Here is a 229587-nt window from a genome sequence, read left to right as displayed (position 1 = left end):
CGCTTAAGATATTCGTTTGTTGAATCCACTTCCTCGAGAAAAATTAATTTCATAAACCGCCCCGAGAAGACAAAGTAATTAAGTAACGAGTAACAGGTAACGACTGGCAAAGAAAAATAAAACAAATTTATGACAGAATATCAATAATAAAAATCCCCCCCTGCCTCCAGAAAGGAGGAAAGTTTTACAGGGGGGATTCAGGATGATCAGATTAGAAGAAGTAGAGAATGCTTCCCTGGTAACGGTTGACTGTGCCGTCGGTAGTTGAATAGTCTGTTTTTACTCTTAAATACTCTCCCATCAAACCAATGGAAGGAGTTAGCTTATAAAAAGCATTTGTATAGTACATGGTATTCTTTAAACGAGCACCTTCTACATACTGACCGTTATACTTGAGGTCATCATTATCAGGGTCATCAATACCCGCTCCAATTCTCCAGATAAGTTTAGGAGAAATTCTTGTAGTTAATTCTATCCAACCACCCTGAGCATCTATTTCTTTAGCATTTGCAACTTTAATTTTGCTTCCATTATTAGGATCTACTGTTACGTATTTAGTATCAAAGTATCCATCATCATAAACGTAAAGAACTCCCTGAGCTACGCCTCCTGTATACCAGCCATCAAGATTCCTTCCTTTCCAGATTTTTCCTGAAAGTTCAAATCGTCCGTATCCCAGTTTATATTCAAATCCATAGGAATAAGTATCTAAATTCTTATCTCCTCCATCTGCAAGATCAATCTGCTCTTTTCCTACGTGCCCTATCAGCCCAAAATGAATCTTAGCGTCATTTACGCTTGTATCATACACAACCCTTCCCTGGAAATCTGGCAAGCCAGAATCTGATCCTGTATCGTACCAAGGAGTAGTTGTCTGTCCAAATTCCCTATCAATAGCTGCTTGCAGCGTAATTTTTCCTGATTCTGTTTCGATCCACTTAGTTAATCTGATCTGCGGAATTCTATATCCTATATTTCCCATAAAGGCTCCAGACGGGAAGTTTGAAAGATGGGGATAAAGTTGAGTGAGAAGCATCCATTCAAGACCGGCTAAAACAGACCAGGAATCTTTCTTTAATTCAACAAATGCTCTTCTAACTCTAACAACCTGTTTGTTCGGGTCTGTATTTTCTATATCATTGGTTTCTGTTCTGTAAAAATCAAGCTCAATTTTTCCAAGAATATCGTAATCACTTTCCTTGGTTTTAATATCAAAACCAAATCTACTGTGTTTGAAGGTCAGGTTAAAATCATCGTCGTTTGAATTTGTTGTTTCTGGTAAAGCCCACAGTATAAAGTCTTTACCCACAGCCTTTGAATCTGAGTAAGCTGCGTCAATCTTGAAGTAACCGTAGAAATCTACACTCTTTCCAGACTTACTTTTAAAAGATGGAGCTCCGGCAGTTTTAAAAGAAGTTGCTCTACCTTTGATGGATCGGATTTCCTCTCTTAGTTTCCTGTTCTCTTCCTTGACTTGCTGGAGCTCACTCCTCATCTGTTCAATCATTTCCCTTAACTGCTGAACTTCATAGTCGCTTGCAGCTAAGGAAGGTAGACTTGATGAAAGAACAAAGACAGTTCCAAGCAGTAGTGCTCTTCTCATAGCCCTCCTCCTAAGTGAACTTCTTAACTCTTACAGCTTTTCCTTCGCTTCTGGGTATCTCTCCTCTCCTTTTAAGAGTTACTTCAATATGAAGTCCTAAAAGACTGTAAATCTCCTCTTCTATTCTCTCTTTTAGATACTGATCCTGTCTGTCTGCTTCAATAACAACTTCAACCACATCTTTCCCTTCAACTTTACCAATTATTATTTGATAGTTGGGTAGAACTTCCGGATACTTCATTATCACCTCTTCTATCTGCCTCGGGTAGAAACAGACACCTTTGACTTTCAGCATATCATCAGTTCTTCCTTTTATTCTTGCGAGTCTCAAATGGGTTCTTCCGCAATCGCATCTTTCTCTTGAAATAACCTTTGTTATATCCCTCGTCCTATACCTAATGAGTGGCAATCCTTCACGGGTTAGAGTCGTAACAACCAGCTCTCCCTCTTCACCATCTGGCAGAACTTCTCCTGTTTCAGGATCAACTATCTCAACAATGTAGTGGTCTTCCCAAACGTGAATACCGTTATGGGCTTTACAGTCTATTCCGAGTCCAACTCCCCCAGTCTCTGTCATCCCTATAATGTCAAAGCTCTCAATTCCCATCTCCCTTTCAATGTATCGGCGTATCTCCTCGCTCCAGACCTCTGCACCGAAAATACCAATTCTCAAATTGGTCTCTTTAAAATCAAAACCTTCTTCCTTTGCAACTTCAATAAGCCTTAGAGGATAGGAGGCTATTCCAACAATAGCAGTGGTTTTAAAATCTTTCAGGAATTTCAACTGAAGAAGTGTTCTTCCGGGGCCTATTGGAACAACAAAACAGCCGATCTTCTCTGCTCCATAGTGAAAACCGAATCCGCCATTAAAAAGTCCAAAAGATGGAGTAATCTGAAGAACATCTTTATAGGTAAGACCAGCAGCAGAGAGACACCTTGCCATTATTTCTCCCCACTGCTCAACATCGGCAGGGGTGTATGGGTTAACTACGGGGGTTCCTGTAGTTCCAGAGGACATGTGAAACCTTATAAACTCACACTGGTCTCCACAGGCAAGGCCAAAAGGATAGTTCTGTCTTAAATCTTCCTTCGTCAGAAAAGGGAGTTTCTTGAGGTCTTCGAGGCTTTTTATATCTTCGGGCTCAGGGCTCCCTATCTTTTTCCAGTACTTTTTGTTTTTCTCTTTTATCCTTCTTAAAGTTTTTTTAAGCCTGTCAAGCTGGATCTTTTCAATTAACTCCCTGTCCAGCGTTTCAAGTCTTCTCTGAAACATATCTCCCCTCACAACTCCTTCAATAAATGTTAAATTATTGTATAAAATATTTCTACTTCTTTAAAAATTTAGGAGGTAGGGAATGACCCTAAAAAAGAAGGATTACATCCCCAAAGAGGAACTCCAAGCACTTCAGCTAAAAAGACTTAAAGAAACTGTAGAAAGGGTTTATCATTTGGTTCCTTTCTACAGAAAGAAATTTGAAGAGGCCGGTGTAAGACCCTCTGACATTAAGAGTCTTGATGATCTGAAACGGCTACCCTTTACAACAAAACAAGATTTAAGGGAGCACTACCCATTTGGTCTTTTCGCAGTTCCTCTTGAACAGGTTGTCAGAATCCACTCCTCATCCGGAACAACAGGAAAACCAACTGTTGTTGGTTATACAGAGCACGATTTGAAGATATGGACAGAAGTAATGGTCAGAACATTCCTTATGGCAGATGTAAACGAAAAAGATGTCGTTCACAACGCTTATGGTTATGGGCTTTTTACAGGAGGACTTGGATTCCACTACGGCGCAGAGGCTTTGGGAGCTTCAGTTGTTCCTGCAAGTGGAGGATTTACAAAGAGACAGTTGATGCTAATGAAAGATTTTGGAGCAACAATCCTCTGCTGTACACCGTCATTTGCACTTCATCTTTCAGAAGTAGCTAAGGAAGAAGGATATGACATTCAGAAAGACTTTAAGCTTAGGGCAGGATTTTTCGGTGCAGAACCTGCATCTCCAGGACTAAAAAAGGCAGTAGCAGAAAGCTGGGGCATTCAATACGTTGAAGCTTATGGACTTTCAGAGATAATCGGTCCCGGAGTTGCTGCAACGTGCGAACATGGTTCTCTTCATGTGTTCGAGGATCACTTCATTCCGGAAGTCATAGACCCGGAAACTGGAAAGGTTCTCCCTGAGGGAGAGGAAGGAGAACTCGTAATTACAACACTTACCAAACAGGCCCTTCCAATGATTCGCTACAGAACAAAGGACATTACAGTTATCCATAGAGAACCCTGTAAGTGTGGAAGAACCTTAGTCTGGATAGAGGGCATAAAGGGAAGGGCAGACGATATGCTAATTGTTAACGGTGTAAACGTCTTCCCATCTCAGGTTGAGCATGTGATAACAAAAGTTGAAGGTGTGACACCAAACTACGTAATTGTTGTTGATAAAAAGGGAGTCCTGGACAAACTCGAAGTTTGGGTTGAGGTTGATGAAAGGATGCTAACAGATGGAGTTGGAACTCTTGAAAACCTTAAGAAGAAGTTAGAGGTGGAACTCCTCAACAACCTATTCATAAATGCAAAAGTAAAGCTTGTTGAGCCGAAGACCCTTGAAAGAAGCATGGGCAAAGCAAAGAGAATAATTGACAGAAGAGAACTAAACCTGTAGGGGGATAAAATGAGAACAAAGTATGCTGTTAAGCAGATCTCGGTTTTCCTTGAAAACCGGCGGGGGAGGCTTGTTGACGTTACAAAAGCATTTCTTGATGCTGACATAAACATAAGAGCTCTTTTTCTTGCAGACTCTTCAGAATTTGGAATCTTGAGACTTGTAGTTGACAACCCTGAAAAAGCAAAAGCCATACTTGTTTCAAAAGGATTTGCCGCAAACGAGACAGAGGTTTTTGCTGTCGAGGTTGAGGATAGACCTGGAGGATTCTACAGGGTTGTTAAGGTACTTGCAGACAACGAGATAGACGTTGAATACACTTATGCCTATGCAGGAACTTCAAATAAGGCAATTCTCTTTTTCAAGGTGAAAAACGAAGAATTTGACAGAGCAATAGAAGTACTGATGGAAAACGGTCAAAACCTTGTAGAGGCTGTGAAATTCTACGAATAGGGAGGATGGGATGGATTTCCTGATGGCAATCATTCCAATTCTGATCGTTCTTGCGGGTATGCTCTTCTTCTCCCGTTCGGGTGTCTTTATGTCCGTTGTCGGTTGGATAACAGCAGCTTTAGTCGCCTTTCTTTACTTCAAAACACCAATGGTCGTTGTCATTGGTGCAAGCATTTACGGAATAGTTAAGGCTTTTGCAATTACATTTGCCGTTGCATTTACGATGCTCATGATATTCATAATGAAAGAGGCAGGAGCTCTCGATGAAATAGTAAAAACAATTCTATCCATAACAAAGGATAAGATTCAGCAAACTCTGTTTATTGGAATGGGATTCGGTTCTCTTGCAACCTCCTTAGGGGTTGTAACTCCAGCACTCTTTCCTCCTGTCTTTGTTGCTCTTGGGTTTACACCTCTTGCAGCTGTTGCAATTTCAATTCTTTGTTACGACCCTCTGACCTCTTTTGCGCTTCTCTCTATTCCAATCACACTTCCCGCCCACGTTGCATGGGGACCTTTTGGGATCAGACCGCCAGGAATTGAAAACGTTGAACACTTCATCTGGTCATTTACTCGACACATTACACTCTTCCTGCCAGTTGTTTCCGTTGGATTTGCATTCATGATGCTTTACTTTGTTGGAAAGTGGGAAGCATTAAAGAAACACTGGGCTGGAGCTACAGTTGCAGGACTTGTTCTATCATTGACCGCACTCTTCTTGGCCTTTATCGGAATTCTTCCTGTTGAGGTTATAGGAATTATTTCTGGTTTCTTCACAATGTTGGTTTCATATTTCCTTTACAGGAAGAACGGCGAAGGAAAGCTAAAAATTGACGCTGCATTCATAAAAGCCATCTCTCCATGGCTTCTTCTCTTTATTTTTTCCCTTGTAACAAACTACCCGCCTGTGAAAAAGTTCTTAGCCAATCTCCTTGGCTCTGCTGAGGTTATTCACATTGTTGGTGGCAAGAAGATAGACCTGAACATTCTTTCACACGTCTATTTCTGGATTTTAGTTGCTGTTATTATTTCTCTGCCAATCCTAAAACCTTCTGGCGAACAACTCTCAAGAGCTTTTAATGTATGGATAAAGAGGGTTTGGGGACCGTTTATCGCGTACTCTCTCTTCTTTGCAGTTGCCTTCATAATGGCATGGTCTGGAATGGAGATTGTCAACGGCAAACTCATGCCAGGTGCAAACTTTAAGGCTATGAACATGGATTTAATCATTGGCAGGACAATTGCTGATCTCTTTGGAAGTTTCTACCCAATAGTTGCTCCATTCTTAGGACTTTTAGGAGCTTTTGTCGGTGGAAGTGAAACAGCATCAAACGTTCTATTTGCAAAGATCCAGTATGGCGCAGTTGTGTCAACGATTGGAGCTCATGCATTTATGGCTGTCTATGGAGCTCACGCAGTAGCTGGAGGAATAGCAAGTGCAATCACTCCTTCAAAGATCACAAATGCAGCAGCTCTTGTTGGACTTAAAGGAAAAGACGAGAGTCAGCTTCTGAAAACCCTCATCTGGCCAGTTTTTGCACTTACGCTGTTTGTAGGAATTATGCTACAGATAATCGTCGCAATGTCTTTGAAGTGAATAGTAACGGTTAACAAGTGATGAAAAACACAGGGTGGGCTCTAAGCCCACCTTTTTTTATCTTCTAACCTGTCTTCTGATTGCAACGATCATCTGGTAGGTAAGGAAGGCAATTGCTATGGAGTAGAGGGTATGTAGAAACTTTATATTTATCACCTGATTGTTTCTGAAAAGGCTGAAAATGTTTAAAGTTTCGGCAAAATTTTCTAAGAGTATTTTAAGGGTAAGTTGCCAGTTGTCCGGTGGAGAGGAAATGCAGGGTAAAGCTTCATTGAAAGCAATAAAACCAGATAAAGCAAAAATTACACTTATTCCCCATAGCAAAAGATTTTCCCGTTTTTTGAATATCAGCAATAGAAGTGATAAAGATGGAACAATAAGAGGATATGGAATCAAAAAGTAGAAACACTTATCAACGAAGGACTTAAAGTCGAGTTGAGCTCCCATTTCTCCAATTGTTAGTAGAATTAACAAAATCAGTGGTCTTAACCAGCTCTGTCCAAAGTTAGAAGCAAACTTATGAATTGAAAAAACAAGCTTTTTCTGAAAATGTGTTCTCCAGGGTTTTTCCTGTAAGACTCTTTCATAAGCCTTCATTTCAAGAGAATAAAATTCATTGGCATTTATATGGTCTTTTTGATTATCCAAAGCCAACTTCAACTGCCTATAAACGTCTCTTGCCTTCTCCACTTCTTCAGGTGAACCCTCAAACAGTTTCGGACATATCCTTTTTTCTGAAATTCCCCCCCAATCAACATTTATAAATTCCGTTTCTGTTAAGGAGCTGTTCTCTATCTTTATCTGCTCTGCCTCCGAGAAATCACAGTTTATAAACTTCATATTGTTAAGTATGGAACTCTTTATCTCTATGTTCGGTAGATAGTTCTCTCTCCTTAAATTTCTTCTTCGGTTTTCCTCTAAGTCCTTAAATTTTTCGATTTTCATATCAAAAAATAGAAAATTATCAGTTGTATTATTAACGTTATTCAATGCAAGTTTAAGAGTTCTGAGATTTCTTACTTCTATGTAACTACTCTTGGAGAGCTTAATACCAGAAAGATTAAAAACAAAAGGCAAACTTTCATTAGTGACTTTAAAATAAACCCTATTTTTAAAATCTGCTTTTCTAAAAACGGCTTCTTCTTTAAAGGTTATCTCAGCAAAATCAATCTCATCCTTGAAAGTTACTGACTCAAAACTTACCCCTTTGTGAAAACGAGCTTTCCAGAAAGTAGCTTCATTTTTGAAAACTGCTTCCTCAAAAACAGCATGGTTTTCAAAAACTGTTTCCCTGAAATCAGCCACATCACAGAATTCTACACCATTAAAAAGGACTCCCTTATGAAATACAACGTTTCCAAAAAAGGAATAACCTTTAAAAACTGCCCCTTCAAAAACAGGTATATACCGAAAGGAAAGTCGCTCTCCCCTATACCAGAAGTCAAATGTTTCTGAAACTAAGTATATTCTTTTACTCTCCTTTGTTAGCTCATCAATAGAAATAAAATCATATTTTGGATATTTTGGAACACACGATTCAGGAAAAATGAATTTCTCTAAACTATATTCTTCAAAATTGTAGAAAATAGAAAACGTAGAATCAAGTTTCTCTCGAGAGTGTTTGAAAAATCATCCAGACAAAGAACAAAACTCCCATGTTAAAGAGGATAAACTTAGCTAAAACAAACAGTTGAGCTATATGAAAGCTCTTTGTTCTCTCGTAACTTCCAACATCCTGCTTAACTTCTCCAAAAATACTCTCTATCAGTCCTCTAAACCTGTAAATTTCATCAGATTCTAAAAGCTCTTTGCATTTAAGCCTAATCTCAGATTTAATTCCCTTCCTTAATGTTTCTCTCACCTTTATGTAAGGCTTTAAGCCTGCTAACAGAACAAGCTCAATAAACTTAATGCTGTCATAAGCTTTGTCTCCTAAAAATGGCTTTCCTTTCAAAGCTCTCCATATAAATCTCCTTTCGTTTAACCACCTAACTATTTTCTCTCCAAGTTTCACTTCCGAAGCGTAACTCTCTCCAGGTAATGCAGTAAGAATGAACCTTTTTCCATCTTTTAGATGAACGCTTAATACAACAACTTTAACGTGGCTTTTTACCTCCTTTATCTCTTTGCCTCTTAGAATTTTCAATGGATAAATCTCATTGTATTTGAAGCCAGTTCCATCTATTATCAGAAATCTTAGTTCTTTATGATACTTCCCTAAGAGTCTTCGAGAGACAAAGTTCAGAAAATCTACAAGGAGAATGGAAGGTAGTTGCTTGAGTCGGTAATAATAGGTTGAAAAATCAGGAATATTCTCTCTTCCAAATATCTGAACTGCCAAATATTCAAGGTCTCTGAATGATAGGTTCCAGGCTACTTGGAGGAAAAGAAGGGTAAGAATTATCTCGTCAGGGTATTTCTTGGGTCTTCCTCTTTTGGTTTTAAAAGGATATAAATATACCAGTACAGCCTGTCCTCTCCGGTTCATGTATGTTTTTGATAGGTTGAGTACTTTGTGGAAATTTAGTCTTTTCGCTTTCATACCGGAGAGGATAGGCTTTTTTCTTAATTTTGGCAATTTTCAAACACCCTCTTAATGAACTTGTGGAATGTTTACAAATTTTTTACAATTAGACCAAAGTTTATGAAAGTTTGGAGGAATTTAAATGTTCAAAGGTGGAATGGGTAATTTGGGTAACTTAATGAAAATGGCAAAGCAACTTCAAACTCAGGCTAAGAAGATAAAGGAAGAGATTGAAGAAAGAGAATTTGTTGGGACTGCTGGAGGTGGTGCAGTTAAAGTCATTGCAAAAGGTTCTGGAGATATAGTTTCTATTGAGATAGCACCTCACGTTTTTGAATCCGGTGATAAAGAAATGATTCAGGATTTAATTGTTGTTGCTGCTAATCAAGCCTTGAGAGAAGGTCGCGAAACTCTTGCAAAAGAGATGGAAAAGCTTACAGGCGGGCTAGGAATCGATATTGGAGGACTCTTTTGATATATCCAGATAACCTTGAGCTCCTTATAAGATTTCTTTCGGAAACTCCTGGAATTAGCGAAAGAGCTGCAGAAAGGGCTGTATTGTCTCTTTCACGGCTTGATGAAGACGAAAAACGAATGATAACTAATGCTTTAAGGGAGCTTGAAAGGATAAAGCCGTGTGTTGAGTGCGGTTTACCTACAGAAGAAGATCTCTGTGTAGTATGTAGAGATCCAGAAAGAGAACAGACAGTTATCTGTGTTGTTGAGCAACCTAGAGATGCAATTTCGATAGAAAAGCTTGGTGAGTATAAAGGTCTTTACCATGTTTTAGGTGGTGTTATATCTCCTTTGGAAGATATTTCGCCGGAAGATTTAAGGATAGAAAGTCTCTTTAAAAGAATTAAAGAAAAGAATATAAAAACTGTCATTATAGCTCTTAATCCTACAGTCGAAGGCGAAGCAACTTCAAAGTTTTTAATAGATAGACTTGAGAAGATGAATGTAGAGATTTACAGAATAAGCTACGGTATTCCTTACGGTGGAACGATAGATATGGCAGACGAGTTAACTTTAAAAAAAGCTTTTGAGGACAAGAAACTCATAGCTGGAGGAAAGTAATGATAGAGATAAGATGGCATGCCCGTGGTGGCCAAGGAGCAGTAACTGCTTCAAAAATTTTAGCAAGTGCGGTTATAGAGGAAGGAAAATACGCTCAAAGTAACCCAGATTACGGAGCAGAAAGATCGGGAGCTCCTCTTAGAGCTTATAACAGGGTTTCAGAAAAACCGATTACTTTACACTGTATGGTTTTAAATCCTGATATTGTAGTTATTGTTGATCCAACGCTTCTTAAAGCAGTTCCATTCTTAGAAGGAACAGATGAAAATGCAATTCTCGTAATCAATACTGATAAAACTCCTAATGAAATTAGAGAAAAGTACAAAATTGAAGGAAGGAAGATTTACACAGTTGACGCAACAAAAATCGCAATGGAAGAACTAAAAAGGTCTCTTATGAATATCCCGATGCTTGGAGCTCTCATTAAAGTTTTAAACGGTCTTGTGGATATTAAGACTGTAGAAGAAGATATCAAGAAGACATTTGGCAAGAAAGTTTCTGAAAACGTTCTTTCTGCAAATATAAGGGCACTTTACAGAGCTTATGAGGAGGTAAAGGGAGAATGATTAAGGGTTGGAAAGAATTACCTATAGGTGGTGTAATAATTGAACCTGGTTCAAGTGAAAAGTATGATACAGGTGAGTGGAGAGCTTGGAGACCAGTATTTGATAGTAGTAAATGTGTTCATTGTATGATGTGTTGGATATTCTGTCCGGATTCCAGTATTTTAGTGAAAGAAGAAAAGATGGTTGGTATTGACTACGATCACTGTAAAGGTTGCGGTATTTGTGCTCATGAATGTCCAACAAATGCTCTTGAAATGAAACCTGAATACTTGTTCCGTGAGGAGGACTAACTATGAGACCTGAGCTTATAAAGGAAGTAACTTACGTTCCGTACTCCGGAAACATGGCAGCAGCTGAAGCTATGAGACAAATTAATCCTGACGTTGTTGCTGCTTATCCAATTACTCCACAAACTGAACTAATGCAATGTTTTGCAGATTTTGTGGCTAATGGCCTTGTTGACAGTGAGTACATTCCTGTAGAAAGTGAACACTCTGCAATGTCTGCTTGTGTTGGGGCTGCAGCTGCCGGAAGTAGAGCAATGACTGCGACAGCTGGTCCTGGTCTTGCTTATATGTGGGAAGTTCTTGGTATCGCTTCTGGAATGAGACTTCCAATAGTTATGACAGTTGTAAATAGAGCTCTCTCTGCTCCTATTAACATTCACGGTGATCAGTCAGATATGATGGGAGCAAGAGATCAAGGCTGGATTATGCTCTTTTCCGAAAATGCTGAAGAGCAGTATGACAACTTAATTCAGGTCATAAGGATAGCTGAAGACGAAAGAACAAGGCTTCCCGTGATGATTGGAATGGACGGATTTGTAATCTCCCATGCTATTGAAAGAGTAAGGCTTCTTCCTGATAAGGCAGTAGAAGAGTTTGTGGGTGAACTAAAACCTATGTATTCGCTTCTTGATGTTGACAACCCTGTAGCTCACGGTGCTGTTGCTATGACGGATTCTTACATGGAGTTCAAAAGGCAGCAGAGAGAAGCTATGATGAATGCCTATAAAGTAATAAGAGAAGTTGGAAAAGCTTTTGAAGAGGCTTTTGGAAAGAAATATGAGCACATTGAAGCTTACAAAACAGAAGATGCAGATTACATCCTTGTTGTAACCGGTTCTGCAGCTGGAACAGCTAAATATGTTGTTGATAAGTTAAGAGAAGAAAAGGGTATAAAGGTCGGTATAATCAAAATAAGAACATTTAGACCTTTCCCTTACTACGATGTAATGGATGCAATAGAAGCTTCAAACTGTAAAGCAATAGGAATACTTGATAGAGCTGAAACTTTTGGAGGTGCTTCAGGACCATTATTTGAAGAAGTAGCAACGGCACAGCACTTAAGACGTAAGTACTATCCAATGACAGGTTTCATTTATGGTCTTGGTGGAAGGGATACAAATGTTCACCATATTGAAGAGGCTATTGATAAAGTAATGAAGCTTGCTGCAGGAGAGGAAGTACCTCTAGTTAATTACCTTAACCTAAAAGAGTAATGGAGGAAACAATGGCTCAAATTAAAACTGCTGAAATTAAAGTTCCGCCTTTGAAGAAACTAACAAACTATCCTGAAAAGCTTGTTCCTGGCCATAGACTTTGTGCTGGATGTGGAGCCTCAATTATCATAAGACAGATGTACATGGTAGCAAGTGCTCTTGGATATGAATTAATCATAGCTAATGCAACTGGTTGCGTGGAAGTTTGTACTACTATTTATCCATACAATGCATGGAAGTCTCCTTGGATTCATAACGCCTTTGAGAACGCTGCTGCTACAATCTCTGGGGCTGAAGCGGCTTATAAAGCTCTTAAAAGAAAGGGAAAACTACCTACAGATAAGAAGGTAAAGTTTGTTGCTCTTGGTGGAGATGGTGGAACTTACGATATTGGATTCCAGTCTCTTTCTGGAGCTCTTGAAAGGGGACATGATTTTATTTACGTATGTTATGATAACGAAGCTTACATGAACACAGGTATTCAACGTTCCAGTGCTACTCCAAAATATGCAAATACAACTACACAACCAGTAGGTAGCGAAAGTTTTGGAAAACCTCAGACTAAGAAATGGATGCCTGAAGTTGTAGCAGCTCACGGTATACCATACGTTGCGCAAGTTGCTCCTTCTCATTGGAAAGATTTCATGGAGAAATTTAAAAAAGCTCTCTTAACAGAAGGTCCTTCTTTTATAAATGCGTTTTCTGTTTGCCCAAGAGGTTGGCGTTCAAAGGAAGAAGAAGGTATACTTGTAACTAAGCTTGCAGTAGAAACAAACTACTGGCCGCTGTTTGAAGTTGAAAATGGTAAGTGGAGAATTACATACAGACCAAAGAATCCTAAGCCACTAGAAGAATTTTTAAAGCTTCAAGGAAGATTTAAGCATTTATTCAAACCTGAGAACAAGCATCTCATAGATGAACTCCAAGCAGAAGTTGACAGAAGATGGGAGAGACTTAACCGTATGGAAAATCTTACTAGGGAAGAGTAATGCTTAACATAAAGCCTGAAGAGGATAAAGAGTTAAAGAAGTTATTGACAGAACTTGGAAGAGAAAGTAAATCAAAGATTGTTTTTCTAATTGATAAATCAGGACAGCTTATAAGCCGGAGTGATTCTCCGGCTTTTTCCTCAGATGACATTACGTTTGCATCACTAACAGCAGGAAATGTTGCTGCTTCGGAAGCTCTATCAAAGCTTTTAGGTGATAAAAATCTTAATCACATGTTCACAGAAACTCAGGATGAAGGAATCTATATGGCACTTCTTGAAGGGAAGTATATTCTTGTATCAATATTTGATAAAGGCATTTCGAACCTTGGAATAGTCAGAGTAAAAATGAAGAAGTTTCATCCTAAGTTATCAGCTGTCGTGAAGAAAATAGAAGAAAGGGAAAAACGGGAATCGAAGGTTTCAACTGATATTAATTTAGAAGAGATTGACTTAGATTCACTTTTTAACTAGGAGAGTTTATGCCATTCATCAACTTTGCTACTAAAGAAATTAACTGTAAGATAGTTTATTATGGACCTGGATTAAGTGGTAAAACTACAAATATTAAGTGGATTTATGAACACGTAAAACCAGAAAATCGTGGAGAGTTGGTTACTCTTGCTACAGAAACAGAAAGGACTCTTTTCTTTGATTTCGTGCCTATAGAGATATCAGATGTAAAAGGATTTAAAGTCAGATTCCATCTATATACTACACCTGGGCAAATTATCTATCAAGCAAGTAGAAAACTTATACTTAAAGGTGTGGACGGTATTGTTTTCGTGGCAGACTCACAAGAAGAAAGACATGATGCAAATCTTGATACATTAGACGATATGATAGAAAACTTAGAAGACTATGGAATAGATATTAAAGAGATTCCACTCGTTTTTCAATATAATAAACGAGATCTTCCAAACGTTTTGCCAATAGAGATTCTTAAAAAAGATCTTAACAGATGGAAGTGTCCAGATTTTGAAGCCATAGCTATTAAAGGAATAGGAGTACTTGAAACCTTCAAAGAGATAACAAAACAAGTTCTGAGAAAGCTCAAAAAGTGAGAAAAGTGAAAGAAGTGATAAAGAAAATTTTTAACTGTTCTGTTGAAGAATTTTATTCCCTTCTTAACATTTCTCTTCAGAAAAAGTTTAAGTATTTTGGAAAACAGATAGAAACTTGTGCTATTTTAAATGCAAAAAGTGGAAGATGTTCTTCTGATTGTAAATTCTGCGCTCAATCTGCTAAGTTTGGATTAAGAATAAAAACTTATCCTCTTCTTGAAGAAAAAAAACTTTTAGGTGCTGCATTTAGTGCTTTTGAAAAAGGAATAGACAGGTTTAGTTTTGTAACAAGTGGTATTTCACTTAGTAATGAAGAGTTAAAGATAATTGGTAAAGTAGTTGAAAAAATAAAATCCTTAAACTCAAAAGCAAAGCTATGTGCATCTCTTGGACAGCTTAAAAAAGAGCAACTTTGCTTTTTAAAAGAATGTGGTCTTGACAGATATCACCACAACCTTGAAACATCAAGAGAATTTTATCCTAAGATAACAACAAAGCAAAAGTGGAATGATAGAGTTAAGACTGTTAAATTAGCAAAAGAGGTCGGTTTTTCTGTTTGTTGTGGAGGAATATTTGGACTTGGTGAAAGTGAAGAAGATGTAATTTCAATAATTGAAACTTGGAAAGAGCTCCAAGTAGACTCTATTCCCGTTAATTTCCTTCATCCTATAAAGGGAACTTCTTTTGAAAACGCTAATTTTCTAACTCCTTTAAAGTGTTTAAGAATTCTTACAGCTATTAGAATTGCAATACCTGAAGCAGAAATAAGAATTTGTGGAGGAAGGGAATATAATCTAAAAGAGCTCCAGCCTCTTGGGTTATTTCCTGCAAATGCCTTAATGGTAGGAAACTATTTGACAACAAAAGGTAGAAGTTTAAAAGATGATGCTGAAATGATAAAAGACCTTGGTTTTGAATCAAATCTGAGGATTTAATGTTTATTCTTTCAAAGCTTTTTACTTTTTTATTTCTTCCACCTGGAGTTTTTGTTGTTTTCATACTAATAGGTATAGTTTTTCTTTTAATCAACAAGAGAAAAATAGGAATAGCTATTCTCTCACTAACAGCTGTTCTTATTTATTTACTCTCAATAGAACCTGTTAAAAACAGGATACTTCTTCCATTAGAAAATGCATTTCCTTATCCAAGTGAAGCTGAACTTGATTGTAAGGCGATAGTTGTTCTTGGAGGTGGAGAAATTTTTCACTCTCCAGCAGAAGGAATGAAAGCAGCAGTAAAACCACAAGTAGCCAAAAGACTTTATACTGCATTTAAGATATGGAAGAAAGTAAAGAAACCAATTGTTGTTTCTGGAGGAAAAGTATTTAACGAAAATGTAGAAGCAGAATCTTCTGCCATGAAAAGGTTTTTAATTAGCCTTGGTATTCCCAATAAAGAGATAATAGAAGAAAGTAAAAGCAAAAATACCTTTCAAAATGGTATTTTTACTTACAAGATACTTAACAAAAAAGGAATTAAAAAGATTTGCCTTGTCACTTCGGCTTATCATATGCCAAGAAGTTATAGGATTTTTAAGTCTATAGGTTTTTCAGTTATTCCAGTTCCTGCTGATTATAGGGTTAATAGAGGTTCTTACAGCTGGTCAAGTTACTTTCCAAGAATGGAAGATCTGTACGACAGCTTTTTAGGAATTCATGAATATGTAGGAATAGCTTACTTTGAACTGATTCAGAAGAGGAATCTTTTGAAGTGGCGGGCCCGGGAGGATTCGAACCTCCGACCTACGGATTAGAAGTCCGTTGCTCTATCCAGCTGAGCTACGGGCCCAGATGAATATTAAATGGTCGGGGCAGCCCGATTTGAACGGGCGACCTCGTGCTCCCAAGGCACGCGCTCTAACCAAGCTGAGCTATGCCCCGTAACTTGACGATGGATAATTTAGGACTTCTGTTAAAATTTGACAAGTCCTTTTGAGAAAAATTTGGGGGTGAATTGATGATAAAGTTTGGAACAGATGGCTGGAGAGGTGTAATTTCAAAAGATTTTACATTTGAAAATTTAAAAAAAGTCACACTTGCTCATGGAAAAGTGTTAAAAGAAAACGGTGCTAAGAGGGTTGCTGTAGGTTATGATTTAAGATTTTTATCTGAAGATTGTGGAAGATTTGTTGCTGGTATTTTAGCAGGAATGGGATTTGAGGTAGTTCTTTCAAAAGGTTTTGCTCCAACTCCAGCAGTTTCCTTTATGACACGTTACGGGAAATTTGACAATGGAATAGTAATAACTGCCTCTCATAATCATGGAAAGTATAACGGTTACAAAGTAAAAGAGACTTTTGGTGGTGCAGCAAGAACGGTATTTACAAAGAAAATAGAAGAAAAACTTTTAGAAGTGGAAGATTTAGAAGTTCAAGAGGGAGGATATAAAGAAGAAGATTTTACAGTTCCTTACGTTGAAGGAGTTAGAGATCAACTAGAACTTTCACTTTTTAAAGAAAGGGAAATAAACGTAGTTCATGATCCTATGTATGGAGCTCAGCAAGGACTTTTATTTAAGGCAGTTGAAGGAACTAAGGTTAACGTTACAGAAATTCACGCTTATAGAGATCCCCTTTTTGGTGGAAAGCATCCTGAACCTATTGTTGAAAAGAACATAACAGGACTTATGGAAAAGGTAAGAGCGGTTAAGGCAGATATTGGTATAGCTCATGATGGCGATGGAGACAGAGTAGGAATAGTTGACGAAAATGGAAACTTTGTAAATTCTCAAATAGTCTATGCTCTTTTACTTCTTCACATAGTTAGAAATAGAGGTAAAAAAGATGGAGTTGTAGTAAAAACAGTTTCTACAGGTTATCTTGTGGATAAGATATGTAGAAAAGAGGGGTTAGAATTAATAGAGACTCCAGTAGGGTTTAAAAATATTTCTGAAATTGCAATGGAAAGAAAAGTCCTGTTTGGTGGTGAGGAAAGTGGAGGATATGCTTTAATGGATTACCTTCCTGAAAGAGACGGACTTTTAATGGGACTTTTAATTGTAGAAAAGATGTTAGCCGAAGGGAAAACAGTTTCTGAACTTGTTAAAGATCTTTTTGATGAATTTGGAACAGCCTACTATAAGAGAATGGATTTACCAGTTACAGATAGGGAAAGAAAAGCTTTAGAAAAACTCAAAGAGAATCCTCCTGAAAAATGGGAAAACTTAAAAATTCAAAGAGTTTTAACTATAGATGGTCTTAAGATAATTTTCGAAGATGATTCCTGGCTTTTATTTAGACCTTCAGGAACAGAACCTGTTTTTAGAGTTTATGCAGAAACTCCAGATGAAAAGAGAACAGAGGAGCTCTTAAGCTGGGGAGCTTCTTTATTGAGAACTTAAAACCGATTGTAGGGGAGAGAGATGGGAGATTATCAATTCCAAGATAGACAACCTCAAGTAATGAAGGATAACGTTTATCTTCTTGGTGAAGCTATAGAAAGAGCTCCTGAACTTAAAGGTGTTCCAACGGGAGTAAAGGGATTTGATGAACTTTTTTTTAAAGTTGAATGGGAAGAAGGGAAACCTGTAAAGAAACCTCTTGGTGGTATTCCAGAGTATGCAGTTGTAAACCTTACTGGAATGCCAGATACAGGTAAAAGCTTAATGGCTGAACAGTTTACAGTAAAGCAAGCTTCTCTTGGACAAAAGGTTTGCTTTGTAACTGTCGAAAGTCCTGCTGCTTTTGTTGCAGCAGGTTTAAAGCAAAGAGCTACTGCAATGGGAATAGATTTTGAAGAGATAGAAAACAACATTATTCTCATAGATGCTGCCAGCAACTCAAAATTAAGAGATGATATTCCAACAATGCTTGATACTCTTGCTTATGTGTATAGAACCTATCATTGCCGAAAAACAGTGATAGATTCTATCACTGGACTTTTTGAAGCAAAGGAGATGCTTGCACGTTCTATTGTAAGGGCTTTCTTTAACTTCATGAAAAAGTGGTATCAAACTGCAATTTTTGTCTCTCAAAAAAGAAGTGGCCATGATGAACTCTCAGCAGAAGCTGCTGGTGGATATGCAGTAGGTCATATCGTAGACTGCACAGTAGTTCTATCAAAAGAAATTTTACTTTCTCCAAATAGGGCAAAGGCTTTTAAAAAGGAACTTGGCGATATATTGAGAATCCTTAGGATTGATGGTTGCAGACTCTGTGGACATGATACAAGACTTCACCTTATGGAAATTACAGAGCTTGGTCTTGTGGAAGTAAAAGAACCTCTCGTTGAATACTTAAAAGGAGCAAAATAAGTGATAAGAAGTATTTCACTTATTGGAGATGGATGTGTTCAAGAAGGTTCTGAACTTTATAAAGTAGCTGAAGAAATTGGTTATTTAGTAGCTAAAAGGGGCTATGTCCTTATCTGTGGTGGTCTTTTTGGAGTTATGGAAGCTGGAGCGAAAGGAGCTAAGAAGGCTGGAGGATTAACAATAGGTATTCTTCCAGAATATAACCACTAAATTTTAGCTACACTTGACAATATATATCGGAAATACTTCATTTCATGGTATGAAAGCAAGAGAAGTAATGGAAATATTGCGAATTTCAAGGTCAACTCTCAGGAAGTTAAGAAAAGAAGGTGTCCTTAAGGCTGAAAGACTCCCCAACGGACACTATGATTTTGACCCTGAAAGTGTTTACAAATATCTTCTTGAAAAGAGCGGTAAACCAGCAGAAAGAAAAACTGTCATTTACGCAAGAGTGTCAACTCTTAAACAGAAGCAAGATTTAATCAATCAAATAGAGGTAGCGAAGAACTTCTGCATAGCAAGAGGATGGAAGATAGACGGAATCTACAAAGACATTGCAAGTGCTTTAAACTTTGATAAGAGAAAAGATTTTCAGCTTCTGCTTAACGAGATTCTCTCCTACCGCATAGCTAAGGTAGTGGTAACGTTTAGAGATAGACTTACAAGAACTGGATTTAACTTTTTTGAGAATCTGTTCAAGCGTTATGGGACAGAGATTGTTGTAATCAACGACTACACGAACGAAAAGAGTGATACAGAAGAGATAATTGAAGAAATAATTACACTTTTACACTCGTTTTCAATGAAACTTTACAGCAACCGCAGGAAGATAAGGAAGATATTAGAAGATGCTCATCAATAGAGTTTTAACCATCAGAATATCGGGAAAGGAGAGGAAAGAAAAAGTTAAAAATCTCCTTTTAGACCTTGCTCACTTTAAAAACCTCTTGATACTCCTTCTCAGGAGATACAAAGAGCTTTACGGATATTACCCAACTGACCAGTCAATCCTCTATGGACTCATAAAAGAAGGAGAATACTCTTCAAAGAAAGAAGAAAAGCTCAAAAGCTTTAGAGAAGTTAAAGAAAACATCTTAAAAGACGAAGAACTTAAAAGATTCTTGAATGCTCTAAAAGAGCAGAAAAAGAAGACTGACAACAACTACATTCTTCAGCAGGTTATAAGAGATGTAGTAAAAAGTTTTAAAAGCTACAGGAAAGCATATAAAGAGTATCTAAAAAATCCAAAAAAATTCAAAGGGACTCCCAGACCTCCAAAACCAAAGAAGCTAAAGTATTTGATGAACTTCTCGGTAGAACTCAACGTAAACACGTTCGAGCGTTTAGAGGACAGTATTCTGATAAAACTTAGAATCAACAACAAAGAATTTCTGAAAGTAAAACTACCCAAAGAGTTCACCTTTGAAGTCAAGAGTTTAAGACTGAAACTTTTTGGGACAGACGTTTATGCAGACGTTGTTTATAAAGTAGAACTTCCAGAAGTAGAAAAGACAGGAAAGCACGTAGCAGGTATAGACTTAGGACTTAACAACCTCATAACACTCCTTTCAACAAATAAAGACCTTAAAAGCCTCATAGTTTCAGGAAAAGAGATAAAAGCATTCAACCAGTGGTTCAACAAAGAAAAGAGCAAACTCCAATCAGAAATAGACACCCTCACCAATAAACTCTCCCAGACAGAAGACAGAGAAAAAGCAGAAAACATAAAGAAAACTCTAGCAGAAAAACTCATAAAACTCAAAGAACTCTCATCATACAGAAAGAGGAAGATAGACAACGACTTTCACAAGATAAGCAGGAAGGTAGTTGACGTTCTAAAAGCTACTGACCACAAAAAGCTCTACATAGGGAAAGGAGCGACAGAGAGTAAAGACGGAGTGAATCTTGGAAAGAAAAACAACCAGCATTTTGTATCAATTCCGTTCAGGAGACTGATAGAGCTTATCAAATACAAAGCGGAAGAATTAGGGATAAAGGTTTTTGAAATAGAGGAACCATTTACCTCAAAGACCTCACCCTTTGCAGACATATTTGAAGTCAGAGAAGCAGGGAAAGAATACCTAAAAGCGAAGGAAAAAGGAAACAGAGAGCTACTTAAAGAACTCCTTGTCAAGCTCAAAGGACTTACCCAAGCTGTTAGGAGGTGCAGAGGAGTTCTAAAAGACAAAGTTTTAGACAAAATTTTCAATGCTGACTGTGTAGGAGCATACAACATAGTAAGGGTAGGAGAGAGCTCCTTAAGACTCATAGAAGACTTAAAACTTCTGTTTGTTAAACTCTGTAATCCGATTAAATTTAAGCTAACAGACTTTCTCTACAAAGTATCCTGCGAGTCCCTCTGCGGAGGGATAGCGGGTAGTAGTTCGCTTTTAGGCAGGGTTGAGTCCTTTGACTACCAGTTATGTGGTAATTTAACCACATCTTGATACATCTGGTAGTCAAAAGGAATACCTTGTTGTTGCTGTTGGTGGAAGTTACGGAACTTTAAGTGAAATAGGACACGCTCTTAAACTTGATAAGAAAGTGATTGGTTATAGAACTTGGGAGATAGAAGGAATTAAAAACTTTGTAGAAGCTGAGGATTTTCTCAACTACTTTTCAAACTTTTTAAATAAGACTTAAGAAAAGAGGGATAACTTGAAAGACAAGATAGTTCTTGTTGGTTTTATGGGAAGCGGGAAGACAACAGTAGGGAAACTTTTATCTAAGGTTTTAAAAATACCGTTTGTAGACCTTGACGAAGAAATTGTGAAAAGAACAAATATGTCTATTCCTTGTATTTTTGAAAAGTTTGGAGAGGAAAGATTTAGAGAAATAGAAAGAAAAACTCTTGTTGAATTTCTCTTAAAGCCTAAAAATCTTGTAATATCAACTGGAGGTGGAGCTCCTACTTACAAAAATAACATGGAGCTAATAAATAAAAATAGCGTTTCTGTTTACTTGAAAACAGATTTTGAAAAATTATGGGAAAGAATCTCTAAGGATAGTAATAGACCTCTTGTAAGGCTTGGAAAGGAGAAAGTAAGAGACCTCTTGAAAAGAAGGCTTTCACACTATGAAAAAGCAAAAATAATAATAAGAACAGACGAACTTACTCCCGAAGAAGTAGTTAAAAAGATTCTTCCTGAAGTAAGCTAATTGTTTTTTCTTATCTTTTTTTTCTCCACAGCTCCCATATTTTTTGAAAAATCGCTACAAACGTCCATACAATTGTAACGACGAAGAAAAACCAAAAAAGAAAAGTTCCAATTTCAGATTTCGTGATCAAATTTTTTACTCCTTTTAGGTTTTAAGTTCCCGCCAGAAGGCGGGAATAAGGTTTTATTCTCTAATTTGTCCATCACCAAAGATGATGTACTTAGGAATCGTTAAATCTTCAAGTCCCATTGGACCTCTAACATGTATTTTATCTGTTGAGATTCCCATTTCTGCACCAAGACCGAAAACGTTACCGTCTGTGAACCTTGTTGAAGCATTTATATAAACTGCTGCTGAATCAACTCTATTTAAAAACTTCATTCCGTTCGTGTAGTTTTCTGTAACTATAGCATCACTATGGTGAGAGCCGTAAGTGTTGATGTGATCAATTGCTTCATCAAGAGAATCAACTATTTTCACTGCAAGGATAAGATCAAGGTATTCTGCGTACCAATCGTCTTCTGTTGCTGGTTTAATGTATTTTGGATCATACTGGAGCGCTCTTTCACAGCCTCTTAGTTCTACTTTGGCTTTTTTAAACATTTCAATCATTGTTGGCATAAATGCGTCAGAAATGTTTGAGTGAACAAGCATTGTCTCCATTGCGTTACAGACACCAGGCCTTTGAACTTTGGCGTTAAAGCAGATATTCCAAGCTTTTTCAAGGTCTGCAAATTCATCTACAAAAACATGGCAAACACCTTTGTAGTGCTTGATTACAGGCATTCTTGCATTTTCTGCAACAAACCTAATAAGTCCTTCTCCTCCTCTTGGAATAATTACATCTATATACTCATCAAGCTGAAGCATTTCTTTGACTGCCAAGCGTTCTGTTGTGTCAATAAATTGAATTGCTTCTTCTGGAAAACCTTCTGAAGTTGCAGCTTCTTTAAGGATGTTTACTAATATTCTGTTTGAGTTTATTGCTTCAGAACCACCTTTTAAGATAACAGCATTGGAACTCTTTATACAAAGAGAAGCTGCTTCAACTGTTACGTTTGGTCTTGATTCGTAGATAATTCCAACAACCCCAAGAGGTACTCTCATTTTTCCAATTTTAATACCGTTTGGTCTTTTCCACATTTTTATTATTTCACCAACGGGATCATTTAAAGAAGCAACGTCATTAAGGACTTGTATCATTCCGTTTATTCTCTTTTCATTCAGAAGAAGCCTATCAAGCATTGCTTTTGATAGTCCTTTTTCTTCTCCGGCAATTAGATCCTTTTGGTTTTCCTTTTCAATTAGCTCTTTCCTTTCTCTAAGGAGCTCTGCAGCCTTTTTTAGAGTTCTATTTTTTATCTCTGTTGAAATATCTGTTAGTTTGTAACTAACCTCTTTTGCTCTCTTTGCCATCTCTTTAACGTTCATTGATATCCTCCACTTAAAGGTTTAAATTCAAAGGGAAACAACTTTTAAGGAGATAAGTGATGAAGAGAATTTTAGCATTATTTACGGTATCAACTCTCTTTTTAGGAGGTTGTGCTACTACACAAACTCAACAAGGACAAGTTACTACTAATAAAACCAATAAGACAGCTGCAGGTGCTGCTATTGGTGCTGTTGTTGGAGGTACCTTAGGAGCGGTAACAGGTCCTAGAGATGCCAATAAGGGAAAGAGAGTTCTGATTGGAGCAATAGCAGGTGCTTTGATAGGTGGAACCATTGGTTATATTCTTGATCAGCAGGCTAATCAAATAAGTAAAGATCTTGGGGTTAAACCTATTGACAATACAAACCCTGAAGCTCCGCAGGTAACAGGAGCTCCTATTACTGAAAATAAGCCCGTTGCTGTTGTAAAAGAACCAAATAGAGTAAGAGTTGTCCTTAAAGATTCTGTTCTTTTTGGTTTTAACAGCTATCAACTAAAGCCTGAAGCAAAAGAAACATTAAGAAGGCTTGCAAGAACACTTTCTCAAAATCCAGATACTGTTATAGTTATTTCAGGATTTACAGATAGTACTGGTTCTTTTGATTACAATGTAAGACTTTCAGAAAAAAGAGCCGAAAGCGTTAAAAACGAGTTAGTGCTGAATGGAGTTGACCCTACAAGGATTTTAGTTTTTGGTTGTGGACCTAAAAAGCCGATAGCTCCTAACAATACTCCTGAAGGAAGGGCTCTTAATAGAAGAGTTGAGATTTTGGTCTATCCAAAAAGTGTAACAATTCCACACCCTTGTGAATAAACTTTATTAAAGGAGTCGCATGAAGAAGTTTTACATAAAGACTTTTGGCTGTCAGATGAATGTTAATGATTCTGAGAAGATGGCTGGAATTTTAAGAAGTCTTGGATATGAAAAGACAGATTTGCCTGAAGAAGCTGACTTGATTATTGTTAATACCTGTTCTGTTAGAGCAAAACCTGATAATAAGGCTTATAGTTTTATTGGAAATCTCAAAAAAATTAAGAAAGAAAAACCTGAAACAATAATTGCTGTTGGTGGATGCGTTCCTCAAAAGGAAAAAGAATCGATACTTAGGTTTAAACATGTAGATCTTGTATTTGGAACCTTTAACTTTATGAAAATTGGTGAGTTAATTAAAAGAGCAAAGAAAGAAAGAGTTGTAGAAATTTTGAACTCTAAGATTCCAGAAGAAGATAAAGTTCCTTTAATAGATAGCTATCTTGAAAACCCCTACGTTGCTTATGTTACAGTTCAAAGAGGCTGTAATAGGTTTTGTTCTTACTGTATTGTTCCATTTACGAGAGGAAGAGAAAGAAGTGTAAAACCCGAGCTTGTTCTCAAAGAAGTAAAAAGACTTGCAGAAAGAGGAGTAAAAGAGGTTCATCTCCTTGGTCAAAATGTTGATTTCTACAACTATGAAGGAATAGACCTTGCAGATCTTCTTTATATGGTCTCAGAAGTTGAAGGAATAGAAAGAATTAGGTTTACTACCTCTCATCCTTGTGGTTTTAACAGAAAAATTGTTGAAGCTATGAAAAATATAGAAAAAGTTTGTCCTTACGTTCATCTTCCACCACAAAGTGGTTCAACTAAAATTTTAGAAAGGATGAATAGAGGATATACAAGAGAAGAGTATACTGAAAAAGTAATGATGTTGAAAGAGGAAATTCCCAAGGTTGCTCTTTCAGGAGATTTTATAGTTGGATTTCCGGGAGAAACTACAAAAGATTTTGAAGAAACACTTTCACTTGTTGAAACTTGTGTTTTCGATCAGGGATTTGTTTTTGAGTATTCACCAAGACCTTTTACTAAAGCATCTAATTTTAAAGACGATGTTCCAAAGGAAGAAAAGAATAGGAGACTTCAGGAGCTCCAAAATCTTCTTAGAGTTCAAGCTGAAGAGAAAAACAAAAAAAGACTTGGTTGTATAGAAGAAGTACTTGTGGAGGGAAAAAGCCCTAAAGGAAAAGAACTTTCTGGAAGAACAAAGGATAATAAACTGGTTGTTTTTGATGGAAGTGAAGAATTAGTTGGAAAGTTTGTGGAAATTGAAATAACAGAAACTTCTCCTTTCTTTTTGAAAGGAAAGCTTTTGCAAAAAGTAAAAGTTTAAGGAGTGAAGCCATGGTAGAGGTATCTGTAATAGGTATTACTCAGGATAAGTTCAGTGGAATGCCCATAATAATTCTTGGAAATGACGAAGAGCGGTTTGCCGTTCCAATCTGGGTAGGAAGCTGGGAAGCAGAGCTCCTTGAAACAGAGCTCCTTGGAGCAGTTCCGCCAAGGCCCTTTCCATACGACCTACTAAGAGAGGTTATTTCTGCTTTTGGTGGAAATGTAGAAAAAATTGTTATCAATGACTTTGATAAAGGTATCTATTTTGCTGTAATTGAAGTTAAAAGGCACGATGGAGAAATTTTAAGAATTGATGCAAGACCTAGTGATGCTATAAATCTTGCAGTAAGAGTAGGAGCTCCAATATACGTTGAAAGAGAAGTTATAGAAAAGGCTTCTATAATACCACTTGATAATTGTAAGGGAGAAGAATGTAAAAAGGAGTGGGAAAGGTTAATTAGAGAGCTCTTTGAAGAAGAGTAAGACTGCTATCTTTAAGTTCGTAGGTTTTCCATTTAAGTTTTTCTAAGAGCTCTTTATCGTGGGTAACCACTATAACAGCTTTTGATGTGTTTTTTAAAAAATTAACAACATATGCTAACTTTTTTTCGTCAAGTCCTGTTGACGGTTCATCCATAATTAAACATTTAGGTTCCATGGTAAGAACAGAAGCTATTGAGATAATTCTTTTTTCTCCTCCTGATAGTTGGTGAGTATATCTTTTTCTAAGATGTTCAATTTTTAAGTTTTTTAAAACAGTTTCTATTCTTTTTTCAATCTCTTTTCTATTAAGTCCAAGATTTAAAGGACCAAAAGCCAATTCCTCTTCAACAGTAGGAGAAAATAGCTGGTCATCAGGATTTTGAAAAATGTAGCCAATTGTTGTTCTTAACTTGTAAAAATCATTTTCTGTATGAATTTTTTTCCTAAATAGATAAATACTTCCCGATTCTGGTTTTATAAATCCCATTATAGTTTCAATAAGTGTAGTTTTTCCTGTTCCGTTTGGCCCTACAATAAAGATTTTTTCGCCTTCTGATAGAGAAAGATTAACGTTTTTAAAGATATATCTATCTTCAATCTTAACGCTTAAGTTTTCAACTTTCAAAATTTCCACAGCTCAACCACCAGAAAAAACATCGTACTTAGAAGGGCAAATATTATATCCTTAGTTGAAAAAGAAAAGTGACTATAAACTGGAAATGCTCCTTTAAAACCTCTGCAAAGCATTGCTTTATAGATTTTATCTGCCTTTCTGTAACTTCTTACTAAAAGATTTCCCAATATGTAGGCAAAAGTTTTATAGGTAAAAATAGATGTTTTTGGTTTAAAACCTCTACATTTAGCTGCTTTCATCATTATGTTGTACTCATCCTTTATAGTGTAAATGTATCTATAGGTAAAAAATAACAACTGAGTAAGTTGCTCTGGAAGTTTTAGATGGTGAAGAGCATGGAAAATGGAAAAAACAGATGACGTAGAGAGGAGCAAAAGCATTAAGATTAATATTTCGTTTGACTTTAAAAATAGGAAAAGACCATACTTTAAACCGTCTATGGATAGAGATAGGAAACCAAAGTGAAGCATGTTAGGACTTTCGTAAGTAAAAATCATGCTCAAGACAATAAAAATCAGAAAGGTATTTGCAAAAAGTAAGGGTTTAAGTGCTTTAAGGGCGTCTTTTCCTGTTACTATCAGCAGAATGCCTACAAATGGTATAAAAAGGAGAGCTTCTTTGAAATCAGGCGTGAGGGCAATTCCCCACGCAAAGAGAAGGAAAACAATAATTTTTACTCTTGGATCTATCTCATGAAGAAGTGTTTGTCTCTGTGAAAGTTTATTTTCCATTTTGTTTCCTTGAGTAAACTAAGGCTGCAGCACCAAAAATACCAAGAATCCAACCAATACCTGCAAAAATGTCTTTGAAGGAAACTTTTGAAAGCTCCATATCAATATCTAAAAGTTTTTGGTGGATAGGTTTAAGCTGATTATTCAGTTCCTCTCTAATAATTTTTCTCAATTCTTCTGTATTAATGGTTGGATTTTCTATCTTTTGTGAAATTTCTTGGGAAGTTTCTTTTTTTTCTATGTTTTCGTTTCCATTATTTTCTGCAACTTCAGAATTTCCGCCAAACTCTGACGACTTTATTTCAGCAGTAGTTCTATGACCAAGCTCTGCAACCACAACTACTTTATAGTCTGAAGGTTTTTTTACGGTAAAAGAAAATTCTCCTTCGCTGTTAGTTTTACCAGTTAAAATAAGTTTGTTTGTTTTCTCATCATAAACTTCTACCTTACCATTTTTTACAGGTGTTCCATCGTTAAAGTAGGACATAACCGAAACTTTGTTTCCTTCGACATCCACAAATGCCGATATTTTATGAGCAAATGCTGGTAAGGAAAATAACATAACTGCAATAATTAAAGCAATCTTCTTCATTTGATTCCCTCCAAGATTTCAGAAGCCGACTTTTGAAGAAAGAAAAGAATAAAGATGTTTATTATTGATTCTATAATTGCCACGGGAAGATGAGCCAACATTACAAACTCCGCTGTCTTTTTAAAGGCTTCTCCTACGAAAAGGAGCTCTACTGCAACTAAAATACCAGCTCCCATAATTGCTACAAAAGCTGAAAGTACTCCTGCTATAACTAAATTTTTGGCGTCTTTCTTTTTTACTAATCCCTTACACAAGTAGTAAGCAATTAGTGCAGGAAATGCCATATTAAATGTATTTACTCCTAAAACAGTAATACCGCCAAACTGAAATAAAATTGCCTGAAGAAACAGTCCAACTAATATTACAGGGAACACAGTCCAACCAAGAAGTATTCCTGCAAGTCCGTTAAGAACTAAGTGAACGCTTGTTGGTCCTAGAGGTACGTGAATTAAAGATGCAATAAAAAAAGTAGCGGCAAGAAGAGCCGCTAAAGGAATTTCTCTATTTTCAAGTTTTCTCAATCCTAAGTATGTTCCAACAGCTGTTAATCCCCAGCCGCTCACAAGTAGCCACCCTGGTAAGATACCTTCAGATATGTGCATTTTACTTTACCTCTTGAGGTTTAGGATATGCTTTTACCCAAATAACAGCATCAAGCTCTATTGGATACTTTTTTCCATCTTTATACTTTTTCATACCTCCTTCGCCAATTGCCGAAAATCCCCACCAGCCTGCCCAAGGAATCGTATACTCAAAGTAACCATTTTCGTCTGTCTTTATAACCTGTGTAACGAACGGATCTGCTGGAACTTTTACTCCTTTAGTGTTTAAGTATTCAACCTCAACGTCAATGTTTGCTGCAGGTTTACCGTTTATAAAGACTCTACCTCTAAAAGTGTTACCTTCCCAGATTCCAAAAGGTCTTGTGAGAGGAATAATTTCTGCCTTTAAACCTATTGGTTTATCCCATCCATCTTCAAGTCCAAAAGTCTCAACATAAACTTTTGTTATCTGTTTTATAAACTTTCCTTCTGCAGGCTCAAAGTATGGTGCTGGATCAACAAAAAACTGGTAAACGCCTGGTCTTTTGATTTTAAAAGTTGCTGTATACATGGGGACTTTTTTCGTGCTTCCCTCCATAGCAGGAATGAGGTGTTCTTTCCAGTTAATTTTATATTTTTTACCGTTTAGATAAGCTCCACTATTAATAATTCTGTATTCCATATTAGGACCACCTTCCATTGGATGAGTGAATCTTGTTTCAAGTTTTATTATTCTTTTGTTTCCCTCTACAATGTCTGAACTTGGTTTTAAGACTACAAAATGAGCTTCTGCAGCAGTAGTCATTGCTGTTAATAGTGCAAGTGTTGATAGTACTTTTTTCATATGGCACCTCCATTTTAGTTTTAAAAATTTTTACTTTAATTTTATTGAATAGTCAAGTTTTTTTTGATAGTATTACCAAGTAAAACAAGATAGTTGCTTGAATATCAATTACTAATAAATAAAATAGAGTGGATAAAAAGGCAAAAGGAGGTAATGGATGAAAGGAATGCTTAGGGTAGTAACCGTACTACTTCTTTTTTCTTCCCTTTCGGCAAAAGCAGACGAGGAAATCTTAAGACAAGAACAGAAAATAGAAGATTTTGAAAGTCAGTTAAAAGAAGGACAATGTGTGCTAACAGACAGTAAAAACACCCAAATAGCCATATCAGGTGGAATAAGCGCAGGATATTTTTACACGAACAATCCTGGAAAAGAAGCAACAAAGAACAGAAAAAGCAAGTTTGTCTTAACAAATGCTCTTATCAACCTTTCTATATCTCCGAAAGACTATCCTTTCTCTGTAAATCTTGGACTTGGAGGGACAGCAACACCATCTCTTGTTGACAATCCAGTTGATTCAGGTCCTCAGTTTGATATTGAATATGCTGATTTATCACTTACTCCAATTCAAAATTTAACGCTAGAAATTGGTCTGCTTCAGCCAAACGCAGGATACGAAGATACTTATACATTTAACAACAAAAACATTACAGTTGGTGTAGTTGCTTCACAGCAGCCATATAATGCTTATGGGGCAAGAGTAACTTATTCTTTAAACAATTTTGATGTCTATGGTGGTTATTATAGAGATAGGCTAGATAACACTGAGTATGCTATTGAAGGTTACAGTGATGTTGACCATAGTTATGAATTTGGTATAGGAGGAAACATATTTGGTTTTGATTCTACATTGTATTACTATAACATAAATGGAATAAGATCTTTAGTGGGTATTACTTTAGAAAAAGAATTTGAAAACATTTATTTAGCGATTGATGCAGACTACTGGAAATGGGATGACAATGCAAAGAAGTTTCAAAATATAAAAGATAATTCAGCGTATGGTATTTCCCTTTATGTTTCACCAAAAATAAATGTAAATGAAAAGGTAGAGATGCCTGTTAGGTTGGAATACGTTAATCAAGGAAAGAGTAAGATATATGTAGATAGTGAAGATGCTGATAACATATATACAATTACAGTAACTCCTACGTATCACTTAACAGATGATATTTACATTAGAGCTGAAGGTGGTTATGTTTATGCTCAAAATGGATTTGAGGATAACCATGGTCAAAGAAAAGACAGTAAGTATTATGTAAGTTTTGAAGTCGGTTATGCATTTTAAAGTCTTTTAAAAAGGCTCCCCTAACGGGGAGCTTTAATTATACTGTTGAATATCCTTGAAGCATATCAGACTTTTGAAAATGTTCTTTCCTGTAAATCTCTAGGAAGTTTGATGCTTTCAGAAAAGCCTTAGTTACTAATTTTTCTTTTACTATCAGAGAAGTTAACGCAGAAGAAAATGCACATCCTGTTCCTCTTATTATTAGTTTGTCTTTTTTATGTTTTACCTTTTTTACTATTTCATTATCCTTAATAAGTCTATCTTCAACGTAGTTTTTTATTTCAATACCTTTTAAAGCTATGTATCCTTTAAAATTTTTTAATAGGGGTTTAAGAAGTTCGTATTCTCTTTTATTTGGAGTTATTACGGAGGAAACAGATATTAAAGGCTCAATTACTTTTAAATCTTTAAGAAAATCCTTTCCAAATGTTGGAGATATGACAGGGTCAAAAACGACTGGAACTTTTAGAGAGGATATAGTCTCAGCTATTTTTTTATTCAGGTTCCTGTTTATATGAGGAATACCTATTTTTATTCCTTTTATCTGTATTTCTTCAAGAATAAGGTCTAGTTGTTTTAATACAAGCTCTTCATTTTCAAATTGAAAAAGCTTTACTCCTTTAGTGTTTTGTGCAGTATTCACAGTTATTACTGCTGTACCGAAAAATCCAAAGTGATTAAATACTCTAATATCTCTAAGAATTCCTGCTCCACCGGTTGGATCAAAACCCGCAATGGTTAAAAGAAAATCAACCATACAACTTCTCCCATAACTTTAGTATCATTATCCAGTTAATTTTTATCAAATTTGGAGGAATACTAATGAAGTACAACTTTAAAGATATAGAAAAGAAATGGCAAAGAGTTTGGGAAGAAAGAGGTGTTTTTAAATCTAAACCTACAGGAAAGGAAAAGTACTACGTCCTTGAAATGTTCCCTTACCCATCAGGTCGTATCCACATGGGACATGTAAGAAATTACTCTATAGGAGATGTAATTGCTCGTTTCAAAAAGATGTTTGGTTATAACGTAATTCATCCAATGGGTTGGGATTCTTTTGGACTTCCTGCTGAGAATGCAGCAATAAAAAGCGGAGTTCATCCAAGAGAGTGGACTCTTAGTAATATCGAGTATATGAAAAATGAACTTAAAAAACTTGGTTTTTCTTATGATTGGGAGAGAGAAGTTACTACTTGTATGCCCGATTATTACAAGTGGAATCAGTGGATATTCTTAAAAATGTTGGAAAAAGGCATTGCTTATAGGGCAAAAGCTTCTGTTAACTGGTGCCCTTCCTGTCAAACAGTTTTAGCAAATGAACAAGTTGATGAAGAAGGAAGGTGTTGGAGATGTGGTAGCTTAGTAGAACAAAAAGAGATAGATAGCTGGTTTTTAAAAATTACAGACTATGCCGAAGAGCTCCTCCAAGATCTTGAACTTCTAAAAGGCCATTGGCCTGATCCAGTTATTACAATGCAAAAGAACTGGATAGGAAAAAGTATAGGTGCAAAAGTTAAATTTGAAACCGAAAAAGGAGAAACTATAGAGGTCTTTACAACAAGACCTGATACACTCTTTGGTGTTACTTACGTTGTTCTTGCTCCAGAACATCCACTTACTTTGAAACTTTCAAAAGGTACGGGACAAGAGGAAGTAGTTAAAGCATTTGTTGAAAAAATGAAAAGAACAGAAAAGAGAAAAAGAACTACGGGCGATCTTGAAAAGGAAGGTGTTTTCTTAGGAGTTTATGCAATTCATCCATTAACAAAAGAAAAAGTTCCTGTTTACACAGCAAACTTTGTTCTCATGGACTACGGAACAGGTGCTGTTATGTCTGTTCCAGCCCACGATCAAAGAGATTTTGAATTTGCTAAAAAATATGGTCTTCCAATAAAAGTAGTTATTACTCCTGAAGACAAAGAATTAAAGGCTGAGGAGCTTGAGGAAGCATACACTGAAGCAGGTATTTTAGTTAATTCTGGAAAATTTAGTGGTATGAAAAGTAAGGAAGCAAAAAGAGCAATAACTGAAGAGCTTGAAAAAGTTGGAAAAGGAGAAAAAGCCATTCAGTATAGACTTAGAGATTGGAATATATCAAGACAAAGATACTGGGGAACTCCTATTCCTGTCATTCACTGTCCAAAGTGCGGTATTGTTCCGGTACCAGAAGAAGAACTTCCTGTAAAACTTCCCGAAAATGCTCCTCTTGTTGGGGAAGGAAGATCTCCTCTTGAAAGAGTCCCTGAGTTTATCAACGTTAAGTGTCCAAAGTGTGGGAAAGATGCAAAAAGAGATCCAGATACTATGGACACGTTTGTTGACTCTTCATGGTACTTCCTTCGTTACTGTTCTCCTAAAGAAGAAAGTCTTCCATTTAAACCAGAAGATGCTTCATACTGGATGGTTGTTGATCAGTATATAGGTGGAATTGAACATGCCGTTCTTCATCTTCTCTATTCAAGGTTTTTTACAAAAGTTTTAAGGGATTTAGGACTATTTAAAGCAGATGAAAACCATAAACAGTATGAATTTTTCAAGAAAGGAGAACCGTTTTTAAACCTTCTTACTCAGGGAATGGTTTGCAAGAGGTGGATTAGTGTTAAAAATCTTTTAAAAGCCCTTAACCTTGATGAAACAAGTTCTGTAGGAGCTCTTATAAAAGCTCTTACAGGAAAAGAAGTGAAAAACGATGAAACTATTAGTTCTCTTATGAAAAAACATCACATAACAATTGGGGACAATGCAATTCTTTTACTTCAAGTAGAAGAAATAAGAAAGTTTGTTGAAGACCATAATAAACTTCTTCTAGACTTAGAAAAGAAGTATGGTGAAGTTTCAAAGATGAGTAAATCTAAGCTTAATGTTGTTGATCCTGACGAAATGATAGAAAAGTATGGAGCTGATGCTACAAGACTTTACGTACTCTTTGCTGCTCCACCAGAGTCAGAATTTGAATGGAAAACAGAAGGCATTGAAGGAGCATACAGGTTCTTAAGAAGGGTATTTCAATTTGTTGTTGAAAACAAAGACTTCTTCAATCAAGGATTAAAAGGAGAAGTATCAAAAGCAGGAAAAGAACTTCGCAGGAAAGTTCATCAAACCCTCCAAAAAGTTACAGAGGAACTCCAGGAAAGGTTTAAGTTTAATACTGCAATAGCTTCTATTATGGAGCTCTTTAACGAGATAACAAGATTTAAGGTAAAATCGGATGGAGATAAAGAAGTTCTTAAAGAAGCTATAGAGAAACTCATAATTATGCTCTCTCCATTTACTCCTCACATTTCAGAGGAAATGTGGGAAATCACAGGACACAAAACACTTCTTATCGAGGAAAGCTGGCCTGAGGTTGATGAATCAGCTTTAAAAGTTGAAGAAGTAGAAATACCTGTTCAAGTAAATGGGAAGGTAAGAGGAAAAGTTACTATTCCTATAGATGCTACTGAAGAAAGAGTAAAAGAAATAGCTCTTTCTAATGAAAAAGTTCAAAAGTACACGGAAGGAAAAAATATTGTTAAATTTATCTATGTAAAAGGAAGGCTTGTTAACATTGTTGTAAAGTGAGGACATTATGAGGATTTTCTTTTTCCTGCTTTTGCTCTTTTTCTTTTCTTTTTCGTGTGCAACAACTAATGTTTCTCAAAAGCCTCAAAAAGTAGAACATGTGTATCTTGAGCCAGTTACCAACAAAACTCCTGAAGAGGGAGCAGATGTAATATTTACAAAAGTTGCAAATGATGTTTTCTACTCAGACTCAAGATTTAAAGTAGAAAGAACTCCCAAACCTGGAGTCACAGTTTTAGTGAAGCCCTCTGTTGATTCTATATCTATTTATGCTGTAGGTTTTGATAAATATGATAGAGTTACTGAATATAAAATGACAATTTCAACAACGATAAAACTCATAAGATACGGTTTTAAGAATCCTTTGTATACTTTTTCTATATCTCGTTATGACTTTTATGATGCTACCGGAGCTCCACAAGAAGTAGAAAGAAAAAGGAAGGAATGTATAGAACGAATAGCCTATCAAATTTTTCGTGAATTAGGCGAGAAAATTGCCATAAGTGGAGAGAAAATTGAGAATCAAAAATAGGTTTGAAGATGAACGGTATATTCTCGTTTGTGCTGATTGGGAGGGAAACGAATTTATATATTTCAAGGACAAGCTTCAAAGTACGGAAACTCTTGCTATTCCTTCCAAACCTTTAGACCTCAAGATTTTTTGGAAAAAATATAAAGAAGATGAAGGTTATTGCCTTCCTTGCGAACTCTTTCTTCACTGTGACAGTAAAGTTATGACTGCAGATAATATCGTAGTAGAGTGGGGACTAACTCTTGAAAGACTTAACAAGTTTAAAACACTTATAGAAAAAATTGATTAGAGAAAAAAATGATATAGATATTTCTTTCTTGAAACAAAAAAAGATAAAAATGTATAAATAGTTAGAGGATTTCCCCTTTGAGGAGGAAAAATGTCTACAATTATCGACTGTAAAGGATTGGCCTGTCCTATTCCTGTTATGAAAACGAAAGAAGCTTTAGAGTCCATTGAAAATGGAACAGTAACTGTAATTGTTGATAATAAAGCTTCAAGAGAAAATGTTAAGAGATTTGCAGAAAAATTAGGTTGCAAAGTAAAAGTGGAAGAAAAAAAAGGACTTTACTATCTTACAATAACAAAAGGGAAAATTTCCCAAATGGCCTCCGAAGAGACAACAAAAGGAGAAAAGAGTAGAAACTATGCAGTTCTTATTGCCTCGAGTTATGTTGGAGAAGACCCTGAACTTGGGAAAATCCTGATAAAAGGTTTCATAAGAACGTTCGTAAACGCAGATCCATTACCTAAAAGGATAATTCTCATTAATACAGCTGTAAAGCTTGCCTGCAAAGGCGCAGATTCTGAAATTCTTGAAGCTCTTAAGACACTGAAAGAGAAAGGTGTAGAAATTATCTGCTGTGGAACTTGCCTAGATTATTTTAGTTTACTTGATAACCTTGAAGTCGGAATTGCCTCAAATGCTTATGATGTAGTTCAAGCGTTGGCAAATGCCGATTCTGTTATCCGTCTTTAATCTGGTGCTGGCGGGGGGACTTGAACCCCCGACCTGGTGATTACGAGTCACCCGCTCTGCCAACTGAGCCACGCCAGCAGATTATATTACTTTTCTTCTTTACAGTACTTTTCCAAAAGCGACGGAATACCAAGTTTATGCAGCAAGATAGATGAAGGACAGAGCCCAGTAATAGCAAAAAACATAAGCATGAAACCTACAAATGCCGTAAAGTAAAAGAATCCTTTATTTTCCGTATAAAGGCCTAAAACAACGCTGAAAAATACAAAAAAACCTGCAAGAAAAGATGTAATTCTTTCTACATACCAGCTACTGGTTTTTGCTCTGTATATTGCCATCTTCTTCTCCCCCTTTTTTGTATATTAGCTGACATTTACCCGGAATTTCAGAGTAAAGAGTATTAGAATCTATGAATTTCCCACCAAAACAAACTCCTGCAAACTCTCCTCCAGGATTGAAGACAAAACCGTTGTCTGTGCAGTTTCCTTCAAAGTTTGCAAACTGTAAAGTTCCTTTTTCTTCAGGAATTACCAATAATCCAATTAAATCAACGTTTCCGTGGGGAATTTCTGGAGGCCAGATGCCTTTAACTTCATAATTTATATCAACTATTCCATCATTACAAAAGAATACTTTATTAGGTTCTGAAAGTACTCTTCCATCAAATAAGAAAGTTTTTATAAACTGCCATTCCATAGAAGAAAAAGTTAAAATATGAATACTTGTTCCGTTTTGCGTACCATAAACTTTTAGAAGAAGTCCAGGATGGTAAACAATACCTTCTTTTATTTTTATGAAGAAATTAGGAATAACTTCTTTTAAGTGAGATAACCTCTTTTCCAATTCCTGATCTAAACTTTTGTTATTAGAAGTTGTATTTTCTGACTCGTTTGTTTCTTTTTTCGTTCTATTTTCTAATGCTACTTCTTGTTGCGGTAATTGTTTTATTTCTTTATCAATTATATGTTTTGTAACAACTGATGGTTTATAAAAGATAAAGAGGAATGCTAAAGATACTACTATAATAATTCCGAAAAAGGCTGTTAATGCTATCCAGAGTTTACTCATCTAGCTCCTCTAATTTGATTTTTGCTTTTATTCCTATATCAGAATCTGGGTTTAACTTAATACATTTTTTTAAAAGTGCTTTCGCGTGCTGTATTTTTTTCTTCTTTAAGTAAATCAAAGCCAATCTATAATAAGGATACTGTACTTTTGGATAAAGACTTACTAACCGCAAATATATTTCCTGAGCTTCTTCAATTTTTCCTTCATTTTCCAAGATTTTTGCTAACTCTATGTATGCAGGAATATAGTCTAGATTATTCTTAAGAGCTCTAACAAGGTATTCCTTAGCTTTTTCTACTTGATTTTCTCTTAAAGACAGCATAGCTAACCTAAGGTAGGCTACTTCTGGTGTAAGATAGAGTGGATTGGATAGAGCTTTTTCGTAATACTTTCTTGCTCTTTTTAGTTCTCCTCTTTTTTCATAAACAATTCCAAGGTTTAAATATCCTTCCGAAAAGTTAGGCTTCATCTTAATAGCTTTGCGTAAATACTTTTCTGCCCTGTCAAGCTCTCCTCTTTGAATGAAAGCTACACCTATTGCATTATAAATCTTAGGATCATTAGGTTTAAGTTCCTTTGCTTTAAACAGATAGTTAAGAGCAAGCGGTATTTCACCAATATTTAGATATGAAAGACCTATTTGATAGTAACCTTCTGCTCTTTCTTTTGAGGAAGGTTTATACTCAGGAGGCGGAGGAGGTGGAGGTACTACTTTGCTGGAACTTTTAGAACTACCAAAGATAGAACCACAAGAAGACATTAGCATAAGAGAGAAACTTAAAACTAACAGTCGTTTCATTTACCTCCCCTTTATAAGAAAAAGAGCCTCCATTCTTGTGGGTTCTTTTCTCATTGCTCCCTTGACAGCACTTGTTACCGTATAAGAGCCAGGTTTCTTAACTCCTCTCATTATCATACAAAGATGCTGTGCTTCAACAACAACCATTACACCTTTTGCACCTAATTTCTCCATTATTGCATCTGCTATTTGCTCGGTCATTCTTTCTTGAAGTTGAAGCCTTTTAGCATAAACATCAACAATTCTAGCTAACTTGGAAAGTCCTGTAACCTTATCCTCTCCTGGAATGTAAGCTACATGTGCTTTTCCAAAAAATGGAAGCATATGATGCTCACACAAAGAATAGATAGGAATGTCTCTAACAATTATCATCTCATCATATTTTTCGGTGAAAAGAACTAAGTGATTTTCTGCAGAGTCGTTATAACCAGCAAGAATTTCTTCATACATCTTTGCTACTCTTTTTGGAGTATCCTTTAGTCCTTCTCTATCTGGATCTTCTCCTATAGCAATAAGAATTTCTCTAACGGCTTTTTCTATTCTTTCTCTATCAAAAGCCAATCTTTATGCCTCCAATTGTGGATTTAAAGATGGTGGTATTTCCTCTTTCCTTTCTTTCTTTGAACCTGCAGGAGGATTAGTAGAATCCATATCATTAGACTTTAATTCACCTTTCATTGCCATGTCAATTTCTTCTCCTGTGAGAGTTTCTCTCTCAAGAAGAGCTTTGGCAAGATTTTCTAATTTGTCCATATTTTGAGAAATGAGTTCTTTTGTTCTTTCGTAAGTCTCCTGAATAATTTTCCTTACCTCTTTATCTATGAGTTTTTTCATTTCCTCACTGATTAGTTCTGCAGGTTCACCAAACTGCTCTCTAATTTTAACAGCAATAGGGCCAATTGTATCGCTCATTCCCCATTCTGCCACCATTTTCTTAGCAATTTCTGTTGCTCTTTCTATATCGTTTCCAGCTCCTGTAGAAATCGTTCCAAGTGCTAATTCTTCTGCGACTCTTCCACCAAATAAAACACATAGTCTATCAAGAAGATAATCTTTTGTATATGTATATCTATCTTCTTCAGGAAGTTGTTGAGTAATACCTAAAGCTTTCCCTCGTGGTATGATAGTAACTTTGTGAACTTTATCTGCATTTGGTAAAAGCTTTGCAATAAGTGTGTGTCCAGCTTCATGATAAGCAGTTGTAACTTTTTCCTCTTCTGATAACACCATACTTTTTCTTTCTATTCCCATAGTTACCTTATCCTTTGCTTCTTCAAAGTCTTCCATAGTAATTTTTCCGTGATTCTTTCTTGCAGCGATAAGGGCTGCTTCATTTACTATGTTTGCAAGGTCAGCTCCTGAAAAACCTGGAGTTGAACGGGCAATGACCTCAAGGTCAACGTCTTCTGCAAGAGGTTTATCTTTTGTATGGATCTTGAGAATTTCTAGTCTTCCTCTTACATCAGGAAGTGGAACATGTATCTGTCTATCAAATCTTCCTGGTCTTAATAGTGCTGGATCTAATATGTCAGGTCTATTAGTTGCGGCAATAACTATTATCCCTTCTGAACTTTCAAAACCGTCCATTTCTACTAAAAGCTGATTTAAGGTCTGTTCCCTTTCGTCATGTCCTCCTGTAAATCCAGCACCTCTTTTCCTTCCAACTGCGTCAATTTCGTCTATAAAAACAATACAAGGAGCATGTCTTTTTGCCTGTTCAAAAAGATCTCTAACCCTTGAAGCACCTACTCCTACAAACATTTCAACAAATTCTGAACCGCTTACAGAGAGAAACGGAACGTTTGCTTCTCCTGCAATTGCCTTAGCAAGAAGAGTTTTTCCTGTCCCTGGAGCTCCAGCAAGTAAAACTCCTTTGGGAATTCTTCCTCCAAGCTGTTGAAACTTCTTTGGGTTTTTAAGAAAGTCAACGATTTCAGAAACTTCTTCCTTTACCTCATCAATTCCTGCTACATCTTTAAAGGTTACTTTTGGTTTGTTATCGATAAATACTTTTGCTCTACTCTTTGCAAAAGAAAGGGCTTTGTTACTTCCCATGCTCATCTGTCTCATCATGCTTATCCAAAGAAGAATCAAGAAAATCATTGGAAGCCAAGAAACAAGAACGGTTATGTACCACGGACTGCCTTCTTCTGGCTTTACTTGAATTTCAACATTCTTTTCTGCTAGCTTATCTATGACGCTAGTATAACCAGGTGGTAGGTAAGTTTCAAAGGGTTTGTTATCTTTTGTAACACCTGTTACTTTTTGGCCTTGAATTACAACCTTTTTAACTTCTCCTTTTTCTACCTGCTGAAGGAATGTTGAAAACGGTTCAGTATGTTTTTTTAACTGTTCTGAATTGAAAAAGTTAAATGCCAAAATAATCAAAAGAGCAATTGTCAGCCACAGCGCAAGGCTTTTACCAATTTCCTTTAATTTATCCATCCTTACTCTCCTTCTTTAAAGTATCCTATATAAGGTAAACCTCTGTACATTTCATTAAGATCAAGACCGTAACCTACAATAAAATAGTCTGGAATTTCAAAACCTACAAAGTCTGGTCTAAAATTTACTCTCTTTTTAACTTTTTTATCAAGAAGAACACAACTTTTTATAGTTTTTGGAGAATGTTTCATCACTTCATCGTAAACACGTTTAAGACTTTCGCCTGTATCAAAGATGTCATCTACTATGAGCACTTGCTTTCCTTTCAGATTTAGCTCAGGAAGTAACGTTATCTTTAATTCACCTTTTTCTTTTCCTCTGTAGCTTTTAATTCTAATAAAATCCAATTCAATTCTGTTTTTGATGTATCTTATTAAATCCGCCGTGAAAACTGTAGCTCCTTTAAGGACTGAAACTACTGTTATTGAGCTATTTCCAAATTGTTTAGAGATTTCCTCAGCAAGTTCTCTAACTCTCTTTCTGAGTAAATTTTCTGGTATTAGAACCTCTATCTCCACTCTTTAGCCTCACAACAATCTGCTTTTCATTTGGAATAAAGTTAATATATGCCTTGTAAACTCCAGGAATCCATACAATTTTATCTCCAACCTGAACAATAGGTAGGATGTTTCTTTTTTTAACAGGAATTTTCTTTTCTATAAAAACTTTCTTGAGGGGTTTTGAAAAGTTTTTAAAACTTAATCTATCCCCTGGTCTTCTATTTCTAACAACTATTCCTTTACTTATAGCTTCTTTATAAGGAATGAGAAATCCTTCTTCCTTTCCATCCCACAAATCGAACTCAACTATTCCCATGGGAGTTTCTACCTTAGAAGGAATTTCCTTTATTTCTATAAAGTATTCTTTCTCTTTGCCATTTTCCTTTTCGATGCAGAAATTTTCTTGATCTTTAAATATTACATATCCCCTAGTAAGTTTCAGCTCTTTGTATTCTTTCTTTTTTATTACATTTTCTATAAATTCAAGCTTTTTATAAGATAAGGTTCTACCGGTTATTGTTTTAAAAACTTTTATTAGAAGTTCTTTTCTGAGTACAGGTTCTAGTTTTTTCAATTTTTCCAGTGGTATGCAAAATTGGTTCTTAGATAGATACTTTCTCAATAAGTTTTCAACTTCTTTATTTATATAGTCTTCTATTTCTCTTAAAATGGAAGTATTCCTAAGTACAGCTTCTTCTAACTTAGGATTAATCTTTTTGAGAACAGGAATTACCTCTATTCGTATTAGGTTTCTTTCAAATTCTGTTTTAAGGTTTGAACTATCCACAACGAAAGGAATATTATTTTCCTTAATGTAATTTTCTATTTCTTCCCTTGTTACTTCAAATAGCGGACGGATAATTTTTTCCCTCTTAGGAAAAAAACCTCTAAAACCTTTTATTCCAGTTCCCTTTGTTAAGTTTAGGATAACTGTTTCAACAAGGTCTGAAGCTGTATGACCTGTTGCAATGTAGTCTCCATTTATCTTCTTTAGAGTTTCTTCAAGGAATCGATATCTAACTTCTCTTGCAACCGCCTCAATATTTTTTCCTTTGGAAATTTCTTTTATATTCTCTCTTTTAGTGAAAAGAGGAATCCCCCAATCGCTACAGAGTTTTTTTACAAAGTTTTCGTCTCGTTCTGATTCTTCTCCTCTTAACATGTGGTTAAGATGAGCAGCAGCAATGTCAATTTTTAGCTTTTCCTTAAGCTGTAAAAGAATGTGAAGGAGAGTTACTGAATCAGGACCTCCAGATAGAGCAACAAGGACTTTTGAATTCTCAGAAATCAAAGAAAAATTTTTGATAGTATTTTCAACTTTATCTTTTAACATAAGCAGGAACTATATGGAATTTGGTGGCGACGGGTGGAGTCGAACCACCGACCTGGCGGGTATGAGCCGCCCGCTCTAACCACCTGAGCCACGTCGCCACTTGCGAATAGAAATATATCCATTATACTTCTCAATGTCAACAAATTTTTCGTAAAATTCCTCAATCCAAAAGCGAGAAATGGAGGAGAACGTGGGAAAAAGAGTTGTTCTTGCTTATTCAGGCGGTCTTGATACCTCTGTTATTGTTAGATGGTTAGCTGATAGAGGTTTTGAGGTTATTACCTATACTGCAGATGTGGGTCAAGGTGAAGAGTTAGGAGAGATAGAGGAAAAGGCTAAAAAGGCAGGAGCTGTAGAGGCTATTATAGACGACATAAAAGAAGAATTTGCAAGAGAATACTGTCTTCCTTTAATGAGAGCGGGAGCTCTTTACGAAGGTAAGTATCCTCTTCTTTCTGCTCTTTCAAGACCTCTAATTGCCAAGAAACTTGTAGAAGTAGCTCATCAAAAAGGAGCTGACTACGTAGCTCACGGTTCAACTGGAAAGGGTAACGACCAAGTAAGATTTGAAGCTTCTGTATGGGCTCTTGACCCTGACATTGAAGTTCTTGCTCCTGTGAGGGAATGGGAATTTAAATCAAGAGATGAAGAAATTGAATATGCAAAAAAACATGGCATTCCTGTAATTGCAACAAAGGAAAAACCTTACTCGTATGATCGAAATCTTTGGGGAGTGGCAATAGAAGCTGGACCTCTTGAAGACCCTTATACTGAGCCCCCAGAAGATGCTTTTGTGATAACAAGAAGTCCTCTTGAAGCTCCTGACGAACCCGAATATGTTGAAATAGAGTTTGAAGAAGGAACTCCTGTTGCAATTAATGGAAAAAGATACAATGAACTCTGGAAGCTCATATGGGATCTCAACGAAATAGCTGGAAAACATGGCTACGGTAGAGTTGATATGGTTGAAAATAGACTTGTTGGAATTAAATCAAGAGAAGTTTATGAGTCTCCCGCTGGACTTCTTCTAATAAGAGCATACGATGAATTGGAAAGCTTAGTACTTGATAGGTTTACTTACCACTATAAACAATCCCACATCAAACATCCATACGCTGAGGTGGTTTACGAAGCACTTTGGTTTACTCCTTTAAGGGAAGCTCTTGATGCCTTCAATAACTCAATTGCTCCCCTTGTTACTGGAAAGGTTAAATTCAAGTTATTTAAGGGTAGCGCAAATATAGTAGGAAGAATTTCTCCAAACTCTCTTTATATAGAGGATCTTGCTACTTACAGTCCAAAGGACTCTTTTGATCACAAAGCAGGAGCTGCGTTTACAAAGGTGTGGAGTTTACCACTAAAAGTTATGGGAAGAGTAAGAAAGGAAAGGAGGAAATAGATGGCGTACGAAGTAGAAAAGAGAAATGAAGTTCTTTATGCAGTGAAAATTTCTGCAGAGCCAACAGAGCTAGAAAAAGAAGTTAACGAGATCTGTAAAGAGATCAAGAAAACAGCTAAGATACCAGGTTTTAGACCAGGAAAAGCTCCAATCAACATAATCAAGAAGTATTATGAAGAAACTATAAGAGATGCATTGCTTAGAAACTTTGTTCCAGAAAAACTTTCAGAGGCTATAAAAGAAAATAACCTTCAAGTCATATCTGAGCTTGTGGTTGAGGCACTCGATTTTTCACTTAAAGAAAATAAGTTTTCAACGACTGTTCTTTTTGAGGTTAAACCTGCTATTGAGCTAAAACCTGAAGATTATAAAGGAATAAAAGCTACAAAAACTATTAGAGAAATAACCGATGAAGATGTTGAGAAAGTAATCGAAGGTCTAAGAAACCAACAGGCTCAATTTAACGAAGTAGACAGGGAAGCAAGAGAAGGGGATCTTGTTGATATTGAATATGAAACAATAGTTAAAGGAGATGAAAAGGAAGAACCTCAAAAAGGTTCTGTTTCTGTAATTTTAGGTCAAAATCAGTTATGGCCTGAAATAGAGAAAGAAGTTCTTGGTAAGAAGGCAGGTGAAGAAGGAGAGGTAAGCTTTACTGCTCCAGAGGATGAAAAAATTTACGGAGAAGCTGCTGGAAAGGAAATTACCGTAAAGTTCAAGATAAGTGCTGTTAAGGAGAAAATACTTCCAGAGCTCAACGATGAATTTGCCAAGAAGTTTGGCTTTGAAAACCTTGAGGATATGAAGAAAAAAATTAGAGAAAACCTTGAAAAATCAGAAAAGGAAAGAGAACAGGAGGAAGTAGAAGATCAAATAGTTGATGAGCTTCTAAAGAAAGTGAACATACCTGTTCCTCAATCAATGCTTGACCTTGAAATAAGAGCTCAAGCTGAAAATCAACTGGCAAAACTTGCTCAGTTTGGTGTGGATGTAAGACAGATGAATCCACAAACTCTTGTGGAAATGGTTAGACCTACTGCTGAAAAGACTGTAAAGGTTAAGTTACTTTTAGAAAAAGTTGCTGAGCTTGAAGGATTAGAAGTAACTGATGAAGATCTTGACGCTGAAATTCAAAAACTTGCTGAAGCTGCTTTTAATGGTGATTATGTCCAAGCAAGGCAGTCTCTTGAAGAAAGAGGCCTTCTTGGAATGATTAAACAGGATGTTTTAAGACAAAAGGCCCTTGATAGACTTATTGAACTTGCAGAGGTAGAAGAAGTACCTGCAGAAAAAACTAATAAGCCTGAAGAGTAAAATTTGCCCCTTCGGGGGTGTTTAATTAAAAAAGGCCAGCAAAAGCTGGCCTTTACCTTCATATCACAATCTCAAACTAACTTAATAATTTTCTTTCAAGGGAATTTTCGTAAATTTCCTTACATTCTTTAACACTTAAATTTACAACTTCCTTTCCTTTATGTCTAATTATTCCTCTACCAGAGCTTGTTACTATTCCTATTTTCTTTGCTGGAACTACTTTCTTCTCAAAGAAGGGAAGGAGTTCTTTTAATTTATCTTCAGAAGTTGTTACAACTATCCTGCTTTGATCTTCTCCAAAAAGAAGAAAATCTGTTCTTAAGTCGTCCTCAAGTTCGACTTCAAATCCTAATTCTTTTTCAAATGCTGATTCAAATAAGTTTATAGCTATTCCACCTTCAGAAACATCATGAGCACTTTTTATAAGTCCTTTCTCTATAGCTTCAATAACTGCTTTTTGGAGAGCCTTTTCAAATGCAAGATCTATTGTCTGTCCCTGACCTTTAAACTCTCCCTCTATAAGCTTTTGATATTCCGAACCTGAGACATTTCCAATATTTTCTCCAAGCAACACTATTACATCTCCCTCATCTTTAAAGAAAGAGGTCATTCTCTTCTCAACATCTTCTAATACTCCTACACACACAACCGTTGGAGTTGGAAAGACAGCTCTTTTGCCGTTTTCTGTAGTAGTTTCGTTATAAAAACTTACGTTTCCACTAACCACTGGAGTTTCAAGAACTTTACAGGCATCTGCCATTCCGTCTGTTGCCTTTACGAACTGCCACATGATTTCAGGATCCTCAGGACTTCCAAAATTGAGACAATCTGTTATTGCTCTTGGAATAGCACCGGAACAAGCTACATTTCTTGCTGCTTCTGCAACAGCTATCTTCCCACCTTCGTAAGGATTGAGATAACAGTAGCGAGAATTGCAGTCAGAACTGATGGCAATACCTTTTTTACTTTCCTTAACTCTTAAAACAGCTGCATCGGAACCTGGATAAACCACTGTGTTTACTTGGACCATATGATCGTACTGTCTATATATCCATCTTTTACTGGCAATTGTTGGAGAGTTAAGAAGTTCTTTAACAATCTGGTTGTAATCCTTAGGCTCTGGGATCTTGTTTTGGTCATAAGAACGGTTTTCTTTTATGTATTTAGGTACTTTGAAAGGTCTATAATAAACAGGTGCTTCATCTGTTAAAGCTTTTATTGGTAATTCTGCTACTTTTTCTCCATGCCAAAAGAGCCTAATAACAGGTTCTTCTATAACCTCTCCAATTATACAGGCATCAAGATTCCACTTTCTGAATACTTCCATTATTTCTTCTTCTTTTCCTTTTTCACATACTACTAACATTCTTTCTTGTGACTCTGAAAGCATGATTTCATAAGGAGTCATTCCTTCTTCTCTTGTAGGTACTTTATCAAGTTCTAATCTAACCCCTACTCCTCCACGAGCTGCCATTTCAACAGAAGAAGATGTAAGTCCTGCAGCTCCCATGTCTTGAATAGCTACTATTCCCTCTTTCTTCATTGCTTCAAGACATGCTTCAATAAGAAGTTTTTCCATAAATGGATCACCTACTTGAACATTTACTTTCTTTTCAACTTCTTCCTCAGAGGAAAACTCTTCAGAAGCCATAGTTGCTCCATGAATTCCATCTCTTCCTGTTTTTGAACCTACATAAATCACAGGATTTCCAACACCAGCAGCTCTTGCATAGAAAATTTTGTCTTTCTTAACTATTCCAAGAGCAAAGGCATTAACTAAAGGATTGGTTTGATAACAGGAATCAAAGTAAACTTCCCCTCCAACTGTTGGTACGCCGACACAGTTTCCGTAGTGGCTAATACCAGATACAACTCCTTTTGTAACATACTTCATTTTTGGGTCATTCAGCTCACCAAATCTTAATGAATCCATACAAGCTATAGGTCTTGCTCCCATTGTAAAAACGTCTCTTAAAATTCCTCCAACACCAGTAGCTGCTCCGTGAAACGGTTCTATGAATGAAGGATGGTTGTGAGATTCAACCTTAAAAGCTGCACATATTTCTTTTTCTTCATCTACCATTATTATTCCAGCATTTTCACCTGGTCCTTGAACAACCCAAGGAGCTTTTGTTGGAAACTTTTTAAGATGCGGTCTTGAAGATTTGTAGGAGCAGTGTTCTGACCACATTGCAGAAAAGATACCGAGTTCTACAAGGTTAGGTTCTCGACCAAGAATTTTTAAAATTTTCTGATATTCTTCCCAAGTTACATGTTGCTCAATAATTTCTCTGTCCATTTCCTTCCCCTAAATCCTTAGTAGTAAGATGGCTAACTAATTATACCTTTATCAAAGAAGTTGTTTAAGATGTTAAAATTTTGTTAAAAGTTGCTCTTAAAGAGAGGTCCTATTTTGAAGAAACTAACATTGCAAATGACTCTTAGAGAATGTCTTGAAATCTTTCCGCAGCTTGAAAAAGAGCTTTATTCTTTAATTGAAGAATGTATTTACTGTGAAGGTTTTAAAGAAGAACCGTTAGAAAAAGTTTTCAAAGCTCATAGACTTAATCCTGAAAAATCCTTAAAAAAACTCCTAAAAGCATTGGAGAGGAAAGATGTTTGAGTACATAAGCGCAGTAAAAACAGTAGCAGAGCTCATGTGTTGTAGTGCTATAACTGCACCAAAAGGGAAAGGGGTTAATCTTATCTATACTAAAATTTTCGAAAAGGAAGAAAAAGATAAAGTTGCTGATTTAATGGAAAAGATAGGAAAAGAAAAGAATATCCCTTTCTTTATTAGAGATGCGAAAAACGTTAGAGATTCTCTTTTTGTTGTTTTTATTGGTACAGAAGTTAAACCAAGAAAAGTACCTTTTTGTGGTTTTTGTGGTTTTGAAAACTGTGAAAAATCAGCTAAAGCAGGTGCTTATTGTGCTTATGCAGTTGGAGATCTTGGAATAGCCATAGGATCAGCAGTTAAAGTAGCTTCTATGCATAACATAGATAATAGAGTTTTGTTTTCATTTGGAAAGACTGCTATTATCGGAGGGTTTATTCCTTCAATAGTAAAGCTTGGTTATGGAATTCCTCTTAATGTATCTGGTAAAAACATTTATTTTGACAGGAAAATGTAATGGAGAACCTTATTTGGATAGTTTCTCCTGAAGGAGATTCTATAACTACTTGGAAGACAGATATTCGATCTGTTTTAGAGAATGAAGAGCTCTTAAAAAAAAGTCCTAAATGGATTCATTTAAGAGGTATAGACGAACAAGTTGAGAATTTTCTCTTAAAGAACTTTAAGATAAATGAACTTTCGCTAGAAGACTGTCGTTCTGAAGGTAGATCAAAGGTCGAAGTATTTGAAGATTATGTATTTGTTTTGATGATCTACTTTGATGGGGGTATAAGCCGTCAAAAGAAACTTTGTATTTTCTGGGGAAAAGATTTCATAATAACTATTGGCAGTAGAAGACTGTTTGAAGAAACAAGAAAGAACCTTTCTTTAGAAGAAAGACCTTTTGAACAAGGTGTAGAAAGAATTTTCTGGCTTATTTCAAGTATTGTAGCAGACAAGTTTAAGGGAGTAACTGATATTTTAGAAGAACAAGCTGATGAAATAGAAGCACGCGTTTTCAAGGAACAAAACCCTGAACTTCTTGAAGATATTTCTGATCTTTCTTTTGAAATTCTTACTTTAAGAAGAACACTCAAACAACTTAGAGATACTTATAAATCCTTAATCTCCTCTGTTTCTCGTTTTATAAATCCTGAAAATATTCACTATTTTAGAGATCTTCTTGATGAAATCAGTATTCTCTATGATAGAGCAGAAACGCTTCACGAATTTACTCAAAACGTTCTAAGTGTTTTTTCTTCGCTTGTTTCATTTAAGTTGAACGACATAATGAAGACACTAACTATACTTATAACCATACTCGAACCACTAATGCTCATAAGTAGTTTCTATGGAATGAACATAGAAGAACTTCCTTTTGCTCATTCTCCCTATGGTATTTTCGTCATATCATTTTTAATGATTGGAATTTCATTCTTTCTTCTTTACTACTTTAGAAGAAAAGGTTGGATCTAAGTTATTTGTAATACTTAAGTAATGATAGGTCTTTTGTTTGCTGAATTGTTGCAAGGAGCGCTTCATACGCTGTTTTTGCTTTTTCATATTCAGCTATTGCAGCAGTATAATCAGCATCCTCTATCTTTGAAACTAAATTAGAGTAGTGAAGTCTCATATTTTCATTTTGTACTTTAAGATTTTCTGCAGTTCCAATTTTTGTTCCAATTATAGAGCGGTATTCCATTATTTTGGATAAACCTTTATCAAAAGCATCAAGAAGTTTTATGGAAGTTGGATTGTTAGTACTATCGTTAGTTAAATCTACATCTATGGTTATACTGTTAAGTTGCTGAAGATTACCACTATCAATTAAACTTATTATTTTATCTATTACTTCAACAATAAGTATCTTGTTGCTACTATAGTTTACTCCCAAATATTCTTTTCCATTAAAAGTAGTGTTAGTTTCTACTCCGTTTGCGATAGCAATTGTTGTTTCTTGAGTTTCACCTTGATATGTTCCATCATCATTAAAAGGTTTTGTCTGAGTTTTAACTCCTCCAAAGATGTAATGATCTGCTACTTTTGTGTTTGATTGTCCAATTATGTAACTTTTTAAATTTTCGAAATAGTCTTTTAATGTTTTTGCCTCATCTTCGTTTATAACACCTGTGTTCATAATTTGAACGATTTTGGCTCTTGCTTCTTGTGAAACATTAATAATCGTGTCAAGAGCAGATTCGGCTGTTTCTAGTTGAGTTTTTGCTAAGTCAATATTTCTGTTATATTGATTAAGTGTAGAAATTAGTTTTTTGAACCTGAGAGCTCTTGCGGCATCAACTGGATTGTCAGAAGGATAAAGAAGTTTTTTTCCAGATGAAAGTTCTTCAGTTTTCCTTGTTAAATCGACACTTCTTTTCCTATCATATTTAAGAAGTATATCAAGATACTTTATGTCTGGAACTCTCATTTACTACCTCACCATTCCAAGTATGGTTTGAAGTAATTCATCTGTTACATTAACCACTTTAGCAGCTGCTTCATAAGCTCTTTGATAACGGGTAAGATTTAGAAGTTCTTCATCCATATTAACAGAAGATAGTTCTTTCATTTTATCGCTAATTGCTTGAAGAACAAAGTCACTATTAGTAAGCAGGTCTTTTGTTGATTCAAGTTCAGCTCCTATTGCTACAATAATATCTGTGTTGTAATACTCAGAAAAACTTTTATCTCCAAGATTTGTCCAAACGTTATCTTTAAGTGCTATAAGTTTCTTTATGTTTCCGTTATCTGCATTCAAATAATCTTTACTTTCAGCAGCTGCTATTTTTTTAGGGTCTTCGAAATTCAACGTAATGTTAGAAGCATCTATTGTTGGAGCTCCATTCTCTGCCTTAAAGAAATCTATGCCGGTTTCTCCATAGAGATCAAAACCTGCTTTGTGCTGTGCATTAATCTCATCTGCAAAGTTTGTTGTAAAAGTATTAAGGTTACCCAAAACTTTGTTAAGATAGGAAATTCCTTTTAAATATCCTCCAATTGTTCCATTTTTTAATTCGGAAGTAATATCAACTCCAGAAGATTTTAAGATAGGGTCTCCGTTACCGTCTGTTTCAAAACTTATCTTCTTTGCTTCATTTCCCAATACTAACGCAAAACCTTTAGCTGTATAAAGATCTACTGTGCCGTCCTCTTTTATAACAGCTTTTGTATCAATAAGATTACTAATTTCAGTTAGTGTTTTATCCCTTTCATCCAGGTACTGATTTACTCTTTCAGGATCAGAAGCATAAATTTTTAAATCTTTATTAATTCCAGCAAGTTTTTCTAGTAAATTATTAAGTTGAGTAACTTCATCTTTGATTTTTGCTACTGTGGTGTTTTTTATTTCTGAAAGTGTAGAATAACTGTCTCTTATTCTCCCAACAAGAGCTTGCGCTTTGGCAAGTAATTCACTACGAGCAGCAATATCGTCAGGTTTTACAGCAACATCATTCATAGCATTAAAAAAATCTGTTAATTCTTGTGAAAAACCTGAACCCTGCAAATCATTAAAAACACTCTCTATTTGTTCAAGGATATCTTTATAACTTGAAAGTCCTTTGTTATTTTGGTTTTCCGAAATATAACGAGTAAAATAAGCTTTATTAAAAATTCTTCTTACCGTTTCAACTGTAACCCCAGTTCCTGGAATATCAGCAAAGACGGGTGTTTCTCGTGAATAACCGTCGGTGTAAACATTAGAAATATTTCTGTTCGTGACGTTTATAGCTGCTTTATTTGAAAGTAAAGCTTGACTTGCTATTGACAAAGACTCAAAGAGGGACATTACAATCCTCCCTATGCTCTTACATCAATTATGTTTCCTCTATTAAGAGTACTTATTTGAGTTTCTTTATTGTCTAATGAATCATTTATAAATTGGCTCATAAGTTCCTTCTGAAACTCAAAAAGCTCTTTCAAGAGAGCCACATTAACTTGAGTAGAAACGTTTACTCCATCTATCATATTATCTCCCAAATAGAATTAATCCTTATTCCATTATCGTTTCTTTTTAAAAGTTTTTTAATTCTTAAATTTTTCTGTTAAAAATAGATACCTCTCCTAAATTCTTACCATCACTTCCATAAACAGTTTCTCTTTCTGGAAAAATCTCCTTTAGAATGGATTCTATAAAGTGGAGATTGTTTAAGATTAAACTTTCTATTTCTTTATTGAGTTGCTCAATTTCTCTAAGTAAACTACTATATTGTTTTAAAGCCTTTACATCTAGCTGTGATAGTTCTGACAAAATATCTAATTTTTTCTTTTCCAGTTGCGAAAGCTCATTTGTGGTTTCTTCGTCTATAACTCCCTTTATTAAGAGACTTTTTTCTTTTATAAGTAAACTTTTAAAGTTTTCTAAAACTTTGATAACATCCATTTCAAGCTCCTAACTAATCTGCTAATAAACGTATTTTATTCATTATTTCTCTTTGTCTGTCCATAACATAACGATTAAGAACATTACGAACTCTATTAGGAGGATTTAGAAATTTAATACCTACTTTGTCTACTTTTCCTAAATCTTTTACATTTACTACTTCACCCTCTAAATTGATTTCTTTTTTATTAGGAAAAATAAGCTTTAAGGTTAACTTGTTTCCTACTTTAAATAATCCTTTATTGACAAGAGCTCCTATTCCTCCTTCACAAATATCTAGTACCTTAAAACTTAAGTATTCCTTATTTTCCTTTTCTTCCTTAGCTTCGGCTATGACTGGAAGTTTTTCAGAGGTAGTAACTCTTAGATATTCTCTATTAAGTTTTGGTTCGATAACAAACTTGGGAAAAGTTGTTTCTATAAAATTTTCACTAAAGTAGAGAACATCTAAACCGACAATTCTGTTTTCTTTATAGTTCTTATCAAAAAAACGAGAGAAAAATCTTTTTGATTCACCTATTGCAAGATTAAGTCTTGGATTTGTATCCCACTCAATAACGCCTCTTTTTTTATCTAAATCAAGAACTTTTATTCTTGTTCTTATTGGAAGTTCATTATAAAAACTAACTACTTCTATAGCTTTTCCTTCTTCCTTTAGGTCTTGCAACCAACTTAGAAACTTTTCAATAAACTCCGGTGTGGACAATTTTTACCCCCAATCTATAATAGTGCTTTACAGAAAAACTTTGCGAGAAAGCCCTGCTTTTTAAAGCAGGGATAAATCGCACGGCGTAAGCCGTTGAAATCCAAATCTCCTACAATTAATTATAAACTATGAAAACAGCAAAAGCAGAGAAAATAAAAAAGACTCTTAAGGAAACAAGAGAAAGAAGAGAAAATCAGGTATGCAGAGTCTATCAGCTAAAACTTCAGAACCTATCAAAAAAGGGCATTGAAAAGCTTGATAGACTCTTTTTGGAAGCTAAATGGTTGCGTAACTTTATAGTAGCAGACATTGAAAATAGAACAAAGGACTACAAATATAAAGAAGTAGAAATCAAAATTCCTGATGGTTTTGAAAAAAGAGAAATTAAAACCCTCTCTTCTCAAATGAAACAGGAAATAATAGACCAAATAAAAGATGACCTAAGGAGTTTAAAAAAGTCCAAAGAGAATGGAAACAAAGTAGGTAAACTCAAATTTAAATCAGAAGTTAGAACAATCCCCCTCAAACAGTATGGAGTAACCTACAAGATTTCGGGAGACAGAAACAGAGTAAAGATACAGGGAATAAAGAAGAAATTCAGAGTCTTAGGACTTCATCAGATACCTGAAAATGCGGAGATAACAAAAGGGTATCTTATCAAGAGACCATCGGGGTTCTATCTGCATGTGGTCTGTTATCTACCTAAAGAAGAAGTATTGAAGGAAATTGAAGAAAAGAGGATACCTCAACCTGTGGGAATAGACTTAGGAGTAAAACATCAACTAACGCTATCAAATGGAGAAAAATTCAACTGGTATATACCTGAAACTAAAAGACTAAAAAGACTACAAAAGACACTTTCTAAAAAAGAGAAAGGAAGTAAGAATTATCAAAAGATAAACCATCTCATAAAAAGGGAATGGGAATATATCAGCAACAAGAGGAAAGACATACATAATAAAGTCATCAGTTATCTCAAAAGGTTTTCTTTGATAGCGATACAAGATGATTCAATAAAAAGCTGGAAGGATGGGTTATTTGGAAAGCAGATACAGAACACAGGGATAGGAGGAATAACTGCAAGGTTAAGAAATCTTGCGACTCTTATTCCTGTGTTATTTGTAGATAGATATGAAGCTACCACTCAAACCTGTTCATTCTGTGGACACAGACAGGAGATTTTGCTGTCAGAGAGAACGTTTAAATGTGAAAGTTGCGGTAGAGAGATAGACAGGGATGTTAATTCAGCAAGGAACATTTTGAAGACAGCGATTGAGCAACTGTTATGGATGGTGAAAGTAGTTGAAAGAATAGGAGAAGGAAAACTCCTAAAAACCCTACCCGTGGACAGCGGGGAAGTTAAGCCTGTGGAGTGGGGAACTGTCCCACGATGAAGCAGGAAGCCCACCACTTTAGTGGTGGGAGGATGTCACTCTAATCATCAAATAGAAATTAAATTATAACTAAACAAAATCAATAATTAAGGTATTCTAAAAGCTTTCCATTATAATTGGGCATGACACTTTTCTTTGCGGAGGAAGAAGATGGTAACTTTCCTTTTCTTATTGTCTATAAGCATATTTATTATTGCTTATTTTACATATGGAAAGTTTTTAAGTAAAAAAGTTTTTAAACTCGATGATAAGAATAAAACTCCTGCTCACACTATGAAAGATGGTGTTGATTACGTTCCTGCTCCAGCTCCTGTTCTATTAGGACATCACTTTTCCTCAATTGCTGGTGCTGGACCTATTGTTGGTCCTATAACTGCTGCATCGTCGTGGGGTTGGCTTCCAGCTTTCTTATGGGTTCTTATAGGAAATGTCTTTATAGGTGGTGTTCATGATATGAGCTCTCTTGTGGCCTCTATCAGAAATAAAGCAAAGTCAATAGCAGAAATTGGTGGAATGTATCTTACTAAGAGAGCAGGAATAATATTTAAGCTTTTTATTTGGCTTGCTCTTCTTTATGTTGTTGCAGTTTTTATAAATGTTGCTCAGATTACTTTTAACTCCAAGATTCCTATCATCGAAGGTGGAAAAGTTGTTGAAATGATGCCTATTGGCGGGGGAGTAGCAACGTCTGCAATTATTTATATTTTCTTAGCTGTTATATTTGGATTTATCGTGTACCATAAGAAAAAAAGTCTTGGAATAACAACTGCTATTTTTGTTGTTCTTGTGTATCTTGCAGTTTATATAGGTCAACTTTTTCCTATTAACCTATCACCTGAGGCTTGGAATATTATCATGATTCTATATGTAGCTATCGCTTCCATTACTCCAGTCTGGATTCTTCTTCAACCAAGAGATTACTTGTCAAGTTTTTTACTTTATGGTGCAGTTTTAGGCGCAGGATTAGGAATAATTCTCTCTTTCGGAAAAGTAGATGTAAACATTCCGGCATACATGGGATTTAACTCTGACATTGGACCACTTGTTCCGCTTCTTTTTGTTGTTATCGCCTGTGGCTCAATTTCTGGTTTTCATTCTCTTGTTGGTTCAGGAACTACTTCCAAGCAGCTTGACAAAGAAACAGATGCCGTAAAAGTTGGCTACGGAGCAATGCTACTTGAAGGTATTGTTGCTGTAATGTCCATTATTTTTGTCATAGTTCTCTCGAGCTCCGAATTTGAAATACTTAAAAAGAACGTTGCTGCAATTTACGGTGAAGGAATAGGTAAATTTCTTAACGTTTTTGGTATTCCAGAATCTATAGGAATGGCATTTGGAATGTTAGCACTTTCTTCTTTTGTTTTAACAAGTACAGATACAGGTACAAGACTTGCAAGATATGTCTTTACAGAGCTCACAGGAATAAGAAATAGATACATTGCAACGCTTGTTTCTCTTATAATTCCTGCAATTTTAGTTTTTACAAAGTATGAAGATCCTATAACTCACAAGGTACTTCCTGTTTGGAAAGCCCTTTGGCCTGTTTTTGGAGCTACAAATCAACTAATTGCAGCATTAGCACTTTTTGTAGTTATGATATGGCTTATAAAAACAGGAAGAAAAAAATACTGGTTTGTTCCAGGAATTCCAGCAATATTTATGACAACTATTACAATTTGGTCTTTAACTATGCTCTTTATAAAGTGGAAGTTTACAGTTATAGGAGTTGCAGCTCTTATTCAAATTGTCCTTGCCCTTTGGATTTTCTACGAAGGTGGAATGTCTTTAAGAAAATTGAGGAGAGAAAACGGTGTTTAAAAATTTATTAGATAAATTCAAACTTTTTTTTAAAGGAGCTTTTGTAGATTCGTCTACAGATAAGCTTGAAGTAAAAGCAAGAAATATTAATGATAACTTACTTACAGTAGTTTTAAGCGAAAGACTTGGAATACCAAATCCAATGTATTACTACACAATAGAAATACTTCCTTACATTGCAAAAGATTTGAAAGGCTGGAATAGAAGGATGGCCGAAAAAAAGAGTATTATAAGTAGCGCTATTGGAGAAATAGGAGAACCTTAAGTGTTAAGTAAAAAGTTTTTCTTCTTTTCAGGAAAAGGTGGAGTAGGAAAAACAACAATTTCTTCTTCTGTTGCTTTATCTTTTTCTGAAAAGGGATTTAAAACTCTTCTTGTTTCTCTTGATCCTGCTCATTCTCTTTCTTTTGTTCTTGAAAAAGATGTAGGAGGGAAAATTAACCAAGTTTCTTCAAATTTATTTGCAGTTGAAATTGATGTAGAGAAAGAAATGAAAGATTATCTTAAAAGAGTAAAAAAAGAGGCTGAGAAAATCGTTAGTCCTGTAATCTTAGAGGAAGTAAAAGCTCAAATAGATTTAGCATTTTATTCTCCTGGAGCCTTTGAATTAGCAATATTAGATGTTATCTACAAAATAATTTCTGAAAATGAAATGTCTTACGACAAAATAGTCTTTGATACAGCTCCATCTGGATATACCTTAAGACTTCTTTCTTTGCCCCTACTCTTAGACAAATGGTTAGATCAGATAATAAAACTTAGACAGGAAGCTCTTAAGTATGAGCTATATTCAGATTTAAAAGATAAAAGAAAATTGACAGATGTTTACTCTGAAGATCCTGTTTTGTCTATCTTAAAAAGAAGAAAAACTCAGTTTGAAACTTTAAGAAAAAAGCTTTTTAATCTTAAGGAAACGCTCTTTGGAATTGTTACTAATCCCGCAGTCCTTCCCATCAAGATAGCAGAAAGAACAGTTAAAGAATTAGAAGCTTCAGGAATAGAAGTAAAATTAATTGTTTTTAATAGATTTCGTGGTAAGAGCTTAGATGAAGTAGAAAAAGCCTTTCCTAAAAAAAAGGTAATTATAATTTCTGAAAGGGAAAAAGAACCTGTAGGAATTAAAGAACTAAGAAAAATAGGTAAAGAGCTCCTTTTTCAATTTATGTAGATTAAATTAAATGATACTCTATTTAAGAATCTTTTTTAAAAAAGGAAGGTCTATGAAAAGAGTAGCCTTTTACACTCTTGGATGTAAAATGAACTTTCACGAAACTGCTTATATGGAAGAGCAGTTTAAAAAACGTGGATATAAGATTGTTGATTTTTCCGAAGAAGCAGACATATATATTGTTAATACTTGTACAGTTACATCTGTTGCAGATTCAAAGAGTAGAAAGGCACTAAGAAAAGCTAAAAGTAGAAATCCTAAAGCTCTAGTCGTTGCTACTGGTTGTTACTCAGAAGTTTATCCTGAAAAAGTAGAAAAATTAGAGGAAGTAGATTTTATTACTGGAAATGTTGAAAAATTTCAAATCGTTGATATAGTTGAAAAAAGGATTGAAGGGAAACTTCCAAGACTATATCTAAGGGGTATTTGGAAAGAAAATCAGTTTTATCCTCTGACAATTAGACACTACGAGGGAAAGACAAGAGCTTTCTTAAAAATCCAGCAAGGATGCGAACTTTTTTGTTCCTACTGTATTATTCCAAAAGCAAGAGGAAAAATGCTCAGTGAAAAACCTGAAAAAGTTTTAGAGCAGGTAAAGGAGCTTATTAATTCAGGTTACAAGGAAATAGTATTGACTGGAACTCACTTAGGAGGTTATGGTTTAGACCTTGAAGAAAGCTTAAGTCTTGCTAAGCTAATAGAAAAAATAGTTAAAATTCCTGGACTTTACAGGCTAAGGATCAGTTCCGTAGAACCTATTGAGTTTTCTGATGAGCTTATAGAAGTTGTTACGTCTTCTCCTAAGATTGCTCCTCATCTTCATATACCACTTCAAAGTGGAAGCGATAGGATTTTGAACCTAATGAAAAGAAGATATACTAAAAGAGATTATAAAACTATCGTTGAAAGAATACTTTCCAAAAATCCTGATATTTGCATAGGAACAGATGTTATGGTGGGTTTTCCAGGTGAAACAGAAGAAGATTTTGAAGAAACTAAAAAGTTTATAAAAGAGTTCCCATTTGGATATATTCATGTATTTCCTTACTCTCCAAGAAAAGGAACTGTAGCGTACAAGATGAAAGATTCTGTTTCATCCCTTGAGAAAAAAGAAAGAGCTGCAATATTAAGAGAAATAGGAAAAGAAAAGAGCTTAAACTATAGAAAGAAATTTTTAGATAAAGAACTTGAATCCCTTGTTCTTTCTAATCTTGAAGATGGAGATTCGGTTGTACTGAGTGGAAACTACATACGAATGATAGTTAAAGATAAATTAAAACCTGGAGAAATTGTAAAGGTAAGGCTAAAAGAAGTGGGAGAGAAAAGAGAGGAAAACTTTGGAATATTTGTAAACAAAAGCTTTTAATGGAGATGATATAAAAGATGTCACCCCCTGAAATTCGGGACTATAGTAAAGAGGCAACCTTTAAAGGCAGGAGGCTGGATTTTTCCCTGGGGAATAAGCCCCGTGCGTGGAGATTAGCCGATGCCTCCTGCCGGCTAATTATAGTGGCGGGAAGCGCCGTATTGGAGTATGGGAATAGTTCCGAAGCAGAGGTTGCAAAACACAAAACATATCAGGGGGTAGAGATGAAGGAGAAGGTAGAGAAAACACTGTATGTCGGAGTGGACTACCACAAAAACAGCTTTACAGCAGCTTATTTAGATTGTCTGACAGGGATACTTAATACCAAGAAGTACGAAGCAGAAGAGTTAGAGAAATTTAAAAATCACCTAACAACTTTTAGGAAAAAAGGATATTCAGTAAAAGTTGCGGTAGAAACCTTAACAGGAGTAACATTTTTTACGGAGGAGATAAGGAACTGCGTTGATGAAATAACTTACGTTAACACTAACAAATTTAAGAACATTCTAAAAGGTGTTAACAGTGCTAAAAACGACAGGATAGATGCAGAAACGATAGCCATTTACTATGAAATGGGCTTACTTCCGACAGTTTACGTCCCGACGAGAAAAGAAAAAGAGCTAAGGATAAAGATGAAAGAGAGAGATAGCTTTGTAGATATGAGAAAAGGGGTAATTAACAGACTTCATAGCCTATTGCTTGAATATGGGATAAAGACAAACAAGAGAGAACTCACCACGAAGAAAGGGATGGAAAGGATAAAGGAAGAAACGAAGAAGAAAGTGCCTCCGTCATTACGAGAAACGATATGGAGGCAAATAGAAACAATAGAATACTTAACAGATAAGATAAGAGAGACAGAAGAAGATATCAAGAGTTTTATAGGAGAAGATGAGGAGCTTAAGGGAAAGTAGAACTTCTAAAAGCATACCTGGAGTAGGAGATATAGTAGCTATAGCCTTTATATCTGCCGTATGTAACGAAGAGAGGTTTGAAAACGGAGACAAGGTAGCGGCTTATTTTGGACTTGTTCCTCGTGTTAATAGCAGTGGAGACGAAGTTAGAAATGGAAGGATAACAAAGAAAGGGGACAGCAGAACGAGGAACAAGATTATCCAGGCTACGAGAGCGTTATTGAACAGCAAGTTAGACAATTCAGTTAAAAGATTTTACGAAGGGTTAGTTAAGAAAGGTTTAGAGAAGAAGAAAGCGCTGATAGCTGCGGCGAGGAAATTGGTTAAAGTAATGTTCGCAGTTTTGAGAGAGAGAAGGCAATTTATGGATTTTGTTGAAAATAAATGCAACCTCTGTGTTGGGGGTTGACATCTTTCATAGGAGGAAAAAATGAAGGAGAAAAAAAGAATTTTGGAATTCCGGATAGAGAAAGATTAGTCAACTACTCCTCCCTGACGGAAGGAGCTTGTAGCTGATGCTAACAGGTAGCACCGCTACATTGGGACGGTTGACAGCGCCCCACTGGGAGGGATATACCACTCCCAGTCCCGACTTCTCCTCTTTGGAGAGAAGCCAGATAGTTTTTAACTATGTTCCTGCTGGCGTTAAGGTCAGCGTTAAGGGAGTAACTACAATGTTTGCAGACAAAGTGAGACTGGTCAATTCGGTTAGAACGAGAAATGTGTCCGCATCTGCTACACTTTTGAGAGGTGTAGCGTGCATCTACATAGACCACTCTTATTCCCTTAGCTTGAGCTTTATACTCTATAAACTGCTGGAGCTGTGCAAAGTTCCAGCTGTGTATCCAGCGTCTATTTTGCTTGTTAACCTTAATCCTTTTCCTGATTCCTTTGAGCTTCTCAAGGACAATTACTCCACCAGCAGGAACAAGGCTAACTATCTCCTTTGCTATCCTATGGTTAATAGCAGTCCGAAACCGTTTCTCCTTCTGGGAAAGTGTCTTGAGGTGCCTCTTTGCAGAAGGAGTGCCTTTGGACTGCAATCTCTTGCGAAGTGCAAAATATCTTTCGGAAACTGCCCTTATGTGTCCCCCATCAAAGAACTTGTTAATTTTTCCGTCAGGAGTAGAAACTACCGCAAGGTTACGGAGACCAAGGTCAACTCCGACGAAGTAGTTAACAGGTTCTACATCGGGGAATTCCTTTTCACAGGTAATGTTGAGAAAGAACTTTTTAAGTCTCTTGTCATACTTGAGATTCGCAGAAGTAACTCTCCAGTCAAGGTATTGCTTGAAGTAATCAGGAACTTTTACCTTAAACTTCTGTCTTCCTTTAACGGTAGCGAGGGAGGCTTCTTCTCTTTCCAGCCAAACAGTATAGGAACGCCTATCATAACGGATAGCAGGATTGTTGCTCTGAGGACATTTGCTTTTGAGTCCTTTCTTCTTTCTCTTGATTGCAGATTTGAGGCTTTCAGTAGCTACAACCCTTGCAGAAATAACGAGTTGAGAAGGGAGAGAGGTTTTTTCTCTTACCGTGTAATAGGTAAGTTTGTGGAGCTCAATCCCGTTCCAAGTTTTTGTACTCCAACCAACTTTACAAGTATAGTTGTAGGCAAACTTATACTGCTCAATGGTTTCAAGGAGCGTTTGTTTCTGTTCTTCAGTAGGTTTAAGAACAAGTTTAAGAGTGCGTTGCAGTTTCATATTCATATATTACTTCAATACCTGTTCATATATTACTTCAATACCTGCAAACTTTCAAGTGCGGTCTCTTCCTCTCCCTGACGGAAGGGGTCTCCAACCGCAAGGAGGAAAAAAGATGAAAGAGATTAACTCTCAGGTAAAAGATGATCTCAAGAATTATTTCCAGGATAGAGACTACGGAGTAGTAGCAGTTCCAAAAGAAGATGCTATTAGAGCTCTTGTTGTAAAGACAACAAACTTATGTGAGATTGCAAGACTTAGACACAAAACATCTCCTATTGCTACCGCCGTCTTAGGAAGAGCTCTAACAGGAGCTATTTTATTAACATCTCTACTAAAACACGGAACAGAACAAAGAATTCTTTTGAAGATTGAAGGAGATGGACCTATAGGTCTTGTTGTTGCCGAAGCAAATGCAAAAGGAGAGGTAAGAGGATTTGTTCAAAATCCTAATGTTCCAACCTTTACAAAGAAAGTAAACGGAACTAAGAAGTTTGATATAGCAAAAGCAGTTGGAAAAGGAACGTTAACTGTTGTGAAAGACTTTGGTTTTGGAACGCCCTATGAAAGTACAGTTCCCTTAGTTTCTGGAGAAATTGCTGAAGATATTGCTTATTATTTATTGAAATCTGAACAAATTCCTTCTGCTGTTTCTTTGGGTGTTCTAGTTGGAGAAACAGGTAAAGTCGAAGCTGCCGGAGGTTTCCTTGCGCAACCTTTACCTGGTGTAACAGAAGAAGCAATTTCAAGACTTGAGGAAAATGTAAAGAAGATGCCACCTATAAGCACTTTAGTAAAGAATGGCAAAAGACCCGAAGATATTGTAGAAATGTTATTTGAAGGATTTACTCCAAACTTACTTGCTCTAAAAGAGCTCTCTTTTAAGTGTAAGTGTTCAAAAGAAGTGGCAGAAGGAGGTATATTAGTGTTTCCTGAGGACGAAATAGAAGCACTCATTAAAGAGGGAGGAGTTAGTATAAAATGCAACTTTTGTAATGAGGAATACTTCTTCAATAAGGAAGAATTAGAAAAGATACTTGAAGAAAGAAAAAAGAATACAAATTAAATTGCATTAAAGTATAGAGTTTGCCCCCTTAGGGGGCAAAAAGACTTAAAGATGTTTTTGAATGTAATCGATAGCATCACCTACTGTTTGGATCTTTTCGGCATCTTCATCAGGAATTTCAATACCGAATTCCTCTTCAAGAGCCATAACTAACTCTACAGTATCAAGAGAATCTGCTCCCAAGTCCTCAATGAATGAAGCCTCTGGAGTTACTTCGTCTGGATCAACTCCAAGTCTATCTGCTACGATTTCCTTAACTTTTTGTTCGATGTTTTCCATCTTCAAAACCTCCTTTTTCTTTATTTAGCTAAGTGTGGAATTATAGTCAAACCTTTAGAAAAGTCCACCGTTAACATGAATAACTGTTCCGGTAATATAAGAAGCCATATCTGACGCAAGGAAAAGACAGACATCTGCAATTTCTCGTGGATTTCCTTCTCTTTTAAGAGGAATTGACTTTATAAGTTCTTGCTTAATCTTCTCTGGAATTTTTTCTGTCATATCTGTGGTTATATATCCAGGAGCTATACAGTTCACTCTTATTCCTCTACTTCCTAACTCTTTTGCAAGAGATTTTGTAAATCCAACAAGAGCAGATTTTGTGGCAGAGTAGTTAACCTGTCCTATGTTTCCTGTAAAGCCTACAACTGAAGAAATGTTAATTATGTTGCCAGCTTTCTTCTTTATCATTGCTGGAACAACAGCTCTTGTAACGTTATAAACTCCGTTGAGATTTGTATCAATAACGCTATCCCAATCTTCATCTTTCATTCTTAAGAAAAGAGTATCTTTAGTTATTCCTGCATTATTAATAAGAACATCTAGCTGCCCTTCTTTTTCAAGGATTTCAGCAACTACTTTTTTAACTTCTTCTCTGTCAGTAACGTTCATCTTAACACCGTTAACACCGATTTCTTCTGCAACGTTTTTTGTCCTTTCTTCATTAGTTCCTGTAATATAGACAGTTGCTCCAACTTCTTTAAATCTTTCAGCTATTGCTCTTCCTATTCCGCGAGTACCTCCTGTTACAAGAACAACTTTACCTTTCAACTCTTCCATCTTTCCTCCTTCTTCTTAAACTATTTTGCTGCATCAAGTCCAATACTACCTATAACCGAAAAAAGTGTAACAAGAATCACAGTTTTTATAAACCAGTCAGTGTTATCAATGATACCTGGATAAATTCCTAAAACTAAAAGCGAGATAGCAGAAACAGTTAAAGAAATAAAAAAACTTGTAACTAATCTTAAAGGAAGAAATCCTGCAAGATTTTGAACTTTCCAGTTTCCAAGATTTGAATAGTTAATAAAAATGAAAAGCCCAAAGATTATTAAAATCAAAAGAATAAAAGCATGAAGCTTTGACATGGCTTTTGAAATTTCCCATATGTCAGCATTTGCAGCAAACGGAAAAGCTAAGATAATTGCACCTGCTATTTCTTGAATGAAATCATTAAAATTGAAACGTTTCTTTTTGTTTTCGATATTTTCTGCTACTTTAGAAATCTTTTTATCTAAGGATATGAGCTCTTTTTCTATCTTTTCTATGTCTCTCTTTTCCAACATCTTTCCATTATAAATTCAAAATAGTTTTTGGATTGTAGAAACCAAAAAGTGAAAATTTATTCTTCTTTTCTAAAATTTCAGCTACTGCCCCTTTTTTAAAAGCTATTCTATTAGGACTTATACAGGTTAGTTCATTAAGAAAAAGACTTAAATCTGGTTCATGTCCAACAAGAATGAGATTTCCTTTGTGTTTTCTTATTACTTTCATGTAACTTTGAGGTTCAGCATCGGGCAAGAGTTTATTTTCAATAATGACTTCTTTTCCTAAAGTTCTTGCTAAAATCTTTGCAGTTTCTAAAGCTCTATCACATGGACTTGAAATGATAGTTACTTTCTGTGGGAGGATATCTAAAAGCCATTTTGAAAAAGCTTTAAATTCCTTTATTCCTTTTTCGGTAAGAGGTCTTTTACAATCGTCTCCTTCCCAATTTTCTCTTTTTTCGGCTTTTCCATGTCTAACAAGAAAAATTTTCCTTACTTTATCTGTCTTACCCATTTTTCAAAGTACTCCTGTGAATTAAAGTTTCTTTCCTTTGGTCTGATATAGCTACCATCTGGCATTAAAATTCTTGCTTTTGCAGTATCTCTTAACTGGATTTCAAGAATATCTCTTAATTTCCTCTTTAGTTGGAAATTTTCTATAGGTACAAGCGTTTCTATTCTTCTATGAAAGTTTCTTGGCATCCAGTCAGCACTGCTTATAAAGATTTTTTCTTCACCATCAGCTTTAAAGTAGAAGATTCTTGCATGTTCTAAATACTTACCAACTATGCTGATTACTCTTATGTTTTCACTTACTCCTTTAATTCCAGGCCTCAGGCAACAAATACCTCTAACTATTAGATCTATTTTCACTCCTTCTTGAGAAGCTTTGTAGAGAGCTCTTATCACATCTGGATCAACAAGGGAATTCATCTTTGCAATTATTCTTCCTTCTTTGCCTAGAGTTGCTTCTTCTTCTATCATTTCTAAAATCTTTGACTTTAAGTTTACTGGAGAGATAAAGAGTTTACTAAGATTGGGAGGATGAAAGTAACCTGTAAGAACATTAAAAATCTTTGAAACATCTTCTCCGATTCCCGGTAAAGAAGTCAAGTAACTTATATCTGAGTAAATTTTTGCTGTTTCAACGTTATAGTTTCCGGTACCTAAGTGGACGTATCTTTTTATTCCGTTTTCTTCTCTTCTTACAATCATTAAAAGTTTGGCATGTGTTTTAAGACCTGGAATTCCGTAGATTACGTGTACTCCTTCTTCTTCAAGTCTCTTTGCCCAAACTATATTACTTTCTTCGTCAAAACGTGCTTTTATTTCAACAACAGCTGTTACTTCCTTTCCTTTTTGAGCAGCTTTACTTAAAGCTTCAACTATAGGAGAATTCCTTCCTACTCTATAAAGAGTTTGTTTTATCGCAAGAACGTTAGGATCCTCTGCAGCTTCCTCAATTAGCTCAACAATAGGATCAAAGGATTCATAAGGAGGGAAAAGAATAAATTCGTGACTTTTTAATGCATTAAAGATGTCAATGTTAAATTGAGGTGGATAATAAGGAACATAGGGAGGAAACTTTAAATCAGGTCTATCTATCTCTTTGTAAAGACTCCATAAATCAGAAAGATTAAGAGGCACTTCTAATTTATAAATGTCGTAGTCTTTTATTTCTAGTTCATCTTTTAAGAAATTGAAAATAAATTCTGATCCTCCATTTATTTCCAATCTAACCGGCTTTCCAAATCTCCTTTTTCTAAGCCCTTTTTCTATTTCTTCAAGGAGATCATCAGCTTCATCTTCTTGGATGATGATATCGGCATCTCTGGTTACTCTAAAAGTTGCAATGCTCCTAATCTCTTGGTTAGGAAATAGTTTTCTAATGTGGTGAATTATTAAGTCTTCAAGATAAAGATAATGTTCTTCTTTTTCCTTCTCTTTCAGTCTTATAAATCTTGGAAGGACTTTAGGAATAGGAATTACGCCAAACTTTAAATCCTCAGATATCATTTCAACAATTATGTTGAAGCTAAGAGAAGGAAGGTGGGGAAAGGGATGAGTAAGGTCAACTGCAAGAGGGGTTAAAACAGGGTAAACAAATTCTTCAAAGTACTTATCAGCCTTTTTTTTCAAATTTTTAGGTAGTTCAGAATATTTATGGATGTAGATACTTTCTTTTTTTAGTTCGGAAGTAAGTTTTTTATACTGAAGTTCTGTTTCCTTTAGGAGTTGTTTGGTCTTTTGAGTTATCCTTTTGAGCTGTTCTTTGGGAGTTAAACCATCAAAAGAAGGTTTGTTAATATTGGCAGAAACCATCTGTTTAAGACCAGCAACTCTTATCATGAAAAATTCGTCAAGATTGGTAAAGAAAATAGCAATAAACTTTAACCTTTCTAAAAGAGGATTATTTAAGTCTTCAGCTTCTTCTAAAACTCTTCTATTAAACTCAAGCCAACTGAGCTCCCTGTTTATGTAGAGTTTTGGATTGTTAAGATTTATTCCTTTTTCTTTCTCTTTAACAGATTCCATCTTCAACTACCCTTTTATAAACTATTCCCTCTCTTATTCCAAACTTGGAAATAACGAGCTCTTTCACTTTAAATATATCCATAAGCTCCAGTACAACTACTGAAGCAACTGCGACTGTTTTAGCTCTTTCTATAGAAATTCCAAAGCTCTCCATAATTTCGATAGGTTTCATCCTCTTGATTTTTTCTACTACTTCTTTTAGCTGCTTTCTCTTAAAGCGTCTTCTTCCTAATATTTTCCTTAAAGGTCTTATACTTCCTCCAACTCCTATGAGAATTTCACTTTCAAAGTTTTCAAAATCGTAGGGATTTACATAGTCTCGAACCATTCTTCTTATACCTATTTCATCTTTTATTAATCCGTTTTTAACAAAGTCTTTAAAAGATAGTGTTCCAAGTGGATAACTCCTACATGAGTTTGGTTTTGATTCAACAATATCACATATTTCTAAACTTCCACCTCCAATATCAAAAAAAAGACCCTTTTTCACTTTTACATCTAAAAGAGCTCCCAGGGAAGAATAGTAAGCCTCTTCCTCCCCCGAGAGCACTTCGATATCAAAGTATTTTCTTAGTCTATCTATAACCTCTTTACTGTTTTGAGCAATTCGCAAAACATAGGTTGCAAAAGCTATGGTGCAGTCAGGCTGGAGCTCTTCAACTTTTTCCCTAAAGTCTTTAAGAATCAGCTCAAGCTTTAAAACTCCTTCTTCTGAAAGTTCTTTATCTTTTAGGTAGTTTAAAAGCCTTGCGTAGAGAGAATCAGAAAAAATTTTTTCTAACTTTTTTCCTTTTACTTTATAAACAACAAGCTTAATGGTATTTGAACCTATATCAATAACAGCTATCTTTTTCACGACTATTCCTCTTTCATGAATTCAAGACACTTTTCAACTTCCCACTTACTGCCAATTATGACAGGTACTCTCTGATGAAGGCTTTGTGGAACGATGTCAAGTATTCTTTCTTTTCCAGTAGTACCGATACCCCCTGCCTGCTCTATGAGAAAAGACATAGGACTTGCTTCATATAGGAGTCTTAGTTTTCCGTTTGTATTCTTCTTATCTGCTGGATAGATAAATATTCCTCCCTTAAAAAGAGTTCTATGAACATCTGCGACCATTGAACCGACATATCTAAGAGTGTATTTCTCTTCTTTTAGATATTCTGTAAATTTCTTAAGTCCTTTACTTGTCCACTTATTTTTGTTAGCTTCATTGATTGAGTAAATTTTTCCTTTTTCTGGTAGTTTGATTTCGGGATGAGAAAGAAGGAAATTTCCAGATTCTATATCAAGTGTAAATCCAACTACTCCTTTCCCAAGAGACATTACAAGCATTGTGCTAGGGCCATAAATAACATATCCTGCTGCAAGTTGTTCTTTTCCTGGCTTTTTAACAGAGTCTTTATGAATAGAAAAAATTGTTCCTATACTAACGTTAACATCAATGTTTGAAGACCCATCAAGCGGATCAAATGCAACTGCATAACCTGAATTAGAAAAAACTATACATTCTTCTAATTCTTCTGATGCAACCTGAGAAGCCTTGCCACAGTTTTTTAAACTTTCAAGAAGTATTTCATTAGCAAGTTCATCAAGCTTTTGAACTTCTTCTCCTTGAATGTTTGTCTTACCAGCACTTCCAAGAATATTCAAAAGGCCTGCCTTTCTAACTTTTCCAGAAATTTCTTTAGTTGCAGAAGCAATTTCGTTTAAAAGAAGGATTAGATCATCATCAAGATGTGGAATTTCCTTTTTTACAGAAAAAAGATATGTGGTGAACGGAACTGCCATTGTACCCTCCTAAGAAAAAGTTTTTCCTAAATTTTATCACTATCTTTCTATTGTTAAAGTTTTTATTCTCTAATTCTATTAGAAAATTTCTATAAAAAGACAATTTGAAGTTTAGAAAAACATGTAGCTTATCAAAAAAACATTTGATAGAATTAGTAAAAATTCTATAAGTAAAGGAGAGTGCGATGAAGAAAGGATTAACTTTATTAACTCTTCTCCTTTCAGCAACTGTAGCTTTTTCAAGTTGCGGAAAGAAAGAGGAAGAACAAAGCAAAGTTGAAAACAAAGCTCCTAAACCACTTACTGAACTTGCTCAAGAAAATAAAGGACCACACGGCCAAATGCCTCCAGGACACCCTCCTATGGAAGGCTTACCTGAAGGACATCCTCCTATAAATAACATGCCTCCAGGTCATCCTGGCCATTCGTCTAATAACTTAGAAAAAGAACTTGCAGCAATGCACCCAGGAAAAAATATGACGAAGATCGACAAACCAATTAAAATACCTGAAGAAGTTATAAAAACTTGGAAGTATGCAACTATTGAAGTAGTTGATAAAACCACAGGAAAAGTCGTAAAGAAAGAAAAAGTTACAAAAGATTCAGATGTTAAGTTTCAAGATCTTGAAATAAAGGTTCTTTACATTGTTCCTCATCTTGTTTACGATCAGCAGTATACTTCTGGTTCAAATGAACCTAACAATCCTGCTGTTATTGTTGAAGTTAAGTCTAATGGAAAAGTAATCTATGCAGGTCCTATCTATCAAAAGTTTCCTACAATGTACAACATAAAACATCCTAAGTATGAATTAAAGCTTGTTGCTATATCAAAAAGTTAAAAAATTTTTTTATCTTTCTTCCTAAATCCCCCAATGGGGGATTTCATTTTTTCTTTTTATCTCGTTTTTCCTTTTCCCCTTCCTATGTAAGAAGAAAGTTCTTAATTTAAGAATTAGAACATTAAAAGGGAGGGAGTCATGCCCGTTAAAGATCTTATTCAGCGAAAAGTTGTTACTATCGAACCTGAAGACAGTGTAATGCTTGCTGCTCAAAGAATGAAAGATAAAATGGTCGGAAGTCTTGTCATTTTAGATGGTGATAAACCAGCTGGAATCATTACAGACAGAGACATAGCAATAAGAGTTGTTGGAACGGGAAAGACCCCTAAAACTCTTGTAAAAGAGGTAATGACAAAAGATCCTATAACTATAAGAGAAGATGCATCATTTTTTGAGCTTACGAAAGCTTTTAGAGATGCTGCAGTCAGAAGATTAATTGTTGTTGATAAAAATGGTAAACTAATAGGACTTATTTCTATCGATGATGTTTTAGAGCTCCTGACAACCGAATTTGCAAATCTTATAGCTGCCATAAGAGGGTAGAGCCATAGATGAACTTAAGAGTAGAAACTCCAGTATTTGAAGGGCCTCTGGATCTTTTAATTTATTTGATAAGGAAAAGGGAAGTTAGCATTTACGACATTCCGATTGCAGAAATTACAGAAGAGTTCCTTAACTACATCCACAGTATGCAGGAACTGAATATTCCTCTTGCTTCTGAATTCTTATTAATGGCTGCTACCTTAGCAAAAATAAAGTCAGAAGTACTTATACCTCGGGAAGAAGAGGAAGATCCTCGTAAAACGATTGTTCAGATAATAGAAGAGTACTTGAAGTCAAAAAAAGCTGCAAAGGAATTAGAAAAACTTGAAGAAAAAGCTTCAAGATACTTTACAAATGATCCGTCCGATTTGGTTTTCCAATTCCAAGAAAAGATAAAAATTGCTAACACAGTAGAGGATCTAAAGAAAGCATTTGAAAATCTTTTAACGAAAGATTTTCAACCAAAGATTAAAGTAGGAATAAACCTATCTAGCGAAGCGTTTAAGGTTTCATTAAAAATAGAAGAAATTAAAGCTTTAATGAAAGAAAAGTATTTGATTCCTTTTTCTAAATTTGTAAAAAAGAGCTCTTCTAAACTTGAGTTAATAACCTACTTTCTTGCTGTATTAGAACTTTCTAAGTTAGGAGAAATTTCCACCTTTACAGATGGAGAAGAGATATTTATTTCAAGGCTTTTTAAGATTAACTTCGGTAACATTCATCTTATGGAAGTTTTTGAGTGACTTTTCTTTTTGAAAAAGACTCCACCTTCCATCGTTATAGAGATAGTTATAGAAGAAATAATTAGTTAATACCTTTTTTACATAACCTCTTGTTTCTGCAAAAGGAATATAAAAATCTACAAAAATTACTAAGTCGTAAGGAGTTTTTATAGTTCCAAATCTTTTTAAGGCTTTCTTTATTCGTGTTGGACCTGCATTATAAGAAGCAGCTGCAAGAGGGAAAAGCTTAAACTGCTTTATAAGTTCACTAATGTAAAAAGAACCAAATTCGTAATTTACTTTCGGTTTAAAAAGATCGGTAACTTTAAAGTCCTTTACTTTAAGTTTTTGGGCTATGTACTTTCCAGTAAACGGCATTATCTGCATTAAACCTATGGCACCTGATCTTGAAAGAGCAAACTGATCAAATAAACTTTCTTGCCTTGCAAGGGAAAGGGATATTAAGTCATTTTCAAAAATGGGATGCTTAGGATAAAGTATGTGGAGAAGATAAGGATACTTTTCTAACTTTTTTCGATAGAAAGTAGCTTCTTTAATTGCTTTTTTATAATCACCACAAAGATGGTGAGCAAGAGCAACAGAAGGCGATTTTTTATTAATGAAACTGATTACATCACATCTTCCTCTTTTATAAAGATACTTAATTCCTTCCTCATCTATAAATTCTACTCTTGGTAGTGATTTGGCTGAAAGCTTTATGCTATTTGAATTAAGAAGTAGAGAATAAAAATTAGGAACATTGTTATTAAAACTTTCTTTTTTTCCGTAAAACTTCCTCAAGAGAGCAACTTTCCAAGCCTTATATTTTTTACCTTGAAGATTAGATAGTTTCAAGAGAGCTCTCTTTATTTTTCCGTTTAAAACGAGATATTTAACTTGATATTCATTAAAAAGTTCCTTATCAAAATCTTTCACGATTTTTAAAGTTTTTCTGAAAAAACTTTTGTCACTATATAGAAATCTATCAAGAAGATAGATAGATAGATTCTTTTTTAAGTATGCTGGAATGTTAGAATCCATTGCTTTTTTAAAGTAGAAAAACTTTTCAGCAGAGGAATCTGAAAGGTGAGTTAAATAGAAGAACTTTTTAGGCTGAGAGGAAAGAATAAATTCCTTTTTTGCTAATTCTTTTTTTCTTTGCTTCATGTAAAGGATTCCCTTTAAGAGATGATAAAACTCCTTTCCTTTTAAGTAGTCAAGGTAAATTTCTGCAATTTCAAAATTTCTTTTCCCAAGAGCAATTTCTATTTTTTTCTTCAAAACTTTAGGAGCAAAGAGATATTCTGTATTTCCACTATTTAGCGTAAGTATCCACTCGTCAAGGTCGTTAGTTTTAGAAAAAACTAATTTGAAAATCTTTCTTGCAATTTTTTCGTCTCCTACCTTTTTATAAGCAATAGCTTTTTCTACTGCAGCATAAGGATTTTTAGGAATTTCTTTTATTTTAGTTAGCTCTTTAAACTGCTTTTTTTCAAAACAAGAGTTAGTAAAAAGCAAAAGTGCAAGTTCTTTGAGTTCTGTACTTTTAAATTCTCTATAAAACTGAAGAGAGCAAAGCTCTTTGGAAGAGCTAAGGGCTTTTAGAAAAGCTTTAGCTTGCTCCTTAGAAAGAGCAAACGAGTTTGATATAGATGCAAAGAAAAGTAAAAGTATAATTACCACAACATTTTTCATATCGTTAAAATTATAACCTTTTTGGAGAAGATATGGAGTTTAAAGTTTTAGCTACAGATGGCAAAGCAAGATATGGAAAGCTCAAGGGAACACATGGAGAAACAGAAACTCCTTGTTTTATGCCTGTAGGTACCTTAGGAGCTGTTAAAGGGGTTACTTGGAATGAAATCTCTGAAATGGGTTACTCTCTTGTTCTATCTAATGTTTATCACCTTTACTTAAGACCTGGAATAGAAGTTATTGAAAAAGCAGGAGGTCTTCACAGGTTTGTTAACTGGAATGGTTTAATACTAACAGATAGTGGTGGTTTTCAAGTATTTAGTCTTGGCAAGCTCATGAAGATTTCTGAAGAAGGCATTTACTTTAAGTCTCATATAGACGGTTCTGAACATTTCTTTTCTCCTGAGTTGGTTGTTGAATTAGAGGAAAAAATGGGAGTTGACATTGGTATGGTTCTTGATGAGTGTACTCCTTATCCTGCAACTTATGAGTATGCAAAACATTCTATGGAGAGAACTGTAAGGTGGGCATTAAGAAGTATTAAAGCAAGAACGACAGATAAAACTGCAATTTTTGGAATTGTTCAAGGTGGAACTTATGATGACTTAAGACTAAAGTGTGTAGAACTCTTAAAAGGACTACCATTTGAAGGATTTGCTATAGGAGGACTAAGCGTAGGCGAACCCAAAGAGGAAATGTACAGAATTACAAAGCTCGTAGCCCCTACTCTTCCAGAGGAAAAACCTCGATATTTAATGGGAGTTGGAAAGCCTGAAGATATCATAGAAGCGGTTGAGGCTGGAGTTGACATGTTTGACTGCGTAATTCCAACAAGAAATGCAAGAAATGGAACTTTATTTACATCAAGAGGAAAAGTAAACATAAAGAGTGCTAAATACAAAAATGACTTTTCACCATTAGATCCAGAATGTGATTGCTATACATGTAGAAACTTTACAAAAGCTTATCTAAGACATCTTTACGTTTCAAAAGAAATAAACTCTGCCATACTCAATACCATTCATAATCTCTACTTTTATAACAGACTTATGAAAAAGATGAGAGAAGCAATAAAGAATGGAGAGTTTCAAGAGTTTAAAAAGGAATTTTTTTCAAAGTACTTAACTTTTTAAGAAATCAAGAACTTTTTTCATATTTTCGGGAAGATCTATTTCAAATTCTATCCATTTTTCAGTTCTTGGATGTTTAAATCCAAGATAGTAAGCGCAAAGAGCATGCATCCTCATTTCGTCAATTAGTCTTCTTAAAGTCTCATCTTTTATACGAGAAGGCTTATAACCATAAGTTTTGTCTCCAAGTAAAGGATGACCTATGTGGGACATGTGAACTCTAATCTGATGGGTTCTACCTGTTTCAAGCTTACATTTGATATCTGAAACGTTATGAGTTGGAAAACTTTCCAAAACCCAATAGTTTGTTATTGCTTCCTTTGGAGATGTAGTGTTTGGAGAAAACTTTTTCCTATCAAACTTGTCTCTTCCTATTGGGACAACTATTCGATCGTGCTGTTTTTCGAAAATACCAAGAACAAGAGCTCTATAAAACCTTCCAACCGTCCTTCTTTTAAACTGTTCTATAAGTGACTGTTGAGCTAAGTCATTCTTAGCTACAACTAAAAGTCCTGCCGTGTCTTTATCTAGTCTATGAACGATTCCTGGCCTCAAAGTTCCATTGATTCCTTGAAAGTCTTTGCAGTAATAAAGAAGTGCGTTTACAAGAGTACCTGAGTAATGTCCCGGAGCTGGATGAACCACAAGTCCTGCAGGTTTATTAATTACTATTACATCTTTATCCTCGTAAACTATGTCAAGAGGAATATTTTCAGGTTGCAAGTCCAAAGGAATTGGTTCAGGAATTTCAAAAGATACTGTCTCTCCTTCTTTAACCTTATAGGAAGGTTTTTTAACAATCCTTCCATTAATACTTACTTCACCATCTTCTATGAGATTTTTGGCCTGAGAACGTGAGATATCGGCAATAGAAGCTATAAACTGATCAAGTCTTTTTCCTTTCTTTTCACTATCAACTACAATTTCAGGCATTGCTTCTCCTTGCCAAGTTTTAAATCTTTAATTTAAGCTTTTGAAAGCTATATTTAATCCAAATCAACCTTAAAGGAGATATCTTTGAAGCAGATAAAATGTCCAAATTGTGGAAAAGAAACTACGTGGAAAGATAATCCTTATAGACCTTTTTGCAGTGAAAAGTGTAAGTTAGCAGACTTATCAAAATGGCTTAATGAAGAGTATACTCTTTTTTCGGAGGAGCCTGTAGTTGAAGAAGAAGCTGACTCCCGCTCTTAAGCAGTATTTAGAGTTAAAGGAAAAGTATAAGGATTCTATTTTAATGTTCCGAATGGGTGACTTTTATGAAATGTTTTTTGAAGATGCAGAAATTGCCGCAAAAGAGCTAGAAATTGCCTTAACTTCAAGGGCATTTGGAAAATCTTCAGAAAAAGCTCCAATGTGTGGAGTTCCCCATCACGCAGTTGAAAGCTACATAGGAAAACTTGTTAGGAAAGGTTACAAGGTCGCAATTTGCGAACAGTTGGAAGAACCTAAACCAGGAAAGAAGGTTGTTGATAGAGGTGTTGTAAGAGTCATTACTCCAGGAACTTACTTTGAAGATGAAAATGAAGATAGATTTTTACTTTCTATCTATCCAAATAAGAATAACTTTAGCATTGCTTGGACAGAACTCTCAACGGGTGACCTTTACTTTGCAACAGTCAATAGAGAGGACTTAAAATCAATTCTTTCAAAGTTTAAGCCAAAAGAAATTATCGTCCCTGAAGGTTTTTCAGGGTATAAAGTTATAAAAGAAGTACTTCCCGAAACTCTTATACAGGAAAAAGAAAAAGGATACTTTGAAGTAAAAGAAACGAACTCTCCTGAAGTAGAAAGTAAAAGTGAAAAGAGAGCTCTTTCAGGACTTTTAGAGTTCATTGAAGAGACACAACTAGATTTTACTCCCAAAATAAAACCACCTAAAAGATACACCGGTGAAAAATACATCTATCTTGATCCGCAAACTCAAAAAAATCTTGAACTAATTGAACCAATAGCTGGAAAACTTGAAAGTGCTTCTCTTTTTGGTGTCTTGAACAAAACAAAGACGGGAATGGGAAGAAGACTTTTAAAGTTTTGGATTTTGCATCCATTAAAAGATAAAAAAGAAATTGAGGAAAGACTAGATGCTGTAGAAGAGTTAAAAGATAGCTTCTTTGTGGCAGACGAAATTTTAGAACTCCTTTCAAAAGTCTACGATATAGAAAGGCTTCTTTCAAAAATAACTTCTGGAATAGCTTCTCCCAGGGACTTAGCTTCTTTTAGAAATTCCTTAGGAGTACTACCGGATCTAAAAAAACTTTTAGCAGACTTCAAATCCTCTTTACTTTCTCAAATTTACAAAAATTTTGATGATCTATACGATATTTACTGTGAACTTGAAAGGGTTCTTGTTGAAAATCCACCCTTTACTTCAAGAGAAGGAGGATTAATCAAAGAGGGAGTAAATCCGGAACTTGACGAGTTAAGAAGAATAAAAAATGAAGGAGAAAAGATTCTTAAGGAAATAGAGGAAAGAGAAAGAAAAAGAACAGGTATTTCGAGTCTGAAAATAGGTTTTAACAACGTTTTTGGTTATTACATAGAAGTATCAAAGGCAAATCTTCATCTTGTTCCTGAAAATTACATTAGAAGGCAGACTCTTGTAAATGCAGAAAGATTTATCACACCAGAACTTAAAGAGTTTGAGGAAAAAATTCTTTCAGCTCAAGAAAGGATAGAAAAAATAGAGTATCAGCTTTTTGTTGAGCTTAGAAAGTTTGTTTCAAAAAATGCAGATAGAATTTCAAAAACTGCAGAAAAAATTGCTACGATTGATGTTCTTCTTTCTTTTTCAAAAATAGCAAACGAAAGAGGGTATACAAAACCGAGAGTAACAGAAGGTTATTCTATAAAAATAAAGAATGGAAAACATCCAGTTTTAGAAAAATTCTTGGAAGAAGATTTTATTCCCAATGATACAGAATTAACGGAAAAAGAGTTTATTTTAATAGTTACCGGTCCCAACATGGGAGGAAAATCTGTCTTTTTACGCCAGACCGCTCTTATAACTATCATGGCACAGATTGGTTCCTTTGTCCCTGCAGAAGAAGCAGAAATCGGAATAGTTGATAGAATCTTTTCAAGAGTAGGTGCTGCTGATAATTTAAGCAAAGGACTATCTACTTTTATGATGGAAATGGTTGAAACTGCAAATATACTTCAAAATGCAGGAAAAAGAAGTCTTATAATACTTGATGAAATAGGAAGAGGAACAAGTACCTATGACGGAATGAGCATAGCTAAAGCTGTTGTGGAATACATTTCTGGAAAAGTTGGAGCTAAAACACTTTTTGCAACCCACTATCATGAACTTACAGAACTAGAAGGAAAAGTTAAAGGAGTAAAAAACTTTCATGTTACGGTTGAAGAAATAGATGAAAAAATAGTTTTTACTCACAAAGTTCTTCCAGGAGCTTCTGAAAAATCTTATGGAATTCATGTTGCAGAGCTTGCAGGTCTTCCGAAAGAAGTCATAGACAGAGCAAAAGAGATTCTCTATCAGCTTGAAAGAGGAGGCAAAGAGCTCCCACTCCTAAGACTTGCAGAAGAGAAAGAAACTTCTTGGAGTATAGGACTTGAAGAAAAGTTAATAAAAGAACTAGAAGCAATAGAAATTTCAACAACTACCCCTTTAGAAGCTCTCATGATACTTTCAAGGCTAAAGGAAATTGTAAAAACAATAAAGAAAAAGTAATATTAATTTTTTTGGCTTCTAATTTTTTAAAATTTCTCTAAACCCCTGAGAGTGTTTGAAAAATCATCCAGACAAAGAACAAAACTCCCATGTTAAAGAGGATAAACTTAGCTAAAACAAACAGTTGAGCTATATGAAAGCTCTTTGTTTTCTCGTAACTTCCAACATCCTGCTTAACTTCTCCAAAAATACTCTCTATCAGTCCTCTAAACCTGTAAATTTCATCAGATTCTAAAAGCTCTTTGCATTTAAGCCTAATCTCAGATTTAATTCCCTTCCTTAATGTTTCTCTCACCTTTATGTAAGGCTTTAAGCCTGCTAACAGAACAAGCTCAATAAACTTAATGCTGTCATAAGCTTTGTCTCCTAAAAATGGCTTTCCTTTCAAAGCTCTCCATATAAATCCCCTTTCGTTTAACCACCTAACTATTTTCTCTCCAAGTTTCACTTCCGAAGCGTAACTCTCTCCAGGTAATGCAGTAAGAATGAACCTTTTTCCATCTTTTAGATGAACGCTTAATACAACAACTTTAACGTGGCTTTTTACCTCCTTTATCTCTTTGCCTCTTAGAATTTTCAATGGATAAATCTCATTGTATTTGAAGCCAGTTCCATCTATTATCAGAAATCTTAGTTCTTTATGATACTTCCCTAAGAGTCTTCGAGAGACAAAGTTCAGAAAATCTACAAGGAGAATGGAAGGTAGTTGCTTGAGTCGGTAATAATAGGTTGAAAAATCAGGAATATTCTCTCTTCCAAATATCTGAACTGCCAAATATTCAAGGTCTCTGAATGATAGGTTCCAGGCTACTTGGAGGAAAAGAAGGGTAAGAATTATCTCGTCAGGGTATTTCTTGGGTCTTCCTCTTTTGGTTTTAAAAGGATATAAATATACCAGTACAGCCTGTCCTCTCCGGTTCATGTATGTTTTTGATAGGTTGAGTACTTTGTGGAAATTTAGTCTTTTCGCTTTCATACCGGAGAGGATAGGCTTTTTTCTTAATTTTGGCAATTTTCAAACACCCTCCCTAAACCCCTTGACAAATTCTCATTCTGAATGTAAATATTGCCTGCTTTCCCGCAAAACTAAAATAGGAGGTAAGTATGAAAACAGTAAGCTTGAAAGCTACCCGAAGAGAAAAGACAGGAAAAGGGGTAGCAAGAAAACTGCGCAGGGAAGGCCTTCTACCAGCCGTTATTTACGGTGGTGGAAGACCAGAGGCAACACACATAGCCATTCCTGCCAGTGAAGTAAGAAAGATTAAGCACCATCACGGTCTTGTTAAGTTAGACCTTGATGGTGAAGAGAGAATTTGTATTCTCAAGGACATCCAGTACAACTGGCTGGGTGATGTACCTATCCACGTTGACTTCCAAGAAGTCAAGTTCGGAGAAACTATTACAACAGTTGTTGAACTTGAGTTTGTTGGAACACCAATAGGTGTATCTGAAGAAGGTGGTGTTCTTGAAATCATGAAAAGAGAAATTGAAATTGAAACTCTTCCAAGAGCTATTCCTGAAAAAATTGTAGTTGATATTTCCAACCTTCATGCAGGAGATGCTCTTCACGTAGGAGAGATTTCTGTTCCTGAAGGAATTAAAATTGTAGATAACCCTGAAGAAACTGTAGTTGTAGTTGCTGAACCTGAAGAAACTACAACAGAAGAATCTGAAGAGACTGGAGAAGAATGATAAGATTGATTGTAGGGCTTGGTAATCCTGGAAAGAAATACGAGAAAACCAGGCACAATGTAGGCTGGATGGTTTTAGACCGTTTAGCTGAAGTGCTTGGTACAGATTTTTCAAAGGAGAAGTTTAAAGGAAAGATTGCTGAGCTAAGGAATGATGATGGTAAGAAAATTTTTCTCCTAAAGCCAATTACGTATATGAACCTTAGTGGGGAAAGTGTTGGAGAACTTGCAAAGTTTTACAAGATAAAACCAGAGGAAACCTTAGTAATTTACGATGATCTTGACCTTCCCTTAGGAAAGCTTCGTCTGAGATTAAAAGGAAGCAGTGGTGGCCATAAAGGAGTGGCTTCTATAGAGCAGTGCTTTGGAAGTCAAAACTTTTCGAGACTACGAATAGGAATAGGAAGACCTCAAACAAAAGAGGAAGTTGTTAATTATGTGCTATCTCCCTTTAGAGAAGATGAATTAGAAGCTTTGGGTAAAGCAATAGATAAAGCAGTTAGTTGTTTGAAAGAGGTTATCAAAAAGGGAGATATCGACAACAAAATCATGAGTAAATGTAATTAATGGAGGTTGAAATGAGAGAATACTACTATGAGATGGTTTATATACTTAGACCAACCATGTCTGATGAAGAAATTGAGAAAGGAATAGAAAAAGTTAACTCATACGTTGAAAGATACAATGGAGAAGTTCTTCACATTGATAAATGGGGAAGAAGAGAGTTAGCTTATCCAATTAATGACTACGATAGAGGATACTACGTTTTAGAGTACATTAAAACAAACGATAGGGATTTTGTTAAAAATATGGAGAACTTCTTTAGAATTAATGAAGATGTAATTAGATTTTTAACTTTTAGATTAAAGCCATCTGAGGTCAAGGAACTTAAAGAAAAACTTGGAGCAAAAGCTGAAACCGCTCCAGCTGCTGCCGAAGAGTCTAAGGGAGAAGAGTAATGGCTAACCTCAATAAAGTATTTCTTATTGGAAGATTAGTTGCTGATCCTCAACTATCTCATACTAATACTGGAACGCCTTTTACAAGGTTTAGAATAGCAGTTAATAATCCCTATAGAGACAGAAGTGGTAATTGGCAGGAAGATACGCTATTTATTGACATTGTTTTGTGGGGAGATGCAGCTGACAGAGCTGTAAGTAGATTCAGTAAGGGATCTAGAGTCCTTGTAGAAGGAAGATTAAGACAATCTAACTGGGAAACAGAAGAAGGTGAAAAACGTTCAAGAATTGAAGTAAGAGCAGATAGAGTAGTTGGACTTGATCCCAGAAGAGAACAAAACGAAACCTTAGATGAAATCGACGATATTGAATTTTAAGGAGGTAAATAATGAGTAATGGACTTCCACAGAGAAGATTTGTAAGAAGAAGGAAATATTGTAAGTTTTGCGCTGAAAAAATAGAGAAGATTGACTATAAGAACGTTGAACTTCTTAAACCTTTTATTTCTGAAAGAGGAAGGATTATTCCAAGAAGAATTTCTGGTGTATGCTCAAAACATCAAAGACAGCTTGCAAGAGCAGTTAAAAGAGCAAGACATCTTGCATTACTCCCATTTGTGAAGATAGACTAATGAAAAGCTTTAAGTTACCAGCTTTTTATGTTTTGTTAATGATTATAGCGGGATTATTAATGGGCGTAGAGGCTCTTATGCCTCTTGCCCTTGGTTTTTCTTTATTCATTCCTGCTTTTTCCTATCTTGCTACGAAAGAAATAGGATTAGTAAGAACTCTTTTATTATCTGTTATATCAGTTGGTAGCATTGTTTTCTTCGGAAACTGGAAAGCAATTTTTGATATTTCTGCGTTTTCTTTAATAGGAATATTAGCTAAGCTACTAAAAGGAAAGTTTAAGTTAGAAAATCTTATTATTATCTTGTCTCTGATTTCTTTTGGGGTAACCGTTTTAGAGGATATTCTTATAGGACTTCCTGAAGAAGTTAAACAAATTCCCTGGTTTTCTCAAGTTAGATGGGGAATTTACTTTCTTTCGTCAATTGTTATATCTACAATTAGCGTAGGAATAATAAGCTTGATAGCAAAAGAAGACTTTGGTTTTAAAAAGCTTCAATTTGGATTTTGGGTTATACTGCTCTTTTTATTATCTGGTTTTTTAACAATTTTAAAGTGGTTTCCTGAGTTCCGTCCTATTGGAATAAACATATTTCTTGGAGTTTTAGGCTTTTTTGTTGTTCAAGGATTTGCCATCTTTTCTTATTATGTAGAAAGGTTTTCTTTCTGGATTAAATTTATCACTTTCTTTGTAATTGTATTTTTCCCAGCAATAGCTTTGATAGCTTCAATTGTTGCAGGAATTTTTGATTATTGGTTTGATTTCAGAAAACTAAAGGGAGGTGAAGAAAATGGAAGTAATTCTACTTAGAGATATGGAAAATCTTGGAAAGGTTGGAGATGTTGTAAGAGTAAAGGATGGTTATGCAAGAAACTATCTCATTCCTGAAGGAATTGCTCTTCCTGCGTCAAAGTCTAATATTGCAAAAGTGAGAAATGAGCTTAAAGCTCTCCAAAGAAAAGCTCAAAGACAGCTTGAAAGATATAAGGAATTAGCTGAACAATTATCTTCTACAAGAGTTGTTATAGAGCATGAAGCTGGAGAGGAAGGAAAACTTTTTGGTTCTGTAACAACTTCCCAAATAGAAAAAGCTCTTCATAAAGCTGGTTTTGAAGATGTTGAAAAAAGACAAATTATTCTTGAAAAACCGATTAGAGAAACAGGTTCTTACGAAGTAAAGATTCATCTATTTAAGGACATTGAAGCTACTATAACTGTTGATGTAGTTCCTCTCAATAAGTAACCTTTGCCCCGTTTGGGGCAAACCTTATTTAGGAGGTTTGCCATGGAGTTTGTAGGAAGACATATAATGATGGATGCTACTGTAAGGGATATAAGGAAAATAAATGCTATTCAACCTATTTATGATTATATGGAAGAAATGGCAAGACAACTTGATATGACCTTAGTTTATCCTCCAATTGTTGCTAGATTTCCATTTGCACAATCTGAGCTTGAACAGTTTGTTAAAAAACTCTCTGAAGAAAATGTAAAAAGTAGAACTTTAGAGTTCATGGAAGAAACTTTAAAAAGAAGAGCAACTGAAGATAGCGGAGTTTCTGGAGTTTCAATTTGGCTTGAAAGCCACTGTACAATTCATACTTGGCCTGAAGAAAAATTTTTCAGCCTTGATGCTTACAGCTGTAAAGACTTTGATCCAATGGTTGCTTTTGAACTTACAATTAAGTGGTTTGACGTTGAATATGCATCTTTTGTTGATGTTGAAAGATACATTGGAGGACCTTGCGTAATAAAAGCTTACGAGTATAAAAATGGAAAACTAAAACCTTGTGAACCTTCAATCCCTACTAAATAACTCAAGAGCTCTTTTATAGACTTCATTCTTAGGGAGACCTGTCCTTTGACAGGCCTCCTTAACGGTAGTCTTAAGAGAATTTCCTTCTTCTTTTAACTGAAGTAAGATTTCATCTAAGCTTTTTTCATTTTCATTTTCTTTCTCTTCTTTTGAAGGATAGAATAGAAGAACGAATTCTCCTTTTAATTTATCTTCTAAAGTAAGTTCGTTAAGTAGTTTTCCTGGATTTCCTTCCAAAAATTCTTCATTTAGTTTAGTAATTTCTCTATAGATACCAATCTTTTTCTCTGGAATCATTTCTTTTAAAATTTTAAGAGTTTTTTCAAGACGATGAGGAGACTCGTAAGCTACAACGGTATAAGGTAGCTTTGAAATTTCTTTTATCGTTTTCTTAAGCTGTAATTCTTTTTTAGGCAAAAATCCAACAAAAAGAAACCTATCTGTTGGAAAGCCTGAAGCAGAAAGAGCTGCAATTACGGCAGATGCTCCAGGTATTGGAATAACATCGATTTTCTTTTCTCTTGCAAGACTCACAATTCTATAACCTGGATCGCTAATACAGGGAGTACCAGCATCAGAAACAAGTGCAATGTCTTTTCCTGATAAGAGTTCTTTAATCAACTTCTTTGAAACTTTTCTTTCGTTGTGTTCATGGTACGGAACAAGTTTCTTTACAGGAATTTTGTAATAGTTAAGAAGTTTAATAGTTCTCCTTGTATCTTCACAGGCAATCAAATCAACTTCTTTTAAAACTTTCAGAGCTCTAAAAGTTATATCTTCAAGATTTCCAATAGGAGTTGCAACGATGTATAGTTTTCCTATCCTCTCTGAGCTATGCATTCGATCTCTACCTCTGCACCTAAAGGTAAGTTAGAAACTTCTACTACTGATCTTGCAGGTTTAACGGGACAGTCTTTTAAGAACTCTTTATAAATTTTATTAAACTCTTTAAATTTAGTTATATCCTTTAAAAAAACCGTAACTTTTAAAATGCTGCACTTACTTGCTCCTACTCTATTTAAAATAGCTTCAAGATTTTTTAATGCTTGTAAGACTTGTTTTTCAAAAGTTTCTTCAAGTTTTCCCGTTTTTGGATTTATTCCTATCTGCCCAGCTGTGAAAATTAAATTTCCTGATAAAATTCCCTGAGAGTAAGGTCCTACAGGTTTTGGCGCTCCGCTTGTATTTATTATTTTCATAGTTATATAACCTCCTAATGTATTAAATACTTTTAAAACAAATTTAACAAAAAGAGTTGAAAATCTTAATTTGTAATCGTATATTATACGTTAACTAAAGTAAAATCATAATTCTGATAGTCTAATATGGTAATCATTCAGAAGTTTGATTTCTGAATAGAAATCATTTATAATTAATAAAATCACTAATTGGATGTAGGAGGAATTATGGCAAAAGAAGAATTAATGCTTAGTGATGAAAGAATAGAAGAAGGTGCAGAATGTTTAAAAGCTCTTGCATCACCGGTAAGATTAAAGATTCTCTTTACACTAAAAGAAAAACCTATGTGTGTAACAGACTTAGAACAAGAGTTAGGAATTTCTCAGTCTTCATTATCTCAGCATTTAAGGACTCTTAGGTATAAAAGAATAGTTGCAAAAATGAGAAAAGGAAACAAGGTATATTATACTATATCCTCTGAAGCCTTTAGGGAACTTCTTAACATACTGCCTCAAATAGCTTGTTTTAGAGGTCAGTAAATGTTTAAAAATTTCTTCAGAAAGAAATTGATTAAGGAGCAAAAAACACAGTCTCCTGTTCCAACAGGTCTTTGGATTAAGTGTGATAGCTGTAAATCTCTTCTTTTTAAAGGAGAACTCGAAAGTAATCTTATGGTATGTCCTAAGTGTGGTTATCACTTTCCTGTTCCTGCAAAGGATAGACTTTATATGTTGTTTGATAAAAGTACTTACGAAGAATTGGATACTGACCTTGAGCCCAAAGATATTTTAGAGTTTGTAGATAGGAAATCCTATAGTCAAAGATTAAAAGAAGCTCAGGAAAAAACTGGATTAAAAGATGCTGTGATAAATGCTAAAGGAAAGTTAGATGGTAAAGATGTTTTGATAAGTTGTTTTGATTTTCGTTTTATGGGTGGTAGTATGGGCTCGGTGGTCGGCGAGAAGATAACGAGAAATATAGAAAGGGCTGCAGAAGAAAAGGTTCCCTTTATCTGCATTTCGGCTTCTGGTGGTGCTAGAATGCAGGAAGGAATTGTATCTTTGATGCAAATGGCAAAAACATCTGCGGCCCTTACGCGCCTTGAGGAAAGGGGGGTTCCTTATATCTCCGTCCTTACTCATCCAACAATGGGCGGAGTATCAGCGAGCTTTGCTTTCCTTGGGGACGTGATTATTGCTGAGCCTAAGGCTCTTATTGGTTTCGCCGGTCCCCGAGTCATAGAACAAACTATTAGACAAAAGCTTCCTAAGGGTTTTCAGCGTTCAGAGTTTCTTTTAGAGCACGGGCTTATTGATATGGTTGTTGAAAGAAAAGAGCTTAGGAATACTCTTTCAAAGCTAGTGGATCTATTGGGATGATGAAGGAAGGAGGATTTAAATGGTAGACAATACAGATAAAGCCCAAAGACTTGCAAGAACAATAGTTGCAGATTTTTTTCTCTATAATCAAGATAAAATAGATTCTGGCCTTAAAAAGGATAATTTATTTGAAATATTAAAGGGAGAAATTGAAGATTCTGTAAATTTCTTTAAGGAAAGTGTAAAGGGTAGGAACTTAACAGTTTTCTGGGACGTACTTTTTAACAGATTAATGCAAAGAGAAGCAAAGCTGTTAGAAGGATAATGATAAAAAGAAGTTTAAAGCTACTTAAAGGTAAGGTAAAAAATAAAGAGTTAGTTAAATGCTATGGTCTTCCTGGAGGATCAAAGGGTTTTATCTTAAAGGAAATCAAAGAGTTAATATCTTCCTTTCTATTTTTAGTTCCTTCGGAAGTAGTAGCAGAGTCAATAATCGAGGACTTAAAAAGATTTGGCCTTCGAGTTATTTATCTTCCAGCTTGGGATGTACCACCTCTTGATATTTCATCTCCTTTATCTCTTTATCAATACCGTAGACTAAAGTCTCTTTACCAACTTCTTTCAGAGCCCTTTAACGTGCTTCTTTTAACCCCTCACTCTCTATTTCAAAAAGTGATTTTACCTGAAAACTTAATCGAATATGTTATTGAGATAGAAAAAGGGAAGGAAATAGATTATTCGTTAATTCCTAAAAAGCTTACAACTTTGGGTTATAAAAGAGTAGATAGTGAACCTGAGGAAGGAGAATTTTCGATAAAGGGAGATACTCTTGAGTTAGTTAGTCCTGAGGGTGAAAGATTAGTTGCTGAGTTTTTTGGAGATACTGTTGAAGAGCTCTATTTAAACAAAGAAATAATAGAAAAGTTCGTAATCATTCCAACTTTAGAGCTTTTGCAGGATAGAGAAAAACTAAAAAAGTTAGAAGAAATATATCCAGGAGTTGTTGAGCGTCATTTCCTTTTAGGAGAAATCAGCGGTGCGGAAAAACTATTACCCGATGTTTTTGAACTTGTTCCAGTAACAGAATATATAGGAGGAACTCTTCCTGCTATCGTTTTTGAACCAGATCAAGTAAGGACAACAGGAGAGACATTTATAAAGACTGTTGAAGAAAATTTTGAGCTTTTAAAAAAGGAGGGTATTCCTTCCTCAAAACCGGAAAAGTTTGTTTGGAAAATAGATATAAAACCTATAGTGTCTATATATGATAAACCTGTTAAAGATGGAATAGACTTTGGGATTAAACCTCTTCCTTCTGTAAACGACGAAAACATTAAAGAACTTTTTAAATCCTTAGAAGGTTTTAAAGTTAAGCTTTTTTATACTTCAGAAACTTTAAAAATAGAAGCAGAAAAGCTTTCTAAAAAATTTGGACTAGACATTCAAATTGAAAAGGGAGTTTCATCTGGAAGTTTCAAAATAGACGAGAGAAAAGAAGCTTGGTTAACTGAATCTGAAGTAGTTTTTGAAACGGCTAAGAAAGAAGATATAACAACCTTAGAACCAGGAACTTTAGTGGTTCATAGAGATTATGGAATTGGAATATTTCAAGGGATAATCAGCAGAGTAATAGGAAATAAGACTTTTGATTTTATAGAGATTGAATATGCAGGTGGAGAAAGACTCTATGCTCCTTTTACCCAGATAGATAGGATTTATAAGTATTCAGGATACAAAGGTAAATCTCCAAAACTTGATAAGCTTGGGGGAACTTCCTGGAAAAATCTTGAAAGAAAGATAAAAGCATCTCTTATAAACTTTGCTAAAGAACTAGCAGAACTTTACAAAGAAAGAAAGAGCGCAAAAGGAGAAAAGATTTTAGGAGATGAGAATCTTCTAAGAGAATTTGAAAGGCGTTTTCCATACAAACCTACTCCTGACCAGTTAAAAGCAATCAGAGAAGTTTATAAAGATATGGAATCAGAAAAACCTATGGATAGACTTATTTGTGGAGATGTTGGTTTTGGAAAAACAGAAGTAGCAATGAGAGCTGCTATGAAAGCAGTAACAGATGGTAGACAGGTTGCAGTCATAGTACCAACTACTATACTTGCAGATCAGCACTACAGGACATTTAAGAAAAGATTTAAAGGTTTTCCTGTGAAAATAGAAGCAATTTCCCGATTTAAAACAAAAAAAGAGCAAAAGGAGATACTTGAAAAACTAAAAAATGGAGAAATTGACATAATTATTGGAACTCATAGACTTACTCAGGATGATGTGGAATTTAAAAATCTTGGTCTTTTAATAATAGATGAAGAACACAGGTTTGGTGTAAAAACAAAAGAAAAGCTTACAAAGATAAAGAAAAACCTCGATGTTCTTTATCTTTCTGCTACTCCAATTCCAAGAACTCTTTATTCTGCTTTATCAGGTTTTAGGGATATCTCCGTGATAGAAACTCCTCCTGTAGGAAGAAGAGGAACAAAAGTTGTTGTTTCGAAATACTCAGACAGAATTCTCAAGACTGCAGTAGAAAGAGAGCTAAAAAGAAACGGTCAGGTATTTATAGTTCAAAACGATATAGACGAACTAGAACCTTTAAAAATAAAAGTAGAAGAAATGTTTCCAAATATTCCTGTTGATATTGTTCATGGACAGATGAAAACTGAAAAAATAGAAAAAGTAATGCACAAATTTTTTGAAGGAGATATAAAAATTCTAATTGCTACCTCTATTATTGAATCTGGTCTTGATATTCCTTCAGCTAACACTCTTATTGTAATTGGTGCTGAAAGATTTGGACTTTCCCAACTTTACCAGCTAAGAGGAAGGGTAGGAAGAGGTATTGAAAAGGGTTACTGCTATCTTCTTACATCTTCAAAAGGAAAACTTACACCAGAAGCAGTTAAAAGACTTGAAGCAATGAAGAAAGTTTCACCTGTAGGTGGTGGATTTCAACTTGCTATGAAAGATTTAGAAATTAGAGGTGCAGGAACTTTACTTGGTCCTAAGCAAAGTGGATTTGTTAACACGATAGGTTTAGACTTATACTTGAAACTATTTGAAGAAGTAACAACTGAAAAAGAAGAAGAAGACGTTAAGATAACTGTTCCATTTGAAGCATTTATTCCTGAAGACTATATAGAGGATACGAAGGAAAGATTAAGAATTTATGGAGAGCTCTCTAAAAGCGAAAACCCTGAAGAAATCCTAAGTGAAATAGAAAAAGTTCATGGAGCCATTCCCGATCCTCTCGTAAATATATTCAAAATTATGAAGATAAAAAAATTAGCAAAAGAGATAGGCATAAAGGAAATTACAATGACTCCTTCTGGAAGGCTAGTTATAGTTTTTGGTGAATCCCCTAATATTCTTCCTGAAAAACTTGTAGAATTTGTAAAATCTAAAGATGCAACTTTCACTCCAGATAAAAAACTTTACATGGAAGCTGAAAATTTAGACAAGATAATAGAAATTCTTGAAGAGATGATGAAAGGATGAAAAGATTATTTATAGCTATTTCTGCTTTAGTAGTATTATTAACTTCGTTCTCAACAACTACTTTTGGTGAAACAAAAACTCAAATTTCTCAAATAGACAAAAGAACAAAAAGGAATTTCTTTAGAGCTGCAAAAGAGGGAGACGTAGAAAAAGTGAAAAAACTTCTCAAAAAAGGAGTTCCCATTAACATTACAGATAAGTTTAAGTGGACTCCTCTATTTTATGCTATTGATTTTAACAATATAAAATTGGTAAAGCTTTTCATTGAAAAAGGTGCAAATATAAACGCAAAAGATTACTTTGGAGTTACTCCTTTACACTTAGCTACAATGAGAAATAACTTTAAAATTGCAAAACTTCTCATCAATCACGGTGCAAATATAAATGCCAAGGATAACTATGGCTATACTCCACTTCACTTTGCTGCCATCTATAATAGTTATTCTGTGGCAAAGCTTCTTATAAAAGAGGGAGCAAACGTTAACGAAAGAGATTTTTATGGAAATACGCCCCTTCACTACTGTGCAAGAACAAGGAAGGCAAGTTTAGTTGCAAAACTTCTTCTTAAAAGTGGTGCAGATGTGAAGATAAAAAACGACAAAGGTAAAACACCACTTGATGTTGCTAAGGAAATGAGGAACTATAAATTTTCAAAGCTCATTGCTAAATACGCTAAGAAAAGAAAAACTAAACAGAAAAGTTGATATCTAAAGCTGTAATCTTTAAAAATCCTAATTCTATACAAGGCTTATTATCTCCGTGAAAGTCCGAACCTCCGGTAAAATAAAGATCTAAGTCTTTACACATTTTCTTCAAAGTAACAACATCTGCAGGAATGTGTTTGTAGTGAAACACTTCTAGACCCGATATCTTTTCCTTCTTGGCATTTTTAAGAAAAGAATAAATTTCCTGATAAGAAATTTTCAAGGTAACAGGATGAGCAATGATAGCTATACCACCAGCTTCATCTATTAGTCGTGTAATTTCTCTGTAATCAAGTTTTTCCCTTTTAACTCTTAGAGAAGATAGAAAATCAATTGCTTCATCTCTTTCTTTGAAATAACCTCTATCTATCAAAACCTTGACTATATTTGGTTTTCCAAAATTTAGTCCATAAAGAGAAACCATTTCTTCATAACTTATGTTGTATCCTCTATCTTCAAGCTTTGATAAAAGTTCTTCATTTCTTTTTATTCTTGAGCTCTGAAAGAATTCAGTTAATTCTTTTATTGCCTTAGATTCAACATCAACATAATAACCAAGAATATGAAACTCTCTTTTACCTTTACCAAGGAATGTTGTATCTGCTGTAACTTCAATACCAGGAATTACCTTTATTCCTAACTTTTTTCCCTCTTCCACAGCTTCGCTTACACCAGAAACTGTATCGTGATCTGTAACAGAAAGTATGGAAATTCCTATATTTTTCGCTTTTTCCACTAATTTCTTAGGACTTAAAGATCCGTCAGAAGCAGTAGAATGACAGTGAAGGTCTATTTTCTGCATAAGAAAGCTACCCATTCTCCTTCTCCTGACTCTTCTAAGATTTTAAGTCCGCTTCTTTTTTTAAGAACTTCTTTAAAACTATCTCTCTGTTTTTTCAAAACTCCGGATAAAACGACAGCTTTTTTGGCTCTTTTCGCAATCTCTGGAATTAGAGGTTCTAAAAGGTGCTTTTCTATATTTGATACAACGATATCAAACTCATCTTTAACATCGCCAATACTTCCATGTATTACTTCTATGCCGAATACCTCATTTAAATTGCTATTAAGCTTTACTTCCTCAACTACTTCTCTTTGAATATCACAACCAACAACTTTTTTGGCTCCAAGTTTTTTAGCTAAGATGGAGAGAATACCACTTCCACATCCAACGTCTAAAAAAGAATCATTTGGCTTTAAGATTTTTTCTATGAATCTCATTGTAAGCTTTGTCGTTTCATGAGTTCCTGTTCCAAAGGTCTGCCCTGGATAAATGTAAATTGGAATTGCTCCTTTAGGAACTTTAAAATCGTTTTTCATCCACGAGGGAATTACCCAAATTTTTTCTGAGACCATTACAGGTTTAAAGTACTTTTTCCACTCTTCATTCCAGTTTTTCTCTTTTAATAAGCTTTCTGAAACTAAATACTTGGAGAGCTCTTTGGCCAACTTTATATCGCCGTTAAAATAAGCTCTAAATCTAACTCTTTCTTCTTCTGAAACAACTTCTATTCCAAGAGTTCCAAGAGAAAATAGTTTTTCCTCTAAAATTTCAAAATCTTCTTTAGATATCTCAAACTCGTAAACTTTATACTCCTTCATGATAAATCCTCTTTACTCGTGGACTGATATCACACATAATCTCATAGGGAATCGTTCCAGCTTTTTCTGCAATCTCCTCAAAAGTTAATTTTTCTCCACTTATTATGGCCGTATCTCCTTTTCTAACTTTTAAACCCTCAATAGAAACAATAGTCATATCCATGCAAATTCTTCCTCTTATAGGGCATCTTCTGCCATTTATAAGAACTTCTCCTTTATTAGAAAGGCTTCTTAGCAAACCATCAGCATATCCAAAACTTATTACAGCAACTTTTTCTTGCTTAGAAGTCTTATAAGTTTTAGAGTAAGAAATGGGAAATTCAGAAGGAAGCTCCTTAATGCTTATAACCTTTGCCTTAACTTCCATAACCTGTTTAAGATTGAGGGGGTAATCTGGATAAGGTTTAGAACCGTAAAGAGCAATACCAACACGGCAGTGAGTCAAAATTGAATCAAATTTTATAGGAATTGCAGCACTGTTATCGATATGGATTTTTATTTCAGGTTTTAATTGCTTAAGCTCAGAAGCAAAAGAGTAAAATTTTTTAAATTGTTCTTTTGTAAAGTCCAAGTCTTCATCTGCAGAAGAAAAATGGCTCATAATACCTTCTACTTTAGAGTATTTAAGTTCTGAAAGAAGTTCATTCCATTCATTTTCTAAAAAACCAAGTCTTCCCATTCCCGTATCTATTTTTACGTGAAAGGGAATATCGAGTTCTTTAACAAGTTTTAGACCTTCAAAATCAAAAATAACCGGAGTAAGTCTATAATCAACAGCTTCTTTATACCCTTCTTCAAGGTGAGAAGCCATAACAAGGATTTCTCTTCTTATTCTTGCTTCTCTTAATTCTTTTCCTTCTTCAAAAGTTGCAACTGCAAAGCCAGAAACATCTGTTTTATCCTCTAAAAACTTTGAAATTCTGACGCTTCCATGTCCATAAGCATTTGCCTTTACCACTGCAAAGATTTTCTTTCTTCCGGAAATCTTTTTAATTTCTCTGTAGTTATGGAAAAGCCTATTAAGATGAATTTCAGCCCACCTAAGCATTTCCTTCCTTCACTGTGCTGCGTGAGAAATTTCGCTTATTCTACCACCCTCTGCTATCATTTACCAGCAAACTGTGAACGAAGGAGGATACCGTGAGACCTGTAAGAGCCATTGTTTCAGTTTCTGATAAGACAGGAGTTGTGGAATTTGCGAAAGAACTTTCAAACCTTGGTGTTGAAATTATCTCAACCGGTGGAACTGCAAGACTTTTAAAAGAAGCTGGAATACCTGTAAAGGAAATTTCAGACTTAACAGGTTTTCCAGAAATAATGGAAGGAAGAGTTAAAACACTTCATCCAAAAGTCCACGGTGGAATCTTAGCAAAAAGAGACAGTAAAGAGCACTTAAAAGCTATGAAAGAGTTAGGGATTGAAAGAATTGATATGGTGGTAGTAAACTTGTATCCATTCAAGGAAACAGTCGCAAAAGGCGCGAGATTAGAGAAAATAATTGAAAACATAGATATTGGCGGTCCAACAATGGTTAGGGCTGCTGCTAAAAACTATAAATACGTTGCAATCGTTACAGACCCAAAAGACTATCCAGAGATAATAAAGGAGCTCAAAGAGACTGGAGAGATTTCTCTCAAAACCCGTTTCAACCTCGCAAGGAAGGCTTTTAACCTGACTGCTCACTACGATGCACTGATTTCGGATTTTCTCTACTCAATTGATGAAAACGGAGATGAGATCCAGTGCAGAGAGTTGAGAAATCCTCTAACAATTACCTTTGAAAAGGTTCAGGATCTGAGATACGGTGAAAATCCACACCAGAGAGGAGCTTTTTACAGAGAGGTTTTTGTTAAAGAACCTTGTGTAACAAGAGCTGAGAAGCTCCATGGAGAGAAGGAGCTTTCCTTTAACAACATTTACGACCTTGACGGTGCTTTGAACCTTGTCCTTGAGTTTGATCCGCAAGCAGATGGTATAGCCTGTGCAATTATTAAACACGCTAATCCATGCGGAATGGCACTTGGAAAAAGCGTAGAGGAAGCTTATGAAAAAGCTTTAAAGGTTGATCCTGTTTCTGCTTTCGGTGGAATTATTGCCTTTAACGCAAAAGTTACTTCAGAGGTTGCAAAACTTATAACAGAGAGATTTTACGAGTGCGTAATAGCTCCTGATTACGACGAAGGAGCTCTTGAAATTCTAAAAACAAAGAAAAACTTAAGAGTTCTTACTACTAAAGGACTTGAAGGCTTAGAAAGAAAAGGAATTGATTCTCCATTTGAATATAGAAGAGTGGTTGGAGGTCTTTTAGTACAAGATAGAAACTTAATAACAGTTGATCCCGAGAAGATAAAAGTTGTTACAGATAGAGAACCAACAGAGAAGGAGTGGAAAGATTTACTCTTTGCTTTCAAAGTTGTAAAGTGGGTTAAGTCAAACTCTGTAGTTTACGCAAAAGATGGTGTTGCAGTAGGAATCGGCGTTGGTCAAACTTCAAGAGTAGATTCAGCTCGCTGTGCAGCTGAAAAAGCAAAACTTATGGGATTAGATTTATCCGGTTCTGTTTTAGCCTCAGAAGCTTTCTTCCCATTTAGAGATAGTGTTGATGAAGCTGCAAAGGTTGGAGTAACTGCAGTAATCCAACCAGGTGGCTCAATAAGAGATAAAGAAGTAATAGAAGCTGCTAACGAACACGGAATGGCAATGGTATTCACGGGAATAAGACATTTTAGACATTAAAATTAAGGGGGCAAAAGCCCCTTCTTTCTATTTAACTATTCAACCATTTAGTATTTTTCTATTCAACTACTTTAAGACAACTTCTTTCCAGTAATTTCTAATTTCTGTTTTTACGTTTTCTGGAAGTGGAACGTATCCAAGCTTAATAGCTGTGTTATCTCCATTTGTAAATGTCCAATCAAAGAAATCAATTACAAGTTTGTTTTTTTCTTTCTTCTCTTTTGGAAGGAGAATTACACTTGCAGCCGTAAGTGGCCAGCTGTCTTTTCCAGGTTGAAGTAAGAGATTACCTTCGAGATAAAAGTGGCTTTTCATATTCCAGTTGGCATGTGAAGCAGCAGCTTTGAATGCTTCTTCTGTTGGCTTAACAAAGTTTCCTTCTTTTGTCTGGAGCTGAGCGGCAGATAGTTTGTTCTGAAGCTTGTAGGCATACTCAACGTAACCAATAGCACCCGGGGTTTGTTTAACGTAGTTTGTCACACCAGCGTTACCTTTAGCCCCAATTCCTGTAGGCCAGTTTACGACCTTTCCATACCCAACCTTATCCTTCCACTCTGGACAGATGTTGCTTAGCCAGTAGGAAAAGTTCCAAGTTGTTCCTGAACCTTCAGATCTGTGAACCACAGTAACTCTTTGGTGAGGCAGTTTGACGTTCGGGTTGTCCTTCTTAATCTCTTCATTGTCCCAGTACTTGATTTTACCCATGAAGAGATCACAAACTGCTCTGTTTGAGAGTTTGAGTTCTGTATCTCCAACACCAGGTAGGTTATATACAACTACGATAGAACCGATAATTGCTGGAAACTGGTAGAGTTTTCTTTTGTCAAGCTCCTGGGGTGAAAGCATCTTGTCTGAACCGCCAAAATCAACAGTTCTTTCTGTTACCTGTTTGATACCACCACCAGAACCAATTCCTTGATAATTTACTTTCACTCCTGTAGCTTTTTCGTAGTCCTTTGCCCAGTTTACGTAAACAGGATAAGGGAATGTTGCTCCAGCTCCGTTAATAACTGCTTTTGATTGTTCTCTACTCTCAACAGTAGTTTCTTTAGTATTAGAGTCACTTTTTTCTTTACTTCCACCAAAGCAACCAGCAAAAAGAACAGTCAGTGGTAGAGTAAGAGCCACTATAGCCTTCCTTTTCACCATTAAATTTCCCTCCTTTGGAATTTGAATAATTTTAATAAAAAAATCCCCCACGAGGGGGACAGTTCTGGAGATGTATTGATTCAAACCATGCAATTCAGAAATTTACTCTTCAAAAACAACTTCTTTCCAGTATTTCCTGATTTCTTTCTTAACACTTTCTGGAAGTGGAACATAACCAAGTTCCGAAGCGATTCTATCTCCGTTCTCAAAAGCCCAGTTGAAAAAGTCCACCACTCTCTTATTGTTTTCCATCTTCTCTTTTGGAAGAAGAATCATAGTAGCAACTGTTAAAGGCCAACTATTTTCGCCAGCAGCAAGAAGTATGTTTCCCCTGTTGTAAAAATGGGATTCCCAATACATACTTGCATGGGAGGCAGCAGCCTTAAAGGTTTTTTCTGTAGGTTTTATAAAGTTCCCAGCAGTGGTTTGAAGCTGAGCTGCTTTAAGATGGTTTTGAAGCTTGTAGGCGTACTCTACATAACCGATAGCTCCTGGAATTCTGCGAACGTAAGCAGACACTCCTGCATTTCCCTTTGCTCCCATTCCTGTAGGCCAGTTAACAACCTTCCCATATCCAATTTTTTCTTTCCAATCTGAACAAATGTGGCTCAACCAATAGGTAAAGTTCCAAGTTGTCCCTGAACCTTCAGACCTATGAACTACTGTAATTCTCATATGAGGAAGCTTAATAGTTGGATTGTCTTTTCTTATCAAGGGATTATCCCAATATTTAATTTTGCCCATAAAAATCTCGCTAACTGCCTTATTTGAAAGCTTCAATTCACCATCACCTACTCCAGGGAGGTTGTAAACCACAACGATAGAACCTATCACTGCAGGAAACTGGTAAAGTTTTCTTTTTTCAAGTTCTACGGGGGAAAGCATCTTGTCTGAACCGCCAAAATCTACTACTCTTGCAGTTATCTGTCTGATTCCTCCTCCAGAACCAATTCCTTGATAGTTAACCCTGATTCCTGTTGCTTTTTTATACTCTTTTGCCCACTTCACGTAAACAGGATAAGGAAATGTGGCTCCAGCTCCGTTAATCGTATTAGAACCAGCATTTACCTGCTGTGATCCTATAAGCACACTGGAAACCAATCCCGCTGCGATAAACATTAGTTTTCTTCTGGTTGTCTTAAACATTTTGAACCTCCTTCTCATTTTGTTTAAGCTTTAATTTGAATGGATTTCCTGGTGAAAATCTTATTGAAGCCACTCTGCATATGACTAATAAAAGAGTTGCTATAGAAAACGAGATAAGATTTTTAACTTCGTGCTGATAAAGACTTATTGTCAGCTCTCTAAGAATAAAAATAATGGTAAAATCAATAACTGTTGTTATTCTTATTCTTCTAATATTAATAAAATCTGTAATTCCTTTAACGAGCTCCACAAGAATGAAGATTGAAAAAACTCCTCCTATAACATTTTCAAAGATTTCGTCTATATGGGGATAACTACGATACGTTTTTATAAAAAGGTCTATAATTGAAAGGATTAATGCTGTAGCAAGGAAAAACTTTAAAGCTGTTAAGGTGATTCTAACAGCAATACCAAGAAAATCAATCTGAGCAATGTTGCCTATTCTACTTACCATCTATCAATCCTCAACTTTTTTAAAAAAGGAGGGGCTGGGGAGACCCCAACGAGCTATGAGAAAAGCACTTTTTACCACTTAACTTGAGCAACTGCCATAAGAGTATTTGAGTCACTTCCAGCATTGTCTTCAGCTAAGACTCTATCATGAGCTAAAGTAAGTTTGACATGTTTGTTAAGCTTATAAAATGCACCATAAACAAAATGTTTTCTAACAGAATTGTCAGCATCTGTATTAGTATCCCAATGGTCATACCTTGCAAAGATGCCAAGTGGGTATCCTGTAAATGGCTTAAGTTTAAGGTCTCCGTTTACTGAATATCCCTTTTGGGTTACATCATTACTATTGTAGTAATCATCCTTATCCCAAATATACTGAGCGGCAACTAAGAAATATGGGTTGTTGTAAACGGCATGAATCTGGTAGATGTGCCTATCCATATCTTTATCTTTATGATCAAAGGAGTGAACCGTATGTCCTGAAAGTGTAAACCCTTCAAAGAGATTTAAAGAAAGTCTTCCTTCTAAGGATTTTCCAAAGTGGTCGCTGTCTTCAGCTCCGTGGTAACCTTCACCGTTAAAGATACCGAATTCCCAGGAAGCTATACCGTATTTACCTTTAAAGTTTGCTCCAAGATCTGCAGAGTTTATAAGTCCTGCGCCGCTGTGGTTTTCTATGAGAGTTTCCTCCACATCCCTGTGGAGCCAGCCGTGGTGCTCTTCCCAGTCAATCCAAGGTCTGTGAGCTAAGCCAAGTTCAACACCTGTGTATGGGAGAACGTCTGCAAAGTAAACGTAAGCATATTTGAGTCTTGCTACATAGGAACCGTCCATATTACCACCAGAGTCTTTTTCTTGCTTAACATCTAAGGTTGTTCTAAAGTAATCCTTGTCGTTGAAGTATCCGCGAACTTCAAAGTAATTTCTTGTGATCTTGAAAGCGTTATTGTGGTTTCCGTTTTTAAGATCAACATCGTAATGGATGTAAGCTTTTCCTTCAATCTTGATTTTCTTGTCTTTTGAAACGAGAGGAGTTCCTTTTGCTGCTGGAACTTCGATTTTTACGGGCTTTCTACCTTCTCCTGGAGTAAGGTAGAGTCTTCCTTCCTCATCTACATAAAGTTGCTTTACTGGTACCCCCCCGATTAAAACAGTAGCATCTTTTGCCATGGATGAAGTTCCCATTCCCATCATTAAAAGAGCAGAAGCCAAAGCCAACGTTTTCTTCATCTTTTCCTCCCTTTTAAAGTTGAATAACTGGTCTAAGTGAAGTTTAAATCGGGAATTGTTAAGAAAGTGTTAAGAGAGAGGAATTTTTATGGAAAATGTTGTTCCTTTTTCTTCTTCAGATTGGAAGTCTATCTTCCAGTTGTGGTAATTGATGATTTCTTTTACGATGGAAAGGCCAATACCTTGTCCGTTACTTTCAGGAGACTTTACATATTTTTCGAAAATATGTTTTTTCAATTCTTCTTTTATTCCTTTACCTGTATCTTTTATCAAGATAACTACTTCTTTGTTGTTTCTTTTTAAGGTTATTTCTATTTTCCCCTTCTTAGTAAACTTTATTGCATTGTCTACTAAGTTTCTAATCATTTGTTCTACCAGTATCTTTTCACAGGGAACAACTATATCTTGAAGATCTATCTCAACTTTTAATCCCTTTTTTTCTGCTTTTTCTACTAAATCTTTTAAGGAATTTATTATCAAATCCTTTAAGTTGTACTCTCTAAAACTCTTTTCTATAGCTATAAGCTTATTTAATCCTGTTAAAATTTCTAACATCTGGGAAGCTTTTTTTAAAATTTCTTCAATAATTTCTTTTTCTGAATTGTCTGAATAATAAAGTAGATATTCTGCATTTCCCTTTATTACAGTTATCGGAGTACGAAGCTCATGTGAAAGCGTGGAAACTATATCCTTTTTTATTTTCTCTAACTTTTTCTCGCAGCTTATATCTTTTACTTGTACAAGAAAGATGTTTTCTTCAAGTTTTAATATTTTTACTCTGTAAAATCTTTCTTTTTCTTCTATTTCAAAATGTGATTTACCTAATTTAAGAGCTTCATTAAAGGCACTAATTGTTTCAGCAAATGGATATAAATCCCAAAGTTTTTTATAAGTTCCGAGTAAAAATCCTTTATTGTCTATAAAGAATATTCCATCTGCCGTCGATTGAAGTTTTAAAAGAAGTTCTTTACTCAAACTTATACCCAACACCCCAAACAGTCTTAATTCTATTTCCAAACTTTCCTAACTTATCTCTTAAGTGTTTTATATGAACGTCAATTGTTCTTTTGGAAACGTCTCTACTTTCCCAAACTTTGAGAAGCAGTGTCTCTTTCGAAACGGGAGTACCTTTATTTTCAAAGAGAATTTTAAGGACCTCTATTTCTTTCTTTGTTAGTTCTATTTTCTTGCCTTCTATTTCCACAAAATTACCATTAAAGACTATTTCCTTACTTTGAGTTCCTGATATAGTTTCTTTTCTTCTTAATAAAGCTCGAATTCTTGCAAGGAGCTCCTTTACTCCAAAGGGTTTAGTAACGTAATCATCAGCTCCACTATCAAGGCCTATAACTTTATCGTCTTCTTCAGAAAGAGCTGTAAGCATCAAGATAGGTACCTTAACCTTTCTTTCTCTTAAGAATCTACAAGTTTCAACTCCATTCATTCCAGGAAGCATTACATCAAGGATGATTAAGTCGTATTCTTTTCCATACTCGAATAATTCGTTAATAAGAGCTTCTCCTGTAGAGTAAACTTTTACGTAAAATCCTTCTTTTGAAAGAATTCTTTTTAGTAAGTTTCCTATTGAGATATCATCCTCAACAACTGCTATTCTAAACATGTTAAACAAATCCCTCTATACTACCTCTTCAACTATTAACTTACAGCTTTCATCTTCCTTAATAGCCCAAACGGCATAGCTTCCCTTAGGTAAATATTCCATAAATTTTTCATCTGTTATTCCATTCGCTTTTCCTCCTAAAGCCTTTATAACACCAGCAACGACTCCAACAAATACTGCTAGTTTGATACCATCTGCATCGTGGGGACACTTTTTAGCAACCATCTCGAGTCTTTTCTCAGAAACCCTATTTGGTACGAAAAGACCAATGGTTTCATCTCTAGTTATTTCTCTGGCAGCACTATGAACTATATAGTGAAGTTCAAGAACTTTTAAAAGATCTCCATCAGGAATTTCTGCAATGCCTTCTACAGCCTCTAGAAGACCAGGAACTGCAGCAGCTGTAGCATCTGCTAATGCATCGGATACAATTCTAAATCCAGCACTTCCAAAGTATTCTTCTGCTAACGTAGGAAGTCTTTCAAAGGCAAGTTTTCTAAAGTAAACTTGGTATGCGCGCAAGATTGCTTTAACTCTTTTATTAGCTTGAAGTTCCTCCATAGCCAAATATCCTCAGTTTAGTTTTTTATGAAATACTATCAAATCTTTTGCAATTTGATATTACTTTAAAATTGTTAAGAATTTGTTAAAAATTCTTAAAGCAATTTCAAAAGCTGATATAAAATACATTTGTATTCTTACTTTAAGGAGAAAGTAGTGTTATCTGAAGAATTCATAGCTGCTGTTGAAAAAGCCTTTACTATGAAAGGTTTCGATCTTACAGTGGAATTTACAGATATTGAAATGTGGGATGAAGCAATTTTTCATATTCAAAGTTTGTTATCTGTTAAGTCTATTTCTTATGTTTCTTTCCATCATACGTTTAAAATTGAATATTTACTGGAAAATGGTAACCTAATATCTATATCTTACAAACCAAGCTCTGGAGATTTCTATGAGTAAAGTTCTTGAAACAGCTTTGGAAGCTTCTAAAAAGGCAGCAGACATTTTAATGCAGTACTTTACAAAACTTAAAGACTCTCAAATAGAACTAAAGTCTAAAAACGATTATGTTACAGAAGCTGATAAAAAATCAGAGATGATAATTATTGAAACCATAAAGAAATCGTTTCCTCAACATTCTATAGTGGCAGAAGAAAGTGGTCTTTACTCAGGTGATGACTGGAAGTGGTACATTGATCCTCTTGATGGAACAAAAAACTTTATACACGGTCTTCCTGTTTTTTGTATTTCCATTGGAGTTGAGTATAAAGGAGAACTTGTAGCAGCTGTTATAAATGCACCCGCTCTTGGAGAAATATTTACGGCTGAAAAAGGAAGCGGTGCTTATTGTAATGGCAAGAAGTTACAAGTTAGTAAAAGGAATTTTGAAGAAGCTTTAATTGCTACAGGTTTTCCCTTTAGGGGAAAAGATTTTCTTGATAGATATCTTCTTTGCTTTAAAGAGGTTTTTTGGAAAGTTTCAGGTATTAGAAGATGTGGTTCTGCAGCAATTGATTTAGCTTATACTGCTAAAGGAGTATTTGATGGTTTTTGGGAAATGTCTCTTCATCTGTGGGATATAGCGGCTGGTGTTCTTCTTATTGAGGAAGCTGGAGGGAAGGTAAGTGACTTTAACGGCAATAAAGAATATATTAAAAGTGGAAACATTATAGGAGCGTCCCAAAATACTTACAGTAAACTTTTTGAGATAGTTAATAGACATTTGGGAGATGGTTGAAAGGAGGTTAAAAATGGCAATTGATGAGAAAAAATGCGAAGGTTGTGCTCATAAAAGCACATGTCAAACAGCTCAAGACCCAATGGATGTTAAATTAACGTGTAATCTTTCAAAAATAAAACGCAAAATTGGAGTTTTGAGTGGTAAAGGTGGTGTTGGAAAAACAACAGTTGCAACAAATCTTGCTGCAGAACTAGCAAAAAGAGGATTTAAAGTAGGGCTTTTGGATGCTGATCTTCATGGTCCAAATGTTGCAAAAATGCTTGGAGCTGAAGGACAAAGGCTTTTTGCTGATTCAGAGAGTAAAACAATTAAGCCGTTTATTTTTCCTTCCTTACCAAATCTTAAAGTCGTTTCAATGGCTTTTCTTCTTGAAAATCCTGATCAACCCGTTATTTGGAGAGGACCTTTAAAACATCAAGCAATAAAGCAATTTCTTGCAGAAATTGACTGGGGAGAACTAGATTTTCTCATAGTTGATTTACCTCCAGGAACGGGAGATGAAGCTTTAAGTGTTGCTCAGCTTGTAAAACCAATGGATGGATTTGTAATTGTTACGACTCCACAGGAAGTTTCACTTCTTGATACAAGAAAATCAATAAGTTTTGCAAAAATGATGAATGTTCCTGTTATTGGAATTGTGGAAAATATGAGCGGGCTTATTTGTCCTCACTGCGGTAAAGAGATAGAGATATTCAAAAAAGGTGGTGGTGAAAATGCTGCAAAAGAGCTTGGTGTTCCATTTTTAGGTAGAATACCAATAGAACCTGCAGTTGTGGAAGCTGGAGATAAGGGAACTCCTATTGTGATATCTCATCCCGAAAGTAAATCTACTCAAAGTTTTAAAAAGATTACAGACGAAATTTTAGAAAAGCTTGGAAAATAATGATGAGTAGGAAATTACTGGCAGGAGCTCTTTTGCTCCTGTCTTTATTCTTCATAACAATTGGTATTTTAAGTGGCGAATATAGAATTATCTGGAATAATGGCAAAATTCTCTGTCTTAGTTGTATAGGAATCAAGTAATGCTGAAAGTTTCTCTTTTCAAGAATAGGAGAATTTATCAGTTTCTTACTGGAATTTTGGTAAATTTTCAGCTGTTAAATTTTTTTACAGGTCGTCTTTATACTGGGAAGTTAAAGTCAATTCCATTTCCTGTTTTAAATTGTTATGCCTGTCCGGCTTCTGTTTATTCTTGTCCAATAGGAACACTTGCTCACTTTATGATAATAACAAAGATTCCTTTGATTACCATTGGAATAATAACCGCAGTTTCAACTACGTTTGGTAGATGGATATGTGGGTGGATTTGTCCATTTGGTTTAGTTCAAGATTTGCTCTATAAAATACCCTCTATGAAGTTTAATCTTCCTAAGCATTTTGTTTATTTAAAGTATTTAATGCTTGTTTTAGGAGTAATACTGTTACCACTTATTTGGAAGGAACCTTATTTTTGTATGATTTGTCCAACTGGAACCTTAGAAGCTGGAATCTATTGGATAGCTGTCAGTTCTATGATACTCAATATGGCAGGTTCTTTCTTTCTTTTTAAACTTGCTCTTGGTTCAATGTTTCTTTATGGTTCGATCTTCATAAAAAGACCTTTTTGCAGATATATTTGTCCACTTGGAGCTCTATTTTCTATTTTCAACAAATTTAGTATAGTTGACTTCAAGGTAGACAAAGAAAAATGTATAGAGTGTAACTTGTGCAGAAAATCTTGTCCTGTTGATTATCCTATCTATAAAGATCCAAATTCTCCAACATGTCTAAGATGTCTTAACTGTGTAAAAGTTTGCAAAATTATAGATCTAAATTATCCTTCTTTTCTTTTTAAAGGTAAAGAAAGTATTTGTCTTAAAAAATAATTTTTTCTTCCTTTGAAATGAAGGAGGTTACAGTGAAAGATTATCCAATTTGGCATCCATGTACACAAATGAAAGATCATGAAAAATATCCTCTTATAAAGATTGTTAGAGGCAAAGGGATATACCTTTATGATGATAAAGGAAGAAAATATATTGATGCTATTTCTTCTTGGTGGGTAAATCTATTTGGTCATTCTAATGAAAGATTAAATAATGCTTTAAAAAGACAGGTTGAAAAGCTTGAACATGTCATATTTGCAAACTTTGTTCATGAACCTGCCTTGGAGCTCACAGAGAAACTACTAAAAGTTGTTCCAAAACCTCTTTCAAAGGTTTTCTTTGCTGATAATGGTTCAAGCGCTATAGAAGTAGCAATGAAAATGAGTTTTGGTTATTTCAAAAATAAAGGAGAGATAAGAAACAAATTTGTTTATTTAGATAGTGGATATCATGGAGAAACACTTGGAGCTCTATCAGTATGTGGAGAAAAATTATACAGTGAAATGTACAAAGAAATAATGATTAACAACATCAGAGTAAAGGGTCCTGATTGTTTTAGATGTCCTTATGGAAAAAATAGAAATACCTGTGATGCACAGTGTTTTGATTTTATGGAAGAAGCTTTACTAAAACATAAAAATGAAGTCTGTGCCGTTTTAATTGAACCAATTGTGCAGTGCGCAGGAGGTTTTAAGATATACTCACCAAAATATTTACAGAAATTAAGAAAACTAACAAAAGAACTTGGAATCCATCTCATTGCTGATGAAATTGCCGTTGGTTTTGGAAGAACGGGCAAGATGTTTGCCTGTGAACATGCAGGTATTACTCCCGACTTTATGACTTTGTCAAAAGGACTTACAGGTGGTTATTTACCGTTGTCAGTAGTTTTAACAACTGATGAAATATACGATGCTTTTTATGATGATTATACATCTCTTAAAGCTTTCTTGCATTCACATAGTTATACAGGAAACCCTCTTGCTTGTGCTGTAGCAGTAGAGGTTCTTAATATTTTCGAAGAAGAAAATATTTTGGAAAAGAATAAGGAAAAATATGAGTACCTGCAGAAAAGAGTCAAGGAAAGATTCTTGAATTATAAGTTCTGTGGAGAAGTAAGGTATAAGGGATTTATCGTAGCAGTGGAACTTGTGAAAAATAGGGAAAATAAAGAACCCTTTGATTGGAAAAAGCGGATAGGATTTCAAATTTACAGAAAGGCTCTTGAAAAGGGAGCTCTCCTTAGAAATTTAGGCGATATTATTTACTTTATGCCTCCATACGTTATTGAATTCGATGAGATTGATAAACTTGTAGACATTGCATACAGTGCTACAAGAGAAATACTTGATAAATAATTAATTTCTATTAAGTATTCCCCTTAAAACTACTTCAAGAACGAGGTTTTTAACCTCGTTTGGTTCCATATCTATAAAGCCTTTTAAGCGAAAATAATCAATGTTTGCAAGGGCACCTGAAATAAGAAGAAATACTCCTTCAGGATTTAAGTTTGATTTAAAAATTTCTTTTTCTATTCCTTTTTCAATGATTTTTGAAAGTTTTTTAACATAATTCCTATACCACTCAGATAAGTTGAATCTTTCTGCATCTATGACAAATGAACTTCCGAGCTCCATCATAAATATCTCAAAGAAATCCTGTTCTTTAGAAAAGAAGTTAACAACGGTATTAACATATGCTTTTATAGCTTCTAGCGGTTCTTTTCCTTCAATGGCTCTTTCTACTTCTTTTTCCATTTCTAAAAGTTTTTTCTTTATAACTTCTCCGTAGAGCTCTTCTTTACTCTTATAAAATCTATATATAGTTCCTACAGAAACGTCAGCCAATTCAGCAATTTTTGAGATTTTTGCCTCATAAAAACCTTTCTCAGAAAATACCTTTTCAGCAGCTTCAAGAATTTTCTCTTTCAACTATTTCCTCCTTTAATTGTATTGATTATTATAAGCTTTTAAACCATGATAGAATTGATTAAGAGCTAAAATTTTAGTTTGATGGGAGGCTAAATGACAGTAAGTGAAATTTCCCTCGTAGTCATTGCCATTTGTATGGTTTTCATATCGTTATCAGTAGTGGGGATTGCAATGGCAATGTATAGGCTGCTTAAAAAGTTTGAAGAAAGTGTCGACACTGTAAATAATCAGTTAAGACCTGCAGTGATAGAACTAAAAAAGACAGTTTTAAATCTTACTCAAGCTTTCCAAATGGTAAACGATACAGTTTCTTTTATAAGAAAGTTTAGAAAAAAAGAGAAAAAATGACCTATATTAAAAGTAAAGCCAATTGTGGAGGAGTTATGAAGAGAAGTTCAGTAATATTTTTATTAGGAAGTGTTCTTGGAGCAGGAATAACCTATCTTGCAACAACGAAAAAAGAAGAAATTCTTGACAAGATAGAAGAACTTCAGAAACAAATAAAAGAAAGCGATTTACCAGAAAGAACTAGAAATTTAGTAAAAGAAATTTCCGAATTAGTAAATCATCTTCTTAAATCAGGAAAGGAACACTTAAGTGAACAAGAAAAAAGAAACATTTTGGAAGAAGTTGAAGCCAAGATAAAGAAACTTGAGGAGACAATCCATAAGAAAAGTGAAGCTTAAGAAACTTTTAAATCATATTGGAATTTCTTATGAAGGAATCGATTTAGAGATATTGAGCATTACAGATGATTCCCGGGAAGTTATTCCGGGTTCCCTTTTCTTTGCTATTACCGGATTTTCTACTGATGGTAATAAGTTTATTCCTGAGGCTATAAAAAAAGGAGCTGTCGCTGTTATTTCAGATAATGCCGAAGTAGTAAAACTTTACTCTAAAAAGTACAAAGTACCTTTTATTTATGTTAAGGATATTAGAGAAAAGGAAGCTCTTATTGTTTCAAAATTCTTTGGTGAACCTTCAAAAAAATTAAAGGTAATTGGAGTAACTGGTACAAATGGAAAAACAACTACTTCTTACATTATATATAACGTTTTGAACAAATTAGGGCATAAGACAGCAATAATAGGAACTGTAGAATACGGTACTCCCTATAAAAGAAAGGCTGCAAGTAGAACGACACCTTCTTCTTTAGAATATAATAAACTCTTAAGAGAATTTTTAGACCAAAAAATAGAGTTTGTAGTATCCGAAGTTTCTTCTCACGGTCTTGAACTTCATAGAGTTACAGGAATTAAATTTGAAGGAGCAATTTTTACAAATCTTACTCAGGATCACTTAGACTTTCACAAAGACATCTACGGTTACTTTCTCTCTAAGGAAAAACTTTTTTTCCTTACAAAAAGTATCTCAGTTATAAACATAGATGACCCATTTGGGAAAGTTTTGTCTGGATTGAGAGCTATTTTTCCGTGTGAACTTATAACATATGGAAAAAATGGAAAAGTAAAGATAGAGAATGTAGAAAATAAAAAGTTTGGAAGTGAAATTACCTTAAGGTTAGAAAATAAAAGATACGTAATTAAAACTAACTTAAAAGGAGAATACAACGCTTACAACGTTGCGGCTGCTTTTTCTCTTCTTGTTTCTCTTGGTTTTAAAGCAGAGGAAATAAAAGATTTATTCGAGAGTATTAAAGTTCCTGGAAGACTTGAAGAAGTTGTAGAAAATGTCTTTATCGATTATGCTCATACTCCTGATGCTCTTGAGAAAGTCTTAACAGTACTTTCTCAAATTAAAAAGGGAAAGTTAATAACAGTTTTTGGATGTGGAGGAGATAGAGATAGGGAAAAAAGACCCTTTATGGGAAAGGTTGCAGAAAAATTTTCAGATAGAGTTATAATTACAAATGATAATCCAAGAAGTGAGGAACCTTCAAAGATAATAGAAGACATCCTTTCAGGAATAGAAAATAGAGAAAAAGTTATTGTGATTCCAAATAGAAAAGAAGCTATCTTTAAAGCTTTGGAAGAAAAAAGAGGAAATGACATAGTTTTAATAGCTGGTAAAGGGCATGAAAACTATCAGATTATCGGAAATAAAAAAATACACTTTAGTGATAGAGAGGTTGTAGAAAGTTTCTATGAGAGCAGAAGAAGTTGCAAAGATAGTTAAGGGAAAACTTATAGGAAACGGAAAAGTTAATTCGATTGAATTTGATTCAAGAAATGTCAAAAAAGGAAGTCTTTTTGTTCCACTAAGAGGAAATCGAGATGGACATCAGTTTATAAAAGACGCTTTCCAAAACGGCGCTAGTGGTACCTTATCTGAGAGAACTCTTCCTATTCCCGAGGGAAAATTTTTAATAGAAGTAAAAAATACATTTGAAGCTTTTAAACTTTTAGGAAAATGGAAGAGAGGAAATTTTAATGGAACCACTATTGCAATCACTGGAAGTGTAGGGAAAACGACAACAAAAGAGCTCTTAACTCACGTTTTTTCTAAATTCTTTAAAACTTATAGAAATGTAAAGAGTTTCAACAATATTTTGGGATTGACTTATACATTGTCAAACCTTCCTTTAGATACTGAGCTTTACATTCAAGAACTTGGAACAAATAGGCAAGGAGAAATCCCTGAATTAGTAGAAATCGTTAAGCCTGAAATTTCCGTGGTAACAGCAGTTGAAAAAGCCCACACAGCAGGTTTTAAAGACATTTCAGATATAGTTAAGGAAAAACTTTCTATAACAGAAGGTGCTATACTGTCAATAGTTCCTATTCAGTTTAAAGAGTTTTCAAAAAGTAAAGAAACAATAACTTTTGGTAGGGAAGGAGATATAAAACTTTTAGATGTACAGCTTTTTCCTAATAAAACCGAATTTCTAATAGAAAGTTTTGGAAGAAGACTTCAATTTTTTTCTCCTATTCCAGGTTTAGGAGTAGTAAATTCCACCCTTATAGCAGTTGGACTAGCGGAAGTTTTTAAAGTTAACATTGAAAAAGTTTCAGAGCTGATAAGAACATTTACTCCACCAGAAATGAGACTTACTGTAGAGCAACTTAACAAAGTAATTCTCATAGATGACTCCTACAATGCAAATCCGAAATCTATGGAAAATGCAATAAAGGTCCTGTCTCTTCAGGAATTACCAAAGGTTGCAATAATTGGAGAGATGCTTGAATTAGGAGAAGAATCTAAAAAAGAACACGAAAAGATAGGAGAGCTCCTTAACCATGCCAAAGTAGAAACGCTTATAGCGTATGGAAAAGAAACAGAAAGTACTTTTAAAGTATTTAAAGGTAAAAAATCTTACTTTACAAGTCAGGAAGAACTTATTAAGTTTATTAAAACTTTCCATTTCCAAGGTAAAGCTGTTTTAGTAAAAGGTTCTCGAGGAAACCGATTAGAGAAGATTGCAAGAATAATAAGAGAGAGGTATAAAAGTTGAAAGTAGCTGTTATATATGGAGGTCCTTCTCCGGAAGCTGAGATTTCAAGGAAAAGTGCTAAAAGTGTTATCTTTGCTTTGAAAAAATTAGGGCATCAGGTTTTTGAGTTAGAGCTTGATGAGAATATTACAGAAAAACTGAAACAGCAAAAACCTGATAAAGTCTTTATTACTCTTCACGGATCTCCCGGAGAAGATGGCACAGTTCAAGGACTTCTTGAAATAGCAGGTTACAATTACACAGGTTGTAACACACAAACCAGTGCTATCTGTATGGATAAAGACATTACTAAAAGAGTGTTAAAAACTTACAATATACCTGTTCCTGCAGGAGAGACTTTCTTTCAAGGAGATAAAATAGAACCTGTTGAAATTCCTTGTGTTGTAAAGCCGGCAAGAACAGGCTCTACAGTTGGAATTAGTGTAGTAAAAGATGAAAATTCATTCCAAAAAGCAGTAGAAGAAGCTTTTAAGTATGACTCAAAAATAATTATAGAGGAATATATAGAAGGAAGAGAAATAACAGTTGCTGTTTTAAATGGTTTTGCTCTTCCTCCGGTAGAAATCGTCACAGAAACTGGTTTTTACGATTTTGATTCTAAGTATAAAAAGCAAACAACGGAGTATAAAGTTCCTGCTAATTTAAACTTAAAACTTCAAGAAAAGCTAAAGAAAATTTCTGAGAAAATTTTTAAGGTTCTTGAATGTAAAGGAGCTATAAGAATCGATTTTAGAATAGATAAATGGAATAATCCTTATGTTCTTGAAGTAAATACTATTCCTGGAATGACGGAAAGAAGTCTTCTGCCAAAAGCTGCTAATGCTGCTGGAATACCATTTGAGAAACTGATAGAGGAGATTTTGGAAAGTTGAAAAAGTTTGCGATTTTTTTCTTTTTTCTCCTTTTTGCTTTAGGTATTGCTATTTACGGCTTTTTAACTGCTCCTCAAAAAGTTAAACAAGTAAAATTAGAAATAGTAAAAGGAAGTGGTAGCTGGAAAGCACAAATAAGTCAGCATATTTTCCCATTCATTAAACCTGGTGAAAATATTGGTCCAGAGGAGATTGAGTATCTCAAAGAATTGGCAAATTCTCTTCCTTGGGTAAAAAAGTGTGATATAGCTTTAAAAAACGGCACTTTATTATTTAGAATAGTTGAAGCTAAACCTTCCCTAGGACTTTTTTTTAAGGGAAGTACCTATTTTATTAGAGATAACGGTTTTGTTCTTGCCAAAAAAGATGGAGTTTATCCTATTAGCCCCATTTATTTTTATAAAGGAAATAGTTCTCCTTTTATGATAGAAAATGGTTTTACTAAGCTTAAGAACTTAATAAGAATGGAAATAGCTCTCGCAAAAGAAAGAATTAAGAATCTAAACATTAATGGTATGAAACCAAAAGTAACAATAACAGATATAGGGGTAAATTTGATCTTTCCAGAAACAAAAACAATTGTTTATTTAGGGAATAGTGGAAATTCCTGGAATAACTTTATAAAATTTTATAAACTTATAAATAAGTTAACTTCTGGCGTTTACGACTTTCGATTTTCCAATCTGCTTATAAGAGGGAGGAATCAATGCTTGAACAAAAAATTTTAACTATAGATCTCGGGACTTCTTCTATAAGAACTGCTCTTTCTGTTGTCCACTCGGATGGAAAAAGAAAATTAACTGTGACAACTGCTCCTTCAAGAGGAATAAAAAGCGGTAACATTGTAAATTTTCAGTCGGCTAAAGATTCTTTGAAATCTGCTCTTAACAAACTAAAAATGGAAACTTCAACAACAATTCCTAATGAAGCTTATGTATTAGTAACAGGAGCTCACACTTTAAGTTATGTTGTTGAATCAAAAATAACCTTTCCTGGCATACAAACAATATCTTATAGTGATGTTAATGAAGTTAAGAATAAAGCTCAAAGAGAATTAATGAAAAAATTAGGTCAAACTGTAAAAAATCACTACGATGTCATCCACATTATTCCTCAGGAATTTATCATAGAAAACCTTACAGGAATTCAAAATCCGATAGGTCATAACGGCCGAGAATTAACAATGAAAGCTTTTGTAGTCTTAGCTACAAAATCATCAATAAAAACGATAGAATCCCTTTTAAGAGAAGTCAATCTTAGATTAAAAGGTTTAGTACTACAGTCTTTGGCAGCATTCCATGGAATAAAAGATGAAAAAACATACTTTAACAATAATCTTGTAATTTATATGGGAGCAGGTAACACGGAGTACTTTTACTTTAGGGAAGATAAACCAATTCTTAATAAACATATACCTTTTGGAAGTGAAGATATTATTGACTTTATTGTTAAGCAGCTTAAGGTGAATAGAAAGGAAGCAGAAAGACTTTATAAAGAGTATGGAAGTGCTTATGCATTCAAAGTTAATCCAGAGGAAATAATTACTATAAACTATGGTTCAAATCATAAGAGAGCTCCCAAAATACTTATCTCCATATTTATTCATATGCAGTTAAAAAAGTTGCTTAAGGACATTAAAGAAGAACTCCATGCAAAAGATCCTTCTTTTGTTAGCGAGCTTAATAGAGTCTACCTTACAGGAGGTTTATCAAAGCTTCAGGACATAGATCTTTTAACATCTAAACTCCTAAAGGCTCCTGCTACCGTCATGAATTCAAGTGATGAAAGACTAAAAGATCCTTCCTATGCTCCTATTGTTGGAGTAACAAACTATGTTCTTTCATTAAAGAACAAGAAAAGACTATCAGATATAAAAGAAGACTTAACTAAGGAATATTCAAAAGGCGGATTATTCTCTGGTATATGGCGATTTATAGCAGATTTGATTTAGTTTAGGAGGAATGATGTTTGACATAGCAGATGAAAGTTTTCAAGGTCCAGTAATAAAGGTTATAGGCGTCGGAGGCGGTGGAGGAAACGCTGTTGCAAGAATGCTTGAAAGAGGAATCGAAGGTGTAGATTTTGTAGCAATAAATACAGATGTTCAGGTTCTTTCTAAGCTACAAGTACCTATAAAGGTTCAAATCGGAGAAAAACTTACAAAAGGTTTAGGAGCTGGTGGAAAGCCAGAAATTGGGGAGCAATCGGCTCTTGAAGATGAACCAAAGATAAGAGAAATTCTTGAAGGTTCAGACATGGTTTTTATTACAGCAGGAATGGGCGGTGGAACAGGAACAGGTGCAGCTCCAATAGTTGCAAAGATTGCAAAAGATATGGGAATATTGACAGTAGGAGTAGTAACAAGGCCTTTTGACTTTGAAGGGAGAAAGAGACACGAGTTTGCAGAAGCTGGAATTAGAAGGCTAAAGGAATTTGTAGATACTCTTATGGTAGTACCAAATCAAAAACTTCTCACGGTAGCTCCTAAAGATATGAGCATTTTAAATGCATTTAAGCTTGCAGACAATGTTCTCTACCAAGCTGTTAAAGGTATAACGGAGGTTATTACACGACCTGGACTTATAAATCTTGATTTTGCAGATGTTAAGTCTGTGATGCACAGTGGTGGTTATGCTCTTATGGGTACAGGTGAAGCAAGCGGAGAAGATAGAGCTCTCACTGCTGCAAGGAAAGCTATTGACAATCCTCTGCTTGAAAATGTTCAGGTTGAAGGTGCAAGCAGAATCTTGGTAAACATTACAGGAGGAAATGATTTAACTCTTGATGAGGCATATGCAGCTGCTGGACTTATCAAGGAAAGAGCTAAAAGAGATGACACTAATTTCTTCTTTGGTGTAAAAATAGATGAATCTTTGGAAGGTTCAATAGAAGTTACCGTAATTGCTACAGGTTTTGATGAAAAAGGAAGGCCTTTAAGATTTGAATCTGGATTTACAAGAAATTACACACACACAGGAGAGCCAGCTTTTAGCTCTAAAGAAACAATAGAAGAACTTGACTTAGATATCTCTAAATTATTAGAACAGTTAAAGGATGAAGAATAAATAGGTTTAAATGACAGAAGTTATTTTAATAGAAGAATGTAACCATCTACAGTTCAAAAAGGGAGACTTCAAAGTCTGTCTTGTATATCCTGGAGAGGCGAAAATAGGACTTTCAAGCTTAGCGATACATCGAGTTTATTCTATTCTTAATTCAGTAGAAGGTGTAAGCTGTGATTTATTCTTTAAAGATACAAAAAGCTCTTTTTTTCTTGAAAAAAATTTAAAAGAATTTGATGTTATTGCTTTTTCAATTACTTATGAAGATCATCTTTTCGAAGTTGCCTCTATTCTTCACAAAGAAGGAATTCCTCCTTTAAGAGAAGAACGAGAAGGAAAGGATTTTCCTGTTATATTAGGTGGAGGAATTGGTCTTTTCTATAATCCTGCTCCCTTTATGCCACTTTTTGATGCTATTTATCTTGGAGAAGCAGAAAGAAGACTTGAAGATGTCATAAAAAAATTGGCAGAAAGCAATAAAAAAATAGAAGAGCTTAGCGCATTTGATAATGTAATTTTAAGTAGAGAGTACAGATTCCACTATAAGGGAGAGTTTGTAGAGAAAATTGAAGGAGAAAGAAAAAAAATATTCAGATCTCCGTTTTTCTCGACAACCTACTCTCATTCTTGTTTTCTTTCAGGTGACATAACTTTCAAAGACATGTACTTAATTGAAGTTAATAGAGGTTGCATAGAAAAATGCCGTTTCTGCGTTGCAACTTATATGGGACTTCCCTATAGAGAGAAGAAAATAGAAATCTTAGAAAAGGAAATAGAAATAGCAAAAAGATATGGAAATAGAGTAGGATTAATTGGAGCAGGTGTAACAGATTATTCAAAAATGGAAGAGCTTTTTAAAATTTTAAAAAAACATAACGTTAAGGCTTCTTTTTCTTCTCTTAAAGTTTCTTCTCCATCCCCTTATATTTTTAAAATAGTAGAGGAATCACAACAAAAAACTGTAACACTTGCTCCAGAAACTGGAAACGAATCTCTTAGATATGCCATAAACAAAAAAGTCCCTGATGAAAAGTATTTTTCTTTTGCTGAAAGAGCTTTAGAACATGGAGCAGAAAACATAAAGCTTTATTTTCTAATTGGCTTACCGGGAGAAACCACAGATGATTTAATGGGAATTGTAGAAATGGCTAAAAGGTTTAGAGAACTAGCACTAAAGTTTTGGAAAGCCCGTGGTAAAGTAGGAAAAATACACTTAAGTGTTAACCCTATAATATCAAAACCTTTTACTCCTTTTCAGTGGTATGGGTTAAATCCAAAATCAGAGATTGAAAAGAAAATTAGACTTTTAAAAAAGGAAATAGGAAAAATTCCTAATGTAGAAATCAGTTATGAAAATATAAAAAGAACTATCCTTCAAGCTGTCATATGTCGGGGTGATACAAGAATAGGAGAAGCTGCTATCGAGTCTGCTGTTCACGGAGTAAATTTCCGTAAAAGCTTAAAGGAAAAAGGATTAAAGATAGATAATCTTTATACGCGAGAAAGAGAAAAAGATGAACTCTTTCCGTGGGAAGTAGTAGATAGCGGAATAAAAAGAGAATACTTATGGAGAGAATACTGTAATACTTATAAAAGAAAAGCTACTCCTCATTGTTTTCCTGGATGTAAGGCCTGTGGTCTTTGTGATTAATGCAAATTTGCAAAAAATTTTTCTTCAAATTTAAAAATTTTTCTTATTTCTAAATTATAATGTGTTATGCAAAAAGAATAGGAGAAGCTAATGCAGGTCTTTCAGAGAACAATTGCTAAAGAGATAACTTTCAGTGGAATAGGTCTTCATACAGGTAAAAAGGTGAACGTCAAACTTCTTCCAGCACCTCCTGATACCGGAATAGTTTTTGTAAGGACGGATATATCAAGCTTACCATCAATTAAAGTTTCTCCAAAATATCTATCGAAATTGTACTATGCAACAAATCTTTCAAATGGAGAGATATCAGTTCAAACAGTTGAACATCTTATGGCAGCATTATCAGCTTTTGGTATAGATAACCTTTTTGTATATCTTGACTCAGAAGAACTTCCTATTTTAGATGGAAGTTCAGCTCCATACATCTATCTTTTTGAAGACTCTGGAGTAAAAGAACAAAAAAAGAAAAGAAAGTACTTAAAGTTAACTACGGAAATTTCAATAGAGCACGATAACAAAAGAATTAAAGCAGAGCCATTTGAAGAGTTGATAATAGATAATACTATTTCCTTTGATCATACCTATAAAAAAATAAGGTATCAAAGATTAGTTTATTCTCATAACCTCGAAAATTTTAAAGAGATCTCAAAAGCAAGAACGTTTTGTTTTTACCATGAGGTAGAAGCCCTCAGAGCAGCTGGACTTGCAAGAGGAGGAAGTCTTGAAAACGCGATTGTCATAGATAAGTATGACATCTTAAATGAATCGGGTCTTAGAATGGAAAACGAGTTTGTAGCACATAAAACGTTAGACTTAGTCGGAGATTTATACATACTTGGGTATCCTCTTCTTGCAAAAGTGACAGCTTATCGAACAGGTCATGCACTTAATGCTGCTCTTGTTAAAACAATTTACCAAGAAAAAGCATACGAAGTTGTAGAGCTAGAAATAAAATCTCAGAAGATTACAACTTCACTATTAGGAAATGAAGAGGCTTACAGTACTAATTAAAGTTTTTTATAATATCTATAGTTGGTTTTTTCTTCTAGCGTAAACATCTATTAATAGCGTAAACATCTATTAACTTTCTATAAAGAGAATTTAATTTTCACTTTAAATGGGAGACAAAAATGAAAATTATAAGACATCATATGCCTACAAAAGTTATATTTGGAAGAAGAACAATTTATAAATTGAAAGATGAAATAAAACAACTATCACTTAACGACGAAAAAGTTGCGGTAATTTGTGGAAAATCTGCTGTGTCAAATGGTTATGTAGATATAGTAAAAAAACAACTTTCTGGAATAGTCGAAGTTTTTGATTTTGTTGAACCAGATCCAACTGTAGAAAATGCAAAAGAAATTATCAAGGAAGTAAAAAAGTTTTCTCCTTCCTTAATTGTGGCTATAGGTGGAGGAAGCCCTCTTGACGTTGCAAAGGTTGTTTCAGTAATGCTTACAAACGAAGGAGAATTAACCGAATTTATAGGGATTCCTGAAGCTTTCAAAAAAGCAGGTATTCCCCTTGTAGCAATTCCTACAACTTCCGGTTCAGGTTCGGAAGTCACACCATACGCTGTTCTAACAGACAAAAAAAGACTTAAGAAAGCTCCTCTTATTTCCAAATATCTTTTTCCAGTTCTTGCTATTGATGATCCGGAATTAACTGTTACAATGTCTTCAATAGTTACAGCAAATACTGGTATCGATGCTTTAACTCATGCTATAGAATCTTTCGTTTCAAAAAGAGCAACAGAGATTTCTAAACTTTATTCTTTAAGGGCTATTGAACTTATCGCCAACTATCTTCCTCGCGCTTACGGAAATCCAAAGGATATTGAAGCAAGAGAAAAAGTAATGTTAGCAAGTCTTTTAGGTGGAATGGCAATAACAGATGCTGGAGCAGGACTTATTCACACGATGGCACACGTTTTAGGAGTTATTTATAGAGTTCCTCACGGCCTTGCAAATGGTGTATTTCTAGTTCCAGTACTTAACTTTTATGGACTTTCAGCGGAGAAAGAAATAAAAGAAATAGGAAAGGCTATGAACTTTGAAGGAAGTATAGCTGAAATTTTAGAAAAACTACAATCTTTTCTTTCTTTCTTGGGAATTCCTAAATCACTAAGAGAAGTAGGGTTGACAGAAACAGAAATTCCTAACTTTGTAAATCTTGTAATGGAAAAGAAATTTTTAATGGGAAATCTACCGAAAATTCCGAATGAAAGAGATGTAAGAGAAATAGTAAGAACAAATCTTTAAAAATTCAATGTTTCTTCAGATTTGACTTCTTTCCTTTCTTTCATTACATTCTCTATTTGCTAATCTTAGAAGTTAGAGGTCTTGATGGGAAAGAAAAAGCTTTTAATTGTTGAATCACCGGCAAAAGCTAAAACTATTCAAAGATATCTTGGAAAAGATTTTATCGTTAAAGCCTCTATGGGACATGTCATAGATCTTCCTGAAAAAGAGTTTGGAGTGGATATAGAAAAGGATTTTAAGCCAAAGTATGTAACAATAAAGGGTAAAGATAAAGTTCTAAAAGAAATTAGAAAAGCTGCTAAGGAAAGTGAAGAAGTACTTCTTGCGACAGACCCAGATCGTGAAGGAGAAGCGATTAGCTGGCATATTGCAAATGCTTTAAAAAGAATAAAAAAAGAAGGTATTTATAGAGTAAGGTTTCATGAAATTACAAAAAAGGCAATAGAAGAAGCAATTAAAAATCCTGATAAAATAGATGAAAATAAAGTTAATGCTCAACAGGCAAGAAGAATTTTGGATAGAATTGTTGGATATACAATTTCTCCTCTTCTTTCAAAAAAGTTTAAAAAGGCTCTTTCTGCAGGTAGAGTTCAGTCGGTTGCCCTAAGACTTATCTGTGATAGAGAAGAAGAGATAAGAAAATTTGTTCCTAAAGAGTACTGGACTGTTGAAGGAATTTTTAGAAAAGAAACTTCCAAGTTTCCAGCAAAACTTTTTGCGGTTGATGGAAAAAAGCTTGATAAGTTTGACATTCCTGACAAAAACAGTGCTAATCAATTGATAGATAGAGCTAAAAAAGCAGTTTTTGTAGTAACAAGAGTTGAAAGGAAAGAGAGGAAAAGAAAACCCTATCCTCCTTTTATTACCTCAACTCTTCAGCAAGAAGCGTCAAAGCGTTTTGGCTTTCCAGCAAAATTGACAATGCAAATTGCTCAGCAACTTTACGAAGGTATTGATCTTGGAAAAGAAAGAGTAGGTCTTATTACTTATATGAGAACAGATTCCACAAGAGTTTCTGATGAAGCAGTAAAAGAAGTTAGAAATTTTATAGAGGAAAATTTTGGTTTAGAATATCTACCTAAGACTAAAAGAAGCTATGAAACTAAGACTCCAAAATCTGCGCAGGATGCTCATGAGGCTATAAGACCAACTTCTGTTTTTAGAACACCGGAAAGTGTAAAGAAGTACTTAACTTCCGAACAATATAAGCTTTATGAGCTTATCTGGAAAAGATTTGTTGCTTCTCAGATGAAAGATGCAGTTTTCAATACTGTTTCTGCAGATATTGAAGGAAACGGACTTTTATTCAGAGCTACTGGAAGCACTCTAAAAGAAGAAGGATTTTTAAAAGTTTATCCTGTTGAATTTGAGGAAAAGCTCCTTCCTGATTTAAACGAAGGAGATAAAGTAGAACAGGAAGATATAAAGGGAATTCAACACTTTACAGAACCTCCTCCAAGGTACACTGAAGGAACGCTTGTTAAAGCACTTGAAGAAGAAGGGGTTGGTAGACCTTCAACCTATGCAACAATAATTTCAAACATTATTCAAAGAGGATACGTAGAGAAGGAGAAACAGAAATTAAAACCGACAGAGCTCGGAGAATTCATTAACGACATCCTAAAAAAGCTCTTTCCCAAGATAGTTGACGTGAAATTCACAGCTAATATAGAAGAAGAGTTAGATAAAATAGAAGAAGGTAAAAAGGAATGGATAGAATTATTGAAAGAGTTTTATTTTGGAGAATTTAAAGAATTACTTGAAAAAGCAGAAAGAGAACTCAAAAGCCTTAAAGGCGAAGAAATTGGCAGAGAATGTCCAAAATGTGGAGCTCCTCTTCTTAAAATCCACGGCAAGTATGGAACATTTATAGCCTGTTCTAAGTATCCTGAGTGTAAGTACAAGGAGAGTCTTAAAGGAGAACCAAAAAAAACCGGTGAAATTTGTCCAAAGTGTGGTGGAGAACTGGTAATAAAAAACGGTAAATATGGTAAATTTATAGCATGTGCAAATTACCCCAAATGTAAATATACGGCTCCTCTTACATACGGTAAGTGTCCTAAGTGTAAAGAGGGAGATATTGTTGAGAGAAGAAGTAAGAAAGGAAAGAAATTTTTTGGTTGCAGTAGATACCCTGAATGTGATTTCATTTCAAATAAACCTCCTTCTGAGGCTAAAAAATGAAGATAGCTGTAGTATCTGATTCTCACGACAATCTTAGTAAGATTGAGGAATTTGCAAAGATAGTTAATTCAGAAGATATAGACCTTGTTATACACTGCGGGGATTTTGTTTCTCCTTTTTCAATTAAATTACTCTTATCAAAACTGAAGTGTGATTTCATAGGAGTTTTTGGAAACAACGATGGCGAAGTTGCAGGATTACTAAAAATTTCGGGTGGACTACTAGAAAAAACTCCTATTTATAAAGAGATTGATGGAAAAAGATTTGCAATTATGCATGAACCTTTTTTTGTAGATTCACTATCAAAATCAGCTGATTTTGATTATATTCTTTATGGTCATACTCATAAATTGGATACGAGAGTTATAAATGGATGTCAGATAATAAATCCAGGAGAACTGTGCGGTTATCTTACTGGGAAATCAACTTTTGTTATACTTGATACCTTCCAAAGGTTTGTAGAGGTAAGAGTATTATAATGCGAGGAGTAAAAGTAATAGAAAAGCTTTTAACTAAAAACTGCGTTTCACGTGAAAAGCCCTCCACGTACGATTGTTGTGTAATTTGTTCTTCATCTATGGTTTGGAGGATTTCTCAACTTTTTCCAGAAAGTTACATAATATCAAACACTGCTTGCCAAGTTTTACCTAATATAGCTTCTGTTTTTTTCGCTGTTAAAAATTTTGAAATTCCACTTATAGCAATAGCAGGAACGACTGCTATAAATATAGAAAAGTTTGTAAATCTTAATTTTCAACCAGCAGAGATTGAATTTAAACTTTTAAAGAAAGTTTATGAGAACAACATAGAAGTTCTTCTTCCACTTTACGAAGAAAATGAAAAACAGTTAAATGCTGCCTTAATGGAAATAAACATAGATACACAAATAGATAACCTTTTATCTATTCCCGAATTTGAAAATCTTGTTTCTGAAGGAAAACTTTACATTTGTGGGTTTATTTTAGATGAATCTGCAGTTTACGGAGATAAAATAAACTTTTACCTTATAAATTTTAATGGATTGAAGGACCCAGATGAAGTAAGAAATCACGATCTTCTCGAAGAAATTCCTGAAGCTATAAGGAAACAAAAGGTTAAAAGGATTCACGTCCAGTTTTAAGAAGAACTTCTAAGAGAATCCACTCAATAACAGATTGTGGTTTTCCATAAAATTTCAAGAATTCTCTTCCTTTTTGAATAGCCTCAAACCATTTAAGGATAGTATCTTTCTGAGAAAGAAGATTTTCAAGAGCATTTAAAAACAAAAGAGTTTCTTCTCGAGATAATTTTGAAAACTTTGAAGAAAACAAAAGAATACCTTTTAGTTTATCTTTTGATTTCATTAGATTTATAAACTCTTTTATAAGGTCCGGAATCGGAGTCTCTGATAGCTTTACAGCCATTCCAACACTTCCATTTGAAAGTTTTATTACTCTTTTGTCTACTTTCAATCCAAGTTTTTCAAGGATATACTCAATATTAGAATCGCTAAGTTTTCCAAATCTAAATACTTTGCATCTTGATCTAAGAGTTGGCAGAATAGCTTCTTCATTCTTTGTTATTAAAATTATAAAACCGTAGTTTGGAGGCTCTTCAAGAGTTTTAAGAAGAGCATTTGCTGCTTCACTTCTCATTTCTTCGGCGTTATCTATCACTAATCCTTTTCCCTTTCCCGATGAAGGCTTTTTGAATAGCCACTCTGAAACTTCTCTTATCTCTTCGATAGTTGCAGCTTTTTCTTCTCCTAATATTCTTACATTTAACGGACTTTCTGTGAGGAGTTTAAGAACTTCTATAGCTATTAACTTTTTTCCAATACCTTCAGAACCAACAAATAAAGAACTTTGTGGAAATCTTTCTGCCGCAATCAAGGATTTTAAAATTGATATTTGCTTAGAATGTCCAACAATATTACTAAAGGGCATTTATGTTTCCCCTCTTCTTTAAAGTGTTTAGAATTTCATCAAAAATTTCATCTACCTTTTTTGTTCCATCTATTACTATAACTCTTTCAGAATTTTTTTCAGCTATTCTAAGAAAACCTTGCCTAACTCTTTCATGAAAGTCCATTTCTTCCTGTTCCATTCTATCAAGATCTCTTCTTTTGATTCTAGAAAAACCTATTTCCACTGGAACATCAATCAAAAAGGTTAAATCAGGTTTAAGGTTTCCTGTTGCTTCTTCATTGAGTTTTTCTATAAGCTCTACGTTAATTCCTCTTCCGTATCCTTGGTATGCAACTGTTGAATCTACAAATCTATCACATACAACCCATATTCCTTTTTTTAAAGCAGGTTTTATCAAATTTTCAACGTGAAATCCTCTCGCAGCCATATATAGGCAGAGCTCAGCAAAAGCTGGAAAAGTTTCTTTTCTTGGCCTTAGAATGAAGTTCCTTATTTCTTCGGCTGCAGGAGTTCCTCCTGGTTCTCTGGTTAAGATAGCTTCTTTTCCCTTTTTTAAAAACCAGTCATAAAGAAGTTTTGCCTGTGTGCTTTTTCCACATCCTTCAATTCCTTCAAAAGTTATAAACATCTAATCCTCCAAAAGCTGAGACCTTGTAAGCTTACTCTTCTTTTTAACTTTTTTCTTAAAGAAAAAGTCAAGAATTTTTGGCGATTCTTTAAGTACTATTGAACCCAAAATAGATGATATGAGAACATAAATAGCTGTAAAGGGAATTAGTTTGGGAGTTGTTGCAGCCACTAATATTGAAAATTCGCCTCTTGGTAGTAACATAAGGCCAGCAGAAAGTCCTCTTCTCTTTCCAAGACCATAAAATTTTACGGAAACAAGACCTGTTAAAATTTTTGTAAAGAAAGACACGCTTAGCAGCACAAAAAGAGGAAGTATGATAGAAAATGAAAATTTTTCAAGATTTATTGAGAGACCAAATGTTAGGAAAAAGAGAGCTCCAAAGAGATCTCTATAAGGTATGACAACAGATTCTATTTTCTCTTTATAGTTGCTTTCCGCAAATAGCATTCCAGCGATAAATGCACCTATAGATTCTGAAAGGCCAAAACCAATAGTTGCCTCAACTATTAAGAATAAAAGTGTTGCAACAAAAAGAACTACAAACTCAGTTGAGGTACCAATCTTTTGAAAAGTGAAGTCAACTAATTTTCCTGCATTCATAACAAACACAACTGCTACTAAGAGGAAAAGAACAATCTTTGCAAGAATTCCTAAGGTTTCAGTGGTTGTAGCTGCACCATTGGAAAAGTTTACTAAAAAAGCAAGTAGCGCAGCTGCTGCAATATCCTCAAAGACTAAAATAGCAAGAACCGTGTCAACTTCGGGATTTGCAAGCTTCCTTAAATCAATAAGGAGTTTTGAGACTATGGCTGAACTACTAGGATAAAGAATAACAGCTAAAACAAAAGCTGTAAAAGGATCAAAACCTAAAAGTCTTGCTATAAAAAAGACAGGAATAAGGTTAAAGGTTAGATCAACAAGACCAACTGAAATAATTGACTTAAAGTTTCTCTGGAGTTCTGCAATAGAAAATTCTAGTCCTATATAAAATAAAAGTAAAATAACACCAAGTGTTTTAAATATATGAATATCATGAATGTGAAAAAGAAGTGAAACTAAAATTCCTGCAACAATATATACAGGAATTACAGGAAATTTAAATTTAACCGAAATAACATAAGAAAGCGTAAGAATTGAAACAAATACGGCAAAAAGAAATGTGAAATGTTCCATCTACTCTTCCTTATCTTCTATTAGTTTAACAAACTTTTTGACATTATCAAGAGTTCCAACAACAACAATTGTATCTCCAGGTTGAAACTGGAAAAGAGGGGATGGTGAAACAATTACATTTTCATCTCTGATAATTGCAACAACTATTACTCCAAACTTTTTACGAATTTCCAGTTCTTTAATACTCTTTCCTACAAGAAAAGAAGCTTTTGGTATCTTTATCCATTCAAAAGCAAGGTGTTTCATTAGGAAGCCAATCTTCTCTTCATCAGAAGTCGGCTGAAAAAGAGCACCTACCAAAATTGTGCCAAGAGTTCTTGCTTCTTCATCTGAGAGTTCAATAACCGCTGTTGGTTCTTCATTTTCATCTTCAAAATAGTAAATTTCCCTTTTTCCGGTATGGTGAATCACTACAACAATGTTATCTCCATTAGCGGTTCTCATAGAATATTTTTTACCAATTCCTGGGAGCTCTCCCTCTCTTACGAACATTCTATCCTCCTTCCGACCGTCAGAGTTCCACAACCACCTAATTTATCTATCCTGAACCTGTTGCTGAGTGTTACCCTTACTCCCATTTCTCTTAAAAAGAGGAATGCTTTTTCATACTCATCCTTTGTAACAGGTTCAAGATCAAAACCATCGACTTTGTTGTACATCATGAGCATAACAGTAAACCTATATTTTTTTGCAAGCTCTCCAAGAAGCCTTAGATTTTCAAGATCATCATTTAAATCCTTTATAAGTAGATATCCGAGCTGAAACTTCTTTCTACGAGAAGAAGAAGATTCAGAAAGATGTTCATCTACTGCATTTAGTAATTCTTCTAAATTTTCCTTTTTCTTAAATATTTTTTCTCTTGTCTTATTAAGAATTCCATGCACAGAAAGAGTAAGTCCGTTGTGGTTAAGTCTTATAAGTTTTTTAAAGTTTTCAAGAGGATAACCAGCTGTACTTATCGTTACTTTCAATCCTTCGTTTCTAAAATAGTTAACTGCCTTCTCTACATTAGAAATGTTAAGTGCAGGTTCTCCAATTCCTGCAATAGCTATACCTTTTATTGGCAAAATATCTCTCAAAAGCTCATATTGAGTTACTATTTCAGCAAAAGTAAGATTTCTAAAAAAACCTTTACTTCCAGAAGCACAGAAGATACACCCTATAGGACAACCAACTTGAGTAGAAATGCAAAGTCTTTCCCCTTTATAAAAAACAGATTCTACCTTATAGCCATCGTCTGTTTCGTATACAAAAAGCTTATTCAAAGGACTCTGCAGTTCTTTCACTATCTTCATCGTCATTTGTAACTCCTGATTTTAAAAAGCACTTAAACCTATCATCATACTTTTCTTTTAATCTTTCAAGATATTCATTCCACTGTTCTTCTGTCACAAAGTGTCTTATTGAAAACTTTTTCCTTCCTCCTGTTTCTAATTCAACAGTCATTATCTCTAATGGAACGCTTATGTCAATGACAGTTCCTTTTCCTTCAGGAGTTTCAATAGTTTCTCCGACATCAGGTAAAAACTTCTTTATGTAGTAATTTCCCTCTTCAAATTTAAGACAACACATGAGTCTTCCACAGGTACCAGAAAGTTTTGCAGGATTTGGTGGGAGTCCTTGGAGTCTTGCAAGAGTAAGGGAAACAGAATCAAAACATTCAAGGAAATCTTTACAACAGCAAACTCTTCCACACATTCCAACAGCACCTATCATTTTGACTTCATCTCTAACTCCAATCTGCCTTAGTTCGATTCTTGTTTTAAAATGGGCTGCAAGATCTCTAACTAATTGTCTAAAATCGACTCTTGATTCAGCTGTAAAGTAAAAAACTATTCTTTCCCTATTTAAAGTAGTGTATGCTTTTACAAGTTTCATCGGAAGCTCGTGCTTTTTTACCTTTTCTTTGCATATCTTTAATGCTTCAACTACAAACAATTGGTTTTCAATGAATTTATTAAGATCTTCCTCGGTAGGTTTTCTTAAAACTTCAAAGATACTCTCTTTATCAACTCCAAGTTTTTGCAAAAAGGTTTCATCTACAGAATAAATATTTAAAACCTTCACTAACTCTTCACTTCTATCTGTTTTTACAATCACTCTATCTCCATACTTTAGATCTTCTAACTGACTAGTTTTTGCTAGTCCACTTTTTCCTGTATCTGGATACTCAAACTTAACTACCAACATTTCTTTCTCCAAGTTTTAAGATTTTGCTCAAAAATTAAACTATAAAAAGAAGAGGTATTAAGCAACGAAGTTTTTATTTATGCTGATACAGAGGATTTTTATAGAAGAAGAATTTTAAATATTAAAAAGATTTTAAAAAGTTTGACTTTAAAACATATGCTGTTTTACAATAAATCTCTCATTATCTGAATGTTAGGAGGCATACATGGAAAAAAACGGAAAAAAACTCTTAATAAGTGGAATAGCAGGTTTAGCAGTAGTTGGAGCAGCTGTTTTAGTTTCTGCACAAATAATAAAAGCAACAAATCAACCTTCATTTTGTGGTTCTTGCCATGAGATGAAGCCTATGATTGAAACATGGAAGGAAAGTTCTCATTTCGGAAGGGCTTCTTGTGTTGACTGTCACCTTCCCCACGACAACATTTTTAATTACCTTGCTGTAAAAGCAAAATCTGGAATAAAGGATTTTGTAGGTCATGTTTCCCATGAAGGATATATGAACGATCCTGAACATTGGATAGAAAAAAGAAAGGAAAGAGAGCGTTATGTTTTCGTTTCAAACTGTAAGCGTTGCCATTCTGTTTTACCTGATAACTTCTTCCATAGACAACTTCAAAGAGGAGAAATTCAAGGAGACTGCCTAACTTGCCACTGGGATGTAGGCCATGGGCCAAATCTTAAAATGAAAATAGAAAAGTTTTTTGGAAAAGAAGAAACAGTTTCTCTTACTATTTCTCCTGAAGATTCTTCTAATCTTAAAAATGTAAACGTATGGGAATCAGACTGTGCTAAATGTCATAATGGACAAACCGCTTCTTCAAAAAAAGAACTAAAGGAAAAGTTCAAAACACCTGAAGCTTTCGTCAAAGCAGCAAGAGAATCAACGCATCCTCTTATGGCACTTTATAAAAATAATGAGGAATCCCTTAGAAAAGCAGCCGAAGAGATTTACGAAAATTAATCTTCTCTTGTCTTCCCTTTTTTGGGGGAGACACTTAATTTTCATCTAAAATTTTTTTTATACCTTTAAAAGTTAAATCCGAAACTATGATGGAATTCTTTATAAAGGTTTTCAAGATGTTGGAATTTCCTCCAGTTATTAAAACTGTATCCATATTATAGGTGTTCAAAGCTTCTTTTATTCCTCCAACTACTGCTAAAAAAATACCACTCTCTATACACTCTTTAGTTGATTTTCCGGGAATTTGGATTTCCTTTATTTCATTGATCTTTGGTAGTTGTGAAGTTTTTAAACTTAAAGTTTCAGCCATAATTTCTAGTCCAGGAAAAATAATTCCTCCTTTAAAAGTTTGATTTTCTACTAAATCTACGACTACCGCTGTTCCTACACTCACAATAGCAAAGGATCTTTCAAACTCCAAGCCACCACAGGCATTTGCTATTCTATCTGCTCCAAGAGTTCTTGGAGTGTCATATTCAATTTTTATTGGAAGTTCTAAATCTGCTGATACAAAAACAGCATCAGGAAAAAGTTTTCTTAAGATATCTGTTGCCTCTTTAACGACAGAAGAGATTCCTACTCTTTCCCAATGAAAATTTTTAAGCTTTTCTATCAAAAGTTCTGGATGTTTTAAAAAAGTTAAAGTAGAAAGTTTAAATAAAGAGCATACCTTTCCTTTCTCCCAAATGGCAGCTTTAACAAAACTATTTCCAACATCTATTAGTAAATCTGCCATTTTAAGTTCTATATTCTGCATTTATTTTTACGTAGTCGTACGTTAAGTCACAAGTTAGATATTCAAAAGAGTGGTTCCCAAGATTGAGATAAAGTTTAATAACAATTTCGTCATTTTCTTTTAAATACTTGAAAACTTCTTCTTCTATGAAATCTGTTCTTTTACCTTTGAAGAGAAGGTAGTTTCCTATGTAAAGTTCAACTTTTTCTTCTTCTATTCCCGTTGATGCTGCTCCAGCTGCGGCAATTATTCTTCCCCAGTTAGGATCGCAACCAAAAATAGCAGTTTTAACAAGAGGAGAGAGTGCAATCTTTCTTGCAATTGCTCTTGCTTGTTTTGTAGTTTTTGCCCCTTTAACAACAATTCTAGCTACTTTTGTTGCTCCTTCACCATCTTTGACTATTTGGTAAGCAAGTTCTTTAAGAACCGCTGTTAAGACTTCTTTAAACTCTTCATAGTTTGAGTCATCAATTATTTTCTCAGACTTTCCTGTTGATAAGATAAATACGCAGTCGTTTGTACTCATATCTCCATCGACTGTAATTGCATTAAAAGAAACGTCTACTGCTTCTTTTAGAGCTCTTTGAAGCATTTCACTACTTACTTTAGCATCTGTTGCAACAAATGAAAGCATTGTCGCCATTGAAGGATCTATCATTCCAGCACCTTTTGCAATTCCACCTATAACAAAACCATTACCTTCTCTAAAAGCAGTTTTTGGAAAAGTATCTGTTGTCATTATTGCTCTTGCTGGTTCTTCTCCCTTTGCTTTTCCAAGGTTTTTAACTGCTTCCTCTATTCCCTTTTTTACTCTATCCATTGGAAGAGGTTCACCAATTACTCCTGTTGAGGCCACTAAAAATGGCTTTTCCTTTCCAGTAAGCTTAGATACTATCCTTGCCATTTCCTCTGCATCTTTTAATCCCTGTTCTCCAGTACAGGCATTAGCATTACCGCTATTTGCCACAATACCATTAATTTTTCCTTTTAAAGACTTTGAAAACTTTACTGGAGCTGCTTGAATATCGTTTGTTGTAAACACAGCAGCAAAATTTGAAGGCTCATCTGTAACTACAACAAGTGTATCAGGTCTATCAACTTTTTTTTCCGTTCTCTTAATCCCTCCAAAACCTGTACCACAGGCTATTCCCGGAACTTCTGCTATTCCTTTCTTCATACTTTTCTCCTATGAGAAGTACTAACAAATTGTAATATTGCTAGTATAAATAAATCATCGTTGTTTAGGATACAATATAACATAGTTTAGAAAAATTAGTTACTGGTGGAAGTTAAAAACATGAGATTTAAAAAACCGAAAGAATTGGTTGCTACTAGGTTGAAAGAAGCGGGTTTTAGAAGACCAAAATTGCTTTTTCACCCAAAAAGAGGCGATATTTTTAACCGTATTGCTTATGGTTTAGTGAAAGGAAAATTTGGAATTTTTACTGAAAAAGAAATAGGAGAAGAACTACTTCCAGGATGTAAAGTAGATGAATGTTACGAAATAAAGCTTCTTGCTTTTATGGGAGATGAAAAGCCTGATTCAGCAATAGTAAGAGGAAGAAAAGGTATTGTAAACTTTAGTGATATTGATTTTGAATACCCTTTAATTGCTGTGGATCTTTCCTTTTATAACAAACTTTTACCAAGAGAGAAAAAAAGTCTTCTAAATCAGATTGAGATAACTTATGGCGTGGTGAAAGACTTCTTTACTCCAGAAAACTTTGTCCTTACTTCTGTTAGTAATGAAGCAAGAAAGGAACTTGAAAAATTTTTTACTCCTTACATCCCTTTTTCTATTCTTGATAAACCTGAACAAAAAGAAATTATAGTTCTTGACCCTTACGGAAATAAGGACTTTACTCATGAAGAAATTACTCCTCAAACCCTAATTGTTGTTGGTGGTATTGTTGATAGCGGTGAGAGAATGATAGGATCTACTAAGGAGATTTTTCCAAATGTTAAACATAGAAAAATCTCTTATAAAGGAAGTATAGAGCTTGTACCAGATAGGATAAACGATATCGTTAAGATTGTTTGTCAGTACTTAACTGAAGACATTTCTCTATCTGAGGCTGTAAGGCAAAATATTACAAGAACTGCAAAGTTAAAATGGTTAAGAAAAGAATTGGAAAAGAACTTAGTAAGGTTTTCGTTAAAGGGAAAAATTTTAAGGGGAATTCCTGAAAAACTTTACAAGCAATGGAAAGAAGAATTTGAACTTACCGACTTTCACTTTAAGAAAGGAGCTAAACATATTGGTGGATTTTTTGTCTTTAAAAACACTATTTTTGAAAAAGTAGAAGGTAAAATCCTTAAAAGGAAGAAAGAAATCTTTTTATTAGAGGAGTTAAAGAATGAAGATGTTGTCAAGGTCTATTCTTGAAAATATAGGGAATACACCTCTTTTAAGAATAGAGATAGAGGGTGTGGAACTCTTTCTCAAACTTGAAATGTTTAATCCTGGAGGTTCAATTAAGGATAGAGTTGCACTTGCAATTATCGAAGATGCAGAGAAGAAAGGAGAGTTGTCACAAAAAAAAGCAGTTATTGAGGCAACAAGTGGAAATACAGGAATCGGTCTTGTACTTGTTTGTGCAGCTAAAGGTTATAAATGCATTATTGTTATGCCTGAGAATATGAGTGAAGAAAGAAAAAAAATACTGAGAGCTTACGGTGCAGAGCTCATTCTTACTCCAGCAGAAGAAGGAATACCAGGAGCTGTTAAAAAAGTAGAAGAACTTGTTAGAAAAGATCCTGAAAAGTACTTTCACGCAAGACAGTTTGAAAATCCTGTTAATCCTTTAATTCACTATGAAACAACAGCTGTTGAAATCTTAGAGCAAATGGGCGTTTTACCTGAAATTTTTGTTGCAGGAGTTGGAACAGGAGGAACATTAACTGGTATCGGCAAAAGGTTTAAGGAAGTAAATCCAGAGTGCCTTCTTGTAGCAGTTGAACCAGATACATCTGCAGTTATCTCAGGAAAACCTGCAGGAGTGCACAAAATTCAAGGGATAGGAGCTGGATTTATACCCAAGGTTTTAGATGTTGAACTTATAGATAAAGTAGAAACTGTTTCCTTTGAAGAGGCAAAGAAGTATTCAAATCTTCTTGCATCACGGTTTGGGATTCTTTCAGGTATATCAGCAGGAGCAAATGTGAGAGTAGCCATTAAGGTTGCAAAAGAAACTGGAAAGAAAAAAAGAGTAGTTACTATTCTTCCAGATACAGGAGAAAGATACCTTAGTACAGACCTTTTTGATTAGGGATAAAAATGGAAATAAGACGAATTGAAGGAATAATTCCTGTAGAAGCAGTTTCAAAAGATTTACCCTTTAAGCTTGAAAACTTTTCTTATCATGATATGAAAAAACTTTTATCAACCATAACCTCTGGACAATCAAAAAAAGATTTAGGAGAAGATCTTCAGTCTACTCTTATAAAAGCAGTTTTTGAAGGATTTACCCCTGAAGGAAAGGTAAAGCTTAGAGTAGGAGACCTACTCCTTATAGCTGATGTTGAAGTAGATAGAGAATTTTCTATTGGAGAAGAGCTCCTTTTTAGACTAAAATCGATATATCCTCGAATTGAGCTTTCTTTTGTAAAAAAGGAAGAAATACTTTCTAACTTCATAAGTAAGCTCAGACTTGTTCTTCCATCTTTTTCTTCGGAAAAGCTCCTTCTCTTAGGAGAAATTCTTAAAAAACCAGAAATTATGAACGCTCTCTATACCTATATTTCTGTTCACTATAAAGAACTTCTTGAGGAATTTAAACAGTTTTCAGAATCGTTTAAGTCAGGAATACTTTCAAAACTTCTTTCTCCTTATTCCATTTTTGTTGCTCTTCTTCTTTTAGAAGACGAGCTATACCAAGAAGTAAAAGAAAAACTTCCACAATCTATCACACAAAAAAATATAAAAGATGCAATAAATACCTTGATTTCTATTCATTCCCTTTTTATTTTAGGAAGTATTATTGCATTTCCATTTTTCTTTACAGATAACTTTAAAGGAAATGTTTATATGGTACTAGCAGAGGACGAGAGTGATCCTCATTCTGTTTTCATTGAGTTAAAGACAAAACTTGGAACTTTAGGAATTTTTATTATGCTCTTAAATGAAAGCATAATGTTAGAAATAGTTGCTGAGAACAAAAAGCTCTTAGACTTATTTAAAAACAATCTAAATGAGTTAAAAACTTTTTTTAAAGAAGAAGGTCTCAATCTTGTTTCTGTTGTTTTTAGAGAAGGAAAAAGAGGTCTTGAAGAAAAGAGGAAAAAGTTATTTCAAAATTTAGAAACCGGATTTTCTATTGATTTTTCTGTCTAAAAAGAAAATCAGGAAGAAACTTTGAAATTTTTTTTGTAAATCTTAAGTTAGGTTTTTCCGATATCAATTCTAAAATTGTTCTTAAGTTTAGAGAAACAATAAAACCGTTGCCTATATCGGATATTTTAAGAAACGGTTTATCTATCATTATCTTGAAAAGTTCGTCTTTGTAGGAACTATCAACTTTGAAAGTCATAACTCCATGCTCAACTACAGAAAGATGCCCCATTCCTACAACACGCTCTATTAACTTCCTATCTTCCTCTTCAGAATATTTAGATAAAAGCTCTTTTAAAGGCAGCCCGGAATAACAAACCCGAGCTGCAGTAGCTATCACCTTAAGCATATTTTCTGTCTGAGATAAAAGGACAATTCCCATTAATACTTATCTCCGTACTTAGCCATAAACTTCTCTACTCTACCCCTTACAGCTTTTTGCTTTTGGCTACCGGTAAAGAATGGATGACACTGGTTGCAAACTTCAACTTTAATCTCAGGAAATTTTGTGGATCTTGTAACCCAAGTGTTACCACAGGCACAAACAATCCTTGTTTCCTTGTATTCTGGATGAATGCCCTTTTTCATATGAACAACCTCCTGATATAATTCTAAACCTACTTTGCGTTAGTGAAGTTTAATTTAGAGCTATGAAGGTGTCAAGTGGAACTTGCGAATCTTGTAGAAGTGTCCGTTCAATTTATCAAGTCTCATCCTGAATTTGCTTGCTTTTTCCTCTTTCTATGGACATTTTTAGAAACAGGACTATTAATAGGTCTTTTCTTACCTGCTGAAAAAATACTAATCCTTGCAGCAGTTCTTGTTTCAAAAGGCATCATTTCTCCTTGGAGTTTCCTTTTCTGCGGAATTCTTGGTACTTTTCTTGGTTATACTGCAACTTACTTTGTTGGTCACTACTTTGGTGAGGAAAAGTTAGAAAAGAATCTAGAAAGATTCAAGCTTAGTAAAGAAGAAATCTTAAAAACCAAGGAATTCATAAAGACTAAAGGAAAATTAGCCATCCTTTTGGGAAGATTTATTCCTGTTGTAAGAGCTGTTTTACCATTACTCATAGGAACGTTTAGAGTTCCTTTAAAAGAATTTTCTTTTTATAATCTGCTTGGTGCAATTCTTTGGGTTTCTTCCTATATTTTGATAGGGAACTTGATAGAAAAAACTTTATCAATTATTATTAGACACAAACTATTTGGTATAGTACTCTTTGCTATATTATTCTTACTTTACTTAGTTTGGAGAAAGTATGGAAAGAATAAAAAACTGTTTTGAGAAGCTTCTTTTAAAAGGAGAAAAACCTTTAATAGTTTATGCTACAGCTTGTGATCCTAGTTGTTCTGAATCTGTAGAGATCTTTAAATTAATCTTGAAATATGCTGATATGGTAGAGATAGGAATGCCCTTTTCTGATCCTTTGGCCGATGGTCCTACTATTCAAAAAGCTCATGAAAGAGCTCTATCTTCAGGAGCAAACACTCAAAAGGTTTTTGAACTTGTTAAGAAAATTAGAGAATTTGAGAGTGAAAAGCCTATAATTTTAATGGGATACTATAATCCAATATTCGTTTATGGCGAAGATAAGTTTATTAGAGATGCATTTAACGCAGGCGTGGATGGCTTTATAGTTCCAGACCTTCCTCCTGAAGAAGGAGAGGATTTTGCTAGAAAAGTTAAGTCTATGAAGTTATCTCCCATTTTCTTAGCAGCTCCAACAAGTACCGATGAAAGGGTGAGAAAAATAGGAGAAGTTACAGGTGAGTTTATTTATTATGTTTCTGTTACAGGAATTACAGGAGAAAGAGAAGAACTTGCTTATAAAGAAATAGGAAAAGATATTGAAAGAATTAAAAGAATTACTGGAAAGAAAACGGTAGTTGGTTTTGGAATTTCAAGAGGAAAACATATAAGAGAAATGTATAATACTCCTGATGGATTTGTAGTTGGTAGTGCGGTAGTCAAAAGAATAGAAAAAGGAAATTTTGAAGAATTAGAATCTCTTTTGAGAGAGCTCAAAGAAGCAACTAAACCTTGTTGATACTGGAGGAAGAATGTTTGGTATTGGTACCCAAGAACTTATTATAATTCTTGTAATCGCCCTTCTTATTTTTGGTCCTAAAAAGTTGCCTGAATTGGCAAGATCCACAGGAAAGGCAATAAATGAGTTTAGGAAAGCTTCCTCAGGTATTTTAGATGAAGAAGAAGCAAAGAAGGAGAATGAAAAGGATAAAGAAAAGACAGTTGTAGCTGGTACACAAAAAAAAGAAGAAGCAGAAAAAATAAAAGTTAAGGAATAAAGTTTGTGGTATGTCAAAGAGAATTGTTAATCCGGAAGAAGAATTACCAGTAACAGAGCATATAGAAGAACTTAGGCAAAGGATTTTTAAATCGGTTATAGCCTTAATAGTTGGTTTTTTAGTAGCTTGGCCTTTTAAGAAGGATATTCTACTTTTCTTAGAAAGACCATTACCAGAAAACTTAAAGGGTAAGTTAATTTTCCTTTCTCCTCCAGAAGCTTTCTTTACAGCTTTAAAAGTTTCTTTCTTTGCTGGAATTTTAATTGCTCTTCCTTTTGTTCTGTATCAGGTATGGAAATTCATAGAACCTGGACTTTATGAGCATGAAAAAAAGTTTATAGTTCCCTTTATCTTCTTTTCCTTGCTTTTTTTCTTTACAGGAGCATCTTTTGCCTACTTTGTAATTCTTCCTTTTGGTTTAAAGTTCTTATTAGGATTTATGGATGATATTTTGACTCCTCAAATTACAGTCGGTAGTTATATTTCCTTTGTCATTCAGCTGATATTAGCATTTGGATTTGTTTTTCTTCTTCCAGTTGTTGTTTGGTTGCTTTCTAAGCTTGGAATCATAAATTATAAAATGCTTGAAAAGAATAGAAAGTATGCTATACTCATTATATTTGTAGTAGCAGCAGTTCTAACTCCTCCCGATATATTTTCCCAAATTATGATGGCTTTACCTCTTTTAGGTCTTTACGAGCTTAGTATATGGATAGCAAAAATTACGGGAAGGGAAGAGTAAATACCAACTTCAGATAGAAAAATCCAATTTGGAGGAAACTCTGTAATGGCAGAAAATACATTAGAGGGCTTGACTATTGCAGAGCTCCAGAAAATGAGTATTTTTGACCTGAGGAAGATTGCTAAGTCTCTTGGGATTGATGTTAAAGCTGTAAAAAAGCAAGAACTTATAAAGAGAATTCTAGAGAAAGATGCAGAAAAAAGAGGAGCTATTTTCAGAGTAGGTGTTTTAGAAGTTTTACCTGATGGATTTGGTTTCCTCCGTTCTCCTGAAAATAATTATCTTCCAAGTTCAAGTGATGTTTATGTTTCTCCTTCCCAAATAAGAAAGTTTGGTCTTAGAACAGGAGATACTATTGCAGGAGAAGTAAGGCCTCCTAAAGAAAATGAAAAATATTTTGCTCTTTTAAAAGTTGATGCTATAAATTGGGAACCGGCAGAAATTGCAAAAACAAGACCTCAATTTGATCAGCTTACTCCACTTCATCCAACTGAAAGATTTAGGCTTGAGCATGACCCTTCAGAACTTTCTACAAGGGTTGTTGATTTAATTACTCCTATCGGAAAAGGACAAAGAGGTCTTATCGTTGCTCCTCCAAGGGCAGGAAAAACAGTTCTTCTTCAAAAGATGGCAAATGCTATAAAGACTAACTATCCTGATACTTATCTCATCATTCTCCTCATAGATGAAAGACCTGAAGAAGTTACAGACATGAAAAGGAACACTTTAGCAGATGAGGTTATAAGTTCAACTTTTGATGAGCCACCTGAAAGACATGCTCAAGTTGCAGAAATTGTTATAGAAAAGGCAAAAAGATTAGTTGAACACAAAAAAGATGTTGTCATTCTTCTTGATAGTCTTACAAGACTTGCGAGAGCGTACAATACTTTAACTCCTCCAAGCGGAAAAATTCTTTCTGGTGGTATTGATGCTCATGCATTCCACAAACCTAAGAGATTTTTTGGAGCTGCTAGAAACATAGAAGAAGGTGGAAGTCTTACAATTATAGCTACAGCTCTTGTTGAAACTGGAAGTCGTATGGATGATGTAATATTTGAAGAGTTCAAGGGAACAGGTAACATGGAAATTGTTCTTGATAGACAGCTTGTGGAAAGGAGAGTGTTCCCCGCAATAAATATTCAAAAGTCAGGAACTAGAAAAGAAGAACTCCTTCTTTCAGAGTGGGAGTTAAATAGAATTTGGATACTTAGAAGACTTCTTACATCCATGTCTCCTGTTGAATCAATGGAATTTCTCTTAGAGAAACTTAAAAAATATAAAACAAACGAAGATTTCTTAAAGGCGATGAACGCATGAAAGAGCTCATATATTACTCTTTCCTTGAAAGTGCAGATTTAAAAAGGGCTTTCGTAGAAGCAAATAGAGATTTGATTTACAATGTCTTTCTTGAAATTGCAAAAAGAGTAAAGAACGGAAAGAAAATACTCCTATGTGGCAACGGAGGATCTGCTGCCGACTGTCAGCACATAGCTGCTGAGCTTGTAGGCAGATTTGGAATGGAAAGAAGAGCTCTTCCAGCTATAGCCCTTACAACAGATACATCTATCCTTACAGCTTTAGGAAATGATTATTCCTTTGATAGAATATTTGAAAGACAGGTAGAAGCTCTTGGTGAGGAAGGAGATGTGCTTATAGGAATAAGCACAAGTGGAAATTCGAAGAATGTAATTAATGCTGTAAAAAAGGCTAAGGAAAAAAAATTATTAACTGTTGGTTTTTTAGGTAAAGATGGGGGTGAACTCCTAAAAGTAGTAGATCACTGTTTTGTAGTAAAGAGCTTTTCTACTCCACGAATTCAGGAAGTTCACATAACACTTGGTCATATTCTTTGTGATTTTATTGAAAAATATCTCTTTTCCTACGATAACTATTTCCCTCCCCTAGGGGAGATGATATAAAAGATGTCACCCCCTGAAATTCGGGACTATAGTAAAGAGGCAACCTTTAAAGGCAGGAGGCTGGATTTTTCCCTGGGGAATAAGCCCCGTGCGTGGAGATTAGCCGATGCCTCCTGCCGGCTAATTATAGTGGCGGGAAGCGCCGTATTGGAGTATGGGAATAGTCCCGAAGCAGAGGTTGCAAAACACAAAACATATCAGGGGGTAGAGATGAAGGAGAAGGTAGAGAAAACACTGTATGTCGGAGTGGACTACCACAAAAACAGCTTTACAGCAGCTTATTTAGATTGTCTGACAGGGATACTTAATACCAAGAAGTACGAAGCAGAAGAGTTAGAGAAATTTAAAAATCACCTAACAACTTTTAGGAAAAAAGGATATTCAGTAAAAGTTGCGGTAGAAACCTTAACAGGAGTAACATTTTTTACGGAGGAGATAAGGAACTGCGTTGATGAAATAACTTACGTTAACACTAACAAATTTAAGAACATTCTAAAAGGTGTTAACAGTGCTAAAAACGACAGGATAGATGCAGAAACGATAGCCATTTACTATGAAATGGGCTTACTTCCGACAGTTTACGTCCCGACGAGAAAAGAAAAAGAGCTAAGGATAAAGATGAAAGAGAGAGATAGCTTTGTAGATATGAGAAAAGGGGTAATTAACAGACTTCATAGCCTATTGCTTGAATATGGGATAAAGACAAACAAGAGAGAACTCACCACGAAGAAAGGGATGGAAAGGATAAAGGAAGAAACGAAGAAGAAAGTGCCTCCGTCATTACGAGAAACGATATGGAGGCAAATAGAAACAATAGAATACTTAACAGATAAGATAAGAGAGACAGAAGAAGATATCAAGAGTTTTATAGGAGAAGATGAGGAGCTTAAGGGAAAAGTAGAACTTCTAAAAAGCATACCTGGAGTAGGAGATATAGTAGCTATAGCCTTTATATCTGCCGTATGTAACGAAGAGAGGTTTGAAAACGGAGACAAGGTAGCGGCTTATTTTGGACTTGTTCCTCGTGTTAATAGCAGTGGAGACGAAGTTAGAAATGGAAGGATAACAAAGAAAGGGGACAGCAGAACGAGGAACAAGATTATCCAGGCTACGAGAGCGTTATTGAACAGCAAGTTAGACAATTCAGTTAAAAGATTTTACGAAGGGTTAGTTAAGAAAGGTTTAGAGAAGAAGAAAGCGCTGATAGCTGCGGCGAGGAAATTGGTTAAAGTAATGTTCGCAGTTTTGAGAGAGAGAAGGCAATTTATGGATTTTGTTGAAAATAAATGCAACCTCTGTGTTGGGGGTTGACATCTTTCATAGGAGGAAGAATGAAAAAACTGATAGAAAAGACTGTCGGAATCTTAAAAAAGCAAGATATCGAAAATTTTGACATCTATGCTGTTGAATCTTCTGGTTTTACAGTCGAAGTAAAAAATAAAGAAATTGAAAGAATAAAAGTTCCTGTAAAAAAAGGACTAGCTATAAGAGTTGTCGTAAATGGAAAGTTAGGATTTGCTTATACGACAGATGTATCAGACGAAGGAATAAGAATTGCTATTGAATGTGCGAAAGAAAATGCAAAAAGTTCCTCTCCCGATGATTATTCGTTTTCAATGCCAGCTGAAAACTTTCTTGACTTTCCTTTATATGACGATAGGTATAGTGAGATCTCTACTGAGGAGAAAATAAATCTTGCACTAGATTTAGAATCTAAAGTCTACTCCTTTGATCCAAGAATAAAGAGAGTAAGGAAAGCATCTTACAAAGATTCCATTTCAACCATTTACTATTACAACTCAAATGACCATAGTTTCAACTATACAACTTCAAGCTTTTCTTTAAGTATTCTTCTTGCTGCAGAAGAAAATGAAGAGTCCCAAATGGGATGGGACTATGACGTTAGAAGATATTTCTCAGATCTTAACGTTGATCTTGTAGCAGTTAGAGCAGCAGAAAATGCCGTAGAACTTCTTGGTGCAAAACCATTAAAAACGAAAAAGATTCCTGTTATTTTTAAGAATACGGTATTTGCAGAAATTATAGAGGCTTTATCTCCTGTATTTCTTGGAAATAATGTCCTCCGAGGAAAATCTCTTTTTGCCGATAAGTTAGGATATGAAATCGCAAACCATGTTTTCAATCTTTATGATGATCCTACACATGAAAGCGGAATAGGAACAATGCCTTTTGATGATGAAGGAGTTGCTACAAGAAAGAAAGCAGTAGTAGAAAGAGGAGTGCTTAAGAATTTTCTCCTTGACATTTACTCAGCTAAAAAGCTTGGAATGAAATCCACAGGCAATGGAGTAAGAACAAGTATATCGGCGCTTCCTCAGCCTGGAATAACAAATCTTGTCGTTGAAAAGGGAGCTCTAGGAATAGAAGAGTTGGTAAAAACTCCGGAAGAGGTTTTACTTGTAACAGATGCAATGGGTATTCATACAATAAATCCTATATCTGGAGAGTTTTCTATTGGTGTGAGTGGCATATACTTTAAAGATGGCAAAAAAGTGCAGCCTGTTACAGGAATGACAGTAGCTGGAAACATTAAAGAACTTCTTACAAATATAACAGAAGTTGGAAGAGACCAAAGATGGATCGGAAATATCTGCAGTCCTTCTGTTCTTATTAAATCACTAACAGTGAGTGGAGAATGAGAGAAAGAAGAAGAGAAAGACTAAAATCCCTTTTAATAAGAGAGCTCTCTGATATTCTAAGAATAGAAATTGATTTGCCTGATAACGCTTTTGTCACAATTCATGATGTTCATCTTTCAAAAGATGGCAGTAAAGTAACCGTTTTTATTTCAGCTTTGAAAAAAGAAGATGCAATAAAAGCAGTTGAAATTCTCAACAAAGCTACTGGTTATATACACCATATCCTTGGTAAAAGATTAAAGCTGAAAGTAGTTCCAAGGCCCGAATTTGTCATATCACCAGGAGATCTACTATGAACCACTCAAGAGAAGAAATAGCAAATCTTATAAAAGATCTTGAAGGAAAAATTTTAGTAACTACGCATAAAAATCCAGATGGAGATGCAATAGGAAGTTCTTTAGGATGGCATAACTTCTTAAAAAGACTTGGAAAAAATGTAAAAATCATCTATAAAGATAGAGTTCCTTTCTTTTTTGACTTTCTTCCAGGAATTGAGGAAATAAACGTAAAAGAAGAAATAACAGAAGAGTTTGACTGGGTTATCATTACAGATGTTTCTGAGCTTAAAAGAACAGGATTTGAAGATATTCCAGCAAAAAAGTCAATAGTGATTGATCATCATATAACGGCTGAACCTTTTGCTGATTATTCTATTGTTGAACCTGAAATATCCAGTACATGTGAACTCTCTTACGAAATAATGAAATTGATAAATCCAGCCTTAATTGAATATCCTGTTGCTCTTCCCATCTATACTGGAATAGTTACAGATACAGGGAAATTTGGTTACAATAACACATCTCCTACAACTCATAAGATTGCTGCAGAGTTAATAGAAAAAGGAATAGATCCTTACGTTGTCACAAAAAATATCTTTGAAAGGAACAGAATACAAAAGTTTAAATTGCTGGAACTTGTTTTAAAAACTTTGGATTTTTCTATTGGAAATAAGGTTGCTCATATAACTCTATTTAAGAAGTTTTTAGAAGAAAGTGGAGCCTATCCAGAAGAATCTGAAGGATTTATAAATTATCCTCGTTCGATTATTGGGGTAGAAGTCGCGGTATTCTTTAAGGAAATAGATGAAAATTACTGGAAGGTATCTCTTCGCTCAAAAGGAAATGTAAACGTTGCAGAAGTTGCTAAAAGAATGGGAGGAGGAGGACATAAGATGGCTTCTGGCTTTGAAACTAGAGGTTCTCTTGAAGAGATAAAGAACAAATTATTTAAAGAGTTAGAATTAGCTATTGAATCAGCTGAGTTCGAGAGAATGGATCGTCTTCCATAAAAGCTTTGAAAGTTTCATAGACCTTTGACTTGAAATATTTAGCACTTCCTCGTGAGTTGTTTGAAGTTTTAAAGTATCGTTAGTTATAACGGTTAATGCTGCAACCTTCATGCCGTAAAATTTTGCAGATAAAATTTCTGGGATACTTGACATACTAACAACATCAGTACCTGCAACTTCTAAAAACCGTATTTCCGCAAATGTTTCATAGTTAGGACCAAGAACAGAAGCAAGAACAACAGGAGAAATACTCAGTCCTAACTCTATTCCTTTCCTTAGAAAAAGGTCTGAAACTTTCCTATCGTAAATTTCTTTTCCATTTATAAAAACTTTATCACCATAGCTTTTTATAAGTCCCACAAGAGGGTTTCTACCAAGAAGGTTAATATGATCAACGATAACTCCTATTTCTGACTGTGCTGCTTTTCTTGAAATAGCTCCAGACGCACAGGTAGAAATAAAAAGTTTCACTCCGAGCTTCGCTGATAATTCAGGTATAAATCTTAACTCCCAATCTTCTCTATCTTCATAATAGTGAAACCGACCTTCAAAGAAAAGAACTTTCTTTTTTCCTACTTCAAGAATCTTTAAAGTTCCAGAATGACCCGGTACAAAAGGAATGGGCATCTGTGGAATTTGAGAATAAGGAATTTCTGTAAAAACTTTGTCAAGTTTAATGCCGGATCCACCTAAAACAGCAATGTCAAACTTTTCTATACCTGTTTTCTCTTTTATAAAAATAGAAGCCTTTGTCACCATCTTTTAAAGCTTTGGTTTTAGGAATAAAAGTTTTGATTTAGGACCTTTAATAATACTTGATTCTGTAAAGATAGAAATAAAGATATCTTGATTTGGAAGATAATCAAACTCTTCTATACCTCCCATATTGTAATTAGGAGAACTTGCTTCTTCCCAACCAAAAGAGAAACCATCTTTATAAAGAAGTAGTATTCTACCCCCGTCAAAAGTATAAACGTTTCTCAATAAATGTGGAACTTCATTTTTATTCTGAGAAAATAGAACTTCTTCATTTCCGTCACCATCTATGTCTATTGGCTTAGGTTTTGGAGTTATGTAGTAGCTAACAAGATAGCTGTCCACATCCCAGTAAAGACAGTTAGGTGAAGCTCCTATTTGGATTGGTGAACGCCAAACAATTTTGTCTTTTTCAGAAACATTAAAGAAGTAATCAAGGTCATAGTAAGCATAGTATTTCTTGCCATTACTTACAAAGATTTGAGCGCTTGTTACTTGAAAATCTTTTGGAACCTTAACTTTTTGTAGTTTCTGTAACTTTTTACCTTCAAGTTTTAAAACATAAACATTCTTTCCAAAAAGCTTTTCAGTCTCTCCACTTACTTCCTGTCCATAGATCGTATCGTTTACTCCGTCTCCATTTGTATCAAAACCTGAAACTATCAGATTGGAAGAAGCAATTTTTGAGAGCTTTCCATTTTTTATCTCAAAAAGGGCTGAAGAAACGCTTTTCGTATCTTGATAAAAAGCATCCATTAAGAACTCTAACTTACCATCCTTATTAATGTCTATTGGAGAAATATGAAAGAGATAAGAACCTGGAAACGGATTCCTAAACTTATAAACTTTAGAAACGCCATAAGGTTTCACGTGATAAACTCTGATATCGTTATCTGTAAGAATAACTACTTCATCTTCGGGTGTATCATCTATATTTCCTGTAAAAAGACTTGTGGCATGAGTTTTAAAATCAAGAACTACTTTGTAAGCTGTTTCTACATTAATTGCAAACGACGAAACAGGAGTTCCATCCCACGGAAAAACTCTTAGAAGTCTTTTCGTTCCATCGTAAACTTCCACTCCTTTATTTGAAACAACAAAGTAGCCATCATAGCCTGTTAACTTTTCAGCAGGAACTTTTCTTTTAAAGTCTGAAGGATATCGGAGATTAAATAACTTTTTAAACTTTTCTCCTTCGTTATAAGGAGCAAGAGTTATCGATTTAATATCTTTGCTTAAAGTCGCATAAAGTTTTTTACCTTTCTCTTTTGTAAAGTCTAAAAAGAGAACTTTATTAAAAGTAAATTTTCTTACCTTTTCTCCAACTATAGGATTACCAATAGTTGGAAGAGCTATTGAATAATCGTTATGAACTTCTTTTACTTTTAAAATGGCTCCACTTTCTGAAATAAATTGATCTCCTACAGAAACTCCATTCTTCTTACCAAGATCGATAACAAATCCATCATAACTATTTAAAACAATACTTCCTTCTATAGGAATAAACTCTCTTTTCATGTAGTAAATAACGTTATTAACACCTTTTAGCTTAATCTTTGGTTCAAGTTTTTTCTCTTGAGATGTATATGCAGTATAAACAAGCTCTTCCTTCTTAAAAGGATTAAGAGAACTTACAGAACAAGATGAAACTACAAAAGGAAGTATTAAAAGAATCTCTTTCCTCATCTATTCTCCTACTAAGAGTTTATAGTTTGAACTTACTCCATTATACTAAATAGCAAACTTGCTTTAATAGTATAAAATTTGGGCTAAAAAAAAACCAAATAAAACTTTTAAGGAGGTTAGAGGTGGTCGAGGAGTCTATTAAACAACTAATTCAGTCCCTAAACGTCTTTTACCTGCTGGCAGGCGCTGTAATGATTCTCTCTATGCATGCAGGATTTGCTTTCCTTGAAGCAGGAACAGTTAGAAAAAAGAACCAAGTCAACGCTCTTGTAAAGATTATTGTTGACGTAGCTGTTGCTACACTTGCATACTTTTTTATTGGCTATCCCCTTGCACACAAAATAGGTTTTATTAAACCTGCAGCTGAATTAGTATCAGATCAGGGTTTTGAACTTGTTCGCTTCTTCTTTCTCTTAATGTTTGCCGCCTGCATCTCTGCAATAGTTTCTGGTGGCGTTGCAGAAAGAATGAAATTTAGACCTTACATTACAGCTGGATTTTTCCTTGCAGGTATTATTTATCCTATTTTCGAAGCTCTTATCTGGGGAGAAAGATGGTCTCCTGCTTTTCAAGGATGGATTGAAAAGATGTTTGGAGCTCCAATTCACGACTTTGCTGGTTCAATGGTAGTCCACGGACTTGGCGGCTGGATAGCTCTTCCGGCAGTTATTATTCTTGGTCCTAGGATGGGAAGATATATAAAAGATCAATCAAAACCTATACCCATTAGTAACATTCCTTATCTTGCACTTGGAAGTTGGATTTTAATCATAGGTTGGTTTGGATTTAACGTTATGAGCTCTCAAAGTATAGAATCAATTTCAGGTCTTGTAGCAGTTAATTCTCTAATGGCAACAGCTGGTGGTCTTATCGGTGGCGTGCTCATTGGAAAAAACGATCCTGGTTTTATCCATAATGGAGCTCTTGCTGGACTTGTAGCTATCTGTGCAGGCTCTGATATAGTTAATCCAATAAGTGCCTTTTTCATTGGTTTTGTTGCTGCTTGGATATTTGTTAAAGCATTCATTTGGGAACAGGAAAAGCTTAAAATAGATGATGTTTTAGGAGTTTGGCCTCTTCACGGTATCAACGGAGTATGGGGAGGTATTGCAGCAGGTATTTTTGGACAAGAAGCTCTTGGGGGATTAGGAGGTGTATCAATAATTTCTCAATTCGTAGGAGTTTTATTGACTATCATTTATGCAGTTATTGCCGGTTTTGTTCTCTATAAAGTTTTAGATGTTATTTTTGGTCTTAGACTCTCTGAAGAAGAAGAGTTTAATGGTTCAGACCTTTCCATTCATAAAGTTGATGCTTACCCTGAAGATAGTCTTAAAGTCTAATTCTCAAAGCTCCTCCTTCTTAAGGGGGAGCTTTCTTTACTTTTCCTTGCTAAAACTATCTAATAATGATTATTATTAAAGTAGAAATTCTCAAAAGGAGGTAAGAATTTGAACTTAATAGAAAAAAAGAAAAAGAGAAATACGAAGCAAAAAGCAGTTGTTTTTCAAGTTGTTCAAAGTTCTTACGACCATCCGACTGCTGAAACCATTTATGAGAGAGCAAAAAAAGAAATACAAACAATAAGTCTTGGTACAGTTTACCGCATTTTAAAGGAACTTGTTGCTGAAGGAAAAATCAAAGAGATAATAGTAAACAAGCAATCCAGATTTGACCCTAACACTGATTTTCATCACCACTTTATCTGCAAAAAGTGTGGAAAGATCGAAGATGTTAAAGCTCCTCTATGTAGGTACACCTGTAAAAAATTAGAAGAAAAAAACTATGTTATAGAAGAAATTGAATACAAATTCTATGGTCTTTGTGACAAATGTTGTGCACAAAATTTAGGCAAAGATTAATCAATTAGCACAAATTTTATGCACAATTTTAACAAAAGCTTTTAAAAAGTTCCCTTTTTCGTATCAATTAATCTCTTTTTATCAAAAGTTTCTTTCTTGAGAAAAAAATTTGGCACGAATATTGTTTTGTTAAAATTACACCTAAACTAGGTCGGGGGTGAATAGAATGAAGAAAATAGAGGCAATTATAAAGCCTTTCAAGTTAGAAGAAGTAAAAGATGCTCTTACTGAAATAGGTATTCAAGGACTTACCGTTTCAGAAGTCAAAGGTTTTGGAAGACAGAAAGGACACACAGAACTTTACAGGGGTGCAGAGTACGTGGTAGACTTTATTCCAAAGATCAAGATAGAAGTTGTAGTTCCTGACGATATAGCGGAAAAGGTAGTCGAAACAATAGTAAACGCAGCAAGAACAGGTAGAATCGGAGATGGAAAAGTATTTGTTATTCCTCTTGAGGATGCCGTAAGAATAAGAACTGGGGAAAGAGGCAAAGATGCACTTTAAAAATACAAAAAAAAAGGAGGAACCGATGAAACCAAAAAACGCTAAAGAAGTAGTAGAACTCATTCAAAGAGAAGGGATAAAGTTTGTTGACCTAAGATTTACTGACATGTTTGGAACATGGCATCACGTTACGTTTCCTGCACATGAAATCTCTGAAGAAAGCTTTGAGCAAGGACTTTTCTTTGACGGTTCATCAATTAGACAGTGGCAGCCAATTAACGCAAGTGATATGATGTTTAAGCTTGATCCGACAACTGCAACTGTTGATCCACTTTCTGAAATTCCAACTCTTGTTGTAATTGCTGACATTGTTGATCCTGTTACAAAAGAACCTTACCATAAAGACCCAAGAAATATTGCTAAAAAAGCAATAGAATATCTCAAGTCAACAGGAATCGGAGATACAGTTTACTGCGGACCAGAACCTGAGTTCTTTATTTTTGATGATGTTAAGTACGATGTTGGAATGAACTTCTCTTTCTATGAGGTTGACAGCGTTGAAGGTATCTGGAGAACAGGAGCAGACGAAAATCCAAACCTTGGACACAAAATAAAAGTAAAAGGTGGTTACTTCCCAGTTCCACCAGCAGATCAACTTGACCACATTAGAAAAGTAATGGCAATGAAGATGGAAGAAGCAGGACTTGTTGTTGAGGCGCTCCATCACGAAGTTGCTACAGGTGGACAGGGTGAAATTGACATTAGGTTCGGAGAGCTTGTAACAGCAGCTGACAACCTCATGTGGGTCAAATACATCGTTAAAAACGTTGCAAAGATGTTTGGTAAGACTGCTACATTTATGCCAAAGCCACTTTTTGGAGATAACGGAACAGGTATGCATACTCACATGTCAATCTGGAAAAATGGTGAAAACCTCTTCCACGGCGACAGCTACGCAGGACTTTCCGAAACAGCTCTTTACTTTATAGGTGGAATCATTAAACACGCAAAAGCAGTTTGTGCATTTACAAATCCAACTGTTAACTCTTACAAGAGACTTGTTCCAGGATACGAAGCGCCAGTTAACCTATGTTACTCTGCAAGAAACAGATCTGCTTCAATTAGAGTCCCAGTTGTAACAAGTCCAAAAGCTAAGAGAATAGAGGTTAGATTCCCAGATTCTTCTGGAGCTCCATACCTTGCATTCACTGCACTTTTAATGGCTGGACTTGATGGAATCGAGAACAAGATCCATCCAGGTGAACCAGTTGATAAGAACCTCTACGATCTTCCACCAGAAGAACTCAAAGACATTCCAACAGTTCCAGGTTCTCTTGCTGAAGCTATTGACGCTCTTGAAAAGGACTATGAGTTCCTTACAAAAGGCGGCGTAATGACAGAACAGTTCCTTGAAGATTACATTGAGTACAAGAGAAATGAGGAAATTGATCCAATAAGACTTAGACCTACTCCAATGGAATTCTTCCTTTACTTTGATGTTTAATTTAAGGGCTCCCTTCGGGGAGCCTTTTAAATTGCAAAAACTTCTTTTTTTAGCAGCTTCTTAAATTCTTCAGCGGGAATAGGAGGAGAAAAGTAATATCCTTGCCCTTCATTACAACCTATTTTTCTTAAAAACTCTATTTGTTCTTTTCTTTCTATTCCCTCTGCAACAGAAGTCATCTTAAGAAGCTTTGAAATATCAACGATAAACTTAACAATACTCTTATCTTCCTCACTTTCTGGAACGTTCTTAATAAAAGATAGATCAATCTTAAGCTCATGAGCTTTTATCATTCTTAGTCTTGAGAGTGACGAGTAACCTGTACCAAAATCATCAATTGAAATCCTCACTCCATATTCAACTAATGCTTTAATAGTAGAAAACAGGTTATTAGAATTTACAGTTGCTTCACTTTCTGTAACCTCCAGTATTAACTTCTCTGGAGGAATTTTTAGTTTTTCAATTGTCCTACGAACTAAAGGAAAAAACCTGCTATCTAAAAGTTGGGATATCGAAACGTTAACGGCCACCGATATATTGTGTCCATTTTCTAACCATTGCTTTAAATTTTCAAGACTTTTTCTCAAAATAATTCTTCCAACATCAAACATCAATCCGTGTTCGAGTTCAATACATGGTGGACACCTTGATGACTTCTAATATAGTCCTCAAACTTCTCAGCGGGAGTCTTGTAATTTAAAGAGTGATGGGGTCTAAGAAAGTTGTAAATCTTTAAATACTCAAAAAGTTTTTTATTCATCTCATCAACAGTCGGTTCTGTTCCTTCTATCATCCATAGTTCACTTTCTGTCGTTTGAATAAACCTTTCTACATGCGCATTAGTCTTGGGAGATTTCGGATAACTAAAGTAGTGTTCTATTCCTTTTCTTTTAAGATATTCGTCTAACTCCCCTAAAAATTCGCTCCCGTTATCCGTTTGAACTTTCTCTATCTTGAAGGGAAGAAATTTTTCAAGTTCTTCAAAAAACCTTCTTCCGCTCCTGCTGCTTTTTGTAGAATAAACCTTGGCAAATGCTATTCGGGTGAACTTGTCTATTGCCGTGAACTGGTAAAAGGTTTTACCGCACCAGTAGAGGTATTTAACGTCCATGAGGATTGTTCCTGGTTTGTCTGCTCTTAGTCCTTTTCTGGTGCGGTTCTTTTTCCCTTTCTGTTTCTTCCTCTTGTAGGTACTTTTTAGTTTCCAGGTTCTTTCTATTAGTCCGTGTCTTTTGAGAGTTCTGTAAACTGTAGAGGATGATATTTTTACATTTAGGTATCTTTCCATGAAGGCTGCTATCTTTTCTTTGCTCCAGGTTAGGAATTTTTCCCTTATTGTGACGATGATGTGTTCTATTTCAGGTTCTATTTGTGGTTGTCTTACTTTATGAGGTCTTTTGCTTCTGTCTTGGAGTCCTTCTATCCCGTACTTGTCGTATCTTTTTTTCCACTTGTAGAAGGTTGTTGGACTGATGCCAAAGTATCTGCATGTTTTTCTGGCGTTGCCTGTTTTGTGGTAGTACTCTATCCATTTGAGTCTCCTTTTAACGTTTCTGTCTTTTGTTAGGTCAAGTTTCTTTTTTACTCTTCTTCCTTCTTTCAGGGTTTCTTTGAATGCTGTATTTGTGCTTGATATATGGAGGGATGTTCCTTTGAATCTTTTCAATTGTTTCATCGGTGGACACCTCCTTGTGGTATTCAAAGGTTATTGTAGGGTGTCCACCTTCTATCTGAACTTCAACATCCGTACCTAATAATTACAGGAATTGCTTTATTAGGAGGTACGGAACTTCTCATTAATGCTTCAGCACCTAAAATTTTCCCAGAATTTAAATCCACCTTAGGCTGGAAGAATACTTCTATTCTATCGTTTTTAATATCTTCTTTTATATTAGAAAGTATCTCTATAGTTTCTCTTGAAAATTCAAGATCAAGAGAGTAGACTGCATAACTTAATTTTTCTTCACGAGCATGCTTTAAAGCTATTTCTGCTTTGGTTAAAACAGAATCGCCATGCTCAGGATAAAAAGAAAAACCAAAATTTACAGATAAAAAAATTTCACTACCATTAACCTTAAATGGTATTTCCAAAAGTTTTTTTATTTTATTAACTATGTATTTTATCTCTTTCGTTCTATCCGTTTCCCGTAGGCTAATAATTAAAAACTGATCAGAAACAGTCCTAAATAGTTGATAGTAATTTGGATTAAAAGATTTCCTTAGCCTTTCTACAAATTCTCTTAAAACTTTATCTCCTGTTTCTATTCCAAATGAGTCATTAATCAAAGAAAAATTGTCGATATCAACAAGTCCCACTAGAAAACGTTTTCCATTTTTCCTTAAATTCTCTATAAATTCTAAAGCACTTTTAAGATTTGAAAGACCTATAACTGAGTCATAACTATGAAGATCTACCATTTCCGTCAAGAAATTTTTCTCTCTAGAAATATCAAAGAAAAGAGCTATTCCAAAAGGAATTTCGTCAATAAAGGTTGAAGTTGCAATTATTAAAAGATGTCTTTTATTACCAGATAAAAGATCAAAACTTCCAATCCACTTTAGAACAAACTCTCTTTCAATTGATTCTTTAGAAAATAATTTGTGAATATTTCTTATTATTTCTTCCGGAAGAAAATCTTTTGCTGGTGAATTAATTATTTCAACACAAGGCTTTTCAAAAATTTTTTCTATAAAAGTATTAGCATACACAACTTGCTGTTTAAAAATAAGGACTCCTATAGGAATTTTCTGAAAAATCTGACTTAGTAAGAATAGGTTTTTAATATTAACATCGGGGATTTCTTTTATAGGTATTTTTATCTTTAAAAAAATTTTTAAATCAGCTATCCTTATATAAAGAATAGCTGTACTATCAACTAACTCTATAAAGGAAACTTTATCTTCTATTTTCTTTATCCATTCTGGAGGAGTTTGCGCTGAATCTTCCCAGAAAACCTCTAATTTAGCAATATCCCTCTCCAACTCCATCTTGAAATTCCCCAAAAATTAAAAAGGATTCTTTTGATAATTTTTTTCAATAAATAGCTTTTTTCATAAAATAGTATTTCTACGATACAAATATACAATACTATTACTGAATAATAGAGGAGAAATTTTCGTATGTCAAGCTTGTATGAGGGTGTTTGAAAATTGCCAAAATTAAGAAAAAAGCCTATCCTCTCCGGTATGAAAGCGAAAAGACTAAATTTCCACAAAGTACTCAACCTATCAAAAACATACATGAACCGGAGAGGACAGGCTGTACTGGTATATTTATATCCTTTTAAAACCAAAAGAGGAAGACCCAAGAAATACCCTGACGAGATAATTCTTACCCTTCTTTTCCTCCAAGTAGCCTGGAACCTATCATTCAGAGACCTTGAATATTTGGCAGTTCAGATATTTGGAAGAGAGAATATTCCTGATTTTTCAACCTATTATTACCGACTCAAGCAACTACCTTCCATTCTCCTTGTAGATTTTCTGAACTTTGTCTCTCGAAGACTCTTAGGGAAGTATCATAAAGAACTAAGATTTCTGATAATAGATGGAACTGGCTTCAAATACAATGAGATTTATCCATTGAAAATTCTAAGAGGCAAAGAGATAAAGGAGGTAAAAAGCCACGTTAAAGTTGTTGTATTAAGCGTTCATCTAAAAGATGGAAAAAGGTTCATTCTTACTGCATTACCTGGAGAGAGTTACGCTTCGGAAGTGAAACTTGGAGAGAAAATAGTTAGGTGGTTAAACGAAAGGGGATTTATATGGAGAGCTTTGAAAGGAAAGCCATTTTTAGGAGACAAAGCTTATGACAGCATTAAGTTTATTGAGCTTGTTCTGTTAGCAGGCTTAAAGCCTTACATAAAGGTGAGAGAAACATTAAGGAAGGGAATTAAATCTGAGATTAGGCTTAAATGCAAAGAGCTTTTAGAATCTGATGAAATTTACAGGTTTAGAGGACTGATAGAGAGTATTTTTGGAGAAGTTAAGCAGGATGTTGGAAGTTACGAGAAAACAAAGAGCTTTCATATAGCTCAACTGTTTGTTTTAGCTAAGTTTATCCTCTTTAACATGGGAGTTTTGTTCTTTGTCTGGATGATTTTTCAAACACTCTCCTTGCTTTGTCTCCTTAAATGTTAACTTTGATTATAATTAAAATTCTAGGAGGTTAGATGGCAAAAAAACGGCTTTTCATTGGAACTCTTACTACTGTTTCAGGTATAGAAGCTGTTAAAGAAAGAATAGAGCTCTTAGGAATTTTAGGAAAATGGGTAGAAAAGGAAAATATACATTTTACTTATAGATTTTTGGGAGATATTGAAGAAGAAAGGATTCCTCAAATTAAACAAATGTTAAAAAACAAACTAAAAGGAATAACTGCTCCTATGGTCACTTATAAAGGACTTGACGTTTTCCCAAATTTGAAATCTCCAAGAGTTCTTTGGATTGGAATGAAATCAGAGGAAATTGAAGAAGTAAAAAGAAAAATAGATCAGGCTTTAATGCCTTTTGGTTTTTCACCTGAGAAAATTTTTAAACCACATCTAACACTTTTAAGAATAAAGAAATTAAGGCATGCAACAAAGTTTAAAAGCTATCTTTTTCAAATGAAAGAACACTTTTTTGATAAAAAAGTTGAACAAAAAGTGTGTCTAATTGAAAGTAAACTAACTTCAAAAGGCCCTATTTACAAAGTTTTAGAGGAGATAATCCTTGATTGAGCTTTTTATTCCTCCTGTTGTTGGTGCAGCCATTGGATATTTTACAAATTATCTTGCAATTAAAATGCTCTTTCGGCCAATAAAGACTTACTATTTCTTTGGTTGGAAAGTTCCTTTTACTCCTGGACTCATTCCTTCCAAGAGAGAAAAGCTTGCAGAAGCTATTGCAAAGATTGTTAAGGAAAATCTTCTGACAGAGGAAGTTTTAAGAAAAAGACTAAACGAAGAAAAAATAAAAGAACATCTAAAGCAGTTTGTTGAAAAATTGCTTGATGAGTTTGTGGAAAATGGAGATACATATATCAAAGAAATTTTGGAGAATATTGAAAACGAAAAGCTCGAAAAATTTATTGATTTTACCTTTCTTGAAGAAAGGATATCAGATTTAATTAATAGACTCTTTGAGTTCTTAAATGGAAAAAAATTTGAAGAACTTTTAACTCCCGATTTGAAAAAAGAGTTAGAAAAGTTTATTGATGAAAAGATAGACGAAATAACAGAAGAGATTCTAAAGCTAACAAAAAAAGCAGAATTCAAAGACATAATTTACTATGGAGTAAGAAATAATCTTTTAAAGTTTAAGTTATACTTTCCTCTCTTAACAGAAAAGAGTGTTGACAGTTTTTCAGAAAAAATTTCAGATATGATTATAAAATTCATTGAAAATTCTACTTCTGATCCTCAACTCAAAGTGAAAGTTTCAAAGATTGTCTGGGAAAAAACAAGGGAATTACTTAATAAGAAAATTAATCTTTCAGGAGAAAGAGGTAAAAAGCTTAAAGAGATCGCTAATGAAACTGTTTTAGAAATTATAAATTCCTTTCGGGAAAAAAAGATTTCAGAGGTCTCTCAATTAAAAGAAGAAATCATTCCTCAAATTGTTGCTCTACTAAAGGAAGTCGTACAAAGAAAGAAAAATCTCATATCAGAAATTGTTACTGAAAGGCTTCTTCAAATAATTGAAATAGAGCTCCCTGTCATAATGGAGTCTGTTGACGTTGAAACTCTTGTTAAAAATAGAGTTAACTCACTTCCTATTGAAGAGGTAGAGCTAATAGTTTTAAAACTAATAAACGAAGAGCTCCGCTATATTACCCTTTTAGGTGGAGTTTTAGGATTCATTATAGGTAGCTTACAGGTTCTCTTCCTTCATTTAACCTCCTAATCAACGAAAGAGCACCATTTATTCCATCAATTGCAGAACTCGTTATACCACCTGCATATCCTGCACCTTCTCCAATTGGAAAGAGATTATCGGCAGAAATAGAAGAATAGTCTTCTCTTCTTACAATTCTTAGTGGAGAAGAGGTTCTTGTCTCAACTCCAACAAAAGTTGCATTTCCTGGAACAAAAAACGGAATTCTCTTACTCCAGTAGATGAAAGCTTCTCTAATGTGATCTACTATAGGTTTAGGAAGCAATTTATCAAGCCTTGCGCTTTTTATCTCAGGAATGTATCCCCCTTCAATAAGCTTATTTGAACTCTGACCTTCTATGAAGTCCCACACCTTTTGAGCTGGCATGGCATAGTTGCTACCTCCCATTACAAAAGCTGCTCTTTCTAAAGCTCTTTGAAATTCCATTGCTCTAAATGGATCATTTTCAAAATCTTTAGGAAAAACTTGAACAACAATTGCACTATTTGCATATCCACTATCTCTTTTATAGTTACTCATTCCGTTACAAACAACGCTATTTTCTTCAGATGATGCACAGATAACATAACCTCCAGGGCACATACAAAAAGAAAAAACGTTTCTTTCCCTACCTTTGTAAGTTAAAGAATAATCAGCGGGTGGAAGATTAGGATGTTTAAAAAATCTTCCATACTGCATTCTATCTATAGTTCTTTGTCTGTGGATGACTCGAAGACCAACCGCGAAGGGTTTTGCTTTTAAAACAATGTCTTCCTTTTTTAGCATCTCAAAAGTGTCCCTTGCACTATTTCCTATGGCAAGGAAGATATAATCAAACTTTTCAATAGATTCTATTCCTGTTCTTAAGTCCCTTAGATAAACTTCTTCAACCTTTCTATTTCTTACTTTCAATTTTTCAAGCTTTGTAGAAAATCTAAATACTACTCCTAATTCCTCTAGTTTTCTCCTTAAATTCGGAATAACCTCTTGGAGCTTATCTGTCCCTACATGAGGTTTATTCTCATAAAGAATTTCAGATGGAGCTCCACACTCGACAAAAATCTTATAAACAAAATGTTTTTTCTTGTCCTTAACTCTTGTTGTAAGCTTCCCGTCTGAAAAAGTCCCTGCCCCTCCTTCTCCAAACTGAACGTTAGAGTTTTTATCTAACTTTCTCTTTTCCCAAAAAAGTTTAACATCTTTAACCCGCTCTTGTATGGGTTTACCTCTATCAATAACTGTGACATCAAAACCAGCCTCGGCAAGAATTAAAGCAGAAAAAAGTCCTGCTGGTCCTGTTCCAACAATTAAAACGCTTTTTTTGGTTAAAACAGCAGGAACCAAAAGTTCTTCAATTTCCTTATGCTTCCTTACTTTTCCTTCTTCTATTAGTTTTTTTGCTGTATCCTCTGGAAGGTCAATAACAATTCTGTAAAGATAGTAAGGCTTTTTTCTTGCGTCTAAAGACTTTCTAACTATCTCAAACGTTGTTTCTATTCCTAACTTCCTTAGTTCCTCACTAAAAGTACTGTCAATCGGAACTTTTACATCTAACTCTACTCTCATCCGGTAACTCCAGTTTTAGTTTCTTTAAGAATTCAAGAAGTTCTTCTGGAAGTTTTTCGACTTCCTTTTCGTGTTCCTTTCTCTTTTTTTCATCAAGCTCTTCAATCTCAATAATAACTATTTCGTCAAATCCTTTTACTCCCAAACGCTTTTCAACCTTCTCTTTAACATATATCAAAGAATCTCTCTTTAAAACACCTGCTTTTTCTAACACATCTCCAACAAACTTTTCAGCATTATCTATATCTCTTTGTTTTACCCTTTTTGAAAAAAGAAATGAAACAGAAACTTTAACAGGCTTTTCTATAGGAAATTTATCTATCCCATAAGATAGTTTTTGAAGATGAAACTGGTAGATAGCTTCCTTTTGAGATGAAATAACCTGTGGATTATTAATGATAAAAGGTTTCATTTCTCCGTTTATCCGTCTATGAGATATCTTTTTATAGTTTGCTTTGCTTGGAATTTTTCCAACAAAGAAAAACTTGAACTTCACTACTGGCTCCTATAATATACTTTGGAAGTCAAAATATGCTACTTTCAAACTAAAAGGGAAGTACAGCAGAAATGGAAACTATTAGAAAATTTATAACCATACTTTCATTTTTGCTCATTCTTATTATTTTCTCAACTATTGGAATAATGCTCATAGAACAATGGTCTTTCCTTGATGCTCTATGGCATACAATAATAACTATCTCAACCGTAGGATATGGAGAAGTACATCCTCTTTCTACTGCTGGAAAAATATTTACAATGTTTGTAATCATTATTGCTTTTATTGTTTTTGCCTATGGTGCTTCTACAGTTGCATCTATGATTTTTGAAGGAGAACTTCAGGAAATCTTTATAATAAAGAGGATAGAAAAGATGATTTCTAAGCTTAAAGAGCATACGATAGTTTGCGGTCTTGGAAGAACAGGACAGGCAGCTATTAAAGAATTATGGAAAGAGGGAATTCCCTTTGTTGTTGTTGAAAAAGATAAGGCAAGAATAGAAGAAGCTAAAACAAAATATCCTAACCTTATTTACATCATTGGAGATGCAACGCAAGATGAAGTTCTTATTAAAGCAGGTGTAAAATCTGCGGCAAACTTAATTGTTGCAACGGCAGATGATGCAGACAATCTTTTCATAACTCTTTCTGCAAAGAACCTGAATCCCAAACTAAGAATCGTTGCAAGAGCAAACAGAGAGGAAAACGTTTTAAAACTAAAAAGAGCTGGAGCTACTGAAGTCATTCTTCCAAATGTAATAGGTGGTTTAAGAATGGCTTCCCTTGCGATAAGGCCAAGTGTTGTTACTTTTCTTGATATTGTTACCCATCACGGAGAAATAGATCTAAGATTAGAAGAAGTAAAAATTCCAAAAGGTTCTCCTTTTCATGGAAAGCTCTTAAAGGATCTCGAAATACCTAAAAAGACAGGTGTTATTGTTATTAGCATAAAAAGAGGAGATGGTTCATTTATTTTGAATCCTACCTCCACTACGATGATTTTAGAAGGAGATTCCCTAATTATAATTGGTACAAGAGAACAGGCTGAAAATTTGAAAAAACTTGTAAAGGTGGGGAACTGAAAAAGATTTAAGGTTTAGGAAAGATTAAATGGAAGCACGAACTTTAAATATGGTGCGGGAGGCGGGATTTGAACCCGCACGCCCGTAAGGGCACTGCCCCCTCAAGACAGCGCGTCTGCCGATTCCGCCACTCCCGCGCTACCTTGACGTCCCATAATATAAGACTCTTATTCTTTGTTGTCAACTTTTTGTTCGAGTTCAATACATGGTGGACACCTTAGCTTATATCTAGAAAACAAAATCTACTGGTCTACTACAGTTAGGACATATACCGTTTGAATCAAAAAGAACATCAACATTGTAACTAACTCTTCTAACAAGAAGAGCTCCGCACTGTGGACAGTAGGTAGATTCCCTTTCTGGTTCAATAACATTTCCAACATAAACATAGTAGAGATATTCTTTTGTAACGTCGTATGCCATATCTAAGACATTAACGGGAGTTGGTGGAGTATTCATCAGTTTATAGGCAGGAAAGAATCTTGAATAGTGAATTGGGGTTTCTTTACCAAGGTTTTCAGCAATCCACTTTCCAAATCTCTCAAAGTACTCAGGAGTAAACTTGTCAAAACCAGGAACTACTAACTTTGTTAATTCTAAATGCTTTCCTGCTTTCTTTATTTCTTCACAAACTTTCCAGACATTTGGATTAGGAAACGAAGAAAACTTTAGATAGTATTCTTCGTCCATACCCTTTAGGTCAACGTTAAAAGCATCTATTAAAGGTAAGAGCTCTAAGAGAGCCTCTATGCTTATGTTTCCATTGGTTACCATTACGTTCACAAGTCCAGCCTCTTTTATTTTTTTAGCAGTGTCTTTTACATATTCAAACCAAATTATCGGGTCGTTATAGGTATAAGCAATACCTATGGAACCATAACGTCTTGCATATTCAACAGCCATTTCAGAAGTAAATAATTGTCTTGAAGTTTCTTGTCTTGATATTTCCCAGTTTTGACAGGACTTGCAGTCAAGGTTGCAACCGTTTGTTCCAATAGAGAAGATTACAGAACCTGGATAAAAGTGATAAAGAGGCTTTTTTTCAATTGGATCATAGTTTGCCGATGTTATTTCTCCATAAATACTCGTGTAGAGCTTTCCTCCTTTATTTTTTCTGACAAGACAAAATCCCTGTCCTCCATCAGGAATAATGCAACTCCGAGGACATAGAATACATCTTACTTTGTTGGATTTAAGTGGCTCCCAGTATTTGGCTTCAACAGTTGGCATCTCTCCCTCCAGATTTACATTCTGTTTCTTAATTTAAGTGCTTCTGAAGGGAAAGAACAGAAAAAAATTCCTCCCTCCTCAAGAGGAGGGAGGAGTAACCAATTTGTATTACTCTCCAAAAACTCTTTTGAAAATGTAATCAACATTTTTTGTATGGTAGGAAAGATCAAATATCTCGTCGATTTCTTCTTCAGTTAAAACCTTTCTAACTCTTTCATCAGCTTTAAGAAGTTCTTTAAAATCTGCTCCCTCATTCCAGACCTTCATCGCGTTTTCCTGAACAATTGCATAAGAGTCTTCTCTTGAAAGTCCGCCTTTTTCAATAAGGGTAAGAAGAACTCTTTGTGAGAAAACAAGTCCTCTTAAAAGATTTAAGTTCTTCATCATGTTTTCGGGGTAAACTACAAGATTTTCCATTAGATTTGCAAACTTTTGAAGCATGTAGTCAAGAGCTATACACGCATCTGGAAAGATCGTTCTTTCTGTTGAAGAGTGAGAAATGTCTCTTTCATGCCAGAGTGGAATGTTTTCCATTCCAACGATTGAAGCACTTCTTACAACTCTTGCAAGTCCGCAGAGTCTTTCAGATAGAATTGGATTTCTTTTGTGAGGCATAGCAGACGAACCTTTTTGTCCTTTCCTAAATGGTTCTTCAACTTCCCTGACTTCTGTTCTTTGAAGGTGTCTAATTTCTGTTGCAAACTTTTCAATGGAAGATGCTGTTAAGGCCATTGCGGCTAAGAATTCAGCGTGTCTATCTCTTTGAACTACCTGGTTTGAAGCCTTTGCGTATCCAATTCCAAGCCTTTCACAGGTCATCTCTTCAACTCTTGGGTCAATGTTTGCAAATGTTCCAACAGCTCCTGATATCTTTCCAACTGCCGCTCTTTTAACAGCAGCTTGGAGCCTTTCGTAGTTTCTCTTCATTTCATCGTACCAGATAGCAAGTTTTAAACCAAAAGTAATTGGTTCAGCGTGAATTCCGTGGGTTCTACCTATCATGACTGTCATTTTATGTTCAAAAGCACGTTTCTTTATAGCTTCCATTACCTTTTCTATATCTTTTAGAAGGAGCTCTCCTGCCTGTTTTATTTGGAGAGCAAAAGCTGTATCAAGCATATCAGAAGAAGTCATACCAAAATGAAGGTACTTTGCTTCGTCTCCTACAACTTCTTTTATGTAGGTAAGAAAAGCAATAACATCGTGATTTGTAACCTCTTCTATTTCGTTTATTCTCTTGATGTCAAAATCTTTTTCACCTTCAAGAAAAGGTTTTACTTTTTCTTTTATTTTCTCAATAGCATCTTTAGGCAGTTTCCCAAGTTCAGCCCAGCTTTCAGCTGCTGCAACTTCTACCTTCAGCCAATTTCTTAGCTTATTTTGTTCATCCCAAATAGCTCCCATTTCTGGAAGAGTATATCTTGGTATCATCGAGACCTCCTTATAAAATCTGTTGAGGGAATTCTACACTACTCTTTCTTATTCTGTACTTTCAAACTTATTTAAGTTTGATAACGTTAACCATTGCAACGGCATAATCTTTTTCGTGGGATATGCTATAGATTAGCTGAATTTCTTTGTGATTTTTCAGCTTTACTTCTAAATTCTTTCCCCCTCCAATAATGACTATTTCACTTAAAGTTACTTTTTTCTCAATTCCTGACAGTGCTTTAATAATAGCTTCCTTAAGAGCAAAGCGGGCAGCAATACAACCTGCTAATTCTCCTTTTCTTTTTTGATAGCAATACTCTATTCCTTCCGGAAAGACTTTTTTGATAAATCGGTCTCCATACCTTTCAAGAAGTTTTTCCACTCTTTTTATAGATACAATATCCACTCCACACGATAAAAGCATGGCTTTAAGAGTTAATTATCCTTATCATTTCTTGAACTGCTTCTTTTAAACCTTTTAAGACAGCATTAGCTACTATTGAGTGACCTATGTTTAATTCTTCAATTTCTGGAATATCAGCTATAGGTTTAACATTTTTGTAAGTAAGCCCGTGACCGGCGTAGACTTTTAAGCCTAATTCCTTCCCTAATTTTGCTGCTCTTTTTAATCTTTCAATTTCTTCCTTTATTTCCTTTTCCTTTTTCTCATTAAAAGCTTCTGCATAACGACCTGTGTGAAGTTCAACTGCATCTGCATTGACTTCTTTGGCCGCCCTTATCTGCTCTTCATCAGGATCTATAAAAAGGTTAACTACTATTCCAGCACTTTTTAGTCTTTTCACAGTTTCCTCTATTTTTTCTTTTTGGCCAGCAACATCAAGTCCACCTTCGGTTGTTATTTCTTCTCTCTTTTCAGGAACAAGAGTTACTTGGTGAGGTTTTACTTGGATAGCAAGACTTACCATTTCTTCTGTTGCTGCCATTTCAAGGTTTACTCTTGAGTGAATTACTTCTTTTATTAGCTTTAAATCTCTTTCGTTTACATGCCTTCTATCTTCTCTTACATGAAGTGTTATTTGATCAGCTCCTGCAAGATCTGCAATGACTGCTGCATGAACGGGATCTGGTTCAAAAGTTCTTCTTGCGTTTCTAACTGTAGCTACATGGTCTATGTTAACCCCAAGTCTTATTCTTTTTCTCATCTTTCCTCCAAGTGACTTTAAGTTAAGAATTATAATTATAAATATAAACTTTAAAGGAGTATTTATGTTTAAAAAAGGTTTTACGCTTCTTGAGGTTATTATTGCTGTAGCAATCGCAGGGATGGCTTTTTCAGTATTTCTTATTTTATCTGGAAGAATAGCAGAAACTTCAGTACTTTCTTTGAAAAATACTCTTTCTACTATAGCTGCTCACAATTTGCTTGATGAAACAGTTTATATGGGAAAAAGTAATAGAGATACTTATATTCTTAACTACAAGATTAAAGCTAAGCAAGACTTTGAAGAACTAATGGGATATAGAATTGTGAAGGTTCAAGCAGGAACTGAAGATAACGAAATGATGGTAGAGCTCTATGAAGCCCGCTAAGGGTTTTACTTTAATTGAACTTTTAATAGCAGTATCTCTTACAATTTTTATTATTACTGTTTCTTATTCCTTTTTCAATTTTATAGAAAAATCTGGTAAATCTTCTGCTAAAAGCAGCAAACTTCAATCAACTATTTTTCCTCTTTTCTATGTTTTTTTAAAAGACATCGAATCTGCAGATCAGCGATATGGAACACTTTCTGTTAAGAAAGACGCTGAAGGAAATGAAACTTTAGAATTTTACACAAATTCTTGCTACTACTTTAAAGGAATATGCAGGGTAAAGTATTGGATATACGAAAACAGGGAGAAAAAACTACATTATCTAATAAGAAGCGAGTATAAGCTTAATTCTACATCTTTAACAGGTGTTGATGTTCCATTAACATCAAAAGTTAAAGAATTTAGTGTTTTCTTTTCAAAGTTTGGAAACTGGTACGATGGAATTCAAGGAGGAAAACCTTCTCTTGTTAAAGTTGTTCTTAAATTTGAAAAAGAGGGAGGAGAGCTCCCTCTTATACTTAAACTTAGAAATCAAACATTCTACTTATAGATTTTCCAAAGTGGATTCTTCTTATAGCTTCTGCAATCATTCCAGAAACAGATAAAACTTTTACTCCTTCAAATTTTTCTCTTAAAGGAATTGTATCTGTTACGACGACTTCTTTTATAACTCCTTCTTTAACTGCTTCTGAAAGTCTTTCAACTGCAGGACCTGAAAATACAGGATGAGTACAAGCTGTATAGACTTCTTTTGCACCTCTTTCTTTAATAGCTCTTGCAGCGTTAACAATTGTTCCGGCTGTATCTATGATGTCATCAATGATTACTGCTCTTTTCCCTTCTACTTCACCTATGATGTTCATAACTTCAGCAACATTTGGTTTAGGTCTTCTTTTGTCAATTATTGCTATTGGAGAACCCAATACTTTTGCAAAATTTCTTGCTCTTGCTACACCACCTATATCTGGAGATACAACAACAGTATCATCACCTCCAAGTCCTACAGAAAGGAAGTATTCACTTAAAACAGGTCTTGCTTGAAGATGGTCAACTGGAATATCAAAAAACCCTTCTACTTGCCTAGCGTGAAGATCTATAACGACGACATGATTTATTCCAGAAACAGTGAGTATATCTGCTAAAAGCTTAGCACTAATTGGGTCTCTAGGATTTACCTTTCTATCCTGTCTTCCGTATGCATAGTAAGGTATAACAGCTGTAATTCTTCCAGCAGAAGCTCTTCTTAGAGCATCAGCTATTAAAAGAAGTTCCATGATATTGTCATTAGCAGGATAGCAAAGAGATTGAATGATATAAACATCACAATCTCTGACACTTTCATTTATTACTACCTGAACTTCTCCATCACTAAATCGTCCAACTGTTACGTCTGCAAGAGGTATTCCAAGATTACCAGAAATAGCCCTTGCAAGCTGGGGATTTGAACTTCCAGTTATAAGTTTGACCTGTTTCATTTTACCTCCGAGAAATTTTTAAATTTTTCTTTAAATTTTTTTACATTTTCCTTGATATTACCGTTAAACACTGCTGAACCTGCAACTACTATACTAGCTCCTGCTTGGAGTACTCTTTGAACATTGTCTATTTTAATTCCTCCATCAACTTCTATTTTTACTTCAAGTCCTTTTTCTTCACATATTCTTTTCAGTTTCTTTATCTTTTCAACAGAAGTTTCTATAAACTTTTGTCCTCCAAAACCAGGGTTAACAGACATAACCAAAACAAAATCTACAAATGGAAGAATTTCCTCAAGAAGAAAAACAGGAGTAGAAGGATTTATGACTATCCCCGCCTTTTTATCAAGCTCTTTAATCATTGAAACTATCCTGTGGTGATGAACCGCTGCCTCAAAGTGGAAAGATATCCAGTCTGCACCAGCTTTTGCAAAATCTAAAATATATTTTTCTGGTTCAACTATCATAAGATGAACATCTAAGGGAAGTTTTGTTACATCTTTGATAGATTCAACCACCGGAATACCAATAGTTATATTTGGCACAAATCTGCCATCCATAACATCAATATGAAGAAGATCTGCTCCCCCAAGCTCAACTTCTTTTATATCTCTCTCAAGATTTGCAAAGTTTGCTGAAAGAATAGAAGGAGCAAGAAGTGGCATTTGAAATCCTCCTGAAGATTTGGCTGAATTCTACCAAATAAAAAAAAGGGGGCTCTTGCCCCCTCCTCTTAAATACTACTTGCTATCTTCCTGTTTATTTTTTCTTTCTTCTAAAGAATGCAAGTGGTAAAAGTCCAAGAAGACCTGAAATTGCTCCGCCCAGTCCTGCTGATGGAGCTATGGAACATCCACCTCCACTACTTGTAGATGTAGAATTAGTAGTAGTTGTTGCGTTAGCAGTTGTAGTAGCTGTTCCATTATCAGTAGTTCCATATCCTGCTGCAGTAAGTTCTACTTTGATATGTTCTGCGTAAGAAGCTTCTGTTGGAGCTCTATCAATTTCTTTATCAAAGTAAGTTGCATTCTCAACTTCGGCGTCATATGGGAAGTATAAAGGTGTTGTATTTGTAAAGAGAGCTCCCTCTAGTCCTGTTGTTCTTGTTCCATGACAATCACCACAAGTAAGAGCCTCATTAGCAGGTCTAATGTTATGACTCATTCCAAAAGCGTCAGTTGTTGCAACGAGTTTAACTTCAACGTCTGTTTTCCCAGTCGCAGAAGTAATAACTTTCTTGAGAGTGTTAATTGCTGCTTCAACTTCCTCTTTCGTATTTAATTCCGGATCACCGTCGGTAGTTCCGGTAAGTCCTGTATCATCGGTAATTTGAACATCAATTCCTTTAGTATACTTACCGTCTAAGTCTACATCTATATAGTTAGGAACTGCTCGCCAGAGAGTGAAGTTACCACTGTTTAGATCTTCATCATTGGCTATAACACCACCTTTTACTACTTGAATGTTAAGAATGTTAAGTGTTTCTCCTGTATTTGTAGTTGCAGGACTATACTTAGGTTTGCCTGTAGAAGGATCTATTTCTACCTTCATATACTTAGTTGGTAGATTTGGATCAACCTTAAATACTTTCGCAAGATACCTTGCAAGCACAGGCTTAAACTCTCTTGAAGAGTTATCCTCAAAGAGCAGAACTCCCATTGCGTTTACTGGCTTAATTTTCCACTTAACCTCTCCAGTTTCAAAGTCCCTTTCTGGAAGCCATGCTATATCTTCATACTTACCATTAACAGGATCACCGTAGAGATATCCATGCTTGTCAAGTCCCCAGAAGTTAATTGAATTTGCATTTCCTGTAACAACAAACATAGGAAGTGTCCAATCTATAAGCTTAACTCTATAGAAATACTTTCTACCAATATGACATGTTGTACAAGCAACTTTATCTATATGAGTACTTGCAGCAGGACCAAAGTACGCTGTGTGAAAGTCTACAGGGTTTGTGTGACATTTTTCACAGGTTAGACTTCCACCTAATTGATTCCACATTACTCCAAAAGCGGGTCCACAGCTACCTTTTGCAAAGTCATGAGAAGGTATTAAAGTTGTAGAAGATGGGAAGTAACCACCTCCGATATACTCATGACTAACAGGTTGATGACAGTCAACACATCCTTTTCCTGCAGCTTTGTGTACATCTATATTTTTACTTCCAGTTGGAAACTGCCAAACCATTGCTTCTTTCATGAAGTCTGGATGCATGAACTTTAGGTCTTTAACTTGAATCACAAAGTCAAGAGGATTGATGCCATCGCCGTTTATATCCTCAAATCCACTTGCTCCATGACAGTGTCCACAGTGGAAATCAGTAGCTCTACCAATCTCATTATCTCCAATAGTTCCATTATTTACATATGTAAGAGTTAAATTAGTTGCATTTATAGATGCAATTCCTCCTCCAACAGCATCTGCTGCAGCAAAGTAAGGTTTTCCAACAGCTTTACCGTTTAAGGTTGTTCTAAACTTTAAAGTTCCAGTTGCTGCTGTATCCCAGTCTGTGGCTATTTTCTTTGAGTGACAATAAAAACACGTAGGAGCCATTGTATTGTTGATATCCTGTCCATTTACATTTATTTTCCATTCAAAAGGAACAAACTTTTTCTCGGTAGAGCTCCATATTGCATAATCGCCTGGAATCTTTCCTGCATCAAACTCTGCTTGAATTTCTGAAAGAGCTTTTTGATGGAGGAAGTTGTCGTCTCTATCTTTTTCCATTGGGCCACCACCAGGGTGACACATTCCACATTTCTTTGCATAATCCGGAGTTGTAAGGTCAACTAGTCCAGCATTTGTAGCTTCTTGAGGCGCCAACTGGCGGTATGCAGGTGGTCAGAGCTTCCCGTACATACCCATATCAAGCTTTGTTAACTCCTTTGGGAGACCATTTGTAAATTGAGTATCACCGTATTTTTCGTAGTACTTTTGATAGATATCGGGGGAAAGAATTGCAAGTCTCCCTTGCTGAAAGTGGTAGGCTGTTGCAATGAAATCAATGTCGTGACAAGCACTGCAACTTTGTCTGATGTCTACAGGTAATCCTGATTCTGAAACAGGCTTACCAAACTGATCTTTAAGAGTTACATCTGGGTGTGCAGCAATGGCGCTAAAGGTAGACGATAGTATAAAGGCAAGCGCCATTCCCAACGTTCTTCTCATGACTCCCTCCTTACTCAATATTCATTAATGGAAATCTATGAATACTATTTTAAACAAATTTATAAATTTGTCAATATCTTTATAACTTCTGTTTATGTTAAAAACTCTAAATATATTAGAGAATAAATCAATTCGTTTTTTTAAAACTCGTAGCATGCTATAATTTGAAAAAGTTTCATTTGGAGGAACACAGTTGATTAAACCATTTAAGGACTTGAAACCGAAGATTGGAGAAAGGGTATTCATTGCTGAAAATGCTGTGGTTATCGGAGATGTTGAGATAGGAAACGATAGTAGTATTTGGTTTGGGGTAATTCTAAGAGGAGATGTTAACTACATAAAAATCGGGAAGTGTACTTCTATTCAAGATGGAAGTGTAGTTCACGTTACAAATAAAACTCATCCGACTATTGTTGGAAACTATGTTACTGTAGGACATTCAGTAAAGCTTCATGGTTGTACTATTAAAGATAACTGTCTTGTGGGCATAGGAGCAATAATACTTGATGGAGCAATAATAAACGAAAATTCTATAGTTGCAGCAGGTACTCTTGTCCCTCCTAACAAAGAATTTCCTCCAGGAAGTTTAATTATGGGATTTCCTGCAAAGGTTGTTAGAAGTCTAACAGAAGAAGAAATTAAAGACTTAAAAAGACATGCTGAAAGATACGTTTCGTATAAGGATGAATATTTAAAGTACTTTTCATAGTCTTATATTTACTTAAGAAAAATGAATAGTTTAAGGAAGGAATGTTGGAAAGAGAAAACATTTTTCAGGAATTAACAGAAAGAGAAAGGGATATTCTTTTAAAGGTAGCAGAGCTCTACATAAAAACGGGAGAACCTGTTGGTTCTCGCACAGTTCAGAAAGTTTATCAGATGGGGATAAGCTCAGCTACCATTAGAAATGTGATGGCTGATCTTGAGGATAAGGGATTTTTGTATCAACCCCACACATCTGCAGGAAGAATACCCACTGATGAAGGACTAAAGATCTACATTAATCATCTCTTCTTAGCACTAGGAGAAAAGGACAGCTCCTTAGTAAATAGACTTCTTGACTACGTTAAATCCGTAGGTGTTTACGAGGTAGGAGATATACTTTCTACAGTTCTTGATTTTCTCCAAAATTCTACAGGTTATCTTGGTTTTGGTATAAACCTCGTTGAAAACTTAACCGTTAATAACATAACTCTTGTAAAGGTAGCATACGGAAAAGTCTTAGTAGTAGTTAACTTTTCTCCCGATCATATTCTACACAAAGTAATAGATGTCGAAATTGCAGAGTCTGAACTTTCGAGACTCTCTCGAGAACTAACAAAACGTTTTAAAGGAAAAGTTTTATCCGAAATAAAAAAAGAATTAGTAGAGGAAATTGACACAGTTAGAAAAGAATTTGCAGATTTATCCTTTAAAGTTAATTCTCAAATACTTTCAACTCTTAATGAAGTTAACCAATTAAAACTTCAAGGGACATCCAATATAGTAAATGTTCTTGCTGATGATATAGAAAGATTAAAAGAAATTCTAAGAATCTTAGAAGAGAAAAATATTCTTTTAGAAATGTTTTCTGAATTTCTAGAAAAAAATAAAAACATTGATGTTATATTAGGTTCTGAAACAGAAGTAAAGCCTTTTGAACCTTTTAGCTTTGTTCTTGGAAAGTTCCAAGTTGGCTATAGAAATAGTGGTGTAATTGGAATTATTGGCCCCAAAAGGATGGATTATTCCCAAATCATTCCTATTGTTGAAAACGTAGCTAAAGCTCTATCCTATATCCTTAGCAATGAATATACTTAAGCGAAGTGTTTTCTGATTTCTATAATTAAAAACTTTGAAAACGCTTGTTAAGTTTCTATTTTCTCATACTTTTTATCAATCTAAACTAAAAACTGGAGAAGAACTCATGAAAATAAAAAATATTGCGGTTATAGCTCATGTTGACCATGGAAAAACTACACTCGTTGATGAGATGCTGAAGCAGAGCGGAACCCTAAGGAAGCTTGAAGAAGAGAGAGTCCTTGATTCTTTTGACCTTGAGAGAGAAAGGGGAATAACAATTCTTTCAAAGAACACAGCTATTTTCTACAAAGACTACAAGATAAACATAATTGATACTCCCGGCCATTCAGACTTTAGCGGTGAAGTTGAAAGGGTTTTGAAAATGGTTGATGGGGTTCTCCTTCTTGTTGATGCTCAGGAAGGAGTTATGCCTCAAACCAAGTTTGTTGTCAGGAAAGCACTTTCTCTCGGGCTTAAACCGATTCTTGTTGTTAACAAGATAGATAAACCGGCAGCTGAACCTGATAGAGTTGTTGATGAAGTTTTTGATCTATTTGTTGACATGGATGCTACAGAAGAACAGTTAGAGTTTCCAGTTATTTACGCATCTGCGAAAAATGGTTATGCCAAACTTAACCTTGAAGATGACAATAACGATTTATTACCGCTCTTTGAAACGATAATCAGCCATATTCCTGAACCATCTGGCTCTTCTGATGCTCCACTTCAGATGCAAATTTTTACGCTTGATTACGACAATTATGTCGGAAGAATTGGAATTGCAAGGGTTTTCAATGGAATAGTTAAAAAAGGAATGGCAGCCAAAGTCATTGGGCAAAATGGAGAGATTAGGGAAGGAAGGATTACTAAGCTCTACACATTTAAAGGTCTTGAAAGGCTTGAAGTTGACGAAGCACCTGTTGGAGACATCGTTGCAGTTGCAGGGTTTGAAGAACTCAACATTGGTGACACAATTGCAGACTACGAAAATCCAGTTCCCCTATCTCCACTCCACATAGAAGAGCCAACAATAAGTGTTTTTATAAGTGTTAACGATTCGCCTCTTGCTGGAACAGAAGGAAAGCACGTAACTGCTACAAAACTAAAAGATAGACTTCAAAAAGAAATGAGAACAAACGTTGCGATGAAGTTTGAGGAGCTCGGAGAAGGAAAGTTTAAGGTTTCTGGAAGAGGAGAGCTCCAAATTGCTATTCTTGCTGAAACTCTAAGAAGAGAAGGATATGAATTCTCAATAAGTAGACCTGAAGTTATCGTTAAAGAGGAAAATAGCAAAAGGTTAGAACCTTTTGAACTCCTTGTGGTTGATGTTCCAGATGAGTTTACGGGAACTGTTATTGAAAAAATTGGAAAGAGAAAAGGTGAAATGATTTCTATGTCACCAATGGGAGCTGGAAGAACAAGAATCGAGTTTGTAATTCCCTCGAGAGGTTTAATAGGCTACAGAAGTGAGTTTCTCACAGACACAAAGGGTGAAGGAATAATGAACAGCACCTTTTTAGAGTTTAGAGAATTTTCAGGAGTTCCTTATAGACGTAAAAATGGAGCAATTGTTTCAATGGAAAATGGCGTTGCAACGGCATATGCTCTTTATAATCTTCAAGAAAGAGGAAAACTCTTTGTAAAACCAGGAGATAAGGTCTATAAGGGAATGATTATCGGCGAGCACAATAGAGAAGGAGACATTGATGTTAATCCTATAAGGGGGAAGAAGCTTACAAACATTAGAGCTGCTGGAAGTGACGAAGCTATAAAACTTGCTCCTCCTGTTGAGATGACACTTGAAAGAGCTCTTGAATGGATTGAAGAAGACGAACTTGTTGAAGTAACTCCAGAGTCAATTAGATTAAGAAAGAAGTTCCTTGATCCAAATGAAAGGAAAAGATATCAGAAGCAGAAAATGGGGTAAAAATGTGAACAGATTAAAACAACTTTACCAAAGAATAAGAGCAATACCTAAGAGGAGGTTAATCCTCCTTTCGATTTCTATAAAATTAATAGAAGTTGTGATTGCTACTTATGTAATCAAGAAATTCTTTCTTAAATAAAGAACTTTTAAATCGTAAAATAAAATAGGCAGAAATTTCAATTACATAAAGACCGGAGGAGTTAATGTCTATAAGAGTTCGTTTTGCTCCAAGTCCCACAGGTTTTATGCACGTAGGAAATGCAAGAACAGCTCTTTTTAACTATCTCTTTGCAAAGCATAATGATGGAAAGCTCATATTAAGAATAGAAGATACAGATCTTGAGAGACACAGCGAAGAAGCAGTTAATGTAATTTATGAAGCTCTTAAGTGGATGGGAATAAGCTGGGATGAAGGTCCAAACATCGGTGGTGATTATGGTCCTTATAGACAGTCTGAAAGATTAGATATCTACAAAAGGTACATAGAGGAGTTAAAAAATAAAGGACTTGTTTACGAATGTTTCTGTACACCTGAAGAATTGGATGCAATGAGAAAAGAACAGCTGGAAAGAGGAGAACCTCCTCGTTATACTGGAAAGTGTAGAAATCTTACGGAAAAAGAAAAAGAAAGATTTAAAGCTGAAGGTAGAAAACCGGTACTTAGATTTAAAGTTCCAGAAGATAGAGTTATAAAGTTTAAAGACCTTATAAAAGGAGAAATAGAAATTCATAGTAGACAGCTAGGTGGTGACTTTGTCTTGGTTCGTTCAAATGGAATGCCTGTTTATAACTTTGTTGTAGTTATTGATGATGCACTTATGAAAATTTCTCACGTCATAAGAGGAGAAGATCATATATCAAATACTCCTAAGCAAATTCTTCTTTATGAAGCTCTTGGATTTTCTATTCCGCAGTTTGCTCATCTTCCAATGATTCTTGGAACAGATAGAAGTAAGCTTTCAAAGCGCCACGGTTCAACCAGCGTTAAAGAATTCAGAGATAAAGGATACCTTTCTGAATCCTTTACAAATTTCTTAGCACTTCTTGGCTGGTATCCAAAAGATGGAAAAGAGATTCTCTCCATGGAAGAGCTAATTGAAAGGTTTGATATAAAGGATGTAAACAGTGCACCTGCTGTTTTTGATACAACTAAACTTAATTGGATGAATCAGGTTTACATTAGAGCCTATCCGATTGATAAACTAACAGATTTCATTATTCCTTATCTTGAAAAAGTTGGTTTTGAAGTTAGTAAATTTGATAGAAGCTGGCTTGAAAAAGTTGTAGAGGTCACAAGAGATTATCTTACTGTACTTTCAGAGGCTCCTATTTATATGGAAACTTTCCTAAAAGATGACTTTGAAATAGAAGAAGAAGCTAAAAAATTTGTATTAGAAAATGAAGTAAGATTAAAGGTAGTTGAAACTTTCTATGTTAAGGTAGAAAACCTTGATGAGGAGTTATCTTCAGAAAAGTTTAAGCAGATAGTAAAAGAAGTAGGGAAAGAGTTGAAAGCAAAAGGTAAAAATCTTTTTATGCCTGTGAGAATTGCTCTTACTGGTAAGATGAAAGGGGTTGAATTAGATATCTTAATTTCACTTCTTGGAAAAGAAAGAGTTTTAAAAAGAATTAGTAATAGTCTTAGCCAGTTAGCAAATAAATCTAACTAAAACGGAGTTAGGATGGCTGAAAATAAAAAGCTTTCCTTTATAGCTACAGGAATAAGACTTCATATGAAAGAGTGTTTTTTGCGTTTTTCAGGACTCTTTAAAAGATATGACTACTGCATAGCCTTTTATTCAATTCCTGAAGGACTTAAGGCAGAAAAATACTTAAAAGGATTTAAGGCTGTTTCCATTCCACTTCCAAACGAGATATATAAAGGTTGGGGAGTTGGTATTTTAGTTAAGGAAGAAGACAAAGATAGACTTTTAGAACATCTAAAGGAAAATGGAGTTTCTATCTCAGGACTTTTTAAAAGAGTTGGCACTAGATTTGAAGAGGTAAGATAGCCGTGAAAATTACCGTTTTAGGATCCGGAAGCTGGGGTTCTGCACTTTCTATTCACTTTGGAAGGTCAGGATTTGAGGTTGTTCAGTGGTGTAGGGAATTAGAAGTTGTAGATTATATTAATAAAAATAGAGAAAATCCTCTATTTCTTAAAGGATTTAAGTATCCAATAACTGTTAAAGCTACTTCAAAATTAGAGGATGTATTTTCTAAGCCTGTGGAGCTTGTTATTTCTGTTATACCTACACAGTTTTCCAAGCAATTCTGGAAAGAAATTTCTAGTTTTGTAAAAGAACAAAAATTTATTTGTGCAAGTAAAGGAATAGAAATAGAAACTCTTAAAACACTTTCCGATGTCTATGAAGAGGTTTTTGGCAGAAAAGATAATTACTATGTTCTATCAGGTCCCACTTTTGCAAAAGAGGTTGCAGCAGGGCTTCCTGCTGCAGCTGTTATTGCAGGTTTTAATGAAGAAAAAACTTTAAGTCTTGTAAAGACTTTAAATACAAAAAGTTTTAGACTCTATGCTTCAAGTGATGTTAGAGGAGTTGAATTAGGTGGAGCTCTTAAAAATGTAATTGCTATTGCAACAGGAATTTCTGATGGAATGAATCTTGGTTTTAATGCCCGTGCTGCTCTTATAACAAGAGGTCTTCATGAGATAAAAAAGCTTGGAAGAGCTCTTGGAGCAAAAGAAGAAACCTTTTTTGGTCTTTCAGGTCTTGGAGATCTTATTCTTACGTGTACAGGAGATCTTTCAAGAAATAGACAGTTTGGTCTTTCAATTGGAAGAGGAAGTGGTGTTGTTGACAGAAAGTTTGTTGTAGAAGGAGTTTATACTGTAAAAGCTGTTATAAAAATAGCTGAGAAACTCGGCATAGAAATGCCAATTAGTGAAGCAGTTTATAAAGTTATATATGAAGGTAGAAATCCAAAAGAGGTAATGAAAGAGCTTATGGCCCGTCCTGTTAAAGAGGAGAACTACTAATGGGATGCTGTAATTTTGGAAAAGAAGATGAAATGTTCCCTTTTGAGGAAGAAGCAAATAAATGGATTGAAGGAATTCTTCCTCAGTGGAAAGCAAACAGAGACTATACAATCCCAACAACAAAAGATGAAATAGAGAAAAGACTTAAAAAGTTTAAGCGGCTTATTTATGATGAAAACCTAGAATCAAAACTTGAAGTAATTATAAACATTAACAGTAGAATTGATTTTTTGTCCGAAAATGGAAAGATTTATGTCTTTATAGTCAAAAACTATCTCTTTCCTTTTTTGGAAAAACTAATTTACTATAAAGCTAATGAACCGGAAGGAAAAGAAGAACTCCTTTTTCTAATTGAAAGTATAGAAAAAAATCTTTCCGTTGTAAAAGTTAAAAATTTTGATGAAAAAATTAACAGAACTTTTGATATTCTTATTTCAGCTCTTTATGAACAACTTTGCTGAGAAATTTAGGAGGAATGTGATGATTGAACGCTACATAGAGGATCTTGATGAACTTAAAAGAAGTTTCATAGAAATGGCAGACATGGCTAGAAAAATACTCTCAGAAGCAATGGAAGCTTTAACAGAAAGAAACGTAGAAAAAGCTGAAATAACTTACGAATATGATAGACTCATAGACCTAAAGGAGATAGAAATTGAAGAAAAATGTGTAAGAATACTTGCTCTTTATTCTCCTGAAGCTACCGACCTAAGATTTGTTGTTTCTATTTTAAAGAGCATCGTTGATTTAGAAAGAGTTGGAGATCTTGCAAGAGACATTTGCGAAACAGCAATACACTTATCTAAGCATCCACCCATTAAGCCTTATATTGATCTTCCACGAATGCTGGTTATAGTAAACGAAATGTTGAAAAACTCAATAATGGCTCTTCTTAGAGGAGATGTGGATTTGGCAAAAGAAGTTATCAATAAAGACGACATCGTTGATAGCTTTTACCAAAGACTGTTTGATGAGCTAACAGAGATAGCAAGTAAAGATCCAGCAAATGGTGACATAGCTGTAAGACTCATTTTGGTAGTTAAGGCTCTTGAAAGAGTTGGAGATCATGCTACTAACATTGCTGAATATGCCATTTACTATAAGACTGGTGACGTAGTAAAGCATAAAAAAGCTCAAGAATATCTAAAAAAGTTAAAAGAAACAGAAGTGAAAAAGGATGAAAATGGAAAAGAATAGGTCTACAAAGTAGAAAGTGATGGAGCTCCACAACCCTTTTATTTACCTTAACTATGATTTCGGAATAAAAGCTGTTTTTTCTGCTGTTCTTTCAGGACTCATTTGTTCTGCAATAGGAACTTATATTATCCTTAGAAAAATGTCATTTATTGGAGCTGGTCTTTCTCACGTTGCCTTTGCAGGAATAGCTTTTGGTTTCTTTATAGGAAGTTCTCCTACTTTATGGGCTCTTGTCTTTACCCTTACTTCAGGGGTTGTTATCTGGTACTTAAGCATAAAGAAAAAAATTCACTACGATACTACCTTAGGAATTCTCTTTGCAGCAAGTATGGGACTTGCTGTTATGTTTCTTAGTCTTTCTAATAACTATGGTTCAGAAGCATTATCTTACCTTTTTGGAAGTCCTCTTATTGTTAGTAATTTTGATGTCTTACTACTAATTTTGATAGCTTTTTTAACTTTTCTCTTTTACATGTTTTTTTGGAGAGAAATATACTTAATCACATTTAGTGAAGACATAGCAAAAGCTTCTGGTTACAATGTTGAATTAGTAACTTTTCTTGCTTTTCTTGTCATGTCCTTTGCAGTTACCTTATCAATAAAAGCAGTTGGAGCTCTTTTAGTATTTTCTCTCCTTGTTATGCCTGCTGCTTCTGCTTTTAAACTAACCAAGAATTATAATAGTTTCTTTTTCCTTTCCGTGTTTTTCGGTTTCGCCTCCTCAATTTTAGGAGTTTTTCTTTCATTTATTTTTGATATGCCTTCGGGTGCTGCTATAACACTTTCATCATTTTTTATTTTCCTTACTTCTCTTTTAAGAGATTAAGCACTTCTTTAATCCTTTTTCCAACGCTTCTTGCCGTTTGAAGTCCCCATTCGTCTATTTCAAATCCATTTTCAGTTTGTTTAGCAACAGCAGCACATCCAAAATGAGCTGTTGGATCTGAGTCAGCCACAAAAATCATTCCATGTATTAGTGCCCAAGCTTGAATTGCCTGTAAAGTATGCTCTTGTCCTCCGTGTTTTGTTGCTCCTACAGATATAGCTGCGCAAATCTTATTCTTTAAATCCCAATTAATTCTTAAAGTTCTTGACCTATCAAAGAGAGTTTTTAGCATTCCTGTAACAGAACCAAAGTATACAGGAGAACCGACAATTACCGCATCAGCTTCTTTTAATTTTTTAGCAATTTCTTCATAACCATCTTTAACTATGCAAACACCTCCATTTCTTTTACATGCATTGCAAACTTTACAGTACTCTAGTTTATAGTCGCATAAAGAGATGATTTCTGTTTCAAAATCTTTTAACTCTTTAAGTGCTTCTTCAAGAAGTATAAAAGTAGAACCTTTTCTATGAGAACCATTAATTGCAAGAACTTTCACGTCTTACCTCCTTAATTTAATAAAAAAATTCTAACAAAAGTTTTTTACACAGGGAGCTCTATAACAAAAGTATTTTTATCTACTGTATAGATTTTTCCTCCGTGATCTTCTATTATCTTCTTAACTATGGATAGTCCTAATCCCCAACCGTTTTTCTTGGTTGAAACATAAGGAGCAAATAATTTATCAGCTATTTCTTCAGAGATTCCAGGACCGTTATCTTGAAAAACAACAAAAACTTTTCCATCTTTTGATGTTGTAGAAACATTTACTTTTGTAGCTCCTGCTTCAATGCTGTTATCCACAAGATTTGTAAAAACTTCCCGTAAAAGGCTTCTATCAATAGGAATTTGAGGGATATTCTCAAAGTTAAAAACAAGATTGATTTTGTTTCCAAAAGGTTCAAGAGTGCTCCTTATTAGTTCATTTATATCTGTAATTTTTTTCTCAGGTAATGGAAGTCTTGCAAACTTCCTAAATTCATCGATTAAACGTTTTATTACTTCTACTTCAGCAAGAATAGAATTAACAGCCTTATCAATGATTACACCGATTTCTGGATTTCCTTTCTGATACTGCTTCCTAATTCGTTCAGCATTAAGCGCAATCGGTGTTAAAGGATTTTTTATCTCGTGAGCTATTCTTTTCGCTACCTCTTTCCACGCTTGAGCTTTCTGAACTTTAACAAGGTCAGTAACATCTTCAATTATTAAAATTCTATCTGTAACTTCAGGAGAAATTATGAGTTCCACAGTGAGGTACTTTTCTCTGCCGTCTATTTCCTCTCTTACTTCGGTTCTTTTATTCTTTGAGTTTACTAACTCTTCTACTGCTTTTTTAAGATTTGGATACTTTGAAAGAAGATTCCATATAGATTCTCCTTTATTTTTTGAGGAAAACTTAAAAATTTCTTTTGCCGAACGGTTGCAGGAAACAACATTTCCTTCGCTATTAAACGTTATAATTGCTGGAGAAATACTATTAAGAATTCTTTCCATATAGCGGCGACTTTCTTCAAGAGAGACTTTCAAGGCTTTTAGCTGTTCTACCATGTAGTTAAAAGCAGTTATGACATGCTTAAGTTCATCTGACGCTTTTTCCTCTACTCTAACATTTAGATCACCCCTAGATAGCTTTTGAGTCGCTCTATAGAGCGCTTCGACAGGAATTGTTATTCTCTTTTCAAAATATCGAGCAAACCAAAGAGCTCCAAACAAAACCGCAACTCCCATTATTCCAAAAGCTAAAGTGTAGAGTGCCTTTATAGGAGTTTTATAAGTTACAAGAGTTTCATAGTTAGTATGAAGGTCTTTTAGTTTTGTTATGTTCTTTACTAAATCATCAGGTAGTTTCTTTGAGACACAGAAAAAATATTTTTTCTTCTTTTGACAAACAACCAATTGTTTACTTTTATCATCTATGTATGAATACTCTTCAAACTTTTTTAAAGAATAAATATCTTCTTCAGAAAGAGGAATTTTTCCAACCTTTACATTCTTTCCGTTAGCTTTAAGAAAACCATCTATGCCGTAGATTTTGAGCGTGTAAGGAGTAACTTTCTTTCGAGATAGCTGACTTATTTTTCTTTTTAGATCCTCCACTAAAAAGTCAATAAACTGGTTAGAAGTTTCTTCTGAAATATTTACTATTCTTTTGACCTGTATTCTTAAAAGTCTATCAAGTCCCTTATTTACAACGCTACTAGAAAGAAAAATCGTAAACAGAGCAGGTCCTAAAATCAGCAAAGCAAAAGCAGTAAATATCTTTATCCTTAAATTTGTCTTAAAGTGAGGAAAGAAAAAAAGAACAAGATTTCTAATAAAGAACGCAAAAAGAGTTATCAACAAAATCAGTATGAAGATAAATAGGAGGTGAAATAAGGGATTGTTAAGGTAGAAATCTCCTGAAAGAGAAGAAACAAAAGCTGTTCCAAAATAACCTAAGAAAACAATTCCAATGAAAATAAAAAGGAGCTTTAAAGCTTCTTTATACACCGATTATCTCTCTTAGGTTGGTTACAAAAGGAAGTTTATGTTTTTCTAGATTTAACTCTTTTTCCTTTATCCTTTTAATAGCTTTAGGGAGAAAATCAATGATGTCACAGGCTTTTAACGATTCTTGGCTAAGTTCTTCAGCCGCTATGTCTCCGGCAAGAGAGTGAAGAAATACTCCTAACTTAGCTGCATCTTCCATTTCTATACCCATTCCAAGGAAAGCTCCTAAAATTCCAGAAAGAACATCACCAGTTCCTGCTGTGGCCATTCCTGGATTACCTATTACGTTTATGTAAACCTTACCATTAGGAGTTGCTATAACGGTCCTTCCACTTTTCAAGATGACAGTAACTCCAAATTCTTCAGCAAACTCTTTTGCTATTTCATAAGGTTCTTTCAGTATTTCTTCTTTTGAAAGTCCTGTGAGCCTTGAAAATTCTCCTATATGTGGCGTAATGATTATATTTTGCTCTTTCATTTTAAGTATATCAGTGTTTTCAGCAAGAGCGTTTATACCATCTGCATCGATGATAAGAGGTTTTGTCGTTTTTCTTATAAATTCTCTAGCAAACTCAAAAGTTTCTGGTTCATTTCCAAGACCTGGTCCTATAACAACTGCAGAAAACTTACCTTTTTCAACAGTTTCAACAACCTCATCTATAGTATCTATTCCAAAGTGTCCTTTCTCTGCGTCAGGAATAGGAATTGACATAGCTTCTGTTAGCTTAATCTCAAATACCGTATTAAGCGAAGCAGGAACTACAACCGTTGAAAGACCTGCACCAGCTCTTAAAGCGCTTTGAGCAGTCATAGAAGGAGCTCCTGTTTTTCCAGCTGATCCACCAATAACTGCAACGTGACCATAGGTATACTTGTGACTCATTATCTCTCTAACAGGAAAAGTAAATGCAACTTCATCAAGAGTTAGAATATATCTTTTGGAGGTAACAAGAGAAGAAACATCTTCAGGAATAGAAATATCTACAACAAAGAGTTCTCCAACATAATAACAGGCAGGAGGCATTATATGGGCGAGCTTAGGAAAACCAAAGGTTACTGTGATATCAGCTATTATATGAGCTCCTATTATTTCTCCTGTATCTGAGGAAAGACCAGAGGGAATGTCAACAGAAACAACCGGCTTGTTTGCTTTATTAATAACTTCAATTAAATCCTTGTAAAAGCCTTCTGCTGGCTTTGATAGTCCGGTTCCAAAAATTGCATCAATGATAAAATCAGCTTCTTTTAAGAGAGAATAGAGTTCTAAAAGTTTTGATTCTTCCTTTACTACATGAAGAGGGACAGGAAGTTTAGAAAGAATTTCTGCGTTTATTCTTGCATCACCTTTAAGTTCTTCTATTTTTGCAGTTAAAACAACTTCAACATCATAGCCAAGGTTGTAAAGATTTCTTGCTATAGCAAGACCATCTCCTCCATTGTTTCCCTTACCACAAATAACAACAACCGAATTTCCATTAAGCTTATCATAAATAACAGAGGTAACTCCTCTTGCAGCATTTTCCATCAAAACTATGCCTGGTATTCCTAAAACTTCTATAGTTTCTCTATCTAAATTTCTCATTTCTTCTGCTTTTGTTACTAACATCTTTTTCCTCCAAAAATCCATTTAAATAAATCCTCCAAAAATCCATTTAAATAAATACAGTTTCTATATACGAATAAATTATGTTTTCTATAGTTTCTTCTTTAAAGACTAATTCTTCATTAAAAGATAGACTACCTAATAAATCTTTGAGATCTTCTTTAATCCTTTTTTGGATAAATTCATAACTTTTTGTATTGTATAAAAAAGATGGGAGATCTACTATGCTACCTTTTACAAGGTTATAAAGGTCTGGTCTATCCCAGTCCATAAAAGAGTAAGTCGAATAAGTACATATTATTGTACCCTCAAACTTTTGCCATATTTCCTTAAAGTCTTTAAAAAGTTTTTTCGATAACAAATCAAAATCTTTAAACACTATAATGTCAAATCCAGAAAAATCTTCAATATTTAATTCGTCTTCCAAAAGGTTTTCACAAGGTACAATGCAAAAACTTTTAGTGTTAAAGTCAAAATCCTCGACGTTTAAAACAAAATCTAAGATGTAACCACTAAACATTCTATCTTCATGTCTGAAAGCAATTCTTCCTTTTGAAGAAGCAATCGCATTTACTATATAGTCAAAATAAATATTGTCCTTGGGAAAGATTTTAGAAAGCTTCATTGTTTGAACGGAAAAAGGAAGTGCTCTAACACTTCTTCTTAATCCCATATTATAGAGAGCGTCATTAGTATTTTCTATAACTGTATTTAAAAATTCCATTACTTTATTTGTATCCATACCTAACCTTTTAAGTCTATTAATAAGTATATGAGTTTTCTTCTTATCTCTACCAATAATAGCCAAAACAGCTATAAGAGTTAAATAAGTAACGTAGCTAAAATCAAGTTTTCTTCTTGAAATAGAAATTTTCATTCTTTTTGGAAAAGTTAGAAACGGAAAAAGATTTAAATGTGCTAAAATGTAACCATCGTAAAGATATTTAAAAAGTCCTGAATACTCAACTATAAATTCTTTACTGAGTTCTAGAAAATCCGTTCCAAAGTTTTTTCTTTCCAAATACCTTGAGTAAGGAGAATACATCCTTTTTACAGAAGTATAATATTTAGCAAAAGAATTATTTAGTTTTGTAAAAATTGCTAATGGTGTGGTTTCACTAGTAAAAAGTAATCTAGCTTCATTTTTACTATCTTTAAAGGTAACATAGCGTAAAATTTCAGTTAAAAAAGTAGATTTTAAAAGATTATATGCTTCAAAATGTTCAAACTCAGAAAAATCTTTATTTTCAAATGATAAATCTTTCATAATCGTAGTTCTTATAACTTCTTTTAATTTTTCAAAGCCTATCCTTGCAATAGCAGTTGTAAGTGAGTTTATTCTTTCTGCTGTACCTGATTCAGCACTGTTTGCCACTTCTAATATTGTCTTTTTTACTTTTGGAATTTGGACTATATAACCAGTTAGCTTTTCTGTATCTGTATTAGGGTTATTGATTTCTGAGAGAAGATTGATAATTGCTTTAAACTCAGAGCTCTGCGCCTCAAGCTTATCAAAATCTATCTTTTCTTTTTCTTTATCAAGTTTAAACTCTTTAAGTCTTTTAACCTTACTCTTTATTAGTTTACTATCCTGAAAGGGTTTCAAAAATTTTACAGAGTAATAAGAAGCTTTATCTTCTACAACTATAGATTTAAGTTTTTCTTTTCCTATTTGTACCTCTATAAACTCTTTTTTTAATTCTTCTGGATTTTGTTTTTTTATTCTGCATCCGGTTTTAGAAATATTAACTATGTTCCCAAGATCTACTATATATCTATCATTCATTCTACGATTTATCTTTATTTTTTCTTCTTTATGAGTTTCTTGACTCTTATTCAAGTTCCTTTTTCTTTTACCAAATCTAAAACCAAACACTACTTCCTCTTACCTATACGATTTTATTTTCCAAATCTATACCAGATGTTACAAGCACCTTCCAATGAAACCATACAAGGACCTTTTGGACTTCTCGGAGTACATACTTTTCCAAAAAGCTTGCATTCAGTTGGATAAGCTTTTCCTAAAACGATTTTATCGCAAATACACCCTGCAACTTTCTTTTCTTCAATTTCTGGCAAATTAAAAACTTTCTTAGCATTTATATGATCGTATTCTTTTCTAAATTCAAGCCCCGATTTAGGAATGTAACCTATTCCTCTCCAATTTACATCGGCTTTTTCAAAATACTTATACATGAGTTCTTGAGCTTTTTTATTTCCTTCTTGTTTTACAACTCCTCTATAGACGTTTTCTAATTCTGCTTTTCCTTCTTTTATTTGAAGCAATATCTTTAAAATTGCTAAAAGCAAATTCTCAGGTTCAAAACCTGCAACTACTGTAGGAATTCCATATTTTTTTGGAAAAATCTTCCACGCATCAGCACCAACAATTGCTGAAACATGACCAGGTGCAACGAAAGCATCAACTCCAACTTCTGAATCTTTTACTAAAACTTCCATAATTTCAGGAGTAAGCTTTTGGGATGTTAAGACAGTAACATTTTTAGGAAGTCCCATTTCTATTAGCGCTGCTGTTGGAGCTGTGGTTGTTTCAAATCCGATAGAAAAAAAGACTACATTTTTTTCAGGATTTTCCTTAGCGATCTTTAAGACCTCATGAGGAGCAGAAACCATTTTATAGTTTCCACCACTACTTCTAATAGAACCTATCTGAGTTGGAACTCTAAGCATATCTCCATATGTAGCAAGAATTGTATCTTCTCTTTTTGACAAGTTTATAGCATTTACTATATCGCTTTCAGAACAAACGCATACAGGGCAACCTGGACCTGGCACAAGCTCAATTGTTTCAGGCATTAAAGATCGCATTCCGCTGTAGGTAATTGTATGTTCGTGGGAACCACAAACATTCATTATCTTGACTTTTCTATCTTTAGGAGCTACATCATGAATAGTCTTAATAAGTTTTTCTATTTTTTCTTTCATATCAAACCTCTATCTTCAAACCAAATATTTTTATAAGTAGGAAAAGAGCTAATGCTGGAACAAATGTAAATTGAAATAACGTTGCAGAAAGAAAAGCAAACTGAGTAATGGCAGCTTTAACAGGCATCACACCTGCCATTAAAAGTCCAACCATTATTCCTGGAATATGAACAATCCCTGAAGATCTCAGCATATCTCTAATAGGAACTGTTACATTTTGAATTAGTTCTTTGAAAATGAATTTGAATATTTCAATATCTGTAGCTCCAATTGCTGCCATTCCTACAATTATGTCCTCTATATCTTTAAGTTTTGTTTTGTAGTAACTAAAAGAAAGAGAAAGACTTCTCATTCCCGCTGCAGCAATTAAACCAGAAATAGGGATAATACTGTTTGCTTTAAAGTGAAGTATTCCAGCAAGGTAGAAGACAAAAAGAGAAATCGTAGAGAGCAAAGATATAGAAAAAAATATGATTAAAAATCCATTAAATTTGCTGTAAGCCTTAAAGTCAAATCTCCTTAAAGATATGAGAGAAGCGTTTAGGAAAAACAAAAATACAAAGAAAAAGTTTAAAACATTAGAATGAAATTTTAAAAGAAAAAGTAAAACAAATCCAATTCCTACAAGTTGGATTATTGATAAAATAGAAGCTACGAAAATATCTTTCCAAATTCCAATACCACTTTTTATATCAAATAAAACTACTGCAAGTATAAAAAAATAAGCAAAGAAAACCATTAACAGTTCATGACCTACCATTTAACAAATCCTTGGAAGGGGATCTTCTTCAAGAAGTTCCAATCTTCTTTCGCCTCCGATTGATGTAATAAGACGAACATCATTTATTTCATCTGTAACTTCTCCAATTATTTCCGCATTTTTTCCAAGAGCATGTGATCTTAGCTTCTCAAGGATAACTTCAGCATCTTTTTTGTCTACGATAACTACTGCTTTTCCCTCATTTGCAAGATATAAAGGATCGTAACCTAACATATCACAAACAAATCGAACTTCTTCTCTTACTGGTATTTTTTCTTCATAAAGCTTTACACCTAAACCAGAGATCTCAGAAAATTCTATCAAAACTGTGGCAAGTCCACCTCTTGTAGGATCTCTCATCCATCTTAAACCTTCAATATCTAAAAGAGGTACAAGAAGAGAGTTTAATGGAGCACAATCGCTTAAAACACCTGTTTCTACTTCAAATTCTTCCCTTGCAAGAGATATGGCTATTCCGTGATCTCCTATAAATCCCGTTACAATTACAAGGTCTCCTGGTTTTGCAAATTTTGGAGAAAGAGGTTTAACAACTTTTCCTATACCTGTAGTGTTTACGTAAAGACCATCACACTTTCCTTTTTCTACAACTTTTGTATCTCCGGCAGCTATTTTTATTCCAGCTTTTTTTGCTGTATCTGCCATGCTTTTAACTATTTTTTCAAGATCAGAGAAAGCTAATCCTTCTTCAAGAATAAATCCAACAGAAATAAACTCTGGAACTGCACCGCTAACTGTTAAATCATTAATAGTTCCTGATATGCTTAGCTTTCCGATATCTCCCCCCGGAAAGAAATAAGGTCTAACGACATAAGAATCTGTTGTCATGGCTATTTTTCTGCTGTTTATTTCTAAGTAAGATGCGTCTTGAAGAGATGTTAATTCTGGAAAAGAAAAATATTTGAGAAAAAGATTTTCTATTAGTTCTCTTGTTAGCTTTCCTCCACTTCCATGACCTATTTCTACTTTCACTGTAATCCCCCAAAAACAACTAAAAATGGTGCAACTGCAATACTACTATCAAGCCTATCGAGCAAACCACCATGTCCAGGTATTATAGTACCTGAATCTTTAACTCCAAAAACTCTCTTAATGTAACTTTCAACAAGATCTCCAATTTGAGAAATTATCGTTAAGACAAAAAGAGAAAATGCTGTAAGTAATGAAATTTCAAAAATACCCAAGTATTTTCCGATTATCAGAGAAACTACTACTCCTCCAATAGCTCCTCCTATTGCCCCTTCTACTGTTTTTTTCGGGCTTATTTCCGAAATTAGCTTTCTTTTACCAAAGTATTTTCCCACAAGATAGGCAAACGTATCAACAGACCAGACTATACTTAGAAGAAGAACAAAGTAATCTTTTGAAAGTTTACCAATAGCTATCACTCCAATAAGAAGATATACAAAAAAGCCTGTAATTGCTAAAAATTTATTAGGAACCTTTCCTTCTATAATTATGAAGTATCCGAATAGAAAAATGATTGCTGCTGTAGGTAGAAGAAAAGAAAGATGAGAAATATAGATACCGACAAAGAAAAGAATTGAAAAAATAACTACTATCGGTGTTTTACTATCTTTAAGTCCTGTAAAATTAGAAAGCTCTGAAATCATTCCAACACCAAGAAGATAAACAAGAGAAACATAAAATTTGTAAGGAGAAACAATCATAAAAACAGCATAGAGAATAACAAAGAAAGCTCCAATTACCCTTTGTTTCATTTGATACCACCAAATCGTCTTTCTCTTTTCTTAAAGTCTTCTATAGCTTTTTTAAATTCTTCTTCTGTAAAATCAGGCCACAAAGTTTTAGTGAACCAGAGCTCTGTATAAGCAGAGTGCCATATAAGAAAGTTTGAGATTCTTAGCTCTCCACTTGTTCTTATGAGAAGATCTAAATTAGGAAGTTCAGGTATGTATAAGTATTTTCTTAAAATTTCTTCAGTAATTTCTTTTTCTCCTGCTTTTATTGCTCTATTAACGGCATCAAGAATTTCCTGTCTTCCACCGTAATTAACTGCAAAAACTGCAACCATTCCATCGCAGTGAAGAGTTTTTTCTTCTATCTCTTTAAAACCTTCCTGGAGATAATCAGGAAGTTCCCAAAGTCTTCCCATTGCTCTAAAACGAACGTTATTATCAAGAAAAAGAGATAGTTTATTCTTAACGTATTCATACATAAGATGAAAAAGAAAATTCACCTCTTCTTTTGGTCTTTTCCAATTTTCAGTCGAAAAGGCATATAAAGAAAGGTATTTTATTCCTAGTTTGCTTGCAGCAATGACTATTTCTTCAGTTACTTTTGCTCCCTCTCTATGTCCCTCCACTCTAGGAAGACCTCTTTTTCTTGCCCAGCGACCGTTTCCATCCATTATTATTCCAACATGAACAGGAATGTTCATAACTTCTCCTAAAACTTGTGATTATAAGGACTGTTATTCCTTAAATAGTCAATAAATGCTGCAAGTTCAGCAGTTTTCCCAACTAACATAAAGTGTATACCCTTTCCAAATTCTGCAATCGCATGGGCAATATCTATAACGTAATCCCATCCATACTGAGCTGGATTATTTGCCCTTTCAAGTCCTTCAATTAGCCTGTTAGGAATGGAAGTAGGATTGAGTTTTTTCATAAAGTTTGCCATTTTTAAACTTTTTATGGGGAGAAGTCCTATTATAGGAATAGCTCCCAAGCTTTCTATTAAATCATGAACATCTTTTGCTACACGTACATCGTAAACGGGCTGCGTTTGAATAAACTCTGCTCCTGCTTCTATTTTTTTCCTTAATTTCCAAACCTGTAAAACTTTAGGACCAGCAAATGGATTGTAAACAGCACCAACTGTAAAATTTGGAACTCCTTTTAACTCTTTTCCGTTTAAGAGTACTCCACTTTCAAGCTTTTTAGCTGTTTGGATAAGATGGATAGAATCGATATCAAATACTGGTTTTGCATCCGGCTGATCTCCAAGGGTTGTGAAGTCTCCAGTCATCAAGCACACATTTTTTATTCCTAATGCTGCTGCACCCAAAAGTTCTGATTGAAGAGCGATTCTGTTTCTATCTCTACAGGTAAGCTGGAATATTGGTTCAAATCCTGAATCAAGAAGAAGTTTAGACATTGCAAGTGAGGACATTCTAACCATGGAACGTTGATTATCTGTAACATTGAAAGCGTCAACTTTTCCTTTTAAAGGTTCTATGCTTTCAATAACTGTTTTCCATTCAATTCCTCTTGGCGGAGCAACTTCAGCAGTTATTATGAACTTTCCATTTTTTATTTTCTTTGAAAAGCTCAAAGTTAATCCTCCACAACAAATCTCCTGGGATATATGGATTTTCTATAGTCTCTCATAGGTGTTTTGAGCTTTAGAAGGACATCAGGCTGATTTAGTTTTTCTAAACGCTGAGCAATTGTATACCAGATACAAGGCATAGATGGATCAATTTCACATTTTCCATCTATTGCACCACCACATGGCCCAGCAGTAAGAGATTTTGGACACCTTGCTACGGGACATATTCCACCAGTCTTAGATATGATACAGTCTCCACAGGCAATGCAATATTCGTCAAAGTATTTTCCTTTCCTTTCTGCACCTATAAAAATGGTACTGACTCCTGTTAAAACTGGTATATCAACATTCTCTGCAATAAGCTGTGTACCTGCCCCACAAGCAAGAGAAAGTATTACATCAGAACTCTCTTCAGCCTCTTTTAAGAGATTTCTTTCTGGTGATGCAATTCTTTCAAGAACACATGTTCCCCCAGGACTTCTGATTCCTGTTACCTTAAATCCAAACTTCTCCAATTCTTCACCTAAATTTTTTGCTTCTTTCAATCCTCCATTTTTACATCTACTAGAACCTAACTCACAACCGAAAATAAAAACTCTTTTAAAACCTTTCAAAGTTTCAAGAATTTCTTCAAGAGGTTTGAGTCTTACTACAACCAACCTATCTCCCTTTTTACAGAATTTTGGATTTTCAAATTTACAAAGAAAAGAAGAGCTCTACAAGCTCTTTAAAGATAAACTTTAACACTAGCTTTTGACTTTAAAGAATCTATGTAATCTTTTAAAGCCTTTTGAAACTTTTTCACATAGAGCTCTTCTCTTATTCTATTCTTATCACACTTTTCTATTTCTTCTTTCTTGACGTAGATAATGTAATAGCCTCCTTTTGTCTCAACAAGCTTATACGTTTTTGGCTTTGTTGACCATACAGCAATATCAAGAGGTTTTATAAGAGAACCCTTTGTTACTTTTCCAAGATATCCTCCGTTTTGGGCAGTTGCTTTATCTTCTGAGTACTCTTTCGCAACTTTCTCAAAAGGAATACCCGAATCAAGGATTTCCATAATCCTATTAGCCTTTTGTTTATCTTTAACGTAAATGTAGTAAACTTCTCTTACAGGCTTTTTCTTCTTTTCTTTACAAACCTTTTCTACTTCAATGTCGCTAACGCGAATTTTTGACTTAACATTTCTTCCAATTAACTTTGCAACTAATAGCTGTTCTTTTAGTTTTTCTTTTACTTCTTCTAACGTTAAGCCCTCTTTCTTAAGAGCTTTCTCAAATTCTTCCTTAGACTTGAATCCGCTATTTTTAATGAAGTTTTCAAGAGCTCTATTAAGCTCCTCATCAGAAACCGCTAAACCTTCAGACTTAGCTTCGGTAAGAAGTATTTTCCTTTCTATGAGAGAATCTCTTGCAGCTTTTAGGTTATTTATTCTGTTAGTTTTTGCATAATCTAAAAGTTCGCTGTAAAGAATAGGTTCTCCATTAACTACTGCAACAATGTAATCAACGATTTTTGCATAAGAAGGAAGAGTTAATAAAACCATCACTAAGAAAAAAACAAGAAGCCTTTTCATCAGCTCCTCCTATAGTTTACTTTAATATTTCGACTTTGTTTTCCTTCTTAAGTTTTTCAATGTATCTATTAAGAGATGCTGATAGAAGCTGTCTTCTCTTTTGTTGTTCTAAGCTTTGGACTATGAAAAGTTTTACAGCCTCAAAAGAAATTTGTTTACCGTTTGCATCTGTAAACCGTTTTTTATTCTTTTCATAAAAAGCTCTAGCTTCCTTGTCTGAAACCTTTACCTTACTTATTTTCAAGTGTTTTTCAAGAAGAGCATTGATAAGTATTTGTTCTTTTGCTTCTTTTATCTGTCTTTGTACTTTTGCATTCTTTTCTATGCCTTCTTTTTTTGCTTCCTGATAAAGGAGTTCTTGATTTATAAGACTGTTAAGAACCTGAGATTGAAACTGAGGATTATTTTTCACAGAGTTATACTTTGCTGGAAGCCCTTTTAAAACTTCCTCTAATTGCGATTCTGTTATTGGTTTTCCATTTACTTTTGCTAGAATTTTGTCGCTTCCTTGAGCAGTTAAAGATGTAACTGCTACCATCGAGAGTGAAAAAAGTAGTTTTTTCATAAATTCCTCCAATTATTAGAAAGTTCAAGCTAAAGTTATTAACAGTTTAATCAATTTGCAAAGAAGTTCATTTCCGCATAACTTTACCAAGCGAAATTTGAACCAATCTTATCATAGGTGTAAGATGAAGAGGAAAATTAATCTTAACGAGGTAACGGATAAAGAGCCAATTAAAGTTGATACGGAGATACAACCTTCATTACTGGAATTACCGAAGGAAGAAGTTGTGTCTTCAACACCTTTTAAACTTCACATAGAGGTCTACAAAAAGCCTGTAGGATATGATATTTACGGAAGGATAGAAGGTGAGGTTGAATTAATTTGTAGTAGATGCAATAAGAGTTTCAAAGAAAAGATGAGAAAAAGCTTTTATTACCAGTTAATGCCAACTTCTGAAATTACTGGTGGAGAAATAAAGGCAGGTGATCTTGATGTAAAATTTGCTGACAGCGATGCACTTGACCTTGCAGAGGTTGTTAAGGAGCAGGTACTTCTTAATCTTCCATTAAAACCTTTGTGTGATGAGCAGTGTCAAGTGCCAGATGTTCCTTTTGAAGAAGGAAGCATAGAAGAGGATAAACGGTGGGAAAAATTGAAAACTTTTAAAGATAAACTTAAAGAAAAGGAGAAGTGAGATGGCAGTTCCAAAGAGAAAAGTTTCAAGGACAAGAAGAGACAAGAGAAGAACTCACTGGAAAGCCAAGAATCCTGCTATATCTGTATGTCCAAACTGCTTAAATCCAAAGCTTCCACACAGAGTTTGTAAGCACTGCGGATACTACAAAGGAGAAACTGTAGTCGAGGTAGAAGAGTAAATGAAAGTTGTTCTGGATGCTATGGGGGGAGACAATGCCCCCCATGTTCCAGTTATGGGAGCTGTTCAGGCCGCAAAAGAGTTTGGTATTAAGGTAATTTTAGTTGGAGATGAATCTCAAATAAAAAAAGAGCTCTCAAAGTATTCTTTCCCTATTGAGAAAATAGAAATTGTTCACGCTGATGATGTAGTTTCAATGGATGAACTGCCTTCAAAGGCATTGAAAAAAAAGAACTCTTCTCTTCATATCGGTACGAAATTACTAAAAGATAAGTTGGCAGATGCTTTCGTAAGTGCTGGAAATACCGGTGCTGTAATGGCTATATCTCTTTTTACTCTTGGTAGATTGAAAGGTGTAGAAAGACCAGCTATATCTACAATTCTTCCTAGCCTATCAGGAAAGACTTTTCTCCTTGATGTTGGAGCAAACGTTGATTGTAAGCCTGTGCATCTTCTTCAATTTGCCATAATGGGAGAAGCCTACGCAAAATATGTCTTGAAAGAAGAGAATCCCAAAGTAGGACTTCTTAACATTGGAGAAGAAGAAGTTAAAGGAAACGACTTAACAAAAGAAGCTTACAAGCTTTTAAAAGCAGCAAGAGAAAAAGGTCTAAACTTTATCGGAAATGCAGAAGGAAGAGATATTTACTCTGGAAAGTTTGATGTTATAGTTTGTGATGGTTTTGTAGGAAACGTTGCCTTAAAACTTAGTGAAAGTCTTGCCAAAATTTTGGCAAAGATTTTAAAGGAAGAAATAGAAAGTCATTTTATTTCTAAGCTTGGAGCTATTACTCTAAAGCCTGCTATAAAGAGCTTTAAAAAAAGAATAGATTACGCCGAGTGGGGTGGAGCTCCTCTTCTTGGTGTAAAGGCTCCTGTTATAATTGCTCATGGAAGTTCTAATGCAAAAGCGATAAAAAATGCTGTAAAAGTAGCTTCTCAGTTTGCAGAATCTTATCTAAACGAACACATAGAAAAAAATATAGAAAGATACGGGAAGTTAAATGGGTATTAAGATAGTTTCAACAGGATCTTTTCTTCCGAATAAGGTTCTTACAAACTTTGATCTTGAAAAGATGGTAGATACTTCTGATGAGTGGATAACAACAAGAACAGGAATAAAGGAAAGACGCATAAGTGAAGAAGAAACTACTTCTGATCTTGCAGCAAAAGCTGCATTAAGAGCTCTTAGTGAAAAAAATCCAGAAGATGTTGATCTAATAGTTGTTGCGACTGCTACTCCAGATGCTTTTTTTCCGTCTACTGCCTGTAAAGTTCAGTCAAAGTTAGCTAACAAAAAGGCCATTGCTTTTGATATTTCTGCTGCCTGTACAGGTTTTATATATGGACTTTACGTTGCAGACTCTATAATGAGAACAAAAGGGATAGATAGAGCTCTTGTTATCGGAGCTGAAAGGTTTTCAAAAATAGTAAATTGGAAAGATAGGACTACCTGTATTTTATTTGGAGATGGTGCAGGAGCTGCTCTTCTTGAAAAGAGCAACGAAGAAGGAATATTAGGATTTGACCTTGGTGCGGATGGAGCTTATGGAGATCTTCTCAACGTTCCTTCAGTAGGATCAAATGAAGAATTTCCTTTCTACATCAGAATGAAGGGAAACGAAGTCTTTAAAGTTGCTGTAAGAACTATGGTTGAATCCTCAATTAGAGTTTTAGAAAAAACAGGCATTTCACCTAGCGAAATAAAGCTACTAGTTCCTCATCAAGCTAATGTAAGAATAATAAAGGCTGTTGCTGAAAGATTAAAAATATCAAATGATAGAATATTTATTAATGTCAATAAATACGGAAATACCAGTGCTGCTTCTATTCCAATAGCTCTTGATGAAGCTATAAAAACTGGGAGACTAAAAAAGGGAGATCTTGTTCTCCTTGTAGCTTTTGGTGGAGGATTTACTTGGGGTTCGTGTGTTTTGAAAGTATAAATAGCCTTTAACAGGGGAGGAATTGACTGATGATTAAAACAAGGATTTGCGAAATACTTGAAATTGAATATCCAATACTTCAAGGTGGAATGGCATGGATAGCCGATGCAGAGCTCGCCGCTGCTGTTTCAAACGCTGGAGGACTTGGGATAATTGCTGGAGGAAATAGAAGCGCTGATGAGCTTAGGGAAGAAATAAGAAAGTGCAAGGAACTAACAGATAAGCCTTTTGGCGTTAACATAATGCTTATGATGCCAAACGCTGAGGAAATTATAGAGGTTTGCTTAGATGAAGAAGTTCCTGTTGTAACTACAGGAGCAGGAAATCCTGGAAAGTATATTCCTGCTTTTAAGGAAAAGGGAATAAAGGTAATTCCCGTTGTTGCAAGTGATGCTCTTGCGAAGAGAATGGAGAGAATTGGTTGTGATGCAGTAATTGCTGAAGGAATGGAGGCCGGTGGACACATAGGAAAGCTTACAACTATGGTTTTAATTCCTTCCATTGTTAGAGCAGTAAACATTCCAGTTATTGCTGCTGGTGGTATCGCTCTTGGAGAACAAGCGGCAGCAGCGTTTGCTCTTGGAGCTGAAGGAATTCAGATTGGAACAAGATTTTTAGCTGCCAAAGAATGTAACGTTCACCCTAAGTATAAGGAAAAGATTTTGAAGGCAAGGTTTAATCAAGTAACTGTTACCGGCGTTACAACTGGACATCCTGTTAGACTTATTGAAAATAAACTTACACGTAAGTTTGCAGAGCTTGAGTTTTCTGGAGCTCCAAAAGAAGAGCTCGAGGAACTCGGAAGAGGCCGTCTAAGACTTGCAGCAGAGCAGGGAGACGTTGAGTGGGGTTCTGTAATGGCTGGTCAGGTCGTTGGGTATATTAATAAGGAAGAAACGGCTGAAGAGATTATCAAAGATATTATGGAAGGAGCTGAAAAGAAATTGAGAGAGCTCTGTGAAAAGTTTTTTGGTGGAGAAAAGGAATAAAAAATTGAGGTAAAAGATGAGGGTTGTTGAAGGTAAGCTAAAAGCTGAAGGGATAAAGTTTGCAATAGCTGTAAGCAGATTTAACTCTTTTATTACAGAAAGGCTTCTTGAAGGAGCAATTGATTGCATAGTTAGACATGGAGGAAAGGAAGAAGATATAACTGTTATAAAAGTTCCTGGAGCTTTTGAACTTCCTCTTGTTGCTAAAAAGCTTGCAAAGATGGATTTTGATGCTGTTATAGCTCTCGGTGCTGTAATAAGAGGAGAAACTCCTCACTTTGACTACGTTGCTGCTGAAGTCAGCAAAGGAATTGCCAATGTCTCCCTCGAAGCTGAAAAGCCAATTGCTTTTGGTGTTCTCACAACAGACACTGTGGAACAGGCAATAGATAGAGCCGGAACAAAAGCAGGTAACAAAGGCTGGGAAGCTGCTCTTTCTGCAATTGAAATGGTTAATGTCTTAAGGGAGCTCAAATGACAAACAGAGATAAAAAGAAAGCAAGAGAACATGCTTATCTGATGATGTATCAGTACGACTTAGGAGGACTCTCTCCTGAAGAAATTGCTTTTAATTACTGGGAAGATAACAAAGAAAGCGAAGAGATAAAACAAATGGCGACATATCTTTTCAAAAAAACTGTTGAAAACCTTAAGAATATTGATATAGAAATTTCAAGACATCTTAAAAAAGGATGGCTGATTTCAAGGCTTATGCCAATGGATAGGTCAATCTTGCGTGTTGCTACCTATGAAATCTCGAATGAAAGCTTTTCACCGATAGAAGCAGTTATAAACGATGCTGTAGATGCTGCAAAGTTTTACGGTGAGGATGAAAAGTCTCCAAAGTTCATAAATGCTATTCTTGATAAAGTAGCAAAGAATAAGGAAACCTCATGAAGGTTGGACTCCTTGCTGGAAAAGGAGAGCTCCCTTTAGAATTTCTAAAATCGGCAAAAGAAAAAGATATAAGAACGATAACATTTTCCCTTGAAGGAATTACGAGTCCTGAAGTTGAAAGATATTCTGATAAGGTCATTTGGATAAAACCATTTAAACTTGGTAAGTTTCTAAGAACACTAAAAAAAGAAGAAATAAGAGAAATAGCTATTTTAGGCAAAGTGGAACATAAAAACGCAATTTCTTTGTCTGGATTTGATTTAAAAGCTTTAACCTTTATCGCTTCTTTGAGGGATAGAAAACCTGAAACAATAATAAAAGGGATAATTTCAGAAATTGAAAACATAGGAGTTAGAGTCATTGAACCAACAAAATATCTATTGCATCTTTTTCAAGAGCCTGGAATAATTTGTGGGGAACTGACAGATAAGCTTAAAGAGGATGCAGAATTTGGAATGAAAATAGCAAAAGAGATTGCTTCTCTTGATATTGGTCAGACAGTTGTTGTAAAAGACAAAACAGTTATCGCAGTTGAAGGAATAGAAGGAACAGATAAGTGCATAGAAAGGGGAGCAGAACTTGCAGGAAAAGGTTTTATTGTCTGTAAGGCTGCAAGGAAAAATCAGGATATGAGAGTAGATGTTCCAACGGTTGGAGCAAAGACTATTGAGCTAATCGGCAAACTTAAAGGAAGAGCTCTCATATTTGAAGCTAATAAAACTTTTCTTCTTAATAAAGAAGAAGCTGTAAGACTTTCAAGAAAGTACGGAATAACTGTTATTGCGGTATAAGATGGAAAAGCGTAAGGTTCTAATAATTGAAGATGATGATATTCAAAGAGAGCTCCTAAAGGAGATACTTAAAGAGTCTGGATTTGAGGTTTTTACTTCTTCCACTGCTGAAAAGGGACTACAAACGGTTGCGAAAAATTCTCCTGCTGTTGTTGTTACAGATGTAAGACTTCCAGGTATGGATGGACTAACTTTTCTTAAAAAGCTAAAACAGGAACATTCTGAAATTGAAGTAATAGTCATAACTGCCTTTAGCAACGTTGAGGATGCTGTCAGTGCAATAAAGGCAGGAGCTTTTCACTATGTTACCAAGCCTTTTGATCCACAAGTTCTAATAAATCTTATAGATAAAGCCTGTCAGCTTGCAAGCCTGAGGAAGATTCCTAAAAAGGATGGGGAAATAATTTACGCTTCTAAGTTAATGGAGGAGCTCCTCGAAAAGGCTTCTCTCTTTGCTAAAACAGAAGCTCCTGTCTTGATATTGGGAGAAAGTGGAGTAGGCAAAGAACTGATAGCAAGATTTATCCACAAAGAAAGCGGCAGAAAAGGGAAATTTGTATCTGTAAATTGCGCTGCAATTCCTTCTGAACTCTTTGAAAGTGAACTCTTTGGGTATGAGAAGGGAGCTTTTACTGGAGCTCTTCGCTCAAAACCCGGACTTTTTGAAGAAGCAGACGGAGGAACAATATTTCTTGATGAAGTGGGAGAATTGCCTCTGAACTTGCAGGCAAAGTTTTTAAGAGTTCTTCAGGAGAACGAAGTTCGGCGTGTTGGAGGAACGCAGACAAAAAAAGTTGATGTGAAAGTAGTTGCAGCTACAAACAGAGATTTGGGGGAGTTAGTCAAAAAAGGAGATTTTCGGGAAGACCTTTACTATCGGCTTAATGTTTTAACGTTAAGAATTCCTCCCTTAAGAGAACGTCCTGAAGATATCTTGGAACTAACTGGATTTTTTCTTCGGAAATTTTCGAAAAAGTACAATAAAAAAGTAGAAATAACCCCAGAGGCTCTTCAAATACTTCTTAGCTATTCCTTTCCTGGAAACGTTAGAGAGCTTGAAAATCTCATTCATAGGCTTGTCATAACAAGTATGGATAAAATAAGACCGGAAGACCTTACAGATCTAAAAGAGAAAGAGAATCACTGCAATGAGATAGATTTCTCAAAACCTCTGCCTGAGAAATTGGCTGAATTCGAGAAAAAAATGATAGAAGAAGCTTTAAAGAGGAGTGATTACGTTCAAGTTAAAGCAGCTAAACTTCTTGGTATAGACGAAAAATCCTTGAGGTATAAAAGGAAAAAGTACGGGATATGAGAAAACTGCTTTTTCCAGCTTCTTTATTAACGATTCTCTTTGTTGCCATCATTTTAAACATCTATTTCCTTCGTAATGAACTTAACGGGTTTTACTTGTTTGTAATAAAAGAAGAAACCTCCCGCGTTAAGTCTGTAGTTGAAGGAACAATAGCAGGAGGAGGCGATCCTGTAGAAGCTCTGACTTCATATATGGAAAGCTCAAAATTATTGAAAGGAGCTACTTTTAAACTTGAAGGTAGAGAAATAATAATTCCTGGTTCAGATATTTCTCAAGAGTATTTTAAAGAATCCTTTAAAGTTCAGCCTTTTTCCTTTGCTCTATACTTTGATTTTTCTTATGTTAGAGAGTTCAACAAACATCTTTCCTACGTTTTAATATCTCTTCTTTTCTTCAGCCTTCTGTTTACAGCCGTTACAGTATGGCTGGTAAGAGAATACTTTAAGGAAAGAATTCTTTATGAAAGAGAAAAACAGGAAAAAGAAAAACTTGAAAGTATAAATTTAGTGATACACTCTCTTATCCATGAAGTTAAAAATCGTCTTAATGTTCTCAGACTTTTGGTGTACAGATTGGGGAGCTCCTTTGACGAAACCTATCTTCAAAAGCTCCGTGAAGAAATAGACAAGTTAGGAAAATACGTGGAAGAGACAGCGAACTTAAGAAAACCACTGACTCTTTCCAAGGAAAAAACAGATATCTTCTTTCTTATAAAAGATGTTGTTTCAAAGTTTGATGAACTTCTAAAAACTAAGGGAATAGATGTTGAAACAAAAGTTGAAAAAGCAGAACTTGAACTTGACCCTGAAAAATTTTCCTCTCTTCTTATAGACCTTATAAAAAATGGAATTGAAGCCCTTGAAGATAGTGAAAAGAAGGCGTTAAAAATTTTAGGAAAGAAAGAAGGAAACTATTACACCTTCTACATAATGGATAGTGGGGGGAAGCTGCCAGGAGCAGAGCTTTTTGAACCTTTCCGTTCAACAAAGGAAAAAGGATTTGGTCTTGGACTTTATAATGCTAAAAGAGTTGCAGAAGCTCACGGGGGAGAGATAGAAGCCTTTGTCAGAGACGGCTGGACAGTTTTCAAAGTCTCCATTCCCATCTCTTAGGATATTCGGAAACTTTTCCGACTATATAGAGTAAATTCGGAATTTTTTCCGAAATTTTGTTGAAAAGTTTTTGTTTTTCTTAATTTTACACCTGGCATAAGGCTTGCTTTAATGTTTAGAGAAAAACCTGATAAAGGAGATAGAACATGAGAAAGGTACTGAAACTTTCTTCAGTATTGCTGCTTTTCCTTACTTCACCGGTAGCTGGAGCCACACCGAGAATCTACGGTGTTTACTATATCCAAAACCTTCCAAAGCAGTCTCTTAGCCAGGAAGAGATAAAAGACCTTCTTCACATGAGAGAAGAGGAAAAACTTGCAAGGGACGTTTATTTAACCTTATCAAAGTACTATTCGCTTCCGGTGTTTAGAAACATCGCTAAAGCTGAAGAGCAGCATATGAGAATGGTTGGTCTTCTTCTCAAAAAGTATAACCTTTCAGATCCTGTTTCAGAGACCGGTAATAGAGTAGGAGTGTTTAAAGATGGAAAGCTTCAGGAGCTCTATAAACGACTTGTGGAGGAGGGAAAGAAGTCTCTGATAAACGCATTGAAAGTAGGAGCTACAATAGAGGACCTTGACATTAAAGACCTTGAAGAAGCTCTTAAAAGAACTGATAACCAGGATATCAAAACTGTTTATCAAAACTTAATGAAAGGCTCAAGAAACCACATGAGAGCGTTTGTTAGAATTCTAAGGAGATATGGTAGCGACTATACTCCTCAATATATCTCAAAAGCTGAGTTCAATCGGATACTCTCGGTTAAGCACGAAGCAGGATTTTACAGTTCGTCAGGAACTCAGACAAGTGTGAATAACAACGAAATAACAGGAACAGTTGTCAACGTTAAGAAAGTACCGGGATTTAGGAGGCAGAACATTACCTGGTGGGCAGTAGACATCCAGACAAATAGCGGAACGGTTGAAGTAAGAATTGCTCCTACCTGGTGGTATCCAACGCTAAACATAAACAAAGGCAACGAGGTAAGGGTTACAGGTTTTATGCCGCCCTATTGGGTAATGAGAGGTATAAATGGGTTGATGGCATGTAGGGTTGAAGATAGAACGACAGGCGCGGTTTACGACTTCTCAAATTTGAGAAGATGGTGCAGGGGAATGACTATTAAGGACAAAACTTCTACAGCTTCCAGTATGTTTTTCAGGAAGAGTCAGGTTGTGACGGGAAAAGTTATTTCTATCAGCCAAGAACCAGGAATCAGAAGAAAGAACATAACCTGGTGGGTGGCCGAGCTTGAAACCCAGAGCGGAAAGGTTAAGGTTTATCTTGCTCCTGCTTTCAGATTTCCCGAGTTGAACGTTTCAGCAGGAGACACTCTTGAAGTTATAGTATTTATCCCTCCAACCTGGAGGAGATTAAACCTTTCCGGTACCTACATGGCCTGTGAGATTAAAAACCTTTCTAAGGGCTTAGAGTATCAAGTCAGAAGATGCCCGTAAGGGAGGGAGTGATGTTGCGTAGATACGTTAGCCTGTTTTTACTTTACACTCTTATAGCAATGACGATTAGTGGAATTGTTCTCTACGTCATGCCCCACGGAAGGATTGCTTACTGGACTGGCTGGAGATTTTTAGGACTGGACAAAGACCAGTGGGATAGTCTTCACACAATATTTGGGTTTCTAATGGTCTTTTTTGGTATCTGGCACGTCATCCTAAACTGGAGGAACATTGTTAGTTATCTGAAAGGAAAAGCTGGAATCTTCACCTCAAAGGAGTTTTTCATAACAACCATTATTGCTCTTACTGTTGTTGTCGGAACCATTGCTAACGTTCCTCCCTTCAAAACGGTTATGGATATCGGAGAGAGGATAAAGAACAGCTGGCCCAAACCAGAAACTATGCCCCCAGCACCCCATGCGGAGCTATTTCCTCTTAAGAAAGTTGCTAAAGCAGTCGGATTATCTCCCCAAAAGGCAATTGATGTTCTTGAGTCAAAGGGAATAAAGGTTAAATCTCCAAATGAGACTCTCAAAGAAATTGCAGTGAAGAATAACACTACACCTGCGAGAATCTACGAGATTCTCTTAGGAGCATCAAAGAAAACAAGGGAGTTCCGCTTTCAGCCCGGTTCAGGAATGGGAAGATTGACTTTGAGAGAAGTTTGTCAGGAACTCCAGATTTCTCCTAAGGCGTGTCTTGAAATACTGAAAAAGCATGGAATTGTTGCAGACCTTAACCAGCAGCTGAGAGATATAGCTTTTAAAAACGGTAAATATCCTTATCAAATAATTGAAATTCTTCAAGGGGGTAAATAATGGGAAAACTTGAAAGGTTAGCAATCAACGATGAAGGCTTCATCTTTGATCCAGAAACGGGAAACAGTTACACGGTAAACAAAACAGGGCTCTTCATAATCAAACTCCTAAAGGATGGAAAGAACGAGGAAGAGATAGTAAAAGCTCTTACAGAAGAGTTTGAAATTGGTGAAGATGAAGCAAAAAGGGATCTGGTGGACTTTTTAGAACAGCTCAGGCTTTACGGATTGGTGGAGGCACAAAATGTATAGGGTTGCAGTTTCTGGAATAAACGCAGTCGATAATCCTGGTCCCGGAGTTGGAATTGCAAAGGGATTAAAAGAGAGTGGTCTTGAGGTTTCTATCTTTGGACTTGCCTATGATGCTATGGAGCCTGGGATATACATGAAGTGGCTTATAGATAAGAGTTTTATCATGCCCTATCCTTCTGAGGGAGAGGAACCTTTTATCGAAAGGCTTCTCTACATAAAGACAACCTATGGTCTTGATGCTGTAATTCCAGCCCTTGATGCCGAGCTTCCCCTTTTTATTAAAGGTGCTTCACTTCTTGAAAGCTACGGAATTAAAACATTTCTTCCCACAGAGGAACAGTTTAAGCTGAGGGGAAAGGACAGATTACCTGAAATCGCAGAAAAGATAGAAGTAAAAGTTCCTGAAACGAGGATTGTTACCTCATACGAAGAACTGAGTAAAGCCGTGGAAGAGATTGGTTTCCCTGTTATGATAAAGGGGATTTTCTATAAAGCTTATAAAGCTTTCAATATTACCCAGGCTACATCTTACTTCAACTCTATAGTCGCAGAGTGGGGTTATCCAGTAATCGTCCAGCAGGTTGTGAGTGGTGAGGAAATGAACGTTGTTGGAGTTGGAGATGGAGAAGGGAGCCACTTTGGCCTTGTAGGAATAAAGAAGCTCTGGATTACAAGCCTTGGAAAAATCTGGACGGGAGTTACTGTTAGAAATGAGAGACTTCTTCGTGCTGCAGAAAAGTTTGTTTCTGAGTTCAAATGGAGGGGAGCTTTCGAGTTTGAATGCATAGTAAACGAGAAAGAAATCTGCCTCATAGAAGTAAATCCAAGATTTCCTGCATGGGTCTACTTTTCAACAGGTATTGGAGTAAACCTTCCAGGAAGACTTTTAAAAGCAGCTCTTGGGGTTGAACCTGAAAGAGATTCAGATTATGAAGCTGGAAAGCTTTACATAAGATTTACAGATGATTTTGTAACAGACATGTCAGAGTTTCAAAAAGTTGTAACAAGAGGAGAAAGTTAGAAGGCAAAGGGAGGTCATAACATGAAAAAGCCATACGAAAAGCCTGTGATATTTAAATTAAAGACCGGGCTGATGAATAAATTTGGAAAATTTTCTTCTGTCTATAGAAAGAAAGTAAGAAAAGAAATTGAAGGAGTGCCTATTGAAAAGCTTGTAGAAAAGTTTGGCTCTCCACTTTTTGTATTTTCCGAGAGGAAACTCCGTCAAAAGTTTAGAGAAATAAAAAATGCCTTTACCTTAAGATATCCAAACGTTGAATTTAGCTGGTCTTACAAAACAAACTACCTTGATGCAATCTGTGCAATTCTTCACAGCGAAGGAGAAACTGCAGAGGTTGTTTCAGAATTCGAGTACGAGAAAGCAAGAAAATTAGGAGTTGAGGGAAATCAGATAATCTACAACGGTCCCTACAAGCCAATTGAGTCTCTGAGAGTTGCTGCCGCAGAAGGAGCAAGGATAAACATTGACCACTTTGAGGAAATAGCAGACCTTGAACAAGTTGCTGACGAGCTTGGAGTAAAGGTTAAAGCAGGGATAAGACTCAATATGGATACAGGAATTCATCCTCAATGGACCAGATTTGGCTTTAATCTTGAAAACGGTCAGGCATGGGATGCTGTAAAGAGAATTGCTTCAGGTGGAAAAATTGAGCTTAATGGTCTTCACTGCCATATAGGAACGTTTATTTTAGAACCAAAAGCTTATGAAAATGAAGTTAGAAAAATGGTTGAATTTGCTTACAAAATTGAAGATGAGTTTGGATTTAAGGTTGAATATATTGACATTGGAGGAGGTTTCCCTTCAAAGAATAGATTGAGAGGAATATATCTTCCCCCCGATGTATCAGTTCCATCAATTGATGAATTTGCAGAAAGAGTTTGCAATACTCTTTTATCTTCTTTAAGACCTGGAGACTATCCAAAACTTATAGTTGAAAGTGGAAGAGCAATTGTTGATGAAGCTGGTTTTTTAATTACAACAGTTCATGCAGCAAAAAGAATGCCAGATGGAAAAAGGGCTTATGTTCTTGATGCTGGAGTTAACATTTTGTTTACTGCATTTTGGTATCACTTTAATATTGAGATAGATAGGGAAGTTCAAGGATTAACAGAACCTTGCATTCTATACGGGCCACTTTGTATGAACATTGACGTAGTTGATGATCTTGTATATTTGCCACCTCTTCCAAGAGGCACGAGATTAGTTATCTCACCTGTTGGAGCCTACAACGTTACTCAGTGGATGCAATTTATAAGATACAAACCAGCAGTAGTCTTAATTGGAGATAATGGAGAAATTGATGTTATTCGTGAGGCTGAAGATTTATCTGATATCACAGGAAGAGAGAAACTTCCAGAGAGGCTAAGGTTAAAATGAAATTAGGAAGTTTTTTCCTCCCAATAGTTAGAAGTTATTCAGCGATTCTCTTTAACTCCAGTGCTAAAGGGGGGATTATACTTCTTCTTCTTACTTTTATTAATCCCAATTTAGGTATCGGTGGTTTTACTGCTGTAGCTTCTGCTTATATTTTTGCAAGACTTGTTGGTTTTAAAGAAGAATTCTTGAGGCTTGACTACTATATATACAATCCTCTTCTTGTAGGACTTTCTCTTGGATATCTATTTAAGGTTAACTTTTTAAGTCTTTTCTTCTTTTCAATAGCTGGAATTCTTAGTTTTTTACTTACTTATATCCTATCAAGCATATTTTCTTACTATCTTAAGCTTCCAGTGTTAAGCGTTCCTTTTGTAGTGGCAAGTTCTCTTCTTTATTTAGCAGCCTCAAAGTTTTCAAACTTGTTTGTTAGTAGCCTTTATCCACACTTTGAAAGTTTATTCAATCTTCATTTACCCCTTTTAGTAGAAGGCTTCTTTAAATCACTTGGAGCAATCTTTTTCATGCCAACTCCTTTTGAAGGATTTGTAATTTTCCTTATCCTTTTAACTATTTCAAGAATACTTTCTCTCTTAGCTTTAACCGGGTATCTTGTAGGCACTTTTACAAAAGCCGTTTTTGTCGGTTCTTTTTATCAAGCAGTTAGTGATTCGTCAGCCTTTAACTATATTCTCACTTCAATGGCAATAGGTGGTGTTTTCCTTATTCCATCTCTAAGGAGCTATAAATTTGCCATAATTTCGACAATTCTTTCAGTTCCAATTGTTGAAGGAGCAAAAGTTTTTTGGGAAAGCTATGGTCTTCCAGTTTTTGCCCTTCCGTTTAATGCAACAACCCACCTTCTTCTATACGTTCTCCTTTCTGTAAGTTATTTCTACGTTACAAAAATTTACAAAGGAACACCTGAAAGAACTCTTGACTACTACCTTACGGTTTCTAAAAGATTTCCGTTTGCAGGAAGAGAAATAAACCTTCCTTTTTCAGGAAGATGGACAGTATGGCAATCTTTTGAAGGAAAGTGGACCCACAAAGGAGCTTGGAAATACGCAGTTGACTTTGTGATAACTGACGAAAATGGAAATACTTATAAAAATGAAGGTTACTATCTGACAGATTACTATGCATTTGGAAAACCTGTTTTATCGCCTGTTGATGGCCAGGTTATTGCGGTTGTTAATTCTCTTCCTGACAATCCTCCAGGTGAAGCAGACAAAGAAAACAACTGGGGAAACTACGTTCTTATCTATGACAAAAGAGGTTTTTATGTCCTTTTGTGTCACTTTAAGCAAAATTCAATAAAGGTAAAAGTTGGAGATTATGTAGTAAAGGGAACCCTTTTAGGACTTTGTGGAAATTCAGGTTATTCTCCTCAACCGCACATTCACGTTCACGTTCAGCTTCTACCTCAGGTTGGAGCTCCCACAGTCCCCTTTAGTTTTTCTTCCTACATTACAGATAAATCTTTTAAAGATGCTGGAATTCCTAAGGAAGGAGAAGTTGTTGAACCAGTATTTCCTGATAAAGGACTACAAAAAAAATTAAATCTTCTGATAGATCAAACAATGGATTTTGTAGTTAAAGAAGGGAAAACGCTTAAAGAACTTAAAACAGTTGTAAAAATGGCTCCTGATGGAACTTTTTATCTTACGGATGGAAAAGCCAAGCTTTATTTTGGAATAAAGAACTCTACTTTTTACTTTTATCATCTTGAAGGAGATTTGAACTCCCCTCTTAAGTATTTCTTCTTTGCAGCTCCAAAAATTCCTATTCTTTATAGAGAAAATTTTACTTGGGAAGACTATCTTCCACTGATAACTCTTTCTTCAAAGCTGAAAAGAGAAATTTTCTTATTCTTATCTTCTTTTAAACATGACCTGTTTGAAGTAAAAGTAAAGAGCTCTTTTATTTCTCAAGATGAAATTGAATCTAATATAGGTTTACCTTCAAAGGAAATTAAAGCTACTTTTAAGATTTCAAATGACTTTGGATTTGAAAAAATAACTTTCGGAAAAGAAATAATTATCAAAAGGAGGAGAAATCATGAGAAAACTACTCTTAGCATGTAGTCTTTTAGCTTTTGGAAGTTTAGGAGCTAATGCTCAAGAGTTAAAAGTTACAGGTTATGAAGCTCTCTATGGAAGTTATATTAACTACAGTGGTTCAGGCATTAAAGATTATGGCTATGCAACGACAGGATACTTAAGTATTGGCGATGGGATTGAAAATAACGTTCAGCTTGGGGCAGGTTACACTCATATAAAGTATAAAGACAAATCTACCCTAAATCAAAGAGATTTTACAGCAGTCTATTCCAATACAAACGGAATTTTGAAAAATCATACTTTTACCTTTGGTGGTCATTACATAAACAGTGACGATAAATTAACTGATGGTGGATATACTCTATTTTTTGACGGAACTTATTTCCAGACGGAAAACCAATATCCTTACGCTTTCAGCTGGAATGCCGGTGTTGGAATTTACTATTCCGACTATAATAAAACTACCGATTTCTATGTTTTTCAGTTAACTCCTCATTCTACAGTCAAACTTTTTTCAGATTTTCAGAAAGGAGCTCTCTATCTAGACACTACAGGTTATTACATTCACGTTAGCAAATCTAAAAAAATTGGTATTGGAAGTTCTAACTACTATTCATTAGACGCAGCTTTAAGATACTACTATGGAAACTATGACTTTAAAGTAGGAGGTTGGATTGGAGAACAAATTTTTGCAGTTAAAAACGGAGGATTTGTAGTTTATAACTTGACAGAAAAGTACAAAGGAGGAGTTTACGGAGGAGTTGGATATACTTTCAGTAACGGTTTAAGATTAGCTTTAGATTTTAGTATAAACGATTATAAAGAAGTTAGTGTTAATAAAGATGTTACTCAAACAGTTGGGACTATATCTCTAGGCTATAGATTTTAAGGGGACTTTTGTCCCTTATACATGGGGGAGGCTTCGTCAACTACTCCTCCCTGACGGAAGGAGCTTGTAGCTGATGCTAACAGGTAGCACCGCTACATTGGGACGGTTGACAGCGCCCCACTGGGAGGGATATACCACTCCCAGTCCCGACTTCTCCTCTTTGGAGAGAAGCCAGATAGTTTTTAACTATGTTCCTGCTGGCGTTAAGGGAGTAACTACAATGTTTGCAGACAAAGTGAGACTGGTCAATTCGGTTAGAACGAGAAACGTGTCCGCATCTGCTACACTTTTGAGAGGTGTAGCGTGCATCTACATAGACCACTCTTATTCCCTTAGCTTGAGCTTTATACTCTATAAACTGCTGGAGCTGTGCAAAGTTCCAGCTGTGTATCCAGCGTCTATTTTGCTTGTTAACCTTAATCCTTTTCCTGATTCCTTTGAGCTTCTCAAGGACAATTACTCCACCAGCAGGAACAAGGCTAACTATCTCCTTTGCTATCCTATGGTTAATAGCAGTCCGAAACCGTTTCTCCTTCTGGGAAAGTGTCTTGAGGTGCCTCTTTGCAGAAGGAGTGCCTTTGGACTGCAATCTCTTGCGAAGTGCAAAATATCTTTCGGAAACTGCCCTTATGTGTCCCCCATCAAAGAACTTGTTAATTTTTCCGTCAGGAGTAGAAACTACCGCAAGGTTACGGAGACCAAGGTCAACTCCGACGAAGTAGTTAACAGGTTCTACATCGGGGAATTCCTTTTCACAGGTAATGTTGAGAAAGAACTTTTTAAGTCTCTTGTCATACTTGAGATTCGCAGAAGTAACTCTCCAGTCAAGGTATTGCTTGAAGTAATCAGGAACTTTTACCTTAAACTTCTGTCTTCCTTTAACGGTAGCGAGGGAGACTTCTTCTCTTTCCAGCCAAACAGTATAGGAACGCCTATCATAACGGATAGCAGGATTGTTGCTCTGAGGACATTTGCTTTTGAGTCCTTTCTTCTTTCTCTTGATTGCAGATTTGAGGCTTTCAGTAGCTACAACCCTTGCAGAAATAACGAGTTGAGAAGGGAGAGAGGTTTTTTCTCTTACCGTGTAATAGGTAAGTTTGTGGAGCTCAATCCCGTTCCAAGTTTTTGCACTCCAACCAACTTTACAAGTATAGTTGTAGGCAAACTTATACTGCTCAATGGTTTCAAGGAGTGTTTGTTTCTGTTCTTCAGTAGGTTTAAGAACAAGTTTAAGAGTGCGTTGCAGTTTCATATTCATATATTACTTCAATACCTGTTCATATATTACTTCAATACCTGCAAACTTTCAAGTGCGGTCTCTTCCTCTCCCTGACGGAAGGGGTCTCCAACCGCAAGGAGGAAAAAAGATGAAATTAATGTTAAATATTGTTACTGCATTAATTTTATCTTCATCGTTAGCTTACTCTATGACCTACGAAGAGATAAAAAATTCCTACGAAAAATCGTACATGTTTGAAAGACAAAGAGATTACACGGATGCAATAAAAGCTCTTATGCCTATTTATCAAAGCTATCCAAATGGCTATACAGTAAATCTTAGGCTTGGATGGCTTTATTATCTTCTTAAGAAGTACGCAAATTCAGAGTATCACTATAAAAAAGCTCTTAAAGTTATTCCTACCTCTGTTGAAGCTATGCTTGGACTTTCTCTTTCCTATATGGCTCAGGAGAGATGGAATGACGTTGAATCCTTGATGTATCAAGTCCTGAAAGTGGATTACTACAACTACTATGGAAACTTAAGGCTTTGTATTGCTCTTAGAAAGCAAAAGAAGTTTTCTATTTCTGAGACTGTAGCAAGAAAAATGCTGTCAATTTATCCTACTGATGTAAATTTTCTAAATGAACTTGCCATATCCTTATATTCTCAAGGAAAGAAATCTTACGCACGTTCTATATTTAAGGACGTTTTAATTTTAGATCCTGAAAACGTAGTAGCTAAAACTTATTTAAGAAAATAAGAAGAGAATGTTGACAGAAGTCATAGCTTTGGTTATATTTAAAACATGTTGAATCATGATTCAGTATTCACACAAAATGTGGGAGTAAGGTATGAAAAAGCTCTTTTCGATTGTAGGATTTCTTCTTATAGCCTTCATAACTTTTTCTCTCTTCTACTACTTTTATCAACGCCATATCTATGTCATAACAGATGATGCTTTTCAAATGGCAGATGTCGTTTCCGTTTCTACTCAAGATGCTTCTGGAAAAATAGTGAAACTCTTTAAAAAAGAATATGAATCTGTAAGTAAGGAAGAACCGCTTTTTAAAGTTGATGATTCTCTTTACAGAAAAGATGTAGAGATTTTAAAGGCAAAGCTTGAGAGTTTAAAACAAAAGAAAAAAGAGCTTTCAGAAAAGCTCAGTAGATTGAAAGAACAGCTTCCTGCAGATGTAAAAATTAGTAAAGAAAATCTAAAAGCTTTGGAGAAAAAGCTCAATCAGCTAAAATATCAGGAGCTTATGGAAAAAACTAACTATGAAACTTCTACTCAAAAAGCAGAAAGCTCTTTAAAAGCTGCTGAAAAAGGACTTGAAGCTGCTAAAGTTTCATTCAATCACTGGAAAAACCAGTACAATAGATATAAAAGACTTTACAAAAAGAGAATAATTTCAAAAGAACAGTTAGAAGAAGTAGAACTGGCTTATAAAGAAGCTCTCTATAAGCTTGAATCAGCTAAAGCTCGTCTTCAAGCTGCAAAAGGAGATTTAGAAAATGCAAAATCTTTAAAAAACAGAATTGCCATTATTAGAAAGCAACAAGAGGAAGTTAAAAACAAAATAGAAGCATTAAAAGAGCAGGTAAAAATCTCGAAAGCAAATCTTAAGAAGATTAATGAATTAAGCCACTCTATAAGGCAGCTTGAAGAAGATATAAAATCCATAGAAAGCCAAATTGAGAAAGCAAAAATTCTTCTCTCACATACTCTTGTGAAATCACCTGTAGAAGGATTCATAGCAAAAAAGTGGAAAGAAGAAGGAGATTTTATTTCCCCGGGTCTTCCTGTTTACTCTATTTATAATTCCAAAAGCTTTTTTGTCCTTGCCTGGATAGAAGAAGACAAGATAAAGGATATAAAAGTTGGAAACAAAGTAAAGGTAGAACTTGAAGTTTGTAAAAAAACATTCAAAGGTAAAGTCTATTCCATTGGAACATCAGCAGGTTCTATCTTTTCTTTAATACCAAGAGACACATCTCAGGGTGAATATACAAAAGTAACACAAAGAATTCCTGTAAAAATTAAAGTTGAAAAAGTTCCTCCAGTTTGCATAAAGCCTGGAACAAACGTCACAGTTTATATCAAAAAGAGGCAACAGTGAATAGGAGAACAATCTTCATCTCTATTCTTATCGTCGCTGGAATGTTCATGACTCTCCTTGACACAACAATTGTTGATATTGTTCTTCCTCACATGATGAGCACATTTGAGGCAAAGCCAGACGATATCCAGTGGGTAATAACTTCTTACATGATAGCTTCTGCAATTGCAATGCCAGTTGTTGGATGGCTTGGAGGAAAAATTGGACACAGGAACACTTATCTTTTAGGAATAGGACTTTTTACTACTATGAGTACACTCTGCGGAATTGCTCCAAACCTTGAAACAATGATTCTTGGTAGAGTTTTTCAAGGAATTGGCGAGGGTTTAGCCGTTCCAATGAGTATGACTTTACTCTTTGAGCTCTTTCCTCCTGAAAAAAGAGGAATAGCAATGGGAATGTTCGCTCTAGGAGCTACTTTCGGTCCTTCTCTTGGCCCAACAATTGGAGGGTATTTAACAGAACATCTTGATTGGAGATGGGTTTTCTACGTAAATCTCCTTCCAGGAATTCTCGTTATTTATCTTCTTATGCTTTTAATAAAAGATGATAGAAAAAAGCACGTAGCAGATGGAAAGTTGGACATTTTAGGTTTTATTCTTTTAGCCATTTCTCTTTCTTCACTCATTACAGCTCTTTCCAAAGGGAATGATTGGGGCTGGAGCGACGAAAAAACAGTACTTCTTCTTTACACGTTTTCTGTTTCACTAATTCTTTTTATCCTTGTTGAACTTAAAGTAGAAAATCCTCTTGTAAACTTAGGTCTTTTTAAGTTTACATTTTTCCGATATCCTGTCTTTTCACTTACTCTTTTTGGAATGGGTGTCTATGCTTCTTATTTTCTTCTTCCTCTTTATCTTGAAAAATTAAGAAAATTTCCAACCATAGAAGCCGGAGAAATTCTTTTCTGTCCTGCCGCTGCAACTGGAATTGTCAGTCTAATCTCTGGAATTCTCATGGATAGAAAAATCCTAAGTCGTAAAGCTTCTATCGTTATAGGTATTTTGATTTTCATCTTTGGAACTCATCTTCAAAGCAAACTTGACCTTGAAATGGGAAAAACTCAGATAATTCTTTTCCTCCTTCCTTGGGGAATAGGAATGGGATTTTTCTTTCCCGCTCTTTCTCAAGTTTCTCTTGGAAACTTTAAAGGAGAAATCTTAAGACAGGCTTCTGCTCTTCAAAATTTATTAAGACTCGTTGGTGGAAGCGTCGGTACAGCTTTATCAACACACATTCTTATTTCTTCTCAAGACGGTCATCTTCTTAAAATGGCTGAGAAATCCTCTTGGTATTCACCTCAGTTTACAGAGTTTGTTGCAAAGCTTAAAAGCTATTTCTATTACGTTCAGTCAACTCCTGAAGTTCTTCTTAATAAAAAAGCTAAGGCTTTTATTGGCATGCTTTTCCAAAATCATGCGTTCTGGCATTCCTTTGGAGACGCTTTTTTCTTTGCAACTGTTTGTGGTATTTTAACTTTAATTCCTGCTCTTTTAATGGAGGAGAAAATTGAAAAGGCTAATTCTTCTGATAGCTCTAATACCATCTCTTTCGATGGCTAAAACGGTTAACGATCTAAAATCTCTTTTAGAAATTGCAATTAAGAATAATCCTGAAATCAAACTCTCGAGGAAGGAAAAGGAAATTTCAAACTATCAGTTTAAAGAAGCTATTGGAAATTTTCTCCCTACTGTAAAGCTTCAGTATACAAAAACTTCTCTTTCGGATGTTCCAACTTACAAAATGGCTCTTCCAGGACTTCCTTCAACAAAATTTTCAGTTATGGAAAGAAACTTTTACACTTTAAACCTTAGTCTTACTCAGCCACTTTTTACCGGAGGAAAACTCACCTACAACTTGAAGATGAAAGAAAAATTAGAAACTGCTTCTTTTTATCAGTTTCAAGAAACAGTTTTAAAAGTTCTAACAAACGTAAAAAAGGATTACTACAATCTTTCTGAAGCAAAGTCAGCTGTTGAAATAGCCGAAAGTTACTTACAAGCTGCAAGAAGACATTTAAAGGATGTTAAAGCTTTTTTTGATGAAGGGATTGTTCCAAAGAGAGATCTTCTTGAAGCTAAAGTTCGAGTTAGAGATGCTGAAGAACAACTCGAAAAAGCAAGAAGAACTTACAAAGTTGCTCTTGAAAAGCTTAAAAATGATGTTGGAATAAGTGATATAGAAGTTAAAGTAGAAAAACTTGAGTATTTACCTGTTAGCCTTACTGAAAAGGAGCTCCTTAATTTAGCTTTTGAGAATAGACCTCTTTTAAAGTATCTTCAAAATTTGAAAAGAAGTACAGATTACGCTGTAAAACTCTCGTATTCCCAATTTCTTCCAAATATTATTTTGAATCTTTCTTACGATAGAACTAATCAATATCCAATGAATGGAAATTTTGATAATACTGCTGTTGGAATAACGATCCAGCTTCCAATTTTTGAAGGAACCCAAAGATTTTGGAAGGTAAAAGAAGCAAAGACGCAAAAAGCAAAAGCTGAAATTTCAATTAAGAAAGCTAAGGATCTAATAAAACTTCAAGTTATCTCTGCTTATACAGCTTTAAAAGCAGCAGAAGCAAGGATTAAAACTGCGAAAATCATGGTCGAAGAGGCTAAGGAGCTCTTAAGAGATTCTGAAGAACGCTACAAAGAACACGTTGGAACTTCCACAGAAGTAACAGATGCAATTGCTTACTACGTAAAGGCTAAAGGTTATTTAAACTCAGCCCTTGCAGACTATAATAGAGCTCTTGCAGATCTTGAATATGCTGTTGGAAAAAGCATGACCCGAAGGCCTTAAATGAGCTTTTTCTCCTCTAAAATTTTTTTAACCTCCGGGTTATCTTTTGAAAATTTTTTAATTAGTTTTAAAAATTCCTCTTCATTTAAAAGCTTAATGCCAAGTTTTTGTGCTTTAGCAAATTTTGACCCTGGATTTTCTCCTACAACTACAAAGCTTGTTTTTTTTGTAACAGAGTTTGTGGGATTTCCACCTAAAAGACTGACAAGATATTGGGCTTCCTTTCTTGTAAAGTGCTCAAGCTCTCCAGTAAATACGATGTTTTGACCTTCAAGTGGTTTAGGAAGTTTTTGCTCTTTTTCTTCTTCTTCCGTTCTTCTGAAATAAAAGCCTGTTTCTTCAAGCCTTTTAATCATTTCAATGTTTTGTTTAGCTTTGAAGAAATTTCTTATACTGGTAGCTGTAATTGCTCCAATACCTTGAATAGAAGCAAGTTCAGAAAAAGAAGCATTCATGAGCTCATTTATATCTTTAAACTTTTGAGCAAGGAATTGAGCAGTCTTTTCTCCCACATGTCTTATACCAAGAGCCGTTAGCTTTTTCCAAAACGTAGCGCTTTTTGATTTTTCTATCTGTTTAAGTAGATTTTCTGCTTTTTTAAGACCCCATCCTGGAAGTTTTATTAGGTCAAACTTGTTAAGGTAGTAAAGGTCAGCAATTGACTTTACAAGTTCATTTTTTAGCAAAATATTTGCTGTTGATTCTCCAAGACCTTTTATGTCTAAAACTTTTCCCCAATAGACAAGGTGTTCTTTTAATTGTGCTGGACAGTTAATATTTGGACATCTTGGAACTGCTTCGTCCAATTCTTTAACGATTGGAGCTTTACAAACTGGACAATGAGTAGGAACTTCTACTAATTTTTCTTTTCCACTTCTTCTATCCTTTATAGGAGCAACAATATAAGGAATTGTTTCTCCAGCTCTTTCAACGATTACATAATCAAAAATCCTTATGTCTTTTTGCTTAATGAAGTCTGGATTAAAAAGTGAAGCTCTTGAAACAACTACTCCCCCAACTTCTACAGGTTCAAGAACTGCTACAGGAGTTAGAGCTCCCGTTCTTCCAACTTGCCACACAACATCAACAAGTTTTGTAACTGCCTGTTTTGCAGGAAATTTATAGGCAACTGCCCACTTTGGATGGTGCATTGTTTCACCTAAAACGTTCCAGGCACAGATATCGTTAACCTTTACAACCATTCCATCTGCTTCAAAGTCCCAGCTTTCTCTTTCTTCTTGAGCTTGAAGAACCGTCTCTATGACCTCGTCAATGTTTTTACAAACTTTTTGAATGCGAGGAGATTTAAAACCACAATGAGCTAAAAGCTTGAGAGCTTCAGACTGTGTTTTTATATCATCACAAAGCCTTTTCCCTTCAGAATAAAGTATTTGATAGGCGTAACAATCAAGTCCTCTTTTTGCAACTTCAGACGGATTTTTTAGTCTAAGCGTTCCTGCAGCTGCGTTTCTTGGATTTGCAAAAAGAGGAAGTCCTTGTTTTTCTCTTTCTTTATTAAGTTTCTCAAAGACACTTTTAGGCATTACTATTTCACCACGAATGGAAATAAGGTTTATACCATACCTTGAAAAAGGAGCCTTAAGAGGAATAGATTTTATCGTTCTTACGTTCATAGTTATATCTTCTCCAATAACTCCATCTCCTCTCGTTACGGCCCTTTTTAGTAAATCATCTTCGTAAACAAGCTCAACACTTGCTCCATCAAACTTTGGTTCAACTATGTATTCAACTTCTTCTCTTCCAAGAAGCTGTTTGACTTTTCTATCCCATTCTTTTAGGTCTTCTGGAGAGTATGTATTTTCTAAAGACGTCATTTCTGCAAGATGTTTAACCTTTTCAAATTCACCTGTGAATGCAGGAGCAATTCTTTGGGTTGGAGAATCAGGCGTAATTATCTCAGAGTGTACTTTTTCTAAATCCTCAAGAGCATGGAAGAGTTTGTCATACTGGTAATCTGAAATTACTGGACTTGCCAACACATAATATTTATAGTCATGGTATCTAATTACTTTTCTTAGCTTTTCGGCTAATTCTTTTGCTTCTTCAGTTGAAAGTTTTCCTAAGTAATCTTTCTTTTTTCTTTCAAGAAGTTTTAGGAGTTCATCAGTTAAATTTTGGAGCTCTCTTTCTTCATTTGCAGTATACATTGCTTCCTCCAACGCTAAATCCAATCTTTTTCGGTATTTATTTTATAGAATAACACGGAATCTTTTTTCTCTTTCGTTAAAGAAATTTTTAAGTTACTATTTGCTAGTAAAAATACTAATTTTTCGAACTGCTTTCAGGAGAAATTGTGAAACTTTGGGCTTTGATAGTTGCTTTTCTATCGTTTGTCTTAGATAGGATTACAAAATCTATAGCTGGAAAGTTTTTATACGGAAAATCTATTTCTATTCTTCCAGGTTTTTTCAATCTTAGATATGCAGAAAACAAAGGAGCTGCATTCAGCATCTTTTCCAGTAGTGGAGATATTGTTCGAAAGATATTTCTCTTATTTATACCAGCTGTAATTATTGCTTTTATTCTTTACTACATACTTTTTAAATCGATTAAAAGTAGACTATTTGCCATAGGATTAGGACTTATACTCGGGGGGGCAGTAGGTAATCTTTATGATAGAGTTCTTTACGGAAAAGTTATCGACTTCTTAGACTTCTACATAGGACCTTATCATTGGCCTACGTTTAATATTGCTGATGTTTCAGTCTTTGTTGGATGTTTCTTACTACTAATCCACCATTTCAAAGAAGAATAATAGTAATTTTTTCAAAGTTGACTTTATTCTTTTACTGAATAATTTTTAGTTAGGCATTTAGACTATTGACAAGAGGTGATATAATTGGGGAACTTGAAAATCCCCTACTCTTTTATTCAGGAAATTCTTTCAAGAGTTGATATCGTTGATATAGTATCAAACTATATCCAGTTAAAACAAGTAGGTAGGAACTATACAGCTTTGTGCCCCTTTCATCCTGAAAAAACTCCCTCCTTTGTTGTAAGTCCTGAAAAACAAATATTCAAATGCTTTGGATGTGGTATTGGTGGAAACGCAATAACTTTTGTTGAAAAGTATGAAAATTTATCTTTTTCTGAAGCAGTAAGAAGAGTTGCAGAAATAGCCGGTATAGAACTTCCCTCTCACTTTAAGGAAAACGAAGAATCTTTCCAGATAGAAGAAGCTGGTTACAGAGCTGCTTCTTATTTTCATTCTAAGCTTTCTTCTATACTTAGTTATTTAAAGGAAAGAGGTATTTCTGAAAAAGAGGCAAAAAAATTTTTAATTGGTTATGCTCCTCAAGGATATTCAAAAGAACTTAATTTAAATCCTAAACTTGCAAAGGAACTAGGACTTCTTAATGCCAAAGGAAGAGAATTTTTTGCTGAACGCCTTATAGTTCCAATTTTTAACCACTTTGGAAAAATTGTTGCATTTGCAGGACGAACTCTAAAAAATGATAAGTCCCTTCCTAAGTATGTAAACAGTCCCGAAAGCTCTCTTTTCAAGAAAAACTCCATCCTCTATGGCTTTTACCAATCAAAAGAGACGATACTTAAAGAAAAAAAAGTGGTAATTGTTGAAGGTTACTTTGACGTTATTTCACTACACAAAATAGGAGTAAAAAACGTTGTTGCACCGATGGGAACTTCTCTTACGGAAAATCATGTAAAGATTATAAAACAATATGCAAGCTTCCCTATTCTTATGTTTGATGGTGATAGTGCAGGTAGAAAAGCTACTATTAGGAGTGCTGGACTTTTTTTTGCTAAAGGAATAGAACCTTTTGTTGTTCACTTACCAGAAGGGGAAGACCCTGATTCTATGGCAATAAGTAATCCAGACAAGTTAAAAGGGTTACTTGGTAGCCCAATCAGTTTTATTGATTGGGCACTAAACTTTGTTGATTCTTTTCCACAAAGGGAACAAATTGGATACTTAAAGGAAATAGTTGGAGCAATTCTTCCATTAAGAGATATTGACCCCCTAAGATTTAAGCTTTATTTTGCAAAGCTTTCCAGCAAGTATGGAATAAATGAGAAATGGTTATTATTAAATTTCCGTTTTTCTAGTAGAAAAGCTTTAAATTCTGAAAATGAGGAAGAATTTATTCCAGATAAAGAAAAAAGGTTTGTAAGAGCTCTCATAGAAAAAAAGTGTCCACCAATACAAATTTCTCCACTTAACTTTACTTCTCAAAAGGTATCGCAAATTGTGACTCTTATCCAAAATGGAGAAAGTATAGAAGAAATACAGGCAAGATATCCAGACTTAGCTAGTTTAATAGCTGAAACATTGTTTCTTGAAGTAACGGAAGAAGAGCTTTTAAAAGCTGTTGTAAGCATCTTGAAAAAAGAACTAAAAAGAAGAATGAAACTTATGAAGTATGAAGAGAAAGTTAAACTTGCTAAGTTAATTCAGTCTTTAGAAAAAAGGGATATAAAAGATTTTCAAGTGCTGAGAAACTTTGAACAATTAAAGCCTTGCCCAACAACCAGTTAAAGGAGGAAGCCTTGGAAAGACCAAACTTTGAAGAGATAATTGCTTTAGGAAGAGACAAAGGCTACATAACCTTTGACGAGCTGATGGAGCACCTCGATGAAGAGGTACTCACACCAGAGCTCATCGAGGAGCTTATAACCCAACTTGACGAGTTCGATATTCACATTATACCAAAAGAAGGTGAAGACCATGTAGATCTTTCCAAGCTCCAAATTACCATTGCTCCTGACACTATGCCTCGTTCAGATGATCCTATAAGACTTTATTTAAGAGAAATGAGTGGTATTTCTCTTCTTAAAAGACACGAAGAAATAGCTCTTGCCAAAAGGGTAGAACTTGGTAGAAAGGCTCTTTTAAGGTATCTGCTTAAAACAAATGCTGTTTTAGATTACATACTTAATGTAGAAGAAAAGATAAAGAATGGAGAACTGAAAGTAAGAGATATTATGCGTTCTCCTGATGACTTTGCTGAGGGTGGAGAAGCTCAAAGAAAGAAGAAGTTCTTTGCAATGGTAGAAAGAATAAAAGAGCTCCTACCTCAGTTTGAAAAACTTCAAAAGCAATACAATAGAAACAAGAAAAATCTTCAACTAAAAAGAGAGTATCTAAAAACCTGGGCAAGAATTAACTTTCTTTTGAGACAACTTCCTCTTTCATATTCAATTTATGAAACAATGGCAGATGACATATATCGAAAGTATAAAATTTTGAAAAAGAGTGAGAAAAACCTCCAAAAGTTAAGTGGAAAACTATCTTTCCTGGGTATTCCAATAGAGGAAATCTGTCATAAACTAGATGACGATGATATAAGAGAAAAAATAGACAGGTCGAAATATACAACTAGAGAAATAAAGAAAATGATAAAGAAATACTTAGATACCAAGGAAACTTACAGGCAAGTTATAGATTCTCTCCAAATGCCAAGGAATACTTTCTATAAGTTGGCCGAAAGAATTTACTTTTACAAGAAAGATTCTCAGGAAGCAAAACAGATTTTGGTTCGTTCAAACCTTAGGCTTGTTGTCAGCATTGCAAAGAAGTACATAAATAGAGGACTTCACTTCCTTGATTTAATTCAAGAAGGAAACATAGGTCTTATGAAAGCTGTGGATAAATTTGAGTATAGAAGAGGTTATAAGTTTAGCACATACGCTACATGGTGGATAAGACAAGCTATTACAAGAGCAATAGCAGATCAAGCAAGAACTATTAGAATTCCAGTACATATGATAGAAACTATTAACAAGGTAATTAAGGCTTCAAGACAAATGTTTCTTGAAAAAGGAAGAGAACCAAGACCAGAAGAAATTGCAGAAAGACTTAGAATGCCTGCTTCTAAAGTCCGTTCAATAATACAACTTGCTCAAGAGCCCGTATCTCTTGAAACACCTATAGGAGATGATGAAGATAGCACTTTGGGAAACTTTATTGAGGATTCTAAGAGTCCAATTCCTGAGCATGAAGTAATCAAAAAAGATCTACAGGAGAAAGTTTCTCAGCTTCTTTCAACCTTAAGTGAAAGAGAAGCACTCGTTTTAAAGCTCCGTTTTGGACTAGATGGTTATCCAGAACATACCCTTGAACAGGTAGGCAGAGAACTTAAAGTTACCAGAGAAAGAATAAGACAAATAGAATCAAAGGCACTTAGAAAGCTCAAAAATTGTGGTCTCGATATAGACCTTAGCATATTTTTAGAGCGTTAGTATTTGAAGGGGAATTTCCCCCTTCAGTATTTTAAAGTATTCCTTAAAGTCTTCAAATAGTGGAGCTTTAACTTCTACGTGGTGTTCTTTAATGGGATGTTTGAATTTAAGTAGTTTTGCATGAAGCATTATTCTTGGTGAAAATAAGTGAATTTTTTGAGGAAAGGTTCTCTTCCAGTAAACAAATTCCCCAATTATAGGATGATTTACACTAACAAAGTGTTTTCTAATTTGGTGTTTTCTACCTGTTAGAATTTCAACTTCTAAAAAGTCTGTTTTTCCAACTCTTTCAACTACTTGATACCTTGAAATTGCTTCTTTTCCATCTATGGAAAATTTTATTTTTCCAGAGTTCTTTTTAAGATTACCTGCAACTAAAGCAAGGTATTTCTTTTTAACCTCTTTTTTTTTGAATTTCAATTTAAAAAGTTCAAATACTTCCTTTGATTTTGCAATGATTAGAGCTCCACTTGTTTGTTTATCAAGTCTATGAGCTACATAGATAGATTTAAATCTTTTTCTAAGCAAACTTTCTACATCGGGAAAATTTTTGTTGCTGTTTATAAAGGGAGGTTTGTTGACTACTAAGAAATACTCATCTTCATAAAGAATTTCTATTTTTGTCTTCGTAAATAATAGTTTGGGAATTGAAAATTCTACTATGGTATTAGGCTTTAAGTTTTTTCTATAAAACCTTTCTTTAATTCCATTTACAGCGCACAATCCTTCATCTATAACTTTTTTTGCCCTTTTCTTGCTTCCTGTTGCTTTTGCAACAACATCTATCAATGTTTCTCTTTTTTTTGTTATACACCTACAAAACTTAAACATTTTTTCCTCTTCTACATCTACTTTCAAAAATTATGACATAGAAATTATAGATGAAGTCTATCGTTAAAATAGTTGACTTATCGACAAATGAATTTAATTTAAAATTGAAAATAATTTTCAGGAGGAGAAGATGGCTCTTGTAGGGCAAAAGGCTCCAGAGTTTGAAGTACAGGTTTACGATCCTGTAAACGATAAGTATGACAAAGTTAAACTTTCTGATTACGTTCCAAACAATGAAGGAAAGTTTTTAGTTCTTTGTTTCTACCCAGCTGACTTTACATTCGTCTGACCAACAGAACTTGCTGCGGTCGCAGCAAAGTATGAAGAAATTAAAGAACGTGGAGCAGAAGTTCTTGCTATCTCTACAGATACTGTATTCAGCCACCAGATCTTTTGCAAAGTAGAACCTCTTATGAAAGATGTTAAGTTCCTTCTTGGTGCAGATCCAAATGGAGAAGTTTCTAGAAAGTATGGTGTTTACATTGAAGAAGCTGGTATTGCAAGAAGAGGTAGATTTATTATTAATCCTGATGGAATCATCGTAGCTGAAGAAGTTCTCAATCCACCAGTTGGTAGAAACGTAAATGAACTTTTAAGACAGCTTGATGCGTGGAAATATGTTTACGAACATCCAGATGAAGCTTGCCCAGCTAACTGGAGACCTGGTAAGAAAACACTAAAGCCTGGTCCAGACATTGCTGGAAAGGTTGGAGAAGTAATTACTATTGATGAAATTCTTTCTTAAATTTCTTAAATAAGAAGCTCCCTTTTTAGGGAGCTTCCTCCTAACAAAAAAAATTTCTTCATTCATTATTAGCATTCTTAAGTATCTTTTTTAAAACCAGTGAACTACTCCGCCCTATACGAAGGAGCTTCTGAGGGAGTTTGGTAAGTTATTCCTACCCTTATCCCTCCGGGCAGGTTCACACTGCCCTCTACTCCTATCCCTACATACAGCAGGGACTCGGAGATACCTTTGCTTAATTCGTAAATTCTTATCTTGACTACTTTTTTGAGTCCCGTCACAAGGTCAAACCACCTCTTCTTGAACTTTCTCAGTATGTTCCTCGCTCCGTTAACGTCTGCATTTATGAGTCCTTTAACCGACGACAAAAATAGTCCTCTCTTCACTCTCCTTCCGTTACCCTTGCTTCCTTTTGTAACTCCTGCTTCACTATCGCAGGAGTCGGCAACGGAAGTATAGCTTTCGTCTATTAGTCTGACCTCTATCCCAACTTCTTTGAGTTTGTAGGTTAGGTATTCCGTTACTTTCCCGTGAGGTAATAGTTTGAACATCTGATTCACAAGGTCTGGTAAGTCGTTCTCTTTGTTCTTTGATTCTTGAACCTTACCTATTACTACCGTCTTTACTCTACTTAAAACTGCAAGTCTCTTTATGAGACTGCTTACCTTGTGTGCAAAGTCTCTTAGCAAGTTCTTTACGCTCTTCCAAAGTCTGTGAAGTTTCTTCTCTAATGCAATCGTTGGAAGTCCTTTGTTTTTGAGGTTGTCAAGCTTACTCTGGAGGTTAACTATCTTCTTGAGTTTCTTCCTAAGTAATGTCTTTAATCCTCTTCCGTCTATGATGTAGGAAATGGGATTTCCTTCTACTACACAGGTCGCAAAGTTTGATACTCCATAGTCTATCGCTAATACTTTGTCCCCTTTAGGTTCAACTTCAGGAGTTTCTTTTTCATATACCACTACCAGCTTAAAGCTTACCTGTCCATAGGACTTATACGGAACTACCTGAACGTTGAGAACTTTAAGGTTCTCTAAGTCTTTATACCCTGTCTCTATCCACAGGTAATCAGGAGAAAATCCAAACTTTTTGAGTAAGTGCTCTTTTAAGCTTTTGGATAGTGAAAGTCTTATCCTACTTCCTTCTATCTTGAATCCTGTCTTATCCCATGTTACTACTCTGTGGGGTGTTTCGGGATTTACGTAACTCGGTGGTCTAACAATTTCTATCCCTTTCTTCTTGAACTTTTCGGGATTTTCCAAGAACTTGAAAAAGTTATTCCATCCTCTTGATAGTTCGTCAAGGACTATTTGAGCACATCGGGACTGTAGGGAACACAGGTGTAAGGATGTGTCTTTGAGTTTGTTGTATAGGTCTCTATAGTCAGGTTTTGCTAACCTGTTCTTTACGAGGTAGTTGGCTTGATTCCACAGTCTTCCAGCGTGGTAGGTGAAGTGTCCAAGTATTATCTCCTGTTCTATGCTCAAGTGGTTTAGTTCAAAGACTATTGCTCTTTTTGTTTTCATCTCTGCAGTTGTAATTTATATTTACGGTTGTTTAGTTTCAAGGTGCTGTTCGAGTTCAATACATGGTGGACACCTTGATGACTTCTAATATAGTCCTCAAACTTCTCAGCGGGAGTCTTGTAATTTAAAGAGTGATGGGGTCTAAGAAAGTTGTAAATCTTTAAATACTCAAAAAGTTTTTTATTCATCTCATCAACAGTCGGTTCTGTTCCTTCTATCATCCATAGTTCACTTTCTGTCGTTTGAATAAACCTTTCTACATGCGCATTAGTCTTGGGAGATTTCGGATAACTAAAGTAGTGTTCTATTCCTTTTCTTTTAAGATATTCGTCTAACTCCCCTAAAAATTCGCTCCCGTTATCCGTTTGAACTTTCTCTATCTTGAAGGGAAGAAATTTTTCAAGTTCTTCAAAAAACCTTCTTCCGCTCCTGCTGCTTTTTGTAGAATAAACCTTGGCAAATGCTATTCGGGTGAACTTGTCTATTGCCGTGAACTGGTAAAAGGTTTTACCGCACCAGTAGAGGTATTTAACGTCCATGAGGATTGTTCCTGGTTTGTCTGCTCTTAGTCCTTTTCTGGTGCGGTTCTTTTTCCCTTTCTGTTTCTTCCTCTTGTAGGTACTTTTTAGTTTCCAGGTTCTTTCTATTAGTCCGTGTCTTTTGAGAACCCTGTAAACTGTAGAGGATGATATTTTTACATTTAGGTATCTTTCCATGAAGGCTGCTATCTTTTCTTTGCTCCAGGTTAGGAATTTTTCCCTTATTGTGACGATGATGTGTTCTATTTCAGGTTCTATTTGTGGTTGTCTTACTTTATGAGGTCTTTTGCTTCTGTCTTGGAGTCCTTCTATCCCGTACTTGTCGTATCTTTTTTCCACTTGTAGAAGGTTGTTGGACTGATGCCAAAGTATCTGCATGTTTTTCTGGCGTTGCCTGTTTTGTGGTAATACTCTATCCATTTGAGTCTCCTTTTAACATTTCTGTCTTTTGTTAGGTCAAGCTTCTTTTTTACTCTTCTTCCTTTTTTCAGGGTTTCTTTGAACGCCGTATTTGTGCTGGATATATGGAGGGATGTTCCTTTGAATCTTTTCAATTGTTTCATCGGTGGACACCTCCTTGTGGTATTCAAAGGTTATTGTAGGGTGTCCACCTTCTATCTGAACTTCAACAGGTGCTAACGCACCTGCGGGCTTTCATCCCCTCCCTTATGGGAGGGGTCTTCCCGCCCGCAAAAGATAAATCTCACTTACTTCTAATTTTCTATTTTGCCATTTCCCAAAAAAAGAATAATTTTTTTTTAAATCTTCTCGGTAATGTCTTAAATCTTTTGATATTCACTAAAGATATACGAATTGGAGGAATTTCAAATTGAATAGTAAAAAAATAAATATAGAAAAAATTAAAATGCTCAAAAACTTACTTCTTGACTTAAAAGAGTTTTCTTTAAAAAATGAGAAATGGGCAATTTTAGTTGAAGGAAAAAGAGATAAGTTTGCTCTTGAGAAGTTTAGTATTCAAAATGTCGTTGAATTAAAAGGAAAAAATTATCATGACATTGCAGAAGAACTTTCTGCTATCTATGAAGGAGTGGTTCTTCTTATGGATTTTGATCCAGAGGGGGAAACTATATTTGAGAAACTTTCAAAACTTTTAGCTGGATATGGCTTAAGGATTGATACTTCTTTTAGGGAAAGATTAAGAGAAACAGGTGTAAAATTTGTAGAAAAAATACCTCAAAGCTTGTTTTTTTCTAATTAAGTATAGACTTTAACTAGCTATGATAAAATCTCCTCCAAACTAAACTAAGCTAACGGAGTTGGAGATGGAGTTTGAAGCAGTAATCGGGCTTGAGGTTCACGCTCAGCTTTTAACAGAGACAAAAATTTTCTGTAGCTGTAAGAATGAGTTTGGAGCTCCACCAAATACTAACGTTTGTCCTGTCTGTCTTGGAATACCTGGATCTCTTCCAGTTCTGAATAAGAAAGCTGTTGAGTATGCTGTAAAGGCAGCACTTGCTCTAAACTGTAAGATTAATACTTATTCTGTTTTTGCGAGAAAACACTACTTTTATCCAGACCTTCCAAAGGCTTATCAGATAACACAGTACGAGCTCCCGTTTGCAGAAAATGGCTGGATAGAAATTGAAAAACCTGATGGAACGAAAAAGAAGATAAGAATTAAAAGAATTCATATGGAAGAAGACGCTGGAAAAACAGTTCACGGAGAAGGACTTGACAGGAGCTCTTACGTTGACCTCAATAGAGCCGGGACACCACTAATTGAAATCGTTTCAGAGCCTGATATCTCAACTCCAGAGGAAGCAAGGCTTTATATGCAAAAGCTGAGGGATATCCTCGTCTGGATCGGTGTAAACGATGGAAACCTTGAGGAAGGTTCATTAAGATGTGACGCCAACGTTTCTATTAGACCTAAGAGTTCAGATAAACTTGGAACGAGAACAGAGATTAAAAACGTTAACTCTTTTAGATTCATTCAAAAAGCTCTTGAGTATGAAATAGAAAGACAAATAAAGGTTGTTAAAAGCGGTGGAGAAGTCGTTCAGGAAACAAGGCTCTTTGATTCCCAGAAAGGAATTACAAAGACAATGAGAACGAAAGAGGAAGCTGAGGACTACAGATATTTCCCTGAACCTGATCTTCCACCTCTCATAATAGACGATGAATGGCTTGAATCTATAAAAGCTTCTTTACCTGAACTTCCAGACCAGGTAAAAGAAAGATTTATAAAAGATTACGGTATTACATCTTACGACGCTGATATCCTTGTTAGAGATAGGGCTCTTTCCCAGTTCTTTGAAGAGGCAGCTAAAAACTATTCTGGAGAAGCAAAGAAAGTTGCAAACATTATCATTTCAGACCTTCTTGGAGCTTTAAACGAAGAAAAGCTTGAAATCTCAGAGTCTCCAGTCGAACCTCGCCACGTTGCTCAGCTCCTTGAGCTTGTTGATAAAGAGGTAATATCTCTAAGAGTCGCAAAGGAAGAAATCATTCCTGAAATGGTTAAGAGTGGAAAAGAACCTAAAACGATCGTTGAAGAGAAAGGACTTGTTCAGATATCCGATGAATCAGCTCTCAAGGAAATTATCAAGAAAGTCCTTGGAAACAACGAAAAAGCGGTTAAACAGTACAAAGAAGGTAACGACAAACAAAAACAAAAAGCTGTTAAATTCTTGATTGGTCAGGTAATGAAGGAAACGAGAGGAAAGGCAAATCCAAAACTTTTAAATCAGCTAATCCCACAAGTTCTTGAAGAACTTTAAAGAAAAGGAGAGAGCCCAAGCTCTCTCCTTTCTATTTTTCGGGTTTAACTTCTTCTATCTTAATTGAAGGAATTCGTAAATTCGATAATCTCTCTTCAATTTCTCGGATTTTCTCTTCTAACTCCTTAAGTTTTTGTCTTTCATCTTCCTTACTCGCGTTTATTTCTTTTTTTATGGTTGATATTTCCTTGCTTACCGAATCAAATTGAAGACTGATTTCTTCTTTAAGCTTTAGTAATTTTTTCTCTGTATTCTGCTCACTATTTTGATTTAGTTTTAATGCGTAACTTTTAGTTTCTTTTATGGATTTTTCTATCAAAGGAAATTTTTCCTCTACCTTAGAAAGGTCTTGTCTTATGTTGTCAATAGAAACTCGAAGTTTCGGAATTTCCTCTTTGAGTTTATTTAGCTTTTCTTCTATACCTTTTAGTTCTTTTAAGATTTCTGATTGTTTAAGTTCTAAAACTTCTATCCTAGATTCAAGATGGCTATTTACATTTACGTTTGCACTTTGCTGCTTAGGGACACATGATGTTAACATTACTAAAGCTATTATAGATAGTCTTTTCATAACCTACCTCTTATTTTTTTTTTAAGATTTTATCAGCTTTTACAGATTATCCCAAAGGGGGGAAGAGGGTGTTTGAAAATTGCCAAAATTAAGAAAAAAGCCTATCCTCTCCGGTATGAAAGCGAAAAGACTAAATTTCCACAAAGTACTCAACCTATCAAAAACATACATGAACCGGAGAGGACAGGCTGTACTGGTATATTTATATCCTTTTAAAACCAAAAGAGGAAGACCCAAGAAATACCCTGACGAGATAATTCTTACCCTTCTTTTCCTCCAAGTAGCCTGGAACCTATCATTCAGAGACCTTGAATATTTGGCAGTTCAGATATTTGGAAGAGAGAATATTCCTGATTTTTCAACCTATTATTACCGACTCAAGCAACTACCTTCCATTCTCCTTGTAGATTTTCTGAACTTTGTCTCTCGAAGACTCTTAGGGAAGTATCATAAAGAACTAAGATTTCTGATAATAGATGGAACTGGCTTCAAATACAATGAGATTTATCCATTGAAAATTCTAAGAGGCAAAGAGATAAAGGAGGTAAAAAGCCACGTTAAAGTTGTTGTATTAAGCGTTCATCTAAAAGATGGAAAAAGGTTCATTCTTACTGCATTACCTGGAGAGAGTTACGCTTCGGAAGTGAAACTTGGAGAGAAAATAGTTAGGTGGTTAAACGAAAGGGGATTTATATGGAGAGCTTTGAAAGGAAAGCCATTTTTAGGAGACAAAGCTTATGACAGCATTAAGTTTATTGAGCTTGTTCTGTTAGTAGGCTTAAAGCCTTACATAAAGGTGAGAGAAACATTAAGGAAGGGAATTAAATCTGAGATTAGGCTTAAATGCAAAGAGCTTTTAGAATCTGATGAAATTTACAGGTTTAGAGGACTGATAGAGAGTATTTTTGGAGAAGTTAAGCAGGATGTTGGAAGTTACGAGAAAACAAAGAGCTTTCATATAGCTCAACTGTTTGTTTTAGCTAAGTTTATCCTCTTTAACATGGGAGTTTTGTTCTTTGTCTGGATGATTTTTCAAACACTCTCAAGGGGGGAATATGATTAAAGCAGGTATCGATGTTGGTTCGACGACTGTTAAAGGAGTTTTATTAGACGAAAAGAATAACATTGTCTTTAAACACTATGAACGTCATGAAGCTAAGCAAACAGAAAAAGTTTTAAAGCTTCTTGAAAAGTTTGAAGAAATTGCTGGAAAGGATTTTCATCTTTTTATGACTGGAAGTGGAGGAAAGGACATAGCAGATGCTTTAAGTGTAAAGTTTATTCAAGAAGTAAATGCTGTAAGTCTTGCTGTAGAAAAGTTTCATCCCGAAGTAAATTCCGTTGTAGAGCTCGGAGGACAAGATGCAAAGATGATTTTTTGGATAGAAGCAGGGAATGTGAAAAGAAAAATTACTACTATGAATGATAAATGCGCAGGAGGAACTGGCGCTACTATAGATAGAATTATATCAAAATTGAAAATTCCTTCTGAAGTTGCAACATCTATTTGCTTTGATCCTAGTAAAATTCATCCTGTTGCAGCAAAGTGTGGAGTTTTTGCAGAAACGGACATAAACAGTCTTCAAAAAGCTGGAATTCCATCAGATGAACTTCTTATTTCTCTTTTTAATGCAATAATCATTCAAAATTTTGCAGTTCTTACTCGAGGTCATACTCTCCGTCCTGTTGTTTTACTACTTGGAGGACCAAACACTTTTTTTCCGGCTCTGGTGGAAGGTTGGAAGTACCATCTTGAAAAACTTTGGAAGGAAAAGGGACTTTCATTTGATGACAAAAGTGTTTTACTTCCTACAAATTCTCAATACTACGCAGCTCTTGGCTCAGCTTTATTTGGAGAACATGAAGAAAGCTATTATAAAGGAAAAGATGGACTCTTAGAATTTTCAAAGCGTTCGGTAGCAATTTTGAAAGCTAAAATGGGAGAAAGAGGATTACTCAAAGAAGGTGAAAACCTTGAAGAATTTAGAAAAAGATACAGTATAAAACCTTTTAGACCTAAGGAATTTAAAAAAGGTGAAAAGGTAAAGGCATTTCTTGGAATTGACGGCGGATCTACTTCTACAAAAGCAGTCCTTGTTGATGAAAATGGAAAGTTGTTAGCAACAGCATATACTCTTTCTGCCGGAAATCCTCTTGAAGACGTAAAAAAAGTAGTTAGGCAGTTAAGAAATCAGATAGAAAAAAAAGGTGCACAGCTCCAAATTCTTTCTGTTGGTGTCACTGGATACGCAAAGGAAATGCTGAAGGAAACAATAGGAGCAGATGTTGCGGTTGTTGAAACAGTTGCTCATACAATATCTGCAAAACATTTTTTTAAAGACGTTGACGTAATTGTTGATGTTGGCGGTCAAGATATTAAAGTAATGATAATGAAAAATGGAGAAGTTAAAGATTTTAAGCTCAACACCCAGTGTTCTGCAGGAAACGGTTATTTTCTCCAGTCAACCGCTGAAAAGTTTGGCTACAAAGTTGAAGAGTTTGCAGATGTTGCTTTTAAAGCTAACTATGTTCCCCGTTTTAATTTTGGTTGTGCTGTCTTTTTAGAACAAGACATAGTTAACTTCCAAAGGCTTGGTTGGCAACCTCACGAGATAATGGCAGGACTTGCAAAGGTTCTTCCTAAAAACATTTGGCTTTATGTCGTTAAGGAACCGAACTTAAGAAAACTTGGAAGACGATTCCTTCTTCAAGGAGGAACTCAAAAGAATCTTGCAGCTGTAAAAGCTCAATACGATTTCATAAAAGAAAAAGTACCGGATGCTGAAATCTTTGTTCATCCAATAACGGGAGAAGCAGGAGCTTTTGGTACAGCTATTGAATCAATAAGGCAATATAACGGAACAACAAACTTTATAGGACTTGATGCCCTCGAGAGTTTAGACTTTGAAGTTAAAAGTGATGAAACTACACGATGTAATTTCTGTACAAATAGATGTCAAAGAACCTTTATCTACGTTAATCTTCCTGAAAAAACTAAAAGATATATAATTGCTCCTTGTGAAAAAGGAACGGTTACAGAAATTGAAGATGTTAAAAGAGTCTTGAAACTCTTAAACAAGATAAAAGAAAAAAACCCTAATCTTCAAGAAATATCAGCAATGAAAGTTTTTAAAAGCTATCCGGTCAAAGAAGTTTATGAAGCTACAAGATTTGGAATTATTTCGAGAAAAAACATAATAGAAAAAAGAAAATCTTTGAAAGTAGGAATTCCAAGAGTCCTAAACTTTTACTCACTTACTCCATTTTTTAGAGGTTATTTTGAATCTATAGGAGTTAAAAACTTAGTTTTTTCAGACTACACCTCAGAAAAACTCGTTTTAGAAGAACTAAAAGGTGGTGCAATTGATCCGTGTTTTCCAAGCAAAGTTGCTCTTGCACATGTAAGAAATTTGATAAAGAAGAAACCTAGCGTCATTTTTTTCCCGAAAATAGCAACTCTCATTCCTTCTTTCAAAGATTCTGAAGGTTCCCATGCTTGTCCAACCGTAACGGGAACTCCAATTTCAGTAAAAGCAGTCTTAACGAAAGAAAAAGATAGTTTTAAAGAAAACGGAATAGAGTTTGTAGACCCTATACTTCACTTTCATGATGAAGGGCTCCTTGAATACGAAATGTACGAAGCTTTTAAGGATATACTAAAAATTACTAAGACTGAGAATAAAAATGCAATCAAGGAAGGTTTTAAAGCTTTAAAGCAGTATCAGAATGAAATGAGGAGTTTAGGAGAAAAAGTTCTAAAAATGTTAGGAAGTGAGAACAGAATAGGTATTCTTGTTCTTGGAAGACCTTATCATAACGATCCAGGTATCAATCACGGAATATTGGAAGAGCTCCAAAAGAGAGGATATCCAATTTTAACGATAGAGTCCTTACCTACCAAGGAAGAATTTTTAAAGAAAGTATTCAAAGAAAGAGATCCATTCAAGATAAGAGATGTTTGGAAAAAAGCATACAGTGAAAATACAAACAAAAAAGTATGGGGTGCTTTATATGCAGCAGGACATCCTAATCTTGCAGTTCTTGATTTGTCAAACTTTAGATGTGGTCATGATGCTCCAATTTATTCTTTAATTGAAGAAATTATGGAGAAGAGTAATACTCCTTACTTTACGTTTCACGAGATAGATGAAAACCGTCCTGCCGGTTCTATAAAGATTAGAGTAGAAACGATAGATTACTTTTTAAAAGATAGAATGAGAAAAAAGTTATATACGAAAAAGTGATATACTTTTGATATACTTTTAAAAGTACAAAAAAATTTTAAAAGGAGGAGGTTTTATGTTGGTGAAGAAATCGTTAAGAAGTAAAGAGTTAAGAAAAGGGTTTACACTTGTTGAGCTTCTCATTGTTATTGCTATTATAGCAATCTTAGCAGCAATTGCAGTGCCTCAGTTTAGTAAGTATAAGGAGAAGGCATATATTGCGGCTATGAAGTCTGATGCTCACAATGTAATTGCTGCAGAAGAAGCTTACTTTGCAGAGAACGATAATTACACAGATAACGGAACAAAACTGGGAATCAAAACTTCTAAAGGTAACAAAATTTACATTAATGTTCCAAATAATAACTCATTTACTTTAGAAGTTTATAATGAGCATTTTGGAAATAACGATTGTGTTTACTATAATTCCACAGAAGGTGGAGAACCAACTTTTTATGAAAATAATTCAACAATATGTAACCACAAGAGCAGTGCTATTTCCTACTAATATTGAATATTTCTATTTGTAGAAGAGGAGGGGAAATTCCCTCCTTTCTTTTCTAATAGTTTTGGGAATTAAAAATGAAAATAAAAAATGAGGGATTTACACTCATTGAGCTTTTAATTGTAATTACTGTAATATCTATTTTGTTTTCTATATCTATTGTAAGTTATAGGTTGTTTAGAATAAATGCTTACGATAACAATGCTTTATATGATTTAAAAAACTTAATTAATGATGAACTTTCGTACTATTCTATTAATCAAAACTTTATAGCTTTTTCTACTTTTAATATTACTTCAGAAAATGTTGTTAAAGTTGGAGAGTTTGAGCATAGATACTTATCTAAGAATATTAAAGCAGTAGCTAAGGTATATAGAGATTATGCAAACTTTTGCACAAAACACAAAATGGGAGATAAAATCTATGCCTATCAGAGTGAAACGGATACAATTTACTATAAAAAAAGTTTTCAGGGATATGAACTTCAAGACTTAGATTGTCCCAATGCTACACCTAATAATGATTTTCCATCACCAGTATGGATAATTCTTGCCCAATCAAGATAAAATGGTTATCATATATTTGATATTGGGAAGCTTTCGACTTATAATTCCAAAAAATTTGAAGATTAAAAGGAATTTTGATGATAGATCTACATACCCACACAATCTTTAGCGATGGAGAACTCATTCCAAGTGAACTTGTAAGAAGAGCTGAAAGTATAGGATATAGAGCTCTGGCAATAACAGATCACGTTGATTATTCAAACTACAGGTTTGTTCTTGAAAGGCTTTATGAAACAGTGGATATTTTAAATGAAAACACATCTTTAACAGTTATTCCTGGAGTTGAAATTACCCATGTTCCTCCTGTTAAGATTCCTGAATTGATTCAAAAGTGTAGAGAAACAGGAGCCAAATTAGTAGTTGTTCATGGAGAAACTGTTGTTGAGCCTGTTGCTTCTGGAACAAACAGAGCTGCAATTGAAGGGAAAGCAGATATTCTTGCTCATCCAGGACTAATAACAAAAGAGGAAGTTGAACTTGCAGTGGAAAATGGTATTTATCTTGAAATAACATCAAGAAAAGGACATAACATAACAAACGGCCATGTGGCAAAACTTGCTAAAGAAATTGGCGCAAAACTTGTTATCAATACAGATACTCATTCCCCAGGAGATTTAATACCAAGAAGCTTTGCGATAAAGGTTGGAATTGGAGCAGGACTAACAATTCAAGAAGTTGAAGAGTGCTTTATTAACAGTGAAAAAATTGTTGAAAACTGCAAAAAGCAATTACTCAAGTCCTACTGATTTTTTTAACTCCTTTAGTTCTTCTTTAGTTAAAAATCTATACTCACCAACGGGAAGATTACCTAATTTAAGGTTTCCAAACTGGATTCTTCTTAGGTATTTTACAGGATGACCTATTTTTTCAAACATTCTCTTTACCTGATGGTATTTGCCTTCAGTAATTTCTATTTCTGCTTCTGATTCACTTTCCTCTGCCTTTAATATTCTTACCTTTGCAGGTTTTGCTCTGAAATCTTTAAGCTCAATACCTTTCTTTAAAGGCTCTAAATTTTCTTCATTCAGTTTACCTTCAACTACAACAAAGTAAACTTTTGGAACTTTCCACTTTGGATGAGTTAAACGATGTGCAAGTTCTCCATCGTTTGTTATAAGGAGTAACCCTTCTGCATCTTTGTCAAGCCTTCCAACAGGAAAAAGTCTTTCAAACCTTGGAATATCTGCAATTAACTCCATAACAGTCATCTGTCTATCTTTTGTAGAAGTGATATAACCTTGAGGTTTATGAAGTATTAGATAGTAATCCTTTTCATATTCAACAAGTTCACCATCAACTAAAACTTCATCTTTTTGAGGATCTACATTGAAAGAAGGATCTTTTATAGTTTCTCCATTTACTGTGACAAAGCCCTTTTTTATCAATCTCTTAACTTGAGAACGGGTTCCAAATCCTGAATCTGCAAGAAGTTTATCCAGTCTCATCTTCTCTCTTTACCTTTAGTTTTTAAGATTTTTTCTACAGAGAATTTAAAAGTAATGTAGATAACAAAGAGCTCTAAATTCAGAAAAACAAAAACCATCAAGGACGGCTTAGGAATAAGAGTCGATAAAATCCTAAAAAGCACTAAAGAAACTAGGAAAAACGGAATAAACTGAAAAAGCCATGCTTTAGAAATTTTTTCTTCGTCTATAGGAAAGTCAATAAACTTCTTTACTGATATCTTATAAGTAAAGAAAAGAACAAGAGGAGTTATAATAAAGCTAAATACTCTTCCAAAAGTAAGGCTAACTCCTACTTTTAAAAGTAAAGCAATAATTAAACTATTAAGCATAAAGATAGCTACAAATGAGTAAGCGTAGACAAAAAATGCTTTCAATAGGGAATTCATAACTTTTACTCCTTTAATAAGAATAACCAAGACCTCTAAGTTGGTCTAATCTATCTCTCCATCCTTCTTTAACTTTTACCCAGAGACGAAGATAAACTCTTTTTCCAAGAAGTTGCTCAAGCTCTTCTCTTGCTAACTTGCCAATTCGTTTAAGTCTCTGTCCTCCTTTACCAATTACAATGGCTTTCTGAGAATCCTTTTCTACAACTATATCAGCATCTATAACCAACATGTTAGGATCTTTGTCTCCCGGTTGAATGTTTAAAACTTGAACTGTAACTGCGTGAGGAACTTCTTCTCTTGTAAGGAGCATTATTTTTTCTCTAATTATTTCTGCTACATACTGCTCTAAGGGCATATCAGTCAACATATGGTCTTCATAGTACTTAGGACCTTCCGGAAGATACTTAACCAAAAGATCTAATAATCTATCAAGGTTTGTTCCTCTTGTAGCAGAAAGGGGAACTATATCACTAACAAAAGGAAATTCTTTATGAATTTCGTCTATTAAAGGAAGGAGTTCTTCCTTTGGAACTCCGTCTATTTTGTTAATAACTACAATTACTTTTGTATCTTTTCTTTTCTCTTCTCCTATCTTTTGAAGAATTTTTTTATCAACTTCTGTAAAACCAGATCTTGCATCAATTAAGAATAAAATTATGTCAGCATCCGGAATTACACCGAAAGCTATTTCGTTCATATAACGGTTAAGCTCAAACTTTTCCTTATGAATTCCAGGAGTATCAAGAAAAACAATTTGCGCATCTTTAAGATGTTTAACGCCAATAATTCTATGTCTGGTAGTTTGTGGTTTATCTGTAACAATAGCAACTTTTGTTCCAAGAAAACTATTAAGTAAAGTTGATTTACCTACATTTGGCCTTCCTAAAATAGCAACATAACCTGACTTAAACTTTTCTTTTTGTTCTTCCAATCTAACTCCTCCAAAGACGTTTTAGGTTTTCTACATCTAATTTAATCTGTGTTTTTAGTTCTTCAATAGAAGAAAACTTTTTTTCAGACCTTAAAAACTTTAAGAACTCAATCTTTAACTCCTTTCCATAGAGCTCTGGAAGTAAAATATCAGGTACATGAACTTCTAAGACTTTCTTTCCTGCAGAACTAACTGTTGGCCTTTTCCCAAGATTTGCTATTCCTTTAAAGTGTTTGCTATCTACAATGACTCTAACTTCATAAACACCATTTGGCATTAATAACTCTTTTTCAGGTTCTATATTTAAAGTTGGAAATCCTATTTTTCTACCAAGTTTGTTTCCTTCCTTAACCTTTCCTAAGCAAAAATAGTTAAATCCCAAAAGTTTGTTAGCTTCAGATATCTTTCCTTCCTGTAATAGTTTCCGAATTTCGCTGGTACCTATTTTTTTTCCATTGAACTTCTTGATTGGAAGGACTTTTACCTCTATTTCAAGTTTTTTTCCAAGCTCTTGTGCAGTAAATATATTTCCAGCTCTTCCTTTACCAAATTTCCAATCTTCTCCAGCAAAAAGCTTTTGGCATCCAGCTTCTTTTAATTTCAAAAAGAACTCTTCTGGGGTTAAATCTTTTATTTCTTCAAAGTTGAAAGTTATTAGTTTTACTTTGAATTTTTCAGCAAGGAGCTCTCTTTCTTTATCAGAAAAAATTCCATCTTTCCACTTTTTTATTGAGATAATAAAGACTTCGTTACACTTTTCTTTTGCCTCTTTTATAAGAGACTGATGTCCTTTGTGGAAAGATTCAAATTTACCTACAATGCAACACTTCATAAGCAATCTCTTTACCAGCACTAGTACCTATTCTGTCTGCTCCAAGTTCTATAAATTTAAGTGTAGATTCAAGATTTCGAATACCTCCAGAAGCCTTTACTTTTGCTCTACCTTGTGAACAGCTAACAAGAAGTTTTACATCCTCACCTTTAGCACCGTACTTTCCATAACCTGTAGATGTTTTTAAGTAATCCCAGCCGTTTTCGATAGCTAATTTACAAAGGACTCTTTTTTCCTCTTCTGTTAAATAGCAGCATTCAAATATAAGCTTAATTACCTTTTTGTCTGTCAGTTTACGAATTTCTTTTAACTCTTTTTCAACTTCAGTCCAGTTTTTTTCCTTAATAGCACTCAGGTTAACTACTATGTCAAACTCTCCTGCTCCTTTTTCTAAAGAAAATTCAATTTCCTTAAGCTTTAAACTTAATGGAATAGGAGAAAGAGGAAAACCAATAACTGTAGAGACTTTCTTTTCTGGAAGTATCTTCCTAGCTATTTCTATATGTTTTGGAAATACACAGAGCGTAGCAAAGTTAAATTTTTCAGTATCTTTAGCAGCTTCAATAATATCACTTTCTGTAGCTGTAGCTTTTAAAACAGAATAGTCTATTTTTGGTAACACAGAATTATTCATGTTCATCTTTTTTCCTCCTTGCGGTTGGAGACCCCTTCCGTCAGGGAGAGGAAGAGACCGCACTTGAAAGTTTGCAGGTATTGAAGTAATATATGAATATGAAACTGCAACGCACTCTTAAACTTGTTCTTAAACCTACTGAAGAACAGAAACAAACACTCCTTGAAACCATTGAGCAGTATAAGTTTGCCTACAACTATACTTGTAAAGTTGGTTGGAGTGCAAAAACTTGGAACGGGATTGAGCTCCACAAACTTACCTATTACACGGTAAGAGAAAAAACCTCTCTCCCTTCTCAACTCGTTATTTCTGCAAGGGTTGTAGCTACTGAAAGCCTCAAATCTGCAATCAAGAGAAAGAAGAAAGGACTCAAAAGCAAATGTCCTCAGAGCAACAATCCTGCTATCCGTTATGATAGGCGTTCCTATACTGTTTGGCTGGAAAGAGAAGAAGTCTCCCTCGCTACCGTTAAAGGAAGACAGAAGTTTAAGGTAAAAGTTCCTGATTACTTCAAGCAATACCTTGACTGGAGAGTTACTTCTGCGAATCTCAAGTATGACAAGAGACTTAAAAAGTTCTTTCTCAACATTACCTGTGAAAAGGAATTCCCCGATGTAGAACCTGTTAACTACTTTGTCGGAGTTGACCTTGGTCTCCGTAACCTTGCGGTAGTTTCTACTCCTGACGGAAAAATTAACAAGTTCTTTGATGGGGGACACATAAGGGCAGTTTCCGAAAGATATTTTGCACTTCGCAAGAGATTGCAGTCCAAAGGCACTCCTTCTGCAAAGAGGCACCTCAAGACACTTTCCCAGAAGGAGAAACGGTTTCGGACTGCTATTAACCATAGGATAGCAAAGGAGATAGTTAGCCTTGTTCCTGCTGGTGGAGTAATTGTCCTTGAGAAGCTCAAAGGAATCAGGAAAAGGATTAAGGTTAACAAGCAAAATAGACGCTGGATACACAGCTGGAACTTTGCACAGCTCCAGCAGTTTATAGAGTATAAAGCTCAAGCTAAGGGAATAAGAGTGGTTTATGTAGATGCACGCTACACCTCTCAAAAGTGTAGCAGATGCGGACACATTTCTCGTTCTAACCGAATTGACCAGTCTCACTTTGTCTGCAAACATTGTAGTTACTCCCTTAACGCTGACCTTAACGCCAGCAGGAACATAGTTAAAAACTATCTGGCTTCTCTCCAAAGAGGAGAAGTCGGGACTGGGAGTGGTATATCCCTCCCAGTGGGGCGCTGCCAACCGTCCCAATGTAGCGGTGCTACCTGTTAGCATCAGCTACAAGCTCCTTCTGTCAGGGAGGAGTAGTTGACGATTTATCCTCAACAATTTGTAGTTAAAACTATAATTTAAATTGGAACCGACATCTGAAAAATGATAGCTTTCATTAATACTTCGCTACCTCTTGCAAGGTAGGAACTACTATCTGCTATTCTCTGAAAGAGAGGACTCGCAGAATACTTTAAGTGAGAAAGAAGAGTTAACTTAACAGCTCTACACAACTTGTCTAACTAGTTGGGAAGTTTGAGAAATTTTTC

243 protein-coding genes, 5 tRNA genes and 2 pseudogenes (2 of these 250 running past the window's edge) are annotated in these 229587 nt (G+C 35.0%); 146 read left to right on the top strand and 104 right to left on the bottom strand.

Features of this window, described 5'->3' with window-relative positions:
* The 3 genes from DESTER_RS05550 to DESTER_RS05540 form a co-directional block, all read right to left on the bottom strand.
* Positions 1-53: the 5' portion of a biotin--[acetyl-CoA-carboxylase] ligase gene (locus tag DESTER_RS05550; protein WP_148223777.1), read on the bottom strand. The gene continues 637 nt to the left of window position 1, outside the view; the window shows 53 of its 690 coding nt (coding positions 1-53); the start codon lies at positions 51-53; the stop codon falls past the left edge of the window.
* 158 nt (positions 54-211) lie between these two features.
* A complete protein-coding gene (locus DESTER_RS05545; protein WP_013638671.1) occupies positions 212-1603 on the bottom strand; it encodes a DcaP family trimeric outer membrane transporter in 1392 nt (463 codons plus the stop codon).
* A 10-nt stretch (positions 1604-1613) separates the two neighbouring features.
* On the bottom strand, positions 1614-2876 hold the full coding sequence (locus DESTER_RS05540) for a phenylacetate--CoA ligase family protein (RefSeq protein ID WP_013638670.1): 1263 nt from the start codon (positions 2874-2876) through the stop codon (positions 1614-1616).
* Positions 2877-2958: 82 nt separating this feature from the next.
* On the opposite strand from DESTER_RS05540, the gene DESTER_RS05535 reads away from it, so the two are divergent.
* The 3 genes from DESTER_RS05535 to DESTER_RS05525 are packed head-to-tail and all read left to right on the top strand — an operon-like array spanning position 2959 to position 6310.
* Positions 2959-4260 carry a phenylacetate--CoA ligase family protein gene (locus tag DESTER_RS05535; RefSeq protein ID WP_013638669.1) on the top strand — a complete coding sequence of 434 codons (1302 nt, stop codon included), beginning with the start codon at positions 2959-2961 and terminating at the stop codon, positions 4258-4260.
* 9 nt (positions 4261-4269) lie between these two features.
* Positions 4270-4713, top strand: coding sequence for an amino acid-binding protein (locus tag DESTER_RS05530; protein WP_013638668.1), 444 nt, complete (start codon positions 4270-4272; stop codon positions 4711-4713).
* Between the two features lie 10 nt (positions 4714-4723).
* On the top strand, positions 4724-6310 hold the full coding sequence (locus tag DESTER_RS05525) for an L-lactate permease (protein ID WP_013638667.1): 1587 nt from the start codon (positions 4724-4726) through the stop codon (positions 6308-6310).
* 57 nt (positions 6311-6367) lie between these two features.
* Here the strand turns inward: DESTER_RS05525 and DESTER_RS05520 are convergent, their stop codons facing one another.
* Both DESTER_RS05520 and DESTER_RS05515 read right to left on the bottom strand, forming a co-directional pair.
* Positions 6368-7714, bottom strand: coding sequence for a pentapeptide repeat-containing protein (locus DESTER_RS05520; RefSeq protein ID WP_274530083.1), 1347 nt, complete (start codon positions 7712-7714; stop codon positions 6368-6370).
* Positions 7715-7910: 196 nt separating this feature from the next.
* Complete coding sequence (locus tag DESTER_RS05515; protein ID WP_013638665.1) at positions 7911-8888, bottom strand: IS5-like element ISDeth1 family transposase; 978 nt, start codon at positions 8886-8888, stop codon at positions 7911-7913.
* 88 nt (positions 8889-8976) lie between these two features.
* Between DESTER_RS05515 and DESTER_RS05510 the strand changes: the two genes are divergently transcribed.
* Genes DESTER_RS05510 through DESTER_RS08550 form a run of 10 tightly spaced genes read left to right on the top strand, consistent with a single transcriptional unit; the run spans position 8977 to position 15783 of the window.
* Complete coding sequence (locus DESTER_RS05510; RefSeq protein WP_013638664.1) at positions 8977-9309, top strand: YbaB/EbfC family nucleoid-associated protein; 333 nt, start codon at positions 8977-8979, stop codon at positions 9307-9309.
* Positions 9306-9911 carry a recombination mediator RecR gene (gene recR, locus DESTER_RS05505; protein WP_013638663.1) on the top strand — a complete coding sequence of 202 codons (606 nt, stop codon included), beginning with the start codon at positions 9306-9308 and terminating at the stop codon, positions 9909-9911. Before DESTER_RS05510 ends, recR begins: the two co-directional genes overlap by 4 nt.
* On the top strand, positions 9911-10477 hold the full coding sequence (locus DESTER_RS05500) for a 2-oxoacid:acceptor oxidoreductase subunit gamma family protein (protein WP_013638662.1): 567 nt from the start codon (positions 9911-9913) through the stop codon (positions 10475-10477). The genes recR and DESTER_RS05500 overlap by 1 nt, the downstream gene beginning before the upstream one ends.
* Positions 10474-10767: a pyruvate synthase subunit PorD gene (gene porD, locus DESTER_RS05495; RefSeq protein ID WP_013638661.1), complete on the top strand. Its 294-nt coding sequence runs from the start codon at positions 10474-10476 to the stop codon at positions 10765-10767. The genes DESTER_RS05500 and porD overlap by 4 nt, the downstream gene beginning before the upstream one ends.
* A 2-nt stretch (positions 10768-10769) precedes the next feature.
* The gene (gene porA / locus DESTER_RS05490; protein ID WP_013638660.1) at positions 10770-11978 is read left to right on the top strand and encodes a 2-ketoisovalerate ferredoxin oxidoreductase subunit alpha; all 1209 of its coding nucleotides are present in this window, start codon (positions 10770-10772) and stop codon (positions 11976-11978) included.
* Between the two features lie 11 nt (positions 11979-11989).
* The gene (locus DESTER_RS05485) at positions 11990-12967 is read left to right on the top strand and encodes a thiamine pyrophosphate-dependent enzyme (RefSeq protein ID WP_013638659.1); all 978 of its coding nucleotides are present in this window, start codon (positions 11990-11992) and stop codon (positions 12965-12967) included.
* The gene (locus tag DESTER_RS05480) at positions 12967-13440 is read left to right on the top strand and encodes a roadblock/LC7 domain-containing protein (RefSeq protein ID WP_013638658.1); all 474 of its coding nucleotides are present in this window, start codon (positions 12967-12969) and stop codon (positions 13438-13440) included. Before DESTER_RS05485 ends, DESTER_RS05480 begins: the two co-directional genes overlap by 1 nt.
* An 8-nt stretch (positions 13441-13448) precedes the next feature.
* Positions 13449-14030: a GTP-binding protein gene (locus tag DESTER_RS05475; protein ID WP_013638657.1), complete on the top strand. Its 582-nt coding sequence runs from the start codon at positions 13449-13451 to the stop codon at positions 14028-14030.
* Entirely contained in the window at positions 14027-14965 is a 939-nt protein-coding gene (gene bioB / locus DESTER_RS05470) for a biotin synthase BioB (RefSeq protein WP_013638656.1), read from the top strand. Before DESTER_RS05475 ends, bioB begins: the two co-directional genes overlap by 4 nt.
* On the top strand, positions 14965-15783 hold the full coding sequence (locus tag DESTER_RS08550) for a YdcF family protein (RefSeq protein WP_013638655.1): 819 nt from the start codon (positions 14965-14967) through the stop codon (positions 15781-15783). The genes bioB and DESTER_RS08550 overlap by 1 nt, the downstream gene beginning before the upstream one ends.
* Here DESTER_RS08550 and DESTER_RS05465 read toward each other — a convergent pair.
* A tRNA-Arg gene (locus tag DESTER_RS05465) sits at positions 15742-15818 on the bottom strand. The two genes, DESTER_RS08550 and DESTER_RS05465, sit on opposite strands and share 42 nt — an antisense overlap.
* A gap of 14 nt (positions 15819-15832) precedes the next feature.
* A tRNA-Pro gene (locus DESTER_RS05460) sits at positions 15833-15910 on the bottom strand.
* A 76-nt stretch (positions 15911-15986) separates the two neighbouring features.
* On the opposite strand from DESTER_RS05460, the gene DESTER_RS05455 reads away from it, so the two are divergent.
* From DESTER_RS05455 to DESTER_RS05430, 7 genes and pseudogenes are all read left to right on the top strand, one after another.
* Positions 15987-17369 carry a phosphoglucomutase/phosphomannomutase family protein gene (locus tag DESTER_RS05455; RefSeq protein WP_013638654.1) on the top strand — a complete coding sequence of 461 codons (1383 nt, stop codon included), beginning with the start codon at positions 15987-15989 and terminating at the stop codon, positions 17367-17369.
* 21 nt (positions 17370-17390) lie between these two features.
* Positions 17391-18281, top strand: coding sequence for a KaiC domain-containing protein (locus DESTER_RS05450; RefSeq protein ID WP_013638653.1), 891 nt, complete (start codon positions 17391-17393; stop codon positions 18279-18281).
* Complete coding sequence (locus tag DESTER_RS05445; RefSeq protein ID WP_013638652.1) at positions 18282-18491, top strand: SLOG cluster 4 domain-containing protein; 210 nt, start codon at positions 18282-18284, stop codon at positions 18489-18491.
* A 49-nt stretch (positions 18492-18540) separates the two neighbouring features.
* Positions 18541-19143 carry an IS607 family transposase gene (locus tag DESTER_RS05440; protein ID WP_013638651.1) on the top strand — a complete coding sequence of 201 codons (603 nt, stop codon included), beginning with the start codon at positions 18541-18543 and terminating at the stop codon, positions 19141-19143.
* Positions 19130-20728 carry an RNA-guided endonuclease InsQ/TnpB family protein gene (locus DESTER_RS05435; protein ID WP_013638650.1) on the top strand — a complete coding sequence of 533 codons (1599 nt, stop codon included), beginning with the start codon at positions 19130-19132 and terminating at the stop codon, positions 20726-20728. Before DESTER_RS05440 ends, DESTER_RS05435 begins: the two co-directional genes overlap by 14 nt.
* A gap of 37 nt (positions 20729-20765) precedes the next feature.
* A pseudogene (locus DESTER_RS08495) lies at positions 20766-20924 on the top strand (TIGR00725 family protein); the annotation flags it as partial.
* 15 nt (positions 20925-20939) lie between these two features.
* Positions 20940-21440, top strand: a complete 501-nt coding sequence (locus tag DESTER_RS05430; RefSeq protein WP_013638649.1) for a shikimate kinase — start codon at positions 20940-20942, stop codon at positions 21438-21440.
* 183 nt (positions 21441-21623) lie between these two features.
* On the opposite strand, the gene DESTER_RS05425 is transcribed toward DESTER_RS05430, so the two are convergent.
* Positions 21624-22871, bottom strand: a complete 1248-nt coding sequence (locus DESTER_RS05425) for a glutamate-5-semialdehyde dehydrogenase (RefSeq protein ID WP_013638648.1) — start codon at positions 22869-22871, stop codon at positions 21624-21626.
* Positions 22872-22930: 59 nt separating this feature from the next.
* Here DESTER_RS05425 and DESTER_RS05420 point away from each other — a divergent pair, with 59 nt between their 5' ends.
* The 3 genes from DESTER_RS05420 to DESTER_RS05410 are packed head-to-tail and all read left to right on the top strand — an operon-like array spanning position 22931 to position 25504.
* Positions 22931-23686 (top strand): YiaD family glycine zipper/OmpA-like lipoprotein, encoded by a 756-nt coding sequence (locus DESTER_RS05420; RefSeq protein ID WP_013638647.1) that lies wholly within the window; start codon positions 22931-22933, stop codon positions 23684-23686.
* A gap of 19 nt (positions 23687-23705) precedes the next feature.
* On the top strand, positions 23706-25019 hold the full coding sequence (gene miaB, locus DESTER_RS05415; protein WP_013638646.1) for a tRNA (N6-isopentenyl adenosine(37)-C2)-methylthiotransferase MiaB: 1314 nt from the start codon (positions 23706-23708) through the stop codon (positions 25017-25019).
* Between the two features lie 11 nt (positions 25020-25030).
* The gene (locus DESTER_RS05410; protein WP_013638645.1) at positions 25031-25504 is read left to right on the top strand and encodes a bifunctional nuclease family protein; all 474 of its coding nucleotides are present in this window, start codon (positions 25031-25033) and stop codon (positions 25502-25504) included.
* Here DESTER_RS05410 and DESTER_RS05405 read toward each other — a convergent pair.
* Genes DESTER_RS05405 through DESTER_RS05385 form a run of 5 tightly spaced genes read right to left on the bottom strand, consistent with a single transcriptional unit; the run spans position 25479 to position 28847 of the window.
* On the bottom strand, positions 25479-26138 hold the full coding sequence (locus DESTER_RS05405; protein WP_013638644.1) for an energy-coupling factor ABC transporter ATP-binding protein: 660 nt from the start codon (positions 26136-26138) through the stop codon (positions 25479-25481). The genes DESTER_RS05410 and DESTER_RS05405 overlap by 26 nt on opposite strands.
* Positions 26126-26869, bottom strand: coding sequence for a cobalt ECF transporter T component CbiQ (gene cbiQ / locus DESTER_RS05400; protein WP_013638643.1), 744 nt, complete (start codon positions 26867-26869; stop codon positions 26126-26128). The genes DESTER_RS05405 and cbiQ overlap by 13 nt, the downstream gene beginning before the upstream one ends.
* A complete protein-coding gene (locus DESTER_RS08070; RefSeq protein WP_013638642.1) occupies positions 26859-27461 on the bottom strand; it encodes a carboxypeptidase-like regulatory domain-containing protein in 603 nt (200 codons plus the stop codon). The genes cbiQ and DESTER_RS08070 overlap by 11 nt, the downstream gene beginning before the upstream one ends.
* The gene (gene cbiM, locus DESTER_RS05390; protein WP_013638641.1) at positions 27458-28063 is read right to left on the bottom strand and encodes a cobalt transporter CbiM; all 606 of its coding nucleotides are present in this window, start codon (positions 28061-28063) and stop codon (positions 27458-27460) included. Before cbiM ends, DESTER_RS08070 begins: the two co-directional genes overlap by 4 nt.
* 1 nt (position 28064) lies before the next feature.
* A complete protein-coding gene (locus DESTER_RS05385) occupies positions 28065-28847 on the bottom strand; it encodes a DUF4198 domain-containing protein (protein WP_013638640.1) in 783 nt (260 codons plus the stop codon).
* Positions 28848-29004: 157 nt separating this feature from the next.
* On the opposite strand from DESTER_RS05385, the gene DESTER_RS05380 reads away from it, so the two are divergent.
* Positions 29005-30135 (top strand): outer membrane beta-barrel protein, encoded by a 1131-nt coding sequence (locus DESTER_RS05380; protein ID WP_013638639.1) that lies wholly within the window; start codon positions 29005-29007, stop codon positions 30133-30135.
* A 37-nt stretch (positions 30136-30172) separates the two neighbouring features.
* On the opposite strand, the gene DESTER_RS05375 is transcribed toward DESTER_RS05380, so the two are convergent.
* On the bottom strand, positions 30173-30892 hold the full coding sequence (locus DESTER_RS05375) for a bifunctional hydroxymethylpyrimidine kinase/phosphomethylpyrimidine kinase (RefSeq protein ID WP_013638638.1): 720 nt from the start codon (positions 30890-30892) through the stop codon (positions 30173-30175).
* A gap of 65 nt (positions 30893-30957) precedes the next feature.
* On the opposite strand from DESTER_RS05375, the gene leuS reads away from it, so the two are divergent.
* The 4 genes from leuS to yedF all read left to right on the top strand — a co-directional run bounded on the left by leuS (position 30958) and on the right by yedF (position 35207).
* Positions 30958-33696, top strand: a complete 2739-nt coding sequence (gene leuS, locus DESTER_RS05370; protein WP_013638637.1) for a leucine--tRNA ligase — start codon at positions 30958-30960, stop codon at positions 33694-33696.
* 7 nt (positions 33697-33703) lie between these two features.
* On the top strand, positions 33704-34228 hold the full coding sequence (lptE, locus tag DESTER_RS05365; protein WP_013638636.1) for an LPS assembly lipoprotein LptE: 525 nt from the start codon (positions 33704-33706) through the stop codon (positions 34226-34228).
* Complete coding sequence (locus DESTER_RS05360) at positions 34212-34517, top strand: hypothetical protein (protein ID WP_013638635.1); 306 nt, start codon at positions 34212-34214, stop codon at positions 34515-34517. The genes lptE and DESTER_RS05360 overlap by 17 nt, the downstream gene beginning before the upstream one ends.
* 90 nt (positions 34518-34607) lie before the next feature.
* Entirely contained in the window at positions 34608-35207 is a 600-nt protein-coding gene (gene yedF / locus DESTER_RS05355) for a sulfurtransferase-like selenium metabolism protein YedF (protein ID WP_013638634.1), read from the top strand.
* 2 nt (positions 35208-35209) lie between these two features.
* Here the strand turns inward: yedF and DESTER_RS05350 are convergent.
* The 9 genes from DESTER_RS05350 to DESTER_RS05310 all read right to left on the bottom strand — a co-directional run bounded on the left by DESTER_RS05350 (position 35210) and on the right by DESTER_RS05310 (position 41450).
* Positions 35210-35285, bottom strand: a tRNA-Thr gene (locus tag DESTER_RS05350).
* An 8-nt stretch (positions 35286-35293) separates the two neighbouring features.
* Positions 35294-35545, bottom strand: coding sequence for a YgaP family membrane protein (locus DESTER_RS05345; RefSeq protein WP_013638633.1), 252 nt, complete (start codon positions 35543-35545; stop codon positions 35294-35296).
* Positions 35517-36275, bottom strand: coding sequence for a hypothetical protein (locus DESTER_RS05340; RefSeq protein ID WP_013638632.1), 759 nt, complete (start codon positions 36273-36275; stop codon positions 35517-35519). The genes DESTER_RS05345 and DESTER_RS05340 overlap by 29 nt, the downstream gene beginning before the upstream one ends.
* Entirely contained in the window at positions 36268-37074 is an 807-nt protein-coding gene (locus tag DESTER_RS05335; RefSeq protein ID WP_013638631.1) for a tetratricopeptide repeat protein, read from the bottom strand. The genes DESTER_RS05340 and DESTER_RS05335 overlap by 8 nt, the downstream gene beginning before the upstream one ends.
* Positions 37075-37635, bottom strand: a complete 561-nt coding sequence (folE, locus tag DESTER_RS05330; protein WP_013638630.1) for a GTP cyclohydrolase I FolE — start codon at positions 37633-37635, stop codon at positions 37075-37077. It abuts the gene before it with no gap.
* 3 nt (positions 37636-37638) lie between these two features.
* On the bottom strand, positions 37639-39519 hold the full coding sequence (ftsH, locus tag DESTER_RS05325) for an ATP-dependent zinc metalloprotease FtsH (protein ID WP_013638629.1): 1881 nt from the start codon (positions 39517-39519) through the stop codon (positions 37639-37641).
* A 2-nt stretch (positions 39520-39521) separates the two neighbouring features.
* On the bottom strand, positions 39522-40037 hold the full coding sequence (gene hpt / locus DESTER_RS05320; protein WP_013638628.1) for a hypoxanthine phosphoribosyltransferase: 516 nt from the start codon (positions 40035-40037) through the stop codon (positions 39522-39524).
* Entirely contained in the window at positions 39988-41352 is a 1365-nt protein-coding gene (gene tilS / locus DESTER_RS05315; protein ID WP_013638627.1) for a tRNA lysidine(34) synthetase TilS, read from the bottom strand. The genes hpt and tilS overlap by 50 nt, the downstream gene beginning before the upstream one ends.
* Before the next feature lie 21 nt (positions 41353-41373).
* Positions 41374-41450: transfer RNA gene (locus DESTER_RS05310), tRNA-Met, on the bottom strand.
* Positions 41451-41542: 92 nt separating this feature from the next.
* Between DESTER_RS05310 and DESTER_RS05305 the strand changes: the two genes are divergently transcribed.
* The gene (locus tag DESTER_RS05305; RefSeq protein WP_013638626.1) at positions 41543-42751 is read left to right on the top strand and encodes an argininosuccinate synthase; all 1209 of its coding nucleotides are present in this window, start codon (positions 41543-41545) and stop codon (positions 42749-42751) included.
* On the top strand, positions 42752-44065 hold the full coding sequence (tig, locus tag DESTER_RS05300) for a trigger factor (RefSeq protein ID WP_013638625.1): 1314 nt from the start codon (positions 42752-42754) through the stop codon (positions 44063-44065). It begins immediately after the preceding gene.
* 76 nt (positions 44066-44141) lie between these two features.
* Here the strand turns inward: tig and purL are convergent, their stop codons facing one another.
* On the bottom strand, positions 44142-46364 hold the full coding sequence (gene purL / locus DESTER_RS05295; RefSeq protein WP_013638624.1) for a phosphoribosylformylglycinamidine synthase subunit PurL: 2223 nt from the start codon (positions 46362-46364) through the stop codon (positions 44142-44144).
* A gap of 114 nt (positions 46365-46478) precedes the next feature.
* Between purL and DESTER_RS05290 the strand changes: the two genes are divergently transcribed.
* The 3 genes from DESTER_RS05290 to DESTER_RS05280 are packed head-to-tail and all read left to right on the top strand — an operon-like array spanning position 46479 to position 48158.
* Complete coding sequence (locus tag DESTER_RS05290) at positions 46479-46688, top strand: hypothetical protein (RefSeq protein WP_013638623.1); 210 nt, start codon at positions 46479-46481, stop codon at positions 46686-46688.
* The gene (locus tag DESTER_RS05285; protein WP_013638622.1) at positions 46681-47199 is read left to right on the top strand and encodes a ferredoxin domain-containing protein; all 519 of its coding nucleotides are present in this window, start codon (positions 46681-46683) and stop codon (positions 47197-47199) included. The genes DESTER_RS05290 and DESTER_RS05285 overlap by 8 nt, the downstream gene beginning before the upstream one ends.
* Complete coding sequence (locus DESTER_RS05280) at positions 47199-48158, top strand: magnesium transporter CorA family protein (protein ID WP_013638621.1); 960 nt, start codon at positions 47199-47201, stop codon at positions 48156-48158. The genes DESTER_RS05285 and DESTER_RS05280 overlap by 1 nt, the downstream gene beginning before the upstream one ends.
* Position 48159: 1 nt before the next feature.
* Here the strand turns inward: DESTER_RS05280 and flgL are convergent, their stop codons facing one another.
* The 5 genes from flgL to DESTER_RS05260 form a co-directional block, all read right to left on the bottom strand.
* On the bottom strand, positions 48160-49110 hold the full coding sequence (flgL, locus tag DESTER_RS05275) for a flagellar hook-associated protein FlgL (RefSeq protein WP_013638620.1): 951 nt from the start codon (positions 49108-49110) through the stop codon (positions 48160-48162).
* Positions 49111-49113: 3 nt separating this feature from the next.
* Entirely contained in the window at positions 49114-50469 is a 1356-nt protein-coding gene (gene flgK / locus DESTER_RS05270) for a flagellar hook-associated protein FlgK (protein WP_013638619.1), read from the bottom strand.
* 11 nt (positions 50470-50480) lie between these two features.
* A complete protein-coding gene (locus tag DESTER_RS08300) occupies positions 50481-50648 on the bottom strand; it encodes a hypothetical protein (RefSeq protein ID WP_013638618.1) in 168 nt (55 codons plus the stop codon).
* A 64-nt stretch (positions 50649-50712) separates the two neighbouring features.
* Entirely contained in the window at positions 50713-51063 is a 351-nt protein-coding gene (locus DESTER_RS05265; RefSeq protein ID WP_013638617.1) for a hypothetical protein, read from the bottom strand.
* A gap of 13 nt (positions 51064-51076) precedes the next feature.
* Positions 51077-51769 carry a PilZ domain-containing protein gene (locus DESTER_RS05260; protein WP_013638616.1) on the bottom strand — a complete coding sequence of 231 codons (693 nt, stop codon included), beginning with the start codon at positions 51767-51769 and terminating at the stop codon, positions 51077-51079.
* 128 nt (positions 51770-51897) lie between these two features.
* On the opposite strand from DESTER_RS05260, the gene DESTER_RS05255 reads away from it, so the two are divergent.
* From DESTER_RS05255 to DESTER_RS08435, 7 genes are all read left to right on the top strand, one after another.
* Positions 51898-53163, top strand: coding sequence for an RNA-guided endonuclease InsQ/TnpB family protein (locus tag DESTER_RS05255; protein WP_013638615.1), 1266 nt, complete (start codon positions 51898-51900; stop codon positions 53161-53163).
* Between the two features lie 150 nt (positions 53164-53313).
* Positions 53314-54981: a carbon starvation CstA family protein gene (locus tag DESTER_RS05250; RefSeq protein WP_013638614.1), complete on the top strand. Its 1668-nt coding sequence runs from the start codon at positions 53314-53316 to the stop codon at positions 54979-54981.
* On the top strand, positions 54974-55246 hold the full coding sequence (locus DESTER_RS05245) for a DUF7990 family protein (RefSeq protein ID WP_013638613.1): 273 nt from the start codon (positions 54974-54976) through the stop codon (positions 55244-55246). Before DESTER_RS05250 ends, DESTER_RS05245 begins: the two co-directional genes overlap by 8 nt.
* The gene (locus tag DESTER_RS05240; protein WP_013638612.1) at positions 55247-56149 is read left to right on the top strand and encodes an ArsA family ATPase; all 903 of its coding nucleotides are present in this window, start codon (positions 55247-55249) and stop codon (positions 56147-56149) included. It abuts the gene before it with no gap.
* 52 nt (positions 56150-56201) lie between these two features.
* A complete protein-coding gene (gene mtaB / locus DESTER_RS05235) occupies positions 56202-57515 on the top strand; it encodes a tRNA (N(6)-L-threonylcarbamoyladenosine(37)-C(2))-methylthiotransferase MtaB (RefSeq protein ID WP_013638611.1) in 1314 nt (437 codons plus the stop codon).
* A gap of 17 nt (positions 57516-57532) precedes the next feature.
* On the top strand, positions 57533-58429 hold the full coding sequence (locus DESTER_RS05230; protein WP_083801987.1) for an IS110 family transposase: 897 nt from the start codon (positions 57533-57535) through the stop codon (positions 58427-58429).
* Positions 58407-58838, top strand: coding sequence for an IS110 family transposase (locus tag DESTER_RS08435; protein WP_052296561.1), 432 nt, complete (start codon positions 58407-58409; stop codon positions 58836-58838). Before DESTER_RS05230 ends, DESTER_RS08435 begins: the two co-directional genes overlap by 23 nt.
* Positions 58839-58947: 109 nt before the next feature.
* Here DESTER_RS08435 and DESTER_RS05220 read toward each other — a convergent pair whose 3' ends face one another.
* The gene (locus DESTER_RS05220) at positions 58948-60135 is read right to left on the bottom strand and encodes an RNA-guided endonuclease InsQ/TnpB family protein (protein ID WP_244829521.1); all 1188 of its coding nucleotides are present in this window, start codon (positions 60133-60135) and stop codon (positions 58948-58950) included.
* Between the two features lie 115 nt (positions 60136-60250).
* On the opposite strand from DESTER_RS05220, the gene hslO reads away from it, so the two are divergent.
* Positions 60251-61201: an Hsp33 family molecular chaperone HslO gene (gene hslO, locus DESTER_RS05215; protein ID WP_013638609.1), complete on the top strand. Its 951-nt coding sequence runs from the start codon at positions 60251-60253 to the stop codon at positions 61199-61201.
* Between the two features lie 45 nt (positions 61202-61246).
* On the opposite strand, the gene acpP is transcribed toward hslO, so the two are convergent.
* Genes acpP through fbp form a run of 7 tightly spaced genes read right to left on the bottom strand, consistent with a single transcriptional unit; the run spans position 61247 to position 67077 of the window.
* The gene (gene acpP, locus DESTER_RS05210) at positions 61247-61480 is read right to left on the bottom strand and encodes an acyl carrier protein (protein WP_013638608.1); all 234 of its coding nucleotides are present in this window, start codon (positions 61478-61480) and stop codon (positions 61247-61249) included.
* Between the two features lie 54 nt (positions 61481-61534).
* On the bottom strand, positions 61535-62260 hold the full coding sequence (gene fabG, locus DESTER_RS05205; protein ID WP_013638607.1) for a 3-oxoacyl-[acyl-carrier-protein] reductase: 726 nt from the start codon (positions 62258-62260) through the stop codon (positions 61535-61537).
* A 20-nt stretch (positions 62261-62280) separates the two neighbouring features.
* Positions 62281-62766 carry a DUF2391 family protein gene (locus tag DESTER_RS05200; RefSeq protein WP_041737450.1) on the bottom strand — a complete coding sequence of 162 codons (486 nt, stop codon included), beginning with the start codon at positions 62764-62766 and terminating at the stop codon, positions 62281-62283.
* 7 nt (positions 62767-62773) lie between these two features.
* Positions 62774-63262, bottom strand: coding sequence for a phosphohistidine phosphatase SixA (gene sixA, locus DESTER_RS05195; protein ID WP_013638605.1), 489 nt, complete (start codon positions 63260-63262; stop codon positions 62774-62776).
* Complete coding sequence (gene ppk1 / locus DESTER_RS05190; protein WP_013638604.1) at positions 63241-65283, bottom strand: polyphosphate kinase 1; 2043 nt, start codon at positions 65281-65283, stop codon at positions 63241-63243. The genes sixA and ppk1 overlap by 22 nt, the downstream gene beginning before the upstream one ends.
* Complete coding sequence (locus DESTER_RS05185; protein ID WP_013638603.1) at positions 65270-66139, bottom strand: Ppx/GppA phosphatase family protein; 870 nt, start codon at positions 66137-66139, stop codon at positions 65270-65272. Before DESTER_RS05185 ends, ppk1 begins: the two co-directional genes overlap by 14 nt.
* 2 nt (positions 66140-66141) lie before the next feature.
* Positions 66142-67077, bottom strand: a complete 936-nt coding sequence (gene fbp, locus DESTER_RS05180) for a class 1 fructose-bisphosphatase (RefSeq protein WP_013638602.1) — start codon at positions 67075-67077, stop codon at positions 66142-66144.
* A 185-nt stretch (positions 67078-67262) separates the two neighbouring features.
* Between fbp and DESTER_RS05175 the strand changes: the two genes are divergently transcribed.
* From DESTER_RS05175 to DESTER_RS05165, 3 genes are all read left to right on the top strand, one after another.
* On the top strand, positions 67263-67916 hold the full coding sequence (locus tag DESTER_RS05175; RefSeq protein ID WP_013638601.1) for a DUF2155 domain-containing protein: 654 nt from the start codon (positions 67263-67265) through the stop codon (positions 67914-67916).
* Between the two features lie 138 nt (positions 67917-68054).
* Positions 68055-68459 (top strand): CBS domain-containing protein, encoded by a 405-nt coding sequence (locus DESTER_RS05170; RefSeq protein ID WP_013638600.1) that lies wholly within the window; start codon positions 68055-68057, stop codon positions 68457-68459.
* 8 nt (positions 68460-68467) lie between these two features.
* Positions 68468-69202, top strand: coding sequence for a segregation and condensation protein A (locus tag DESTER_RS05165; RefSeq protein WP_013638599.1), 735 nt, complete (start codon positions 68468-68470; stop codon positions 69200-69202).
* Here the strand turns inward: DESTER_RS05165 and DESTER_RS05160 are convergent.
* On the bottom strand, positions 69146-70864 hold the full coding sequence (locus tag DESTER_RS05160; protein WP_169308667.1) for a lytic transglycosylase domain-containing protein: 1719 nt from the start codon (positions 70862-70864) through the stop codon (positions 69146-69148). The two genes, DESTER_RS05165 and DESTER_RS05160, sit on opposite strands and share 57 nt — an antisense overlap.
* 44 nt (positions 70865-70908) lie before the next feature.
* On the opposite strand from DESTER_RS05160, the gene tgt reads away from it, so the two are divergent.
* Complete coding sequence (gene tgt / locus DESTER_RS05155) at positions 70909-72009, top strand: tRNA guanosine(34) transglycosylase Tgt (RefSeq protein ID WP_013638597.1); 1101 nt, start codon at positions 70909-70911, stop codon at positions 72007-72009.
* Here the strand turns inward: tgt and DESTER_RS05150 are convergent.
* A complete protein-coding gene (locus tag DESTER_RS05150) occupies positions 71998-72939 on the bottom strand; it encodes an RluA family pseudouridine synthase (RefSeq protein WP_013638596.1) in 942 nt (313 codons plus the stop codon). The two genes, tgt and DESTER_RS05150, sit on opposite strands and share 12 nt — an antisense overlap.
* Before the next feature lie 84 nt (positions 72940-73023).
* On the opposite strand from DESTER_RS05150, the gene DESTER_RS08190 reads away from it, so the two are divergent.
* Complete coding sequence (locus DESTER_RS08190) at positions 73024-73200, top strand: DNA gyrase inhibitor YacG (RefSeq protein ID WP_013638595.1); 177 nt, start codon at positions 73024-73026, stop codon at positions 73198-73200.
* Positions 73172-75700 (top strand): DNA mismatch repair protein MutS, encoded by a 2529-nt coding sequence (mutS, locus tag DESTER_RS05145; RefSeq protein ID WP_013638594.1) that lies wholly within the window; start codon positions 73172-73174, stop codon positions 75698-75700. The genes DESTER_RS08190 and mutS overlap by 29 nt, the downstream gene beginning before the upstream one ends.
* Positions 75701-75737: 37 nt before the next feature.
* Here the strand turns inward: mutS and DESTER_RS05140 are convergent, their stop codons facing one another.
* On the bottom strand, positions 75738-76712 hold the full coding sequence (locus tag DESTER_RS05140) for an IS5-like element ISDeth1 family transposase (protein WP_013638593.1): 975 nt from the start codon (positions 76710-76712) through the stop codon (positions 75738-75740).
* A 92-nt stretch (positions 76713-76804) separates the two neighbouring features.
* On the opposite strand from DESTER_RS05140, the gene DESTER_RS05135 reads away from it, so the two are divergent.
* From DESTER_RS05135 to DESTER_RS05100, 8 genes are read left to right on the top strand one after another with little or no spacing between them, the layout of a single operon-like run.
* Positions 76805-77392 carry a 50S ribosomal protein L25 gene (locus tag DESTER_RS05135; RefSeq protein WP_013638592.1) on the top strand — a complete coding sequence of 196 codons (588 nt, stop codon included), beginning with the start codon at positions 76805-76807 and terminating at the stop codon, positions 77390-77392.
* Positions 77389-77958: an aminoacyl-tRNA hydrolase gene (gene pth, locus DESTER_RS05130; RefSeq protein ID WP_013638591.1), complete on the top strand. Its 570-nt coding sequence runs from the start codon at positions 77389-77391 to the stop codon at positions 77956-77958. The genes DESTER_RS05135 and pth overlap by 4 nt, the downstream gene beginning before the upstream one ends.
* Before the next feature lie 11 nt (positions 77959-77969).
* Positions 77970-78350, top strand: coding sequence for a 30S ribosomal protein S6 (rpsF, locus tag DESTER_RS05125; RefSeq protein WP_013638590.1), 381 nt, complete (start codon positions 77970-77972; stop codon positions 78348-78350).
* Positions 78350-78727 carry a single-stranded DNA-binding protein gene (locus DESTER_RS05120; protein WP_013638589.1) on the top strand — a complete coding sequence of 126 codons (378 nt, stop codon included), beginning with the start codon at positions 78350-78352 and terminating at the stop codon, positions 78725-78727. The genes rpsF and DESTER_RS05120 overlap by 1 nt, the downstream gene beginning before the upstream one ends.
* Before the next feature lie 11 nt (positions 78728-78738).
* Entirely contained in the window at positions 78739-78981 is a 243-nt protein-coding gene (rpsR, locus tag DESTER_RS05115; protein ID WP_013638588.1) for a 30S ribosomal protein S18, read from the top strand.
* On the top strand, positions 78981-79790 hold the full coding sequence (locus tag DESTER_RS05110) for a hypothetical protein (RefSeq protein ID WP_013638587.1): 810 nt from the start codon (positions 78981-78983) through the stop codon (positions 79788-79790). Before rpsR ends, DESTER_RS05110 begins: the two co-directional genes overlap by 1 nt.
* Positions 79771-80223, top strand: a complete 453-nt coding sequence (rplI, locus tag DESTER_RS05105) for a 50S ribosomal protein L9 (RefSeq protein ID WP_013638586.1) — start codon at positions 79771-79773, stop codon at positions 80221-80223. The genes DESTER_RS05110 and rplI overlap by 20 nt, the downstream gene beginning before the upstream one ends.
* A gap of 42 nt (positions 80224-80265) precedes the next feature.
* Entirely contained in the window at positions 80266-80796 is a 531-nt protein-coding gene (locus tag DESTER_RS05100) for an S-adenosylmethionine decarboxylase family protein (RefSeq protein ID WP_013638585.1), read from the top strand.
* On the opposite strand, the gene rsmI is transcribed toward DESTER_RS05100, so the two are convergent.
* Both rsmI and DESTER_RS05090 read right to left on the bottom strand, forming a co-directional pair.
* Positions 80779-81636, bottom strand: coding sequence for a 16S rRNA (cytidine(1402)-2'-O)-methyltransferase (gene rsmI, locus DESTER_RS05095; protein ID WP_013638584.1), 858 nt, complete (start codon positions 81634-81636; stop codon positions 80779-80781). The genes DESTER_RS05100 and rsmI overlap by 18 nt on opposite strands.
* Positions 81615-81995, bottom strand: coding sequence for a RidA family protein (locus DESTER_RS05090; protein ID WP_013638583.1), 381 nt, complete (start codon positions 81993-81995; stop codon positions 81615-81617). Before DESTER_RS05090 ends, rsmI begins: the two co-directional genes overlap by 22 nt.
* Before the next feature lie 207 nt (positions 81996-82202).
* On the opposite strand from DESTER_RS05090, the gene DESTER_RS05085 reads away from it, so the two are divergent.
* From DESTER_RS05085 to DESTER_RS08065, 5 genes are read left to right on the top strand one after another with little or no spacing between them, the layout of a single operon-like run.
* Entirely contained in the window at positions 82203-82514 is a 312-nt protein-coding gene (locus DESTER_RS05085; protein ID WP_013638582.1) for an ArsR/SmtB family transcription factor, read from the top strand.
* Positions 82515-83354 carry an acetyl-CoA carboxylase, carboxyltransferase subunit beta gene (accD, locus tag DESTER_RS05080; protein WP_013638581.1) on the top strand — a complete coding sequence of 280 codons (840 nt, stop codon included), beginning with the start codon at positions 82515-82517 and terminating at the stop codon, positions 83352-83354. It begins immediately after the preceding gene.
* 19 nt (positions 83355-83373) lie between these two features.
* Complete coding sequence (locus DESTER_RS05075; protein WP_013638580.1) at positions 83374-83619, top strand: hypothetical protein; 246 nt, start codon at positions 83374-83376, stop codon at positions 83617-83619.
* The gene (gene mfd, locus DESTER_RS05070) at positions 83619-86798 is read left to right on the top strand and encodes a transcription-repair coupling factor (protein WP_013638579.1); all 3180 of its coding nucleotides are present in this window, start codon (positions 83619-83621) and stop codon (positions 86796-86798) included. The genes DESTER_RS05075 and mfd overlap by 1 nt, the downstream gene beginning before the upstream one ends.
* Positions 86795-87502, top strand: coding sequence for an ankyrin repeat domain-containing protein (locus tag DESTER_RS08065; protein ID WP_013638578.1), 708 nt, complete (start codon positions 86795-86797; stop codon positions 87500-87502). Before mfd ends, DESTER_RS08065 begins: the two co-directional genes overlap by 4 nt.
* Here DESTER_RS08065 and DESTER_RS05060 read toward each other — a convergent pair.
* The 3 genes from DESTER_RS05060 to alr are packed head-to-tail and all read right to left on the bottom strand — an operon-like array spanning position 87486 to position 90152.
* Entirely contained in the window at positions 87486-88319 is an 834-nt protein-coding gene (locus tag DESTER_RS05060) for a PHP domain-containing protein (RefSeq protein WP_013638577.1), read from the bottom strand. The genes DESTER_RS08065 and DESTER_RS05060 overlap by 17 nt on opposite strands.
* Complete coding sequence (locus tag DESTER_RS05055) at positions 88292-89104, bottom strand: 50S ribosomal protein L11 methyltransferase (protein ID WP_013638576.1); 813 nt, start codon at positions 89102-89104, stop codon at positions 88292-88294. The genes DESTER_RS05060 and DESTER_RS05055 overlap by 28 nt, the downstream gene beginning before the upstream one ends.
* Positions 89091-90152 (bottom strand): alanine racemase, encoded by a 1062-nt coding sequence (alr, locus tag DESTER_RS05050; protein ID WP_013638575.1) that lies wholly within the window; start codon positions 90150-90152, stop codon positions 89091-89093. The genes DESTER_RS05055 and alr overlap by 14 nt, the downstream gene beginning before the upstream one ends.
* Positions 90153-90244: 92 nt before the next feature.
* Here alr and purH point away from each other — a divergent pair, with 92 nt between their 5' ends.
* Entirely contained in the window at positions 90245-91840 is a 1596-nt protein-coding gene (gene purH / locus DESTER_RS05045; protein ID WP_013638574.1) for a bifunctional phosphoribosylaminoimidazolecarboxamide formyltransferase/IMP cyclohydrolase, read from the top strand.
* A gap of 66 nt (positions 91841-91906) precedes the next feature.
* On the opposite strand, the gene pstS (DESTER_RS05040) is transcribed toward purH, so the two are convergent.
* The 7 genes from pstS (DESTER_RS05040) to DESTER_RS05010 form a co-directional block, all read right to left on the bottom strand.
* Entirely contained in the window at positions 91907-92989 is a 1083-nt protein-coding gene (pstS, locus tag DESTER_RS05040) for a phosphate ABC transporter substrate-binding protein PstS (RefSeq protein ID WP_013638573.1), read from the bottom strand.
* Between the two features lie 102 nt (positions 92990-93091).
* Positions 93092-94135, bottom strand: coding sequence for a phosphate ABC transporter substrate-binding protein PstS (gene pstS, locus DESTER_RS05035; protein WP_013638572.1), 1044 nt, complete (start codon positions 94133-94135; stop codon positions 93092-93094).
* Positions 94128-94589, bottom strand: coding sequence for a phosphate-starvation-inducible PsiE family protein (locus DESTER_RS05030; RefSeq protein ID WP_013638571.1), 462 nt, complete (start codon positions 94587-94589; stop codon positions 94128-94130). Before DESTER_RS05030 ends, pstS (DESTER_RS05035) begins: the two co-directional genes overlap by 8 nt.
* A 71-nt stretch (positions 94590-94660) precedes the next feature.
* A complete protein-coding gene (locus DESTER_RS05025) occupies positions 94661-95818 on the bottom strand; it encodes a hypothetical protein (RefSeq protein WP_013638570.1) in 1158 nt (385 codons plus the stop codon).
* A 69-nt stretch (positions 95819-95887) separates the two neighbouring features.
* The gene (locus DESTER_RS05020) at positions 95888-96793 is read right to left on the bottom strand and encodes a sensor histidine kinase (protein WP_041737445.1); all 906 of its coding nucleotides are present in this window, start codon (positions 96791-96793) and stop codon (positions 95888-95890) included.
* On the bottom strand, positions 96786-97439 hold the full coding sequence (locus DESTER_RS05015) for a response regulator transcription factor (RefSeq protein ID WP_013638568.1): 654 nt from the start codon (positions 97437-97439) through the stop codon (positions 96786-96788). Before DESTER_RS05015 ends, DESTER_RS05020 begins: the two co-directional genes overlap by 8 nt.
* A 15-nt stretch (positions 97440-97454) precedes the next feature.
* A complete protein-coding gene (locus tag DESTER_RS05010) occupies positions 97455-98000 on the bottom strand; it encodes a hypothetical protein (RefSeq protein ID WP_013638567.1) in 546 nt (181 codons plus the stop codon).
* 156 nt (positions 98001-98156) lie between these two features.
* Here DESTER_RS05010 and DESTER_RS05005 point away from each other — a divergent pair, with 156 nt between their 5' ends.
* From DESTER_RS05005 to bioA, 5 genes are all read left to right on the top strand, one after another.
* Positions 98157-98402: a hypothetical protein gene (locus tag DESTER_RS05005; protein ID WP_013638566.1), complete on the top strand. Its 246-nt coding sequence runs from the start codon at positions 98157-98159 to the stop codon at positions 98400-98402.
* Positions 98395-99180: an inositol monophosphatase family protein gene (locus DESTER_RS05000; RefSeq protein ID WP_013638565.1), complete on the top strand. Its 786-nt coding sequence runs from the start codon at positions 98395-98397 to the stop codon at positions 99178-99180. The genes DESTER_RS05005 and DESTER_RS05000 overlap by 8 nt, the downstream gene beginning before the upstream one ends.
* 13 nt (positions 99181-99193) lie before the next feature.
* A complete protein-coding gene (locus DESTER_RS04995; protein ID WP_013638564.1) occupies positions 99194-100066 on the top strand; it encodes an Mrp/NBP35 family ATP-binding protein in 873 nt (290 codons plus the stop codon).
* Between the two features lie 139 nt (positions 100067-100205).
* The gene (locus DESTER_RS04990; RefSeq protein WP_013638563.1) at positions 100206-101048 is read left to right on the top strand and encodes a 4Fe-4S binding protein; all 843 of its coding nucleotides are present in this window, start codon (positions 100206-100208) and stop codon (positions 101046-101048) included.
* A gap of 17 nt (positions 101049-101065) precedes the next feature.
* A complete protein-coding gene (bioA, locus tag DESTER_RS04985; RefSeq protein ID WP_041737441.1) occupies positions 101066-102406 on the top strand; it encodes an adenosylmethionine--8-amino-7-oxononanoate transaminase in 1341 nt (446 codons plus the stop codon).
* On the opposite strand, the gene DESTER_RS04980 is transcribed toward bioA, so the two are convergent.
* Positions 102407-102979, bottom strand: coding sequence for a TetR/AcrR family transcriptional regulator (locus tag DESTER_RS04980; protein ID WP_013638561.1), 573 nt, complete (start codon positions 102977-102979; stop codon positions 102407-102409).
* Between the two features lie 93 nt (positions 102980-103072).
* On the opposite strand from DESTER_RS04980, the gene DESTER_RS04975 reads away from it, so the two are divergent.
* From DESTER_RS04975 to DESTER_RS04910, 14 genes are all read left to right on the top strand, one after another.
* Positions 103073-103327, top strand: a complete 255-nt coding sequence (locus DESTER_RS04975; protein WP_013638560.1) for a hypothetical protein — start codon at positions 103073-103075, stop codon at positions 103325-103327.
* 35 nt (positions 103328-103362) lie between these two features.
* Positions 103363-103665: a YtxH domain-containing protein gene (locus tag DESTER_RS04970; RefSeq protein WP_013638559.1), complete on the top strand. Its 303-nt coding sequence runs from the start codon at positions 103363-103365 to the stop codon at positions 103663-103665.
* Entirely contained in the window at positions 103655-105115 is a 1461-nt protein-coding gene (locus tag DESTER_RS04965; protein ID WP_013638558.1) for a UDP-N-acetylmuramoyl-L-alanyl-D-glutamate--2,6-diaminopimelate ligase, read from the top strand. The genes DESTER_RS04970 and DESTER_RS04965 overlap by 11 nt, the downstream gene beginning before the upstream one ends.
* Positions 105084-106391, top strand: coding sequence for a UDP-N-acetylmuramoyl-tripeptide--D-alanyl-D-alanine ligase (locus DESTER_RS04960; RefSeq protein ID WP_013638557.1), 1308 nt, complete (start codon positions 105084-105086; stop codon positions 106389-106391). Before DESTER_RS04965 ends, DESTER_RS04960 begins: the two co-directional genes overlap by 32 nt.
* Positions 106388-107263: a D-alanine--D-alanine ligase family protein gene (locus tag DESTER_RS04955; protein ID WP_013638556.1), complete on the top strand. Its 876-nt coding sequence runs from the start codon at positions 106388-106390 to the stop codon at positions 107261-107263. The genes DESTER_RS04960 and DESTER_RS04955 overlap by 4 nt, the downstream gene beginning before the upstream one ends.
* Positions 107260-107991 carry a hypothetical protein gene (locus DESTER_RS04950; protein ID WP_013638555.1) on the top strand — a complete coding sequence of 244 codons (732 nt, stop codon included), beginning with the start codon at positions 107260-107262 and terminating at the stop codon, positions 107989-107991. Before DESTER_RS04955 ends, DESTER_RS04950 begins: the two co-directional genes overlap by 4 nt.
* On the top strand, positions 107970-109214 hold the full coding sequence (locus DESTER_RS04945) for a cell division protein FtsA (RefSeq protein WP_013638554.1): 1245 nt from the start codon (positions 107970-107972) through the stop codon (positions 109212-109214). Before DESTER_RS04950 ends, DESTER_RS04945 begins: the two co-directional genes overlap by 22 nt.
* Positions 109215-109227: 13 nt before the next feature.
* The gene (ftsZ, locus tag DESTER_RS04940; RefSeq protein ID WP_013638553.1) at positions 109228-110328 is read left to right on the top strand and encodes a cell division protein FtsZ; all 1101 of its coding nucleotides are present in this window, start codon (positions 109228-109230) and stop codon (positions 110326-110328) included.
* A 10-nt stretch (positions 110329-110338) separates the two neighbouring features.
* On the top strand, positions 110339-111976 hold the full coding sequence (locus DESTER_RS04935) for a radical SAM protein (protein WP_013638552.1): 1638 nt from the start codon (positions 110339-110341) through the stop codon (positions 111974-111976).
* 90 nt (positions 111977-112066) lie between these two features.
* A complete protein-coding gene (gene lpxC, locus DESTER_RS04930) occupies positions 112067-112987 on the top strand; it encodes a UDP-3-O-acyl-N-acetylglucosamine deacetylase (protein WP_013638551.1) in 921 nt (306 codons plus the stop codon).
* A 119-nt stretch (positions 112988-113106) separates the two neighbouring features.
* Positions 113107-114240 (top strand): iron-containing alcohol dehydrogenase family protein, encoded by a 1134-nt coding sequence (locus tag DESTER_RS04925; RefSeq protein ID WP_013638550.1) that lies wholly within the window; start codon positions 113107-113109, stop codon positions 114238-114240.
* Between the two features lie 84 nt (positions 114241-114324).
* A complete protein-coding gene (topA, locus tag DESTER_RS04920; protein ID WP_013638549.1) occupies positions 114325-116424 on the top strand; it encodes a type I DNA topoisomerase in 2100 nt (699 codons plus the stop codon).
* Positions 116421-116903 carry a metallophosphoesterase gene (locus DESTER_RS04915; RefSeq protein ID WP_013638548.1) on the top strand — a complete coding sequence of 161 codons (483 nt, stop codon included), beginning with the start codon at positions 116421-116423 and terminating at the stop codon, positions 116901-116903. The genes topA and DESTER_RS04915 overlap by 4 nt, the downstream gene beginning before the upstream one ends.
* On the top strand, positions 116903-117544 hold the full coding sequence (locus DESTER_RS04910) for a carbonic anhydrase (protein ID WP_013638547.1): 642 nt from the start codon (positions 116903-116905) through the stop codon (positions 117542-117544). Before DESTER_RS04915 ends, DESTER_RS04910 begins: the two co-directional genes overlap by 1 nt.
* Here DESTER_RS04910 and DESTER_RS04905 read toward each other — a convergent pair.
* Genes DESTER_RS04905 through DESTER_RS04880 form a run of 6 tightly spaced genes read right to left on the bottom strand, consistent with a single transcriptional unit; the run spans position 117519 to position 122325 of the window.
* The gene (locus tag DESTER_RS04905; protein ID WP_013638546.1) at positions 117519-118349 is read right to left on the bottom strand and encodes a DNA polymerase III subunit; all 831 of its coding nucleotides are present in this window, start codon (positions 118347-118349) and stop codon (positions 117519-117521) included. The genes DESTER_RS04910 and DESTER_RS04905 overlap by 26 nt on opposite strands.
* Positions 118339-118959: a dTMP kinase gene (gene tmk / locus DESTER_RS08295; protein ID WP_013638545.1), complete on the bottom strand. Its 621-nt coding sequence runs from the start codon at positions 118957-118959 to the stop codon at positions 118339-118341. Before tmk ends, DESTER_RS04905 begins: the two co-directional genes overlap by 11 nt.
* Positions 118960-120135, bottom strand: coding sequence for a cation:proton antiporter (locus DESTER_RS04895; RefSeq protein WP_013638544.1), 1176 nt, complete (start codon positions 120133-120135; stop codon positions 118960-118962). It lies immediately after the preceding gene.
* Positions 120136-120627 (bottom strand): cation:proton antiporter regulatory subunit, encoded by a 492-nt coding sequence (locus DESTER_RS04890; protein ID WP_013638543.1) that lies wholly within the window; start codon positions 120625-120627, stop codon positions 120136-120138.
* Positions 120618-121436, bottom strand: coding sequence for a radical SAM protein (locus DESTER_RS04885; RefSeq protein ID WP_244829518.1), 819 nt, complete (start codon positions 121434-121436; stop codon positions 120618-120620). The genes DESTER_RS04890 and DESTER_RS04885 overlap by 10 nt, the downstream gene beginning before the upstream one ends.
* Positions 121393-122325, bottom strand: a complete 933-nt coding sequence (locus tag DESTER_RS04880) for a PSP1 domain-containing protein (protein WP_013638541.1) — start codon at positions 122323-122325, stop codon at positions 121393-121395. Before DESTER_RS04880 ends, DESTER_RS04885 begins: the two co-directional genes overlap by 44 nt.
* Before the next feature lie 205 nt (positions 122326-122530).
* Here DESTER_RS04880 and DESTER_RS04875 point away from each other — a divergent pair, with 205 nt between their 5' ends.
* Positions 122531-123286: a cytochrome c3 family protein gene (locus tag DESTER_RS04875; RefSeq protein WP_013638540.1), complete on the top strand. Its 756-nt coding sequence runs from the start codon at positions 122531-122533 to the stop codon at positions 123284-123286.
* Between the two features lie 34 nt (positions 123287-123320).
* Here DESTER_RS04875 and DESTER_RS04870 read toward each other — a convergent pair whose 3' ends face one another.
* Together DESTER_RS04870 and argJ are read right to left on the bottom strand one after the other, a co-directional pair.
* On the bottom strand, positions 123321-124022 hold the full coding sequence (locus DESTER_RS04870; protein ID WP_169308666.1) for a type III pantothenate kinase: 702 nt from the start codon (positions 124020-124022) through the stop codon (positions 123321-123323).
* Between the two features lies 1 nt (position 124023).
* Positions 124024-125199, bottom strand: coding sequence for a bifunctional glutamate N-acetyltransferase/amino-acid acetyltransferase ArgJ (gene argJ, locus DESTER_RS04865; RefSeq protein ID WP_013638538.1), 1176 nt, complete (start codon positions 125197-125199; stop codon positions 124024-124026).
* Between the two features lie 120 nt (positions 125200-125319).
* On the opposite strand from argJ, the gene DESTER_RS04860 reads away from it, so the two are divergent.
* Genes DESTER_RS04860 through fliK form a run of 3 tightly spaced genes read left to right on the top strand, consistent with a single transcriptional unit; the run spans position 125320 to position 128355 of the window.
* Entirely contained in the window at positions 125320-126408 is a 1089-nt protein-coding gene (locus tag DESTER_RS04860; RefSeq protein WP_013638537.1) for a tRNA (guanine-N1)-methyltransferase, read from the top strand.
* A complete protein-coding gene (gene cysK, locus DESTER_RS04855; protein WP_041737831.1) occupies positions 126386-127291 on the top strand; it encodes a cysteine synthase A in 906 nt (301 codons plus the stop codon). Before DESTER_RS04860 ends, cysK begins: the two co-directional genes overlap by 23 nt.
* A gap of 8 nt (positions 127292-127299) precedes the next feature.
* A complete protein-coding gene (gene fliK, locus DESTER_RS04850; protein ID WP_013638535.1) occupies positions 127300-128355 on the top strand; it encodes a flagellar hook-length control protein FliK in 1056 nt (351 codons plus the stop codon).
* Here fliK and DESTER_RS04845 read toward each other — a convergent pair.
* The gene (locus DESTER_RS04845) at positions 128336-128734 is read right to left on the bottom strand and encodes an FAD-dependent thymidylate synthase (RefSeq protein ID WP_013638534.1); all 399 of its coding nucleotides are present in this window, start codon (positions 128732-128734) and stop codon (positions 128336-128338) included. The genes fliK and DESTER_RS04845 overlap by 20 nt on opposite strands.
* The gene (gene rpmE, locus DESTER_RS04840) at positions 128734-128940 is read right to left on the bottom strand and encodes a 50S ribosomal protein L31 (protein WP_013638533.1); all 207 of its coding nucleotides are present in this window, start codon (positions 128938-128940) and stop codon (positions 128734-128736) included. Before rpmE ends, DESTER_RS04845 begins: the two co-directional genes overlap by 1 nt.
* A 75-nt stretch (positions 128941-129015) precedes the next feature.
* On the opposite strand from rpmE, the gene DESTER_RS04835 reads away from it, so the two are divergent.
* The 10 genes from DESTER_RS04835 to DESTER_RS04790 are packed head-to-tail and all read left to right on the top strand — an operon-like array spanning position 129016 to position 137270.
* The gene (locus DESTER_RS04835; RefSeq protein WP_013638532.1) at positions 129016-129639 is read left to right on the top strand and encodes a DedA family protein; all 624 of its coding nucleotides are present in this window, start codon (positions 129016-129018) and stop codon (positions 129637-129639) included.
* Positions 129614-130402, top strand: a complete 789-nt coding sequence (gene trpA / locus DESTER_RS04830) for a tryptophan synthase subunit alpha (protein ID WP_013638531.1) — start codon at positions 129614-129616, stop codon at positions 130400-130402. Before DESTER_RS04835 ends, trpA begins: the two co-directional genes overlap by 26 nt.
* A 13-nt stretch (positions 130403-130415) precedes the next feature.
* A complete protein-coding gene (gene tatA, locus DESTER_RS04825) occupies positions 130416-130661 on the top strand; it encodes a twin-arginine translocase TatA/TatE family subunit (RefSeq protein ID WP_013638530.1) in 246 nt (81 codons plus the stop codon).
* A 10-nt stretch (positions 130662-130671) separates the two neighbouring features.
* Positions 130672-131403: a twin-arginine translocase subunit TatC gene (tatC, locus tag DESTER_RS04820; RefSeq protein ID WP_013638529.1), complete on the top strand. Its 732-nt coding sequence runs from the start codon at positions 130672-130674 to the stop codon at positions 131401-131403.
* A 45-nt stretch (positions 131404-131448) separates the two neighbouring features.
* Positions 131449-132720, top strand: a complete 1272-nt coding sequence (gene rho / locus DESTER_RS04815) for a transcription termination factor Rho (protein ID WP_013638528.1) — start codon at positions 131449-131451, stop codon at positions 132718-132720.
* Positions 132717-133322, top strand: coding sequence for a D-sedoheptulose 7-phosphate isomerase (gmhA, locus tag DESTER_RS04810; protein ID WP_013638527.1), 606 nt, complete (start codon positions 132717-132719; stop codon positions 133320-133322). Before rho ends, gmhA begins: the two co-directional genes overlap by 4 nt.
* A gap of 3 nt (positions 133323-133325) precedes the next feature.
* Entirely contained in the window at positions 133326-134633 is a 1308-nt protein-coding gene (locus DESTER_RS04805) for an IS110 family RNA-guided transposase (protein WP_013637888.1), read from the top strand.
* Positions 134634-134653: 20 nt separating this feature from the next.
* Positions 134654-135982 carry a TldD/PmbA family protein gene (locus DESTER_RS04800; RefSeq protein WP_013638526.1) on the top strand — a complete coding sequence of 443 codons (1329 nt, stop codon included), beginning with the start codon at positions 134654-134656 and terminating at the stop codon, positions 135980-135982.
* Complete coding sequence (gene rbfA, locus DESTER_RS04795) at positions 135979-136278, top strand: 30S ribosome-binding factor RbfA (RefSeq protein WP_013638525.1); 300 nt, start codon at positions 135979-135981, stop codon at positions 136276-136278. The genes DESTER_RS04800 and rbfA overlap by 4 nt, the downstream gene beginning before the upstream one ends.
* Positions 136275-137270, top strand: a complete 996-nt coding sequence (locus tag DESTER_RS04790; protein WP_013638524.1) for a DHH family phosphoesterase — start codon at positions 136275-136277, stop codon at positions 137268-137270. The genes rbfA and DESTER_RS04790 overlap by 4 nt, the downstream gene beginning before the upstream one ends.
* On the opposite strand, the gene DESTER_RS04785 is transcribed toward DESTER_RS04790, so the two are convergent.
* Complete coding sequence (locus tag DESTER_RS04785) at positions 137235-138029, bottom strand: purine-nucleoside phosphorylase (protein ID WP_013638523.1); 795 nt, start codon at positions 138027-138029, stop codon at positions 137235-137237. The genes DESTER_RS04790 and DESTER_RS04785 overlap by 36 nt on opposite strands.
* Positions 138030-138032: 3 nt before the next feature.
* Positions 138033-139712 carry a hypothetical protein gene (locus DESTER_RS04780; RefSeq protein ID WP_013638522.1) on the bottom strand — a complete coding sequence of 560 codons (1680 nt, stop codon included), beginning with the start codon at positions 139710-139712 and terminating at the stop codon, positions 138033-138035.
* 122 nt (positions 139713-139834) lie between these two features.
* Between DESTER_RS04780 and DESTER_RS04775 the strand changes: the two genes are divergently transcribed.
* The 4 genes from DESTER_RS04775 (at position 139835) to glnA (ending at position 143523) form a co-directional block, all read left to right on the top strand.
* Positions 139835-141055, top strand: a complete 1221-nt coding sequence (locus DESTER_RS04775; RefSeq protein ID WP_013638521.1) for an ammonium transporter — start codon at positions 139835-139837, stop codon at positions 141053-141055.
* A gap of 108 nt (positions 141056-141163) precedes the next feature.
* Complete coding sequence (locus DESTER_RS04770) at positions 141164-141574, top strand: Fur family transcriptional regulator (RefSeq protein ID WP_013638520.1); 411 nt, start codon at positions 141164-141166, stop codon at positions 141572-141574.
* A 166-nt stretch (positions 141575-141740) separates the two neighbouring features.
* The gene (locus DESTER_RS04765; protein WP_013638519.1) at positions 141741-142079 is read left to right on the top strand and encodes a P-II family nitrogen regulator; all 339 of its coding nucleotides are present in this window, start codon (positions 141741-141743) and stop codon (positions 142077-142079) included.
* 25 nt (positions 142080-142104) lie between these two features.
* Positions 142105-143523, top strand: coding sequence for a type I glutamate--ammonia ligase (gene glnA / locus DESTER_RS04760; protein ID WP_041737828.1), 1419 nt, complete (start codon positions 142105-142107; stop codon positions 143521-143523).
* Positions 143524-143549: 26 nt separating this feature from the next.
* Here the strand turns inward: glnA and DESTER_RS04755 are convergent, their stop codons facing one another.
* The 3 genes from DESTER_RS04755 to DESTER_RS04745 all read right to left on the bottom strand — a co-directional run bounded on the left by DESTER_RS04755 (position 143550) and on the right by DESTER_RS04745 (position 146511).
* The gene (locus DESTER_RS04755; RefSeq protein ID WP_169308665.1) at positions 143550-144110 is read right to left on the bottom strand and encodes an EAL domain-containing protein; all 561 of its coding nucleotides are present in this window, start codon (positions 144108-144110) and stop codon (positions 143550-143552) included.
* 23 nt (positions 144111-144133) lie between these two features.
* On the bottom strand, positions 144134-145198 hold the full coding sequence (locus DESTER_RS04750; RefSeq protein WP_013638517.1) for an IS481 family transposase: 1065 nt from the start codon (positions 145196-145198) through the stop codon (positions 144134-144136).
* A gap of 62 nt (positions 145199-145260) precedes the next feature.
* Positions 145261-146511 (bottom strand): diguanylate cyclase domain-containing protein, encoded by a 1251-nt coding sequence (locus tag DESTER_RS04745; protein ID WP_041737430.1) that lies wholly within the window; start codon positions 146509-146511, stop codon positions 145261-145263.
* A gap of 162 nt (positions 146512-146673) precedes the next feature.
* Between DESTER_RS04745 and DESTER_RS04740 the strand changes: the two genes are divergently transcribed.
* The 3 genes from DESTER_RS04740 to DESTER_RS04730 are packed head-to-tail and all read left to right on the top strand — an operon-like array spanning position 146674 to position 149409.
* Positions 146674-147663: an IS5-like element ISDeth1 family transposase gene (locus DESTER_RS04740; protein ID WP_013638516.1), complete on the top strand. Its 990-nt coding sequence runs from the start codon at positions 146674-146676 to the stop codon at positions 147661-147663.
* 32 nt (positions 147664-147695) lie between these two features.
* Entirely contained in the window at positions 147696-148244 is a 549-nt protein-coding gene (gene thpR / locus DESTER_RS04735; RefSeq protein ID WP_013638515.1) for an RNA 2',3'-cyclic phosphodiesterase, read from the top strand.
* A complete protein-coding gene (locus DESTER_RS04730; RefSeq protein ID WP_013638514.1) occupies positions 148237-149409 on the top strand; it encodes a DUF445 family protein in 1173 nt (390 codons plus the stop codon). Before thpR ends, DESTER_RS04730 begins: the two co-directional genes overlap by 8 nt.
* On the opposite strand, the gene DESTER_RS04725 is transcribed toward DESTER_RS04730, so the two are convergent.
* Together DESTER_RS04725 and DESTER_RS04720 are read right to left on the bottom strand one after the other, a co-directional pair.
* On the bottom strand, positions 149366-150946 hold the full coding sequence (locus DESTER_RS04725; protein ID WP_013638513.1) for an NAD(P)/FAD-dependent oxidoreductase: 1581 nt from the start codon (positions 150944-150946) through the stop codon (positions 149366-149368). The genes DESTER_RS04730 and DESTER_RS04725 overlap by 44 nt on opposite strands.
* The gene (locus DESTER_RS04720; RefSeq protein ID WP_013638512.1) at positions 150912-151442 is read right to left on the bottom strand and encodes a RusA family crossover junction endodeoxyribonuclease; all 531 of its coding nucleotides are present in this window, start codon (positions 151440-151442) and stop codon (positions 150912-150914) included. The genes DESTER_RS04725 and DESTER_RS04720 overlap by 35 nt, the downstream gene beginning before the upstream one ends.
* 71 nt (positions 151443-151513) lie before the next feature.
* Between DESTER_RS04720 and DESTER_RS04715 the strand changes: the two genes are divergently transcribed.
* A complete protein-coding gene (locus DESTER_RS04715) occupies positions 151514-152524 on the top strand; it encodes a potassium channel family protein (protein ID WP_013638511.1) in 1011 nt (336 codons plus the stop codon).
* 50 nt (positions 152525-152574) lie between these two features.
* On the opposite strand, the gene DESTER_RS04710 is transcribed toward DESTER_RS04715, so the two are convergent.
* From DESTER_RS04710 to DESTER_RS04690, 5 genes are all read right to left on the bottom strand, one after another.
* A tRNA-Leu gene (locus DESTER_RS04710) sits at positions 152575-152661 on the bottom strand.
* A 91-nt stretch (positions 152662-152752) separates the two neighbouring features.
* A complete protein-coding gene (amrS, locus tag DESTER_RS04705) occupies positions 152753-153754 on the bottom strand; it encodes an AmmeMemoRadiSam system radical SAM enzyme (protein WP_013638510.1) in 1002 nt (333 codons plus the stop codon).
* Between the two features lie 108 nt (positions 153755-153862).
* The gene (purB, locus tag DESTER_RS04700; RefSeq protein WP_013638509.1) at positions 153863-155185 is read right to left on the bottom strand and encodes an adenylosuccinate lyase; all 1323 of its coding nucleotides are present in this window, start codon (positions 155183-155185) and stop codon (positions 153863-153865) included.
* A 67-nt stretch (positions 155186-155252) separates the two neighbouring features.
* Complete coding sequence (acpS, locus tag DESTER_RS04695; RefSeq protein ID WP_013638508.1) at positions 155253-155609, bottom strand: holo-ACP synthase; 357 nt, start codon at positions 155607-155609, stop codon at positions 155253-155255.
* A gap of 4 nt (positions 155610-155613) precedes the next feature.
* Complete coding sequence (locus tag DESTER_RS04690; protein WP_013638507.1) at positions 155614-156348, bottom strand: pyridoxine 5'-phosphate synthase; 735 nt, start codon at positions 156346-156348, stop codon at positions 155614-155616.
* A gap of 64 nt (positions 156349-156412) precedes the next feature.
* Here DESTER_RS04690 and DESTER_RS04685 point away from each other — a divergent pair, with 64 nt between their 5' ends.
* Entirely contained in the window at positions 156413-156736 is a 324-nt protein-coding gene (locus DESTER_RS04685; RefSeq protein WP_013638506.1) for a type II secretion system protein, read from the top strand.
* Positions 156723-157289: a PulJ/GspJ family protein gene (locus tag DESTER_RS04680; RefSeq protein ID WP_013638505.1), complete on the top strand. Its 567-nt coding sequence runs from the start codon at positions 156723-156725 to the stop codon at positions 157287-157289. Before DESTER_RS04685 ends, DESTER_RS04680 begins: the two co-directional genes overlap by 14 nt.
* Here DESTER_RS04680 and DESTER_RS04675 read toward each other — a convergent pair.
* The 4 genes from DESTER_RS04675 to DESTER_RS04660 all read right to left on the bottom strand — a co-directional run bounded on the left by DESTER_RS04675 (position 157264) and on the right by DESTER_RS04660 (position 161388).
* Positions 157264-158214: a ribose-phosphate diphosphokinase gene (locus DESTER_RS04675; RefSeq protein WP_013638504.1), complete on the bottom strand. Its 951-nt coding sequence runs from the start codon at positions 158212-158214 to the stop codon at positions 157264-157266. The genes DESTER_RS04680 and DESTER_RS04675 overlap by 26 nt on opposite strands.
* Positions 158211-158879 (bottom strand): ribulose-phosphate 3-epimerase, encoded by a 669-nt coding sequence (gene rpe / locus DESTER_RS04670; protein ID WP_013638503.1) that lies wholly within the window; start codon positions 158877-158879, stop codon positions 158211-158213. The genes DESTER_RS04675 and rpe overlap by 4 nt, the downstream gene beginning before the upstream one ends.
* Positions 158880-158973: 94 nt before the next feature.
* Positions 158974-160947 (bottom strand): cytochrome c3 family protein, encoded by a 1974-nt coding sequence (locus DESTER_RS04665; protein ID WP_148223774.1) that lies wholly within the window; start codon positions 160945-160947, stop codon positions 158974-158976.
* 114 nt (positions 160948-161061) lie between these two features.
* Complete coding sequence (locus DESTER_RS04660; protein ID WP_013638501.1) at positions 161062-161388, bottom strand: hypothetical protein; 327 nt, start codon at positions 161386-161388, stop codon at positions 161062-161064.
* Between the two features lie 193 nt (positions 161389-161581).
* On the opposite strand from DESTER_RS04660, the gene DESTER_RS04655 reads away from it, so the two are divergent.
* From DESTER_RS04655 to DESTER_RS04615, 9 genes are all read left to right on the top strand, one after another.
* Positions 161582-162097, top strand: coding sequence for a gamma carbonic anhydrase family protein (locus DESTER_RS04655; protein ID WP_013638500.1), 516 nt, complete (start codon positions 161582-161584; stop codon positions 162095-162097).
* Between the two features lie 41 nt (positions 162098-162138).
* On the top strand, positions 162139-163188 hold the full coding sequence (gene hrcA, locus DESTER_RS04650; protein ID WP_013638499.1) for a heat-inducible transcriptional repressor HrcA: 1050 nt from the start codon (positions 162139-162141) through the stop codon (positions 163186-163188).
* A 106-nt stretch (positions 163189-163294) separates the two neighbouring features.
* Complete coding sequence (typA, locus tag DESTER_RS04645) at positions 163295-165097, top strand: translational GTPase TypA (RefSeq protein WP_013638498.1); 1803 nt, start codon at positions 163295-163297, stop codon at positions 165095-165097.
* Positions 165098-165300: 203 nt separating this feature from the next.
* Complete coding sequence (gene gltX, locus DESTER_RS04640; RefSeq protein WP_013638497.1) at positions 165301-166767, top strand: glutamate--tRNA ligase; 1467 nt, start codon at positions 165301-165303, stop codon at positions 166765-166767.
* A gap of 12 nt (positions 166768-166779) precedes the next feature.
* A complete protein-coding gene (locus tag DESTER_RS04635) occupies positions 166780-167109 on the top strand; it encodes a putative Se/S carrier protein (RefSeq protein ID WP_013638496.1) in 330 nt (109 codons plus the stop codon).
* 2 nt (positions 167110-167111) lie between these two features.
* Positions 167112-168095, top strand: coding sequence for an NAD(P)H-dependent glycerol-3-phosphate dehydrogenase (locus DESTER_RS04630; RefSeq protein WP_013638495.1), 984 nt, complete (start codon positions 167112-167114; stop codon positions 168093-168095).
* Positions 168095-168556 carry a hypothetical protein gene (locus DESTER_RS04625; RefSeq protein ID WP_013638494.1) on the top strand — a complete coding sequence of 154 codons (462 nt, stop codon included), beginning with the start codon at positions 168095-168097 and terminating at the stop codon, positions 168554-168556. The genes DESTER_RS04630 and DESTER_RS04625 overlap by 1 nt, the downstream gene beginning before the upstream one ends.
* Positions 168557-168575: 19 nt before the next feature.
* The gene (phoU, locus tag DESTER_RS04620; protein WP_013638493.1) at positions 168576-169292 is read left to right on the top strand and encodes a phosphate signaling complex protein PhoU; all 717 of its coding nucleotides are present in this window, start codon (positions 168576-168578) and stop codon (positions 169290-169292) included.
* 19 nt (positions 169293-169311) lie between these two features.
* Complete coding sequence (locus tag DESTER_RS04615) at positions 169312-170118, top strand: metal ABC transporter permease (RefSeq protein WP_013638492.1); 807 nt, start codon at positions 169312-169314, stop codon at positions 170116-170118.
* On the opposite strand, the gene DESTER_RS04610 is transcribed toward DESTER_RS04615, so the two are convergent.
* From DESTER_RS04610 to DESTER_RS04550, 13 genes are all read right to left on the bottom strand, one after another.
* On the bottom strand, positions 170096-170677 hold the full coding sequence (locus DESTER_RS04610; RefSeq protein WP_013638491.1) for a flavodoxin family protein: 582 nt from the start codon (positions 170675-170677) through the stop codon (positions 170096-170098). The two genes, DESTER_RS04615 and DESTER_RS04610, sit on opposite strands and share 23 nt — an antisense overlap.
* 44 nt (positions 170678-170721) lie before the next feature.
* Positions 170722-172671: a sensor histidine kinase gene (locus DESTER_RS04605; RefSeq protein ID WP_013638490.1), complete on the bottom strand. Its 1950-nt coding sequence runs from the start codon at positions 172669-172671 to the stop codon at positions 170722-170724.
* Positions 172664-174277, bottom strand: coding sequence for an NAD(P)H-hydrate dehydratase (locus DESTER_RS04600; RefSeq protein ID WP_041737822.1), 1614 nt, complete (start codon positions 174275-174277; stop codon positions 172664-172666). The genes DESTER_RS04605 and DESTER_RS04600 overlap by 8 nt, the downstream gene beginning before the upstream one ends.
* Positions 174278-174323: 46 nt before the next feature.
* Positions 174324-176150, bottom strand: coding sequence for an HDOD domain-containing protein (locus DESTER_RS04595; protein WP_013638488.1), 1827 nt, complete (start codon positions 176148-176150; stop codon positions 174324-174326).
* A 23-nt stretch (positions 176151-176173) separates the two neighbouring features.
* Positions 176174-177220 (bottom strand): hydrogenase formation protein HypD, encoded by a 1047-nt coding sequence (hypD, locus tag DESTER_RS04590; protein WP_013638487.1) that lies wholly within the window; start codon positions 177218-177220, stop codon positions 176174-176176.
* A 1-nt stretch (position 177221) separates the two neighbouring features.
* Complete coding sequence (locus DESTER_RS04585; RefSeq protein WP_013638486.1) at positions 177222-177980, bottom strand: ABC transporter permease; 759 nt, start codon at positions 177978-177980, stop codon at positions 177222-177224.
* Complete coding sequence (hypE, locus tag DESTER_RS04580; RefSeq protein ID WP_013638485.1) at positions 177981-178970, bottom strand: hydrogenase expression/formation protein HypE; 990 nt, start codon at positions 178968-178970, stop codon at positions 177981-177983.
* Positions 178967-179719 carry a phosphatidate cytidylyltransferase gene (locus DESTER_RS08060; protein ID WP_013638484.1) on the bottom strand — a complete coding sequence of 251 codons (753 nt, stop codon included), beginning with the start codon at positions 179717-179719 and terminating at the stop codon, positions 178967-178969. The genes hypE and DESTER_RS08060 overlap by 4 nt, the downstream gene beginning before the upstream one ends.
* A complete protein-coding gene (uppS, locus tag DESTER_RS04570) occupies positions 179716-180399 on the bottom strand; it encodes a polyprenyl diphosphate synthase (RefSeq protein ID WP_013638483.1) in 684 nt (227 codons plus the stop codon). Before uppS ends, DESTER_RS08060 begins: the two co-directional genes overlap by 4 nt.
* A gap of 8 nt (positions 180400-180407) precedes the next feature.
* Positions 180408-181295, bottom strand: coding sequence for a methylenetetrahydrofolate reductase (locus tag DESTER_RS04565; RefSeq protein WP_013638482.1), 888 nt, complete (start codon positions 181293-181295; stop codon positions 180408-180410).
* Between the two features lie 2 nt (positions 181296-181297).
* Positions 181298-181951 (bottom strand): methylenetetrahydrofolate reductase C-terminal domain-containing protein, encoded by a 654-nt coding sequence (locus DESTER_RS04560; RefSeq protein WP_013638481.1) that lies wholly within the window; start codon positions 181949-181951, stop codon positions 181298-181300.
* A 68-nt stretch (positions 181952-182019) separates the two neighbouring features.
* Complete coding sequence (locus DESTER_RS04555) at positions 182020-182871, bottom strand: peptidylprolyl isomerase (RefSeq protein WP_013638480.1); 852 nt, start codon at positions 182869-182871, stop codon at positions 182020-182022.
* Positions 182872-182887: 16 nt separating this feature from the next.
* The gene (locus tag DESTER_RS04550; protein ID WP_013638479.1) at positions 182888-183436 is read right to left on the bottom strand and encodes a SurA N-terminal domain-containing protein; all 549 of its coding nucleotides are present in this window, start codon (positions 183434-183436) and stop codon (positions 182888-182890) included.
* A 124-nt stretch (positions 183437-183560) separates the two neighbouring features.
* Here DESTER_RS04550 and DESTER_RS04545 point away from each other — a divergent pair, with 124 nt between their 5' ends.
* The 17 genes from DESTER_RS04545 to DESTER_RS04465 all read left to right on the top strand — a co-directional run bounded on the left by DESTER_RS04545 (position 183561) and on the right by DESTER_RS04465 (position 199173).
* A complete protein-coding gene (locus DESTER_RS04545; protein WP_013638478.1) occupies positions 183561-184070 on the top strand; it encodes a YceD family protein in 510 nt (169 codons plus the stop codon).
* 1 nt (position 184071) lies between these two features.
* A complete protein-coding gene (gene rpmF, locus DESTER_RS04540) occupies positions 184072-184251 on the top strand; it encodes a 50S ribosomal protein L32 (protein ID WP_013638477.1) in 180 nt (59 codons plus the stop codon).
* Positions 184252-185265 carry a phosphate acyltransferase PlsX gene (gene plsX / locus DESTER_RS04535; RefSeq protein WP_013638476.1) on the top strand — a complete coding sequence of 338 codons (1014 nt, stop codon included), beginning with the start codon at positions 184252-184254 and terminating at the stop codon, positions 185263-185265. It abuts the gene before it with no gap.
* A complete protein-coding gene (locus DESTER_RS04530; RefSeq protein ID WP_013638475.1) occupies positions 185255-186196 on the top strand; it encodes a beta-ketoacyl-ACP synthase III in 942 nt (313 codons plus the stop codon). The genes plsX and DESTER_RS04530 overlap by 11 nt, the downstream gene beginning before the upstream one ends.
* A 29-nt stretch (positions 186197-186225) precedes the next feature.
* The gene (gene fabK / locus DESTER_RS04525; protein ID WP_013638474.1) at positions 186226-187185 is read left to right on the top strand and encodes an enoyl-[acyl-carrier-protein] reductase FabK; all 960 of its coding nucleotides are present in this window, start codon (positions 186226-186228) and stop codon (positions 187183-187185) included.
* Positions 187186-187201: 16 nt separating this feature from the next.
* A complete protein-coding gene (ribH, locus tag DESTER_RS04520) occupies positions 187202-187663 on the top strand; it encodes a 6,7-dimethyl-8-ribityllumazine synthase (RefSeq protein ID WP_013638473.1) in 462 nt (153 codons plus the stop codon).
* A complete protein-coding gene (nusB, locus tag DESTER_RS04515; RefSeq protein ID WP_013638472.1) occupies positions 187660-188082 on the top strand; it encodes a transcription antitermination factor NusB in 423 nt (140 codons plus the stop codon). Before ribH ends, nusB begins: the two co-directional genes overlap by 4 nt.
* Positions 188079-188873 carry an LpxI family protein gene (locus tag DESTER_RS04510; protein WP_013638471.1) on the top strand — a complete coding sequence of 265 codons (795 nt, stop codon included), beginning with the start codon at positions 188079-188081 and terminating at the stop codon, positions 188871-188873. Before nusB ends, DESTER_RS04510 begins: the two co-directional genes overlap by 4 nt.
* 1 nt (position 188874) lies before the next feature.
* A complete protein-coding gene (locus DESTER_RS04505) occupies positions 188875-190188 on the top strand; it encodes a sigma-54-dependent transcriptional regulator (RefSeq protein ID WP_041737419.1) in 1314 nt (437 codons plus the stop codon).
* On the top strand, positions 190185-191300 hold the full coding sequence (locus tag DESTER_RS04500; RefSeq protein ID WP_013638469.1) for a sensor histidine kinase: 1116 nt from the start codon (positions 190185-190187) through the stop codon (positions 191298-191300). The genes DESTER_RS04505 and DESTER_RS04500 overlap by 4 nt, the downstream gene beginning before the upstream one ends.
* Before the next feature lie 146 nt (positions 191301-191446).
* A complete protein-coding gene (locus DESTER_RS08185; RefSeq protein ID WP_013638468.1) occupies positions 191447-192757 on the top strand; it encodes a DUF2202 domain-containing protein in 1311 nt (436 codons plus the stop codon).
* 11 nt (positions 192758-192768) lie between these two features.
* Complete coding sequence (locus DESTER_RS04490) at positions 192769-193575, top strand: DUF4405 domain-containing protein (protein ID WP_013638467.1); 807 nt, start codon at positions 192769-192771, stop codon at positions 193573-193575.
* Positions 193575-193826, top strand: coding sequence for an HPr-rel-A system PqqD family peptide chaperone (locus DESTER_RS04485; RefSeq protein ID WP_013638466.1), 252 nt, complete (start codon positions 193575-193577; stop codon positions 193824-193826). The genes DESTER_RS04490 and DESTER_RS04485 overlap by 1 nt, the downstream gene beginning before the upstream one ends.
* The gene (locus DESTER_RS04480) at positions 193819-194847 is read left to right on the top strand and encodes an ATP-grasp domain-containing protein (RefSeq protein WP_013638465.1); all 1029 of its coding nucleotides are present in this window, start codon (positions 193819-193821) and stop codon (positions 194845-194847) included. The genes DESTER_RS04485 and DESTER_RS04480 overlap by 8 nt, the downstream gene beginning before the upstream one ends.
* 21 nt (positions 194848-194868) lie before the next feature.
* A complete protein-coding gene (locus DESTER_RS04475; RefSeq protein WP_013638464.1) occupies positions 194869-196224 on the top strand; it encodes an alanine racemase in 1356 nt (451 codons plus the stop codon).
* The gene (locus DESTER_RS04470; RefSeq protein ID WP_013638463.1) at positions 196221-198308 is read left to right on the top strand and encodes an urea transporter; all 2088 of its coding nucleotides are present in this window, start codon (positions 196221-196223) and stop codon (positions 198306-198308) included. The genes DESTER_RS04475 and DESTER_RS04470 overlap by 4 nt, the downstream gene beginning before the upstream one ends.
* The gene (locus DESTER_RS04465) at positions 198283-199173 is read left to right on the top strand and encodes a hypothetical protein (RefSeq protein WP_013638462.1); all 891 of its coding nucleotides are present in this window, start codon (positions 198283-198285) and stop codon (positions 199171-199173) included. The genes DESTER_RS04470 and DESTER_RS04465 overlap by 26 nt, the downstream gene beginning before the upstream one ends.
* A 76-nt stretch (positions 199174-199249) precedes the next feature.
* Here DESTER_RS04465 and DESTER_RS04460 read toward each other — a convergent pair whose 3' ends face one another.
* Positions 199250-200425, bottom strand: a complete 1176-nt coding sequence (locus DESTER_RS04460) for an RNA-guided endonuclease InsQ/TnpB family protein (protein WP_244829515.1) — start codon at positions 200423-200425, stop codon at positions 199250-199252.
* Between the two features lie 115 nt (positions 200426-200540).
* On the opposite strand from DESTER_RS04460, the gene DESTER_RS04455 reads away from it, so the two are divergent.
* From DESTER_RS04455 to DESTER_RS04440, 4 genes are all read left to right on the top strand, one after another.
* Positions 200541-201155, top strand: a complete 615-nt coding sequence (locus DESTER_RS04455; RefSeq protein WP_013638460.1) for a tetratricopeptide repeat protein — start codon at positions 200541-200543, stop codon at positions 201153-201155.
* 91 nt (positions 201156-201246) lie between these two features.
* Positions 201247-202515, top strand: a complete 1269-nt coding sequence (locus DESTER_RS04450) for an HlyD family secretion protein (RefSeq protein WP_013638459.1) — start codon at positions 201247-201249, stop codon at positions 202513-202515.
* The gene (locus DESTER_RS04445) at positions 202512-204077 is read left to right on the top strand and encodes a DHA2 family efflux MFS transporter permease subunit (protein WP_013638458.1); all 1566 of its coding nucleotides are present in this window, start codon (positions 202512-202514) and stop codon (positions 204075-204077) included. The genes DESTER_RS04450 and DESTER_RS04445 overlap by 4 nt, the downstream gene beginning before the upstream one ends.
* Positions 204025-205317 (top strand): TolC family protein, encoded by a 1293-nt coding sequence (locus DESTER_RS04440; RefSeq protein WP_013638457.1) that lies wholly within the window; start codon positions 204025-204027, stop codon positions 205315-205317. Before DESTER_RS04445 ends, DESTER_RS04440 begins: the two co-directional genes overlap by 53 nt.
* Here DESTER_RS04440 and ligA read toward each other — a convergent pair.
* Positions 205314-207485: an NAD-dependent DNA ligase LigA gene (gene ligA / locus DESTER_RS04435; RefSeq protein WP_013638456.1), complete on the bottom strand. Its 2172-nt coding sequence runs from the start codon at positions 207483-207485 to the stop codon at positions 205314-205316. The two genes, DESTER_RS04440 and ligA, sit on opposite strands and share 4 nt — an antisense overlap.
* Before the next feature lie 146 nt (positions 207486-207631).
* Between ligA and lspA the strand changes: the two genes are divergently transcribed.
* From lspA to rpoD, 3 genes are all read left to right on the top strand, one after another.
* Positions 207632-208093 (top strand): signal peptidase II, encoded by a 462-nt coding sequence (lspA, locus tag DESTER_RS04430; RefSeq protein ID WP_013638455.1) that lies wholly within the window; start codon positions 207632-207634, stop codon positions 208091-208093.
* 84 nt (positions 208094-208177) lie between these two features.
* Complete coding sequence (gene dnaG / locus DESTER_RS04425) at positions 208178-209836, top strand: DNA primase (protein ID WP_013638454.1); 1659 nt, start codon at positions 208178-208180, stop codon at positions 209834-209836.
* An 11-nt stretch (positions 209837-209847) separates the two neighbouring features.
* Positions 209848-211539 (top strand): RNA polymerase sigma factor RpoD, encoded by a 1692-nt coding sequence (gene rpoD, locus DESTER_RS08500; protein ID WP_013638453.1) that lies wholly within the window; start codon positions 209848-209850, stop codon positions 211537-211539.
* Here the strand turns inward: rpoD and DESTER_RS04415 are convergent.
* Positions 211528-212370, bottom strand: a complete 843-nt coding sequence (locus tag DESTER_RS04415; protein ID WP_013638452.1) for an RluA family pseudouridine synthase — start codon at positions 212368-212370, stop codon at positions 211528-211530. The genes rpoD and DESTER_RS04415 overlap by 12 nt on opposite strands.
* Before the next feature lie 130 nt (positions 212371-212500).
* Between DESTER_RS04415 and DESTER_RS04410 the strand changes: the two genes are divergently transcribed.
* On the top strand, positions 212501-213115 hold the full coding sequence (locus DESTER_RS04410; protein WP_013638451.1) for a peroxiredoxin: 615 nt from the start codon (positions 212501-212503) through the stop codon (positions 213113-213115).
* A 104-nt stretch (positions 213116-213219) separates the two neighbouring features.
* Here DESTER_RS04410 and DESTER_RS04405 read toward each other — a convergent pair whose 3' ends face one another.
* A complete protein-coding gene (locus DESTER_RS04405; RefSeq protein ID WP_013638450.1) occupies positions 213220-214638 on the bottom strand; it encodes an RNA-guided endonuclease InsQ/TnpB family protein in 1419 nt (472 codons plus the stop codon).
* Positions 214635-215740 (bottom strand): annotated as a pseudogene (locus DESTER_RS04400) (IS481 family transposase). The gene DESTER_RS04405 and the pseudogene DESTER_RS04400 overlap by 4 nt, the downstream one beginning before the upstream one ends.
* Before the next feature lie 266 nt (positions 215741-216006).
* On the opposite strand from DESTER_RS04400, the gene DESTER_RS04395 reads away from it, so the two are divergent.
* Positions 216007-216396 carry a toprim domain-containing protein gene (locus tag DESTER_RS04395; protein WP_013638448.1) on the top strand — a complete coding sequence of 130 codons (390 nt, stop codon included), beginning with the start codon at positions 216007-216009 and terminating at the stop codon, positions 216394-216396.
* 64 nt (positions 216397-216460) lie between these two features.
* A complete protein-coding gene (gene gatB, locus DESTER_RS04390) occupies positions 216461-217918 on the top strand; it encodes an Asp-tRNA(Asn)/Glu-tRNA(Gln) amidotransferase subunit GatB (protein WP_013638447.1) in 1458 nt (485 codons plus the stop codon).
* A gap of 31 nt (positions 217919-217949) precedes the next feature.
* On the opposite strand, the gene DESTER_RS04385 is transcribed toward gatB, so the two are convergent.
* Positions 217950-218489 carry a hypothetical protein gene (locus tag DESTER_RS04385; RefSeq protein ID WP_013638446.1) on the bottom strand — a complete coding sequence of 180 codons (540 nt, stop codon included), beginning with the start codon at positions 218487-218489 and terminating at the stop codon, positions 217950-217952.
* A gap of 79 nt (positions 218490-218568) precedes the next feature.
* On the opposite strand from DESTER_RS04385, the gene DESTER_RS04380 reads away from it, so the two are divergent.
* The 5 genes from DESTER_RS04380 (at position 218569) to DESTER_RS04360 (ending at position 224529) form a co-directional block, all read left to right on the top strand.
* Positions 218569-219552, top strand: coding sequence for an IS5-like element ISDeth1 family transposase (locus DESTER_RS04380; protein ID WP_013638445.1), 984 nt, complete (start codon positions 218569-218571; stop codon positions 219550-219552).
* Entirely contained in the window at positions 219545-222733 is a 3189-nt protein-coding gene (locus tag DESTER_RS04375) for a BadF/BadG/BcrA/BcrD ATPase family protein (RefSeq protein ID WP_013638444.1), read from the top strand. The genes DESTER_RS04380 and DESTER_RS04375 overlap by 8 nt, the downstream gene beginning before the upstream one ends.
* 61 nt (positions 222734-222794) lie before the next feature.
* Positions 222795-223220, top strand: coding sequence for a type IV pilin protein (locus DESTER_RS08490; protein WP_274529602.1), 426 nt, complete (start codon positions 222795-222797; stop codon positions 223218-223220).
* A gap of 74 nt (positions 223221-223294) precedes the next feature.
* The gene (locus DESTER_RS04365; protein ID WP_013638442.1) at positions 223295-223783 is read left to right on the top strand and encodes a type IV pilin protein; all 489 of its coding nucleotides are present in this window, start codon (positions 223295-223297) and stop codon (positions 223781-223783) included.
* Positions 223784-223860: 77 nt separating this feature from the next.
* Positions 223861-224529, top strand: a complete 669-nt coding sequence (locus DESTER_RS04360) for a histidinol phosphate phosphatase domain-containing protein (RefSeq protein ID WP_013638441.1) — start codon at positions 223861-223863, stop codon at positions 224527-224529.
* Here the strand turns inward: DESTER_RS04360 and DESTER_RS04355 are convergent.
* The 5 genes from DESTER_RS04355 to deoC are packed head-to-tail and all read right to left on the bottom strand — an operon-like array spanning position 224512 to position 228041.
* The gene (locus DESTER_RS04355) at positions 224512-225228 is read right to left on the bottom strand and encodes a pseudouridine synthase (protein WP_013638440.1); all 717 of its coding nucleotides are present in this window, start codon (positions 225226-225228) and stop codon (positions 224512-224514) included. The genes DESTER_RS04360 and DESTER_RS04355 overlap by 18 nt on opposite strands.
* Positions 225225-225635 carry a hypothetical protein gene (locus tag DESTER_RS04350; protein ID WP_013638439.1) on the bottom strand — a complete coding sequence of 137 codons (411 nt, stop codon included), beginning with the start codon at positions 225633-225635 and terminating at the stop codon, positions 225225-225227. The genes DESTER_RS04355 and DESTER_RS04350 overlap by 4 nt, the downstream gene beginning before the upstream one ends.
* A gap of 13 nt (positions 225636-225648) precedes the next feature.
* Positions 225649-226569 carry a GTPase Era gene (gene era, locus DESTER_RS04345; RefSeq protein ID WP_013638438.1) on the bottom strand — a complete coding sequence of 307 codons (921 nt, stop codon included), beginning with the start codon at positions 226567-226569 and terminating at the stop codon, positions 225649-225651.
* A gap of 1 nt (position 226570) precedes the next feature.
* Positions 226571-227401, bottom strand: a complete 831-nt coding sequence (ribF, locus tag DESTER_RS04340) for a riboflavin biosynthesis protein RibF (protein ID WP_013638437.1) — start codon at positions 227399-227401, stop codon at positions 226571-226573.
* Entirely contained in the window at positions 227379-228041 is a 663-nt protein-coding gene (gene deoC, locus DESTER_RS04335) for a deoxyribose-phosphate aldolase (RefSeq protein ID WP_013638436.1), read from the bottom strand. Before deoC ends, ribF begins: the two co-directional genes overlap by 23 nt.
* A gap of 92 nt (positions 228042-228133) precedes the next feature.
* On the opposite strand from deoC, the gene DESTER_RS04330 reads away from it, so the two are divergent.
* On the top strand, positions 228134-229321 hold the full coding sequence (locus tag DESTER_RS04330) for an RNA-guided endonuclease InsQ/TnpB family protein (RefSeq protein WP_244829514.1): 1188 nt from the start codon (positions 228134-228136) through the stop codon (positions 229319-229321).
* Between the two features lie 239 nt (positions 229322-229560).
* Here the strand turns inward: DESTER_RS04330 and DESTER_RS04325 are convergent, their stop codons facing one another.
* Positions 229561-229587 carry the final stretch of a transposase gene (locus tag DESTER_RS04325; RefSeq protein WP_041737412.1) on the bottom strand. Its footprint extends 1038 nt past the window's final position, so the window shows 27 of its 1065 coding nt (coding positions 1039-1065); its start codon lies off the right edge, out of view; it ends in the stop codon at positions 229561-229563.

This window comes from Desulfurobacterium thermolithotrophum DSM 11699, assembly GCF_000191045.1.
GTDB classification, from domain to species: Bacteria; Aquificota; Aquificia; order Desulfurobacteriales; family Desulfurobacteriaceae; genus Desulfurobacterium; species Desulfurobacterium thermolithotrophum.
This window is presented reverse-complemented; position numbering and strand designations above follow the sequence as displayed.

Coding starts and splice junctions, on each gene's coding strand:
- DESTER_RS05545 (WP_013638671.1), bottom strand. CDS start 1,603: ATGAGAAGAGCACTACTGCTTGGAACTGTCTTTGTTCTTTCATCAAGT.
- DESTER_RS05540 (WP_013638670.1), bottom strand. CDS start 2,876: ATGTTTCAGAGAAGACTTGAAACGCTGGACAGGGAGTTAATTGAAAAG.
- DESTER_RS05535 (WP_013638669.1), top strand. CDS start 2,959: ATGACCCTAAAAAAGAAGGATTACATCCCCAAAGAGGAACTCCAAGCA.
- DESTER_RS05530 (WP_013638668.1), top strand. CDS start 4,270: ATGAGAACAAAGTATGCTGTTAAGCAGATCTCGGTTTTCCTTGAAAAC.
- DESTER_RS05525 (WP_013638667.1), top strand. CDS start 4,724: ATGGATTTCCTGATGGCAATCATTCCAATTCTGATCGTTCTTGCGGGT.
- DESTER_RS05510 (WP_013638664.1), top strand. CDS start 8,977: ATGTTCAAAGGTGGAATGGGTAATTTGGGTAACTTAATGAAAATGGCA.
- DESTER_RS05500 (WP_013638662.1), top strand. CDS start 9,911: ATGATAGAGATAAGATGGCATGCCCGTGGTGGCCAAGGAGCAGTAACT.
- porD (WP_013638661.1), top strand. CDS start 10,474: ATGATTAAGGGTTGGAAAGAATTACCTATAGGTGGTGTAATAATTGAA.
- porA (WP_013638660.1), top strand. CDS start 10,770: ATGAGACCTGAGCTTATAAAGGAAGTAACTTACGTTCCGTACTCCGGA.
- DESTER_RS05485 (WP_013638659.1), top strand. CDS start 11,990: ATGGCTCAAATTAAAACTGCTGAAATTAAAGTTCCGCCTTTGAAGAAA.
- DESTER_RS05480 (WP_013638658.1), top strand. CDS start 12,967: ATGCTTAACATAAAGCCTGAAGAGGATAAAGAGTTAAAGAAGTTATTG.
- DESTER_RS05475 (WP_013638657.1), top strand. CDS start 13,449: ATGCCATTCATCAACTTTGCTACTAAAGAAATTAACTGTAAGATAGTT.
- DESTER_RS08550 (WP_013638655.1), top strand. CDS start 14,965: ATGTTTATTCTTTCAAAGCTTTTTACTTTTTTATTTCTTCCACCTGGA.
- DESTER_RS05455 (WP_013638654.1), top strand. CDS start 15,987: ATGATAAAGTTTGGAACAGATGGCTGGAGAGGTGTAATTTCAAAAGAT.
- DESTER_RS05450 (WP_013638653.1), top strand. CDS start 17,391: ATGGGAGATTATCAATTCCAAGATAGACAACCTCAAGTAATGAAGGAT.
- DESTER_RS05440 (WP_013638651.1), top strand. CDS start 18,541: ATGAAAGCAAGAGAAGTAATGGAAATATTGCGAATTTCAAGGTCAACT.
- DESTER_RS05435 (WP_013638650.1), top strand. CDS start 19,130: ATGCTCATCAATAGAGTTTTAACCATCAGAATATCGGGAAAGGAGAGG.
- DESTER_RS05425 (WP_013638648.1), bottom strand. CDS start 22,871: ATGAACGTTAAAGAGATGGCAAAGAGAGCAAAAGAGGTTAGTTACAAA.
- DESTER_RS05420 (WP_013638647.1), top strand. CDS start 22,931: ATGAAGAGAATTTTAGCATTATTTACGGTATCAACTCTCTTTTTAGGA.
- miaB (WP_013638646.1), top strand. CDS start 23,706: ATGAAGAAGTTTTACATAAAGACTTTTGGCTGTCAGATGAATGTTAAT.
- DESTER_RS05410 (WP_013638645.1), top strand. CDS start 25,031: ATGGTAGAGGTATCTGTAATAGGTATTACTCAGGATAAGTTCAGTGGA.
- cbiQ (WP_013638643.1), bottom strand. CDS start 26,869: ATGGAAAATAAACTTTCACAGAGACAAACACTTCTTCATGAGATAGAT.
- DESTER_RS08070 (WP_013638642.1), bottom strand. CDS start 27,461: ATGAAGAAGATTGCTTTAATTATTGCAGTTATGTTATTTTCCTTACCA.
- cbiM (WP_013638641.1), bottom strand. CDS start 28,063: ATGCACATATCTGAAGGTATCTTACCAGGGTGGCTACTTGTGAGCGGC.
- DESTER_RS05385 (WP_013638640.1), bottom strand. CDS start 28,847: ATGAAAAAAGTACTATCAACACTTGCACTATTAACAGCAATGACTACT.
- DESTER_RS05380 (WP_013638639.1), top strand. CDS start 29,005: ATGAAAGGAATGCTTAGGGTAGTAACCGTACTACTTCTTTTTTCTTCC.
- DESTER_RS05375 (WP_013638638.1), bottom strand. CDS start 30,892: ATGGTTGATTTTCTTTTAACCATTGCGGGTTTTGATCCAACCGGTGGA.
- leuS (WP_013638637.1), top strand. CDS start 30,958: ATGAAGTACAACTTTAAAGATATAGAAAAGAAATGGCAAAGAGTTTGG.
- lptE (WP_013638636.1), top strand. CDS start 33,704: ATGAGGATTTTCTTTTTCCTGCTTTTGCTCTTTTTCTTTTCTTTTTCG.
- yedF (WP_013638634.1), top strand. CDS start 34,608: ATGTCTACAATTATCGACTGTAAAGGATTGGCCTGTCCTATTCCTGTT.
- DESTER_RS05345 (WP_013638633.1), bottom strand. CDS start 35,545: ATGGCAATATACAGAGCAAAAACCAGTAGCTGGTATGTAGAAAGAATT.
- DESTER_RS05340 (WP_013638632.1), bottom strand. CDS start 36,275: ATGAGTAAACTCTGGATAGCATTAACAGCCTTTTTCGGAATTATTATA.
- DESTER_RS05335 (WP_013638631.1), bottom strand. CDS start 37,074: ATGAAACGACTGTTAGTTTTAAGTTTCTCTCTTATGCTAATGTCTTCT.
- ftsH (WP_013638629.1), bottom strand. CDS start 39,519: ATGGATAAATTAAAGGAAATTGGTAAAAGCCTTGCGCTGTGGCTGACA.
- tilS (WP_013638627.1), bottom strand. CDS start 41,352: ATGTTAAAAGATAAAGTTGAAAATACTATCAAAAATTTTTCTTTGATT.
- tig (WP_013638625.1), top strand. CDS start 42,752: ATGGCGTACGAAGTAGAAAAGAGAAATGAAGTTCTTTATGCAGTGAAA.
- purL (WP_013638624.1), bottom strand. CDS start 46,364: ATGGACAGAGAAATTATTGAGCAACATGTAACTTGGGAAGAATATCAG.
- DESTER_RS05285 (WP_013638622.1), top strand. CDS start 46,681: ATGTTTGAGTACATAAGCGCAGTAAAAACAGTAGCAGAGCTCATGTGT.
- DESTER_RS05280 (WP_013638621.1), top strand. CDS start 47,199: ATGGAGAACCTTATTTGGATAGTTTCTCCTGAAGGAGATTCTATAACT.
- flgL (WP_013638620.1), bottom strand. CDS start 49,110: ATGAGAGTTCCAGACATAAAGTATCTTGATATACTTCTTAAATATGAT.
- flgK (WP_013638619.1), bottom strand. CDS start 50,469: ATGTCCCTCTTTGAGTCTTTGTCAATAGCAAGTCAAGCTTTACTTTCA.
- DESTER_RS08300 (WP_013638618.1), bottom strand. CDS start 50,648: ATGATAGATGGAGTAAACGTTTCTACTCAAGTTAATGTGGCTCTCTTG.
- DESTER_RS05265 (WP_013638617.1), bottom strand. CDS start 51,063: ATGGATGTTATCAAAGTTTTAGAAAACTTTAAAAGTTTACTTATAAAA.
- DESTER_RS05255 (WP_013638615.1), top strand. CDS start 51,898: ATGAAAACAGCAAAAGCAGAGAAAATAAAAAAGACTCTTAAGGAAACA.
- DESTER_RS05250 (WP_013638614.1), top strand. CDS start 53,314: ATGGTAACTTTCCTTTTCTTATTGTCTATAAGCATATTTATTATTGCT.
- mtaB (WP_013638611.1), top strand. CDS start 56,202: ATGAAAAGAGTAGCCTTTTACACTCTTGGATGTAAAATGAACTTTCAC.
- DESTER_RS05230 (WP_083801987.1), top strand. CDS start 57,533: ATGTCACCCCCTGAAATTCGGGACTATAGTAAAGAGGCAACCTTTAAA.
- DESTER_RS08435 (WP_052296561.1), top strand. CDS start 58,407: ATGAGGAGCTTAAGGGAAAGTAGAACTTCTAAAAGCATACCTGGAGTA.
- DESTER_RS05220 (WP_244829521.1), bottom strand. CDS start 60,135: ATGAAACTGCAACGCACTCTTAAACTTGTTCTTAAACCTACTGAAGAA.
- hslO (WP_013638609.1), top strand. CDS start 60,251: ATGAAAGAGATTAACTCTCAGGTAAAAGATGATCTCAAGAATTATTTC.
- acpP (WP_013638608.1), bottom strand. CDS start 61,480: ATGGAAAACATCGAACAAAAAGTTAAGGAAATCGTAGCAGATAGACTT.
- fabG (WP_013638607.1), bottom strand. CDS start 62,260: ATGGAAGAGTTGAAAGGTAAAGTTGTTCTTGTAACAGGAGGTACTCGC.
- DESTER_RS05200 (WP_041737450.1), bottom strand. CDS start 62,766: ATGTTGGAAAAGAGAGACATAGAAAAGATAGAAAAAGAGCTCATATCC.
- sixA (WP_013638605.1), bottom strand. CDS start 63,262: ATGGGTAAGACAGATAAAGTAAGGAAAATTTTTCTTGTTAGACATGGA.
- ppk1 (WP_013638604.1), bottom strand. CDS start 65,283: ATGGAATCTGTTAAAGAGAAAGAAAAAGGAATAAATCTTAACAATCCA.
- fbp (WP_013638602.1), bottom strand. CDS start 67,077: ATGGCAGTTCCGTTCACCACATATCTTTTTTCTGTAAAAAAGGAAATT.
- DESTER_RS05175 (WP_013638601.1), top strand. CDS start 67,263: ATGAAGAAAGGATTAACTTTATTAACTCTTCTCCTTTCAGCAACTGTA.
- DESTER_RS05170 (WP_013638600.1), top strand. CDS start 68,055: ATGCCCGTTAAAGATCTTATTCAGCGAAAAGTTGTTACTATCGAACCT.
- DESTER_RS05165 (WP_013638599.1), top strand. CDS start 68,468: ATGAACTTAAGAGTAGAAACTCCAGTATTTGAAGGGCCTCTGGATCTT.
- tgt (WP_013638597.1), top strand. CDS start 70,909: ATGGAGTTTAAAGTTTTAGCTACAGATGGCAAAGCAAGATATGGAAAG.
- DESTER_RS05150 (WP_013638596.1), bottom strand. CDS start 72,939: ATGCCTGAAATTGTAGTTGATAGTGAAAAGAAAGGAAAAAGACTTGAT.
- DESTER_RS05135 (WP_013638592.1), top strand. CDS start 76,805: ATGAAAACAGTAAGCTTGAAAGCTACCCGAAGAGAAAAGACAGGAAAA.
- pth (WP_013638591.1), top strand. CDS start 77,389: ATGATAAGATTGATTGTAGGGCTTGGTAATCCTGGAAAGAAATACGAG.
- rpsF (WP_013638590.1), top strand. CDS start 77,970: ATGAGAGAATACTACTATGAGATGGTTTATATACTTAGACCAACCATG.
- DESTER_RS05120 (WP_013638589.1), top strand. CDS start 78,350: ATGGCTAACCTCAATAAAGTATTTCTTATTGGAAGATTAGTTGCTGAT.
- rpsR (WP_013638588.1), top strand. CDS start 78,739: ATGAGTAATGGACTTCCACAGAGAAGATTTGTAAGAAGAAGGAAATAT.
- DESTER_RS05110 (WP_013638587.1), top strand. CDS start 78,981: ATGAAAAGCTTTAAGTTACCAGCTTTTTATGTTTTGTTAATGATTATA.
- rplI (WP_013638586.1), top strand. CDS start 79,771: ATGGAAGTAATTCTACTTAGAGATATGGAAAATCTTGGAAAGGTTGGA.
- DESTER_RS05100 (WP_013638585.1), top strand. CDS start 80,266: ATGGAGTTTGTAGGAAGACATATAATGATGGATGCTACTGTAAGGGAT.
- rsmI (WP_013638584.1), bottom strand. CDS start 81,636: ATGCATAGCTCAGAGAGGATAGGAAAACTATACATCGTTGCAACTCCT.
- DESTER_RS05090 (WP_013638583.1), bottom strand. CDS start 81,995: ATGAAAATAATAAATACAAGCGGAGCGCCAAAACCTGTAGGACCTTAC.
- DESTER_RS05085 (WP_013638582.1), top strand. CDS start 82,203: ATGGCAAAAGAAGAATTAATGCTTAGTGATGAAAGAATAGAAGAAGGT.
- accD (WP_013638581.1), top strand. CDS start 82,515: ATGTTTAAAAATTTCTTCAGAAAGAAATTGATTAAGGAGCAAAAAACA.
- DESTER_RS05075 (WP_013638580.1), top strand. CDS start 83,374: ATGGTAGACAATACAGATAAAGCCCAAAGACTTGCAAGAACAATAGTT.
- mfd (WP_013638579.1), top strand. CDS start 83,619: ATGATAAAAAGAAGTTTAAAGCTACTTAAAGGTAAGGTAAAAAATAAA.
- DESTER_RS08065 (WP_013638578.1), top strand. CDS start 86,795: ATGAAAAGATTATTTATAGCTATTTCTGCTTTAGTAGTATTATTAACT.
- DESTER_RS05060 (WP_013638577.1), bottom strand. CDS start 88,319: ATGGGTAGCTTTCTTATGCAGAAAATAGACCTTCACTGTCATTCTACT.
- DESTER_RS05055 (WP_013638576.1), bottom strand. CDS start 89,104: ATGAAGGAGTATAAAGTTTACGAGTTTGAGATATCTAAAGAAGATTTT.
- alr (WP_013638575.1), bottom strand. CDS start 90,152: ATGCTTAGGTGGGCTGAAATTCATCTTAATAGGCTTTTCCATAACTAC.
- pstS (WP_013638573.1), bottom strand. CDS start 92,989: ATGGTGAAAAGGAAGGCTATAGTGGCTCTTACTCTACCACTGACTGTT.
- pstS (WP_013638572.1), bottom strand. CDS start 94,135: ATGTTTAAGACAACCAGAAGAAAACTAATGTTTATCGCAGCGGGATTG.
- DESTER_RS05030 (WP_013638571.1), bottom strand. CDS start 94,589: ATGGTAAGTAGAATAGGCAACATTGCTCAGATTGATTTTCTTGGTATT.
- DESTER_RS05025 (WP_013638570.1), bottom strand. CDS start 95,818: ATGAAGAAAACGTTGGCTTTGGCTTCTGCTCTTTTAATGATGGGAATG.
- DESTER_RS05015 (WP_013638568.1), bottom strand. CDS start 97,439: ATGTTTAGAATAGCAGTTGTTGAGGATGATATCTCAATAGGAAACTTA.
- DESTER_RS05010 (WP_013638567.1), bottom strand. CDS start 98,000: ATGGAGGAACTTCAAGCTAATAAAAGAGTTAAAGCAATCTTGCGCGCA.
- DESTER_RS05000 (WP_013638565.1), top strand. CDS start 98,395: ATGAGTAAAGTTCTTGAAACAGCTTTGGAAGCTTCTAAAAAGGCAGCA.
- DESTER_RS04995 (WP_013638564.1), top strand. CDS start 99,194: ATGGCAATTGATGAGAAAAAATGCGAAGGTTGTGCTCATAAAAGCACA.
- DESTER_RS04990 (WP_013638563.1), top strand. CDS start 100,206: ATGCTGAAAGTTTCTCTTTTCAAGAATAGGAGAATTTATCAGTTTCTT.
- bioA (WP_041737441.1), top strand. CDS start 101,066: ATGAAGGAGGTTACAGTGAAAGATTATCCAATTTGGCATCCATGTACA.
- DESTER_RS04975 (WP_013638560.1), top strand. CDS start 103,073: ATGACAGTAAGTGAAATTTCCCTCGTAGTCATTGCCATTTGTATGGTT.
- DESTER_RS04970 (WP_013638559.1), top strand. CDS start 103,363: ATGAAGAGAAGTTCAGTAATATTTTTATTAGGAAGTGTTCTTGGAGCA.
- DESTER_RS04960 (WP_013638557.1), top strand. CDS start 105,084: ATGAGAGCAGAAGAAGTTGCAAAGATAGTTAAGGGAAAACTTATAGGA.
- DESTER_RS04945 (WP_013638554.1), top strand. CDS start 107,970: ATGCTTGAACAAAAAATTTTAACTATAGATCTCGGGACTTCTTCTATA.
- ftsZ (WP_013638553.1), top strand. CDS start 109,228: ATGTTTGACATAGCAGATGAAAGTTTTCAAGGTCCAGTAATAAAGGTT.
- DESTER_RS04935 (WP_013638552.1), top strand. CDS start 110,339: ATGACAGAAGTTATTTTAATAGAAGAATGTAACCATCTACAGTTCAAA.
- lpxC (WP_013638551.1), top strand. CDS start 112,067: ATGCAGGTCTTTCAGAGAACAATTGCTAAAGAGATAACTTTCAGTGGA.
- DESTER_RS04925 (WP_013638550.1), top strand. CDS start 113,107: ATGAAAATTATAAGACATCATATGCCTACAAAAGTTATATTTGGAAGA.
- topA (WP_013638549.1), top strand. CDS start 114,325: ATGGGAAAGAAAAAGCTTTTAATTGTTGAATCACCGGCAAAAGCTAAA.
- DESTER_RS04915 (WP_013638548.1), top strand. CDS start 116,421: ATGAAGATAGCTGTAGTATCTGATTCTCACGACAATCTTAGTAAGATT.
- DESTER_RS04910 (WP_013638547.1), top strand. CDS start 116,903: ATGCGAGGAGTAAAAGTAATAGAAAAGCTTTTAACTAAAAACTGCGTT.
- DESTER_RS04905 (WP_013638546.1), bottom strand. CDS start 118,349: ATGCCCTTTAGTAATATTGTTGGACATTCTAAGCAAATATCAATTTTA.
- tmk (WP_013638545.1), bottom strand. CDS start 118,959: ATGTTTATAACTTTTGAAGGAATTGAAGGATGTGGAAAAAGCACACAG.
- DESTER_RS04895 (WP_013638544.1), bottom strand. CDS start 120,135: ATGGAACATTTCACATTTCTTTTTGCCGTATTTGTTTCAATTCTTACG.
- DESTER_RS04890 (WP_013638543.1), bottom strand. CDS start 120,627: ATGTTCGTAAGAGAGGGAGAGCTCCCAGGAATTGGTAAAAAATATTCT.
- DESTER_RS04885 (WP_244829518.1), bottom strand. CDS start 121,436: ATGACGATGAAGATAGTGAAAGAACTGCAGAGTCCTTTGAATAAGCTT.
- DESTER_RS04880 (WP_013638541.1), bottom strand. CDS start 122,325: ATGTTGGTAGTTAAGTTTGAGTATCCAGATACAGGAAAAAGTGGACTA.
- DESTER_RS04875 (WP_013638540.1), top strand. CDS start 122,531: ATGGAAAAAAACGGAAAAAAACTCTTAATAAGTGGAATAGCAGGTTTA.
- DESTER_RS04870 (WP_169308666.1), bottom strand. CDS start 124,022: ATGGCAGATTTACTAATAGATGTTGGAAATAGTTTTGTTAAAGCTGCC.
- argJ (WP_013638538.1), bottom strand. CDS start 125,199: ATGAAGAAAGGAATAGCAGAAGTTCCGGGAATAGCCTGTGGTACAGGT.
- DESTER_RS04860 (WP_013638537.1), top strand. CDS start 125,320: ATGAGATTTAAAAAACCGAAAGAATTGGTTGCTACTAGGTTGAAAGAA.
- cysK (WP_041737831.1), top strand. CDS start 126,386: ATGTTGTCAAGGTCTATTCTTGAAAATATAGGGAATACACCTCTTTTA.
- fliK (WP_013638535.1), top strand. CDS start 127,300: ATGGAAATAAGACGAATTGAAGGAATAATTCCTGTAGAAGCAGTTTCA.
- DESTER_RS04845 (WP_013638534.1), bottom strand. CDS start 128,734: ATGGGAATTGTCCTTTTATCTCAGACAGAAAATATGCTTAAGGTGATA.
- rpmE (WP_013638533.1), bottom strand. CDS start 128,940: ATGAAAAAGGGCATTCATCCAGAATACAAGGAAACAAGGATTGTTTGT.
- trpA (WP_013638531.1), top strand. CDS start 129,614: ATGGAAAGAATAAAAAACTGTTTTGAGAAGCTTCTTTTAAAAGGAGAA.
- tatA (WP_013638530.1), top strand. CDS start 130,416: ATGTTTGGTATTGGTACCCAAGAACTTATTATAATTCTTGTAATCGCC.
- tatC (WP_013638529.1), top strand. CDS start 130,672: ATGTCAAAGAGAATTGTTAATCCGGAAGAAGAATTACCAGTAACAGAG.
- rho (WP_013638528.1), top strand. CDS start 131,449: ATGGCAGAAAATACATTAGAGGGCTTGACTATTGCAGAGCTCCAGAAA.
- gmhA (WP_013638527.1), top strand. CDS start 132,717: ATGAAAGAGCTCATATATTACTCTTTCCTTGAAAGTGCAGATTTAAAA.
- DESTER_RS04805 (WP_013637888.1), top strand. CDS start 133,326: ATGTCACCCCCTGAAATTCGGGACTATAGTAAAGAGGCAACCTTTAAA.
- DESTER_RS04800 (WP_013638526.1), top strand. CDS start 134,654: ATGAAAAAACTGATAGAAAAGACTGTCGGAATCTTAAAAAAGCAAGAT.
- rbfA (WP_013638525.1), top strand. CDS start 135,979: ATGAGAGAAAGAAGAAGAGAAAGACTAAAATCCCTTTTAATAAGAGAG.
- DESTER_RS04790 (WP_013638524.1), top strand. CDS start 136,275: ATGAACCACTCAAGAGAAGAAATAGCAAATCTTATAAAAGATCTTGAA.
- DESTER_RS04785 (WP_013638523.1), bottom strand. CDS start 138,029: ATGGTGACAAAGGCTTCTATTTTTATAAAAGAGAAAACAGGTATAGAA.
- DESTER_RS04780 (WP_013638522.1), bottom strand. CDS start 139,712: ATGAGGAAAGAGATTCTTTTAATACTTCCTTTTGTAGTTTCATCTTGT.
- DESTER_RS04765 (WP_013638519.1), top strand. CDS start 141,741: ATGAAGAAAATAGAGGCAATTATAAAGCCTTTCAAGTTAGAAGAAGTA.
- glnA (WP_041737828.1), top strand. CDS start 142,105: ATGAAACCAAAAAACGCTAAAGAAGTAGTAGAACTCATTCAAAGAGAA.
- DESTER_RS04750 (WP_013638517.1), bottom strand. CDS start 145,198: ATGAAACAATTGAAAAGATTCAAAGGAACATCCCTCCATATATCAAGC.
- DESTER_RS04745 (WP_041737430.1), bottom strand. CDS start 146,511: ATGGAGTTGGAGAGGGATATTGCTAAATTAGAGGTTTTCTGGGAAGAT.
- thpR (WP_013638515.1), top strand. CDS start 147,696: ATGGCAAAAAAACGGCTTTTCATTGGAACTCTTACTACTGTTTCAGGT.
- DESTER_RS04725 (WP_013638513.1), bottom strand. CDS start 150,946: ATGAGAGTAGAGTTAGATGTAAAAGTTCCGATTGACAGTACTTTTAGT.
- DESTER_RS04715 (WP_013638511.1), top strand. CDS start 151,514: ATGGAAACTATTAGAAAATTTATAACCATACTTTCATTTTTGCTCATT.
- amrS (WP_013638510.1), bottom strand. CDS start 153,754: ATGCCAACTGTTGAAGCCAAATACTGGGAGCCACTTAAATCCAACAAA.
- purB (WP_013638509.1), bottom strand. CDS start 155,185: ATGATACCAAGATATACTCTTCCAGAAATGGGAGCTATTTGGGATGAA.
- acpS (WP_013638508.1), bottom strand. CDS start 155,609: ATGCTTTTATCGTGTGGAGTGGATATTGTATCTATAAAAAGAGTGGAA.
- DESTER_RS04690 (WP_013638507.1), bottom strand. CDS start 156,348: ATGAGAAAAAGAATAAGACTTGGGGTTAACATAGACCATGTAGCTACA.
- DESTER_RS04685 (WP_013638506.1), top strand. CDS start 156,413: ATGTTTAAAAAAGGTTTTACGCTTCTTGAGGTTATTATTGCTGTAGCA.
- DESTER_RS04680 (WP_013638505.1), top strand. CDS start 156,723: ATGAAGCCCGCTAAGGGTTTTACTTTAATTGAACTTTTAATAGCAGTA.
- DESTER_RS04675 (WP_013638504.1), bottom strand. CDS start 158,214: ATGAAACAGGTCAAACTTATAACTGGAAGTTCAAATCCCCAGCTTGCA.
- rpe (WP_013638503.1), bottom strand. CDS start 158,879: ATGCCACTTCTTGCTCCTTCTATTCTTTCAGCAAACTTTGCAAATCTT.
- DESTER_RS04665 (WP_148223774.1), bottom strand. CDS start 160,947: ATGGAAAAAGATAGAGACGACAACTTCCTCCATCAAAAAGCTCTTTCA.
- DESTER_RS04660 (WP_013638501.1), bottom strand. CDS start 161,388: ATGAGAAGAACGTTGGGAATGGCGCTTGCCTTTATACTATCGTCTACC.
- hrcA (WP_013638499.1), top strand. CDS start 162,139: ATGTTGGAAAGAGAAAACATTTTTCAGGAATTAACAGAAAGAGAAAGG.
- typA (WP_013638498.1), top strand. CDS start 163,295: ATGAAAATAAAAAATATTGCGGTTATAGCTCATGTTGACCATGGAAAA.
- gltX (WP_013638497.1), top strand. CDS start 165,301: ATGTCTATAAGAGTTCGTTTTGCTCCAAGTCCCACAGGTTTTATGCAC.
- DESTER_RS04635 (WP_013638496.1), top strand. CDS start 166,780: ATGGCTGAAAATAAAAAGCTTTCCTTTATAGCTACAGGAATAAGACTT.
- DESTER_RS04625 (WP_013638494.1), top strand. CDS start 168,095: ATGGGATGCTGTAATTTTGGAAAAGAAGATGAAATGTTCCCTTTTGAG.
- phoU (WP_013638493.1), top strand. CDS start 168,576: ATGATTGAACGCTACATAGAGGATCTTGATGAACTTAAAAGAAGTTTC.
- DESTER_RS04615 (WP_013638492.1), top strand. CDS start 169,312: ATGGAGCTCCACAACCCTTTTATTTACCTTAACTATGATTTCGGAATA.
- DESTER_RS04600 (WP_041737822.1), bottom strand. CDS start 174,277: ATGTTAGTAACAAAAGCAGAAGAAATGAGAAATTTAGATAGAGAAACT.
- hypD (WP_013638487.1), bottom strand. CDS start 177,220: ATGAAAGAAAAAATAGAAAAACTTATTAAGACTATTCATGATGTAGCT.
- DESTER_RS04585 (WP_013638486.1), bottom strand. CDS start 177,980: ATGGTAGGTCATGAACTGTTAATGGTTTTCTTTGCTTATTTTTTTATA.
- DESTER_RS08060 (WP_013638484.1), bottom strand. CDS start 179,719: ATGAAACAAAGGGTAATTGGAGCTTTCTTTGTTATTCTCTATGCTGTT.
- uppS (WP_013638483.1), bottom strand. CDS start 180,399: ATGAACATTCCTGTTCATGTTGGAATAATAATGGATGGAAACGGTCGC.
- DESTER_RS04555 (WP_013638480.1), bottom strand. CDS start 182,871: ATGAAAAGGCTTCTTGTTTTTTTCTTAGTGATGGTTTTATTAACTCTT.
- DESTER_RS04550 (WP_013638479.1), bottom strand. CDS start 183,436: ATGAAAAAACTACTTTTTTCACTCTCGATGGTAGCAGTTACATCTTTA.
- DESTER_RS04545 (WP_013638478.1), top strand. CDS start 183,561: ATGAAGAGGAAAATTAATCTTAACGAGGTAACGGATAAAGAGCCAATT.
- rpmF (WP_013638477.1), top strand. CDS start 184,072: ATGGCAGTTCCAAAGAGAAAAGTTTCAAGGACAAGAAGAGACAAGAGA.
- plsX (WP_013638476.1), top strand. CDS start 184,252: ATGAAAGTTGTTCTGGATGCTATGGGGGGAGACAATGCCCCCCATGTT.
- DESTER_RS04530 (WP_013638475.1), top strand. CDS start 185,255: ATGGGTATTAAGATAGTTTCAACAGGATCTTTTCTTCCGAATAAGGTT.
- fabK (WP_013638474.1), top strand. CDS start 186,226: ATGATTAAAACAAGGATTTGCGAAATACTTGAAATTGAATATCCAATA.
- ribH (WP_013638473.1), top strand. CDS start 187,202: ATGAGGGTTGTTGAAGGTAAGCTAAAAGCTGAAGGGATAAAGTTTGCA.
- nusB (WP_013638472.1), top strand. CDS start 187,660: ATGACAAACAGAGATAAAAAGAAAGCAAGAGAACATGCTTATCTGATG.
- DESTER_RS04510 (WP_013638471.1), top strand. CDS start 188,079: ATGAAGGTTGGACTCCTTGCTGGAAAAGGAGAGCTCCCTTTAGAATTT.
- DESTER_RS04505 (WP_041737419.1), top strand. CDS start 188,875: ATGGAAAAGCGTAAGGTTCTAATAATTGAAGATGATGATATTCAAAGA.
- DESTER_RS04500 (WP_013638469.1), top strand. CDS start 190,185: ATGAGAAAACTGCTTTTTCCAGCTTCTTTATTAACGATTCTCTTTGTT.
- DESTER_RS08185 (WP_013638468.1), top strand. CDS start 191,447: ATGAGAAAGGTACTGAAACTTTCTTCAGTATTGCTGCTTTTCCTTACT.
- DESTER_RS04490 (WP_013638467.1), top strand. CDS start 192,769: ATGTTGCGTAGATACGTTAGCCTGTTTTTACTTTACACTCTTATAGCA.
- DESTER_RS04485 (WP_013638466.1), top strand. CDS start 193,575: ATGGGAAAACTTGAAAGGTTAGCAATCAACGATGAAGGCTTCATCTTT.
- DESTER_RS04480 (WP_013638465.1), top strand. CDS start 193,819: ATGTATAGGGTTGCAGTTTCTGGAATAAACGCAGTCGATAATCCTGGT.
- DESTER_RS04475 (WP_013638464.1), top strand. CDS start 194,869: ATGAAAAAGCCATACGAAAAGCCTGTGATATTTAAATTAAAGACCGGG.
- DESTER_RS04470 (WP_013638463.1), top strand. CDS start 196,221: ATGAAATTAGGAAGTTTTTTCCTCCCAATAGTTAGAAGTTATTCAGCG.
- DESTER_RS04465 (WP_013638462.1), top strand. CDS start 198,283: ATGAGAAAACTACTCTTAGCATGTAGTCTTTTAGCTTTTGGAAGTTTA.
- DESTER_RS04460 (WP_244829515.1), bottom strand. CDS start 200,425: ATGAAACTGCAACGCACTCTTAAACTTGTTCTTAAACCTACTGAAGAA.
- DESTER_RS04455 (WP_013638460.1), top strand. CDS start 200,541: ATGAAATTAATGTTAAATATTGTTACTGCATTAATTTTATCTTCATCG.
- DESTER_RS04450 (WP_013638459.1), top strand. CDS start 201,247: ATGAAAAAGCTCTTTTCGATTGTAGGATTTCTTCTTATAGCCTTCATA.
- ligA (WP_013638456.1), bottom strand. CDS start 207,485: ATGTATACTGCAAATGAAGAAAGAGAGCTCCAAAATTTAACTGATGAA.
- DESTER_RS04415 (WP_013638452.1), bottom strand. CDS start 212,370: ATGTTTAAGTTTTGTAGGTGTATAACAAAAAAAAGAGAAACATTGATA.
- DESTER_RS04405 (WP_013638450.1), bottom strand. CDS start 214,638: ATGAAAACAAAAAGAGCAATAGTCTTTGAACTAAACCACTTGAGCATA.
- gatB (WP_013638447.1), top strand. CDS start 216,461: ATGGAGTTTGAAGCAGTAATCGGGCTTGAGGTTCACGCTCAGCTTTTA.
- DESTER_RS04385 (WP_013638446.1), bottom strand. CDS start 218,489: ATGAAAAGACTATCTATAATAGCTTTAGTAATGTTAACATCATGTGTC.
- DESTER_RS04375 (WP_013638444.1), top strand. CDS start 219,545: ATGATTAAAGCAGGTATCGATGTTGGTTCGACGACTGTTAAAGGAGTT.
- DESTER_RS04365 (WP_013638442.1), top strand. CDS start 223,295: ATGAAAATAAAAAATGAGGGATTTACACTCATTGAGCTTTTAATTGTA.
- DESTER_RS04360 (WP_013638441.1), top strand. CDS start 223,861: ATGATAGATCTACATACCCACACAATCTTTAGCGATGGAGAACTCATT.
- DESTER_RS04355 (WP_013638440.1), bottom strand. CDS start 225,228: ATGAGACTGGATAAACTTCTTGCAGATTCAGGATTTGGAACCCGTTCT.
- DESTER_RS04350 (WP_013638439.1), bottom strand. CDS start 225,635: ATGAATTCCCTATTGAAAGCATTTTTTGTCTACGCTTACTCATTTGTA.
- ribF (WP_013638437.1), bottom strand. CDS start 227,401: ATGAAGTGTTGCATTGTAGGTAAATTTGAATCTTTCCACAAAGGACAT.
- deoC (WP_013638436.1), bottom strand. CDS start 228,041: ATGAACATGAATAATTCTGTGTTACCAAAAATAGACTATTCTGTTTTA.
- DESTER_RS04330 (WP_244829514.1), top strand. CDS start 228,134: ATGAAACTGCAACGCACTCTTAAACTTGTTCTTAAACCTACTGAAGAA.